General features: G+C 59.6%; 202 protein-coding genes and 2 pseudogenes (1 of these 204 cut by a window edge). 92 read left to right on the forward strand and 112 right to left on the reverse strand.

Features of this window, described 5'->3' with window-relative positions:
• From purU to NAC44_RS08270, 12 genes and pseudogenes are all read right to left on the reverse strand, one after another.
• Positions 1-91: pseudogene (purU, locus tag NAC44_RS08215) on the reverse strand (formyltetrahydrofolate deformylase); the annotation flags it as partial.
• A 99-nt stretch (positions 92-190) separates the two neighbouring features.
• Positions 191-1,498 (reverse strand): type III glutamate--ammonia ligase, encoded by a 1,308-nt coding sequence (gene glnT, locus NAC44_RS08220; protein ID WP_250939930.1) that lies wholly within the window; start codon positions 1,496-1,498, stop codon positions 191-193.
• 84 nt (positions 1,499-1,582) lie between these two features.
• Positions 1,583-2,911 carry an FMN-binding glutamate synthase family protein gene (locus NAC44_RS08225; RefSeq protein WP_250939931.1) on the reverse strand — a complete coding sequence of 443 codons (1,329 nt, stop codon included), beginning with the start codon at positions 2,909-2,911 and terminating at the stop codon, positions 1,583-1,585.
• A 12-nt stretch (positions 2,912-2,923) separates the two neighbouring features.
• Entirely contained in the window at positions 2,924-3,610 is a 687-nt protein-coding gene (locus tag NAC44_RS08230) for a GXGXG domain-containing protein (protein ID WP_250939932.1), read from the reverse strand.
• 158 nt (positions 3,611-3,768) lie between these two features.
• The gene (locus tag NAC44_RS08235; protein ID WP_250939933.1) at positions 3,769-4,674 is read right to left on the reverse strand and encodes a class II glutamine amidotransferase; all 906 of its coding nucleotides are present in this window, start codon (positions 4,672-4,674) and stop codon (positions 3,769-3,771) included.
• A gap of 337 nt (positions 4,675-5,011) precedes the next feature.
• Positions 5,012-5,347 (reverse strand): cupin domain-containing protein, encoded by a 336-nt coding sequence (locus NAC44_RS08240; RefSeq protein ID WP_250939934.1) that lies wholly within the window; start codon positions 5,345-5,347, stop codon positions 5,012-5,014.
• A complete protein-coding gene (locus NAC44_RS08245) occupies positions 5,340-6,005 on the reverse strand; it encodes a cysteine hydrolase family protein (protein WP_250939935.1) in 666 nt (221 codons plus the stop codon). The genes NAC44_RS08240 and NAC44_RS08245 overlap by 8 nt, the downstream gene beginning before the upstream one ends.
• Positions 6,005-7,546 (reverse strand): ABC transporter ATP-binding protein, encoded by a 1,542-nt coding sequence (locus NAC44_RS08250; RefSeq protein WP_250939936.1) that lies wholly within the window; start codon positions 7,544-7,546, stop codon positions 6,005-6,007. The genes NAC44_RS08245 and NAC44_RS08250 overlap by 1 nt, the downstream gene beginning before the upstream one ends.
• Positions 7,543-8,247, reverse strand: a complete 705-nt coding sequence (gene biuH, locus NAC44_RS08255; protein WP_250940515.1) for a biuret amidohydrolase — start codon at positions 8,245-8,247, stop codon at positions 7,543-7,545. The genes NAC44_RS08250 and biuH overlap by 4 nt, the downstream gene beginning before the upstream one ends.
• 40 nt (positions 8,248-8,287) lie before the next feature.
• Positions 8,288-9,211, reverse strand: coding sequence for an ABC transporter permease (locus tag NAC44_RS08260; protein WP_250939937.1), 924 nt, complete (start codon positions 9,209-9,211; stop codon positions 8,288-8,290).
• Positions 9,208-10,320 (reverse strand): ABC transporter permease, encoded by a 1,113-nt coding sequence (locus NAC44_RS08265; RefSeq protein ID WP_250939938.1) that lies wholly within the window; start codon positions 10,318-10,320, stop codon positions 9,208-9,210. Before NAC44_RS08265 ends, NAC44_RS08260 begins: the two co-directional genes overlap by 4 nt.
• Before the next feature lie 128 nt (positions 10,321-10,448).
• Complete coding sequence (locus NAC44_RS08270; RefSeq protein ID WP_250939939.1) at positions 10,449-11,573, reverse strand: BMP family ABC transporter substrate-binding protein; 1,125 nt, start codon at positions 11,571-11,573, stop codon at positions 10,449-10,451.
• Positions 11,574-11,703: 130 nt separating this feature from the next.
• Between NAC44_RS08270 and NAC44_RS08275 the strand changes: the two genes are divergently transcribed.
• The 6 genes from NAC44_RS08275 to NAC44_RS08300 all read left to right on the forward strand — a co-directional run bounded on the left by NAC44_RS08275 (position 11,704) and on the right by NAC44_RS08300 (position 17,642).
• Positions 11,704-12,612, forward strand: coding sequence for a LysR family transcriptional regulator (locus NAC44_RS08275; RefSeq protein ID WP_250939940.1), 909 nt, complete (start codon positions 11,704-11,706; stop codon positions 12,610-12,612).
• A 289-nt stretch (positions 12,613-12,901) separates the two neighbouring features.
• Complete coding sequence (locus NAC44_RS08280) at positions 12,902-13,510, forward strand: NAD(P)H-dependent oxidoreductase (RefSeq protein ID WP_250939941.1); 609 nt, start codon at positions 12,902-12,904, stop codon at positions 13,508-13,510.
• A gap of 29 nt (positions 13,511-13,539) precedes the next feature.
• The gene (locus NAC44_RS08285; RefSeq protein ID WP_250939942.1) at positions 13,540-14,922 is read left to right on the forward strand and encodes an LLM class flavin-dependent oxidoreductase; all 1,383 of its coding nucleotides are present in this window, start codon (positions 13,540-13,542) and stop codon (positions 14,920-14,922) included.
• 88 nt (positions 14,923-15,010) lie between these two features.
• Positions 15,011-15,793 (forward strand): ABC transporter permease, encoded by a 783-nt coding sequence (locus tag NAC44_RS08290; protein ID WP_250940517.1) that lies wholly within the window; start codon positions 15,011-15,013, stop codon positions 15,791-15,793.
• A gap of 45 nt (positions 15,794-15,838) precedes the next feature.
• On the forward strand, positions 15,839-16,840 hold the full coding sequence (locus NAC44_RS08295) for an ABC transporter substrate-binding protein (protein WP_250939943.1): 1,002 nt from the start codon (positions 15,839-15,841) through the stop codon (positions 16,838-16,840).
• 10 nt (positions 16,841-16,850) lie between these two features.
• The gene (locus NAC44_RS08300) at positions 16,851-17,642 is read left to right on the forward strand and encodes an ABC transporter ATP-binding protein (protein ID WP_420839913.1); all 792 of its coding nucleotides are present in this window, start codon (positions 16,851-16,853) and stop codon (positions 17,640-17,642) included.
• A 24-nt stretch (positions 17,643-17,666) separates the two neighbouring features.
• Here the strand turns inward: NAC44_RS08300 and NAC44_RS08305 are convergent, their stop codons facing one another.
• Positions 17,667-18,704, reverse strand: a complete 1,038-nt coding sequence (locus NAC44_RS08305) for a LacI family DNA-binding transcriptional regulator (RefSeq protein WP_250939944.1) — start codon at positions 18,702-18,704, stop codon at positions 17,667-17,669.
• A 338-nt stretch (positions 18,705-19,042) separates the two neighbouring features.
• Here NAC44_RS08305 and NAC44_RS08310 point away from each other — a divergent pair, with 338 nt between their 5' ends.
• The 6 genes from NAC44_RS08310 (at position 19,043) to NAC44_RS08335 (ending at position 25,366) form a co-directional block, all read left to right on the forward strand.
• Positions 19,043-20,110 (forward strand): Gfo/Idh/MocA family protein, encoded by a 1,068-nt coding sequence (locus NAC44_RS08310; protein ID WP_250939945.1) that lies wholly within the window; start codon positions 19,043-19,045, stop codon positions 20,108-20,110.
• Positions 20,107-21,009, forward strand: a complete 903-nt coding sequence (locus NAC44_RS08315; protein WP_250939946.1) for a sugar phosphate isomerase/epimerase family protein — start codon at positions 20,107-20,109, stop codon at positions 21,007-21,009. Before NAC44_RS08310 ends, NAC44_RS08315 begins: the two co-directional genes overlap by 4 nt.
• A gap of 66 nt (positions 21,010-21,075) precedes the next feature.
• On the forward strand, positions 21,076-22,293 hold the full coding sequence (locus NAC44_RS08320) for an ABC transporter substrate-binding protein (protein ID WP_250939947.1): 1,218 nt from the start codon (positions 21,076-21,078) through the stop codon (positions 22,291-22,293).
• Between the two features lie 267 nt (positions 22,294-22,560).
• The gene (locus tag NAC44_RS08325) at positions 22,561-23,463 is read left to right on the forward strand and encodes a carbohydrate ABC transporter permease (RefSeq protein ID WP_250939948.1); all 903 of its coding nucleotides are present in this window, start codon (positions 22,561-22,563) and stop codon (positions 23,461-23,463) included.
• The gene (locus NAC44_RS08330) at positions 23,460-24,287 is read left to right on the forward strand and encodes a carbohydrate ABC transporter permease (protein ID WP_250939949.1); all 828 of its coding nucleotides are present in this window, start codon (positions 23,460-23,462) and stop codon (positions 24,285-24,287) included. Before NAC44_RS08325 ends, NAC44_RS08330 begins: the two co-directional genes overlap by 4 nt.
• Positions 24,284-25,366, forward strand: a complete 1,083-nt coding sequence (locus tag NAC44_RS08335; protein WP_250939950.1) for an ABC transporter ATP-binding protein — start codon at positions 24,284-24,286, stop codon at positions 25,364-25,366. Before NAC44_RS08330 ends, NAC44_RS08335 begins: the two co-directional genes overlap by 4 nt.
• A 1-nt stretch (position 25,367) precedes the next feature.
• On the opposite strand, the gene NAC44_RS08340 is transcribed toward NAC44_RS08335, so the two are convergent.
• On the reverse strand, positions 25,368-26,066 hold the full coding sequence (locus tag NAC44_RS08340) for a response regulator (RefSeq protein ID WP_250939951.1): 699 nt from the start codon (positions 26,064-26,066) through the stop codon (positions 25,368-25,370).
• 103 nt (positions 26,067-26,169) lie between these two features.
• The gene (locus NAC44_RS08345) at positions 26,170-27,201 is read right to left on the reverse strand and encodes an acyltransferase family protein (RefSeq protein WP_250939952.1); all 1,032 of its coding nucleotides are present in this window, start codon (positions 27,199-27,201) and stop codon (positions 26,170-26,172) included.
• Between the two features lie 546 nt (positions 27,202-27,747).
• Between NAC44_RS08345 and NAC44_RS08350 the strand changes: the two genes are divergently transcribed.
• The gene (locus NAC44_RS08350; protein ID WP_250939953.1) at positions 27,748-28,140 is read left to right on the forward strand and encodes a low affinity iron permease family protein; all 393 of its coding nucleotides are present in this window, start codon (positions 27,748-27,750) and stop codon (positions 28,138-28,140) included.
• Between the two features lie 58 nt (positions 28,141-28,198).
• Here the strand turns inward: NAC44_RS08350 and NAC44_RS08355 are convergent, their stop codons facing one another.
• The 7 genes from NAC44_RS08355 to NAC44_RS08385 all read right to left on the reverse strand — a co-directional run bounded on the left by NAC44_RS08355 (position 28,199) and on the right by NAC44_RS08385 (position 35,032).
• Positions 28,199-29,980, reverse strand: a complete 1,782-nt coding sequence (locus tag NAC44_RS08355; RefSeq protein WP_250939954.1) for a chloride channel protein — start codon at positions 29,978-29,980, stop codon at positions 28,199-28,201.
• 26 nt (positions 29,981-30,006) lie between these two features.
• The gene (locus NAC44_RS08360; RefSeq protein ID WP_250939955.1) at positions 30,007-30,927 is read right to left on the reverse strand and encodes an aminotransferase class IV; all 921 of its coding nucleotides are present in this window, start codon (positions 30,925-30,927) and stop codon (positions 30,007-30,009) included.
• A 33-nt stretch (positions 30,928-30,960) separates the two neighbouring features.
• A complete protein-coding gene (locus NAC44_RS08365; protein ID WP_250939956.1) occupies positions 30,961-31,737 on the reverse strand; it encodes an amino acid ABC transporter ATP-binding protein in 777 nt (258 codons plus the stop codon).
• Between the two features lie 193 nt (positions 31,738-31,930).
• Entirely contained in the window at positions 31,931-32,596 is a 666-nt protein-coding gene (locus NAC44_RS08370; RefSeq protein WP_250939957.1) for an amino acid ABC transporter permease, read from the reverse strand.
• 11 nt (positions 32,597-32,607) lie between these two features.
• A complete protein-coding gene (locus tag NAC44_RS08375; RefSeq protein ID WP_250939958.1) occupies positions 32,608-33,273 on the reverse strand; it encodes an amino acid ABC transporter permease in 666 nt (221 codons plus the stop codon).
• A gap of 136 nt (positions 33,274-33,409) precedes the next feature.
• Positions 33,410-34,243 carry a transporter substrate-binding domain-containing protein gene (locus tag NAC44_RS08380; RefSeq protein WP_250939959.1) on the reverse strand — a complete coding sequence of 278 codons (834 nt, stop codon included), beginning with the start codon at positions 34,241-34,243 and terminating at the stop codon, positions 33,410-33,412.
• A gap of 87 nt (positions 34,244-34,330) precedes the next feature.
• On the reverse strand, positions 34,331-35,032 hold the full coding sequence (locus tag NAC44_RS08385; protein WP_250939960.1) for a GntR family transcriptional regulator: 702 nt from the start codon (positions 35,030-35,032) through the stop codon (positions 34,331-34,333).
• A gap of 264 nt (positions 35,033-35,296) precedes the next feature.
• Between NAC44_RS08385 and NAC44_RS08390 the strand changes: the two genes are divergently transcribed.
• Complete coding sequence (locus NAC44_RS08390) at positions 35,297-35,497, forward strand: hypothetical protein (RefSeq protein WP_250939961.1); 201 nt, start codon at positions 35,297-35,299, stop codon at positions 35,495-35,497.
• Between the two features lie 95 nt (positions 35,498-35,592).
• Here the strand turns inward: NAC44_RS08390 and NAC44_RS08395 are convergent, their stop codons facing one another.
• From NAC44_RS08395 to NAC44_RS08430, 8 genes are all read right to left on the reverse strand, one after another.
• Entirely contained in the window at positions 35,593-36,600 is a 1,008-nt protein-coding gene (locus NAC44_RS08395) for a Gfo/Idh/MocA family protein (protein WP_250939962.1), read from the reverse strand.
• Between the two features lie 103 nt (positions 36,601-36,703).
• The gene (locus tag NAC44_RS08400; protein WP_250939963.1) at positions 36,704-38,092 is read right to left on the reverse strand and encodes an FGGY-family carbohydrate kinase; all 1,389 of its coding nucleotides are present in this window, start codon (positions 38,090-38,092) and stop codon (positions 36,704-36,706) included.
• Entirely contained in the window at positions 38,089-38,421 is a 333-nt protein-coding gene (gene rhaM, locus NAC44_RS08405) for an L-rhamnose mutarotase (RefSeq protein WP_250939964.1), read from the reverse strand. Before rhaM ends, NAC44_RS08400 begins: the two co-directional genes overlap by 4 nt.
• 4 nt (positions 38,422-38,425) lie before the next feature.
• Positions 38,426-39,469, reverse strand: coding sequence for an ABC transporter permease (locus tag NAC44_RS08410; RefSeq protein ID WP_250939965.1), 1,044 nt, complete (start codon positions 39,467-39,469; stop codon positions 38,426-38,428).
• A complete protein-coding gene (locus tag NAC44_RS08415) occupies positions 39,466-40,464 on the reverse strand; it encodes an ABC transporter permease (protein ID WP_250939966.1) in 999 nt (332 codons plus the stop codon). Before NAC44_RS08415 ends, NAC44_RS08410 begins: the two co-directional genes overlap by 4 nt.
• Positions 40,465-40,473: 9 nt before the next feature.
• The gene (locus NAC44_RS08420; RefSeq protein WP_250939967.1) at positions 40,474-42,006 is read right to left on the reverse strand and encodes a sugar ABC transporter ATP-binding protein; all 1,533 of its coding nucleotides are present in this window, start codon (positions 42,004-42,006) and stop codon (positions 40,474-40,476) included.
• Between the two features lie 208 nt (positions 42,007-42,214).
• Positions 42,215-43,234: a rhamnose ABC transporter substrate-binding protein gene (rhaS, locus tag NAC44_RS08425; RefSeq protein ID WP_250939968.1), complete on the reverse strand. Its 1,020-nt coding sequence runs from the start codon at positions 43,232-43,234 to the stop codon at positions 42,215-42,217.
• A gap of 57 nt (positions 43,235-43,291) precedes the next feature.
• Complete coding sequence (locus NAC44_RS08430) at positions 43,292-44,104, reverse strand: DeoR/GlpR family DNA-binding transcription regulator (RefSeq protein WP_250939969.1); 813 nt, start codon at positions 44,102-44,104, stop codon at positions 43,292-43,294.
• Positions 44,105-44,303: 199 nt separating this feature from the next.
• Between NAC44_RS08430 and NAC44_RS08435 the strand changes: the two genes are divergently transcribed.
• Both NAC44_RS08435 and rhaI read left to right on the forward strand, forming a co-directional pair.
• A complete protein-coding gene (locus tag NAC44_RS08435; protein WP_250939970.1) occupies positions 44,304-46,415 on the forward strand; it encodes a bifunctional rhamnulose-1-phosphate aldolase/short-chain dehydrogenase in 2,112 nt (703 codons plus the stop codon).
• A 43-nt stretch (positions 46,416-46,458) separates the two neighbouring features.
• Entirely contained in the window at positions 46,459-47,751 is a 1,293-nt protein-coding gene (rhaI, locus tag NAC44_RS08440; protein ID WP_250939971.1) for an L-rhamnose catabolism isomerase, read from the forward strand.
• Positions 47,752-47,811: 60 nt separating this feature from the next.
• On the opposite strand, the gene mmsB is transcribed toward rhaI, so the two are convergent.
• From mmsB to NAC44_RS08475, 7 genes are all read right to left on the reverse strand, one after another.
• On the reverse strand, positions 47,812-48,690 hold the full coding sequence (gene mmsB, locus NAC44_RS08445; RefSeq protein ID WP_250939972.1) for a 3-hydroxyisobutyrate dehydrogenase: 879 nt from the start codon (positions 48,688-48,690) through the stop codon (positions 47,812-47,814).
• Between the two features lie 16 nt (positions 48,691-48,706).
• Positions 48,707-50,302, reverse strand: a complete 1,596-nt coding sequence (locus tag NAC44_RS08450) for a GMC family oxidoreductase (protein WP_250939973.1) — start codon at positions 50,300-50,302, stop codon at positions 48,707-48,709.
• 67 nt (positions 50,303-50,369) lie between these two features.
• On the reverse strand, positions 50,370-51,290 hold the full coding sequence (locus NAC44_RS08455; protein ID WP_250940520.1) for a branched-chain amino acid ABC transporter permease: 921 nt from the start codon (positions 51,288-51,290) through the stop codon (positions 50,370-50,372).
• A gap of 93 nt (positions 51,291-51,383) precedes the next feature.
• A complete protein-coding gene (locus tag NAC44_RS08460; RefSeq protein WP_250939974.1) occupies positions 51,384-52,271 on the reverse strand; it encodes a branched-chain amino acid ABC transporter permease in 888 nt (295 codons plus the stop codon).
• A gap of 3 nt (positions 52,272-52,274) precedes the next feature.
• Positions 52,275-52,976 (reverse strand): ABC transporter ATP-binding protein, encoded by a 702-nt coding sequence (locus NAC44_RS08465; RefSeq protein WP_250939975.1) that lies wholly within the window; start codon positions 52,974-52,976, stop codon positions 52,275-52,277.
• Position 52,977: 1 nt separating this feature from the next.
• Entirely contained in the window at positions 52,978-53,766 is a 789-nt protein-coding gene (locus NAC44_RS08470) for an ABC transporter ATP-binding protein (RefSeq protein ID WP_250939976.1), read from the reverse strand.
• A 12-nt stretch (positions 53,767-53,778) separates the two neighbouring features.
• Positions 53,779-54,984, reverse strand: a complete 1,206-nt coding sequence (locus tag NAC44_RS08475; protein ID WP_250939977.1) for an ABC transporter substrate-binding protein — start codon at positions 54,982-54,984, stop codon at positions 53,779-53,781.
• A 195-nt stretch (positions 54,985-55,179) separates the two neighbouring features.
• Between NAC44_RS08475 and NAC44_RS08480 the strand changes: the two genes are divergently transcribed.
• The gene (locus tag NAC44_RS08480) at positions 55,180-56,091 is read left to right on the forward strand and encodes a LysR family transcriptional regulator (protein WP_250939978.1); all 912 of its coding nucleotides are present in this window, start codon (positions 55,180-55,182) and stop codon (positions 56,089-56,091) included.
• A 31-nt stretch (positions 56,092-56,122) separates the two neighbouring features.
• On the opposite strand, the gene NAC44_RS08485 is transcribed toward NAC44_RS08480, so the two are convergent.
• Genes NAC44_RS08485 through NAC44_RS08505 form a run of 7 tightly spaced genes read right to left on the reverse strand, consistent with a single transcriptional unit; the run spans position 56,123 to position 64,418 of the window.
• Positions 56,123-58,795, reverse strand: a complete 2,673-nt coding sequence (locus NAC44_RS08485; protein ID WP_250939979.1) for a sensor histidine kinase — start codon at positions 58,793-58,795, stop codon at positions 56,123-56,125.
• A 48-nt stretch (positions 58,796-58,843) separates the two neighbouring features.
• Positions 58,844-59,410, reverse strand: a complete 567-nt coding sequence (gene kdpC, locus NAC44_RS08490) for a potassium-transporting ATPase subunit KdpC (RefSeq protein WP_250939980.1) — start codon at positions 59,408-59,410, stop codon at positions 58,844-58,846.
• Between the two features lie 2 nt (positions 59,411-59,412).
• Positions 59,413-61,449 (reverse strand): potassium-transporting ATPase subunit KdpB, encoded by a 2,037-nt coding sequence (kdpB, locus tag NAC44_RS08495; protein ID WP_250939981.1) that lies wholly within the window; start codon positions 61,447-61,449, stop codon positions 59,413-59,415.
• A gap of 10 nt (positions 61,450-61,459) precedes the next feature.
• Positions 61,460-63,169, reverse strand: a complete 1,710-nt coding sequence (gene kdpA / locus NAC44_RS08500) for a potassium-transporting ATPase subunit KdpA (RefSeq protein ID WP_250939982.1) — start codon at positions 63,167-63,169, stop codon at positions 61,460-61,462.
• A gap of 15 nt (positions 63,170-63,184) precedes the next feature.
• A complete protein-coding gene (gene kdpF, locus NAC44_RS21420; protein ID WP_420839914.1) occupies positions 63,185-63,271 on the reverse strand; it encodes a K(+)-transporting ATPase subunit F in 87 nt (28 codons plus the stop codon).
• A 12-nt stretch (positions 63,272-63,283) separates the two neighbouring features.
• Positions 63,284-63,415 (reverse strand): hypothetical protein, encoded by a 132-nt coding sequence (locus NAC44_RS21225; protein WP_274706839.1) that lies wholly within the window; start codon positions 63,413-63,415, stop codon positions 63,284-63,286.
• 58 nt (positions 63,416-63,473) lie between these two features.
• Complete coding sequence (locus tag NAC44_RS08505) at positions 63,474-64,418, reverse strand: LysR family transcriptional regulator (RefSeq protein WP_250939983.1); 945 nt, start codon at positions 64,416-64,418, stop codon at positions 63,474-63,476.
• Between the two features lie 269 nt (positions 64,419-64,687).
• Here NAC44_RS08505 and NAC44_RS08510 point away from each other — a divergent pair, with 269 nt between their 5' ends.
• From NAC44_RS08510 to NAC44_RS08535, 6 genes are all read left to right on the forward strand, one after another.
• Positions 64,688-65,056 (forward strand): hypothetical protein, encoded by a 369-nt coding sequence (locus tag NAC44_RS08510; protein ID WP_250939984.1) that lies wholly within the window; start codon positions 64,688-64,690, stop codon positions 65,054-65,056.
• A 16-nt stretch (positions 65,057-65,072) separates the two neighbouring features.
• Entirely contained in the window at positions 65,073-65,801 is a 729-nt protein-coding gene (locus NAC44_RS08515; RefSeq protein WP_250939985.1) for an ABC transporter ATP-binding protein, read from the forward strand.
• A complete protein-coding gene (locus NAC44_RS08520) occupies positions 65,791-66,597 on the forward strand; it encodes an ABC transporter permease (RefSeq protein WP_250939986.1) in 807 nt (268 codons plus the stop codon). Before NAC44_RS08515 ends, NAC44_RS08520 begins: the two co-directional genes overlap by 11 nt.
• 129 nt (positions 66,598-66,726) lie before the next feature.
• Positions 66,727-67,704, forward strand: a complete 978-nt coding sequence (locus tag NAC44_RS08525; RefSeq protein ID WP_250939987.1) for an ABC transporter substrate-binding protein — start codon at positions 66,727-66,729, stop codon at positions 67,702-67,704.
• A gap of 108 nt (positions 67,705-67,812) precedes the next feature.
• Entirely contained in the window at positions 67,813-68,646 is an 834-nt protein-coding gene (locus NAC44_RS08530; RefSeq protein ID WP_250939988.1) for a nucleoside phosphorylase, read from the forward strand.
• A gap of 35 nt (positions 68,647-68,681) precedes the next feature.
• Complete coding sequence (locus tag NAC44_RS08535) at positions 68,682-69,662, forward strand: nucleoside hydrolase (protein WP_250940522.1); 981 nt, start codon at positions 68,682-68,684, stop codon at positions 69,660-69,662.
• A 116-nt stretch (positions 69,663-69,778) separates the two neighbouring features.
• Here the strand turns inward: NAC44_RS08535 and NAC44_RS08540 are convergent, their stop codons facing one another.
• Positions 69,779-70,069: a hypothetical protein gene (locus NAC44_RS08540; RefSeq protein ID WP_250939989.1), complete on the reverse strand. Its 291-nt coding sequence runs from the start codon at positions 70,067-70,069 to the stop codon at positions 69,779-69,781.
• Positions 70,070-70,585: 516 nt separating this feature from the next.
• On the opposite strand from NAC44_RS08540, the gene NAC44_RS08545 reads away from it, so the two are divergent.
• Both NAC44_RS08545 and NAC44_RS08550 read left to right on the forward strand, forming a co-directional pair.
• Positions 70,586-71,254 (forward strand): hypothetical protein, encoded by a 669-nt coding sequence (locus NAC44_RS08545; protein WP_250939990.1) that lies wholly within the window; start codon positions 70,586-70,588, stop codon positions 71,252-71,254.
• Between the two features lie 271 nt (positions 71,255-71,525).
• Positions 71,526-72,455: a LysR family transcriptional regulator gene (locus tag NAC44_RS08550; RefSeq protein WP_250939991.1), complete on the forward strand. Its 930-nt coding sequence runs from the start codon at positions 71,526-71,528 to the stop codon at positions 72,453-72,455.
• Here NAC44_RS08550 and NAC44_RS08555 read toward each other — a convergent pair.
• Positions 72,449-73,870: an aldehyde dehydrogenase family protein gene (locus NAC44_RS08555; RefSeq protein WP_250939992.1), complete on the reverse strand. Its 1,422-nt coding sequence runs from the start codon at positions 73,868-73,870 to the stop codon at positions 72,449-72,451. The genes NAC44_RS08550 and NAC44_RS08555 overlap by 7 nt on opposite strands.
• 275 nt (positions 73,871-74,145) lie before the next feature.
• Here NAC44_RS08555 and NAC44_RS08560 point away from each other — a divergent pair, with 275 nt between their 5' ends.
• The 9 genes from NAC44_RS08560 (at position 74,146) to NAC44_RS08600 (ending at position 82,735) form a co-directional block, all read left to right on the forward strand.
• Positions 74,146-74,847: a tetratricopeptide repeat protein gene (locus NAC44_RS08560; RefSeq protein WP_250939993.1), complete on the forward strand. Its 702-nt coding sequence runs from the start codon at positions 74,146-74,148 to the stop codon at positions 74,845-74,847.
• A 205-nt stretch (positions 74,848-75,052) separates the two neighbouring features.
• On the forward strand, positions 75,053-75,469 hold the full coding sequence (locus tag NAC44_RS08565) for a DoxX family protein (protein WP_250939994.1): 417 nt from the start codon (positions 75,053-75,055) through the stop codon (positions 75,467-75,469).
• Positions 75,470-75,616: 147 nt separating this feature from the next.
• The gene (locus NAC44_RS08570; protein WP_250939995.1) at positions 75,617-76,129 is read left to right on the forward strand and encodes a sigma-70 family RNA polymerase sigma factor; all 513 of its coding nucleotides are present in this window, start codon (positions 75,617-75,619) and stop codon (positions 76,127-76,129) included.
• Positions 76,126-76,899, forward strand: coding sequence for an anti-sigma factor family protein (locus NAC44_RS08575; protein WP_250939996.1), 774 nt, complete (start codon positions 76,126-76,128; stop codon positions 76,897-76,899). The genes NAC44_RS08570 and NAC44_RS08575 overlap by 4 nt, the downstream gene beginning before the upstream one ends.
• Positions 76,900-77,284: 385 nt before the next feature.
• Positions 77,285-78,607 carry an NAD(P)/FAD-dependent oxidoreductase gene (locus tag NAC44_RS08580; protein WP_250940524.1) on the forward strand — a complete coding sequence of 441 codons (1,323 nt, stop codon included), beginning with the start codon at positions 77,285-77,287 and terminating at the stop codon, positions 78,605-78,607.
• Positions 78,608-78,888: 281 nt separating this feature from the next.
• Positions 78,889-80,067: an alanine racemase gene (locus NAC44_RS08585; protein WP_250939997.1), complete on the forward strand. Its 1,179-nt coding sequence runs from the start codon at positions 78,889-78,891 to the stop codon at positions 80,065-80,067.
• Complete coding sequence (locus tag NAC44_RS08590; RefSeq protein WP_250939998.1) at positions 80,067-80,456, forward strand: RidA family protein; 390 nt, start codon at positions 80,067-80,069, stop codon at positions 80,454-80,456. Before NAC44_RS08585 ends, NAC44_RS08590 begins: the two co-directional genes overlap by 1 nt.
• A gap of 312 nt (positions 80,457-80,768) precedes the next feature.
• Positions 80,769-81,761: an ornithine cyclodeaminase family protein gene (locus NAC44_RS08595; protein WP_250939999.1), complete on the forward strand. Its 993-nt coding sequence runs from the start codon at positions 80,769-80,771 to the stop codon at positions 81,759-81,761.
• Positions 81,762-81,766: 5 nt separating this feature from the next.
• The gene (locus tag NAC44_RS08600; RefSeq protein ID WP_250940000.1) at positions 81,767-82,735 is read left to right on the forward strand and encodes a threonine ammonia-lyase; all 969 of its coding nucleotides are present in this window, start codon (positions 81,767-81,769) and stop codon (positions 82,733-82,735) included.
• 462 nt (positions 82,736-83,197) lie between these two features.
• Here NAC44_RS08600 and NAC44_RS08605 read toward each other — a convergent pair whose 3' ends face one another.
• The 4 genes from NAC44_RS08605 to NAC44_RS08620 all read right to left on the reverse strand — a co-directional run bounded on the left by NAC44_RS08605 (position 83,198) and on the right by NAC44_RS08620 (position 93,585).
• Positions 83,198-83,977, reverse strand: a complete 780-nt coding sequence (locus tag NAC44_RS08605; RefSeq protein WP_250940001.1) for a glycosyltransferase domain-containing protein — start codon at positions 83,975-83,977, stop codon at positions 83,198-83,200.
• A complete protein-coding gene (locus NAC44_RS08610; protein ID WP_250940002.1) occupies positions 83,977-84,933 on the reverse strand; it encodes a TauD/TfdA family dioxygenase in 957 nt (318 codons plus the stop codon). Before NAC44_RS08610 ends, NAC44_RS08605 begins: the two co-directional genes overlap by 1 nt.
• A gap of 36 nt (positions 84,934-84,969) precedes the next feature.
• On the reverse strand, positions 84,970-93,045 hold the full coding sequence (locus tag NAC44_RS08615; protein WP_250940003.1) for a type I polyketide synthase: 8,076 nt from the start codon (positions 93,043-93,045) through the stop codon (positions 84,970-84,972).
• Between the two features lie 231 nt (positions 93,046-93,276).
• Positions 93,277-93,585, reverse strand: coding sequence for a hypothetical protein (locus tag NAC44_RS08620; protein ID WP_250940004.1), 309 nt, complete (start codon positions 93,583-93,585; stop codon positions 93,277-93,279).
• 489 nt (positions 93,586-94,074) lie between these two features.
• Between NAC44_RS08620 and NAC44_RS08625 the strand changes: the two genes are divergently transcribed.
• Together NAC44_RS08625 and NAC44_RS08630 are read left to right on the forward strand one after the other, a co-directional pair.
• Positions 94,075-94,845: a helix-turn-helix transcriptional regulator gene (locus NAC44_RS08625; protein WP_250940005.1), complete on the forward strand. Its 771-nt coding sequence runs from the start codon at positions 94,075-94,077 to the stop codon at positions 94,843-94,845.
• 230 nt (positions 94,846-95,075) lie between these two features.
• Positions 95,076-96,383: a UDP-glucose dehydrogenase family protein gene (locus NAC44_RS08630; protein ID WP_250940006.1), complete on the forward strand. Its 1,308-nt coding sequence runs from the start codon at positions 95,076-95,078 to the stop codon at positions 96,381-96,383.
• A 121-nt stretch (positions 96,384-96,504) separates the two neighbouring features.
• On the opposite strand, the gene NAC44_RS08635 is transcribed toward NAC44_RS08630, so the two are convergent.
• The 3 genes from NAC44_RS08635 to NAC44_RS08645 all read right to left on the reverse strand — a co-directional run bounded on the left by NAC44_RS08635 (position 96,505) and on the right by NAC44_RS08645 (position 99,788).
• The gene (locus tag NAC44_RS08635; RefSeq protein ID WP_250940007.1) at positions 96,505-97,830 is read right to left on the reverse strand and encodes a TCR/Tet family MFS transporter; all 1,326 of its coding nucleotides are present in this window, start codon (positions 97,828-97,830) and stop codon (positions 96,505-96,507) included.
• A 121-nt stretch (positions 97,831-97,951) separates the two neighbouring features.
• A complete protein-coding gene (locus tag NAC44_RS08640; protein WP_250940008.1) occupies positions 97,952-98,473 on the reverse strand; it encodes a DUF6622 family protein in 522 nt (173 codons plus the stop codon).
• Positions 98,474-98,510: 37 nt separating this feature from the next.
• Positions 98,511-99,788 (reverse strand): acyltransferase domain-containing protein, encoded by a 1,278-nt coding sequence (locus NAC44_RS08645; protein ID WP_250940009.1) that lies wholly within the window; start codon positions 99,786-99,788, stop codon positions 98,511-98,513.
• 246 nt (positions 99,789-100,034) lie between these two features.
• Between NAC44_RS08645 and NAC44_RS08650 the strand changes: the two genes are divergently transcribed.
• The gene (locus NAC44_RS08650; protein ID WP_250940010.1) at positions 100,035-100,571 is read left to right on the forward strand and encodes a hypothetical protein; all 537 of its coding nucleotides are present in this window, start codon (positions 100,035-100,037) and stop codon (positions 100,569-100,571) included.
• Here the strand turns inward: NAC44_RS08650 and NAC44_RS08655 are convergent.
• The 3 genes from NAC44_RS08655 to NAC44_RS08665 are packed head-to-tail and all read right to left on the reverse strand — an operon-like array spanning position 100,535 to position 105,623.
• The gene (locus NAC44_RS08655; protein ID WP_250940011.1) at positions 100,535-103,783 is read right to left on the reverse strand and encodes an acyltransferase domain-containing protein; all 3,249 of its coding nucleotides are present in this window, start codon (positions 103,781-103,783) and stop codon (positions 100,535-100,537) included. The genes NAC44_RS08650 and NAC44_RS08655 overlap by 37 nt on opposite strands.
• A gap of 4 nt (positions 103,784-103,787) precedes the next feature.
• Positions 103,788-104,450, reverse strand: a complete 663-nt coding sequence (locus tag NAC44_RS08660) for a class I SAM-dependent methyltransferase (RefSeq protein WP_250940012.1) — start codon at positions 104,448-104,450, stop codon at positions 103,788-103,790.
• Positions 104,451-104,453: 3 nt separating this feature from the next.
• Complete coding sequence (locus tag NAC44_RS08665) at positions 104,454-105,623, reverse strand: citrate/2-methylcitrate synthase (RefSeq protein WP_250940013.1); 1,170 nt, start codon at positions 105,621-105,623, stop codon at positions 104,454-104,456.
• A gap of 283 nt (positions 105,624-105,906) precedes the next feature.
• Between NAC44_RS08665 and NAC44_RS08670 the strand changes: the two genes are divergently transcribed.
• Genes NAC44_RS08670 through NAC44_RS08680 form a run of 3 tightly spaced genes read left to right on the forward strand, consistent with a single transcriptional unit; the run spans position 105,907 to position 108,397 of the window.
• Positions 105,907-106,203, forward strand: coding sequence for an acyl carrier protein (locus NAC44_RS08670; RefSeq protein WP_250940014.1), 297 nt, complete (start codon positions 105,907-105,909; stop codon positions 106,201-106,203).
• 3 nt (positions 106,204-106,206) lie between these two features.
• Complete coding sequence (locus NAC44_RS08675) at positions 106,207-107,253, forward strand: Gfo/Idh/MocA family protein (protein WP_250940015.1); 1,047 nt, start codon at positions 106,207-106,209, stop codon at positions 107,251-107,253.
• 4 nt (positions 107,254-107,257) lie between these two features.
• A complete protein-coding gene (locus tag NAC44_RS08680; protein ID WP_250940016.1) occupies positions 107,258-108,397 on the forward strand; it encodes a DegT/DnrJ/EryC1/StrS family aminotransferase in 1,140 nt (379 codons plus the stop codon).
• Positions 108,398-108,581: 184 nt separating this feature from the next.
• Here NAC44_RS08680 and NAC44_RS08685 read toward each other — a convergent pair whose 3' ends face one another.
• Entirely contained in the window at positions 108,582-109,301 is a 720-nt protein-coding gene (locus NAC44_RS08685) for a TetR/AcrR family transcriptional regulator (protein WP_250940017.1), read from the reverse strand.
• 433 nt (positions 109,302-109,734) lie between these two features.
• Between NAC44_RS08685 and NAC44_RS08690 the strand changes: the two genes are divergently transcribed.
• Positions 109,735-111,447 carry a CocE/NonD family hydrolase gene (locus NAC44_RS08690; RefSeq protein WP_250940018.1) on the forward strand — a complete coding sequence of 571 codons (1,713 nt, stop codon included), beginning with the start codon at positions 109,735-109,737 and terminating at the stop codon, positions 111,445-111,447.
• Positions 111,448-111,588: 141 nt separating this feature from the next.
• On the opposite strand, the pseudogene NAC44_RS08695 reads toward NAC44_RS08690, so the two are convergent.
• A pseudogene (locus tag NAC44_RS08695) lies at positions 111,589-111,718 on the reverse strand (IS6 family transposase); the annotation flags it as partial.
• A gap of 207 nt (positions 111,719-111,925) precedes the next feature.
• Between NAC44_RS08695 and NAC44_RS08700 the strand changes: the two are divergent.
• Complete coding sequence (locus tag NAC44_RS08700) at positions 111,926-112,408, forward strand: MarR family winged helix-turn-helix transcriptional regulator (protein ID WP_250940019.1); 483 nt, start codon at positions 111,926-111,928, stop codon at positions 112,406-112,408.
• A gap of 14 nt (positions 112,409-112,422) precedes the next feature.
• On the opposite strand, the gene NAC44_RS08705 is transcribed toward NAC44_RS08700, so the two are convergent.
• Genes NAC44_RS08705 through NAC44_RS08740 form a run of 8 tightly spaced genes read right to left on the reverse strand, consistent with a single transcriptional unit; the run spans position 112,423 to position 119,132 of the window.
• Positions 112,423-112,935 (reverse strand): flavin reductase, encoded by a 513-nt coding sequence (locus tag NAC44_RS08705; RefSeq protein ID WP_250940020.1) that lies wholly within the window; start codon positions 112,933-112,935, stop codon positions 112,423-112,425.
• A gap of 2 nt (positions 112,936-112,937) precedes the next feature.
• Entirely contained in the window at positions 112,938-113,906 is a 969-nt protein-coding gene (locus NAC44_RS08710; RefSeq protein ID WP_250940021.1) for a PDR/VanB family oxidoreductase, read from the reverse strand.
• A gap of 10 nt (positions 113,907-113,916) precedes the next feature.
• A complete protein-coding gene (locus NAC44_RS08715) occupies positions 113,917-114,678 on the reverse strand; it encodes an SDR family NAD(P)-dependent oxidoreductase (protein WP_250940022.1) in 762 nt (253 codons plus the stop codon).
• Positions 114,678-115,166 carry an aromatic-ring-hydroxylating dioxygenase subunit beta gene (locus NAC44_RS08720; RefSeq protein ID WP_250940023.1) on the reverse strand — a complete coding sequence of 163 codons (489 nt, stop codon included), beginning with the start codon at positions 115,164-115,166 and terminating at the stop codon, positions 114,678-114,680. The genes NAC44_RS08715 and NAC44_RS08720 overlap by 1 nt, the downstream gene beginning before the upstream one ends.
• A gap of 2 nt (positions 115,167-115,168) precedes the next feature.
• Complete coding sequence (locus tag NAC44_RS08725; RefSeq protein WP_250940024.1) at positions 115,169-116,443, reverse strand: aromatic ring-hydroxylating oxygenase subunit alpha; 1,275 nt, start codon at positions 116,441-116,443, stop codon at positions 115,169-115,171.
• 18 nt (positions 116,444-116,461) lie between these two features.
• The gene (locus tag NAC44_RS08730; protein WP_250940025.1) at positions 116,462-116,824 is read right to left on the reverse strand and encodes a hypothetical protein; all 363 of its coding nucleotides are present in this window, start codon (positions 116,822-116,824) and stop codon (positions 116,462-116,464) included.
• Between the two features lie 24 nt (positions 116,825-116,848).
• Positions 116,849-117,988: an acyl-CoA dehydrogenase family protein gene (locus NAC44_RS08735; RefSeq protein ID WP_250940026.1), complete on the reverse strand. Its 1,140-nt coding sequence runs from the start codon at positions 117,986-117,988 to the stop codon at positions 116,849-116,851.
• Positions 117,989-117,992: 4 nt separating this feature from the next.
• Entirely contained in the window at positions 117,993-119,132 is a 1,140-nt protein-coding gene (locus NAC44_RS08740; protein ID WP_250940027.1) for an amidase, read from the reverse strand.
• Between the two features lie 449 nt (positions 119,133-119,581).
• On the opposite strand from NAC44_RS08740, the gene NAC44_RS08745 reads away from it, so the two are divergent.
• The gene (locus NAC44_RS08745) at positions 119,582-120,148 is read left to right on the forward strand and encodes a nuclear transport factor 2 family protein (protein ID WP_250940028.1); all 567 of its coding nucleotides are present in this window, start codon (positions 119,582-119,584) and stop codon (positions 120,146-120,148) included.
• A gap of 142 nt (positions 120,149-120,290) precedes the next feature.
• Here the strand turns inward: NAC44_RS08745 and NAC44_RS08750 are convergent, their stop codons facing one another.
• Complete coding sequence (locus NAC44_RS08750; RefSeq protein ID WP_250940029.1) at positions 120,291-121,799, reverse strand: aldehyde dehydrogenase family protein; 1,509 nt, start codon at positions 121,797-121,799, stop codon at positions 120,291-120,293.
• 381 nt (positions 121,800-122,180) lie between these two features.
• Here NAC44_RS08750 and NAC44_RS08755 point away from each other — a divergent pair, with 381 nt between their 5' ends.
• Both NAC44_RS08755 and NAC44_RS08760 read left to right on the forward strand, forming a co-directional pair.
• Positions 122,181-123,125, forward strand: coding sequence for a LysR family transcriptional regulator (locus NAC44_RS08755; RefSeq protein ID WP_250940030.1), 945 nt, complete (start codon positions 122,181-122,183; stop codon positions 123,123-123,125).
• Positions 123,126-123,264: 139 nt separating this feature from the next.
• A complete protein-coding gene (locus NAC44_RS08760) occupies positions 123,265-123,648 on the forward strand; it encodes a VOC family protein (RefSeq protein WP_250940031.1) in 384 nt (127 codons plus the stop codon).
• Positions 123,649-123,747: 99 nt separating this feature from the next.
• Here the strand turns inward: NAC44_RS08760 and NAC44_RS08765 are convergent, their stop codons facing one another.
• Positions 123,748-124,773 (reverse strand): AraC family transcriptional regulator, encoded by a 1,026-nt coding sequence (locus NAC44_RS08765; protein WP_250940032.1) that lies wholly within the window; start codon positions 124,771-124,773, stop codon positions 123,748-123,750.
• A 141-nt stretch (positions 124,774-124,914) separates the two neighbouring features.
• On the opposite strand from NAC44_RS08765, the gene NAC44_RS08770 reads away from it, so the two are divergent.
• The 4 genes from NAC44_RS08770 to NAC44_RS08785 all read left to right on the forward strand — a co-directional run bounded on the left by NAC44_RS08770 (position 124,915) and on the right by NAC44_RS08785 (position 129,606).
• Positions 124,915-126,399, forward strand: a complete 1,485-nt coding sequence (locus tag NAC44_RS08770) for an APC family permease (RefSeq protein ID WP_250940033.1) — start codon at positions 124,915-124,917, stop codon at positions 126,397-126,399.
• Between the two features lie 201 nt (positions 126,400-126,600).
• A complete protein-coding gene (locus NAC44_RS08775; protein ID WP_250940034.1) occupies positions 126,601-127,740 on the forward strand; it encodes an ornithine cyclodeaminase family protein in 1,140 nt (379 codons plus the stop codon).
• Between the two features lie 98 nt (positions 127,741-127,838).
• Positions 127,839-128,261: a RidA family protein gene (locus NAC44_RS08780; protein WP_250940035.1), complete on the forward strand. Its 423-nt coding sequence runs from the start codon at positions 127,839-127,841 to the stop codon at positions 128,259-128,261.
• Between the two features lie 43 nt (positions 128,262-128,304).
• Entirely contained in the window at positions 128,305-129,606 is a 1,302-nt protein-coding gene (locus NAC44_RS08785; protein ID WP_250940036.1) for an NAD(P)/FAD-dependent oxidoreductase, read from the forward strand.
• A 67-nt stretch (positions 129,607-129,673) separates the two neighbouring features.
• Here the strand turns inward: NAC44_RS08785 and NAC44_RS08790 are convergent, their stop codons facing one another.
• From NAC44_RS08790 to NAC44_RS08880, 19 genes are all read right to left on the reverse strand, one after another.
• A complete protein-coding gene (locus NAC44_RS08790) occupies positions 129,674-131,071 on the reverse strand; it encodes an FAD-dependent oxidoreductase (protein ID WP_250940037.1) in 1,398 nt (465 codons plus the stop codon).
• Entirely contained in the window at positions 131,068-131,673 is a 606-nt protein-coding gene (locus NAC44_RS08795) for a cysteine hydrolase family protein (RefSeq protein WP_250940038.1), read from the reverse strand. The genes NAC44_RS08790 and NAC44_RS08795 overlap by 4 nt, the downstream gene beginning before the upstream one ends.
• On the reverse strand, positions 131,670-133,721 hold the full coding sequence (locus NAC44_RS08800; protein ID WP_250940039.1) for a hydantoinase/oxoprolinase family protein: 2,052 nt from the start codon (positions 133,719-133,721) through the stop codon (positions 131,670-131,672). The genes NAC44_RS08795 and NAC44_RS08800 overlap by 4 nt, the downstream gene beginning before the upstream one ends.
• Positions 133,718-135,367 (reverse strand): hydantoinase B/oxoprolinase family protein, encoded by a 1,650-nt coding sequence (locus NAC44_RS08805; protein ID WP_250940040.1) that lies wholly within the window; start codon positions 135,365-135,367, stop codon positions 133,718-133,720. Before NAC44_RS08805 ends, NAC44_RS08800 begins: the two co-directional genes overlap by 4 nt.
• Positions 135,364-136,227 carry an isocitrate lyase/PEP mutase family protein gene (locus NAC44_RS08810; protein ID WP_250940041.1) on the reverse strand — a complete coding sequence of 288 codons (864 nt, stop codon included), beginning with the start codon at positions 136,225-136,227 and terminating at the stop codon, positions 135,364-135,366. Before NAC44_RS08810 ends, NAC44_RS08805 begins: the two co-directional genes overlap by 4 nt.
• The gene (locus tag NAC44_RS08815) at positions 136,224-136,715 is read right to left on the reverse strand and encodes a LeuD/DmdB family oxidoreductase small subunit (RefSeq protein WP_250940042.1); all 492 of its coding nucleotides are present in this window, start codon (positions 136,713-136,715) and stop codon (positions 136,224-136,226) included. Before NAC44_RS08815 ends, NAC44_RS08810 begins: the two co-directional genes overlap by 4 nt.
• Positions 136,715-137,983 carry a 3-isopropylmalate dehydratase large subunit gene (locus NAC44_RS08820; RefSeq protein WP_250940043.1) on the reverse strand — a complete coding sequence of 423 codons (1,269 nt, stop codon included), beginning with the start codon at positions 137,981-137,983 and terminating at the stop codon, positions 136,715-136,717. The genes NAC44_RS08815 and NAC44_RS08820 overlap by 1 nt, the downstream gene beginning before the upstream one ends.
• A gap of 1 nt (position 137,984) precedes the next feature.
• Positions 137,985-138,686 (reverse strand): ABC transporter ATP-binding protein, encoded by a 702-nt coding sequence (locus NAC44_RS08825; RefSeq protein ID WP_250940044.1) that lies wholly within the window; start codon positions 138,684-138,686, stop codon positions 137,985-137,987.
• A complete protein-coding gene (locus NAC44_RS08830) occupies positions 138,679-139,422 on the reverse strand; it encodes an ABC transporter ATP-binding protein (RefSeq protein WP_250940045.1) in 744 nt (247 codons plus the stop codon). The genes NAC44_RS08825 and NAC44_RS08830 overlap by 8 nt, the downstream gene beginning before the upstream one ends.
• The gene (locus tag NAC44_RS08835; protein ID WP_250940046.1) at positions 139,415-140,392 is read right to left on the reverse strand and encodes a branched-chain amino acid ABC transporter permease; all 978 of its coding nucleotides are present in this window, start codon (positions 140,390-140,392) and stop codon (positions 139,415-139,417) included. Before NAC44_RS08835 ends, NAC44_RS08830 begins: the two co-directional genes overlap by 8 nt.
• Positions 140,393-140,403: 11 nt before the next feature.
• The gene (locus NAC44_RS08840) at positions 140,404-141,276 is read right to left on the reverse strand and encodes a branched-chain amino acid ABC transporter permease (protein WP_250940047.1); all 873 of its coding nucleotides are present in this window, start codon (positions 141,274-141,276) and stop codon (positions 140,404-140,406) included.
• A gap of 76 nt (positions 141,277-141,352) precedes the next feature.
• Complete coding sequence (locus NAC44_RS08845) at positions 141,353-142,573, reverse strand: ABC transporter substrate-binding protein (RefSeq protein ID WP_250940048.1); 1,221 nt, start codon at positions 142,571-142,573, stop codon at positions 141,353-141,355.
• Between the two features lie 284 nt (positions 142,574-142,857).
• Entirely contained in the window at positions 142,858-143,655 is a 798-nt protein-coding gene (locus tag NAC44_RS08850; protein WP_250940049.1) for a GntR family transcriptional regulator, read from the reverse strand.
• A 267-nt stretch (positions 143,656-143,922) separates the two neighbouring features.
• Positions 143,923-145,677 (reverse strand): thiamine pyrophosphate-binding protein, encoded by a 1,755-nt coding sequence (locus tag NAC44_RS08855; RefSeq protein ID WP_250940050.1) that lies wholly within the window; start codon positions 145,675-145,677, stop codon positions 143,923-143,925.
• A gap of 112 nt (positions 145,678-145,789) precedes the next feature.
• A complete protein-coding gene (locus NAC44_RS08860) occupies positions 145,790-147,043 on the reverse strand; it encodes an NAD(P)/FAD-dependent oxidoreductase (protein WP_250940051.1) in 1,254 nt (417 codons plus the stop codon).
• A gap of 158 nt (positions 147,044-147,201) precedes the next feature.
• Entirely contained in the window at positions 147,202-147,972 is a 771-nt protein-coding gene (locus NAC44_RS08865; RefSeq protein ID WP_274706840.1) for an amino acid ABC transporter ATP-binding protein, read from the reverse strand.
• Between the two features lie 19 nt (positions 147,973-147,991).
• Positions 147,992-148,651, reverse strand: a complete 660-nt coding sequence (locus tag NAC44_RS08870) for an amino acid ABC transporter permease (protein ID WP_250940052.1) — start codon at positions 148,649-148,651, stop codon at positions 147,992-147,994.
• Positions 148,652-148,684: 33 nt separating this feature from the next.
• Positions 148,685-149,359, reverse strand: coding sequence for an aspartate/glutamate racemase family protein (locus NAC44_RS08875; protein ID WP_250940053.1), 675 nt, complete (start codon positions 149,357-149,359; stop codon positions 148,685-148,687).
• Positions 149,360-149,447: 88 nt separating this feature from the next.
• Positions 149,448-150,290 (reverse strand): transporter substrate-binding domain-containing protein, encoded by an 843-nt coding sequence (locus NAC44_RS08880; protein ID WP_250940054.1) that lies wholly within the window; start codon positions 150,288-150,290, stop codon positions 149,448-149,450.
• 263 nt (positions 150,291-150,553) lie between these two features.
• Between NAC44_RS08880 and NAC44_RS08885 the strand changes: the two genes are divergently transcribed.
• The gene (locus NAC44_RS08885) at positions 150,554-151,441 is read left to right on the forward strand and encodes a LysR substrate-binding domain-containing protein (RefSeq protein WP_250940055.1); all 888 of its coding nucleotides are present in this window, start codon (positions 150,554-150,556) and stop codon (positions 151,439-151,441) included.
• 36 nt (positions 151,442-151,477) lie between these two features.
• On the opposite strand, the gene NAC44_RS08890 is transcribed toward NAC44_RS08885, so the two are convergent.
• From NAC44_RS08890 to NAC44_RS08905, 4 genes are all read right to left on the reverse strand, one after another.
• Complete coding sequence (locus NAC44_RS08890) at positions 151,478-152,266, reverse strand: SDR family oxidoreductase (protein ID WP_250940056.1); 789 nt, start codon at positions 152,264-152,266, stop codon at positions 151,478-151,480.
• A gap of 122 nt (positions 152,267-152,388) precedes the next feature.
• The gene (locus NAC44_RS08895; protein WP_250940057.1) at positions 152,389-153,867 is read right to left on the reverse strand and encodes a sugar ABC transporter ATP-binding protein; all 1,479 of its coding nucleotides are present in this window, start codon (positions 153,865-153,867) and stop codon (positions 152,389-152,391) included.
• Between the two features lie 118 nt (positions 153,868-153,985).
• The gene (locus tag NAC44_RS08900; protein WP_250940058.1) at positions 153,986-154,915 is read right to left on the reverse strand and encodes a sugar ABC transporter substrate-binding protein; all 930 of its coding nucleotides are present in this window, start codon (positions 154,913-154,915) and stop codon (positions 153,986-153,988) included.
• Positions 154,916-155,155: 240 nt separating this feature from the next.
• Positions 155,156-156,136: an ABC transporter permease gene (locus NAC44_RS08905; protein ID WP_250940526.1), complete on the reverse strand. Its 981-nt coding sequence runs from the start codon at positions 156,134-156,136 to the stop codon at positions 155,156-155,158.
• A 218-nt stretch (positions 156,137-156,354) separates the two neighbouring features.
• Between NAC44_RS08905 and NAC44_RS08910 the strand changes: the two genes are divergently transcribed.
• Genes NAC44_RS08910 through NAC44_RS08930 form a run of 5 tightly spaced genes read left to right on the forward strand, consistent with a single transcriptional unit; the run spans position 156,355 to position 161,440 of the window.
• Positions 156,355-157,170 carry a transketolase gene (locus NAC44_RS08910; protein WP_250940059.1) on the forward strand — a complete coding sequence of 272 codons (816 nt, stop codon included), beginning with the start codon at positions 156,355-156,357 and terminating at the stop codon, positions 157,168-157,170.
• Positions 157,167-158,129, forward strand: coding sequence for a transketolase family protein (locus tag NAC44_RS08915; RefSeq protein WP_250940060.1), 963 nt, complete (start codon positions 157,167-157,169; stop codon positions 158,127-158,129). The genes NAC44_RS08910 and NAC44_RS08915 overlap by 4 nt, the downstream gene beginning before the upstream one ends.
• A 22-nt stretch (positions 158,130-158,151) precedes the next feature.
• Positions 158,152-159,639 carry an FGGY family carbohydrate kinase gene (locus NAC44_RS08920; protein ID WP_250940061.1) on the forward strand — a complete coding sequence of 496 codons (1,488 nt, stop codon included), beginning with the start codon at positions 158,152-158,154 and terminating at the stop codon, positions 159,637-159,639.
• A gap of 33 nt (positions 159,640-159,672) precedes the next feature.
• Positions 159,673-160,632, forward strand: coding sequence for a sugar-binding transcriptional regulator (locus tag NAC44_RS08925; protein ID WP_250940062.1), 960 nt, complete (start codon positions 159,673-159,675; stop codon positions 160,630-160,632).
• Positions 160,633-160,654: 22 nt separating this feature from the next.
• A complete protein-coding gene (locus tag NAC44_RS08930) occupies positions 160,655-161,440 on the forward strand; it encodes an SDR family oxidoreductase (protein WP_250940063.1) in 786 nt (261 codons plus the stop codon).
• Between the two features lie 44 nt (positions 161,441-161,484).
• On the opposite strand, the gene NAC44_RS08935 is transcribed toward NAC44_RS08930, so the two are convergent.
• Positions 161,485-162,417 carry a helix-turn-helix domain-containing protein gene (locus NAC44_RS08935; RefSeq protein WP_250940064.1) on the reverse strand — a complete coding sequence of 311 codons (933 nt, stop codon included), beginning with the start codon at positions 162,415-162,417 and terminating at the stop codon, positions 161,485-161,487.
• Positions 162,418-162,576: 159 nt separating this feature from the next.
• On the opposite strand from NAC44_RS08935, the gene NAC44_RS08940 reads away from it, so the two are divergent.
• The 7 genes from NAC44_RS08940 (at position 162,577) to NAC44_RS08970 (ending at position 171,832) form a co-directional block, all read left to right on the forward strand.
• Entirely contained in the window at positions 162,577-163,809 is a 1,233-nt protein-coding gene (locus NAC44_RS08940) for an ABC transporter substrate-binding protein (RefSeq protein ID WP_250940065.1), read from the forward strand.
• A 239-nt stretch (positions 163,810-164,048) separates the two neighbouring features.
• A complete protein-coding gene (locus NAC44_RS08945) occupies positions 164,049-164,867 on the forward strand; it encodes a carbohydrate ABC transporter permease (RefSeq protein ID WP_476726964.1) in 819 nt (272 codons plus the stop codon).
• On the forward strand, positions 164,867-165,718 hold the full coding sequence (locus tag NAC44_RS08950; protein ID WP_250940067.1) for a carbohydrate ABC transporter permease: 852 nt from the start codon (positions 164,867-164,869) through the stop codon (positions 165,716-165,718). Before NAC44_RS08945 ends, NAC44_RS08950 begins: the two co-directional genes overlap by 1 nt.
• Positions 165,715-167,802 carry an alpha-galactosidase gene (locus tag NAC44_RS08955; RefSeq protein ID WP_250940068.1) on the forward strand — a complete coding sequence of 696 codons (2,088 nt, stop codon included), beginning with the start codon at positions 165,715-165,717 and terminating at the stop codon, positions 167,800-167,802. Before NAC44_RS08950 ends, NAC44_RS08955 begins: the two co-directional genes overlap by 4 nt.
• A gap of 65 nt (positions 167,803-167,867) precedes the next feature.
• Entirely contained in the window at positions 167,868-168,962 is a 1,095-nt protein-coding gene (locus NAC44_RS08960; protein WP_250940069.1) for an ABC transporter ATP-binding protein, read from the forward strand.
• A complete protein-coding gene (locus tag NAC44_RS08965; protein ID WP_250940070.1) occupies positions 168,962-170,890 on the forward strand; it encodes a beta-galactosidase in 1,929 nt (642 codons plus the stop codon). Before NAC44_RS08960 ends, NAC44_RS08965 begins: the two co-directional genes overlap by 1 nt.
• A gap of 177 nt (positions 170,891-171,067) precedes the next feature.
• Entirely contained in the window at positions 171,068-171,832 is a 765-nt protein-coding gene (locus tag NAC44_RS08970) for a gamma-glutamyl-gamma-aminobutyrate hydrolase family protein (protein WP_250940071.1), read from the forward strand.
• A 26-nt stretch (positions 171,833-171,858) separates the two neighbouring features.
• Here NAC44_RS08970 and NAC44_RS08975 read toward each other — a convergent pair whose 3' ends face one another.
• The 4 genes from NAC44_RS08975 to NAC44_RS08990 all read right to left on the reverse strand — a co-directional run bounded on the left by NAC44_RS08975 (position 171,859) and on the right by NAC44_RS08990 (position 175,293).
• Entirely contained in the window at positions 171,859-172,818 is a 960-nt protein-coding gene (locus NAC44_RS08975; RefSeq protein WP_250940072.1) for a 2-hydroxyacid dehydrogenase, read from the reverse strand.
• A gap of 507 nt (positions 172,819-173,325) precedes the next feature.
• Positions 173,326-173,481, reverse strand: a complete 156-nt coding sequence (locus tag NAC44_RS08980; protein WP_250940073.1) for a hypothetical protein — start codon at positions 173,479-173,481, stop codon at positions 173,326-173,328.
• Positions 173,465-174,490, reverse strand: a complete 1,026-nt coding sequence (locus tag NAC44_RS08985; RefSeq protein WP_250940074.1) for a LacI family DNA-binding transcriptional regulator — start codon at positions 174,488-174,490, stop codon at positions 173,465-173,467. Before NAC44_RS08985 ends, NAC44_RS08980 begins: the two co-directional genes overlap by 17 nt.
• Positions 174,491-174,741: 251 nt before the next feature.
• Entirely contained in the window at positions 174,742-175,293 is a 552-nt protein-coding gene (locus NAC44_RS08990) for a MarR family winged helix-turn-helix transcriptional regulator (protein ID WP_250940075.1), read from the reverse strand.
• 101 nt (positions 175,294-175,394) lie between these two features.
• Here NAC44_RS08990 and NAC44_RS08995 point away from each other — a divergent pair, with 101 nt between their 5' ends.
• From NAC44_RS08995 to NAC44_RS09005, 3 genes are all read left to right on the forward strand, one after another.
• Entirely contained in the window at positions 175,395-176,216 is an 822-nt protein-coding gene (locus NAC44_RS08995) for a creatininase family protein (RefSeq protein WP_250940076.1), read from the forward strand.
• Positions 176,217-176,266: 50 nt separating this feature from the next.
• On the forward strand, positions 176,267-177,376 hold the full coding sequence (locus NAC44_RS09000; protein WP_250940077.1) for a CobW family GTP-binding protein: 1,110 nt from the start codon (positions 176,267-176,269) through the stop codon (positions 177,374-177,376).
• 99 nt (positions 177,377-177,475) lie between these two features.
• Positions 177,476-178,462: a WD40 repeat domain-containing protein gene (locus NAC44_RS09005; RefSeq protein ID WP_250940078.1), complete on the forward strand. Its 987-nt coding sequence runs from the start codon at positions 177,476-177,478 to the stop codon at positions 178,460-178,462.
• Here NAC44_RS09005 and NAC44_RS09010 read toward each other — a convergent pair.
• The 4 genes from NAC44_RS09010 to NAC44_RS09025 form a co-directional block, all read right to left on the reverse strand.
• Positions 178,454-179,977 carry a malonate--CoA ligase gene (locus tag NAC44_RS09010; RefSeq protein ID WP_250940079.1) on the reverse strand — a complete coding sequence of 508 codons (1,524 nt, stop codon included), beginning with the start codon at positions 179,975-179,977 and terminating at the stop codon, positions 178,454-178,456. The two genes, NAC44_RS09005 and NAC44_RS09010, sit on opposite strands and share 9 nt — an antisense overlap.
• 118 nt (positions 179,978-180,095) lie before the next feature.
• Positions 180,096-183,200 carry an efflux RND transporter permease subunit gene (locus NAC44_RS09015; protein WP_250940080.1) on the reverse strand — a complete coding sequence of 1,035 codons (3,105 nt, stop codon included), beginning with the start codon at positions 183,198-183,200 and terminating at the stop codon, positions 180,096-180,098.
• Positions 183,197-184,315, reverse strand: coding sequence for an efflux RND transporter periplasmic adaptor subunit (locus NAC44_RS09020; RefSeq protein WP_250940081.1), 1,119 nt, complete (start codon positions 184,313-184,315; stop codon positions 183,197-183,199). The genes NAC44_RS09015 and NAC44_RS09020 overlap by 4 nt, the downstream gene beginning before the upstream one ends.
• Positions 184,315-185,427, reverse strand: a complete 1,113-nt coding sequence (locus NAC44_RS09025; RefSeq protein WP_250940082.1) for an efflux RND transporter periplasmic adaptor subunit — start codon at positions 185,425-185,427, stop codon at positions 184,315-184,317. Before NAC44_RS09025 ends, NAC44_RS09020 begins: the two co-directional genes overlap by 1 nt.
• Positions 185,428-185,560: 133 nt before the next feature.
• Here NAC44_RS09025 and NAC44_RS09030 point away from each other — a divergent pair, with 133 nt between their 5' ends.
• A complete protein-coding gene (locus NAC44_RS09030) occupies positions 185,561-186,136 on the forward strand; it encodes a TetR/AcrR family transcriptional regulator (RefSeq protein ID WP_250940083.1) in 576 nt (191 codons plus the stop codon).
• A 201-nt stretch (positions 186,137-186,337) separates the two neighbouring features.
• On the opposite strand, the gene NAC44_RS09035 is transcribed toward NAC44_RS09030, so the two are convergent.
• The 5 genes from NAC44_RS09035 to NAC44_RS09055 form a co-directional block, all read right to left on the reverse strand.
• Complete coding sequence (locus NAC44_RS09035) at positions 186,338-187,366, reverse strand: sulfate/molybdate ABC transporter ATP-binding protein (protein ID WP_250940084.1); 1,029 nt, start codon at positions 187,364-187,366, stop codon at positions 186,338-186,340.
• Between the two features lie 11 nt (positions 187,367-187,377).
• Entirely contained in the window at positions 187,378-188,220 is an 843-nt protein-coding gene (gene cysW / locus NAC44_RS09040) for a sulfate ABC transporter permease subunit CysW (protein WP_250940085.1), read from the reverse strand.
• The gene (cysT, locus tag NAC44_RS09045) at positions 188,213-189,070 is read right to left on the reverse strand and encodes a sulfate ABC transporter permease subunit CysT (protein ID WP_250940086.1); all 858 of its coding nucleotides are present in this window, start codon (positions 189,068-189,070) and stop codon (positions 188,213-188,215) included. The genes cysW and cysT overlap by 8 nt, the downstream gene beginning before the upstream one ends.
• Positions 189,071-189,082: 12 nt before the next feature.
• Positions 189,083-190,072, reverse strand: coding sequence for a sulfate ABC transporter substrate-binding protein (locus NAC44_RS09050; RefSeq protein WP_274706841.1), 990 nt, complete (start codon positions 190,070-190,072; stop codon positions 189,083-189,085).
• 278 nt (positions 190,073-190,350) lie between these two features.
• Positions 190,351-191,280: a helix-turn-helix transcriptional regulator gene (locus NAC44_RS09055; RefSeq protein WP_420839915.1), complete on the reverse strand. Its 930-nt coding sequence runs from the start codon at positions 191,278-191,280 to the stop codon at positions 190,351-190,353.
• A gap of 145 nt (positions 191,281-191,425) precedes the next feature.
• Between NAC44_RS09055 and NAC44_RS09060 the strand changes: the two genes are divergently transcribed.
• The 12 genes from NAC44_RS09060 (at position 191,426) to NAC44_RS09115 (ending at position 204,452) form a co-directional block, all read left to right on the forward strand.
• Positions 191,426-192,313 (forward strand): SDR family oxidoreductase, encoded by an 888-nt coding sequence (locus NAC44_RS09060; RefSeq protein WP_250940088.1) that lies wholly within the window; start codon positions 191,426-191,428, stop codon positions 192,311-192,313.
• 514 nt (positions 192,314-192,827) lie between these two features.
• Positions 192,828-193,817 carry an ABC transporter substrate-binding protein gene (locus NAC44_RS09065; RefSeq protein ID WP_250940089.1) on the forward strand — a complete coding sequence of 330 codons (990 nt, stop codon included), beginning with the start codon at positions 192,828-192,830 and terminating at the stop codon, positions 193,815-193,817.
• Between the two features lie 3 nt (positions 193,818-193,820).
• Positions 193,821-194,594, forward strand: coding sequence for an ABC transporter ATP-binding protein (locus NAC44_RS09070; protein ID WP_250940090.1), 774 nt, complete (start codon positions 193,821-193,823; stop codon positions 194,592-194,594).
• A 37-nt stretch (positions 194,595-194,631) separates the two neighbouring features.
• Positions 194,632-195,387 carry an ABC transporter permease gene (locus NAC44_RS09075; protein WP_420839916.1) on the forward strand — a complete coding sequence of 252 codons (756 nt, stop codon included), beginning with the start codon at positions 194,632-194,634 and terminating at the stop codon, positions 195,385-195,387.
• A 92-nt stretch (positions 195,388-195,479) separates the two neighbouring features.
• Positions 195,480-196,475 (forward strand): isopenicillin N synthase family dioxygenase, encoded by a 996-nt coding sequence (locus NAC44_RS09080; RefSeq protein ID WP_250940091.1) that lies wholly within the window; start codon positions 195,480-195,482, stop codon positions 196,473-196,475.
• Positions 196,476-196,546: 71 nt separating this feature from the next.
• Positions 196,547-197,449: a LysR family transcriptional regulator gene (locus NAC44_RS09085; RefSeq protein ID WP_250940092.1), complete on the forward strand. Its 903-nt coding sequence runs from the start codon at positions 196,547-196,549 to the stop codon at positions 197,447-197,449.
• Positions 197,450-197,552: 103 nt separating this feature from the next.
• Positions 197,553-198,887 (forward strand): cytosine deaminase, encoded by a 1,335-nt coding sequence (locus tag NAC44_RS09090; RefSeq protein WP_250940529.1) that lies wholly within the window; start codon positions 197,553-197,555, stop codon positions 198,885-198,887.
• Between the two features lie 214 nt (positions 198,888-199,101).
• Positions 199,102-200,073: a galactofuranose ABC transporter, galactofuranose-binding protein YtfQ gene (gene ytfQ / locus NAC44_RS09095; protein WP_420839907.1), complete on the forward strand. Its 972-nt coding sequence runs from the start codon at positions 199,102-199,104 to the stop codon at positions 200,071-200,073.
• A gap of 99 nt (positions 200,074-200,172) precedes the next feature.
• A complete protein-coding gene (locus NAC44_RS09100; protein WP_250940093.1) occupies positions 200,173-201,708 on the forward strand; it encodes a sugar ABC transporter ATP-binding protein in 1,536 nt (511 codons plus the stop codon).
• Positions 201,698-202,705, forward strand: coding sequence for an ABC transporter permease (locus NAC44_RS09105; protein ID WP_420839908.1), 1,008 nt, complete (start codon positions 201,698-201,700; stop codon positions 202,703-202,705). The genes NAC44_RS09100 and NAC44_RS09105 overlap by 11 nt, the downstream gene beginning before the upstream one ends.
• The gene (yjfF, locus tag NAC44_RS09110) at positions 202,702-203,685 is read left to right on the forward strand and encodes a galactofuranose ABC transporter, permease protein YjfF (RefSeq protein WP_250940095.1); all 984 of its coding nucleotides are present in this window, start codon (positions 202,702-202,704) and stop codon (positions 203,683-203,685) included. Before NAC44_RS09105 ends, yjfF begins: the two co-directional genes overlap by 4 nt.
• The gene (locus tag NAC44_RS09115) at positions 203,682-204,452 is read left to right on the forward strand and encodes a FadR/GntR family transcriptional regulator (protein ID WP_250940096.1); all 771 of its coding nucleotides are present in this window, start codon (positions 203,682-203,684) and stop codon (positions 204,450-204,452) included. The genes yjfF and NAC44_RS09115 overlap by 4 nt, the downstream gene beginning before the upstream one ends.
• On the opposite strand, the gene NAC44_RS09120 is transcribed toward NAC44_RS09115, so the two are convergent.
• On the reverse strand, positions 204,440-205,162 hold the full coding sequence (locus tag NAC44_RS09120; RefSeq protein WP_250940097.1) for a GntR family transcriptional regulator: 723 nt from the start codon (positions 205,160-205,162) through the stop codon (positions 204,440-204,442). The genes NAC44_RS09115 and NAC44_RS09120 overlap by 13 nt on opposite strands.
• Before the next feature lie 265 nt (positions 205,163-205,427).
• Between NAC44_RS09120 and NAC44_RS09125 the strand changes: the two genes are divergently transcribed.
• The 4 genes from NAC44_RS09125 (at position 205,428) to NAC44_RS09140 (ending at position 209,584) form a co-directional block, all read left to right on the forward strand.
• Positions 205,428-206,603: an extracellular solute-binding protein gene (locus NAC44_RS09125; protein ID WP_250940098.1), complete on the forward strand. Its 1,176-nt coding sequence runs from the start codon at positions 205,428-205,430 to the stop codon at positions 206,601-206,603.
• Positions 206,604-206,761: 158 nt separating this feature from the next.
• Entirely contained in the window at positions 206,762-207,853 is a 1,092-nt protein-coding gene (locus tag NAC44_RS09130) for an ABC transporter ATP-binding protein (protein ID WP_420839909.1), read from the forward strand.
• The gene (locus NAC44_RS09135; RefSeq protein ID WP_250940099.1) at positions 207,853-208,737 is read left to right on the forward strand and encodes an ABC transporter permease; all 885 of its coding nucleotides are present in this window, start codon (positions 207,853-207,855) and stop codon (positions 208,735-208,737) included. Before NAC44_RS09130 ends, NAC44_RS09135 begins: the two co-directional genes overlap by 1 nt.
• A gap of 4 nt (positions 208,738-208,741) precedes the next feature.
• Positions 208,742-209,584 (forward strand): ABC transporter permease, encoded by an 843-nt coding sequence (locus NAC44_RS09140; protein ID WP_250940100.1) that lies wholly within the window; start codon positions 208,742-208,744, stop codon positions 209,582-209,584.
• Positions 209,585-209,642: 58 nt separating this feature from the next.
• On the opposite strand, the gene NAC44_RS09145 is transcribed toward NAC44_RS09140, so the two are convergent.
• On the reverse strand, positions 209,643-210,665 hold the full coding sequence (locus tag NAC44_RS09145) for a GlxA family transcriptional regulator (protein ID WP_250940101.1): 1,023 nt from the start codon (positions 210,663-210,665) through the stop codon (positions 209,643-209,645).
• A gap of 93 nt (positions 210,666-210,758) precedes the next feature.
• On the opposite strand from NAC44_RS09145, the gene NAC44_RS09150 reads away from it, so the two are divergent.
• From NAC44_RS09150 to NAC44_RS09165, 4 genes are all read left to right on the forward strand, one after another.
• Complete coding sequence (locus tag NAC44_RS09150; protein WP_250940102.1) at positions 210,759-212,009, forward strand: sarcosine oxidase subunit beta family protein; 1,251 nt, start codon at positions 210,759-210,761, stop codon at positions 212,007-212,009.
• Positions 212,010-212,141: 132 nt separating this feature from the next.
• Positions 212,142-212,411: a sarcosine oxidase subunit delta gene (locus NAC44_RS09155; RefSeq protein WP_250940103.1), complete on the forward strand. Its 270-nt coding sequence runs from the start codon at positions 212,142-212,144 to the stop codon at positions 212,409-212,411.
• Positions 212,408-215,371 (forward strand): sarcosine oxidase subunit alpha, encoded by a 2,964-nt coding sequence (locus NAC44_RS09160; RefSeq protein ID WP_250940104.1) that lies wholly within the window; start codon positions 212,408-212,410, stop codon positions 215,369-215,371. The genes NAC44_RS09155 and NAC44_RS09160 overlap by 4 nt, the downstream gene beginning before the upstream one ends.
• Positions 215,364-215,900, forward strand: a complete 537-nt coding sequence (locus tag NAC44_RS09165) for a sarcosine oxidase subunit gamma (protein ID WP_250940105.1) — start codon at positions 215,364-215,366, stop codon at positions 215,898-215,900. The genes NAC44_RS09160 and NAC44_RS09165 overlap by 8 nt, the downstream gene beginning before the upstream one ends.
• Before the next feature lie 396 nt (positions 215,901-216,296).
• On the opposite strand, the gene NAC44_RS09170 is transcribed toward NAC44_RS09165, so the two are convergent.
• From NAC44_RS09170 to NAC44_RS09180, 3 genes are all read right to left on the reverse strand, one after another.
• Positions 216,297-217,919, reverse strand: coding sequence for an ABC-F family ATP-binding cassette domain-containing protein (locus tag NAC44_RS09170; protein WP_250940106.1), 1,623 nt, complete (start codon positions 217,917-217,919; stop codon positions 216,297-216,299).
• A 511-nt stretch (positions 217,920-218,430) separates the two neighbouring features.
• Positions 218,431-219,198, reverse strand: coding sequence for a coniferyl-alcohol dehydrogenase (locus NAC44_RS09175; protein ID WP_250940107.1), 768 nt, complete (start codon positions 219,196-219,198; stop codon positions 218,431-218,433).
• Between the two features lie 104 nt (positions 219,199-219,302).
• Entirely contained in the window at positions 219,303-220,775 is a 1,473-nt protein-coding gene (locus NAC44_RS09180) for a benzaldehyde dehydrogenase (RefSeq protein ID WP_250940108.1), read from the reverse strand.
• A gap of 301 nt (positions 220,776-221,076) precedes the next feature.
• Between NAC44_RS09180 and NAC44_RS09185 the strand changes: the two genes are divergently transcribed.
• The 3 genes from NAC44_RS09185 to NAC44_RS09195 all read left to right on the forward strand — a co-directional run bounded on the left by NAC44_RS09185 (position 221,077) and on the right by NAC44_RS09195 (position 224,210).
• Positions 221,077-222,888, forward strand: coding sequence for a sigma-54-dependent Fis family transcriptional regulator (locus tag NAC44_RS09185; protein ID WP_250940109.1), 1,812 nt, complete (start codon positions 221,077-221,079; stop codon positions 222,886-222,888).
• 157 nt (positions 222,889-223,045) lie between these two features.
• Entirely contained in the window at positions 223,046-223,276 is a 231-nt protein-coding gene (locus tag NAC44_RS09190; protein ID WP_250940110.1) for a hypothetical protein, read from the forward strand.
• A gap of 160 nt (positions 223,277-223,436) precedes the next feature.
• A complete protein-coding gene (locus NAC44_RS09195) occupies positions 223,437-224,210 on the forward strand; it encodes a YoaK family protein (RefSeq protein WP_250940111.1) in 774 nt (257 codons plus the stop codon).
• 83 nt (positions 224,211-224,293) lie between these two features.
• Here the strand turns inward: NAC44_RS09195 and NAC44_RS09200 are convergent, their stop codons facing one another.
• Positions 224,294-224,812, reverse strand: a complete 519-nt coding sequence (locus NAC44_RS09200; protein ID WP_250940112.1) for an N-acetyltransferase — start codon at positions 224,810-224,812, stop codon at positions 224,294-224,296.
• Between the two features lie 182 nt (positions 224,813-224,994).
• Between NAC44_RS09200 and NAC44_RS09205 the strand changes: the two genes are divergently transcribed.
• Genes NAC44_RS09205 through NAC44_RS09215 form a run of 3 tightly spaced genes read left to right on the forward strand, consistent with a single transcriptional unit; the run spans position 224,995 to position 229,893 of the window.
• Entirely contained in the window at positions 224,995-226,161 is a 1,167-nt protein-coding gene (locus tag NAC44_RS09205; RefSeq protein WP_250940113.1) for an efflux RND transporter periplasmic adaptor subunit, read from the forward strand.
• Positions 226,162-226,171: 10 nt separating this feature from the next.
• Positions 226,172-229,327, forward strand: coding sequence for a multidrug efflux RND transporter permease subunit (locus NAC44_RS09210; RefSeq protein ID WP_250940114.1), 3,156 nt, complete (start codon positions 226,172-226,174; stop codon positions 229,325-229,327).
• Positions 229,324-229,893 (forward strand): cytochrome b, encoded by a 570-nt coding sequence (locus NAC44_RS09215; RefSeq protein ID WP_250940115.1) that lies wholly within the window; start codon positions 229,324-229,326, stop codon positions 229,891-229,893. Before NAC44_RS09210 ends, NAC44_RS09215 begins: the two co-directional genes overlap by 4 nt.
• Before the next feature lie 63 nt (positions 229,894-229,956).
• Here NAC44_RS09215 and NAC44_RS09220 read toward each other — a convergent pair whose 3' ends face one another.
• A protein-coding gene (locus NAC44_RS09220; protein WP_250940116.1) for an ATP-binding protein crosses the window boundary here: on the reverse strand, positions 229,957-230,686 show its 3' portion. The gene runs 329 nt beyond the window's last position; only the last 730 of its 1,059 coding nucleotides appear in the window; the start codon falls outside the window, past its right edge; the stop codon is at positions 229,957-229,959.

The raw sequence follows: 230,686 nt of genomic DNA on the forward strand, positions 1-230,686 counted from the left end.
TGTTGCAGCCCTTTTCGGTCAGATAACCGGATATCGCCGCAACAACGCCGCGTGTCGATTTGCACGTCACTGTCAACACATAGCTCGTCATCGTCCTGTCCCTCGGCCGCTTTTGGCCACACTGTCGCAAATGCACCGACAGGCAAGCCTGCGGTGCATGGTTTGATGCCATCATGAATTTCCCGGAAGCTCAGATATCGAGCGTGCTATCGCGCTCCCACTGGGTGAAATGCGAACAATAGGCGTTCCATTCCTGCTGCTTAAGCTTCAGATAAGCGGATGAAAACTCCGCTCCCAAAGCCGCCTGCAATGCGCTGTCAGCCTCATAGGCGCGCAGCGCATCGAGAAGGTTCAGCGGCAGTTTCGGTGCGTCTTTCACCAGATGGCCTTCGCGGTACATATCGATATCGTGATGGGGACCCGGATCGGCATGGCTCTTCATGCCGGACAAGCCCGCGGCGATGATGATTGCCTGAAGCAGATAGGGATTGACCGCACCATCCGGCAGGCGCAGCTCGAAGCGGCCCGGCCCCGGCACGCGCACCATATGGGTGCGGTTATTGCCCGTCCAGGTCACGGTGTTCGGGGCCCATGTCGCGCCGGATACCGTGCGCGGGGCATTGATGCGCTTGTAGGAATTGACCGTCGGATTGGTGACGGCGGCAAGCGCTGAGGCATGTTTCATGATGCCGCCGAGGAAGGTCTTGCCCTTTGCCGACAGACCGAAGGGCATTTCCTTGTCGGCAAAGGCATTGGTCTTTCCCTCGCTATCCCAGACGGAAATATGGGCATGGCAGCCATTGCCCGTCAGCCCCTTGAAGGGTTTGGGCATGAAGGTGGCGCGAAGCCCATGCTTTTCCGCCACGGATTTGACCATGAACTTGAAGAAGGAATGCTTGTCAGCCGTCTTCAGGGCATCGTCATATTCCCAGTTCATCTCGAACTGACCGTTCGCATCCTCATGGTCGTTCTGATAGGGCTTCCAGCCCAGTTCCAGCATGTAATCGCAGATCTCGGCGATCACGTCATAGCGGCGCATCAGCGCCTGCTGGTCATAGCAGGGCTTTTCCGCCGTATCGAATTCATCCGAAATTGTGCTGCCATCGGCGGAGATCAGAAAGAATTCCGGCTCCACACCCGTCTTCACACGAAGCCCCATGGCGGCGGCGTCCTCGACCAGTTTTTTCAGCACCACGCGCGGCGCCTGCTCCACCGGCTTGTCGTCCATCACGCAATCGGCAGCGACCCAGGCCACATCCTTTTTCCACGGCAGCTGAATAACGGAAGAGGCATCCGGCACGGCGAAAAGATCGGGATGGGCAGGTGTCAGGTCCAGCCAGGTGGCAAAACCGGCAAAGCCCGCGCCGTCCTTCTGCATGTCGGCAATGGCCTCTTTCGGTACCAGCTTGGCGCGCTGCGCACCGAAGAGGTCGGTATAGCTGATCATGAAATATTTGATGCCGCGCTCGGCGGCGAATGCTGCAAGATCCTGTGTCACGTCGTTCCCCTGATTTTCTGGATTTGGACACATGTTAGATGAAAAATGTCCGCGCCCTTGGGAGGCATGCGCGGACACCGAAATTCAGAAACCTCCCTTGCCGGGATACCAGCTGGTGCCGGCCAGCGGCACCTGCGCCATGGCAGCGGCTTCCATTGTCAGCGCGCAAAGATCTTCCGGCTCCAGATTGTGCAGCCGGTTATGACCGCAGGCACGCGCAATGGTCTGGGCCTCAAGCGTCATCACCTTGAGATAATTGGCAAGGCGGCGACCGGCGAGAACGGGATCGAGACGCGCGGCCAGTTCCGGGTCCTGCGTGGTGATGCCCGCCGGATCCTTGCCCTCGTGCCAGTCGTCATAGGCACCGGCGGTGGAGCCGAGTTTGCGGTATTCCTCTTCCCATTTCGGGTCATTGTCGCCGATGGCGACCAGCGCCGCCGTGCCGATGGAGACGGCGTCTGCACCCAATGCCAAGGCTTTTGCCACATCGGCCCCGGAGCGAATGCCGCCGGAGACGATCAGTTGCACCTTGCGATGCATTCCGAGATCCTGCAGCGCCTGCACGGCAGGGCGAATACAGGCGAGTGTCGGCATGCCGACATGTTCGATAAACACATCCTGCGTTGCCGCCGTGCCGCCCTGCATGCCATCCAGCACCACGACATCGGCTCCGGCCTTCACCGCAAGCGCCGTATCATAATAAGGCCGCGCACCGCCGACCTTCACATAGATCGGCTTTTCCCAATCGGTGATTTCGCGCAGTTCGAGGATCTTGATTTCCAGATCGTCCGGCCCGGTCCAGTCCGGGTGGCGGCAGGCCGAACGCTGGTCGATGCCCTTCGGCAGATTGCGCATATGGGCCACGCGGTCGGAAATTTTCTGGCCGAGCAACATACCGCCGCCGCCGGGTTTTGCCCCCTGGCCCACCACCACTTCAATGGCGTCGGCGCGGCGCAGATCCTTCGGGTTCATGCCATAGCGCGAGGGCAGATATTGATAGACAAGTGTCTGCGAATGGCCGCGTTCCTCATCCGTCATGCCGCCGTCGCCGGTGGTGGTCGAGGTGCCGGACAGCGTCGCGCCACGACCCAACGCCTCCTTGGCATTGCCCGACAGCGCGCCGAAACTCATGCCGGCAATGGTGATCGGGATTTTCAGCTTGATCGGCTTTTTGGCAAAGCGGGTGCCGAGCACCACCGAGGTGTCACATGTCTCGCGATAGCCTTCCAGCGGATAACGGGAGATCGAGGCCCCGAGAAACAGGAGATCGTCGAAATGCGGCACCTTGCGCTTTGTGCCGCCACCGCGGATATCGTAAATGCCGGTGGCAGCCGCACGGCGGATTTCAGCCAGTGTATAATCATCGAAGGTCGCGGATTTGCGCGGCGGCGTGTTCGGGTTCTGATAGCTCATCTCTCGCTCCGCTCAATAGGCTTCGGCATTGTCGATGTTGAAATTGTAAAGCTTGCGGGCAGAGCCATAGCGCTTGAACTCTTCCGGCTTCACGCCGGTCACGCCCGCCTTTTCCAGAAGCTCGGCCAGCTTTTCCAGATGTTCGGGCCGCATCTCTTTTTCAATGCAGTCGGCGCCAAGGCTTTTCACCGTGCCGCGCACGAAGAGTTTCGCCTCATAAAGACTGTCGCCCAGCGCCTCACCGGCATCGCCCAGCACGATCAGATGGCCGGACTGGCCCATAAAGGCCGACATATGGCCGATGGAGCCGTGAACGACGATATCGATCCCCTTCATCGAGATGCCACAGCGGGACGCCGCATTGCCCTTGATGACGAGAAGCCCGCCGCGCCCGGTTGCACCGGCATATTGTGAGGCGTCGCCTTCGATCACGACCGTACCGGACATCATGTTTTCCGCAACGCCGGGCCCGGCTGAACCGTGGACAGTGACCGTGCCGCCGTCATTCATGCCCGCACAGTAATAGCCAACGGAGCCCTTGACCTCGACGGTAACGGGGCTGTCAATGCCGACGGCGACCGAATGCGCACCGCGCGGATTGACCACTTCGAAAGCCGTATCATTGGCACCGGCGCCAAGATTGTGCAGCGCGCTGTTCAGCTCCCGCAGCGGGGTATGAGAAAGATCGAACACAGGCATTATAAATCCCTCAAGGTAGAGACTGTTCAAGACTTGCCGATGGCGAGGCGAAAATGGTGATTGCGGGAACCGGAGCGGAGCCTACTCACGTATGTGAGCCTAGGTGCGCGCAGAAATTGCCATTTGCAGACCGCCAGCGATGATGATCGAACAGTCTCTCAGGCTGCTTTTTCGTGGTCCCAGAAATAAACTGTGGCCGGTTCCGGCTCCCAGACGCGGGCGTTCTCGATGCCCGGCAGGTTGACCAGCGCCCGGTATTCCGAGCCGAAGGCGACATACTGATCCGTCTCGGCCATCACCGCGGGCTTGCAGGCAATCGGGTCGCGCAGCACGCCAAAGCCGGTGCGGGTGCCGACAACGAAGGTGAAGAAGCCATCGAGATCGGAAAGCGCGCCGGTCAGCGCCTCGCCCAGATCCTTGCCCTTTTCCATCTCGGCGGTGAGATAGGCCGCAGCCACTTCAGAGTCATTCTGCGTCTCGAAGGTCATGCCCTGACGAATCAGTTCCCGGCGCAGATTGTTGTGGTTGGACAGCGAACCATTATGCACCAGGCATTGATCCGAGCCGGTGGAAAAGGGATGGGCGCCCAGCGTCGTCACAGCACTTTCGGTGGCCATGCGGGTATGGCCGATGCCATGGGTGCCGCCCATGGCGCGCACGCCGAAACGGGCGACGACATCCTTCGGCAGACCGATTTCCTTGAAGATTTCAACGCTTTCACCTGCACCCATCACACGGATGGAAGGCCGAAGGGTGCCGAGCGCCTCACGTAGCTCCACCACCTGTTCCGCGGCAACCTCGATCACCGCATGGGTGCTTTTCACCGTGACGGAAGCAGTGAAACCGGCCTTAGCCAGCGCCTCTTCAAGCCCGGAAAAATCCACATCGGGTGCCGCAGACTGCACCGTGACCTTGCCCTTGCCGGAAGCGGCTCCGCCATAAATGGCAATGCCGGCTGAATCCGGTCCTCGGTCGGTCATGATGATCAGCATGTCGGACAAGAGCGTGCCGAGCTGAGGTTCGAGGCTTTTATCTTTCAGGAACAATCCAACAATGCCGCACATGGCCGCCCTCTCCTGTTTTCACAAGCGGCCACGCAAAAGAGGAACCGGCTTTCGCGTCAGGCCGCATGATATTCATGCATGACCAAGAGCTAGCACCCGACACGTCTGAAATCAATCCGTAAGAATAATTTTTTCTTTTAAGGCAATTCTCTTGGGCCGACAGGCCATGGAAGGGTCTATGAATTTCGCTCCCTCCTGCGAACATGGCGAAAGAGATGACCTGCTGTGAACCTGTGTGTCGCGCTCAAACCAGGCAGACAGTCAATGTGTTTGTGTATTCTGGTCCTGGTGAGAAAACCGGTTTGCGCTTGTCTCAGACAAAACCCATGCAAGCCCCTCACTCCAAAAGCTTTACCGGCTTTTGCCACTGGATCAGCACCACGCAGCCCTCTTCGGACTGGACGGAATGCACCGTGCCTTCGGGATTGGTCACCAGTGTTCCGGCGGTATAGAGGCCGTTTTCATCGCTTTGCGAGCCTTCCAGCACCAGAATGGTTTCCAACCCCGGATGATAGTGCTTCGGCACTTCAGCGCCGGGCCTGTAGCGCAGGAGCGCCAGTTCCGGCTCGCCCCGCACAAGCCGGCAGATATCGACACCGTCGCGAAAATGTTCAAAGGCCAGATCACGCCAGCCGCCGCTTAAAAATCCATTCAATGTCACTGTTTCAGTCATGAAGCGCCTCCAGAATAAGAGATGTGGCGGCGGCCCAGCCAACAATCGCACCCTGAGCGGTGATCATGTCGATGGTGGCCTTTTTAAATTCAGGGAAATAGCTTTCCGTGGCATCCTCGGCGAGGAGACAGTCAAAGCCACGGTCATTGGCCTCGCGCATCGTCGTCTGCACGCAAACTTCCGTGGTCACACCGGCAAACACCAGTTGCGATATGGCTTTTTCGGCCAGAATGTTACCTAGCGGCGTGGCGTAGAAAGCGCCCTTGCCCGGCTTGTCGAGGATGATTTCTCCGTCGATGGGGGCAAGTTCCGGCACGATGCCAGCCCCTTTTTCCCCGGAGACCAGAATGCGGCCCATCGGCCCCGCATCGCCAATCCTCAGTGTCGGATTGCCGCGATTGCGCTTGGCTGGCGGGCAATCGGAGAGATCGGGCCGGTGACATTCGCGGGTGTGGATGACGGGAAGACCGGCGCGGCGAAAACCGTCGAGCAGCCGCGCCACGGTTGGAATGATCGCCTGCAACCGGCTGGCATCATTGCCCAGCGTTTCGCCAAAGCCGCCCGGCTCGACGAAATCTCGCTGCATGTCGATGATGATCAGCGCGGTTTTGTCCGGCTCAAGCTGAAAATCGAAGGGTCTAGCGGCAATCTTTCCCATCAGTGATGCCCTGCCATATAGCTGCCGATGACGGCGGTGTCTGCCTTGGCGGCGGCGGTTTCATACACCAGCCTGCCTTCCGACATGACGATGATCCGGTCGGAGAGTTCGAGAATTTCGTCGAGATCCTCGCTGATCAGCAGCACGGCCGCACCGGCATTGCGCGCCGCCATGATGCGGGCGCGAATTTCGGCGACGGCGGAAAAATCCAGACCGAAACAGGGATTGGCAATCAGCAGCAGATCGACCTTGCCCGACAGCTCGCGCGAGAGCGCCGCACGCTGGACATTGCCGCCGGAAAGCCCGGCAATCGGGGCAAAAAGCGAGGCCGTCTTGACCTTGAAGTCACGCACACGCTGTGCCGCCTCGCGCAGCATCCGGCGCTTGTCGAGAAAAATCTGCCGCCTGCCGTCATGCATGTCGAAATCGCGGAAAAACATGTTTTCCGCCACCGACATGGTCGGCGCGCAAGCGTTTTTCAGCGGCTCTTCCGGCAGATAGCGCACATTGAGCGCCCGCTGCTCGGCCCGCCCTGCCCGGTAAGGCCGGTTCTTGACCCGGATATCACCCTCGACGATCCGCCGCTCGCCTGCCAGAATCTGCATCAGCTCCACCTGACCATTGCCGGAAATCCCGGCAATGCCAAGAATTTCACCGGACTTCACCGCAAGATCGTCGATGACGATGCGCTTCAGGCCGGAGCGGTCGGGCGCGCTCACACCGGTCATCTGCAACACTTTTTCGCCCTGCATCTTCTGCCGTGTTGCCGGGCGCAGCAATTCCTTGTCGCCGATCATCATCGCTGCCATATCGGCGGTGGAAAGATCGCTTACCTTGCCGCCACCGGCATAATCTCCGCGCCGCAGCACCGAGACCTCATCGGCAAAGGCCGTCACCTCGCGGAATTTATGCGAGATCATCAGACAGGTGAGCGCACCTGATTGCGTCATGGCGCGGATCATGCCGAGCAGTTCATCGGCTTCGGCAGGCGTGAGCACCGAGGTCGGCTCATCGAGGATCAGGAAACGGCGACCGAGATAGAGCTGTTTCAACAGTTCCAGCTTCTGCTTTTCCCCCGCAGACAGCCGTCCGACAGGCCGGTCAAGCGGCACGGAAAACGGCATCTCGGCCATGAAGGCGGCAAGCCTTTCGCGCTCGCGCTTCCAGTCGATGCGCTGGCTGGTGTCGGCGCGGCTGATCACGAGATTTTCCGCCGCCGTCAACGAGGGCACCAGCGTGAAATGCTGATAGACCATGCCAAGGCCAAGATCATGGGCGGCGCGCGGATCGGCAACCTCCACCTCGCGCCCCTCCAGCATCAACTGCCCGGCTGTTGGCCGGTAAAAGCCCATGATGCATTTGACCAGCGTCGATTTTCCGGCGCCATTTTCGCCAAGCAGCGCATGAAACGACCCGGCCGCCACCTTGATCGACACAGTGTTCAATGCAGTAAAGCCGCCAAAACGCATGGTCATGCCGAGCGTTTCCAGCGCAAGCCCCCTTTCCGGCACCTGGTAATGCCTGTCGACAACATGGTTCATGCAGGCCCCTCCATCAGTGCCGCAATCAGGGTCTTGCTGTCCGAGACCGCGCCGAAGACGCCGCCCTGCATTTTTACCATGCGGATTGCCGCATCGTGATTGCCCCTGTCGGTCGCGCCGCAGCAGTCTTCGAGCAGCAGGCATTCAAAGCCGCGATCATTGGCCTCGCGCATGGTGGTATGCACGCAGACATCGGTGGTGATGCCGGTCAGGATCAGATTGTCGATGCCGCGTGTGCGTAAGATGAGTTCGAGATCGGTGGCGTAAAACGAGCCTTTTCCGGGCTTATCGATCACCGGCTCACTGGCAAGCGGCTTCAACGCATCGATGATCTCCCAGCCCGGTTCGCCGCGTACCAGAATGCGCCCGCAGGGGCCGGGATCGCCGATGCCCGCGCCGATCTGGCGCGAGCGCCAGCGCTTGTTGTCCGGAAGATCGGCAAGGTCTGGTCGATGCCCCTCGCGGGTATGGATGATGTGATAGCCCCCGGCGCGCATGGCGGCGAGCACGCGACGGATCGGCTCGATCGGCGCCTGGGTGAGCGACAGGTCATAACCCATCTTGTCGACATAGCCGCCTTCACCGCAGAAATCGATCTGCATGTCGATGATGATCAGCGCGGTATTGTCCGGCCTCAAAGCGCCATTATAGGGCCAGCGATAGGGATCGGCCTCAAGTGTCGTCGTTGCAGGCTGCGTCATAACGGGCGTCGTCATAGCGGGTCTCCAGATCGGGAAAAGCTCATTTGGTGATCGACAGCTCACCGGGCGCATCTTCGAGCGCACGGCTTTTCGAGCTGTTGGCAATCAACAGGCCAAGGGTCAGCACATAAGGCGCGGCATAGAAGAGATAATAGCCCTTGGAGATGCCGATGGATTGCAGCGCCGGTCCCAGCGCGCCTGCCGCGCCGAACAAAAGAGAGGCATAGACGCAATGAACCGGATTCCAGCGGGCGAAGATCACCAGCGCCACCGCCATCAGCCCCTGGCCGGAGGAAATGTTTTCATTCCAGCTGCCGGGATAATAGAGCGAAAGATAGGCCCCGCCGATGCCCGCCATCGCGCCGCCCGCAGCCGTGGCCCATAGGCGCACGCGGTCAACCCGGATGCCGAGCGCGCGCGCGGCATCGGCGCTGTCGCCGACCACGCGGATGGTCAGGCCGATGCGGGTGTTTTTCAGCATCCAGCCGGAAAAAAGCGCCAGCACGATGCCAAGGATGAACAGCACATTGATCTCCAGCGCGGCCCGCACTTCGGGGCTCTTTGCCCAAAAGCCGAGCGAAATCGCCGGCAGATGCGGCGCGACCGGCTGAATGAAGGGCTTGCCGAAAAAGAAGGCGAGCCCTGTGCCAAACAGCATCAGCGCAATGCCGATGGCAATATCGTTCACCTTAGGCAATGCACAGACGAAGCCGTGAAACAGCCCGAAGACGAGCCCGGCCAAAGCCGCCGCCAGCACGCCGAGCCAGGCCGACTGGGCAAGATAGGCCACCGCATAACCGCTCATGGCGCCGAAAACGAGAATGCCTTCCAGCCCGAGATTGATCCGTCCCGACCGTTCCGTCAGGCTTTCGCCCACACTGACGAAGATGAAAGGGGTCGAAACCCGGATCGCACCCGCAAGAAGGGCAAGCGGCACACCCCAGAAACCGATGGCGTCGCTCATGATCTGATCCTTTTGATGAGCGTGAGCAGGCTGAGCCTTTCGCGCAGGGTCTCCGACAGCAGAATGAGAATGAACATCATGCCTTCAAACACGAGCATCGTCGCATCCGGCATATCGAGGCGGCGCTGGATCAACCCGCTGGAAGCCTCGAAACCGGCCAGAAGAACGGCGCAGGGTATGATAGCGAGACTGTTGTGACGCGCCAGAAAGGCAATCAGAATGCCGGTATAGCCATAGCCCGCCGCCAGCGAGGCATTGGCCGATCCCTGTACGGCCGCCACCTCGAACATGCCGGCAAGACCGGCGCACAGACCACCCAAAGCGCAAAAGCCGATGGTCAGAAGACCGGTCGGCAGGCCCTGCATGGTGGCCGCCCGGGCATTGCCGCCGACAATGCGCGCAGCAAAGCCAAAAGTGGTGCGCTCAACAAGAATAGAGCAGACAATGCAAGCAACCAGTCCGGCCGCCAGCCCCCAATGCACGCCAATCTCGGGGATCAGCCCGACATGCCAGGAAGACGGCAGCGGCGCGGTGGACGGTTTGTTGAGACTTGCCGGATCGCGCAGCGGCCCCTCGACCAGATGATGCATCAGGGCAATGGCGATATAGGACATCAACAGGCTGGAAATGGTCTCATTGACGCCACGCAGATGACGAAGCGCGCCGATGGCACCGATCCAGACAGCCCCGGTCAGACCCGCCACAAGCGCCATGAGGGCAATGCCAAGCCCGCCCGGCAGGCCGGGTGCCAGCATGCCAAGCGCCCCGGCGGCGACGCCACCCAGCACGATGGCGCCCTCGCCGCCGATGATCACCAGCCCGAGACGGGCGGGCAACGCCACGCAGAGTGAGGCCAGAAGCAGTGGCGCGGCGCGCGACAGCGTGTTGGTCCAGGAAAAGGCCGTGCCGAAACCCGCCTTGTAGACCAGGGCAAAAAATTCAGCCGGTGGCTTGCCGAGCGCCAGAAGAAACAGCGAAAAACATCCCATGCCAACGGCAAGCGCCAAAAGGGGCAGCAGAACAGCATCGATATGGCGCAGCGCCCGCTCGCCGGGGATGGCGCTCACGCGCGGCCTTTCGGCGGCTGCAAGGCTTAGATCCGTGCTCATCGCCATCCTCTTCTTTTGCAACATTTCGTGTCTCGATCCAAACGAAGGCGTCAGTACACGATAGACCTCTGGAGATGTGCAGGCTGTCGCGTAAAATCTGATTGCCGTTTTACGTGACAGGCCCTGCGTCAGGATGTCGAGCCGATCACGCCTTCGACGAGATAGTTCATGCTTTCCAGCTTGACGTCGGTTTCGGCATAGGCCTCGCCTGCTGCGGCAATGACATTGCCCTTGTTATCCTTGAGCGGCCCCTTGATCACGGCAAAGCCGCCCTTCATGATCTCGGCCAGCGTCGCCTCGAACTGTTTGCGCGCTGCCGCATCGACGGCCGGGCCAAGCGGGCTCATCTTGACGAAGCCTTCCTTCAGGCCGCCACGGACGAAATTGGGGATGGTTTCGCCCTTCAGCGTCGCATGAACCATGCCGAGATAGACCTTGGACCAGTTCCATTCCGCTCCGGTCAGATATTTCTCCGGCGCAAGCGGGCTCTGATCGACGTGATAGCCGCACAGATACATGCCGCGCCCTGCCCCGGTCTGCATCACGACCTTGGGACTGTCCACATGGCAGGTGATGACATCGATGCCCTGATCGGCCAGCGCGTTGACCGCTTCCGCCTCCTTGACCGCCAGCGACCATTCGCCGGTAAAGATCACCTGGCAGGTGATCGAAGGATCGACGGCGCGCGCGCCGAGCAGGAAGGCATTGATATTGAGCAGCACCTGCGGAATGGGCTTTGCGGCCACGAAGCCCAGTTTCTTCGATTTGGTTTTATGCCCGGCAACGATGCCGTTCAGATACTGACCCGTGCCGATATAGCCGAAATAGGAGCCGACATTCATCGGGTCTTTCGGCGTCCACAAACCGCCGCAATGCTCAAAACGGATCTTGGGATATTTCGGCGCAACGGTGAGGATATGGGGATCGAAATAACCGAAAGAGGTGGGAAACAGCAGGGTGGCGCCATCGAAATTGATCATGCTTTCCATGGTCTTCTGCACGTCCACCGTCTCGGGCACGCGCTCTTCCTCGACCACGGTCACGCCCGGGATTTTTTTGACGGCAGCCGCCCCTTCGGCATGGGACTGGTTATAGCCGTAATCGTCCTTCGATCCGACATAGATGAAGCCGACGGTCAGGTCTGCCGCGCGCGCCCTGTCAAAGGGCAAAAGGCTTGAGGCCGTGGCCAGCCCGGCAAGGCCCGCCGCCTGTGTCAAAAACCCGCGGCGGCTTTGAAATCCTGTTTTGATCATTGGTCGTTCCCCATGTTTTCGGATGCTGTTTTATCCTTTGACATGAGTTATGCAGAGTCTTGTGCCATTGTCTTGTGCTATGTTTTCGTCAGGCCGCTGCAAAATCTGCATCACAACCGGGGATCATGCGATGCGACACCTCACAACATTGCGCTATATCGATGCCGTGGTCAAAGCCGGCTCCATTCGAGGCGCTGCCGAAACGCTGGCAATCACCTCCACCGCGCTCAACCGGCGCATTCTGGCGCTGGAGGAGGATCTCGGCGTGCCGATCTTCGAGCGGCTGGCCCATGGCGTGCGGCTGTCGGCGGCGGGGGAAATTCTGATCCACCATATCCGCAACCAGCTTTCGGATATGGAGCGGGTCAAATCGCAGATCGCCGATCTCTCCGGCGTGCGCCGCGGTCATGTGGCGATTGCCTGCAGCCAGGCGCTGCTGTCCACCTTCCTGCCAAGGCAGATCGCGCTTTACCGCAAGGATCATCCGCATGTCACCTTCGCCGTCAATCTGCGCGACCGGCAGGCGGCTGAACAGGCGCTTATCGATCACAGCGCCGATCTCGCCATCGTTTTCGAGCCGGTGCGCCTTGCCGATGTCATGACGCTGATCCGGGTGCGCCAGCCGGTTCATGCCGTCATGGGCAAGGGTCATCCGCTGGCGGCAAAAGAAAGCCTGCGGCTTGGAGAATGCCTGTCCTACCCGGTCACCGTGCCGACCTCGCCCTTCGGTGTCCGGCATCTGCTGGATATCGCCGTGCAGTCGGCTTCGCTCCGGCTTGATCCGGTGGTGCAGTCGGACAGTTTCGAGTTTCTGCGCAACCATGCCGTGGCCGAAAACATCATCTCCTTCCAGATCCCCATCGGCCTTGGCGATACCACGATGATGGGCGATCTCGTCTCCAGACCGCTCGACCGGCGCGATGTCCCGGCGGGCGTTCTCTATATGGGCCAGCTCAAGGGCCGCACCCTGCCGGTTGCCGCCGCCCGCTTCGCCGCCCAGCTGTCCGCCGTTCTGGCGCAGGAATTCGAGATGTGCTGACGATATCCCTCAAGCATCGGTCGTAGCGTGGGAACCGGATTTCGGCCGATGCTTTAGTGTTGCCGGGATATCCTGAAAAACTGCTGAGCCGAACACGTTTTCCTGTTCGGCGTGATGACGTGCCAAAGCGGTTCACAAAAAAGCATTTCAGGCCAAATGGCAGGGTAATCATTCTTTTCCAGCGGGCTTTTTCAGCCTGGTTCTGCTGTTTTTGCCTCGAATTATGAAATGGACGGCAGTCACATTTCGCTATTAGTCTATAAAAACGATAGACAAATAGGAGAGCCCGATGTCTCATCTCGATTTTCTTGGCCTGTCCGGCAGCACCAGCCTGCCCTCCCGCACACGCAGTCTTGTCGAAGAGGCCGTTTCCCGTGCCGTTGCCCTTTATGGCGGACGCTCCAAAGTGGTTGATCTCTCCCAGTTCGGACCGGGCTTTGCCGCAGCACGCACGGTGGCCGATCTCTCCGGTGGCGCAAGAGATATTGTCGAACAGATGACACAGGCAAAGGCGCTGATTATCGCCGCGCCGGTCTATAAAGGCAGCTATCCGGGCCTCTTCAAACATCTTTTCGATCTGCTGGAGCCGGAAGCCCTGCGGGAAAAGCCGGTGCTTCTGGCCGCAACCGGCGGCGGTGAAAAGCATGCGCTTATGATCGAGCAGCATCTGCGGCCGCTGTTTTCCTTTTTCGAGGCGCAAAGCCTGGCGACGGCGATCTATGTCAGCGAGCGCGACATGTGCGATGGCGAGATCATAACCGAGGCCGTGCATGACCGGCTCGATCGGGCCGTTCGCCAATTTTCTCCCTTCTTCAAACAGGTGCAGCACGATGTGGTGGTTGCCGCCGATTTTCGCCGGCGACGCGAGGCTTTGAGCCTTTCCGTCAGCAGCCTCTGACACCTCTTCCGATAATAGGAGTGAAAGCTATGACACGACAGATCAAACTCGGCGCGTTCCTCCCCGGTGGCGGCCAGCATATTGCCTCATGGCGTCATCCCGACCAGCCGGAAGACGGCGCCACCAATTTCGATTTCTATCGGCAACTCGCCCAGACGGCGGAACGCGGATTGTTCGACGCCTATTTTCTCGCCGACGGCCTTGCCTCTGCAAGTGGTGGCACTTCGGAAGGCGGCAGCGCCAAGATCGCCAGTTTCGAGCCGGTAACGCTGTTTTCCGCGCTGGCCCCCCTCACCCGCCACATCGGCTTTATCGCCACGGCCTCCACCACCTATGAGGAGCCGTTCAACCTTGCCCGCAAATTTGCCAGTCTCGATCTGATTTCCGGCGGCCGTGCCGGCTGGAATGTGGTGACCACCGCCACGGAGGCTGCGGCGCGCAACTTCAATCTCGACCGGCAGCATCCCCATGCCTTCCGTTACGAGCGTGCCCGCGAACATGTCGCGGTGGTGCGCAAACTCTGGGAAAGCTTCGAGGATGACGTCTTTATCCGCGACAAAAAAAGCGGCGTATTCTACGACCCGGACAAGCTGCACAAGACAAACCATAAGGGCACCCATTTCAAGGTCGAAGGTCCGCTGAATGTGCCGCGTTCACCCCAGGGCCATCCGGTGATCGTTCAGGCCGGCCAGTCCGAAGACGGGCGCGATCTGGCTGCGGCGACGGCGGAAGTGATCTTCACCGCCCAGCAGAGCCTTGAAACGGCGCAGGTCTTTTACCGTGACATCAAAAGCCGGGCGGCGGCTTTGGGGCGCAATCCGCAGCATGTGCTGATCATGCCCGGCATTTCCCCCTTTGTTGGACGAACTGACGCCGAAGCGCGGGAAAAATACGAGCGTCTCACCAGCCTTATTCTGGAAGAGGACGGGCTGGCGCTGATCAACGGCTTGACCGGCGGCACGCTCGATCTCAAAGGCTATGATCTCGACGGCCCCTTGCCGCCGCTGCCGCCGACCGAGGGCATGCAGAGCCGACAGGCGCTGATCCGCAAGATTGCCGATGATAACGGCTTCACCATCCGTCAGCTTTACCAGTGGGTTGCCTCCGCCCGCGGCCATTTCACCGTGATCGGCTCTGCCGAAACCGTTGCCGATACCTTGCAGGAATGGTTCGAGACCGAGGCCGCCGATGGCTTTAACATTCTGCCGCCATGGCTGCCCACGGCGCTGGAGGATTTCGTCGATCTCGTCATTCCCGAATTGCAGCGCCGCGGCCTGTTCCGCACCGCCTATGAGGGCAAAACCCTGCGTGAAAATCTCGGCCTGCCCTATCCGCACAACCGTCACAGGCTTGGCCAGCACAAGCCCGGCCAAAACGAACTGGGCGAGCTTTCGGTTCAGGCGGCGGAATAACCCGCAGAAAAAGGAGATTGCCATGGCTTTCGACAGCGGTAGTACACGCGCATTCCAATCCCTTGGCGCCCGGACGCCAATTTTGAGGATGACCGTCCGGCCTGCGCTGCCTTTTTGGCTGCGAAACATCCTCTCCCGCTATGGGCCGCTTCTGGCTTTGGCAGCGCTCTGGCAGCTTGCCACCAGCGCAGGCTGGGTCAACACGGCGGTACTGCCGCCGCTCGACAGGATTTTTCAGGCGCTGGCAGACGGGTTCATCTCCGGTCCGCTATGGCGCGATACCGCCATCAGCCTGCAAAGGGCGGGGCTTGCCTTTGCCGCCGCCGTCGGTCTTGGCATTCCGCTGGGGCTTTTCATGGGGCAGGTGCCGGTCATCGAGCGGCTGCTCGATCCCATCCTGCAATTTTTCCGCCAGACCTCGGCGCTGGCGCTCTATCCGGTGTTCATCCTGCTGCTCGGGTTGGGTGAAACCTCCAAGGTTTTCGTCATTTTCTGGGCGTCACTGTTTCCCATTCTGCTTGCCACCATTGGCGGTGTGAAAGGGGTGGATCGCAAGCTCATCGAGATGGCCCGCGTTTATGGCGCGGATCGGATAGCGATTTTCCGTCACGTCGCCCTGCCGGGAGCGCTGCCGCAGATTTTCGTCGGTCTCAAGCTCAGCGCCACCACGGCTCTTCTCTTGCTCATTGCCGCTGAAATGATCGGCGCCAATAGCGGTCTCGGTTTCGAGGTGATGAATGCCCAGTATAATTTCCAGATCCCGCTGATGTTCGGCGCAATTCTGCTGCTGGCCGGGCTGGGTCTTGTCAGCAATCTCCTGCTCGACATGCTGCAAAACCGCCTGTGCCGCTGGGCTGGCCCTATGCGCTGACCCCTCGCTCCTCAAAAACTTTCTCAAGCATTCAGGATCATGCCCATGTTGATCGACCGTCGCCGTTTCAACCATCTTGCAGCCTTGGCAGCCAGCCTGTTTTTCACAGCCTCTTTCGGACCCGCTCTGGCCGAGGATAAACCGGAGGTGACGCTGCGCTATCTCGCAGAACCCGGCTCCATATCCGGCTATGAAATTGCCGAAAAGCTCGGCTATTTCAAAGGGACCGGCATAAAATTTCAAAGAGTTGGCTATGCAAATGGTGGCCCTGCATCGCTCTTTGCTCTTGCGTCAGGCTCTGTCGATATCGGCAGTGCTGCCACATCCGCCGTGATCAATGCGATTGCCAATGGCAATGATTTTGTTGCCGTCTTTCCCTCCAATGGCATCGACAAGACGACCGAGAGCAATTTTTATGTGCTGAACGACAGCCCGATCCACACGATCAAGGATCTTGCCGGCAAGACGATTGCCGTCAACACGCTGGGCGCCCATCTCGATTACACCATTCGCGAGGCCTTCCATTCCGTCGGCCTTCCGGAAAATTCCGCCCGGCTGGTGGTGGTGCCCGGCCCGCAGCTTGAACAGGTGCTGCGCTCGAAACAGGTTGATGTGACGGCCTTCGGCTACTGGCAGAAAACCTTCGAAGGGGCGGCGCTGAAAGGCGGCGGATTGCGCAAGGTTTTTGGCGATACCGATGTGCTGGGCGACATTGCAGGCGGTTTCATCGTGCTGCGCCGGGACTGGATCGTCAAACATCCCGTAGCGGCCCGCGATTTTGTCGAACAGTCCGAACGTGCTTTCGACTATAGCCGCACCCATCTGCCGGAAACCCGGCAACTGATTGCCGATATCCTGAAAGAGCGCGGCGAAAATCCGCAGATCGCGCAGTATTTCACCGGCTTCGGCCTGCCGCCCGGCGCAAAGCCAACGCCGCGCGATCTCTCCTTCTGGATCGATATTTTCGTGCGCGAAGGCAAGCTGAAACCGGATCAGCTCAAGGTCGACACCATTCTCTATTCCCCTGACCACTTTACCGGAAATTGAGGTGATGATCATGCAAAACCTGACACAATCCCCGGTGCTGATGGCGGCAAAGGCGCGCGGCGCGGTCGCCATCCACGCCCTGTCGAAACGCTTTCGGATGAACGGTCGCGCATTGACCGTGCTCAACAATCTCGACATGCAGATCCGCCCCGGCGAGAGCATCGCCATTGTCGGGGCCAGCGGCTCGGGAAAGACGACGCTGCTGCGGGTGCTGGCTGGTTTGGAAGAACCCGATGCGGGCCGCGTGCTGATTGATGGAGCGCCCGTTCATGGTGTGGGAACCGAGCGGGCGGTGATCTTTCAGGAGCCGCGCCTCCTGCCCTGGCGCAGCGTCATCGACAATATCGCCTTTCCGCTTGTCATTGCCGGTGAGACCAGACAGGCGGCGGTGCATCGTGCCCGCCACTATCTCCATCTGGTCGGCCTTGCCGATTTTGCCGAGGCCTTTCCCGCTCAACTGTCCGGCGGCATGGCGCAACGGGTCGGCATTGCCCGGGCGCTGGCTTTGAAACCGGAAATCCTGCTGCTCGACGAACCTTTCGGAGCGCTCGACGCCATGACCCGCATTGTCATGCAGGAGGAACTGGCCCGCATCTGGCAGGAGGAAAAGCTGACGATGATCCTCGTGACCCATGATCTGGAAGAGGCCGTCTATCTGGCCGACCGGGTGCTGATCCTGCCCCGGGAAAAGAACAGTCCGCTCCGGGAGATCCACATCGATCTGCCGCGCCCGCGCAATCGCAGCGCAACCGGCTTTGTCGCCCTGCGTGAGGCGCTCATGGCCGAATTTGGCCTGCATTGACGGCGCCTCTCAAGGCAGATGCCATCAGACCGGGTTCAGCTGCTGCCCGTCGCTTTCGCCTTCCATCAGCGTCATCGGCCAAAGGCACTGGCGCGGTGCGTCAGGATAATCATCCCGAAAAGCGGGCATCGCGGCCAGCAGGCTCTCGGCCATGGAGACGCCCAGTTCGCGCAGCGCCGGGCGAAAACAGGTGAGACGCGGCAGCAGAAATTCCGCAAGCGGGCTGTATTGACCGATCACCGCCACGTCGCGCCCGGCACGAAGCCCCGCCTCTTCAAGACCGCGATAAAAACCAATCACCGTTGCCTCATTGAGCAGAACAATGGCGCTTGGGCGGTTCTTCGCTTGCAGGAAGCTCTGGGCCAGCGCATAGCCGCCTGCCTCATTCGGATGGGAGCGGAAAACATGCTCCTCCTCCAGGATCAGGCCATGGCGGGCCAGCACTTTGCGGCAACTGTCCTCGAAAATATAGCCAAGATTGATCTCGCCATGCGGACGGCTGATGGCGATGCGGCGATGGCCTTTTTCGACAAGCCGGGTCATGGCGGTCTCGGCCATGCCTTCAAAATCCAGATCGTACCAGAGCGGCCCGGTGTCACTCTGGCTGCGGCCAAGGCTGATGAAGGGCAGGCGCGCTCTTTCCAGCGTGGCAAAACGGCCATCGCGGGCGCGGGTGGCCGACAGGATTACCCCATCGGCAAAACCGCGCGCCACCATGCGCCGCAGATAGGCATCGGGATCTTCTTCAGAAGACGAGAGCATGGCGACGAGATCGAGCTTGTGGCGGGCAAGCACCGTCTGCACGCCATCGAAAACGCTCATGAAAAAACTGTCGCCATGGCCGGTAATGTCATGGCCGGTCTGCATCATGAAGCCGATAATGCCGGTCGAGCCCTTGCGCAGCGCCCGCCCCGCCTGATTGGCGACATAGCCCAGCGCTTCGGCTGCCGCCAGCACACGACGGCGCGTCTCCTCGTTCACATCCGGCTTGCCGTTCAGGGCGCGTGACACCGTGCCGATCGATATATCGAGATGCTGCGCAAGCTGGCGTATGCCCTTCATAATGGTCCAGACCCCTTCTTCCTGCCTTATCGTTTACAGCATCGGAGCGAAAACCGGGAGCCGGTTCTCGGAAAAATCCGATGCGCAAACAAAAACTTAGAGAGCCAATCTCGAAAAATACAATCGAAAAGCGCTCCAGAGCCTATCGCACAACAATGCATAGCGTTTTGCAATCACCCTATGCGTCAAGACATGGCGTCGGCGCGCTGATCTCATTTTGCAAAATCGGCACCCTTTGGAATGGCCCTTGACAGGGCAAGCCCTCCGCAACTATTATCGTAAACGTTTACGGAGGATGACGAAAGGGGAGTTTCGTCGCATCCGTGAGGAGGTTTCCAGTGACATATACGGCGGTTTTATGCGGGTGCGGAGCTATGGCCAGAGGTTGGCTCAAGGCACTGAATGAGGACCCGGACCTGAAACGGGATATACGCATCGCCGGTCTGGTCGATCTCGATCCCGGCGCTGCCGCAGCATTGGCCGATGAATTTGGCCTGCAGGATGCAGCGCTTGGAACCGATCTTGCCGCCATGCTCACAAAAACCCGGCCCGATATCCTCTTCGATGTGGTGGTGCCTGCCGCCCGCGCCAGCGTGGTGGAAACGGCCTTCGCCCATGGCTGCCATGTGCTGAGCGAAAAACCGCTGGCCGTCAGTCTCGATGAGGCCCGGCATCTGGTGCAAAGGGCAAAAGCGACAAAGCGACTTCATGCCGTGGTGCAGAACCGGCGTTTCATTGCCGGTACAAGGCGGTTGCGCCGGGCGGTGGAAGACGGGCTGATCGGCGAACTGACCGCTATCCATTGCGATTTTTTCATCGGGCCGCATTTCGGCGGTTTTCGCGAGACGATGCAGCATGTGCTGCTTCTGGATATGGCCATCCATACGCTGGATGCCGCCCGTTTCGTTTCTGATCGCAAGGCTTTGTCCGTCTATTGCGTCGAAACCAATCCGGCCGGATCCTGGTATGCCGATGGGGCCAGCGCCAACGCCATCTTTGCGCTTACGGGTGATGTGGTGCTGACCTATCGCGGCTCCTGGTGCGCGAAGGGCCGCCGCACCAGTTGGGAAAGCGCCTGGCGGCTGGTGGGCTCCCAAGGCATGATCACCTGGGACGGTGAGGACACATTCGAGGTGACTGTGGAAGGGACGGAAGAGGGGCTACTGCCCGGTTTTACGTCTCTCGATATGCCGCCCGCAGCTGACGAGAATGAGACGCTGGGCCATCGCAGCGTGCTTAGGGATTTCGTCAAGGCGCTTCAGGACGGCCATGAGCCGGAAACCGTCAGCCATGACAATATCGACAGCCTTGCCATGGTCTTTGCCGCCATTGAAAGCGCCCGCAGCGGCTTGCCCGTCGCGATAAAACCCGGCAACCCGGATAATGAGGGAGAATTGCGCCCATGACCACGCCGCTTCATTCCATTCGCATCGGCACGATGATCAGCGCCACTTCCGGCAAAGCGGCAGAGCGCATCGGCCAGCTTTCCGATATGGGCTTTGAAAGTTTTCAGCCGTTTTTCTGGCAGACCACCCATGGACAGGATCTCGCCGAACTGGGCAAGCGCTGCCGCGACGCCATCGGTGAGCGTGACATCACCATTCCGACGCTCGGCATGTTCGGCAATCCGCTGGAGGAACAGGCGCTCGACCTTGAGACCCTGCAGGGCTGGAAGGACTGTATCGACAATGCCCATCATTTCGGCGCAACCTGCGTGACCGGCTTCACCGGTCGGTTGCGTGGCAGGCCGCTGCCGGACAGCCTGCCGCGCTACCGGGAGATCTGGAGCGAGCTTGCCCGCCGCGCCGCCGACAAGGGGGTGAAAATCGCCTTTGAAAATTGCGCCATGGACGGCAACTGGCAGAGCGGCGACTGGAACATCGCCCATAATCCCGATGCCTGGGAGTTGATTTTCAACGAGACCCCGGAGGATCACATCGGGCTGGAATGGGAGCCCTGCCATCAGATGGTCTATCTGATCGACCCCCTGCCGCAGATCCGCAAATGGGCGCATAAATTCTTCCATATCCATGGCAAGGATGCCACCATTCGCTGGGATGTGATCCGCGAACACGGGATTTTCGGCAAGCATCCCTTCGTATTCATGCGTACGCCGGGCTTTGGCGACACCAGCTGGACGGATGTGATCTCCGAATTGCGGCTGGCCGGCTGGTCCGGCTCCATCGACATCGAGGGCTGGCACGATCCGGTCTATCGGGACGCGCTGGAAATGACCGGGCAGGTGCATGCCCTCACCTATCTGAAGCAATGCCGCGGCGGCAGTTTCGTCGCCGATCCGGTCTGACGTCACGCATCCGATCATTCCCGGTCAGGAGGAGGCCGGGCCATAAATCAATGGGAGGAGGAAAGCATGTCCATTCGCAGCCTTCTGCTGGCCGGGGCGCTTGCGCTTGCCAGCCTGTCTGCGGCCCAGGCCGAGGAGATCACCCTTCGCATCTGGAGCCTCGACAAACCGGAACAGCCCGCCTGGAACCTGGCGCGGGAATTCGAGAAGAAAGAGCCGAACATCAAGGTGGAATACCGGCTCATTCCGTTTGAAGACGTGGTCAGTGAGGCCATGCGCGCCTATGCCACCGGTCAGGCCCCGGATATCATCACCATCGACAACCCCGATCACGCGCTGTTTGCCTCGCGCGGGGCCTTTCTCGATCTGACCGACAGGATCGCCAAATCCAAGGTGATCAAAAAGGAAAATTACTTTCCCGGCCCGCTTGCCTCCGTCACCTGGAAGGGCAGGCTTTACGGTGTGCCGAAGGCCACCAACACCATCGCCCTTTATTATAATGCCGATATGTTCCGGGCCAAAGGACTTGATCCGGACAAGCCGCCACAGACCTGGGACGCGCTTCTCGCTGACGCCCGCAAGCTGACCGATCCGGCCAAAAATATCTATGGGCTGGCCTTTTGCGCCAAGGCCAGCGAGGAAGGTACCTTCCAGTTTCTGCCATGGGTGCAGATGGCAGGCGGCAGCTACCGGCACATCAACACCGATGGCGGCGTCAAGGCCCTGACCTTCTGGAAAACCCTTCTCGATGAAAAGCTCGCCTCGCCGGACACGCTGACGCGCGGCCAATGGGATTCCACCGGCACCTTCAATTCCGGCAATGCCGCCATGGCGATTTCCGGCCCCTGGGAACTGAACCGCATGAGCCAGGAAGCCAAATTCGACTGGCGCGTCGCGCTTCTGCCCGTGCCGCATCCGGGTGACGAACGTTCCTCGGCCATGGGCGATTTCAACTGGGCGATCTTCTCAACCACCAAACATCCCGATGAGGCGTTCAAGGCGCTCGAATATTTTGCCTCGCAGGATGACAAGATGTTTGCCAAATACGGCCAGCTTCCGGCCCGTTCCGACATCACCCTGCCGCCGACCGGCAATGCGTACAAGGATGCGGCGCTGAAAGTCTTTCAGGAACAGTTGAAATACGCCAAGCCGCGTGGTCCCGATCCGCAATGGGCGAAAATTTCCAAGGCGATCCAGGATGCCATTCAGGCCGCGCTGACCGGCCAGATGACGCCCAAGGCAGCGCTGGATGTCGCACAGCAGAAGATCGACGCCGTTCCTTGAGCCTTGCTTTTGGCGGAACCCCTCATCGTAAGTTCTCGCCAAAAGACCATAACAGCGCCATGCGCCAGATATGACGCACAAAACGCGCTGTCACACGTTTCATCTGCTGCATCATTTCACCTTAAATCCTACCCGATTTCAGGAATGATGCAGGAGCAACTTCAACTCCCCTGCCCTTTGCTCCGGTTCCTCCCGGGCGCGGTCGCCTCGCTGGTTTGAGGTGGCCGCGACCCGGCGGAACGGATGAACTGGAAAGAAGCGAACGCCATGCGCAAACTGCTGCTCTCGATGACGGATGGACGCGGCTTCGACCTTGTTCTGGTCGTGCTGCCGCTTGGCTTTCTCCTGGTTCTGTCCGGTCTGCCGCTCCTCTACAATGTGGTGATGAGCTTTCAGCAGGTGGACATGTTCTCGCTTGGCAGCATGATCCGACCCTTTGTCGGCTTCGATAATTATAAAAGCCTGTTTGCCCTGCCGGAAACCTGGCCGATCCTGGCCAATACGGCGATTTTCGTGACCGCCTCGATTGCCGGCCAGTTTGTTCTGGGTTTCGCTCTGGCCCTGTTCTTTGCCAGCGGTTTTCCCGGCGCGTCCTGGCTGAGGGGCCTGTTTCTCGTCTCCTGGGTCATGCCCGGTCTGGTGGTCGGGGCGATCTGGAACTGGATGCTGTCGGGCGATTTCGGTGTCATCAATTTTCTGCTGCATGAAACCGGGCTGATTTCACAGAATATCTTCTGGCGCTCGGACCCGCATTATGCACTTTTCGCCGTGATCATCGCCAATATCTGGCTCGGCACCTCCTTCAACATGATCCTGCTGTCGGTCGGCCTTGCCGCTATTCCGAGGGATATTTACGAGGCGGCAGAGCTGGATGGCGCCACCGTCTGGCAGCGCTTTTGGACCATTACCCTGCCGATGATGCGCGCTTCCATCGGCGCGGTCGTCTCGCTCGGGCTGATCTTCACCCTGCAACAATTCGATCTCTTTGCCGCCATCACCTCGGGCGGGCCGAACAATGCCTCGAATGTGGCGCAATACTGGGCCTGGGACCTGTCCTTCAAACAATATGATTTCGCCAAGGGCGCGACGGTCTCGGTGATCATGGTGGTCTTCGTCATGCTGGCCTCCATTGTCTATGTCCGCTCCACGCGGCAGGAGGTCCGGGGATGAGTGTGCATATGCAACACCGGCTGATGCTGGCGATCGCCCTTCTGCTGGCGGCGATCTATCTCTTTCCGCTTTACTGGATGTATGTCACCACGCTGAAAAGCGGCTCGGCCATGTTTGCCACGCCGCCCGCCTTCTGGCCGCAGGATCCGCAATGGCGCACCTATGCCTATGTGTGGGAAAGCCGCAATATGGGCCGTTATTTGTGGAATTCGCTGGTGATAGCCTGTGGCTCCGTGGCGCTGATCGTCGTGCTGGGCACGGGCTGCGCCTATGTGCTGGCGCGTTATCGCAATGCCTATGTCGATGCGGGCCTGTTTCTCATTCTCATGCTGCAGGTTCTGCCCGCATCGCTGATGATCACGCCGATTTTTGTCGGGTTTTCCCAGATCGGCCTTCTCGCCACGCCGCGTTTTGCCGTGGTTCTGGCGATTGCAGCGAAATCCATGCCCTTCTTCGTGGTGCTGGTGCGCGCCACCTTCATGAGCGTGCCGATGGAGCTGGAAGAGGCGGCGCTGGTGGATGGCAATTCCCGTTTCGGCGCTTTCTTCGCCATCGTTCTGCCGCTGGCGCGCAACGGCATTCTGGTTGCCGCCATTCTCATTTTCATGCAGGCCTTCGGTGAATTCGTCTATTCCAAATCGATCATCCAGAACGTGGATTACCAGCCGGCCAGTGTCGGTCTCAACTCCTTCATGGGCCCCAACACCAATGAATGGAACAGGATCATGGCCTTTGCCGCCATGTATGTCACACCGATCCTTGCCGTTTTCGTTCTCCTGCAACGCCGGATCGTCTCCGGCCTCACCTCCGGAGCGCTCAAATGAGCCAGCAGATCCAGTTGTCCGGCGTCAACAAATATTACGGCGCCTATCATGCTCTGAGAGAAATCAATCTCGATATCCCCAAAGGTGCCTTCGTTGCGCTGGTCGGCCCTTCCGGCTGCGGCAAATCCACCCTGCTTCGAACGCTTGCGGGGCTTGAAACCATCTCCTCCGGCGAATTGCGCATTGCCGGAGAGCGGATGAACGGCGTGCCGCCGCGCAGACGCGATCTCGCCATGGTCTTCCAGTCCTATGCGCTTTATCCACATATGACAGTGGAGGAAAACCTCACCTATTCCCTGCGTCTGCGCGGGGTGAAGAAGGCCGAGGCCCGCAAGGCCGCCGCCGAGATTGCCGCCACAACCGGGCTTTCGCATCTGCTTGGCCGTTATCCGCGGGAGCTTTCCGGCGGCCAGCGCCAGCGGGTGGCCATGAGCCGCGCCATTATCCGCAAGCCGAAGGCCTTTCTTTTCGACGAGCCGCTCTCCAATCTCGATGCCGCATTGAGAGTGCATATGCGCAAGGAAATCCGCGCGCTGCATGACAGGCTGGGCGCAACCTCGGTCTATGTCACCCATGATCAGGTGGAGGCCATGACCATGGCCGATCATGTCGTGGTCATGCGTCAGGGGGTAATCGAGCAGCAGGGCGCGCCACTCGACCTCTATGACAGGCCGGTCAATCGCTTCGTCGCCGGCTTCATCGGCTCACCGGCGATGAATTTCGTGCCCGCAACCGTGGAAGCCGGGCAATTGCTGCTGCGCTTTTCATCGGGAGAGACACAAAGCGTAAAGCTGTCGCAGCCACTGCCGGAGGGGGCGGACCTCCTCGTCGGGCTGCGCCCCGAACATCTTCATCTTGCACCGGAAAGTGAGGCCAGACTGCGCCTGCCTGTCGGTCTCGTCGAAAGCACCGGTTCAACCACGTTTCTGGCCTCAGCCACCAAGCCGGAGATCACCGTGGTTTCGGCAACACGGCTCACGCTTTCCCCCGGCAGCATGATGGCGCTGACCTTCGAGGATCCCCATCTCCATCTTTTCGATCCCGAAACCGGCATGCGGCATAAGGCGACGACAGCCTGAGTCAGGCCGTCTCCCGTTCCGTCATCATCCGGTAGCCGACGCCCGGCTCCGTCTGCACGATGCGCGGCTGGGTGGGATCCCGCTCGATCTTCTGGCGCAACTGGCCGATAAACACCCGGAGATAATGCAGATCATCGCCATGCGCCGGACCCCAGACGGTGGTCAGCAACATGCGATGGGTGACAACCCGCCCGGCATGGCGGGCAAGCAGCAGCAAAAGATCGTATTCCTTCGGCGTCAGATGCACGGTCTCGTCATCGCGCGTCACCAGACGGTGGATCGGATCGAGGATCAGACCGTCGAATTCCATCACCGCCGGAATGGCATCGCGGCGGCCGCGATGGCGCAGCGCCGTGCGGATGCGGGCGGTCAGCTCCCCGATACCGAAGGGTTTTTCGACATAATCGTCGGCGCCAAGATCAAGGGCGGCAATTTTCTCACTCTCGCGGTCGCGGGCCGAGAGGATGACGATCGGCAGATCGGACCAGGCCCGGAGACCGGCAATCACCTCTTTACCGTCCATGTCCGGCAGGCCAAGATCGAGAATGATCAGATCCGGCGCCTGCGTTGCCACCATTTTCAGTGCCTCAGCCCCGGTTGCGGCTTCAATGACCTCATAGCCTGCCGCCGCAAGCGAGGGTTTCAGAAAACGCTGGATCTGCGGCTCGTCGTCCACCACCAGAATGCGTGACTGGTTCATCTGCCCTCGACCTTCATCGAAGCATTCCTCTTCTATACGCCTATCGGGATGGGTTTAGACCATAATGCGGCGGGAGTGAAATGGCGATCGATAACATTGTCGCTCAGTTCAAATCGGGGGTCAGCGATGCGGTGCTTCTGGCAAACCGCCCTCTGAGCCATGCCCGGACGGGCCGGTCATAGAAACGATCAGCGGCAAAGGCGAGAAGGATCGATATCGCCCAGGCAGCCACCATAACCAGAACCGGGCTGTCGAGCTTCAGCAGTTTTACCAGGCCGACACAGAACATCATGACCGGTACATGGATGACATATAAGGGATAGGACAGGGTTCCGAGCAGGTTGCAGAGAGGCCGTATCGCCGGCCAGTCACAGCGCGCCGCCAGAAAGACGATGGCAGGCCAGACGCATATAATGATCAGCAGATCGGGGAGCGGCCCGGTTCCGGGCAAAAGCATGATGGCGGTGAGGCTGATGACGCATAAGACAGCATAGATTTTTCCGCCCTTCGGCTCGGGTTTGTACATCCACAGCAACACGCCGGCAAAAAAACCGAAAGCAGCCCGTAACACGCCACCCGCATAGGTCGGCAGGATCGCCCCCATATCGGCTGTGCCGTAAAGTTCGGCCAGCAGACATAAACCCGCTGCCGAGACAAGGATGATCGCCAGCAGGTGTCGCGGCCTCAATCGTGTCGCGGTGATGATCCAGACGCAATTCATCAGCATTTCAACTGACAGCGACCACAGGGGCGTGTTGGCTGGAAAGATCGTATCTGTCGGTGCGGGCGTGATCCACAGTTTCGGCAGCAACATCATGTTGAGGATCGTGCCTGCCGCGATATCGGGCAGGCTGTAGAGCGATTGCGGCTCCAGCAAGCGGCGCAGCAGAAAATAGCCGGTGCCTAGCGCAAGCCCGAACAGGGCAAGCGGCATGATCCGGATCAGCCGCAGCCGCAGGATCGCTTCCGAACTCTCCCGTTGCAAGCGCTCGCGATAGGCATGGGCCAACACGAAACCGCTGAGCACGAAGAAAAAATCGACCGCCAGATAGCCATGCACCACCAGCGTGACGCCAAGAATGGTGGAATGAAACGCCATCACCCCCAAGGCCGCGACGCCCCTCAACCCGTCCATGAGCTCATATCTATGACCTGAATGCATCGCCCCACCCCACCCCTTGCGGCAGCATCACTGGCTGCAATCGCCACAACCGGCGCACCCCGACATTGTTTGCGGGACGGTAAAAATGCGTTTCCCGCACCAAAACCTATACTTCACCCATGCATGAACAGGAGAATACATATTGAATAACTGTAAATCCCATCATTTTACATTAAGCCTGACGACACTCTATTCCACAATTACCGTAACAAAAAATATTTATCGTTATACTATTGTAGTTATAACGTAAAACTAAAGATTGCACGAAATGTAATATTCGGGTGTGATATTTCATTATCCAGCACCAGCAGCACGAAGTCAGTGGAACCTGACAGGCAAAAGACGGTTAGAAAGAGCTGAGATCAGACGATTGTGTCTTGTGTCGCAAGAGCGGAAAAAACAGCAATCGACAGACACCCGGAGAGGCGAGAATCTTTTGTTTGAATGCATGTTCTCACGGACAAACATTTCATTCATTTGCTTCGAAAATGCTCTCAAAGCAACAAAGAGAGAGACACTATGGGCGGCAAAGGTAAATCCGGCATCTTCAGCACATTTGCAACCGCAGTCGCAACCGCCTCCGGCCAACCGGCAACCTTTGTACTTGCCGTCGGCCTTGTCGTGGTCTGGGCGGTGTCGGGACCGTTTTTCGGCTATTCCGAAACCTGGCAACTGGTGATCAACACCGGCACAACCATCATTACCTTTCTGATGGTGTTTGTCGTTCAAAATTCCCAGAACCGGGACGGGCGCGCCGTACAGGCAAAGCTGGATGAGTTGATCCTTGCATCCCATGCGCGCAATGAATTTGTCGGCATCGAGAAAATGGATGAACACCGACTGCGGCAGATGAGCGACATGTTACGGCAGAAGGCCGACAGCATGGCCAGCAGAGAGGAAGACGAAGCTTGACGGCCTGCTGCAAGCATCCTTCAAAATTTGGTCCCGTTTTGCAGGAGCAAAACACCGCTCAGGTATAGGGATTGCCTTCATTCTGGCGCCGATCCAGTTCTTCATTATAGCGGCGCAGGGCATGATGTTCCGTCAACTGACCGATAACAATGCGGTCATTGCGGTTGTCGATCACCGCCAGCGCATCGGCTTCGGCGGCGGAAAAGGCCTTCATCGCCTCGCGGACATTCATGTCCGGCAGCAGCACGCGGTCGGCGAAATGGATGAGATTTTCGGCAATGGTGGTCTCCGGCAGCTCACGATGCAGCTCCGGCACGAGAATGATGCCGACATAGCGCCCATCCTCATCCACGACGATGACCCGCTGTGCCGCCCCCAGCGGGAAATCCCGCCGTAACACATGGAGTTCCGTGCCACGTAGCACCTTGCGCACATCCTTGCGCATCATGCGCCCGACGCTCAGGTCACGGATCCAGCCGATATCGGCAGCGCTGCGGATCGCTTCCCCCCGCAGATGGAAGCGCCAGGTGGTGAAGGAATAGCCGAACAGCCGCCGTACGGTCATGGAGGAGACGACGGCTGCGGCAAGAACCGCAATCGTCAGCGGCAGACTGCCGGTGGTTTCCAGCGCCAGAAACGCCATGGTCAGCGGCGCGCCCAGAACCGCTGTCGCCATGGCGCACATGCCGATAATGGCAACGACAAGTCCCGGAATGGCAAGACCGAAGGCCAGCATCCAGCCCAGCGCCACCAGCTTGCCGAGCATGGCGCCGAGGAAAAGCGAGGCAAAGAACAGACCGCCGCGAAAGCCGGAGCCGATGGAGATGGCCGAGGACAGCACCTTCAGGCAGATCAGCACCACCAGAAACGGCGCGGTATAATAGGCATCAAACCCGACATGCAGGGCCGAATGGCCGGAAGAGAGCACCGCAGGCGTGATCAGCGCCAGCGTGCCGACACAAAGACCGCCCACGGTTGGCCGCATCCAGACCGGCAGCCTGCTTTTGCCGAACAGATATTCAACCACGGTCACTGTGCGCATCATGGCAATGGCGACCAGCGCGCTCAACAGCGCCATGACAAAGACCAGAACATAATCGGAGACCGCCAGATTGCCGGCAAAACCGACCTGAAAGGACGGTTGCGACACCAGAAGCCGCATGGTGCCAACGGCCAGGATCGATGCAACCACGACCGGTGCAAGGCTGGCGATGGAATAGGTGGCAATGATCAGCTCATAGGCATAAAAAGCCCCTGTCAAGGGGGCGTTGAAGGCGGCAGCAATCGCCGCTGCCGCACCGCAGCCGACGAGAACGCGCAGATCGTTGCGCCGGACATGAAAGAGCTGGCCGATGCGGGAGGCAAGGGCAGAACCGATCTGGGTATAACCGGCCTCCATGCCGATGGAGGCACCGAACCCGTTCGACACCATGGTCTGCAACACCAGAAACAGGCTTCCCGGCAACGGAATGCGGCCGCCATAAAGCGCGTTGGCTTCCACCGGGTCGATGATCGAAACCCTCTGCCGTCGCGTGGACAACCAGCCAATCAGGCCCATCAAAATGCCGCCGATGGCCGGAACGAAAGCGGCGCGCAGCGGATCGATATGGGCCGCTCCGCTGACTTCATAGCCTTCAATGGCAAACAGATGGTGATGCATCCATTCAGCAATTGCAACCATCAGGGCGACGCAGACCGCCGCAACGATGCCGGCACCACCACCCAGCAAGACAAGGCCAGCCTCGTCGGCGCGAACCAGAGCCCGCAAGGCAGGCGGAATGCGCAAAAATCTCCGCCATGAGGAGGAACTATGCGCTCCCGGCGGATCGATTGCGGCCATTCCCTCCTCCATTCCCTCAAAAATCGTCAGCCACGAAGATAAGCGTCGTAAAGGGCCGCGATACGCTGCGTCACCGCTCCGGGCTGGCCGGCGCCAACGATGCGACCATCGATGCGTGTCACCGGCGTAATGCCTCCCAGCGTGCCGGTGACGAACGCTTCCGACGCACTATAGACCTCCGCCAGAGTAAAATCCTTCTCCCGCACCACATAACCCGCATCCTGATAAAGCTTGATTACTTTTTTGCGGGTAATGCCATTGAAATTGTAACGCCCGGTCGAAGTCCACAGCTCCTCCCCACGAATGATGAAGAAATTGGTGGAGTTACAGCTGGCAACGAAGCCGTGCGGATCGAGCATCAAGGCTTCATCGGCCCCGCAATTGATCGCCTGAATGAGCGCATGGATGAAATTCAGCCGGCTGTGGGAATTGAGCCTGAGATCGAACACATCCGGCGTGCTGCAGCGGATGGTCGAGGTCATCAGCGACAGGCCCCTGGATTTCGACTCCGGCTTCGGGATCTTGAATTCGGCAACAATGACGATGGTTGGCTTTCCCATGGCAAAACGGGGGTCCTGGTTCGGCGTCTTTTTCTTGCCGCGTGTCACCATCAGGCGGGCATGGGCGCCATCGGTCATGTCGTTCTTGCGAAAGGTCTGCCACAGGGCCTCGGTCAGCTCGTCCCGGCTCATGCCGATATCGAGTTCTATGGAGTTTGCCCCTTCATACAGACGGTCGAGATGCTCATCGAGCGCGATGATTTTGCCATTGACCAGACGCACCCCTTCCCACACGCCGTCACCCAGCACGAAACCGGCATCGAAGACGGAGACCTTGGCCTCGTCACGCTTGAAAAAGTCACCGTTCAGATAGATCAGCACATCGTCATTGCGGTGATCGGCCACATAGCCTTGAGAGCTTGTGTTGCTGGCAGCGGCAATATTCATATCTCTGGTCCTTGCAATGGGAGTTGTGCCAATTCAGAAGGCAAATTCGGTAAAGCGTTGCAGGAAAGCGCGGGTGCGCTCCTGTTTGGGGGTCTTCAGCACCTCATCCGGCGTGCCAACCTCATGAAACACGCCATCGGCCAGGAAAATGACCTTGGTGGCGAAGTGATAGGCAAAGCCCAGCTCATGGGTGACGAGCAGCATGGTGCGGCCCTCATCGGCCAGTTGACGGATGACGCGCAGCACCTCGCCCACCAGTTCCGGATCAAGCGAGGAGGTCGGCTCGTCGAAAAGCAGAATTTCCGGTTCCATGGCAAGCGCACGCGCAATCGCCACCCGCTGTTGCTGCCCGCCGGACAGTTTGCCGGGATAGGCATCCAGCCTGGTGGCAAGACCGACCTTTTCCAGCTCCCGTGTCGCACGCTCACGGGCGGCGGCGCGCTTCATGCCCTTGACGCTGAGCAGCCCTTCCATGGCGTTTTCCAATACGGTCATATGCGGGAACAGGTTGAACTGCTGGAACACCATGCCGACCCGCTCGCGCACCACGCACAGCTCGCTCTCGCGGTAGCGCCGCATGCCGTCCCTGCCCTGCGCCGCGCCGATCTCTTTTCCATCGAGCGCAATCGTGCCGGAGGTCGGGATTTCCATAAAGTTCAGGCAACGCAGAAAGGTGCTCTTGCCCGAGCCGCTGCCGCCGATGATGGCGATACGCTCTCCCGCTTCCACGGAAAAATCGATACCCTTCAGAACGGGCATGTCGCCGAAATTTTTGTGCAGATCACTGACGCGCAAAATGGGCTCGCTCATGATGCTCTTCTCCTTGAGAGGCTTTGGCTCTAGCAGGCTGCTGAAAAAGGCGAGCCGGGCTGAAACTGGTCTGTTTCGGTGATTGAAAAGCGCCAAAAAAGCGTTGCATATGGCCTATATGCGCCGTTTTTTGACACTTTCATTCCCCAAAACATCCTCATTTTCAGCTCCACCTGACTTTTTCAACAGCCTGCTAGGCCTTTGCGGCCATGCGCCGCTCGAGGCGGGCAGAAAGCCATGTGCCGGGATAGATGAGGACGAAATAGATGAAGGCCACCGTCGTCAGAATTTCCAGCGGACGATAATAGGTCGAACTCAGTAGCCGGCCCTGATACATCAGCTCATGCACCGACAGCACCGATGCGAGCGACGACATTTTCGCCACTTCGATGGCCCGGTTGGTGAAGGCGGGCAGCATCCGCCGAAAAACCTGCGGCAGAATGATCCGCTGCAGGATTTTGGCCCGTCCCATACCCAGCGCCCGCGCCCCTTCCCACTGGCCCGGCGCAATCGACTGAATGCCGCCACGGAAGATTTCCGCCCCATAGGCGGAGGTATTGAGCGAAAGACCGAGCAGAGCCGCGGCAAAGGGCGTCAGCTGCACATTGATGACGATCGGGAAGGCGTAAAAGAACCAGATCAACTGGATCAGCACCGGTGTATCGCGAAACAGCTCTATATAGGTGAGGCTCGCCATCCTGAGCCAGGCCGGGCGCGACAGCCGCGCCAGCGCCAGAAGCAGCCCGACAGACAGGCCGATCACAATGCTGGGAACCCAAAGCTCCACCGTGACCAGCAGCCCGCGCAACAGCACCGGCAGACTGCGCAGCACCAGAGAAAAATCGAAATGATAATCCATGATCACGCTCCTCAGCGATAGGCCGTCAGGCGCGCTTCGGCGATACGGGCAAGCGTACTGGCCGTCACAAGCAGGATGAGATACATCAGGGCAATGGTCGTATAGACCTCAAGCGGACGGAAGGTTTCGCTGTTGACCATCATGGCCTGATAAAGAAGATCGGCATAGGCCAGCGTCGAGGCGAGCGCGGTGGTCTTGATCAGCTCGAAGGACCGCTCGACAAAGGGCGCAAACATGCGTGTCATCGCCTGCGGCAGAATGATCCGGCGCATCAGGGCAAAAGGCCGCATTCCAAGCGCCTTTGCCCCTTCCCACTGGCCTTTTTCGATGGAAACGATGCCGCCGCGAAACACTTCCGCGTAAAAGGCGCCCGACTGGGTGGACAGGGCCAGCACCGCCGCGACAAACGGATCGAGGCTGATATTGGCCAGCACCGGCAGCGCATAATAGAACCAGAAGAAGTGGATGATCGGCGGCGTGTTGCGATAGAATTCGATGAAAACGGTTGCCGGCGCCGAGAAAACTCTTTTCGGCGAAAGCTTCAGAAAGGCCAGCAGCAAGCCGACGATTACCCCGAAAACAATCGATATCCCGGCGATTTTGATCGTATTGACAAGTCCGGTCAGCAACAGGTCCGAGCGGGCCCAGACCCCGGAAAAATCCCAGTGATAACGCATGAAACGGAGTTCCTTGGAATGAGCGCCCTCATCTCATAAGGCGACATCAGCGCCTCGGTGACGTAGAGATAGATGATGGACGGCAAAGCAGAGGCCGAAAGAGAGGAAGAACTTTCCTCTCTTAGCTTAAACAGACTTATTTCCAGGCTTCCTTGACCAGACCGGGAATGCCGGTTGGGTCGATGTTCTTGGACTTGAGATAGGCGTCGAAAATCTGGTCCGGCACGCCTTCTTTATACAATGTGGTGAACTGATCGCTGACCCAGTTGCGGAAGGCCGGATTGGCTTCCTTGCGCAGGCCCGCACTGGTGGGCACCGGATTGACGGGTGTGGGCAGAATGACCTTGCCGAGCTTCAGTCGCGCATATTGCACCACCAGCGCCGGGTGGAACTGCACCACAACATCGACGCGTCTGGCGGCAAAGGCGGCAATGGCCTCGTCATTGTTGGAAAACCGGCTGATTGCCGCCTTCTTCGCCATGGCGGTGATGTTCTTGTCAAGCGAGGTGCCGAGCGTGACGCCGATGCGGGTGGTTGGCGTGTCGAGTTGCTCCCAGCTTTTCACCGGAGAATCGGCGGCAACCAGCGCGCCCATGGCATAATAGAAAAGCGGCGCCTGCGGAAAATCGATCGCCTTTCTGCGCTCTTCGGTCGGATCAAGCACGAACATGATGTCGATCTGATCGGCCTGCAAAGCCGCGACCGCATTGGCCCAGGTCGTTTCAACCGGCACAAGCGTCGCCCCCAGATTGGCGGCAAGCTTTTCGCCCATGGCCACGCCGACGCCAGTCCATTGTTCCGTCATCGGATCCTTGAAGAACCACGGCTCAGCCGAGGTCACGCCGATGCGCAACTGCTTGTCCTTCCTGATCCGGTCGAGTGTGGAAGCGTCGTCGGCAAAAGCAGGTGCCCCAAGCCCGGTCATGGCCAGGGTCGTTGCGGCGATAAATCCTCTGCGTGTCGTTTTCATCTACATATCCTCTGGGTTAACCTGATCGCGGCCTTTACGGCTCTTCTTGGCGCCACTCTGCGCTGCGATGCGCCTGGCTTTCTGTCTTCAGTCCTGTTCAATCTTTCCGTCCTGCAGGGACAGCAGAAAATCCTCGGTCTGCCGCCCGCCACGGGCCATGTGGGCGCGGATTTCCGCGCGCATGACATCGAGGCTCTGGCCGAGTGCAGCCTCGACATAGCTATCATGACCGTCGCGACGGGGACCGCGAATGCCATGCGCCCGGTGATGCGCGGCCCAGTAAAGCTGAAGCCGGCCCCTTATACTGTCCCACATCTTTTGCAGGATTTTATGTCCGGACGCCTCATAGACGAAACCATGCAGCTGCAACTCGGCGTCGATGGAGGCAATATCGTCGCCGCTGTCGATGCAGCGCGTCAATTGTGCCTGGCGTGACAGCAAAGCATGGCGGAAGTCATCATCGCGCCTGTCCCAGACAAGCTCGAAGGCAAAAATTTCGAGCGTGACACGCATGGAATAGATCTCGCGGATATCCTCCACCGAAAGTTCAACGACACGGGTTCCCGTATAGGGCACCGTTACCAGAAGCCCCTCGTCGATCAACTGACGCATGGCCTCGCGCAGCGGACCGCGACTGACGCCGAACTGCTCGGCAAGGCTCACCTCCGTCACCGGCGCCCCCGGCACGATCTCACCCTTCAGGATTGCGCTGCGCAAACCATCGACGATGTGTGCCCGAAATGTCGCCTTTGGAATGCGGAGAAGATTTCCATGTGCTGGTTCGCTCACGCTCACCTCTTCTTGTCGATTGTTGACAATCAATCACAAGCGTCTCGGCGCGTCAATCTCAGCATGGCAAGATCAGGTGAAAAACTGCGAGCCAGTGTCCCATCCCCAAATCCCCTCATCTGTCCCGGGCACAGCTTCGTCATATCCTCGGTCAGCGGCGGCTTTCCATGGAGATCTGACAGAAAAGGAGCAGGAAACCTTCCTCAGCGGCCATGCCGCAGCCCTTCTCGGCATCGCATGACCGGCCCATCAGGGAGAAACGCCGTGAATGTTGCAAAGAACGAAGAGGAACAAACCGAGCTTCTGGCGACAGAAAGCTGCCATCGCGCAGCTCTTGTCACCACCGGTCTCTTCCTCCGGTCTGCCTGGCACGGGTCGCGTCACCGCCTGGCATCTGCGCTGTTTTCCGATATCCATAACCCCGCCGGGGGCGAGGCAGTATATGGCGCACAAAGGTCGCTGTAACACTTTTAATTTTCTGCATCATTCATGAGAGTCTGCGTGGTTCAATCTGAACCTGACAGACTCTCACTTGATGGCGATCAGGCACTTGATGGCGATCAGGGCATTTCCCAATTGCCGCTTTCGGCGGAGCGGAACAGCGCGTCGATGGTTTTCATATTGATCAGCGCATCATCCAGACCGGTTTCAACCGGCAGACCGAGAAGCACCGCATGGGCAAAGGCGTCGGCCTGTTCGCGATACTGATCCACCGGCGCAATGGCGATCTCCTCGCGCCCGCTGCCATCAAGCCTGCTGCCATCGTCGAGGAAAAGCCGTGTCGGCTGATCGGCAGGCGCGTTGAAGGGAATGGGAATTTCCAGCCGTCCCGTCGTGCCCAGCACCGTGACCTTCTGGGTCGGGACAAGCTGGGTCGAGCAGGTAAACACCAGTTGCCGCCCCAGCGAGAAGGAAATCATGCCGCTGGTCAGCCGGTCGGTGTCGAATTCCGGATCGCGTTCCACAAGCGCAATCGCGCGGATCGGTTCGGCATCGAACAGGTAGCGCGCCGTGTTGATGGCATAGCAGCCGACATCGTAAAGCCCGCCGCCACCGATATCGGCCTTGTTGCGCACATTGTCCGGATCGTCGAGATAATAGGAAAACACCGTCTGGATCGCCCGAACCTCGCCGAGCCGGCCTTCAGCAATCAGCGCCCGCGCCTTTTGCCATTGCGGATGGTGGCGTACCATGAAGGCTTCGGCCACCTGCAGACCCGTCTTTTTTTGCGCCGCGATCAACTGCATCGTTTCCTCGGCATTGAGCGCAATCGGCTTTTCGCACAAGACCGGTTTGCCATGTTCCAGCGCCTTGATGGTCATCGGCACATGCAGATGGTTGGGCAGCGGATTGTAGATCGCATCGATCTCGGGATCGGCCAGCAATGCCTCATAGCTGCCATAGGATTTGGCAATGCCGAGGCGTTCGGCCATGGCTTTCGCCTTGCCGCCATCGCGTGAGGCAATCGCCTCGACACGGCCAAGGCGGCTGGTCTGAATGGCGGGTATCACCGCCTTTTCGGCAATATGGGCGCAGCCCAGCACGCCCCATCGGATTGTGCGGTTCATCATGTCTCTCCTTCCAGCCATCGACGCATCAGCCATCGGCCCTGCAATGCTTTTCTGTGCGCCAGCGTAGCGAACTCTTTCAAACTCGCCACCCCTTTGCCTTTCACAGCTTCGTGCGCTGTGCAAGCCTTGTGGTAAAAAGCCGGAAATAGTCCAACAGATCAAGACTTTCAGGGGAAATGAACTCTTGCGAAAGATCGGTTGGAGGGATGCCTGTGAGAAGGGCTGCCCCTTCAGCGGTTCCGCTGGTCGCCGCCTCACTGGCCACGGCGATACTGCGCCCTGAAAGCGCTGCCAGCGCCTTGAGATAAAGCCAGTTTGAAGCAAACGGCCCCTCAACGACAATCTTGCCCTCAGAACCGATAAGACCAAGCGTCAGGGACGTCATCATCGCCGCATAAAGGGTGACGGCGGCAAAATAGCCGGCATCTGTCTGCGGCTTGTCAAACCACAGGCTTGCCATGCCCGGTATCGGGCCAGACCCTTCGACGACATTGGGCAAGAGCATCGCCCCTTTGGCAATGACGTCACCTGCTGCCGCCTCGATATCGGCCTCCGGTGGTTTCATCATACCGCTGGTCAAAAGCTCGAATTCACGCCCGCCCATATAACGCGCCGACGGCACGGCGCGTCCATAAGCATCGACATTGGCGAGGGTGTCGCGTCCTTCGTCCAGCCCCTGCACCTTGCCACCCACGGCAAAAGCGATGATCCAGGTGCCGGTCGAGATCACGGTAAAAGGCGGGCTCTCCCGCAGAAGATGCGGCAGCAGCGAGGCATTGCTGTCATGCAGGCCGCAATAGACCGGAACCGGCCTTTCAAGTCCGATGTCGCGGACCAACTCCGCCCGCAAGGGGCCAAGCACATCGAAGGCCGAGCGCAAAGGCGCAAGCCTCTCCCGGATCCCGAGCCTATCGACGAGGCCTGAAAACCGGCCCTCTCCCGGACACCAGAGATCGGTGTGGCAGCCGAGCGAAGTCACTTCGCAGGCCATGACACCACTCAGGCGGAAAGCCCAGTATTGCGGATAGGTCAGAATGGAAGACACGCGGGCAAAATCACCGGCAAAACAGCAGGACTGATAATGAAGCTGTGCGCCGAGATTGAGCCCGCCCGGCAGGCGCGGCGACAGGGTTTGCGAAAAATCCGGCCGCAGCCGGTTATAGTCCATGACGATTGCATCGGGATAGGCATGCTCATAATCCAGCACCGGCAGGGCAAGCGCACCCCCTTCATCCAGCAGAACGGCGCTGGCGCCATGGGTGGTGATGGAAATGGCATCATAGCCCGGCTTCTCGGCAAAGGCCCACAGACCATCGAGAATAAAGCGCCACAGACCCTCGACATCGAAATGTGGATAGGACGGGCCGTAAAGAACCCGGTTGGGTGTGCGGCGGCTGGCGATTTCGCGCCCGTCCGCCGCATTGAGCACAACCAGTTTGGCATTGGTCTTGCCGATATCGATAACGGCGATGTGGCGATACTCCGTCATCGATCAGGACCGGGCATGAAAAACAGCGGCACGAGATCGATGGCGACCGGTGACAAATCGGGATGAGTGGCCATGATATCGGCCATATGCCGCCACCAGCGCTGCATCACCGGATGCTCGGGCAGGCTTGCCATTCTATGGTCCTTGCGCCTTGTCAGGCAACCGAACAGCGTACCGGTCTCGCGGTCGAGATGGATGGTATAATCGCTGATACCGGCCTCGTGCAACAGGGCGACCAGCTCGGGCCAGATCGCGTCATGGCGCCTGCGATATTCCTCTTCCATGCCGGGATTGAGCTGCATCTTGAAGGCATAGCGTTCGGTTTCCATGATTTCAGCTCCCGAATGTGTGGCGCAGACGCTGCAACAGGATGGGCAGCGCGATGGTGACGATCAAAAGCAGGCCGATGAAGATCGACATGACGATGCCCGGCACGTTCAACAACCCAAGCCCGAAAGTGACGAGGCCCATGACGAAAGCAGCAATCACCACACCGCCGATCGTGCCCGCACCGCCTGTGATCGCCACGCCGCCCAGAACCACCATGGTGATCGCCTCCAGCTCAAAACCCTGGGCAATCGAGGGCCGGGTGGAGCCGAGCCGCGCGGTGAGGCAGATCCCGGCTATGCCGCTCATCAGCCCGGTCAAAAGGAAGAGGATGAATTTCACCCGCTCCACCGGAATGCCGGAAAAGCGCGCGGCAAATTCATTGTTGCCGATAACGAAGATCTGGCGGCCGAAATTCGTGGCATGCAGCACCACCGCAAAAATACAGGCCATCAGAACAAACAGCACGAATTCAAAGGAAAACGCCCAGACGACATAGCCCTGTCCGAAATAGCCGAAACTGTCCGGGTAATGGCCATAGGCCTTGTCGCCCAGCACGATATAGGAAAGCCCGCGAAACAGGCTCATTGTGCCGATGGTGACGACGATGGATGGCAATTTCAGTCCGGCGACCAGCAGGCCGTTGATCGCCCCGCAGACAAGCCCGACACCAAGCCCGATCACCACCAGCGCCGGTGTGCCGAAGCCCACTTGTGCCGCCGCCCCCATGGCGGTGGAGGCCAAAGCAATGATCGCCGCCACCGACAGGTCGATTTCGCCTGCAATCACCAAGAGGGCCATGGCGAAAGCAATCATTGCCTTTTCGGTGAAATTATAGGTGGCGTCGGAGAGGTTCCAGACATTGAGGAAATAGGGAGAGGCAAAGGCATTGGCGATGAAGATGGCCACGGCCACGCCCAACAGCAGGCATTCCCAGCTGTTGAACAGCCGCCGGAGCGGACTTTGCAGCCGGTCGGGAATGGAGCGGCGGGATGCGCGCTGCTCTTTGGCCGCGGATTGGGCTGTGATTTCGGAAGACAGATGGGTCATGCCGCCACCTCTTTTGCCGGGAGTTGTGAATGCTGGCGCAGGATGATGCGACCCTTGCGACGTTCGGCGCGGGCATTGAACACCACGGCCAGCACGATGACGAAGCCGGAAATCGCCATTTGCGCGAAGGGAGAGATGCCGATCACCGGCAGGGCATTCTTGATCACGCCGAGAAACAGCGCCCCCAGCAGGGTTCCCGCCACGCTGCCAATGCCACCGGCAATGGAAATGCCGCCGATGACGCAGGCCGCCACCGTATCCAGTTCGAAACCGTTGGCGAGATCGACATAGGCCACCGCATAACGCGATACCCAGAGATAACCGGCCAGCCCCGACAGTGTCCCGGAGAGGACGAAGGCGAAAAACCGGGTGCGGCCGATATCGATCCCGGTATAGACGGCTGCCACCGGATTGCCGCCCGCCGCATAGGCCGCCCGCCCGAAGGAGGTGCGTGTCATCACCAGCCAGGCCATAAGCACGATACCGATGGCAAGCCAGGACATGACGGGCAGGCCGAGAACAATCTGACGCGGCATGTTGAGAAAGCCCGGCGTCATCTGATTGGCATTGACCCAGGCGCCGCCGGACAGAACAAAGGCCATGCCGCGATAAATTGTCAGCGTACCAAGGGTGACGACAATCGAAGGAATGCCGAGCCACCAGACCAGATAGCCGTTCAGCGCGCCGAGCACGGCCCCGATCAAAAGGGCTATAACGATCAATAGCGCCAGCGGCAGACCGGGATGGGCCGCATCCAGCATGGCGACCGCCATGCCGGTAAAGGCCAGATTGGCCGCCACCGACAGATCGATGGATTTGGTCAGGATGACCACCATCTGCCCCAGCGCCAGAATGATCAGAATGGCGCTGTCATTGAAAATACCGGCGAGATTGTGCAGCGAGGCAAACCCCTCGGCCCGGCTGGCAAACAGCGCCACCAACAGGGCGATGATCAGGCCGAGCACGACTTCTCGATGGCGAAACAGGATTTTCATCTCATCTCCTCACAGATTGCCGGTGGCGGCGCGCACCAGAATTTCCGGTGTCAGCCCCGCGCGCGGGAAAAGCCCGGCCATACGCCCCTCACGCATCACCATCACCCGGTCGGCCATGCCGAGAATTTCCGGCAGTTCCGACGAGATCATGATGATCGACAGGCCTTCTGCCGCAAGTTCCGAAATAAACCCGTGCACAGCGGCCTTGGAGCCGATGTCGATGCCCTTGGTCGGCTCATCGAGAATGATCACCTTTGGCCGTGTCGCCAGCCATTTGCCGATCACCACCTTCTGCTGATTGCCGCCGGACAATGTGCCAACCGGAACGGAAAGGGCGGCTGCGCGCAGATCGAGCCGCTCGGCATAATGGCGGGCAAGGCGCAATTCCTCCGCCGCGCGCAAAAAGCCTCTGCGTGAGGTGTGTTTCAGCGAAGGCAGCGACATGTTCTGATAGATCGGCATGGCCAGCGCCAGCCCGTGGCGGCCGCGCTCTTCCGGCACATAGACGATGCCTGCGGCAATGGCGTTGGCAGTGGAGGATATCGATAGCGCCCGTCCCTCCAGTTCGAGCCTGCCGGAAGAGGGTCGGGTGATGCCGAACAGCGCCTGACAGAGTTCCGACCGTCCCGCCCCGATCAGCCCGTAAAGCCCGAGAATTTCCCCCTTGCGCAGCGTAAAAGAGATATCGGCAAATTCTGTCGGATGGCAAAACCCTTCGACCTTCAGCACCGGCGCGCCGATCTCGACGCTGACCTTGGGAAAGACGTCATGCACGTCGCGCCCCACCATCAACCGGACGATCTCGTCCTGCGGTGTCTCCTGCAAAAGGCCCGCGCCGACCATGCGGCCATCGCGAAACACGGCATAGCGCTCGGCGATATCATAAAGCTCATCGAATTTGTGGCTGATGAACAGGATCGCCTTGCCCTGCGCCTTGAGCGTGTTGACGATGCGGAAGAGATCGTCGATCTCCTTGCGCGACAAGGCCGCTGTCGGCTCATCCATGATGACGATGCGCGCCTCGACCGACAGCGCCCGGGCAATCGCCACCAGATGCCGCTCGGCAATCGACAGATCCTTGAGCCGCATGGCCGGATCGATCCGGCATTCGAGCGAGGCCATCAGCGCCCGCGACCGGGCCATGATGGCGCGCCAGTCGATCAGGCCGAAGCGGTTTTTCGGCGCATGGCCAAGAAAGATGTTTTCCGCAACCGTCAATTCGTCAAACAGCACGGTTTCCTGATGAATGGCGGTGACACCGGCATCGATAGCGTCTTGCGCGCTCATGAAGCGCACGGGCGCGCCATCAATCCGGATCTCGCCCTCATTCGGGCGATAGATGCCGGTGAGAATTTTCACCAGCGTGGATTTTCCCGCCCCGTTTTCCCCGATCAGCGCCGTCACCTGACCGGGATAAAGGGCAATATCAACCCCATCCAGCGCCTTGACGCCCGGAAAGATCTGGGAAATGCCACGCATGTCCAGCACCGGCTGCACCGGGCTCAAGGCGGCGGGTGGAGATTTCAGGCTTTGCACGCTCATGATCGATCGATCCCGGCTGCTCAATCAGGCCCCGAACCCGATGAGGTTCGAGGATGATCAGACAGCAAAGTGAAACAGGGACGGCATGTCTCCGTGCATTTTAAAATACACGGCGCCGTCATGGTTCGACACCCGTTTTGAAGCTTGGCACGCCCCCCAAGCCACAGCGTGAGGGGGGCAGATGCCGGGTCAAACAGACACTAAGACTTCAGAAAATCTTCGAGAACTTGTCGATGTTCTTGGCGTCATAAATGAAGGGATCGGCCATGGCCGCCTCGCCATTGTCGCCAATCTTGATTGTGCCCATGCGGCCTGCCGGAACGGTGGTTCCGGGCTTGCCGGTGGCATCGCCCTTGACCAGATGATAGGCGATTTCGGTTGCGGTATAGCCGAGGTCGATCGGGTTCCAGATGGCGAATTCCTTCGTGGCGCCGGATTTGATCGCGCCGGCCATTTCAGAGGGCAGACCGAGACCGGTGACATAGACCTTGCCGATCATGCCCGCATCCTTGACCGCCTGCGAGGCCGCAAGCACGCCCACCGTGGTCGGCGCAACGATGACCTTGACCTCGGGATGGGAGGTCAGAATGCCCTTGGCCTCACGATAGCTCTTATCGGCCAGATCGTCGCCATAGACCGTAGTGACGAGCTTCAGACCGGGAAAATCCTTGAGCTGCTTCTTCATCTCGCCAATCCAGATATTCTGGTTGGTCGAGGTGGTGGTGGCCGAGAGAATGGCGAAATCACCCTTGCCATCCGGCAGGTGATCGGCGGCAAGCTTCAGGCACATCTTGCCGATCAGCGCATTGGAGGACGGGTTGAGATGCATGATGCGCCCGGCAGGCGCCACGCCCGAATCCCAGGAAATGACCTTGATGCCGCGGCTCATCGCCTTTTTCAGCGCCGGCACCACCGCATCCGGGTCATTGGCGGAAATGGCAATCGCATCCACCCCTTGTGCGATCAGCGAATTGATCACCTCGATCTGGCCTTCCGCCGTGGTCGTGGTCGGGCCGGTATAGATGATTTTCACCCCGCCCAGTTCCTTGGCGGCTTCTTCCGCGCCCTTGTCGGCGGCTTCGAAAAAGCCGTTGCCGAGCGATTTCACCACCAGGGCGATCTTCATATCGGCGGCATGGGCAACCACCGGGGCCATCACCGGGGCAAGCCCTGCGCTCATGGTGAGTGCTACGGCTGCCGTGGCAAAAAGACGTCTCGTCAGTTTCATTGCTTCCTCCCTCTCAAGGCCGCACTCCTCTGCGGCCCGTTGTTGATGTCTCCCGTCTCAGGCGACAGACGGTTCCTCTTCCGTCTTCGCCGACAGGTGCGGCTTCGCGGTCAGCAAGGTCACGCCTGCCGCCTCGATCATCGCCGCCGCCTCATCACTGATGCCGTCATCGGTGATGAGGGTTGAAACCCTGTCCAGCGGGCACAGGATCATGCTGGACCGTCTGGCGAATTTGCTGGAATCGACCATGACGACCAGCTCATCCACCTGCCGCATCAAGCGCTGTTCGCTTTGGATCACCAGCGCATCCGGCTCCATCACGCCAAGCGCGCTGATGCCCTGCGCCCCGACAAACATGCGCTTGCCGTAAAAATTGCGAATGCCGTCATTGTCGAAGGGCGACAGAATGAGGCTCTGGTCCCGATAGATCGCACCACCCGGCACATTCACCGTGCATTTGGAATGTTTGACCAGATGTTCGGCAATGGCGAAGGAATTGGTCATTACCTGAAGACGGCGCGCCGCCATGAAATGCACCATCTGAAATGTCGTGGTGCCACCATTGATGACAATCGAATCACCCTCGGCGCAAAGCTCGACGGCGGCGCGGGCGATTGCGCGCTTGCGATCGATATTGATCGATTCCGACACCCGAAAAGGCCGCGCCGCCAGATTGCCGATCTGCGGTGGATGCAGCGCTTCCGCCCCGCCGCGCACCCGTCTCAGCTTGCCCTGCACATGCAGCGCCGCGATATCACGACGGATCGTCGCCTCCGACGCTTCCGTCAGTTCGGCGATATCCTGCACCGTGATCACAGGCTTTTCCTGGATCGCGCTCAAGATAATGCGATGGCGCTCACGTTCGTGCATGCTGGTCCTCCTGCCGGTTAATAGGTCAGAAACTTTTGTCTTCGTCAATCATTTTCGATCAAAAAAGATTATATTGCGCCGCAATATGGAAAATAATGATCGTTATTGATTGACAATGCTGTGGTCCTTGCGCAATACCAAGCATGGATGGAGACATGCCCGCAAGAGGGCGCATAACACCATATCGGGAGGATGCCATATGACGGGCCAAAACCTGACGGGCCAGAATCGCCTGCTCGAAAACCGCTGGGATGACGCTTACGCCGCCACGCTCGATGAGCCCGGCAAGCTGCTCTACCGCTCCAATCTTCTGGGCGCCGACAAGCGCATCACCAATTACGGCGGCGGCAACACCTCCGCCAAGGTCATGGAAAAAGACCCCTTGAGCGGCCATATGGTCAAGGTGCTCTGGGTCAAGGGCTCCGGTGGCGATGTCGGCACGATCAGGCTCGATGGTTTCGCCACCCTCTATCAGGACAAGCTGGAGGCCCTGAAGGGCATTTATCAGGGCGTTCACGACGAAGACCGCATGGTCGGGTTCCTGCCGCACTGCACCTTCAACCTCAATCCGCGCGCCGCCTCCATCGACACACCGCTGCATGGCTTCGTGCCCTTCACCCATGTCGATCACATGCATCCGGATGCGATCATCGCCATTGCCGCCGCAAAGAATTCGCGCGCGCTGACTCAGCAGATTTTCGGGGATGATATCGGCTGGCTGCCCTGGCGGCGTCCGGGCTTTCAGCTCGGTCTCGATCTCGAAGCCTTTGTCCGCGACAATCCGCATGCCAGAGGCGTGGTGCTGGAAAGCCATGGCCTCTTCACCTGGGCCAATGACGCCAAGTCCTGTTATGAACTGACGCTGGAGATCATCAACAAGGCGATTGCCTGGTTTGCCCGTGAAACCGAAGGCAAGGTGATTTTCGCAGGTGCGGCCACCGAAAGCCTGCCGCCAACAGAGCGCCGGGCGATTGCAGCCAGATTGATGCCGGAAATTCGCGGCCGCATCGGCAAGGCAGAGCGCAAGCTTGGCCATTTCGACGATCAGGACGCCGTGCTTGAATTCGTCAATTCCCATGCGTTGAAACCACTCGGCGCGCTCGGCACCTCCTGCCCCGATCATTTCCTGCGCACGAAAATCCGCCCGCTGATCCTCGATTTCGATCCGGCGAAACCCGATATCGAGGCCGTCATTGCCGGTCTGGACAAGGCTCTCAACGATTACCGCGCCGATTACAGCCGCTATTACCAGAGCTGCCGCCACGACAATTCGCCCAATATGCGCGATCCAAACCCGGTGATCTTTCTCATTCCCGGCGTCGGCATGATGTCCTTTGCCAAGGACAAGGCGACGGCCCGCATTGCCGGAGAATTTTACGTCAACGCCATCAATGTCATGCGCGGCGCCTCCACCGTGTCCGAGTATCAGGGCCTGCCGGAACAGGAGGCCTTCGATATCGAATACTGGCTTCTGGAAGAGGCCAAGCTGCAACGCATGCCGAAACCAAAAAGCCTTGCCGGACGGGTGGCCTTCATCACCGGCGGCGCGGGCGGCATTGGCCGCGCCACGGCAGAACGGCTGGCGGCGGAAGGCGCCTGTGTGGTGCTGGCCGATATCGATCAGGCCGCGCTTTCGGCCACTGAGGAGGATTTTGCCAAACGCTTTACCGGCGATGCCGTGCGCAGCCTCGTGTTGGATGTGACCCGGGAAGATGCGGTGATTGCCGCCTTTGCCGAGGCTGCGGTGGAATTCGGAGGCGTCGACATTCTCGTTTCCAATGCCGGGATTGCCTCATCCGCCCCGGTGGAAGAAACGACGCTTGCCATGTGGGAGAAAAATATCGACATTCTCGCCACCGGTTACTTCCTCGTCTCGCGCGAGGCCTTTCGCCTGTTTCGCCGTCAGGCTCTGGGCGGCAATGTCGTCTTCGTCGCCTCGAAAAACGGGCTTGCCTCCTCCCCCAATGCCTCGGCCTATTGCACCGCCAAGGCAGCAGAAATCCACCTCGCCCGCTGCCTTGCACTGGAAGGGGCCGAAGCCGGCATCCGCGTCAACACGGTCAACCCGGATGCGGTGCTGCGCGGCTCGAAAATCTGGAACGGCGAATGGCGTGAACAGCGCGCCGCCTCCTCAAAAATCGAGGTGGACGAGCTGGAGGAACATTACCGCAAGCGCTCGATGCTGAAGCTCAACGTGCTGCCGGACGACATTGCCGAAGCCATCTATTTCCTCGCTTCGGATGCTTCGGCCAAATCCACCGGCAATATCATCAATGTCGATGCCGGAAACGCCCAGAGTTTTACGCGGTAAAATCACGGGCTGGATATAGACAGGATATGCTCGGGAGGAGCCAATGACGGATCTCAAGATTTCCGGCGATATCATCGCCAGCGACAATGACAGGCGTGCCGCAGCCCTGAAAAGCGATTATGAGGCGCTGGGGGCGAAACTGGCCCGCAGTGGCATCGATATCGGGGCCATCACGGCGAAAGTGGCGGATTTTTTCGTCGCCGTGCCCTCTTGGGGGGTCGGCACGGGTGGCACGCGCTTTGCCCGTTTTCCCGGCCCTGGCGAACCGCGCCATATCTTCGACAAGCTGGAGGATTGCAGCGTCATCCAGCAATTGACGCGGGCAACGCCGACGGTTTCCCTGCATATTCCATGGGACAAGGCCGACCCGAAAGCGCTGAAAGCCCATGGCGATGCGCTGGGCCTTGGTTTCGACGCAATGAATTCCAACACGTTTTCCGATGCGCCGGATCAGGCCCGGTCCTATAAATACGGCTCGCTTTCCCATGTCGATGCGGCAACGCGCCGTCAGGCGGTCGAACACAATCTCGAATGCATCGAGATCGGCAAGGCCATCGGCTCGAAAGCCCTGACGGTCTGGATTGGCGACGGTTCGAACTTTCCCGGCCAGAGCCATTTCACCCGCGCCTTCGAGCGCTATCTCGACGCCATGGGCGAGATTTATCAGGCATTGCCGCAGGACTGGCGGCTTTTTTCCGAACACAAGATGTATGAGCCCGCCTTTTATTCTACCGTGGTGCAGGATTGGGGCACGAATTACCTGATTGCGCAAACGTTGGGGGAGAAAGCCTTCTGCCTTGTCGATCTCGGCCATCATGCCCCCAATACCAATATCGAAATGATCGTCGCCCGGCTCATCCAGTTCGGCAAGCTGGGCGGCTTCCATTTCAACGACAGCAAATATGGCGATGACGATCTCGATGCCGGGTCCGTCGATCCCTATCGCCTGTTTCTGGTGTTCAACGAACTGGTCGATGCCGAATATCGCGGCATCAAGGGCTTTCACCCGGCCCATATGATCGACCAGAGCCACAATGTCACCGATCCCATCGAAAGCCTGATGGCAAGCGCCAATGAAATCCGCCGCGCCTATGCCCAGGCGCTGCTGGTGGATCGCGCCGCCCTTGACGGGTATCAGGATGAAAACGATGCGCTGATGGCCACAGAAACGCTGAAACGCGCTTTCCGCACCGATGTCGAGCCGATCCTGGCCGAAGCCCGGCGGCAAAAAGGCGGGGCCATCGACCCCGTCAGCGCCTATCGCGCCAGCGGCTACCGGGCGCAGGTGGGCAAAAGCCGCCCGCCCGTCAAAGGCGGCAGCGGCGGCATTGTCTGAAAGCGGCATTGTCTGAAAAGTGGATGTGGGGCGCGGGCGAGGTTTTTCAGCTTTGCCGCCCTACCCATGTCGCAGCATTTCGATAATGGCGGAAAAATCCCGGCTGCCGTAACCGTCTTCGTCGAAGCGTTCATAAAGACGGGCGGCATGGTCGCCCAGCGGCGTTTCAGCGCCACTGGCAAGGGCGGCTTCGCGGGCAAGGCGCAGGTCTTTCAACATCAAAGCAGCAGCAAAGCCGGGGCGATAATCCCGGTTGGCGGGTGAGGCCGGAACCGGGCCTGGCACCGGGCAATAGGAGGTCAACGACCAGCACTGGCCGGACGAGGTGGAGGCGACATCGAACAACGCCTGATGCGAAAGCCCGAGTTTTTCGCCAAGCGCAAAGGCTTCGCACACACCGATCATCGAGATACCGAGGATCATGTTGTTGCAGATTTTCGCCGCCTGCCCCGCGCCTGCCGCGCCGCAATGGACGATCTTCTTGCCCATGGCCTCAAGAACGGGCAGCGCGCGCTGAAACGCCTCTTCGCTGCCGCCCGCCATGAAGGTCAAGGTGCCAGCCGCCGCCCCACCCGTGCCGCCGGAAACCGGTGCATCGAGCGTGACAAGGCTTTTGCCTTCCGCCAGAAGATGGGCCTTGCGGGCGCTGTCGACATCGATGGTTGAGCAGTCGATCAGCAGCGTGCCGGGACCAGCTGTCTCGATCAGCTCTGCCCAGACGGTAAGCACATGTCGCCCCGCTGGCAACATGGTGATGATGACATCGGCCTCGTCACATGCCTCAACCAGAGTGTTCGCCACCGGCACGGCAAGATCCTGCGCGGCAGCCCGCGCTTCGGCGGCAAGATCGAAGCCCCTGACCTGATGACCGGCGCGCACAAGATTGCCCGCCATCGGCAGACCCATATTGCCAAGCCCGATAAATGCGATTGTCGCCATAGCCTGTCTCCTCCGTTTATCGATTGTTCGCCAGGATCATCTCGGCAGCCTTTTCGGCAATCATGATCGTCGGGGAATTGGTGTTGCCGGAAGGAATGGAGGGCATGACCGAGGCATCGGCAATGCGCAACCCCTTGAGGCCGCGCAACCTGAGACGCGTATCGACGACGCTCTCCTGATCCGCCCCCATGCGGCAAGTGCCGACCGGATGGAAAATCGTCGTGCCGATATCGCCTGCCGCCTTTTTCAGCCCCTCATCGCTGTCGATCTGGCTGCCGGGCTTATATTCCTCCGGCTGAAACCGGGCAAAAGACGGCTGGGCGGCAATGTGGCGGGCAAGGCGGATGGATTTTACCGCCACCTCCCGATCGCTTTCCGTCGTCAGATAATGCGGCGCAATCGCGGGCTGAAGGGCAAAATCCGGTGCGCGCAGATGCACCGAGCCACGGCTTTCGGGCCTGAGATTGCAGACGCTGGCGGTGATTGCCGGAAACGGGTGAACCTTGTCGCCAAACTTGTCGAGCGACACCGGCTGGACGTGAAATTCCAGATCCGGCGTTTCCTTCTCCGGGCCGGAGCGGGTGAAAATGCCAAGCTGGCTTGGCGCCATCGCCATCGGACCGGAGCGGCGGACGAGATATTCAAGCCCGATTGCCGCCTTGCCGAACAGGGAAGACGCCTTTTCGTTCAGGGTCGGCACGCCCGTCACCTTGAACACCACGCGCAACTGCAAGTGATCCTGCAAATTCTCACCAACAGAGGGCAGATCATGGCGAAGCTCGACACCTGCCCGCTGCAACACGGCACCATTGCCGATGCCCGAAAGCTCCAGAAGATGCGGCGAGCCGATGGCGCCAGCACTCAGCACCGTTTCGCGCCGGGCGAAAAACCGTTTCGTCAGCCCATCATGGCGCAGTTCGACGCCGGTGATCCGGTCTTCCTCGATGATCAGCCGCTCTGCCTGGGCCTTGGTCAGCACCGTCAGATTGCCGCGTTGCAGCGCCGGTCTGAGAAAGGCCTTCGCCGTATTCCAGCGCACGCCGGAGCGCTGGTTGACATCGAAATAGCTGCTGCCCTCATTGGTACCGCGATTGAAATCCTCGGTTTCGGGAATGCCCGCTTCCTTGGCCGCCTGCCGGAAGGCATCGAGCACAGCCCAGCGCACCGGCGCCCGCTCCACCCGCCACTCGCCGCCTGCCCCATGCAGCCCGTCCGCGCCCTTGTAAAAATCCTCGGACTTCCTGAAATAGGGCAGCACATCGTCCCAGCCCCAGCCCTCGCAGCCCATCTGCCGCCACAGATCATAATCGCGCGCCTGCCCGCGCATATAGATCATGCCATTGATGGAGGAGCAGCCGCCCAGCACCTTGCCGCGTGGATAATTCAGCGCCCGACCGTTCAGCCCCTCTTCCTTTTCGGTTGAAAAACACCAGTCGGTGCGCGGATTGTTGATGCAATAGAGATAGCCGACCGGAATGTGAATCCAGTGGTAATTGTCCTTGCCGCCGGCCTCGATCAGCAGAACGCGATGCTCACGGTTTGCCGCCAGCCGGTTGGCCAGAACGCATCCGGCAGAGCCTGCGCCGATAATGATATAATCGAAATGGTCCATAGTTTTTCCCGCAAGGACGCTTCCGGTTTGACCGGTCTTGCCTTGCACCCTTCTGACAACGAAAAAATTACGATCTGTCGGACAGCCCCAGTTTCTGCGCCAGCCGCGAGGCGTTGAACTCGCCGACAAGGCCACGGCGAAACAGGATGACGCAGACCATGAAGACGAGGCCGGTGATGATCGTCACCGGAAAGCCGGTGGTGGCGAGGTAATTGCCAAGGGCGATCACCAGTGCCGCGCCGAAAATCGGCCCGAACATCGTGCCGATGCCGCCAAGCAGCGTCATCAGGATCACCTCTCCCGACATCTGCCAGGCGACATCGGTCAGCGTGGCAAACTGGAAGACCAGCGCCTTCACCGCCCCGGCAAGCCCGGCAAGGCTGGCGGAAAAGACGAAAGCGCCGAGCTTGTAGCGTGCCACCGAATAGCCAAGCGAAATGGCGCGCTGCTCGTTTTCCCGGATCGAGCGGAGGATCATGCCGAAGGGCGAATGGACGAAGCGCCAGATGAAAAACAGGCCGATGACGAAAATGCCCGCCACCGTGTAATACATGCCAAGCGGGCGATCGAGATCGACGAGCCCGAAAAGATGGCCGCGCGGCACGGACTGGATGCCATCTTCCCCATGGGTAAAGGGCACCTGAACGCAAAAGAAGAAGAACATCTGCGACAGCGCCAGCGTGATCATGGAAAAATAAATGCCCTGACGGCGAATGGCGAAATAGCCCATGATCAGCCCGAGAAGGGCAGCGCCTGCCACGCCGGTGAGGATGCCAAGCTCCGGTGACAGGCCCCATTCCTTCACCGCATGGGCGGTGAAATAGGCCGCACCGCCGAAAAAGGCGGCATGGCCGAAGGACAACAGCCCCGTATAGCCCAACAGCACATTGAAGGCGCAGGCAAAGAGGGCAAAGCAGATGAGGTTCATCAGGAACACGGGATAGACGAAGAAGGGAGCGGCCAGAAGCAGCGCCAGCGCCACAAGCATCACCACCAGCCGGGCGCTCCTGCCGGTCGGAGCCGTTTCGGCAAGCGGCGGGGCGTCACGTGATGGGACATTGGGGGAAACGGTCTTGCTCATTCAGGCCTCCCTGCCAAACATGCCGGCCGGGCGCAGCAGCAGCACGAAGGCCATGATGACGAAAATCACGATGCTTGAGGCCTCCGGGTAAAAGACCTTGGTCAGGCCCTCGGCAATGCCGAGCAGATAGCCGGTGACGATGGCCCCCATGATCGAGCCCATGCCGCCGACCACCACCACGGCAAAGACGACGATGATGATGTTGGAGCCCATCAGCGGCGAGACCTGATAGATCGGCGCGGCCAGCACGCCCGCCAGCGCCGCCAGCGCCACGCCCAGCCCATAGGTCAGGGTGAGCAGCACCGGCACATTGACGCCGAAGACCTGCACCAGCGTGGCATTTTCCGTCGCCGCACGAAGATAGGCGCCGAGCCTGGTCTTTTCGATGAGAAACCAGGTGCCGATACACACGATCAGCGAGGCGATGACGACGAAGCCGCGATAATTCGGCATGAACATGAAGCCGAGATTGGTGCCGCCGGTCAGCCCCGCAGGCGTGGCATAGGGCTGGCCGGAGGAACCGTAGACATAGCGAAACGTGCCTTCCAGCGTCAGCGCCAGACCGAAGGTAAAGAGCAGGCCGTAAAGCGGATCGAGCCCATAAAGTCTCCTTAGAAACAGCCGCTCGATCACCACGCCGAAAAAGCCGACGATCAGCGGCGCGATGAACAGCGCACCCCAGAAGCCGAGACCGGTCAGGGTCAACAGCAGATAGGCGGCAAAGGCGCCGAGCATATATTGCGCCCCATGGGCGAAATTGATGATGCGCAACATGCCGAAGATGATCGCCAGCCCCAGCGACAAAAGCGCATAGAAAGAGCCGTTGATCAGGCCGATCAGCAATTGGCCAAGCAGAGCTGGCAGCGGAATGCCGAAAATCATCGTCATGGCTTACACCCCCAGCACGCGATTGAGCGTGTCCATCCGTTCCGGCAGATCCGAAACCGGAAATTCATTGACCACCTGCCCATGATCCATCAGATAGAAACGGTCGGCGACACGGCTGGCGAAGCGGAAATTCTGTTCCACCAGAAGGATGGTCATGCCGCGGTTTTTCAACGCGCGCAAAACCTCGCCGATGCGCTGGACAATGACAGGGGCAAGCCCTTCGGTCGGCTCGTCCAGCAACAGCATTTTCACGCCCGTGCGCAAGGTGCGGGCAATGGCCAGCATCTGCTGCTCGCCGCCGGAAAGCCTTGTGCCGGGACTGGAGCGGCGCTCGTAAAGATTGGGAAACAGCTCGAAAATCTCCTCCACCCCCATGCCATCCGGGCCGACGACCGGCGGCAGCATCAGGTTTTCCAGCACGGTGAGCGAGGAGAAAATGCCGCGCTCCTCCGGCACGAAACCGATGCCGTGATGGGCGGTGCGGTGCAGCGGCACGGCGATCATATCCTTGCCGGCAAAGCGGATTTCACCCTTGCGGGCGCGGATGATGCCGATGATGGTGCGCAGCGTCGTCGTCTTGCCCACACCGTTTCGTCCAAGAAGGGTGACGGTTTCCCCCTCCGCCACACTCATATCCACCCCATGCAGAACGTGGCTTTCGCCATACCAGGCATTGAGGCCTTTGATGTCGAGAAGGGCTGCCATCTCAACTCTCCTCCGTTCCCATATAGGCGATGCGCACGCGCGGATCGCGGCTCACCGTCTCATAATCGCCTTCGGCCAGAATCTCGCCCCGTTGCAGCACCGTGACCGAATGGCAGAGATCGGCCACCACCGACAGATTGTGCTCCACCATCAGCACGGCGCGGGTTTTCGCCACCTCGCGGATCAGATTGGCAATGACGGCGATATCTTCCTGGCCCATGCCCGCCAGCGGCTCGTCCAGCAGCAGCACTTTCGGGTCAAGCGCCAGCGTGGTGGCGATTTCCAGCACGCGCTTGCGGCCATAGGAGAGGTCCGCCGCCGGACGGTCGCGCTCCTTCATCAACCCCACCATGGTCAAAAGCTGGTCGGCGCGGCTGTTCAGCCCCTCCAGTGCCGAGAGCGGCCGCCAGAACTGATGCGCCAGCCGGTTTGGCCGTTGCAGCGCCACGCGCACATTGTCCAGCACCGTCAGATGCGGAAACACCGCCGAAATCTGGAAGGACCGCACCAGGCCGCGCCGCGCCACCTTATCCGCTGCGGTGCGGGTGATGTCCTCGCCCATCAGCGTGATGGTTCCAGATGTCGGCTGCAGAAATTTGGTCAGAAGATTGAAAACCGTGGTCTTGCCGGCGCCGTTCGGGCCGATCAGCGCGTGAACGCGGGCGTCATGGACATCGAGATCGACATTGCGCACCGCGCTGAAGCCGCCAAAATCCTTCCTCAGACCGCGGGCGGAAAGCACCACCCGCGGTGAGGACGACACGGCAGGTCCGACAGAAACCTGTGTCATGCATACCACCGTTTACTTGACGAGATCGCAACCGCTCTTGGCCGGGTCGATATAGGCTTCCTTGCCGGGAATGGTGGCCAGAACCTTGTAATAATCCCAGGGCTTCTTGCTTTCTTCCGGCTTTTTCACTTCCAGAAGATACATGTCATGGATCATGCTGCCATTGGCCCCGACCGTGCCGTTCTCAGTGAAGACATCATTGACCGGCATTTCATGCAGTTCCTTGGCCACGGCCTCCGTATCGTCGGTGCCTGCCTTCTTGACGGCTTTCAGATATTGCAGCACGGCAGAATAGGTTCCGGCATGGATCATGTTCGGCATCTTGCCGGTGCGCTTCATGAAGCGCTCGGCAAATTTGCGGCTTTCATCATTGCGGTCCCAGTAATAGGCCTCCGTCAGCGTCAGGCCCTGAGCGGCTTTGAGGCCCAGCCCGTGCACTTCAGACAGGGTGAAGAGCAGCGCGGCAAGGCGCTGGCCGTTCTGGGTAATGCCAAACTCCGCCGCCTGCTTGATGGCGTTTTGTGTATCGGCCCCGGCATTGGCAAGCCCGATGACCTTGGCGCCGGAAGACTGTGCCTGCAACAGGAAGGAGGAATAATCGGATGTGCCAAGCGGATGGCGCACCGAACCTAAAATCTTGCCGCCATTGGCCTTGATGAACTCGCTGGTCTGCTCTTCCAGCGAATAGCCGAAGGCATAATCCGCCGTCAGGAAGAACCAGGTATTGCCGCCCTGCTTCACCAGCGCACCGCCGGTGCCGACGGCCAGCGCATGGGTGTCATAGGCCCAGTGGAAACCATAGGGGCTGCATTGTTTGCCGGTGAGATCGGTCGTGGCCGCGCCGGTGACGATGTCGATCTTCTTCTTTTCCTTGGCGATGGCCTGAACCGCCAGCGCCACGGAGGAGGTCGTCAGTTCCATGATCGCATCCACATGGTCGGTATCGAACCAGCGGCGTGCGATGTTGGAGGCAATATCCGGCTTGTTCTGATGGTCGGCATCGACGATTTCGATCGGCACGCCCAGCACCTTGCCGCCAAAATCCTCCACCGCCATCTTGGCAGCTTCGACCGAGGATTTGCCGCCGAAATCGGCATAGACCCCCGACTGGTCGTTCAGAATGCCGATCTTGACCACACCGTCCGACGCGCCAGCGGCAAAGGCGTTAACCGCGCCCGCGATGACCATCGCGACCGACGCCAGAAGCATTTTACGCATATCCGATCTCCTCCCCAGAGATTGCACAGGCAAATCAGGTATTTGCCCCGCTGATGAACTCTCCCGAATGTTCGGCTGTTCTCCTCAAAACAGCCTCAGCTAAACCATGATTGAAGATTTCACCGCTTGACGCAACTCTTTACGCTTATAAATTCCAAACAGGTCCTGTTCATTTTTGAACAGACGGGAGGACAAATGAACCGGACGCAATTCACCTGGGACGATCTGCAGTTCTTTCTCGCGGTGGCGCGCACCGGACAATTGTCAACGGCGGCGCGGCAATTGCGCAGCAGCCATCCCACGGTGCTGAGACGCATCGACCGGCTGGAATTTGCCCTCAAGGTCAAGCTGTTCGAGCGCAATCCGCGCGGCTATGTGCTGACGCCGATTGGCCATCGCTTTGTCGAAACTGCCGAAAAGGTAGAGCTGGAGGCCGCCCGCCTGCAGGACGAGGCCGCCGATGGCTCGGCCCTGCAGCGTGGCGTAGTGCGGCTTTCCGCACCGGAAGGTTTTTCCAATTTCTTCTTCAGCCATCATCTGACCGCGCTTGCGGCACTTCATCCCGCCATTGCGCTGGAACTGGTGACGATCCAGCAGATCATGTCGCTGTCGCGCAAGGAAGCCGATCTGGCCGTGGTGCTCGATCCGCCCAAGGCAGGGCCTTATCATCATGAACTTCTGACACAATATCAGCTGAGCATCTATGCTTCCGAGGCCTATCTTCTGGCCCATGACATGCCAGAAACCCCGGAAGACCTGCTGAACCACGCCTTTATCGGCTATATTCAGGACATGATCTTTGCCCCGGGGCTGGATTATCTCGACGACATCCACAAGCGCATCCGCCCCGCCTTTCAAAGCTCCAGCATCTTTGCCCAGCTGACGGCAACGCTGAACGGGCTTGGCGTGTGTGTGTTGCCGAAATTCATTGCCGAGCAATATCCGCAGCTCAAGCCCGTTCTGCCCGATCTGCTGCTCGACCGCCATTACTGGATCGTCTGCCACAATGATCTTTTGCACGTGCCCCGCGTGCGGTCCGTCATGCAGTTTCTGCGCATGAGTGTTCAGGACAATCGCGCCCGCTTCCTGCATCTCGACAGGACATGATGCTGGCATTCAGGAGACTGGCATCCAGGGGTCAATCTGCCGCCCCGGGAAAGCGCATGACGATACGGGTGCCGCGTTTTTTCACCGCCGGGCTTTCGGCATGGATCCGGCCGCCCATGGCATCGACGAAGCCGCGGGCAATGGAAAGACCAAGCCCGGTTCCGGGGGCGCGGCCATCCGGCTTGCCCCGGCGGTAGAATTTCTCAAAGATGCGGTCCAGATCCTCCGGCGGAATGCCCTTGCCGAGATCGGTGACGGAGATCAGCACATCCTTGCCGTCGCGCCGCGCATAGACATTGATCGGCTCCTCGCCGCCATATTTGACCGCATTGTCGAGCAGGTTGAACAAAACCTGCGACAACAGCACGCTGTCGCCGCGGATCAATGGCAGATCCTGGGCGATGCCGGTTTCGATCAGCCGTCCGGGCGCGTGTTTGCGGGTGCGTTCCACAGCCGATTGCACCACATCGGTCACATCCACCCAGTCCTGCTTGGGTTTGAGCGTTCCGGCCTCGATGCGGGTCATGTCGAGCAGGTTGGCAACGAAGCGGCTCATGCGTCCGCTTTCTTCTTCGATCGACTGGAGAAGATCGTCGCGGTTTTCCGCCGTCATCCGTTCGCCAAGCTGGCGAAGCCCGGTGACGGCGCCGGTAATGGTCGCCAGCGGCGTTCTCAGATCATGCGAGATGGAGGAGAGCAGCGCCTCCCGGTAGCGTTCGCCCTCCAGCTTTGCCGCCTGCACCATGGTTTCCTCGGCAAGCCGCGCCCGGTCGAGCGCAATCGCCGTCTGATCGAGAATGGCCGTCAGCGAGCGTTCGGCATTGAGATCGAGCCGCTCCCCGGACTGTTCGATGCCGCAGACGCCGACAATGCCGTGCGGCCCGAGCAGAGGGCGAAATTCAAAACGGCTGTTCGGCAGCGTGCCGGTGCCATGGCCTGCCGGTTCTTTTTTATCATGGGTCCAGCGGGCGGCGGTCATGTCGGTCAGGTCGAGATCGGTGTCCGGCGGCCAGGCGGCGGCAAGGGCAAGATCGCCCTTGCGCGGAATGAGCAGCACCACCTTGCGCCTCAGACTGACCTGAAGCTGCGACACCGCCAGCCAGATTGCATCTTCGCTCTTGGCCGTGCCTGCCAGCTTTCTGGAAAAATCATAAAGCGATTGCAGCGCCGTTGCCCGCACACGGGCAATTTCGGCCTGTTCGCGAATGCGCGAGGCAAAGCCACCGGCAATCACTGCCACGACGATGAAGGTGAAGAGGGCAAAAACCTCATAGGGCGAGGCGATGGTGAAAGTGTAGCGCGGCTCGATGAAGAAGAAATTATAGGCGAGCGCCGACAAGGCCGCCGCCAGAAAGGCAGAAGCATAGCCGCCAATCACCGCAGCCCCCAGCACCGCCACCAGAAACACCAGCGAGATATTCGGCAGCTTGACGAAAACCTCGATCGCCTGCCCGACCAGTATAGCCAGCGTCACCAGTCCGAAGGCCGGAACCACCGCCTGACGCAGCGCCACCGCCTTTGGCGCGCGCAGCCTTGGACGGCGCAGATCGACATCCTCGTTTTCAGCCGTGACGATATGAACGCCGATGCCCGAGGTGCGCCGCGCCAGCGCATCCGTCAGGGAGCGGGAGAAAAGCTTTTGCAGACGCCCGCGCCGGCGGATACCGATGACGATCTGGGTCGCATGTTCGCGCCGGGCGAGCTTGAGAATTTCCTCGACAAAATCATTGCCAATGATGTGGCGGGTTTCCGCACCGAGCTGTTCGGCCAGACGAAACAGGGCTTCGATCTTCTGCAGCCGCTCGGTGGTTTCCACCTCCCGGTCCGCACGTTCGATGGAGACCACCAGCCAGGGCGCGTTAAGCCCGGAGGCAAGCCGGCTGGCCACCCGCACAACCTTTTCCGACAGCGGATCGGAACCAACACAGACCAGCAGCCGCTCGCCCGTCGCCCAGGGACCGTCAATGGCATTCTGCTTCAGATAATCGACCATCTGGTCGTCGACGCGGTCTGCTGTGCGACGCAACGCCAACTCGCGCAGCGCCGTCAGATTGCCAAGCCGGAAGAAGCGGTCCACGGCGCGGCTGGCGCTTTCCGGCAGATAGACCTTGCCGTCCTTCAACCGCTCGATCAGCTCCGATGGGGCGAGATCGACCAGCAGCACCTCATCGGCCCGTTTCAGCACGATATCGGGCACGCGTTCGCGCACCGTCACCCCGGTGATCTGGGCCACCAGATCGGCAAGGCTTTCCAGATGCTGGATATTGAGCGCCGTCCAGACATCGATCCCGGCGGCGGTCAGCTCCTCGATATCCTGATGGCGTTTCGGATGGCGGCTGTCTTCCGGGTTGGAATGGGCAAGCTCATCGACGATGACGATGCGGGGATGGCGGGCAAGTGCGCCATCGAGGTCAAACTCGTCGAGCATCCGTCCGCGATGGGCAACGCGCCGCCTTGGCAGCACCTCCAGCCCCTCGATCAGCGCCGCCGTTTCGCTGCGGCCATGGGTTTCGACCAGGCCGACAACGATATCCACCCCTTCCGCCTTCAGCCGCGCAGCGCGCGACAGCATGGCATAGGTCTTGCCGACGCCGGGGGCTGCGCCAAGAAAAACCGTCAGCTTGCCCCGGCGGTCCTGATTGGCCAAAGCCAGCAGGGCGTCGGGGTCGGGTCGCCGGTCTTCTCTGCGTTCGTCGTCGGCCATGATCGTCTCATATCCTTGGATCAGGGCAGATATGCCCGATCCCGCCTTTTATCGCAGATGATCTAAGGAAAGGTTCAAGGCGAGAACATTCACCCGCGGCTCGCCGATAAAACCGAAAGCAGGCTTTTCAATCGCATTGTCGACCAGAGCAGCAAGCTTTGTCTCATCGAGACTGCGCGCCTTGGCAACACGGGCAATCTGCGCGCGGGCAAAGGCGGGCGAAATATCGGGGTCGAGACCGGAGCCCGATGTGGTGACGGCATCGGCAGGTATGGGCTTGGCAATGCCGCTCTTTTCCAGTCGCGCCACATCGGCGGCCACGCGGTCGCGCAGTTTTGCCGAGGTCGGGCCGAGATTGGAACCGGAAGAACTGTCGGCGTTATAAGGATCGGGACTGGTCGCCGAAGGGCGCGACCAGAAATAACGATCCGAGGTGAAGGACTGGCCGATCAGTTGCGAACCAATGATCTTGCCATTCTGCTCGATCAGGCTGCCATTGGCCTGAGCGGGCATCAGCGTTTCGGCAATACCGGTGATGGCCAGCGGATAGGCAAGCCCGGTCAGCGCGGTCATGACGACAACAAGGGTCAGGGCGGGACGAAGATGATGGAGCATGGTTACACCAGATGAAGAGCGCTGACAGCAAGGTCGATCACCTTGATGCCGGCAAAGGGAAGGATAAGGCCACCAAGGCCGTAGATCATCAGATTGCGGCGTAACAGGCTGGCCGCGCCCGAGGGCGAATAGGCCACGCCCTTCAGCGCCAGCGGGATCAGCGCCACGATGATCAGGGCATTGAAGATGACGGCAGACAGAATGGCCGATTGCGGCGAGGCAAGCCCCATGACGTTTAGCGCACCAAGCGAGGGATAGGTGGCCACGAAGAGAGCCGGGATGATAGCGAAATATTTCGCCACGTCATTGGCAATGGAAAACGTGGTCAGCGAGCCGCGCGTCATCAAAAGCTGTTTGCCGATTTCGACGATTTCGATGAGCTTGGTCGGGCTGGAATCGAGATCGACCATGTTGGCGGCCTCGCGGGCGGCCTGGGTGCCGGTCTGCATCGCCACGCCAACATCGGCCTGGGCCAGCGCCGGGGCGTCATTGGTGCCGTCGCCGCACATGGCGATCAGGCGACCGCCCTGCTGCTCGCGGCGGATATAGGCCAGCTTGTCCTCCGGTGTGGCTTCGGCGAGAAAATCGTCGACACCGGCCTCAGAGGCAATCGCAGCCGCCGTCACCGGATTGTCGCCCGTGACCATGACCGTGCGGATGCCCATGGCGCGCAGCGCAGCAAAGCGCTCCTTGATGCCGGGCTTGACCACATCCTTCAGGTGAATGGCACCCAGCAGCCGGTCGCCATCGGCGACACCCAGCGGCGTGCCGCCGGTGCGGGCGATCTGGTCCACCGCACGGCGAAATGCGGCAGGCGCCTGCTGTTCGGAAAGCCCGGTAAAGCGTAGCACCGCATCCACCGCCCCTTTGCGCAGGCGCCGTTCGCCGATATCGACGCCGGAAAGCCGGGTTTCGGCGGTAAAGGCGATGACGGCATCAAAGCGTCTCTCCGTCATGGCAATGCCGAATTCGCCCGTGGCCAGCGCCACGATGGAGCGGCCCTCCGGCGTTTCATCCGACAGGCTGGCAATCAGAGCGGCCTCAGCCAGTTCAGTAGCGGTGACACCGGGCACGGGAATGAAATCGCTGGCCATGCGGTTGCCGAAGGTGATGGTACCGGTCTTGTCAAGCAGCAGCGTATCGACATCGCCTGCCGCCTCAACGGCGCGGCCCGATGTGGCAATAACGTTGAAGCGAACAAGACGATCCATGCCGGCAATGCCGATGGCTGACAGCAAACCGCCGATCGTCGTCGGAATCAGGGTCACGAGCAGCGCCGCCAGCACCGTGACCGATAACAGCGTGCCGGAATAGCCCGCCAGACCCCAGATGGCCACACAGACGAAGAGGAAGATCAAGGTGAGACCGGAGAGAAGGATCGAGAGCGCAATCTCGTTCGGGGTTTTCTGCCGTTGCGCCCCTTCAATCAGCGCAATCATCCGGTCGACAAAGGAGGAGCCGGGGGCCACCGTGATCTTGATGCGGATCTCGTCGGAAAGAACCTGCGTGCCGCCGGTGACGGCAGAACGGTCGCCGCCGGATTCGCGGATCACCGGGGCCGATTCCCCGGTAATCGCGCTTTCATTGACCGAGGCAACACCTTCGACCACTTCACCGTCGCCGGGGATCAGTTCGCCTGCGGCCACCAGCACCAGATCTCCGATCTTCAGGCTTGTGGCCGGCACGGTTTCCGTACCGCCACTTGCCAGCACCCGGCGGGCAACAAGCTCGGATTTGGTCTTTTTCAGACTGTCGGCCTGGGCACGACCGCGGCCTTCGGCCACGGCTTCGGCAAAGGTGGCAAACAGCACGGTAAACCACAGCCAGGCGGCAATCTGGCCGGAAAATCCGGCCTCGACCGGCTTGACGGCCAGGTCACGCAGGAAGAGCAGCGTGACCACGGCGGCGACGACCTCGGTGACGAAAATCACCGGATTGCGCAGCAGTTGACGCGGATCGAGCTTGACGAAGGCGTCACCAATGGCGGGCAGGAGAATGGCTGGGTCAAGAAGACTGGGAGCCTTGATGTCTTTGGACATGGGAGTTCCTTCAGAAGGTCTGGCCGGCCAGCATGGAAAACTGTTCGACGATGGGACCAAGCGCCAGCGCCGGGAAGAATTGCAGGCCACCGAGAATGAGGATGATGCCGATCAGAAGGCCGACAAAGAGAGGCCCGTCTGTTGGGAAAGTGCCGGCTGAGGCGGCAGTCTTAACCTTGGCGCCGAGCGATCCGGCAATCGCCATGACCGGTACGACATAGGCAAAGCGGCCAAGCAGCATGGCAATGCCAAGCGTGGTGTTGTACCACGGCGTATTGCCGTTCAACCCTGCGAAAGCCGATCCGTTATTGCCGACGGCAGACGTATAGGCATAGAGAATTTCCGAAAGCCCATGCGGACCCGGCGTGCCGATGCTGGCAACGGCAAAGGGCAGCATGACAGAAATGGCGGTAAAGCCCAGAATGGCAAGCGGCAGGATGAGCACCGCCAGCATGGCGAATTTCATCTCGCGGCCTTCGATCTTCTTGCCGAGAAATTCCGGCGTGCGCCCAACCATCAGACCGGCGATAAAAACAGACAGCAGGGCAAAGACCAGCATGCCGTAGAGACCGGAACCGAGACCGCCAGGCAGGATTTCACCCAGCTGGATCAGGAACATCGGCACCAGCCCGCCAAGCCCGGTGAACGAGCCATGCATGGCATTCACCCCGCCATCGGAAAGGCCGGTGGTGACAGCGGCATAAAGTGCGGTCATGGCCTGGCCGAAACGCACCTCCTTGCCTTCCATATTGCCCTGGGCGGGATCGACGCCGAGTGCTGTCAGGATCGGATTGCCGTGGGCTTCAGCCCAGTAAATCACCGCAACACCGGCAATCAGCAGAATGGCCATGGCAGCCAGGAGCGCCCAGCCCTGACGGCGGTTTCCGACCATCTGGCCGAAGGTGTAGACCAGTGCCGAAGAGATCGCCAGCATGGAGAAAATGCCGAGGTAATCCGACCAGGCATTCGGGTTTTCAAAGGGATGGGCGGCATTGACGTTGAAGAAGCCGCCACCATTGGTACCCAGCTGCTTGATCGCTTCCTGACTGGCGACGGGCCCAAGGGCAATGACCTGTTTTGCTCCTTCGAGCGTTGTCGCCGTGGCCGAGACACTCAGCGTTTGCGGCAAGCCCATGGCGACAAAAGCCAATGCGACAATGATCGACAGCGGCAACAGCACGTAAAGCGTGGCGCGCGTCATATCGACCCAGAAATTGCCAAGTGTGGCAACCCGCGAGCGGGCAAGCGCCCGGGTAAAGGCAATGGCAAGCGCCATGCCGGTTGCGGCAGACAGGAAATTATGCACGGTGAGCCCGGCCATCTGGCTGAAATTGCTGAGGGTCGTTTCACCGGCGTAATTCTGCCAGTCCGTGTTGGTAATGAAGGATGCAGCGGTGTTGAAGGCCAGATCCGGCGACATTCCGGCAAACCCCTGCGGATTGAGCGGCAGAAAGGCCTGAAGACGGAGGATCGCATACAACAAGACAAAACCGGCAAGCGAAAATGCCAGCATGGCCAGTGTATAGGCAAGCCAGCTTTGTTCCTTGTCCGGATTGATGCCGCTCACACGGTAAAGGCCGCGCTCGAAAGGTGCGAGCACGGGTGAAAGAAAACTGCGGTCTCCGGCAAAGACGCGGGCCATGTAAAGGCCGAGCGGCTTGATGATGAGGAGAACGGCTAGAAAAAGGAGGCTGATCTGCAGCCATCCAGCGAGGGTCATGGATCTTGCTCCTGATCAGAAACGCTCGGGCCGCAACAGCGTAACCACGAGATAGATGCCGAGGCCCACGGCGACGAAAAGGCCAAACAGAGGTTCAAGCATGAAAAGCCTCCATCACAGCCGGTCGAGGGCACGGGCATAAAGGCCAAGCGCGAGCAGCATGGCTGCGCCAAGTCCCAGAAAGATGAGGTCGGACATGTCCGGGTCTCCTGTTGTTACAGGATGGACAATGGCAGGAACCGGCATCTGAATTCGATTGGGAATTGCCGCATCCGGCATAAGGAAAAGATAAGGATGGGCCGGTTCAGGGCACGGTGGCGGCCAAAACCTGTGGGTCAGCTGCACTTGTTGCAGCGATGAGGTCCTGCACGATCAGCTCGATGAAGTCCATCATATAGACCGGCTGCACCCGTCCACGCGGCACCAGAACGGAGATTTTCGGCGTATCCATGACGCCGCCGACCATGGGGGTCCAGGAAAGCTTGCCCTCCAGAACCTCTTTTTCCACCCCCAGTCGCGATAGCAGAGCCACCCCAAGCCCGGCCTTGACCATGGATTTGAGCATGCCCGGCCGCTCCACCGTGACGACGATCCGCCCTGGAACCTGATCGCCGGAAAAAAGTGGCTTGAGCGCACTGTGGCGCAGCCAGTCGTCACCCGGCGCAATCAGCGGATATTCCGCAAGATCGGTCAGCGTCACCTGGCGCTTGCGTGACAGGGGATGGTCGACAGCGGTAATGACGCCAATCGGATCGAGACAGGTCAGGACATATTCGGCGCGGATATGGTCGCTCACATCATAAGCGATCACCAGATCGGCCTCGCGCGCCATGAGCTCGTCGGTAATGCGCTGATTGCTGCCGGACTTCACGTCAAAACCGACATTGGGAAAGCGCGCCTGCAGCCGGGCCATGGCGCGCGGCAACATGTCTTCGGTAAAGGTTTCGGCCGCGGCAATGCGGATCGTGCCGCGTGCGCCGCGTGAGGACAGGCTGCCCACCTCCTGCCTCGCCAGCAGGCTTTCGCGGTTCCAGCGGCGGATATAGGCCAGAAGCACACCGCCGGCAGGCGTCGGACGGATGCCGCGCGGCAGGCGCTCAAACAGCTGCACCCCCATTTCATGCTCAAGCTGCAAGAGCTGCCGGTTCATTGCCGAAGAGGCAATATTGAGACTTTCCGCCGCCTTGCGGATCGACCCGTAGCGAATGGCAGCATCGAAGTGAATGAGCGATGTCTTTAAAAGTGCCATGAAGCTTGACCCGAGCGCGCGAATTTCTCGCTCACTTAGCGCCAATAAATCTTCTGGTGCAAGAGGCCAGGAGCAGGCTAAATCTGGCTCAAGAATTTCACCCCATAATAAATGGGGTGAATGAGGGCATAGGACAGAACGACAGGCAAAAGAAGGTCCTGGAGAGTTTGTTTCTATGTACTTGCGGATGAGAAACCGAAAAGCGTTTATCAGGACAACGCTTTACAGCATAATTTTACATTCAATCCTAATCCATTGAATGTAAAATTATGCCGCAAACACAAAACCTACAGCGACGCTTTGTCGTCAAGTATGGTGCGGTGGTCGCGATTGAAATGATATTTGCATGGGGGCATGGACGTCATGCAGGCAGGGCCGGAACACATGTTGAAACCGGTTCTGCCTGCATGAATGTCCATACAAGAAACAGGGATTCGCATTCCTTTACGAGACAGAACGTGTTTCAGCAGTCGAATATTGCATGCACAATACCGATGCGCCTGCATCAAACCGACAATCACAATCTTATGTTTATCGCGACCAGATGGGGACATCATGCCATCAACGCCAGCCAGAAAAATGCTCGCATCCAGCAGAGCGACCGAGACAGACCGGCTGCCGGCAAAACCGGCCGTTGAAATTGAAAATGTCTCCATGTCCTTTCCAGGCCGCAAAAATACCGTCGATGCGCTTTCCAATGTCAATATGACCATTCGCAGAAACGAGTTCGTCTCGATCATCGGGCGCAGCGGCTGCGGAAAATCGACGCTTCTGCGTATCATCAGCCATCTGATCCAGCCGACAAGCGGCAATGTGAAGGTTCATGGGCTGTCTCCGAGCGATTACCAGCTGACCAAGAAATTCGGCTTCGTGTTTCAGGACGCCAGCCTGTTTGCGTGGAAAACTGTGCTGGAAAATGTCGAACTGCCACTGGAAATCCTCGGCATGGGCACGAAAAGCGAGCGGCATGAACGGGCGATGGAGCTTTTGCGGCTTGTGCAGCTCGAAGGTTTTCGCGATCATTATCCGGCGCAATTGTCAGGTGGCATGCGCCAGCGTGTGTCGATTGCCCGTGCCCTGTCCTACGAACCAGACATTCTCCTGATGGATGAACCTTTCGGCGCGCTCGACGATTTTACCCGCAGGGAAATGCATGATGAATTGATCCGCATCTGGAAAGCCCGGCGGTTCACGGCCATTTTCGTCACCCATTCCCTGCCTGAAGCCATGTATCTCTCAGACAGAATTGCCGTGATGGCGCCGCGCCCCGGGCGGGTGAAGGCCATGGTGGCGGTAACCGATCCGCGCGACCCCGACGCCCGCAAGAAACCGGATTATCTGCGCCAGATCGAAGACCTGGAGGCTCTGCTCCATGAACACTAACCGCACGACACTTGCAAACTTTGCTGCAGTCTGCACCAGCCGCATGATCGATTATACCCCGGCAGTCTTGCTGTTCTTGGCGGTTCTTGGTCTGTGGCAGCTTTTGGTCAATGCGTTCAATATTCCCCTTTATATCCTGCCCACGCCGACAGTGATCCTCACAACCTTGTGGCACAACAAGGCCGTGCTGCTCATGAACCTGTCCTGGACCATGGCGGCAGCCGGGCTGGGCTTCATCATCGGCAGCGGACTGGCAATTGCCGCCGCCATCCTGTTTCTTTATTCGAAAGCGGCCGAGCGGGCGCTTTTTCCCTGGGCGATCACCCTGAAAGCCATGCCGATCCTGGCGCTTGCGCCGCTGCTGACGATCTGGCTCGGCTTCGGCCTTGCACCGAAGGTGGCCGTTGCTGCCATCGCCTGTTTCTTTCCCATGCTGGTCAATACGGTCAAAGGGCTGAGAACGGTCGATCGGCAAAGCCTGGAATTCATGACCGTTCTGGGCGCCAGCAAGGCCCAGACCTTCCGCCATGTCCGGTTTTTTGCCGCACTGCCATATATGTTTGCGGCGGCAAAGATCAGTTCGAGCATCGCTGTCATCGGCGCGATCGTTGCCGAATTTACCGGCGCCAATCTCGGGATTGGCACGGTCATCGTCACCGCCGGTTATCAGCAGGATGCCGCCATGCTGTTTTCCGCCATCGCCATGTCATCGCTGGCGACCGTTATGATGTTTTATCTCGTCATCATCGCCGAACGCTTCAGTCTGTTCTGGCCTGATGCGCGCATGGAAGCATAGGTCGTGGTTTGAAAATGAGAAACCGCCTTTATCGAAAAGACAAACGACAGCAGTAGAAGAGAATGCCTGCAAATTTTTTCACTCTGCAGGCTGTTCCAACCCTTTACGTCCTTCTTTCAGGAGCCGTTCATGCGCATCAGATCATTGTTCTTTTCGCTCTCCACCTGCCTTGCTGGCCTCATGGCCGCCGGTCCGGCCTTTTGTGCCGATGCGGTTTCCCTTCGCCTGCCCTGGTTCTTGAATGTTCAGTCTGCCGGATATGTCATGGCCAAGGAAAAAGGTTTTTATGACAAGGCCGGTCTTGACGTCACCATCATGCCGGGGGGACCCAATCTGAATTCCACCGCGCTGGTCGCTTCGGGCGCCAACACATTCGGCACCAGCGATGTGGGCCAGATCCTTCTGGGCGATGCCAACGGCATGGATCTCGTCGTGGTCGCCGCCTGCTTCCAGCGCCATCCCGCCGGTGTCATCTCGCTGGCCAAGAGCGGCATTCACTCGCCCGCAGACCTCAAGGGCAAGACGCTCGCCTATACGGAGGGCGGCCCCTGGACGCTGACCAAGGCGATGCTGGCCAAGGCGGGTGTGGATTTGAGCCAGCTCAAGCTGGTCGTCTCACCGTCGATCGAGCTTGTCGCCAACGGATCGGTGGACGCCGAAACCGGTTTTGTCATCAATGAGGCGGTCGCGCTCAACCTCAAGGGCATGAAGACCTCAGCACTCCTGCCATCCGATTATGGCGTGCGCACCTATGCCGAAGCGATCTTCGCCTCCCGTAAGACGCTGGAAACAAAGCCGGATATGGTCAAACGCTTCGTCGCCTCCACCCAGGCCGGCTATGATTATGCCTATGCGCATCAGGACGAAACGGTCAAGGCGATCACGGCGCTGAACCCGCAGCTCGATCCGCGCCAGCAGGCCGCCCAGCTCGCCATGCAGGAAAGCTACATCTATACCGATTACACCCGCAAGCATGGCGCCTGCGCCTTTGAACCAGTCGTTATCAGCGAAACGGCAAAAACCCTTCGGGACTTCGGGGGACTGAGCAAAGAGATCGACGTAGCGAAGACCTATTCCACCGATTTCATCCCGGAGAAAACGCCCTGATGTTTCTTTGACCTCTGGTCAATCGAAGATAATGCCATCCTGACTGTTGTTTTTCCCGGAAAGACACACTTTCCGCGGGACACGTGTTGAGAAAGTGAGCGACAGATTATGACGATCGAACACACACCCATTCATCCTGGCGGTTTGCAGATGCATCTGAAAATCCGCCCCGGCGACGTGTCCCGCTATGTTCTGACACCGGGCGATCCGGGGCGTGTGCCGGTGGTGGGCAGTTCATGGGACAGTTATGAGGAAGTGGCCTATCACCGGGAGTTTCGCACCGCCCGTGGTACGCTGTCCGGCGTGGATATCACTGCCTGCTCTCATGGCGTCGGCGGCCCTTCCACCGATATCGCCCTTGTCGAATTGTCGAATTGCGGCGCCGATACCTTTATCCGCGTCGGCTCCTGCGCTGCCCTGCAGCCCGAAATCGAGCCGGGCGATCTTGTGATCTCCACGGGCGCGCTCAGACTGACCGGAACGGTGGATGCCTATGTCGACAAATCCTATCCAGCCGTGGCCGATCATGAAGTGCTGATGGCGCTGGTCGAGGCTGCCGAGGAGATGGGCGAGCGCTATCATCTCGGTCTTGCCGCAAGCGTTGACAGTTTTTATGCCGGTGAGGTCAATCCCATGCCGGGCGGCTTCCGCCAGTCGAAAATGGATACGGTGCTCGACGATCTGCAACGGGCAAAGGTTGCCAATTTCGAAATGGAAGCGGCGACGATCTTCACGCTGGCCCAGCTTTTCGGCTATCGCGGCGGGATGATCTGCTCGGTCGGGGCCAATCGCATCACCCGCAAGCGCGAGGATTCGGCGGATTCGATCCGGCGCTGCTGTGCGGTGGCAAGCCGTGCTGTCGTCATTCTCGCCGGTTGGGACGCCCGCAAGGCCGCAACCGGCAAGAAGCATTTCTTCCCCTCACTGCTGGCAAAATCATGATGCAAATTTCCGATGACATGGCCATGCGTGCCGGCCTGTCGAAAGTGATCTTCGACACCGATCCGGGTGTCGATGATGCAGCAGCGCTGCTGTTTCTCTCTGCCTGCCCGAATATCCGGCTGGTCGGGATCACCACCGTCTTCGGCAATAGTGATATCGAGACGGTTACCCGCAATGCACTCTATTTGAAAAAGCGGTTTTCCATCGCCGCTCCCGTTGCCAAAGGCGCTGAAGGGCCTCTGGTTGGCCAGGCGGCAGCGGTGCCTGCCCATATTCATGGCCAGAACGGTCTGGGCGATATCGAGCTGGATGAACGCGCGCTGCCCTTGCGCGACGAAAGACCGGCCCACCGGTTCATCATCGATATGGTCAAGGCCAATCCGGGCGAGATAACACTGCTGGCAGTCGGGCGGCTGACCAATCTGGCGCTTGCCCTCAAGGAAGCGCCAGAGATTGCCTCGCTTGTGCGCGAGGTGGTGATCATGGGCGGTGCCTTTTCCATCGACGGCCATAATGGCAATGTCACGCCCGTGGCAGAGGCCAATATCATCGGCGACCCTCATGCCGCCGATGAGGTGTTCAGCGCCGCATGGCCGGTAACGGCCATTGGCCTTGATGTGACCCGCAAGGTGGTTCTTGGGCCTGCCGAGCTTGCCCGGCTCGAAACCCATGGCGGTGCTGCGGGGCGCTTCATCGTCGATAGTTCCCGCGGTTACCGGCTATTCCACAAGCAATTCGGCATAGATGGCTATTGGGTGCATGATTCAACCGCCGCCATATATCTGGCTTCGCCCGGATTGTTCCGCCTGCGCAAAGGGCCGGTACGCGTGGTGACCGAAGGCATCGCCATCGGCCAGACGATCCAGCGCGACTGGTCAAAAATCTATCCGGCCGGGGAATGGGACATGGCTCCCGATCAGAACGTGGCCATCGATGTCGATGCCCGTAGAGCGGTTGATCTGCTGCTTGGCATTCATATGCCCTCGCTGACACCCTCCATGGTATCGGTAAAATAGAGAGGTGTCATTGACAGCAGCACAGGACTCTCACCCTCTTCACAGTGAACAGGGAGAAAATCCTATACGTCATCAACTCTATCCCCCCTGCCATGCACCCCATCCACATTCCTGTTTCAGGATTTGTCTTTCGCAAGCGTGGTGGTGATGGTGCTGGAAACCGGATCGCTTGCCGGAAAGCTGTCTTCCAGCCCCTTTTGCAACTGTGCACCCACGCCGCCCTCACTTGCCCCCTCGCCCGCAGTGGCAGTCATGCGTGCCAGCGCCTCAAGCGCCAGCGCCAGCGCCTGCTGGGCGGGAAGGGCTTCCGTCGTGACGCGCGAGGGATGAACCCTGACATGGATTTCATCGCCTTCGTCGCTGAAAAGCTTGACGAAATGCTCCGTGTCGCCGTTGTTCTCAGTCATCCATTGCATGGTGAGGCTCATAACCGATCCTTCCTGTACGAGAGATGGGCGGTCAAGACGGGATTCACCGGCCATCTCCTGCTTGTTGTTTGACCCGTTTACGGACGAAAAACTGCAATGACGCGGTGACAGAACACGCGTGGGGGTTACCCGTTATGTCAGTCCACCCATCTGGGCACCTCGCCCATTTGTGATTGTCACCCCATCGTAAGGCACCCTTGCCCTGTCTTTGCGACCGATGCACTGTTTCGTGACCCAACGACCGGCTGCGAGAAATTGTTCCTCGCTCACGACGATGCTTCTGGCCGGTGCCTTTGCCGCCATGAAGGCAAAGCCGGACGATGGGGAACAACTGGGCCGATCGACCGTTTAGAAAAGAGAGTTGCGATGTGGGCCATAGTCGTGACAGCGGCCTGTCAAAACATGCCAGCACACATGAGCGCGTCAGGCATAATGCATGTTGTCATAGCGCGTGTTGTAGAGGCTCACCCTTTGATCCGGAGGTTTGAGAGCGTCATGACCCAGAACCATGATTCCGATCCGAAATGGCTTTTTGAAAACCGGCGTCAGGCCGGGGAGGCTCTCGCGCGATCCGTGCAGGATCTTGCGCTGGAGCGACCGATCATCCTTGCCATCCCGCCGGAAAGCGTGACCTTGGCGCAGGCTGTTGCAAAAAGTGTGAAAGCGCCGCTCGATCTGGCCGTCGTGCTGGAATTGCCCGGCCCCATTCCCCCCGCCCATCCGATCGGCCATGTGGTCGGCGGTATCGATCCGCATATCGTCATGGAGGAGACCAATGCGGAAGACCAGTTCATTCCGCCGGGCTATGTCGATGAGGAACGGCGGCGGCTGGTAAGCGAAGCAGAGCGCCGCCATCACGCCTATACCGGCAACCGCAATCCGCTCAAGCTGCAGGATCGCCATGTGGTGCTGGTCTGCGATGTCGATCTGCCTGAACGAAGACTGAAAGCGGCACTGGCTGCACTTGCCAAAATCCCGCTGGCCAGTCTGAGGCTCGCTTTTCCGGCCATGTCCATCGCCATGCGCGACAGCCTGCCCGATCACGTGCGGCAGGTGCTCTGCCTGCATGTTGCCCAAAATCTGCCAGCCACCATTTATCGCCAGGCCGAGGCGATTTCGGACGAGCATGTTCCTGCACTGGTCGGCGAGACGCAGACGGATTGAGCCTTACACCGCCATGCACCCAATAGGATGCATGGCGGTGTAACCCTTTGTTTCGACGTAATTCCAGACGCAAAACCGTTCCGCGCATTTGCTTCTCGGCGACCTTGGCGAAGGACACGAGAGCGCTTCACTGTTTCACGGAAACGCTGAAATGCGCTGAGACACAGCCCTTTTATGACCCTTTTCCGCAATTTCCGGCTCGGCCATCTTGCCTCCGAACACTGAAGATGAAAATTAATGTCCCTGCACACTTCAATTCAGGGCTGCATTAATGCTGACATCCGATGATCTCGCCTTCTTTTCGGTGCTTGCCGGGTCCCGATCCCTGGCCGAGAGCGCGCGCAAGCTCAACGTGACGCCGCCAGCCGTGACGCAGCGTCTGCGCGCGCTTGAAGAGAAAGTGGGGGTCAGGCTCATCGACCGAACCGGCAAAAACCTGTTCCTCACCGAAGAGGGCTCGCTCGTCCTCTCGCACAGCGTTCTGGTCAGCAATGTCATCGATCAGCTGACGGAAGCACTTGCCGACCGCAGGGGTGTCGTGCGGGGGCATTTGAGGATTGCGGCGCCGCACGGATTTGGTCGGCAATATGTCGCCCCCGTCGTGGAGGCGTTTGCACGCGAGTATCAAAGCGCGCTCACCACGCTTGAACTGTCCGATCACCCTTCAGCGCTGCTCATGGACAGCTTCGAGGTGATCATTCACATCGGCGCGCGGGGACATCTCGACCAGGTGGTCACGACACTGGCGCCGAACCGGCGCATTCTCTGCGCCAGTCCGCATTATCTTGCGTCAGCTGCGCCTATTTCTGCGCCGGCAAACCTCGTCGGGCACCGTTGCCTCGCTGTCCGCGAGAACGACGAGGACGTGACGCTCTGGCGTTTCACAGGGCCTCGACAGGAGACTGCAACGGTGCGCATCAATCCGGTCATGTCGAGCAATGACGGGTCGGTCATACGGGACTGGGCTCTGGCAGGCCAGGGCGTGATGCTGCGCTCGGAATGGAGCGTGGCCGAAGACCTCGCCGCTGGCCGCTTGCAGGAAGTCTTGCCTGACTGGCAGCTTCCCTCAGCCGACATCGTCGCCATGCTGGGTTCGAGACACGGGCGAAGCGCCCGCTCCACCGCCTTCCTCAAGCTCCTGCGTCAGTCGCTCAAGCCGCCGCCATGGCGAAGCGGCGGCCTCAGCTCCGATGGTCAGTAACCGAGGATCGACTTCGTCTCCAGATATTCCTCAAGTCCATGGACGCCATATTCGCGGCCATTGCCCGACTGTTTGTAGCCGCCGAATGCCGCAGCACCGTTCCAGGCCGGATAGTTGATATGAACCTGACCGGCACGAATGCGGCCCGCCACCCGCCTTGCCCGCTCGATATCGCCCGATTGCACGTGCGAGCCGAGCCCGTAGACCGTATCGTTGGCGATGGCGATCGCCTCTTCCTCGTCCCTGTAGGGCATGATCACCAAAACGGGGCCAAAGATTTCCTCGCGCGCGATGCGCATGTCAGTCGTCACCTCGGAAAACACCGTTGGCTGGGCAAAGAGGCCGCTCTCCAGCCCGGCGGGCCTGCCGAGGCCACCAACAACCAGCTTGGCTCCGCCATCGATACCGGCGCGGATCATGGTCTGCACCCGATCGAACTGGGCGCGGTTGGCGATTGGCCCCATCGTGGTCGCGGCGTCGAGCGGATCGCCCACCACCATGGCATTGACGGCCTTGCGCGCCAGCGCCTCCACCTCGGCAAGTCGATGCGATGGCACCAGCATGCGTGTCGGCGCACTGCAGGACTGACCGGCATTGCGCATGCCCGCCAGCACGCCTTTGGGAACGGCAACATCGAAATCGGCATCGTCGAGCAATATGTTCGGCGATTTGCCGCCAAGCTCCTGAACCACCCGTTTGATGGTGGGCGCCGCAGCTTGCGCGACCAGCACGCCCGCGCGTGTCGAGCCGGTGATGGAAATCATATCGACATCCGCATGGCTGGACAGGGCCGCGCCTACGGCCTCGCCTGTGCCGTTGACCAGATTGAACACACCGGGCGGTGTGCCGGCATCATGCATCAGCTCGGCAAACAGAAGCGCACTGTAGGGCGACAGTTCGCTGGGCTTCAGGACGATCGTGCAGCCAGCAGCAATCGCCGGCGCCACCTTGGCGGTGATCTGATAAAGCGGCCAGTTCCAGGGCGTGATGAGGGCACAGACACCAATGGCCTCTTTCGCCGTCGCAAGACCTCCCTCCACCGACAGGAACGGGTATTTTTCAAGCGTCTCGATTTGCACACGGATGTGTTCGGCGGCAAAGAAGACCTGCGACGACCGCGCAAAGCTGATCGGCGTTCCCATTTCGCTCACCATGGCCTGGGCAAAAAGCTCGGCGCGCTCCATGACGAGCGCATGCATTCTTTTCAGGAGCGCCACCCGCGTTGGAACCGGCGAGCCGGAAAACCCCGGAAAGGCCTTGCGCGCGGCAGCCACGGCAAGGTCAACGTGACGGGAACTGCCTGCAGCCACATGACCGGTGATGCGTTCTGAGGCCGGATCGACGACCGGCAGCAGGTTCACATCGTCAAAGGCCTGCCACTCGCCGTTGATGTAAAACTGGTTGTCTCGTTGCATCGCTTCAGCCTTCTCCTTGGTCCTGCGCCCCGTATTGCCTGCGCTTCGCACAGGATGACCGAAAGGGAAAGAGATAGACAATCGATCTCGCCTGAATGCCCGGTTAAGGCTGAGCTTAACAACAACGGCCTGTCGATGCAGGTCCACCTGCCGCTTCGGCATGATCCGCAAACTGTCTGGCTGGACAGGGCGCAGCACATTGGCGCATACATCTCGTCCCTTGCAAAATCCGCAAGCCGCTTGGCCAAGCCGCTTGGCAATGCTGGCGCAGTGTCATGCTCATCCTCTGGAGACGACGAAAGCCGGGAGACAGTTCACAATATCGTGAACGCAATCAGGTCTCCTTCCCGGATTATTTCCCGCCCAGCGGTGTTGAACAGTTTGTCGACGTCGGAATGAGCCGGCCTCGTCCAACTGTTCTGGAGAGCATTATGATCAACAAACACATCCTGGTCGCCTCAAGCCTCGCCCTGGCCAGCCTTCTTCCTTTTTCCACAGCTGCCATCGCGGCAAGCGGCGGAGGCAGCAGCAGTGATGGTGCCAAAACGCCTTCCTGCAACAGTGGTACCGTATGGAACGAAAAGACACAAAAGTGCGAGCGTCAGACTGCGAGCAAAATGGATGACAAGTCGCTCTATACTGAAGGGCGCGATCTTGCACTCGCTGGTCGCTACCAGCAGGCGCTGACAACCCTTGGCGCCGTTCACAGCCCGGACTCGATGACCTACACGATGATAGGCTATTCATGGCGCAAAATGGGCAACTACGACAAGGCTCAGGCCTTTTACGCCAAAGCGCTCGCGGCTGATCCGAACAATGTCAACACGCATGAATATCTCGGCGAAGCCTATGCGGAGCAGCATATGACCAACCTCGCCAAGGCTGAGCTGGAGAAGGTCAGGAGTCTCGCCGGCCCCAACAGCGAGCAGTATCGGGATCTCGCCGACGTTATCAAAGGCACTGTCAGCAAGAGCTGAAGAGGGTGACGCGAGACGATCGCCTGGAGCGTTTCAGAATATCACAGAAACGCTCTAACTCTCTGTTTTTATGCATTTCCGGACGGAAAAAATGGGAACCTGTTTTCGGAAAAATCCGATGCTCTAAACACGCCGCCGCGGGCGATGATCCGTCCGCGACCCGCTCTGACGTGTGAAACAGCCCTGTTACCTTTGGAGACACGCCATGAATACACAACAACTTGAAGCGTCTGGACTTTTCATCGTCCGATTGCTGATCGCGGCCGTCTTTGTCCATGATGCAACCCTGCTCGCCCGTTTCCCGGACGCGAATGCAGCGTTCATGGCACAACACGGTGTTCCGTTCCTCCTGCTTTATCCAACGGCCGCTTTCCAGTTTGCAGGCGGACTGATGATTATTGTGGGACTGGCCGTCCGGCCATTGGCGCTTGCCTTTTCCGGTTTCTGCCTGCTTACGGCTGCAATCTTTCATCACGACTTCATGCAAGCGTCCGAGCAGATCGCTTTTGGCAAGGATCTCGGTCTCGCCGCTGGCTATCTTTGCCTTTTTATCCACGGACCTGGAGGGGTTTCGATCGACGCCGTTTTAAAGAGGGGCCGCAATCGTGCACTTCAGGTATGACAAGGGAATTTTCATCGGTTTCGGGAATGATCGCCGCCAGTTACAGCATGTTGCGGCTTATCAGCCGCATGCTACGTGCTTTAACAGGCTGCTGAAAAAGTCAGGTTCAGAGGGTATCAGCTTGGATAGGAAGGACTGTTTGCTGCCATGTCACGCTTCCTGAATGATGTCGAAGCATGTGTGCCCGCCTTGCGCCGGTATGCGCAGGCGCTCACGCGTGATCGCGACATGGCGGACGATCTTGTTCAGGATTGCCTGGAACGGGCAATCCGCAAGAGGGCGCTTTGGAGGCCGATCATCGGAGCCGTCAGGCCATGGCTCTTCCGCATGCTCCTCAATATCTATCGCAACGACATAAGGCAACGTCGGCATAAGCCCGCATTTGTCCCTATGGACAACAGTGTTATCCTTGAGCCCCATCATCAAGGGGAGCAATATGCCCGGCTGGCGCTGGCGGAGACGGCAGAGGCGATCGACCGGCTTCCAGATGAACAGCGCGAGGCGCTGCTTCTGGTCGTGCTCGAAGGTGTCAGCTATGAAGAGGCGGCGAAAATATTGGATGTACCGATTGGTACTCTGATGTCTCGTCTTGGCCGTGCACGCGCATCGCTGCGCATACTGACCGATAACCCGGCGCCTCGTTTAAGGACGGTAAAATGAAGAACGAGTCGAAAAGCATCAGCGACACCGATCTTTTGGCTTACGTTGACGGCCAGCTCGATGAGCGTCGTGCCGCGGAGGTTGAAGCCTGTCTGGCGATGCGCCCGCAGGACGCTGAAACAGTGGCAGATTGGCGCAAGCAGAATGAGGCCATCCGTGAGCTTTATCAGCATGGTCATGACGCGCCATTGCCCGATCGCCTCGATGTCCGAAGAATTTCCGCCGAGGCCGCCAGAAAGACAGCCGATTGGCAGCGGCTGGCAGCGGCTGCAATCCTCTGCCTTTTCATTGGCAGTGGCATCGGCTGGTACGGGCACTCGTTTTCAAGACCCGGCCAGCTCGCAGAGCCCCAGTTCGTGAGTGAGGCCGTAGACGCTCACGCTCTTTATGCAAGTGAGGTCGTCCACGCGGTCGAAGTCCGCGCCGACAAAAAGGCCGATCTTGCGGCATGGCTGTCGCGGCGTCTTGACCGGTCGATCGACATTCCTGATCTCAGCAGCAAGGGCTATAGCCTCGTCGGCGGTCGGTTGCTTCCGGCAGGCGCCGAACCGGCCGCTCAGCTGATGTACGAAGACCAGAGTGGGCGGCGTATTACGCTCTATATCGTGCCGCATCCTCAGGGGCAGGAAACGGCATTTCGCTATGCCGAACAAGATCACCTGAAGGCTCTCTACTGGCGCGCGGAGCAAATCAGTTGCGTGCTGGTTGGCGAACTGCCGCGAGAAGACCTGAACAGCATCGCACTCGACATCTACCATCAGATCACATGATGTCAGCGCATCGGCCGAAATGTGGGAACCGGTTTTCGCAAAAATCCGCTGCTCTAAAGAATATCCCGTTTCATTGTCCTCAATGAAACGGGAACCTCAATGCTAAAAACAAAGGCTGAAAGCCGGTTGACTGCGGCTGATATCCGTTCAATCGCGTTTCATCATCCCCCAGTCTTTCATTTCATGACAGCATAAAATTCTGCCTCTTGTCGCAAACATCGCTAGCCTGGAGTGGTCTTTTCCGCTTCAATCCGTGAAAAGCGAAATGGCGCAGAAGATTTCGATACTGTACGGGATACCAGAATTTTCTGCCGCCAAGTCAGGAACTGCGGTTCCGTATGCGTGTCACAATCGCCTAATCTCTGCTGAATACATGGAGATTGCGATGCCTGCGCCGTTGACCCTTATCGAGACCCCTTCGAACCCGCCACAAGAGGCCGACGTCGTCGTGATCGGCGGTGGCATTGTCGGTGTTTTCACCGCCTATTTCCTGACTCAGCGCGGTCTGAAGACCGTCCTGGTCGAGAAAGGCCGTATCGGCGCCGAGCAGTCAAGCCGTAACTGGGGCTGGTGCCGCCAGCAAAACCGCGACGCTCGCGAACTTCCCCTCGCGACCAAGAGCCTCGACCTTTGGGAGCGCTTCATCGCCGAAACCGGCGAAGATATCGGTTTTCGCCGTTGCGGCCTCCTCTATCTCAGCAACAACGAGGCCGAAATTGCCGGCTGGGCACGCTGGCGCGACTTTGCAAAGACGGTCGGTGTGACAACGCATATGTTGTCAGCAGCAGAAGCTGCGGAAAGAGGCCAGGCAACAGGCCGCTCCTGGAAAGGTGGCGTCTTTTCACCAACCGACGGCATAGCCGATCCATCCAAGGCTGCGCCGTCCGTAGCGCGTGCGATCATGAAACTTGGCGGCAGCGTCATCCAGAACTGCGCGGCGCGCGGTGTCGAAACAGAAGGTGGCCGACTGAGCGCTGTCGTTACCGAACGCGGCACGATCCGCACGAAAATCGCGGTCCTGTCTGGCGGCGCCTGGGCCTCTTCTTTCTGCCGGCAGATGGGCATCCGTTTCCCACAAGCGTCCATTCGGTCTTCTATTGTCGCCGTCTCAAGCGCAGCGGGCATTCCGCCAGCGCTGCACACGAAGGACATTTCGATCACGAGCCGAAGCAATGGCGATTACACGCTCGCGATCAGCGGTCGCGCCCGCGTTGACCTAACCCCCCAGCAGGTGCGATTCCTGCCGCAATTCCTGCCTATGTTCGCCAAGCGCTGGCAGATCCTGTCCCCCGGCGGTTTCGAAGGCATCAGAAGCGGGCATGAAACTGTGTCCCGCTGGCGGCTCGACCGTCCCACACCCATGGAGCGCATGCGCATTCTTGACCCGAAACCGGATCAAGGAACGCTTCGTCTCATTCATCATCGCGCCCTGGACCTTCTGCCAGCGTTGAAGTCCACGAAAATCACGGGCACCTGGGCCGGTTATATCGACTCCACGCCGGATGGTGTGCCCGGTATAGGCGAAATCGAGAGCCTGCCCGGTTTCATCCTCGCTGCCGGCTTCTCCGGCCACGGCTTTGGCATCGGGCCCGGCGCTGGCCATCTGATTGCGGATATTGCATCAGGCGCCGAACCTATCGTCGATCCGAAGCCCTACCATCCGTCCCGCTTCGAGAAATCAGCCTGGGGGAAGGTCTCCGATTTCTAAAGCACGTTGCGGCTTATCAGCCTCATGCAACGTGCTTTAAGCCTTTGTTTTGTCGCAAGAAAAGTGTGAAACGGTTTTCCGTCCGGAAATGCGGAACAACAAAGGGTGAGAGCATTTCAATGTTTCCGTGAAACAGTGAAATGCTCTAGGGTCCGGGATGAGTGAACGCGGCGCAGGTTTTCGGCCAGAGCATTAATGTAAGAGTAAACCTGATATTCAGCATTCATTAATTGCAGCCTTTATGGGTTATCGGCAAGCTGGGGCAAACGGGAACTCTTACAATGGATGCCAGTATGCTTGATATGCGGACAGACCCCAGTTGCGCCAATACTCTCGAAACTCTGGAAACGCCTTGCCTTGTGCTGGATGCGGATCGGATGGAGAACAATATCACGCGGCTGCGGACGCATCTTGATGCTCTGGGCGTTTCGCTGCGCCCGCATCTGAAGACGGCCAAGTCGGTCGAGGTCGCACGCAAGGTCATGACTACGCCGGCAGGCCCTGCAACCGTATCGACCTTGAAGGAGGCCGAGCAGTTTGCAGCGGCAGGCGTTCGCGACATGATCTATGCGGTCGGCATCGCCCCGGAAAAGCTCGCCCGTGTCGCAGAAATGCGGGCACGCGGCATCGATCTGATGGTCGTTGCCGACAATGTCGAGCAGGCTGAGGCGATTGCCGCCGCATCGAAAGCGGCGGGTTCGCCCATTCCGGCGCTCATCGAAATCGATTGTGACGGCCATCGCTCCGGCGTTCCGCCGCATGACCATACCCGGCTGCTTCAGATCGGCGAGGTGCTGGCTGCAGGTGCGCAGTTGCGCGGCGTGATGACCCATGCCGGCGACAGCTATCGCGGTGGCGGCCCTGAGGCGCAAGCGCGCTTTGCCGAGGCAGAACGCAAGGCTGTTGTGGATTGCGCCGAGGTATTACGCGCCGCTGGCCTGCCCTGCCCTATCGTCAGCGTGGGTTCGACGCCAACCGCCCATCACGCGAAGGACTTGACGGGCGTTACCGAGGTCCGCGCCGGGGTCTTCGTCTTCTTCGATCTGGTTATGGCCGGGATCGGCATCTGCCAGGTGGACGATATTGCGCTCAGCATTCTCGCCACCGTTATAGGCCACCAGCGCGAGAAAGGCTGGATCATCACCGATGGTGGCTGGATGTCACTGTCGCGGGACCGGGGCACGAGCAAACAGCCCATCGACATGGGCTTTGGTCTGGTCTGTGACGTGAACGGCAAGGTTTTCAACGATGTTATCGTTGCCGATGTAAGCCAGGAGCACGGGATCATCGCCGTCCGGCCCGGATCGAACGGTCAACTGCCCGAGCTTGCCGTCGGAGACCGGGTTCGCATCCTGCCCAACCACGCCTGCGCAACCGCTGCACAGCATAGTGCCTATCATGTGGTACGCGCAGCTTCGCATGATGTTGAAGCCGTCTGGCCCCGTTTTGGAGGCTGGTGATGACGAAGGCCCTGGACATCAGCACGCACGAAGCGCCGCGCCCGGCCGGACATTATGTCCAGGCAAAGCGCGCCGGAGATCATCTCTACATATCAGGCCAGTTGCCAATCCGTGCCGACGGTGAGCCCCTGCCAGACGACAGTTTCGAGACGCAGGCAGCTCAGGCGATCGACAACATGCTGGCCATCCTTCAGGCTGGCGGCGGCCATCCGGTCGATCTCGTTCGCGTGACAGCCTATATCGTCGGGGTCGGCAATTGGCCGCGTTTCAACACGGTCTATGCCGAAAAACTGGGTGAGGCGCGTCCCGCCCGCACGGTCGTTCCTGTCCCTGAACTGCATTATGGCTATCTCGTCGAGATCGACGCGATAGCCATTATCGGTCAGTAATTCCCGCAGCCTCGGTGGGTGTGTGTGCTTGGAACCGCGATGGCAGTGAGCGCTGAAGGCAAACTTTCTGCGAAAGTTGCGCTTTCAATCGCAAGATTCTGCCTTCAGCGGTGGCAAATGCGGCGATAAATAACGGTCCAAGTTGGGCATATTGATCGCACAAGCAGTCCCTACTGCATAATTCCTTAAATCGGGTGAGATTTAAGGGGAAAATTATGCAGCAGATTTCAAGTGTTACAGCGTCCTTTGTGCGCCATATTTGGCGCACGGCGCTGTAGGGCCTGCGGTGAACCGCAAGAACCGAGGTCAACCATGCAAACGCTTCTGCTCAGCAAGGATCAGGTGAAGGGCCTCATTGGCATAGATCAGGTTATCGATGCCGTGGAAGATGCCTACAGGGCCTTCAGCAGCAGGCAGGTCGAACAACCCGACTATATCGGCATCCGCCTGCCTGGAGGGCGCGGCGAAATCGATTTCAAGCTGAGTTATCACAGCCAGGCCGAGATGATTTCGATGAAGGCGCATTCCGGCGGTTTCATCGACAATCCGCAGATGCATGGCGTGCCCAACAGCATGGGAACCATTCTCCTTTTCGATGCCAGAAACGGCGCGCTCGTCTGCATCATGGATGGAAGTCTGATCACGGGCCTGCGAACCGGTGCCGCCGGCGCGGTTTCAGTCAAGGCACTTGCTCGAAAAAACGCGCGCATAATCGCCTCTATCGGAACTGGGCATCAGGCAAGAATGCAGATCCGGGCCATCCGCGAAGTCATGCAGATCGACGAAATCCATGCCTGGAGCCGGACGCCGGAGACCTTGTCGGCATACCGTCACGACATCGAACGTGAATTCCAGATACCGGTCACAACCGCAGTCTGCGCGCGGGACGCAGTCGAAAAGGCTGATATCGTGATTACCACGACACGCGGCAAGGGTAAGCTGGTCGAGGCAAACTGGGTCAAACCCGGCACACACATCATCGCCATTGGAGCGGACGCTCGCGGCAAGCAGGAGCTTGACCCCGAACTGTTCAGAAACGCGACGATTGTGGTCGATTCCCTTCCTCAATGCACGCAGAAGGGGGAGACCTTTCACCCCCTGGCCGACAATATCATCAAGGTCGACGATATTCACGCCGAGATCGGGGAAATCCTGCTCGGCATCAAACCCGGTCGAACGAGCGATACAGAGATCACCATCTTCGACTCCACCGGCATGGCGATCCAGGACAACACCACCGCTGGATCGATCTACCGGAATGCGCTTGCCAACGCTGTTGGCTCATTCTTCTCCTTCACCGAGTGACAACCATGCGCAATTTTCCAACACTTCAGGACATCCACGACGCACGCGCCCGCCTCAAGCCACATATCCGGCATACACCGCTGCTGCGCGCGGAGAAGATCGAAAAAACTGTCGGCTGCGAACTCTACCTTAAGCCGGAAACCCTGCAAATCACTGGCGCGTTCAAGATTCGCGGCGCGCTCAACAAAGCCTTGTCGCTTTCTCGAGCCGATATTGCAAACGGCATCATCGCGACCTCCTCAGGCAATCATGCGCAGGGGCTGGCTTATGCCGCCAGAATGCTGGGTGTGAAGGCGATCCTGGTATTGCCCGTCACCTCGCCGAAGATCAAGATCGAGAACACGAAGGCGCTGGGCGCTGAGGTCATTCTCTTCGACGGAGACACGGCGGCCCGGTGGAAACGGGTCTACGAGATTGCCGCCGAAAACAACTACGTGCCGATTCACGCCTTCGAAGATCCGATCGTCATGGCCGGACAGGGAACAATCGGCTGCGAAATTCTCGAAGATCTTGCGGAGGTGGATACCGTGATCGTTCCCGTGGGTGGGGGCGGGCTGATTTCGGGTGTTGCCACGGCCATCAAGGAAACCAAGCCGTCCGTGCGCGTCATTGGCGCCGAGCCGGCACTGACGCCGAAATATTACCACAGCCGGATCAACAAAGAGCGAACCACGCTTCCGCTGCTGGACACGATCGCGGATGGCCTGCGGATCAGCGTTCCGGGCCAGAACCCCTTTCCCATCATCGAGAAATATGTCGACGAAATCATTCTGGTGGAAGACCGGCATATTGTCGAGGGCATGCGCGCGCTGGCAAAGGATGCCAAGCTGATCGCCGAACCGGCAGCCGCCATCACGGTTGGCGCGCTGCTGGCAGGCTCGATCTCTCTGAAGCCAAGCGAAAAGGTCTGCGCTGTTCTATCGGGCGGGAACTGGGACTTGAGCGATCTGGCCGGGATCTATGCCGAGGGCTGAACAGCCGAACGGTCCCGTGACGCGGACCGTCATCGGCATGGCGTGGATTGCGCCCTCATCGCCAGGCTGCAAACTCGGCGTCCCTTACCTTTTCCAATGGAGCGCTTTTAAACCATGTCCAGGAAGAGTGTGAACGGTTTTCCTGGACATGCTCTTAGGGTCAAAACTCAATCAGGATGGTTGTTCTGCAAGGCGTATTTTGTGTCTGAGTAGAAGGAAAGGTGCAGGAAATGCTCCCCATGTTCAAACCTTTCCGACGCCCGCAGGCACAAAATACGCCTTGCCCGACGGGTAGAACGGGAGGGGCCGCCTGATTGCGAACAATGCTCGACAAGGCCAACCGGCCTTGTCTTGCGCTTGTTCGCTGCCATACAATCCCATCCCGTTCAACAGAACACCCATCCTGATTGAGTTTTGACCCTAGGGCACATGGTCTTTAGACGAACCAATCATCCCGTATGTTTATCGGAAAACCAGAGTGCCGGGTTTGGCAAAACCGAGATTCTGGAACATGCGACATGCGTAATCGATATGGATGTTGAAGTCACCTTCGAGAAGCAATTGCTTCAGAATGCCTTGTTCCGAGCTTGGTGCCTCCGGGTGTCCAGGCCGTGTCGATGAGGTGTGAAATATGCGTTTGGCCGTCTCCACATGCGCAATCCAGAGGCCGCCATTGAGGTAACGGTAATCACTGGCAGACGCTCCGGCCAGAGTGTCTTCATGACGTTTGAACTCGCGGATCGGTGGCCAGTTCATACGGTCGCCACCGAAAATGAAAGCATCTGCGGGAAAGTGGGCGATGAGGTCGTCCACAAGCCGTTCCGGGTCGCCAACAATGATCGCGTCACGGCTATCGGCATAGAGAACATAAGGGGTCGTGACTTGATCGAGAAGATCGAGAATGACCTGTGGTTTGTCGCGTGCATTGTCCCAAGGCTCCCGGCCTTCTCCCCCACGTAACACCGCAAGGTCAAGATGGTCGCAGCTTCTTTCAAACAGGCCCATGGCCGGGTGGCCGTTATTGCAGGTGATCAGCGTGACCCGTTCGGGCGCAGGCAGGCTCGCGCGCGGTTGCCTGCCATACCATGCGGTAAACTCATCCCAGGCCGGCTTGTTCGGATGATGGCCATGGCCATGAATAACCAAGGGCCTCGTGCCGAATTGCATATTGAAAGGCGCGGTGGGAAACGGCCCTGCCTGAGGGGCCGTTTCTGTTGCAGCCTTGGCCAGGCTTGGCTTCATCAGGCTTCTCCGCTCCAGCGATTGCACATCCGCACCAGGATCTTGCGTTTACCGCCAGCAACGCTTTCCCGGCGACCATGCAATATCCGGCGGTTATCCAGCACAACAAAATCACCGGATTGCCAGTCGATATTCTTGGTTTCCTCTTCGCTTGCCCGGGCAATGTCGCTGAGGATTTCGCGCGGCAGCGGTTGATCGTCTTCCGATCGGACCACGAAGGGCCATTCCGGCACGTCTACCCCAAGCGACTGCTTGGCATAGCCCGAGTGGAATGCATCTTCACCCGCCTGAACAAAGAGGATGTTGTTGATAAAATAGCGTTCGCCTTTCGGCCCGATCCGGATGGCATCGGTGACATAGCTGACATCCACGGTGCCACTGGACCGCTGTGTCATGGTCAAGCCCTGCTCTGCGCAAAAGGCTTTGGCTTCGTCAAAGTCCTCCGTCAAAAAGGTTTTGCGCCAATCATCGGGTCCGAGAACCCTCTTGTAAAGAATGCGGTTGTCAGCGAAAAACTTGCGCGTGGCATCTGAGAGGCGTTCTTCCACGGCGCGGGCGGGCGCAACAGTGGTCTGGCCACCATTTTGCGGCGGCTCATCGCAGTAGAACCACAGCAATTCCGGCGGGCTCGGCAGATATTGCATCTCGCCGTGCAGCGGGATACCGAAGCCCTGCCCGGCACCCGTCACGCTCAGCACCGTGTTGTCGCCCCCAATGGCATCACGATCAAGCGGACCAAAGCGCAAACCACCGCCACGATAGTCGGAAAAGCTGCTGGCAAGCCGTTGTGAAAAAGCCTTGAAGGTTTCGAGCCCTCCCTTTGCACCGCGAAACAGCAGCGCTCCATGTTCATCGATCAGGGCATTCAGATGCGCTGGCTCCATGCCGGAGATGACCTCATCTGTCGCCGTGATAACGGTCAGACCATTTTCGTGAATGAAAACCGGTTTATTCATGCCTGTTATCCTTCTATTGGAAAATTATTTGGTAAATCAGTTCAAGGCGTAACTGGTTTGCGGGTTGAAATAGGCCTTTTCATCCACTTCGCCGACGCGCCAGTCACCCTTGCCCATGATCAGTTCCGGTGACGGGGCGTTGGAGAGGGCCGTTTCTGCCACGGCGGTGCCTTTCTCCACAGTGATCGGTACAATCCCGCGGGCAAGGAATTGCTTGTTGACGGCGGGATTTGCCATGCCGGCCCCGGTCCATGGACCCCAGTTGTAGGCAACCACAGACAGATCGGGATAGGTACTTTTCAGTTGCAGGGCCAGGCGGGTGAGAACTTCGTTGGCGGCGGCATAATCGGACTGTCCGGAATTGCCGAAGCGGCCTGCAATCGAGCTGAAGAAGGCAAGCGCCTTGAGCGTATCCAGATCGAGCGCTGCGATCAGATTGACGGCACCAATGACTTTGGTATCGAAGACGCGATCGAAAGAGTCGTCCTTCTTGTCACCGAAATAGCTGTCTTCGATCACGCCTGCACCGTGGATGGCGACATCGATACGGCCATATCGGGTCTTGATGGCGCCAATGGCAGCCGCCATGGCGGCACCATCCCGGACATCGACAGAGTCATAATCCACCATGATACCGCCCTGGCGCAGGCCGTCCAGCATGGCGCCAAGCTCCAGCCGCCGGCGAATGGAGGCGGTTTCGGCATTGATCTCCGCCGGGCTTGCCTTGCGGGCACGGCCTCGCTCAATCATGAGCTTGCGCAGGCTCGTTTCATCCTTGCAGGCAAGGATGTCCTCATCCGTGATCCTTTCAAAGGCTGTGCGTCCCAAGAGAACGATACGATGGCCCGGGCGAGCAATGCGACGTATCAGGGCAGCGGTAATTCCCAGGCCCCCGCCCGTGGCAACGATGACCGCATCGTTCGGCAGGCTGAGGCTCTCATCCTCCATCGGTGCATCCACCACATCGAAGACGATACGCTGGCCGCCGGGATAGCCGATTTCCTGCCGTCCGCCCCATGTCAGATATTCATCGACCAATTGCAGGGCGAGGTCGCCGGGCTCCATTTGCGGATCCAGATCCACGGCTTTCAGCATCAGTTCCGGCTTTTCCTGAGACAGTGATTTCAACAGGCCCTGATGCGAACCTCCGAGCGCGGATCCATGCTCCGAGCGGTCAAGATCACGGGCAAAATGGCCGCCGAATGTTGAAACGGCAATCACCCGACCCGCAGTGCCCTGAACAGGCTGGGAAAGATCATCAAGGCTTGAGTGTATAAGCGTCTGAAGGCTTTTCGCTTCGATCTGGGCGCGCTTTTTCCAGGTTGCGCCGTCCCAATCCAGAGGATCGATATTGGCTGCGGAAAGATGCATGATACCACGCACAGCGCCATATTTTTCCCTCGCCTTTGCCACAGCTGCTTTCGTTGCGGCCCTGTCTGCCAGAATGGCCACCGGAATGACAACAACCGAAGCACCGCGGGCTTTCATGCCATTGGCCACATATTCTGTCAGCTCAGGATCACCCTGGGCAACAATGTGGAGACCGGCCAGCCAATCCTTTTCAGCCAGCGAAATATCCGAAGGGCAAGCCTGCATGACATAGCAGGGGCATGGGGTTGCATCGGTCATTTCACTCGGGTCAGCCGGCATTTCGTCACGGCGCGGATGGGGCAGAACATGGAGGTGTCCGGCCTGGTCTATCTCATTTGTCCGACTTGCTGGTTGAGGTGCTGTTACCGGCGCAGTGACCACGGGCGGCACTGTTGGCACAGGCGCTGCGGCAGCGGGACTGGCCAGAGCCGACGTTGCGGCCAGAGCACTGCCGCCCAGAATGTCCGCCAGCACGCTGGTCCAGCCTCGCAAGGTGCGCAAGCGGGTAATATCTGCGGCGGCCTCCTGCAGTTTCGCGCCAGCTTGTCCTTCCAGCTTGCGGTCAAGCTTTTCAAGAAGTTCAAGCCGTTTGATCGAGTCGATGCCAAGCTCGGCCTCGATATCCTGTTCGAGATTCAGCATATCGGCCGGATAGCCTGAGACATCCACGGCGGTCTCTATCACAAGATTGAGAATGGTCTCTGCCGACACTCCCATCGCCGATGCCACCGTGGCCGGTACAGGCGCATGAGTGGTCGTAGCAGGGTCACTCATGCTCAACATGTCTGACAAGACGGTAATCCAGCCTTGCAGGGTCCGCAGCCGGGTAATATCGGCCACGGCGTCCTGCAATTTCGCCCCTGCCTTGCCTTCCAGCTTTCGATCCAGCTTTTCCAGAAGCTCCAGCCGCTTGATCGAGTCAATGCCCAGCTCGGCCTCGATATCCTGTTCGAGATCCAGCATGTCGGCGGGATATCCGGTGACATCCACGGCAGTCTCGATCACCAGTTTGAGAACGGCCTCCGCAGACAGGCCGATCGAGTCTCTTACCGAAGCAGCCACCACAGATGCCGGGCTGGCATGCTCCACTGTGGAACCGCTCAAAAGCTCCCCAAGCACGCTGATCCAGCCTTGCAGGGTGCGCAGCCGGGTAATATCGGCCACGGCGTCCTGCAATTTCGCGCCTGCCTTGCCTTCCAGCTTGCGATCCAGCTTTTCCAGAAGCTCCAGCCGTTTGATCGAATCAATCCCCAGCTCGGCCTCGATGTCCTGATCAAGCGCCAGCATATCGGCAGGGTAGCCTGTCACCTCAACAGCCGTCTCAATAACCAGCTCATGAATGGCGGGGAGAGAAAAGCCTGTCGTGACAGGGAGGATTGGAGCAACAGGTGCCTGCCTCAGCCCGGCCCCCTGCGCTTGCCCCTGTGCTTGCACCTGTACTTGCCCATGCGCTTGCCCGTGCGCCGACGGTGCTTGCAGTGGCGGCGCACTGACAGGAGGCTGCGTGGCAACGGCAGGAGCCTCGGCCATGTCGACAACGGTTTGACGTACCGTCTCCACCGGCGCCGGGAAAGCACTGTCGCTGGAGCCACCGATCAGCAGGCGCATGACCTTTTCCTGTTCGTCAAGAAAGTGGCGCATGGTCTTCTGATATTCAGCATACGCCATCAGCACGCCATTCGATGACGCAAAACCCTGAACCGGGGTCGTATCCTGCGCAATCACAGGGCTTCTTTGGGAGGCAAGGGGAGAGCTTCTTGTCATGGTCGAGGTTTCCGCTGCAATGGCTCGGTCTGGATGGGTCTCTAATGAGGGTAAAGGCTGCGTCTCAATAGCCTTGACGGGTGCGGCGGCGGGCAGTTGTGTCTTCGCCTGTTTCTTTGCAGCGACAATCGCATCGACCTCATCCTGATCCAAAAGCTTGTGCTGCGGCGACAAAGCCTTTGAACCATTGACGGGGCGGGCTTCGTAGGGATTGAGATGAAAAGCGGTTTGCGGGGGCTGGAAGGGCTTGGCGGCAAGAGCGGCAAGGTTGAGCTTTCGCACCTGTCTTGCATCATAAAGTCGTTCCAGCGCCACGGGCGCCCCCAATGCCCAGAGCTGGCCAATGCCATCCAGAAGTGTGCGCAAGGATGTGCAATCCAGTGTCACCACAGTCGAACCTTGCGGCAGGTTCCGTTGCAGCAAGCCCGCCATCTGCCGACCGGGACCGACATCGACAAAAATATCGGCTCCGGCGTCCAGAAGACCAGCCACCATGTCACGGAAAGCCACGGGTTCGAGAATATGACTGGCAATGCGCTCGCTCAGCGGTGTTTCTTGAATGTCGATCGGTGTTCCATTCCGATTGGAAAAGACCGGGCATTTCGGCAGGCCGGCGGTGATATCCTTCAGATCCTCTTTCAAGGCGGCACTGGCCGCGCGCATCAGAGGTGAGTGGAACGCGCCGCCCACAGGCAGACGCTGGGTTTTCATACCGCCAAGTTTAAACTTTGCCTCCGCCAGTTCCAGCGCCGCTGCCGTGCCGGAAATCACCACCTGATCCTCTGCATTGTCATTGGCAATGACAACATCGTCCAGTTCATGGATCACCTTGGCGACCTTGGCCTTGTTGGCGCTGACCACGATCATGCCGCCATCGCCTTTGTCGGCCTCATACATGCGCAGGCCGCGACGTGTGGCAATGCGCAGGAAATCCTCCTGTGTCAGAGCGCCGCTGGCGTACAAAGCGGTAAGCTCACCAAAACTGTGGCCTCCGACCATGGCAGGCGTCAGGCCCAGCCGTTGCAGGAAATCGGCCATGCCGATGGATACCGCCCCGATGGCAATCTGCGCCATACGGGAATCTGTCATGCGCTGCTGTTGCTGTTTTCGGCCTTCGTCATCATAGGCCGCAGGCGGATAAAGCACATCCCAGAGACGCCAGGGCAAACTATCCGAAAAAAGGTTGTCGGCAACTTCCACAGAGCGCGCCACTTCATGCAGGTAGAGTGCGGCTTCGCGCCCCATATTGGGTCTTTGCACGCCCTGACCAGGGAACAGGAAGGCAAGCTTCGGCTCAGCCTTGGTTGTACGGTTCAAAACAATGCCAGCCGCAAGGTCTGCACCCGTGGTCAGATGTGTCTTGAGGCTGCTCAAGCGGCGTAAAAGCTCCTGGTTGTCGCTGGCCGTGAAGGCCGCCAACACAGATATCTCATGATGTTTACGAGATGAATTCAGGAGCGAATAGGCCAGATCACGCAGCCGCAGATCCTTATGTCCGGCAAGGGCGCGCTCGACCAGCTCGATCTGCGAGAGCAGCTCGGCATCGTTGCGTCCGCGCAAGGCAAATAACTCATAGGGCCAGCGGGCAGCCCCCCGGGCCGTGTTGCGCCAATCCTTGTCATAGGCTTCAACCACGAGATGGCAGTTTGTACCGCCAAATCCGAAGGCGCTGACGCCTGCAAGCCGCTTTCCTTTGTCAGATGCAGGCCATGCTCTGGGGCGCTCCAACGTGAGAAGGGCTGAATCATCCTGTCTTAGCCCCTCAATCGGTTTTTCAACAGCATGGGGCGGTTGCACCTTGTGATGCAACGCCAACAAAACCTTGGCCAGACTGGCAAGACCTGCTGCTGTTTTGGTGTGCCCGATCAGGGACTTGACTGAACCGATCGCGCAGGATCTCGAGGGACTGCCCGCATCTGCCAGCATGGTGGAAACAGACTGGAATTCAGAGGTGTCGCCGACCTTGGTTCCTGTGCCGTGGGCTTCGTATAGCTGGATATCCGCAGCCGATGTACCGGCTTCATCATGCGCGCGGCGCATGGCAAGCTTCTGGCCGGCCGGATGGGGCGCTGTCAGGCCTGCCACGCGGCCATCGCTGGAATTGGCAGCACCGCGAATGACGCCATATATGCGGTCACCATCACGTTCTGCATCCTCCAACCGCTTGAGAACCATTGCAATCGCACCTTCGCTGATCACGGTTCCATCTGCCTGTTGATCAAAGGCCCTGACGGCCCCTGTGGGCGACAGGGCCCCGGTATTGCTGAAGGCCATGAAATGAAAAGGGGTTTGCGAACAATCGATGGCAATGGTGAGCACCATATCGGCACGTCCGCTCACGAGTTCGTCCGTGGCGAGCGACACGGCGGTCAGGCCGGATGCGCAAGCGGCATCGATGGTAAAGTTGGCCCCACCAAAATTCAGCCTGTTGGCAATGCGTCCGGCCACCACGCTGGTAATGGTTCCGGCAAACGTTTCGTCCTTCCATGCCGTCAGCCTGTCGAACATGTCTGTATCGGTATCGGCGGCCACGAAAGGCCAGACAGATCTGAGTGTGAGCTGATTGCCCAGGAAACCACTGGCATCTGCGGCGGCGGCCACAACCGAGGTGCGTGAGCGGTCAAAGCCCCCGTCTCCGTAACCGGCATCGGCAAGGGCGCGCTGCGACAGCTCAAGACTTACGAGCTGTGAAACCGCCGTGGACTGCACGGTGGACGGCGGAACACCGTAATCCGTCGGATTGAACAGGATTGATGGAGCAAAGCCACCCCATTTTGAATTGGTATAATCACCTCGCGCACGGCCTGTGCGATAGATGCGGCGATAATCCCAACGCTCCTTGGGAACTTCCGTGATAACATTGCGCCCTTCGAGAATATTCGACCAATAGGTCTCAAGGTCAGCGGCCCCCGGTAAAAGCACATCCATGCCAATCACCGCGATATCTCTGGGATTGGCTGAGGGCTGTTCCTCTGCCGTTGCAGGTGGCGATGCCTTAAGCGCCGCCAGAGCGCCAACGCTTAAGGCTTCATGCAACCCACGCATGGTGAGTGCCGTGTCGATGAGACGCACGACATCGCCCGCCATGAACATGCCTTCACGCAATTGCGCATCGGCATCCACGGATTTTAACGCATCGCCTTCCCGCTGGATACCGCGCGTGGCAATGCGCAGGCGACCCAGCAAAAGTTGATCAAGGGCTTCACGCATTCTTTCAGTGTCCGCTCCCTCGCGGATGAGATCGCTGCGCAAAGCGTTGAAATCATCAACAAACGGGCTTTCCAGACACCGATTGGCATGGCCAAGCGCACTCACCACCAGCGCTGTGCGCGACACCGCCAGAACCTGATCGTGAAACCCCTTTTGAATGGCGCCGGAGGTGACGGCTTCTTCTGTGGCCAGATAAGCACTGCCACAGATAAGGCCGATTTCGTGGCCGCGCTCGAGGATTTCTCCGGCAAGAAGCCCGACCATTGCCGCTGACAGGGAATCGCAAATGCCCCCTGCAAACAGGATGCGGCGTTTAGCCGTATCACGGGCCGCCAGCATGTCCAGCGTCACCGCCTCCCACAATGCAAAGGAATAGTTAGGGCCTACATGTCCACCGCATTCGCGCCCCTCAAGGATAATGCCGCTCACACCCTGTTCAAAAAAAAGGCTGGCGATTTTGGGCGCTGGCGTGTGAACGAAGGTCGTCATGCCGGCATCCTGCAACTGACGCCACTGATCTGCCCTGCCGCCTGCCAGAACCGCATATTTCGGCGGCGCGGTTTTGATCGCTTCCAGCTGAGACTTGAAGTTATCATCTCCGGTATAGCCCAGGATGCCAACACCAAACGCTTTTCCACCTTGCAGCGCGTGTAAACGCTTCAGTTCGTCTGCAACGGTTGGCCCGTCCATCAGCGCAAGGGCCAATGTGCCGCCAGCGCCTGCATCCGTTACGGATTTGACAAACTCCAATGTGTCGCTCACCCGCGTCATTGGCCCTTGAATGACGGGAAACTCAATATCCAGTGCTTTTGCCAGGGAGGAATGAGGTTTCAATGCCTGCTCGGCCAGCGTGTAAAACACCTGCTTTTGCCCGGGGGACGCCAGGGCGTGCACCAGGCGGCCCACGGTTTTATATCGCTCCATCAGACGCAAGGATAAGCCGGCGCCCTGCCCGACCGGCCAAACCATCGTTGCCGGATCTCCCCAGCCGAGAATTCCGGCAAGCTTTTCCCTGTTATAATGCAGAACGCTTGCCGCTTCGCTGAGACTACGGGCCATTTTGCAGGCCGGATGCATGAGGGAACGCAGCACATGACCATCGAACCGATTCACTTCAGCGTAATCGGTAATATCGGTCGCATGAACCAGCCAATCATGCGGGGAAGGCAGCGCCGTTTCCGGAAATGCCAAAAGTTCGTCAGAAAGCATCACGCCGGACAGTCCAGCAAAGCGACAAGCCCGCGCCACGCCCGGCCCAACAGCGCCTTTCAGATACCAGCGCGTTTCCGGCTGTTGTGAGCGATGCTTTGAGATTTCCTGAGCCAGGATAAAGCCTGAGGTTTCTCCGGCAAAACCACCAGCCTCAGCCGATACGGCAATGAAGGCCAGGTTCTTGCGCTTGGGTGTCTTTATCTGTCTGGCTGCCGCAATGGAGGGAACCTCGACGTAAAACGAAATATCGCCGGGTAAATCCGGCAGCGTCGTGATCGTTTGACCTTGCCAGGCAATCACCACATGGGCCGTGTCGGCAATTTGCGGGATGAGCCGCGCTGCAAGCATCTGCTGAGCGAGAGTGATGCGCAGTCCAATTCTGCCTTTACCGCCCGGTACAAGACGCAACAGATCCGCAAAGGCCTCTTCGACCTCAGCTTCAGAGGCTCCAACAGCATCGACAAAGCCAATCGCATCGGCCCGTATACCGGCTGCCACTGCCGAACCACCAAAAGTAGCCGGTGAACTGACTAAAATATCAAATGTATCGTTCATCACTGGCGTTATCCCGTAATTTTGAATGTGAAAATTTTTGCATCAGCGGACGATGACCACGAGCATGACATCGTGATCCCTGAATGACGGCACAAAAGGTGCATCGTCTCATTGAGCGCTTTGAAAGATCGTCGATGGGTTTTTGAGCGTTGAGTGCGACGTTGCCTGAAGCCGAATTTTTGAGGGCAATGAATAAAAAGCCTTTTTATTCATGCTGTCTTTCTCAGCACATCAATCCAGTGTCACAGCCTGATTGAAAGACCCCATTTGGCTCAGAAACATCCTTGCATCCGAAACTGGAAGTATTTCCACGGAGGAAGACCTGAAAAGGGGATTAAAACGTACATTCCGCGCCAGTTCTTCAGCACTGTCGGCATTGAGAATGTAGGCGAAGCCACCCGCAATGATTGCATAGGCTGCCTCGATTGAACCATCACTCAACGCAGCAGACAATGCCTCATTCAACACGCGCGATAGGTCTTGGCTTGAACTCAACTTATGCCCGTTGCTGACCTGTTTAGCGATAACAAGAAACTTCATTGAACCCTGCCATTTATTATATGAAATGATATATTTAAGGAATGGACGTTTATATTTTTATGTCTGGAACTATAAAGGAAAACATCTTTGCCAAACTGCAATTTTGCTCTTTATAGTCAGACGGTTTCTACCGTCGTGACACGACTATATGGTGCAAATATACGCCCCACACTACCGCAAAAATCCCGTATCTCTGGGTTGGGCGGCGAGAAATTACAATTTAAAATGCAATATATCTTTTATTTTTCAATAAGATTGTAATAATTTTTTCTGCTCCCGCTCCTCTTTTTCACATATTTGTGAGTTGAGCACAATCAGGAAATATATACACTTTTTCCGAGTTACAGAACTATACGTTTGTTTTTTAACGAATATAACAGATTCAACAACTATAAATTAAAAATATTATAAGAACTTGTATTTTGTATCACTAAAACATTTTTGTGTGTTTTTCTAGCATTTATTTTAATTCAAAAGGAGATTCTCATAATGTCAGATTTCCCCCACATTGAAAGTCATCATTTCCCCACGTCCAGCTCTCATACCTATCCAACACCCTTAAAAATAGTAAGTAAACCAAACGAAAAAAAAGCAGACTTACAAAATACAATTGAAGACATCAGAGATTCGTTGAATGTAGAGCACGCATTCTATCTAAAAGTAGAGAATAGGAATATTGATAGAAGTCAGAAAGTCATTTATACAACATGTCCTGAAGCGTGGAACGAAAAATATTTAAGACAAGACAATCTAAAGAACAATCTAATACAGGCAGACATTCATCAATCGATACTGCCGATCGACTGGACTAACATCAACGGACCCGGAACTCGAGATCGTCAGATTTTCACTGATGCCGTTGAACTCGGCGTTGGCAATTGCGGTTTGATATTCCGGATGAGCGGTTACAACGGCGAATTTGCCATCATGTCAGTCAGCACCTATGATGACCACGAGTCCTGGAAGATGAAATCTCAGCTCTTTATGCCGCACTTCATTTATGCCGCGATGTTATTTCACAATAAAGTTATAGATGCCTCGCGCGATACCGGATCTAAGAATAAAAAAATGCTTTCGCGACGAGAAAAAGAGGTGCTCATATGGGCATCAAAAGGTAAAACAGCTTGGGAAACAGCAAAAATACTTGGGCTGTCCGTCAAAACAGTTTATTTTTATCTATCAAATATAAATGAAAAACTACAGGTTTCAAACAAGATCCATGCAGTCGCAAAGGCAATTGAGCTTGGATATTTATTATAGATAATTAATTTAAAATTCCATACCCTGCCACCATATCAATCCGAAATCATGAAATTTTTTTTATAGCAGGTTGCGATGACGTTGTTTATTTTGTTTGTCATCAGTTCATATCAAGGTAAATACTTCGATTTACGAATCCCATGATGATGGGCCAGGACATGCGTGAATAACCAGTGTTTCATCGCATTGGCGGTAGGTTCATAGATACAATTTAGCTCGAGAGATTGCATATGCGTATTGTGATGGTTGGTTCGGGCTATGTCGGCCTTGTTTCTGGCGCCTGCATGGCTGATTTTGGTCACAACGTGACCTGCGTGGACAAGTCTGTCGATAAAATCGATGCACTGAACGCGGGCAAGGTTCCCATCTACGAACCAGGCCTCGAAACGATTATAGATCATAATCGGGCTGCTGGCCGTCTTCACTTTTCCAAAGAGCTTGCTGGTCCTGTGGCGGATGCCGATGTGATTTTCATTGCTGTCGGAACCCCTGCCCGAAGAGGCGATGGCCATGCTGATCTGAGCTATGTCTATGCTGCCACACGCGAAATTGCCGCGGCAGTGACGCATTTCACTGTGCTGGTCACCAAATCCACAGTCCCGGTCGGGACGGGTGACGAAATAGAGCGCATCTGCCGGGAAGAATTTCCCGAAAAAGATATCGTAGTGGTGTCTAACCCTGAGTTTTTGCGCGAAGGTGCTGCCATCATTGATTTCAAGCGACCGGATCGCATTGTTATCGGCACAGAAGAGCCCCGCGCCATTGAAATCATGCGCGAAGTGTATCGCCCACTTTATTTGAACGAGGCTCCCCTGTTTTTCTGCGAGCGTCGGACATCCGAGTTGATCAAATATGCTGCCAACGCTTTTCTGGCCATGAAAATCAGCTTCATCAATGAGATGGCTGATCTATGCGAGATGCTTGGCACCGACGTGCAAAAACTCGCCAAGGGCATTGGCATGGACAAACGTATCGGTGACAAATTTCTCCATGCCGGCCCCGGCTATGGCGGTTCCTGTTTTCCCAAGGATACGCTGGCGCTTGTGAAGACGGCACAGGATCACAACAGTTCCCTGCGACTGATTGAAACAACTGTAGCCATCAATGAAAACCGCAAGCGCGCGATGGGCCGCAAAGTCATCGCGGCATGTGACGGGTCTGTGCGCGGTAAGAAAATTGCGCTGCTGGGGCTGACCTTCAAGCCGAACACGGACGATATGCGCGATGCGCCTTCTATTTCCATCATTCAAGCGCTTCAGGATGGCGGTGCCGATGTGCATGCCTATGATCCGGAAGGGATGGACGCAGCCAGACAGCTCTTAGGGGACGTGACCTATGGTAACGACGCCTATGAGATCGCCGATGCCGCAGATGCCATTGTTCTGGTCACGGAGTGGGACGAGTTCCGTGCGCTGGATTTCAGGCGGCTGAAGCTTTGCATGAAAACTCCAATCCTTGTGGATCTGCGCAATATCTATCCAGCCTCCGAAGTGAAGAGGCATGGGTTTGTTTATTTTTCCATCGGGAAAAAGGCTTAACAGGCTGCGGTAAAAGGCGAGCCGGGAAAGAAGCGAAGATCGACGAGATCATGCTTCAAAAAGGAAAAATAAGAGCGCCGATCTGTTCCAACCAGATCGGCGCTCTTGCTGTGTTCCTTGGTCAAGAGGGTTTTCGCAGGCCTAGCGAAACGAAGAGCGCGAGCGCCAGACATTGCAACACACTGGCAAGCGCGAAAGGAGCACCCGGAAACCTGACGGGAAAAACAGGCGACGTGAAGTGATAGAAGGTTGTCGTCATGATGAGCGGACCGACAATCATGCCAACAGCGGAAACGGATTGAAACAGCCCCTGTAATTCACCCTGCTCGTTGCCGTGCACTCTTTGGCTGGCAAGGCCGTTCAAGGCGGGGCCGGCAATGGCACCAAAGGCGGAAAACGGGGCAAGGGCAAAAATATTCCATCCATGCGTGGCAAGCGCGATCACCGCGAATGAAATGATATCCACCGCAAAGCCTATGATCACCGTGCGGTACTCGCCCAGTTTCGGGACGATGATACGAATGAACACACCCTGTACGATGAACAGCGCAACACCGAATGTGCTGAGAGATATGCCAATCATAGCCGGGGACCAACCGAAATTCATTTCGGAATAATAGGCCCAGACCGAGGGAAACACATAGAAGGCAACGGCATTGATGAATGCCACGCACATCAGGCCAATCATGCCTTTCATTCGGCCAAGATGGAGAAAGGCGCCAACAGGGTTGGCACGCTTCCAGTCAAAGGCGCGGCGATTGGCAGCGCTGACGGTTTCTGGCATGACAAGAAAGCCGAACATCATGTTGAGGGCCGCCAGAATGCCCGCGCACAAAAACGGTGCCCGGGGGCCGCTTTGCCCCAGCAATCCCCCCACGACAGGGCCCATGATAAAGCCAAGGCCGAAAGCAGCACCAAGAAGACCGAAGTTCTTTGCTTCTTCCCCCTCTTCAGAGATATCTGCAAAGCAGGCATAGGCTGTGGTATGTGTGGCCGCAGCCATGCCTGCCACGCCACGCGCGGCCACCACAAACCAGATGCTCGGCGCAAAGGCTGTCACCAGGCAATCAATAGACATGACCAGAAGTGACATCAGCATGACAGGCCTTCGCCCGAAGCGATCCGAGAGGCTGCCAATTATCGGCCCACATAAAAACTGCATGACGGCAAAAAGCGTGGTGAGAGCCCCACCCCACAAGGCGGCAGAACGAATCGAGCCCCCTTCAAGTTCGACCAGCAGATTGGGTATCACCGGCAAGATCAAGCCGATGCCAAGAGCATCAATAACAACAGTGACTAAAATGAAAAACCGTGGCAAGAATCGGGTCATGCGCTCCTGTGACCTTTTTCGCTGAGAGCATGATCCGACCGGCGTGAAACGAGGATCGATTGGATGATGCTTAAAAAATAAAAGGTAAAAATCGATTTTCGGAAATATCCGATGCATGAACAATAACGTGACGGACCGGATCGATTCCGTTTCCGCTGCATTGCGGTCATATCGTCATCCCATATGCATGGGCAGTAACGATGTCATGCCCAAGGTCATCAAACAGGTATAGGCTCGATCAACGGGCCGAGGGCGCCGCACGACCCGAGAGAGCCTGGCTGACCTGAAAACCGGACATGCCCCAGAAAATACCATCCACCAGACCTGAAACACCACCGTAGACAAGAAGAAAAGCGGTGTTTGCGTCGAGTGTCGGCGACAGCGCGATGGCAACACTCATCACATATTTGAAGGAAATGGAGATCAGCACGAGGATCAGGGTGATCGGTGAACCGGGCCGATGAATGAGGCCTGTTTCACTGTCGCGATAGCTGGATGGCAGCGGACGGACCAGATTGGCCCCAAAAGGCAGGCCCACCAGCAGAAGGATAAAGAAGCTGGTAAAAGCCACCTCGCTCATTCCGAAGTCGGCATGCATAATGATCAACGACCAGACCAGGAAGATCACCGGCATCAGGAACATGCGCTTGAGGCTCTGTGCCCGGGGAGACAACGCCTTGATGCCGCGCAAGATCAGATAAGCGAACAAGACCCAGACCCAGGTGGGTGTATTGCTTAAAACGGCGAGAACGAACTGCATTGTCACTTCCTTGCGTTATGACGTGAATGAAAATCTGTCAGAGTATGCAGGAGAACGATTTTACCGTTTCAGTCCGGCAACCATATGTTGGGGAGACATCTGCCGTGAGCGATGATAGCAGTCTATCCCCTTTCAGGGCCACATTGGCGGGCTGAAACCAGTTTTCAGGTTTTGGTGAAAAGCCAGCCACGTGCAATTGCGCCAGTGCCGCCATCATGACATACCAGCCGTCCTGATCGCGTCGGTCGCACTCAACCACCATGGCTGAGCCAGAAGGCAGCGTCTCGCGCGCCATGGCCGCAAGCTGTCCCCGTGGCCCGACATCAATGAACAGATTGATTCCTTTATCTGAGAGCAAATCAATGGATTCACGAAAGCGCACCGGCGTCACATACTGTTGTGTTGCCATGCTGCGCAACGCCTTTGGATTGTCTCCCGGCAGCGTCGTCAGCGCACTGCAGCTAAAGACGGGAAGGCGGCCTTTCTGAAAGGGAATCTGATCCAGAACCTCGCGCATCGAGGGCAGTTCGGGGGCAAAATGGGGCGTATGATAAGAACGGTCGTTGGGAAGTGGCAAAACAATTGCCCCTTTTGCCTCCAGAAGAGGGCGGGCCGCCTGGATCGCATCAAACGCGCCGTAAAGCACAAAATTGAACGGACTGTTGGAGGCAACAAGATCAAGGTCAAGAGCGATATTTGCCAATGCATCATGGAGCCGATCCGGTTCTGCGAAAGTGACTGACAGGGTGGCACCCAGCGGGATCTCGCCGCGGGACAACCCGCCTTGGCCTGCGGTTGCAATACCGGCAATACGCTCAAACAGATCCGTTATGCTTCGATAGGCCGCCACGCCACTGGCAATCATGGCGGCATTTTCGCCATTGCTATAACCGCACAGAATATCGGCTTCGATCCCCGCCAGACGCAGAGCATGGTAGAGTGCTACAGATCCAATCATCCCATGCACGCCGCCGCCTTCCAGCGCATAGATGGACTGAAGATGCTGGCGCTCGGCGTCCGTCTCACCTTTGATCGGCAGATGCCGCAGCGGACAGGGATGAATGCCTTGGCCATAAATTTGGCTGAGTTCATAAAACCAGCTGCGGACAACAGGGATATGTCTTTCATGCGCGCAAAGCATTGCAGGATATTGCGCCCCATGGCCGGGAAACATCACCGCTATCCGTGGGTTATCGATGGGAGATGGGCTATACCAGAGACCGTTCTGCTGGCGTCTTTGTCGCTCGGGATTGCGCTCTAACCAGGCAATGGCCTGATGGATGCGCGTTCTGAACGTTGCATCATCCTCGGCCACGATCGCAAGCCGGAAAGGTCTTGGGCCTTCACCCAACTCTTCGCAGAGAAAAGGCGCGGTTTTCGGCAATCCCATGTTCCACGCAATCAGCCGCTCCTTCAAAGCCGCAGGTGATGTCGCGCTCAACAGAAAAAGCCGTGCACGACCCGGCTCAACAGGTGGATTGGCCATTGGCCTCAGCCCCAGTGTCTCGCCGGCAGTCAGCGCAAATTCGACGGGTTCGCGAACATGCACCGGAATGGCTTCATGGGCGACAATGGCAGGGCCGCCCGGAGGCTGGCTGGCAAGTGCGCTGTTTGCCGGCAAAAGGCCTTGCAGCACGGCAAAAACGGCGGCGGCCAAGCGGCTCCTTTGGCTTGTGCCGGGAAGTGTGACATTCAGGACGCCTCCCTGAAAACCGAAACGAAGCTGTCCTTCCTCCCTGTTGGCGGGGCGACCGGTCGCGTTGATGAGATCGACCTGCATCAAGGCCTGGCGGTGCTGGCGGCTGCTGAAACGCAAACGAAGATCAGGCTCGCCGTTCTCATGTCGCAGGATCAGCACGATCGCTGCGCCATTGCCCTGCTCGGAGCGATGCCAAAGGGTTATCAACTCGCTGAAGAGGGCCTCGTCTCGATCGACGATCAACACGCTTTCACTCAGGAGCGGCGTATTTTGCAGGACCTCCAAAAGCCAAAGACAGGGAACGGAAGCCGCAGGCTTCTGTTTTTTCAGCCCAATGGCGTCAGCGGACTCCCTATGATCCATCATCCGGCATTCTCCCCTGAAACCGCGAGCAGATAGCCACCATGCTCTGCAAACCAGACATGCAGGTTTGTGTCTCCCATTCTGATCTGCGCCCCGTCTGACGAAAGCTGGCTCAGGACGGCCAAGGCTGGGTCTGAATCCGGCACGGCCTGTTTTGCGGCAGCAAGAGCCGTATTGCGATAGACATCCGCACTGTCTGCTCCTTTCAAGACGGCCAGAGCAACCCCGCATGCGGCCTCTTTTGCCAGGACCAAGGCGACAGCCGCACCGTGGACCGATGCGATGCGCACAGCCTGCGCAATGCCATCCTGTCTTTGAATGGTGAATCCGGTTCGTTCATGCTGGATGATTTCAATCTGGCTCAGCTCGCGCTCGCCAACAGGTGCCAATGCGGCCGATGCTTCCTTGGCGACAATCCGCGACAGCATGAAGTCAACACGCTGCACTCCCTTTTCCGGCAAGGCATACCAGCTTTGGCGCTCTGCCGCAGTGAACGCCACATGGGCCATGGCTCTTTGAAAGATAGCATCCGACTGCTGCAGAAAGCCCGGTGTCCATTCACTGATAAGCCGTAGATGATAAGGCCCGACATTGACGGTTTGCGATGCATCCGACCGATCCGCAATGCTGTAGAGCATGGTGATATAGCTTGGAGGAAGCTCATAAGGTTTCAGATTGAGACCACTGACCTTGACCATAACCTGACCTGTTTCGGGGTCTGAAAGATCGGCTGCGGTTGATAGGCGTCCAAAACCACGCTGGCATTCCATATGCATGGCAAAGACATGGTCTTCCGGCTGCGGTGGGCTATGAATATCAATAGAATCAATTGTATAGGGAAAGGCCGTAAAGTGGGAATCATCCACCTGCGTGAACCAGTAGGCAAGCCCCTGGGCAACGCCATCGATGAGATGACCATGCGTGGCAGCATCAGGATGAGCGCCATGGCGGACAATCCAGCGCGCAGGTGGCTGAACCACCCGCATTTGCATTCCCTTATCCGACCAGCCGTCCAGCCGTCGCAGAATATCGAAAGAACGTCCGTGGAAGAGCCAGCGGTCACGGTATTCGTCAAGATCGAAGCGGCGGGCACTGGCGATCAGCGGCCCGAGATCACGGACGGTTCCGCCCCGCGCATAGGCGGCGGCAAACAGCACGATGGCATCGAAAGCCTTGAGACGCTCTCCCTTTTGCACATCGTAAATCACCACATGGGCACGATCCGGCCCCTGCCGGGTCACCTTGATTTCAAGGTCGAGCGTGCCATGGTCCAGCGCGAGCCAGCGGTGGCCATTGGCCGAGCGAATACCGGTGACAACACCAGGCAAGATTTCGCGGGCCGCCAGAGCGCAAAGCTCCACACTGGTGGCAAAGGGAACCACAGGCAGTCCCGATGCCCGACGTTCGGTTGGGCGCGCTGAGAGGGTATGATCCCGCAGGAATGGATCGTCTTTCGTCAGACGGAGCGTGCAAACAGCACCGTCAGCGGTTTGTTGGACCCGATCGAACAGGCTTGCCCGGCTGCTGTCTTGCCGGATCGGTTTTGACAAGGGTTTTGACAAGGGTGCGGCTATCGCCGGAGCATGAGAGACAGCAGACACCCTTTGTCCTGCAAAAATGGCGCCCGCAATGCGGGTCTGCTGATCGAGAAAATCCCGCATCAGGTCGAAATAATCTTCCGCAAGACGGGCGCGGACGGCTCCATGCCCACGCAGCGCCGTCAGCTGGACCGGTGCCGCGACCGTCTGATCCTTCGAACGGGAAATGGCATCCGCAACAGCGGTGACGTCTGCTCTTGCCGCACGACTGTCATTTGCCGCGGATGGTCCCACCTTTTGCTTTTCAGCCGGTGCGCTGTCTGTTGTCACAGAGGCTATGGTGCGCGCGCCGTTTGACACGTCGAGCGGTGGGATCGACAGATCCACATCATCACGTTCCCTGAGCAGGGTCTGAAAATCGACAGCAGCACCGGAGATGAAAAGCTGGCCCACAGCCCTCAAAAACTGATGTAACGAAGGGCGCAGCCGGCTATCCAGCGCAAAACAGTGACGTGAGGAATCGGCAATGACGCTCTCTGCAAAGCCGGAGAGCAGTGCCTGCGGGCCGATATCAACAAATGCCTGAATGCCGTCCGCCTGCATTTTTTCGACAGTCGCACCGAAACGCACGGTCTTGATCCATTGCTCGGCGGCCAGTTCCGCCACCTGACGGGGCGCAGATGGAAAGCGATCCACCCTCGCCGCGCTGTAGAGGGCGATTTCGGGAGATGCAATGCAGCATCGTCTCAGGCTGGACAGCAGACGGCCATGAATGGCCTGCATCAGCGGTGAATGATAGGCCTGATTAAAGGGAACGGCTGAAACGAAGGCTCCGGTTGCCTTCATGCGTGTTTCAAACTGATCTGCAAGACCGCTATGCACATGGACGATCAACTGCCGGGGACAATTATCGAGCATGATATGGGCTTGATTGCCGAACTGTTTGAGAACGGCGTCCACCTCTGCCCTGTCCGTGGCCAGAATACCGCTGATACGAACGCCAGAAGCATGCTTACTCGTGTCGACATGGCGAAATTCTGCTGCGTTTTCTCCGATATAGCCAATGTTGCGCATCAATTCGCGGGACCCGAACACACCAGCATAGGCAAGTGCCGTGGTCTCCCCGTTTGAATGACCCAGAACCGCATCGGCCTTGATCCCGATCTCTTCCAGAAGGAAAGCCAGAGCAAGCCCGCAGATCAGCGAGGCAATACCGCCGCTCGACAGGGCATTGAGCGCAGCCGGATCAGCATCCGGCAAAATGGCTTTCGAGGGGCGCGGAGCGCCATCCGCCGAAGGTGGCGTGATGGCGTCCAAATGGGCAAGAGCCTGACGCAGGCGGGGAAAAGCGGCAATCAAATCCGCCAGCATACCGGCATATTGCGCCCCCTGCCCCGGAAACAGAAAGCCAACACGCAGATGCTCGGCAGCTTTCGGTGTATAGCTGGTTCCATTGTTGCTCATGAACGCGCTATCAGGGGTCTTGCCAATCCGCTTGAGCGCGGACGAAAGCCGCTCACCCGCCTCTTGCGGTGTCGATGCCACAAGAGCGAGGCGAACGGCACCATGACTGCCCCCCATCTCTCGAGGCAACAGAGGGATCAGGGTCTTGCTCGTCTCAAGCGCGGCAAGCAGGGCTTGCCCTTTGCGCATGAGATCTGCAGTGCTGGCACCCGACAAGGCTAAAAGGTGATGCGGTGCTTCGGTCATGCGTTTATGCCGGCTTGCGGATCAGAAGTTCAAAACCAAGGGCAGCCATGCCGTCTGCGACATTGATCTCACTGACCGCAGCAAGATCGGCTTCGCGCACCAGCGCCCGCACCTCGTCAAGGGTGAATTTCTCGTCCAGCGTGGTTGGAGAATAGCCCACCTTGGCACGCATTTCATTGAATGCCTTGAGGATTTCGGCTGGTGCATCGCGGCGCGGGTCGTGAATGATGGCAATACCACCGGGCTTGAGCACCCGGGCCATATCCTTCAGCGCCACAACAGGTTTTTCCAGATGGTGCAGCGTTGCGCGGCAGACCAGAACATCGACGCTGGCATCGGGCAATGGCAGAGCATGGGCATCGCCCTTGAGAATCTTGATGCGGTCCTTGTAGACACCGGCCTGAATGCGTTGATTGCCGCGCTCCACCATATCGTCGAAATATTCAAAGCCAATCAGACTGAAGCCATCATATTCGCCGTAGCCCGCGACCAGTTCGGGAATGACACCTGTGCCTGTGCCCACATCCACAAAACAACGATCCCCTGCCAATTCGGGCTTCAGCTCAACGGCGCGCTGTACCACCAGCTCATCCCACGGCCCCATGGCCTGGGAAGCATAGGCGTCATATTGATCGGCATCGTGCAGGTTTCTCAGGTTCTTTCTCATCGCTTAAATCCAATCTTTTGGTAATGAATGAAGATGTTCCCGTGCGATCCGGCTGGTGACACCGAATGCTGGTTTCGTCCGCCGTTCCAGACAGTGGGCCAGCATGGCCACTGCCCTTGAGCAGAGCGACAATGCTGCCGCTGTTTTCGGATCGGTAATGCCACAGGCAATGAACACTGTTGCCATGGCAGAATCGATGTTCGGCAAGAGATCAAGGCTTGACCTGGCTTCCACCTGCAGCGCCTCGAACGCAGACAGAACGGCACTGCCTTCGAGAAGCGGCCGTGCGGCGGCAATCAATACATCCGGGCGTGGATCCTTGTTGAACAACGGGTGGCCAAAGCCGGGAAGACGCAAACCGTTTTCCCGGATATGCGCCACCGCCCGTTTGGCGGCCTCATTGGCGGACAAGCCTTGCTCCATCGCCGACAACATGGTGAGCAGAACACGGACAGCATATTCGGTTGCTCCGATATGCATCGGTCCTCCGGCCCCAAAACCGGCAGAGACGGCATGGCGCAATGGCACGCCGGTCCCGATCGAAATACGGGGGATCATCACGCTGGGAGGCAGATAGCCGAAACCGCCATGCCACCCCACCAGGGCCCGTTCCAATCCCAGAGACGCGCTGCGCTGTGCGGCCAGAGGATGATGATCCTCGACAAAGAGGCGGTGAAGCCTGCTTACAAAATCCAGCCCCTGACCCTGATCCTGCCCTTGTCCTTGTGCAGCCTGCATGCCTGCCAAGGCCACCTTTGCCGTATCGGGTCCGGTCGCAAATCGCAGCATCACCGGCAAGACGGCAATCAACGCCAAGGCTTCCCCGATGTCTGGCGCGATATCCAGATCGGCAAGGGTGGCCTCATCAAGCGAAAAAGGAGACGGGACCAGCAAGCCTGCGGCCACGGCCTCAATGGCCGAACTGCCCAAAAGGGCTGCACGGGCAGACAATGCCAGAGCAGGTTCATCCCCGCTCAATCGCGCGAGCAGACGACAAAAGCCACGATCAAGAATGTCGCCACGGGCTCCATCCCGCCCCTTGCCTGTCAAAATATGGAGGATGGCCTCTGTGTAGCGGTAGGACGCTATAATCTCGGCCAGATCGACACCACGAACCTCCAAACCATCCGGATCGATGGACACACCATCAATGCTGGTGCCGTGATAACGCATGACGATCTTTCCTTTTCCGGTGAACAATCGATGTCCGGTGAACGATCAAGCTCCGCATGACGGGAGAACCACGATGATCTGTCAGGGCACTATCGGCCGGGCTGGCGGGAAACGGCAATACTGCATTTCAACTGTATGGCGAACCTCGTCCCCGGCTCGATAGAACGTCTGAAACGCTCATCTCTACGGATGCTGAGCGCTGAAAAGAGGCGCACGAATTGCAGGCAACCGGGAACGCCTTACCCCTGAATGCCTTACCCCTGAATGACAAGGAGCCACGACCATGAATATTGCTGAGCTGATCAGGAACAGCATCCTTGAAATCCTTGAGGATTGGGACCAGGAAGCCGATGGCGAGATTGGCGAGTCAACGCGGCTGTCTGCCGATCTCTGTTTTTCATCGGTTGAGATGATGCATCTTCTGGCCAAGATCGACATGAAACTCGGTCGCAAATTGCCCTATGAAAAACTGCTTCAGGATGGCGATACCGTGCGCAGCGAAATGACGCTTGGTGCATTGATTGCCTTCATCAACGAGCACGCCACCGCGGCCCCTGCTTCCATCGTGCGGACGGCCTGAGCCATGAACAATCACGGTCACGCTATCATCGGCTGCGGTCGAATTGCCGTCAATCATGTGGATGCTTTTCGCGCGGTAGAGGGCGTTACACTGACGCATGCCGTCGATATCGATGCGGAGATCGCCTCCGGCTTTGCCCAAACGCATGGAATTGCCAAAGCCGCAATTGATATCGATGCGGTTCTTGACGCATCGGATGTGCATTCCGTTTCGCTCTGCCTGCCGCATTTTCTCTACCAATCCATTGCTGAAAAGGCGCTGGCGCGTGGCAAACATGTGCTGATGGAAAAACCTTGCGGCTTGAACGGGGACGAGATCCGCGCCATCGGTCGCATCGCATCCGAAAATGGTCTCGTGGCCATGCCTGTTGCCCAGCATCGCTACGATCCGCTGGTCATTTCCATCTATCACCTCATCCAATCCGGTGCGCTCGGGCGCATTGCGCTGGTGCGTGGACACCTCGAATGCCAAAGGCCTCTGGCCTATTATCAAGACAGTCCATGGCGCGGAAAATTACCCAGGGAAGGAGGCTCGGTTCTGATCAACCAGGCCTATCATATTCTGGAACTCATCCTGTGGCTTGCCGGCCCCCTTGAGAGTCAGCACGCGAATATGGGCACATTGCGTGCGCCGCAGGCCATGGAAACCGAAGATACCCTGACGGCAACCTTGCGTTTTGCCGGTGGGGCCATGGGCGCGTTGACCCTGACAGGTGCCGGGGGTGCAACGTGGAACAGCTATATTGAACTGATCGGAACAGAAGGCATGATTGCTTTCGATATCAATTTCCCGAACCGCTTGCATCGCTTCCAGCTCGAAGATCGCGCCCAGATGCGCCGCTGGCGCAAGCGTTTCGATGAGGATCTGGCCGCTCTGCCGCCCGTAGCCACCGGAACGGAGTATTATGGCGTTTCTCATCGCGATCAGGCGCGTGATTTCATCAGCCATATTCGCGGGGAGGCCCGGGTGGAGACGGGAGCCGATCTGGCCCATGCCGCCGTGGTGGGCAGCGTGATTGAACAGCTTTACGCCTCAGCACGGGAGGCATGACGCCATGATGCCATCCTTGGAACAGAGCTTTCAGGAGATCGACGAGAGCGACATCGAGCGCGTGGTGAAACAGCTGCGGACAGGGCAGATCAACGTCGTTTCTGGCGGGATTCTGGCGCGTTTCGAGCGGGATTTCGCCAAATTTGCCGGAGCAGCCCATGCCATTGCCATGAATAGCGGCACATCTGCGATTTATGCCGCCTTGCGCGCTGTGGGGGTCGAGCCGGGTGATGAAGTCATCGTGCCGGATTACGGCTTTCACGGCATGGCCGCGGCCGTTCTGGCCACCGGCGCAAAGGTCAAGGTATGCGATGTCGAACCCTCTGGGTTGACCCTCTCGCCAGAAGCCTTGCAACAAGCCCTGAGCCCTGAGGTGCGCGCTGTTCTGGTGCATCACCCCTGGGGGGTGCCAGCAGACTTACAGGCTCTCCGCGCGGTTACGGATTTGCCGATCATATCAGACGCATCTCACGCCCATGGAGCGCTCCTGCGGGGAAAGCCATTGGCTGCCTATGCTGATATCACCTGCTTCTCTCTCGGGCTTGGCAAGTTGATCAGTGGGGGGGAGCTTGGCTGCGCGGTCACAGATCACGCGCATCTCCACGAAGCCATGATGATTGATGGCCATGTCAACCGGGTCCCGCATGATCTCAAAGTGGGCAATTGGCGTGGAAATGCGATCGGGCTGAAATTACGGCCCCACGCATTGGCGCTCACACTTGGCAGCGGCCAGTTGAAACGCTTTGCCGAAAAGCAGCTTCTGCTTTCAGAGGCGGCGGCGGCACTGGAACAGGCGGGAGAGGCCTGCGGTCTCGGGTTGCAGCGCGCCCCTGCGGATGGTCAGCGGGCATGGTATCAGGTCCGCTTTCGCGTTAAGGATGCAAGCGCGCGTGCCGATGTTGTAAAAGCCCTGCAGAATGAAGGCCTGCCTGCCCGCATTGATGACTACGATCCGACCTTGCAGGGCCAGTCCATTTTCACATGGCCAGGCCATGCGGGAAAGCTCATTGATAATGCCTGCCCCGTTGCAACACAGGAAGCGTCACATGGCATTTTGATCAAAACACCGGCAGGGCTTGAAACCTCCATGCTCCAGAGCCTGCCACAGAGATTCCAGAACGCAATCTCAGCCATGACGCGTTGAATGCCCGCCAGGATCGGAAGCCTTGTATCATCCACTCCCATTTTGCCGCGGCACATGACAGCACTTTGCGTTTCAAAGAGCATTTCAGTGTTTCACGCAAACACTGAAATGCTCTCACTCTTTTTCATGACGCATTTCCAGACAAAACAGCTCCAGACTCTTCTGCCAATCTTGCCGCAAGGGTTCATTTTTCAAAGTCGAGACAGGTTCCGACCGCCTCTTCGAACTCTTGTGAAAAGGCTCCCGTCGCGGAGCGGACCATCATGGTCAAAAGCTCTTTCAAAGTCTCTTTCCTGCGACTTTCCGGTGTAAAAAATTGCCCCATCAAGCCCTGTGCGGCAACCACATGCGAAATGGCGACCGAATGGGTGAAAAACAGAAGCATGACGTCATTCGTCTGAATGAAGCCTTGCTCGGCCCCTTCTGACAGAAGCGGCATCAGCACCTCCTGAAATGGATCGATGAGCAGCTTTTTCACAGAGTCTTGACGCTCCCCGGGGGCCAACATTTCCTGAAGAATAAAAAGACCATAATCAGGATATTCGGAATTGAAACGGATGAAGATCCTATAGGCATTGACGAGCTTCTGCGGATAACGAAGGTCCGCCGCTTCTAATGATCCGATTGCAACGACCGCCTCAGTTGCCCTGGACTGAAGCTGTTCCAGGCAGGCTTGCCAGAGGGCGAACTTGGAACCGAAATGATAATTCGCAAGTGCGATATTCACACCAGCCTGCTGAGCCAGATCGCGAAGATGAACGCCATCATAGCCACGCCTGGCAAAACACTGCAACGCATTCCAGAGAATGGTTTCACGCCCCTTGTCCGCGCCGAGCCGCGGTCGCCCGGCACGTGAAGCCCTGACTTGACGCCGTTTTTCTTCATTTGACTGCGATTGACTCATGCTCTTTCCCGCCTCGATGCTTCAAGTGTGGGCAAAGTTGGCTTCAGAAACAAGTCTGCACAATGCGAATGTATCCGGGGCTGTGCGTGTGAAGGCTGTGCAGCAGCTCACACTCCACAAGACGAATCCTGGCGAACAATTAATTAAACGGTTGTTGCATTATTTATGGGTTGGGGTAGCATCAGATGTCCTATGGCTCACCTTGAGGAGAAAGGTGGCCACTCCTGCGGTTTCGTTTTCGCAGAGGTAAGGGCAAGAGCAATTCCAGTAGAAACTTCAGGGGGTTTTCGCCTGAAATTGCGTGAAAACAGGGAGTTAGAGCATCGGATCGAACATCGGAATTGATCCGCTGCTCCACAGTGTGTTGACGCATCGGATGTTTCCGGAAACTGGTTCCCACTTTTCGGCCGATGCTCTGGGTGAGGAGGATCAAATGAATATCATGAAGAAACTGGATGGCTTGGATGTCATCTTCCGGAAAGCCGCCCCCATTGAGAAATCGGCATATCCGGGCTTGAATGAACGCAGTTATGTCCTGGAAAAAGGGAGTGTGCATCTGGAAGGCGGCATGCCCCTGAAATCGGACATTCGCGTCGATCAGGATGTGGAAGTGGCGATGCGCGACGGCGTGAAACTTCGCGTCGATGTTTACCGCCCCACGGAGGAGGGGCAATATCCGGTCATCATGGGGTGGAGCCCCTATGGAAAGCGCGGTAGCGTCATCACCAATGGAGGCTTTGGACATCCTACCCGCATGGATGTTCCGCTGGAATGGGAAGATGGCATCAACAAGTTTGAGGGTCCCAATCCCGGTTATTGGGTGGCGCACGGCTATGTCGTGCTCGCGCCCGACAGCCGCGGCATCTTTCACTCTGAGGGTGACGTTCATGCCTGGGGCAGGCAGGAACCGGAAGATGAATATGACTTGATCGAGTGGGCGGGTCAGCAGCCTTGGTCGAATGGAAAAGTGGGCCTTACCGGCAATTCCATGCTCGCCATGTCACAATGGTTCGTGGCCGCAAAGCATCCCCCACATCTGGCAGCGATTGCGCCATGGGAAGGCGCTTGCGATATCTATCGCGATACAAGCTGCCGCGGCGGCATCCCGGAAATGCTGTTCTCCAACGGTATTTTCAGCCGCCTTTGCGGCAATGGCCTGTTGGAAGATATTCCCGCCATGACGGCCGCCCATCCTTTGCTGGACGACTACTGGCGGACAAAGATTGCCCCCGTCGAGACGATCAACGTTCCAGCCTATGTGGTGGCGGCGTGGACCAACCTTCTTCATACGGAAGGCACGTTCCGCGGCTGGATGTCCATGGCATCGAAGGACAAGTGGCTGCGCGTGCACAACACCCATGAATGGACGGATTATTATACGCCTGCACATGTCGATGATCTGCGTCGCTTCTTCGATCGTTACCTCAAAGACATCGACAACGGCTGGGAAGCGACACCCCGCGTACGTCTTTGCGTCTTCGATCCGGGTAATGGCGACGTCATCAACCGTAGCGAAGCGGAATTCCCGCTCAAACGCCAGGTTGTCAAGCCGCTCTATCTCGGCCTTGAGAAGGGCAGCCCGGTCCTGCTTACGCAACCGCAGGCAGAACAGGCCAAGGTCTCCTATGACGTTCATGCCAAGGAAGGCGTGAGCTTCACGATCAAGTTCGACGAACTGACCGAACTGACCGGCTATTTCAATCTGAAGCTCTGGGTAGAGGCCGAGGGCAATGACGACATAGATCTGTTTGCCTTCGTGCGTAAACGTGATTGTGACGGCAAGATTCGGGAATGCCCGGTCGTGACTGAACGAACCCATATTGGCCCAAACGGACGCCTCAGGGTGTCCCTGCGGGCAACCGACCCCGAGCGCTCCAGCCTATTGCAGCCCTGGATGGACTTCAATAAACCGATGAAGCTGCGGCCGGGTGAGATCGTTCCCGTTGAGATCGGCTTTTGGCCCTACGGGATTCGCTGGCAGCCGGGAGAAACGCTTGAGCTTATCGTCACCGGGACCGATCTTCTCGTGCGACCGGAATTTCCGCAGATCCCGCCGATTCCAACGATCAACAAGGGTCGCCACGTCATTCACTTCGGTGGCGATTACGATTCAAAGCTGCTGACCCCTTATATTCCGGGGGCGTGAGAGGCGATCCACGCCAATCCGCCTTGAGCATGGAACCTGCTGCTTATAGAGCGCTTCAGTGTTTCAAAGAAACATTGAAGCGCTTTAACTGGTATTGCCAATTGTTTGAGATTGGCTGGAATTGGTCGCCGGTTTTATACATCAGGCAGCCATTTCCACGGCGTAGCCGTCCCACAGGCCGAAAGCATCAGCCCGAGCATGACGGAATGAGATGGCGGAAGATCGTGTTGATTTGATCATGGGCAGACAGGAAGCGTTGCAGAGCCGGCTGTCGCCCTAAAAATCCTGGGGCCTGCGCGGCGCTGTCGTCAGGCTCCCATGGCCAGCCCATAATCCTCCGTTGAGTTTAGTGGATTTTTCCTCTATCTCCTTCCTGCCATGACGGAGTGAGAGGTCTGCCCTGTCAACGGGTCATATTCACTGCCCCGGCGCCATGATGCCCATTGAAGCAGCAGCGCCCTAAAGAGACGAGACGCAAATGTCTGATGACACAGTTTCCAATCACGCACCGCATGCCGTTGTAACGTTGGAAAAGCGCATGAAGAAGGACTGGCCCTTTTATTGGGTCTCGCGGGTCAACGCGCGCTATGTCCAGGTGCTGGAACATCGCCTCAAGCCGCTGGACCTCGATATGGCGCGCTGGCGTGTGCTGATGTCGCTTTACGAGGATGAGCATCTGAGCATTTCGGAAATCGCCGACTATGCGGTCATCAAGCTCAATACGGCGACAAAAATCGTGCAGCGCATGATCGCCGACGGGCTGGTCGTCACCCGTGTCCGCCCCAGTGACGGGCGTGTGACAGAGGCCTGCCTGACACCTGCAGGAGACCAACTGCGCCGTCTTGCCCGCAAGGAGGCCGATGAGGTCTTCTCGTCAACCTTCGTGAATATCACACCGGACGAATTGGCACAGTTGAACGGCCTTCTGGAAAAGGTCTTCCTGCAGCTCGATGGCGCGTAACGGCCAAGACGCCGTCAATGTGGCTCAAGCGGGTGGAAGGCACGGTCGAACCAGACGAGACCATTGGCTTGCCCTTGAGCGACATCCGTGGTGATAACCTCGCAGAAGAAGACCGTATGCGTGCCGCGTGACTGCTGATCAACGATGCGGCAGTCGAAGGCGACAGCAGCGTCCCCCAGAACCGGCGCCCCGGTGGTGCCCCTGTGCCAATCGGTGGTAGCGAAGCGGTCCTCCCCGGTCCAGCGGGCAAACGCGCGCGACAGATCCTGATGCGCCGGGCTCAGCACATTGACGCAGATTGCGCCGTTTTTCACAAAGGCATCATGCGAGAACGCTTTGCGGTTGATGCAGACGAGCAGCGTCGGCGGCTGATCGGTGACCGAGCAGACGGCCGAGACGGTCAGCCCGTGTCGGCCAGCCGGACCGTCGGTAGTGACAATGTTGACGGCAGCGCCAAGGCGGCTCATGCCGTTGCGGAAGGCAAGCGCTTCCGGGGTGGGCGTTGGGGAGATGGCATCTTGGGTCATGATCAAACATCCAGAACCAGGGTGGGTGTAGCAGCGCGCGAGCAGCAGGCGCAAATCATCGTGCAGTCCTCGCGTTCTTCGTCGGTGAGGAACTTGTCGCGATGGTCGGGTATGCCTTCGAGAACATCCGTGACGCAGGTGCCGCAGACGCCTTCCTCGCATTTTACCTCAATCTTCACGCCAGCCGCGGCGAGCGCCTTGGCGATCGTGTTGCCGGCCTCGACGCGAACCGTGACACCGGAGCGCTTCGCGACCACCTCGAAGCCGCTGCCGGACTGGTCGACATCGGCGGAAAAATATTCGCGGTGAACATTAGCCTTGGCATGACCGGCAGCTTCTGCCGTGCTGATCACCCAATCCATGAAGCCCTGCGGGCCGCAGACATAGAGATGCGTGCCGGGGGCAGGTTTCGGCAGGTCGCGGGCAAGATCAAGCCGCTGCTCGGCGGCCTGATCGTCGAAGTGGAAGATGACCCTGTCAACCCAGGGGGCGGTTTCGATGAGGCCCCTGAAGGCCGTCACGCTTTCCGAGCGCGTGCAGTAATGCAGCACAAAACTGCGGCCAAGCGCATGAAGGCGCTGCGCCATGGCAAGCATGGGTGTGATGCCGATGCCGCCACCAAAAAGAACGGAGGTGTCCGCCTTCTCTTCCAGCGGGAAATGGTTACGCGGGCCTTCAACCTCGAACGTGGCGCCAGTGTGCGCGAGCTTGTGAACGGCGATGGAGCCGCCGCGTGATTTCGGATCGAGCAGCACGCCGATCTCGTAGGCGTCCTGCCGCGACGGGTCGGAGCAGAGCGAATATTGCCGCCACAGGTCCGTCGATCCATCCTGAAGATGCAGATCGAGATGCGCACCGGCCTCGAATGCGGGCAGCGGTGCACCACCGGCCTCGACGAGCCGCAGGCGCAGGATGTTGCCGGGCTCCTCAATGCGCTCGGCGACTTTCAGTTTCAGCGTATTGGTGCCCATTGTTTTCCCCTCAGCGCATGGAGATGCCGCCATTGACGTCCCAGCAGGCGCCATTGACGAAGAATGCTTTCGGACCGGCGAGCAGCGCAACCAGTTCAGCGACGAAGACCGGATCGCCCAACTCGCCAACCGGGATATTGGCGAGTGCCGCCGCCATCTTGTCGGGCGTGATCACCGAGCGGACCATGGGCGTATCCATGGGGCCGGGGGCAATCGCGTTGCAGGTCACGCCGAAGGGGGCGAGATCGCGGGCGAAAACCTTGGTCAACGTCAGGATCGCGCCCTTGGAAGCCGCGTAATGCGCGCCCGTCGCCGTGCCGCCATTTTGCCCCGCCAGTGACGCCAGATTGACGATGCGGCCATAGCCGCGTTCCTTGAAGTGACGGCCGAAGATCTGGCTGCCGGCAAAGGTGCCGCCGGCATTGGTGGTCAGGATCGCGTTGAAATCGGCCGGGTCGATGTCGAGCACCGACTTGACCGCCGTGCGCGCGGCATTGTTGACCAGCACTTCCACCGAACCCCAGCGCTCGACGCATCTGTCGAGAACCGCCTGGAAATTCTCAGGCTTGTTGACGTCGAGCGTTGCCGTGACGGCGGTTTCGCCAGCGAGATCAAGTTCGCTGGCGAGTGAAGCCCCCGCATCCGCTTCGATATCGGTGATCACGACCCGGAAGCCTTCGCGGTGGAGGGCGCGTACGATCTCGGCCCCAAGGCCGCGTGCGCCGCCTGTCACCACGGCGGTCTGGGTCTTTTCAGGAAGAGGGGCCGCCATCAGAACAAATAGCTGAACGAATTCAGCATCCCATCCGAGTTGAGCAGCCGCACCACCTTGGCGCGGATCCTGAAGCCGTCGCCGGAGGCAACCAGCGTGTGGCGCATGTGACCGGCCCAGATGCGCTGGCGGCCAAACTTGTCTTCGATCACATGTTCGGCGCTGGAAACCGTCACCATATCACCCTCGACAGTCTCGATCACGAAGCGAGAGACCGTGCGCACGGTGTGCGCCGGCGGGGCCGACGAGATCGAAAAGCCCTGCTGGAAGCGCCGGATGCGGTCACGTCGCATCCGGTCATTGTCGTGGCAGAGGTTGAGCTGGTTGTCGAAGTCGTCGCCCTCGCCGATCGGCAGCGTGTAGAAGCCCTCGGTCAACCACAGCGACAGCCACGCATCGTAGTCCTTGGCGTCGAGCAGGGCCGCTTCCGCCCAGAGGAAGGCGCTGACCTTTTGCAGCAGCGCCAGATCATTGGTCTTCGTCATCATGTTCATAGCGACATCATCCTCTTCCACATCTTGTAGGCGGCGCGCATGCCGGTTTCCGCACTGATATGGCCGCGCGGACCGAGCGCGCCGGGCGTTTCGTCGTTGAGGCCGCGATTGACGAGAATCGGCAGATCCTCGCCCCCCTTGGTGCCGCGCTGCACGCGCTCCCACACTTCCGCATCGTCCGGCGAGCCGAAACCCATCGGGCCCTGGAAATGCTCATGCAGGCGCAGGCGCATCCGGTTGGCCGCCGCCGGCCCGCCGTTCATGCCCAGCGCGATGTGGCGGATATCGGTCCGTTCCACGTTGATCGGGGTCAGCACGCGGAAAAAAGCGAGCGAAAAGGAGACGTTGGGGAAGAGATTAAGATTGAAGCCTGCCCCACCAACGGCGCGCACGATCTTCTTGACCTGATCTTCCGGATAACCCTCGTCGTGCAATTCCTGAACCAGTGGCTGGAAGCGTTCCTCCACCGGATCATCAAGGTTGTCATCGAGATCGATGCGCTCGGGGATCATCACCATGACCGAATGGCCGTTGCCGAGATCTTCAACAAAGCCCTTGCCCGTGTCGAGAAACTTGAAGGCCTCTTCCGCATCGCCATCGAGCGATTGCATGAAGCTCTTGTGCACCACGGGGAAGTGATAGGCATCCGTGGTGTTTTCGAGCTGCACTTTCCAGTTCATCGGGACGGTGAACTGGTGCTCGCCTAAAACCTTGATCGGGAACCCACCGCCCTGCTTCATGAAAAGGTCGATATAGCGGCATACTTCCGGCCCGAGGAAATCGACAAGCGGCTCGACCTCCTCGTTGAAGGTCGCAAAGATCATGCCGTTATAGCTTTCGGTGCGCAGGCGCTTCAGGCCATGCGCGCCCTTGTCAAAATCCTCGCCATACTGTTCCGGATAAGGCAGGCCACGCAGCGACCCATCGAGACCGTAGCCCCAGCCGTGATAGGGGCACTGGAAGGACGACGTCTTGCCCTTCTTGACCTCGCAGACGGTAGCCGCACGGTGGCGACACCGATTGACCAGAACATGGACCTCGCCCTTGCGGTCGCGAACGACGATGACGGGTTCGAGGCCGACATTCGACAGCTTGAACGCGCCCTTGTCGGCGAGTTCGCTGTCATGGGCGACCCAGACCCAGGTGCGTTTGAAGATGCGCTCCATCTCTTCGTTGAAGAGATCGGCATTCTCGTACATGGAGGTAGCGACCTTGGCGTCCGGCGAATAGAGCGCGTCGAGATCGCTGAATGTCTCTTGAGCCTGCAACATGGCTGCTCCTTTCAGGGTTCACAGTTCGGGAATGGTGAGCGCTCGGCCCATGCGAGCCTCAACGCGCATGTATTTCCAAAGGCGATGATCGGCGTCATCGACGACGATCGTGCGCAGCAGGTTGCAGGCAGCAATCACCGACTGCCGGTCGGGGAAGTCGCAGAGCATGTACCAGGTCCAGGGGAAGGACGGCGAGGTGCCGACCTGCGTCTGGTCGTCGTCGAGCGTGCCAAGCACGGTCACGCCTTCGAGCCTGGCGACCCCGGACATGAAGGCCTGCGTTGCCTTCCAGACGGCGCCGATCTCGCCGAAGGGCAGATCGAAAAAGGCCGGCTGCACGGCAAGGCAGAGCAGCGTGCGGATGGGTGTCGGTTCAGACATGACGCTATTCCTTTCGTATCGTGATCACGGATAACCGGGCGGTGTCTGCTGGCCAAAGAGGGCGGCACCCGCCGCCTGCCAGCTGCCGGAATTGATGAAGGCGTGTTGTGCCACGCAGGCTGCATCGATCATCTTGCGGCCGAGTGGATGACCCGTCGCCATGGCTTCCGAACCGCCCATGACAAAAGCGAGACGGGCCGCTTCCGCGCCGTCCTGCGCGGCCTTGGAAGCGGCATGACGCATGCGGATGAGCATGGTTCTGTCAACCTCGCCATTCGCCTGCATCTGCCGCCAGCCTTCCTCAATCGCGTCATAAAAGGCCGAGCGGGCGCCCATCAGCAGGCCTTCGGCCTTAGCGAAATCGATCTGGATATAGGCGCGCGCGGCCGGGCTTGGCGCGCCCGTGACAGAGGTGCGGGCGAGTGCATTGGCGTGGACCCAGTCGAGTGCTGAGCGGGCCACACCGAGCGCCACGACAGCCAGCACCTGGGCGGCAAGCGCCATGGCCGGATAACGGAAGATCAGGTCGTCCTGCTGCGGCTTTCCACCGCGAATGAAGGTCCATTCTTCCGGAACGATCGCCTTGTCGATGACGATGTCATGGCTGCCGGTGGCGCGAAGGCCGATCGTGTCCCAGTTCTCGTCGACACTGGCCTTCGTGCGGGGCAGAACGGCGGTGCGGGGCAGCGGGCTGTCCTCGCCTTCGATCTTGATACCAGCGCCAACAATGTCAGCGCCCATGACACCCGAACCCCAGGGCCAGCGACCGGAGACTTCCAGCCCGCCCTCTACACGCCTGGCCGGTTGCGGCGGAAACATCGCCCCGGCAAAAACCGTATTCGGGTTGGCGCCATAAATGGCCGCATAGGTTTCCGGCGGAAGGGCCGCCAGATAGGTCGCCGAGACGCCGAAGCTTGACACCCAGCCGGCAGACGCGTCCGCCATCGAGATATCCTCGACCAGACGGCAAAAATCCTGCGGGGCAAGCTCATCGCCACCGAAACGCTTCGGCACAAAAGCGCGGTAGACGCCGATGGTCTGAAACTTGGCGACAATGTCCTTCGGAATATGGCGTAACGCCTGGAACTCTTCCGACCGGGCGCTGATTTCGCTTTTCAACGCCTCAAGCGCTGCGGCGGATGCCGGAGGGGCATGATAATTCATTGTCTTATTCCTCCATCTGGAATGTCGGATTTGTTTCGATGAGCCGGCGGGCCATCGCGATCAGCCGGGCGTCTGCGCCCTTGGGGGCCACAAGCTGGATGCCCGAGGGCAGACCATCCGGCGTTGCCACCGGCAGTACGATGGCCGGGTGGCCTGAGAGATTGAAGGGCCGCAGATAGCGCGTCAGCGTCAGCACCTTTGCAGGCTCGCCTGCTTCCGAAAGCAGCGGCGGCGGGTGCGGCAGGGCGGGAGTCAGCAGCACGTCGAACCGCTCAAGCAGTGCATCGATGTCTGCCGTGAAACGGACGCGGACATCTTCCGCAGCCGACATCTCGGCATCGGTCACGTTTCGCGCACCTTCAAGACGCTTGCGCACGTCATCGCCCAGCAATTCAGGGCGCGCCATCAGCGCAGCATTGGCGATAAGTGTCTCGCGGGCAATGATCGTCATACCGGCAGTGAAGGCGGCCTCGAAGGCGCAATCGTGCCGCGGCAGGTCGAGGTCTTCGATCACGCCGCCTTTATCGGCCTCGACGGCCATCATCGCTGCGGCCATACGGGGTTCGATACCGTCATCCGGCAGAAACCGGCCGATGCGCAATGATCCCTCGAAGCCTTCGGCCTGAAACGTCGGGTCAATGGCGGACATGGCGCGCTCAATCATTGCGAGATTGCGTGCAAATGGGCCGATGCAATCAAGCGAGGATTGCACTGGTAAGGCACCTTTGCGACTCACGCGATCGAAGGTCGGCTTGAACCCGATGACACCACAGCAAATTGCGGGCTGGCGGATGGAGCCACCCGTGTCGGTGCCGATGGCGACATCAACGAGATGGGCCGCAACTGCCGCCGCCGAGCCGGACGAGGACCCGCCCGGAATACGGCCCGGATAGCGCGGGTTGATGGGCGTTCCCTCAAACGCATTGATGCCGGTCATGCCATAGGCAAGCTCATGCATCTTCGTCTTGCCGACAATGCGACAGCCTGCGGAAAGCAGGTTTGCCACCACATCGGCATGAGATCTGGCGGGTGCCGCATCGGCAAGCGCCCTGGAGCCGCAGCGCGTCACCATGCCTTCAATGTCGATGCAATCCTTGATCGTAACGGCCATGGCAGGCACGGTGCCTTGCTGTGGCTCAAGCATAAATTGCGATGCGAAAACGCCATAGGCGTCGTGATGATGAGATGTGTGTGGCATTGAACAGCCGGGCTTTTGCCCGTTCCCCGGTTATTACGTGAATTTTACTGTAAACATGCGGACTGTCAATTGCCGATGAACAAAATTTTTAATTTTCTCATTTTTTATCAATATCTTAAAACAAATAAAGCGGCGCCGCCGCTGGGACGGAACCGTGAGAACTGGTCACAATCATGGTCAATTTTCCAGCGCCCGTTCCAACAAGACGGGCGCTCACAAACATCCATAACACAACTCCCGGCCCATCATTCTTGCGCAATTCGGGAAAGTCTTTTTCGCCTCGTCGTCAATTTACGTGAATATTACCGCTTGACGCTTATCATCTCGAGACTAGGATTTTCCGTGATGGCGCGCCCGTTCAAGGGCTTGAAGCGCCCGCGAACGGGATAACCACCATGACCACTGAGACAGACATCACGGTGCTGATGCGCCGTATCGAAATGCTGGAAGCTGAGGCGGATATCCGCCGCATTCAGGCGCGCTACATGTTTCTCTGCGATACGCCCAACCCGGAATTCGGCGTTGCCGATGATGCCCATCGTATCGAACTCATTATGCAGCTCTATACGGAAGATGCTGTCTGGGAAGGCGTCGGCGAGTATTATGATAACCAGTTCGGCCGCGCGGTCGGGGCTGCTGCGATCCGCAAGCACTTTCAGAGCTTCTGGGGCGGAAAAACCGATCCGGCCCTGATCCTCAACTGTCATTATCTGACGTCGGAACAGATCCACGTGCATGCCAACGGCACGACGGCGGACGGCCAGTGGGTGCATATGCAGCCCTGGCTCTTCTCCGACGGCAAGGCCCTGCTTCGGTCGTCCCGCCTCAACAACACGTTCCGCAAGGAAGCTGACGGGGTCTGGAAGATCACCCGCACCCGCACCGAAAATGTCTTCGTCGCTCCGCTGCCAGCCACCTGGGCCTCGGACTATCCGTCGAAGTCGGTGCTGATGAGGCCGTGAGCAAGCGAGGGGCAGGGTTTGCCTGCCTCAGGGATAGATGCACACATCAGGAAGGGCCGGTTTTCGCCGGCCCTTTCCTGTATCGCCAGAGCATCGGATGGAACATCGGTTGAGATCCGATGCTCTAACCCTGCCCGGCCCCTCATCGATAGGCGATGCAGACGGACTTCGTTTCCAGATAGTTTTCCAGCGCGCGGCTGCCGTGTTCGCGGCCGATACCGGATTGCTTGAAGCCGCCGAAAGGCATGTTCTGGTCGGGGATGTTGTGGCTGTTGACCCAGACCGTGCCAGCCTGGATTTTCGGCACATAGCGCATGACCTTGTTGAGATCATTGGTCCAGATCGATGCGCCAAGGCCGTAGCGGGTGTCGTTAGCCTTGGCGATTGCGTCGTCCGCATCCTCGAAGGGCGTGATCGTGACAACCGGACCAAAAACCTCGTCCTGCATGAGAGCCATGTCCTGGCGGACATCCGTAAAGAGTTCCGGGGCGACGAAGAAGCCCTTCTCCGGGGCGCTTGCACTGATGAGTGGTGTCGCACCTTCCGCGATGCCGCGCGCAATGCAGGTTTTTACATGTGACTGGTGCTTGGCCGACACAAGCGGGTTGATCTGGTTCATCGGGTTGAGGCCCGAGCCGATCGCGAGGCTGCGCGACACGTTGGCGATCACCTCAAGCGCCTTTTCGTAAATGCCCTTCTGCGCATAGATGCGGGTGGCTGCACAGCAGGTCTGCCCGGTGTTGAAGAAGACGCCGATACCAGCGGCCGCGCCCAGCAGGTCGAGGTCCATGTCATCAAACATCACCATCGGGGCCTTGCCGCCCAGTTCGAGCGTGACGCGCTTCATGTCTTTCATGGCCTGAACGCCGATCAGCTTGCCGGTTTCGGTGGAGCCGGTGAAGGTGATCTTGGCAACACCCGGATGAGCGACGAGAGCGGCACCGGCCGTTTCCCCCATGCCGGTCACGACATTGACGACGCCATCGGGAAAGCCGGCTTCGCGACAAAGCTCAACCAGGCGGATCGAGGTCAGCGGCGTTTCCTCGGCAGGCTTCAGCACGACGGTGCAGCCAGCGGCCAGCGCCGGCGCGATCTTCCATGTCGCCATGTTGAGAGGAAAATTCCACGGCGTGATGGCCGCAACGACACCCACCGGCTCCTTCCGCGTCTGTGCCTGATAGCGCATGCCCGGTGGAATGGCGATGGAGACATCGAGTGTCGAGCCTTCGATTTTGGTCGCAGCCCCCGCCATGTACCGGAAATATTCTGCCGAGGATTGCACTTCGATCAGACGCGACAGCATGATCGACTTGCCTTGATTGAGCGTTTCGAGCTGCGCCAGTTCCTCGCCATGTGCTTCTATGAGGTCGGCGAGCTTCAGCATGAGTCCCTGTCGCTGCACCGGCAGCATCTTCGACCACGGCCCCTCGAATGCAGCTGCGGCCGCTTTGACCGCACGATCGACATCGGTGGCGCCACAGGCCGGTACGCGGGTCAGAATCTCGCCAGTCGCCGGATTATAGACAGGATAGGTCTCCCCGGATGCTGCAGTGAGGGAATTTCCGTTCAGAAGTACCTGCGGCGCTTTGAGAAAGTCCGTAACGGTGGAGAGCACCGTATCGACGGAGGTATCGGCTTGCGCAATTCTCATGTCAGTCCCTCTCTTATGATTTGTTATGCGTTATGCGCCTGGCGGTCAGTCCGGCTGCGGGTAGAGAATGAAATCGTCTGCACGCCGTGCTTCGCTCGCAGCCACAGCAGAGGTGACAACCGCGTGCGTCTCGTATCTTGCCGCATGGTCCGTCATCGGGGATTGGGCAGAATCCCGGCTTTGACACTTGAAACCTCCCTTGGCCAAGCGGCAGTTTCTATTTTCCATACCCTGTCACTGTCTCATTGTGTGATAAATCACGTAAGACGGAAAACACTCTTGCAGTCCCTGCAATAATCACCCCGGCAAGAGGGTCGCTTGCCATTTGCCAATATTTATGTGATTATTACCGCAATAAGGGGAACCAGAGAGTTCAACGACATGGATCGGTTTACCGAACTGGAAGTGTTCACACGCATTGCCGACGAGGCCAGCCTGACCCGGGTGGCCGACCAGCTCGGCCTTTCCGTCTCGGGTGTCAGCCGCTGTCTCAACAGCCTGGAAAACCGCCTCGGTGTCCGCCTTGTTCAGCGCACGACGCGGCAATTGTCGCTGACGTTGGAGGGGAGGCGGTTTGCGGGCCAGGCGCGGGACATTCTGGGAAAGCTCAACGCCGCCGAAGAGAGCGTCAGCGCCGTCAAGGCCGAGCCGCTGGGCACACTGAAAGTCGGCGCATCGCTGGCGTTTTCCCTCATCCATCTCCTGCCGATCATACGGCAGTTCAAACTGGATTACCCGGCGGTGACGATCGATCTGCAGATAGCGAACCGCTATGGCGACATCGTTGAAAGCGGTCTCGATGTTGCCATCCGCACGAGGCGCATCGAAGCCGACAGTTCGCACACCATTCGCAAGCTTGCAGAGGTTCCGCGCATTCTGACAGCCGCGCCGTCCTATATCGCGGCGCATGGCGCACCTAGCAATCCCGATGAGATCGAGAGCCATGCGCTACTGCTTTATACGCTCTCCGACGATTGGGACCATTTGACGTTCCACCGCAACGGCATCACCAAACGCCTGCCGGTGACAGGAGAATTGACCTGCAATGACGGCATGGCACTGAAACACGCGGCGCTTGACGGGATGGGGATTCTGGTTCAACCCGCCTACGTCGTGCAAGCCGAGCTCAATGCCGGACGGCTCGTGGAGGTCATGCCGGATTGGCGGTTGCAGCCCTTGACGATGAATGTGGCCTTTCCGTCCCGAGCCAACATGCCGGCCCGCACCCGGCTTTTTATCGACGCGCTGGTGCGCCACATCCGTGAAAACGATCTTGAGCGCGTCTGGAGCGGCGAGCCAGATTTTCCCGCCCGCGCTTCAGCCTGATCATGTGCGTATGTCGCCTTTCATTGTTCCCAATGAAACGATACCGTCCATACGATACATCCAAGGCTGAAAGCACGTTGCATGAGGCTGTTAAGCCGCAAGGTGTTTTCATATTCCTCAAGAGCTAAAGGTTTCGCCCATGTCCGCCACCACCGCTTATGTCGAACATACGGCCTTTTTCGTTCGCGACATCATACCCCTGATCGACTTTTTCACCGAGGTGTTGGGCATGGGTATCACCAAGTATGATGGAACGCCTGAGGCCCCGACGCAGGTCTGGCTTCAGGGCGGCATTCAGCTCATCGCCGATCCGGATTTTTCCGGTCCCGAGGGCCGATTTGCTCATCTCGGCATTGTCTGCAAAGATGTCCCCGCCGCCATCGAAGCCGCACGTGCTCGCGGCGCCGTCTCGACCGCCAAGGGCGATCACTGGCTCAAGCTGGGAGATGGGCTCCTGCTGGAATTTCTGCCGGAGAAAGGCAATGCGGTTGACATCATCCGCAGCCATGATCCCCGAATTTAAACCATGTCGCGTTTTATTGTCCTCAATAAAACGATAACGGAGGCTGATAAGCCGCAACATGTTCTAGAGTATCATATTGATCGCACGATGCTCTAAAAGCTACTTCTGCGTTCTCGACGGCGCACGACCGGTCCAGGTCTTGAAGGCCCGACCGAAGACCGCACTGTCAGCATAGCCGAGCGTCTGGGCAATGTCCGAAATCGAGGTCTTGCCGCCTGCGGCAAGAAGATTGGCGGCCAGCTGCTGCCGGTAGGCCTGTGTCAGTGTGCGGACGCTCGTGCCTTCTCGCTCAAGCTGGCGTTGCAGTGTGCGTGCATTCATCCCCAGCTCCTCAGCCAGAAAACCAATGGTAACAGGCCGCCGCCCGACATAATGCTCGATCAGCGCAGTCACTTTCGCAGTCAAGCTCTGCCCGACCTCCGTTTCCCCGATCAGATCGGCGATATGCCGTTCGAGGATTGCGGCCAGCTCCTTGTTGTCACTGCGATAGACGCGGGTGATGTCTTCCTTGCGCATGATGATGCGGTTGCTCGACTGACGGAACAGAACCGGTGCGCGGAAAATCCGCCGCAGGATATCGGCATCCGGCGGCGCATCATGTTCAAAATGCACCTCTTCCGGCTTCCAGCCGGAGGAGAAGTTGGAGCGCACCAGCTGACAGCTGGCAGCCAGAGAATATTCTGCATCCTGACGGCGCGGCCAGATCGACTGGTCCGCGATGCGATAGCTCCAGACGAATGTGTCTTCCTCCTCGACGAAATGCGAACTTGTTGAATTCTGCAGCGAGTTGACGAATTTCGAAATCCGGTCGAATGCCACCATGATCGTTGGCGACAGGGAAAAGAGCATCCCCAGCGGGCCGATATCTCCCGGCTTGACGACCGATCCGAGCTTGGCGCCGAAAGAGGGATCCTCCAGCGCCTCCGCCGCATCCTCGAAAAAGGCGATGAAGCGTTGCAGCGGGATCACCGCATAAGGGTCGTCCAGCAGCGTCTGTGACAGCCTGTGTCGGGCAAGCAGGACGCGCGCTTTCTCCTGCCGCTTCTCGAACTGATGGATCAGCGGCGTGATCGCCACCACACGAATAAAGGCGACATTTCCAACCCGGCGCTGCGCTTCCTTCATGACGAGGCTCCACGCGATTGCAAATAATACGTGAATATTGACGTAAATTATCAAAATTCCGGCATGAATTGCAATATTGCGTCGCAGAATTCTTCCCTAGATTTCTCAAATAACAATTAATCATCATAAAAGGGGTTCAACATGCAAACCGGAGAGAGTCTCACTGCGTCCAGCGGTAAGCTGGCCAGCAATTCCGTCGGCATCGCCCATATCGTCTTCTTCGTCGTGGCAGCGGCTGCGCCGTTGACGGCTGTTGTCGGGGCGACGCCACCTGCCTTCGCCTTCGGAAACGGGGCTGGTGTTCCCGGAGCCTTCGTTCTGGCTGGCCTTCTCTATCTGATCTTTTCTGTCGGCTATACAGCCATGAGCCGCCACATCACAGGGGCTGGCGCATTTTACACCTATATCGCCAACGGCATCGGCAAGCCAGCCGGCGTTGCGGGCGCGTTCATTGCGCTGCTCACCTACAGCGCTGTGCAGATTGCCGTCTACGGATTGATCGGCGTCTTCGCAAATGCCGCGATGGCCTCTCTTGGCCTTGACCTGCCCTGGTGGGTTTGGTCCTTCACTGTGCTGATTATCACGCATCTTGCCGGTCAGCGCAACATCACCTTCTCGGGCGCGATCCTGGGCGTTTGCATGCTGGCCGAAATCGTCATCCTCCTGCTGCTCGATCTCGGCATCGTGCTGCACGGTGGCGGGCCGGAAGGCATGAGCGCGTCCAGCTTCATGCCGTCAACCGTCTTCGCACCCGGGCTCGGCGTTTCGCTGGTCTTCGTTGTCGGTTCCTTCATCGGCTTCGAGGCAACGGCGATCTTTGGCGAGGAAGCACATCGCCCGGAAATCACCATTCCACGGGCCACCTATATTTCCGTCCTGCTGATTGCAGTCTTCTATGCCTTCTCGACCTGGGCCATCGTCCAGTTCTATGGGCCCTCCAAGATTCAGGAAACGGCCAATGCGTCGATGAATACCTTCTATTTCGACGCCGCTACCAAGGTTCTCGGCCCGTGGGCTGCACATACGATGAATGTGCTGCTCATCACCAGCCTCTTTGCCTGCATTCTCTCCTTCCATAACACGCTGAATCGCTATTTCTTCGCGCTTGGCCGGGAAGGGCTTGCCTTCGACGTGTTGGGCAAGGTGCATGAAATTCACGGCTCGCCGCATGTCGCCGGCATGTTGCAGTCGGGCATTGCCGCTGTCGTGCTGGCATGCTTCGTCATAACCGGGCAGGATCCGCTGGCCGTCGTCTTCTCCTATATGTCGGCGCTTGCTGTTCTTGGCATCCTTCTTGTGCAGGCCATGGTGTCGATCGCCATCGTCATGTTTTTCCGCAGCGACAACAAAGGCTATGGCCCCTGGCGGACAATGATTGCCCCGATCCTTGCATTTGCCGGTCTCGTTGGTGCCATCATCCTGGTCATTTCCAATCTCAGCCTTCTGGCTGGCGCATCGAATCTCGTCATCGACTCTTTCCCGGTCATCGTGGCCCTGGTGGGTATCGGCGGCGCATTCTTCGCCCTGTCGATCAAAAAGGCGAGTCCCGAGCGCTATGCGGCTCTCGGCCGGATCTTCGCAGACGAGACCATTTCAGAGTTTCACGGAAACGCTGAAACGCTCTAACTCTCTGTTTTCAGGGAATTCCAAAGGCAAAACCGCCCTGCAATTTTGCTGAAATCGGTCTCAGGGCAAGGGCGGGCATGATGGAAAGCCATGCCCGCAGCCGCCTCCTCAAACGAACGCCATCAACCGTGAACGAAACTGCCTGTGGCACCCGGCGCCCCGGCAGGCCAGCCAAGCCATATCTGAACGAAAGCAAGGACCATGACCGAGACTACGACAATCGACTTCATCTATCTTTCCGAGCAGGACATGATCCGTGCCGGCGTCACCGAAATGCCGGCCTGTGTCGATGCCATGGAAGAAATGTTCGCTCTGCTCTATCACGGCGATTATCGCATGGCGGGCCCGAACAGCGACAGCCATGGGGCAGCCATCAGTTTCCCGGAACATTCGCCCTTTCCGGACATGCCGAAGCCGACGGCCGACCGCCGCTTCATGGCCATGCCCGCCTATCTCGGCGGCCGTTTCCGCACTGCGGGCATGAAGTGGTACGGTTCCAACATAGAGAACCGTGAAAAAGGGCTCCCGCGCTCGATCCTCATGTTTTGCCTGAACGACGCCGACACCGGCGCGCCGCTCGCCTTCATGTCCGCGAACCTGCTGTCGGCCTACCGAACCGGCGCAATACCGGGCGTGGGCGCGCGCCATCTGGCGCGCAAGGATTCCCGCGTTGTCGGCATTCTCGGACCGGGCGTCATGGCGAAGACGACGCTTGCCGCATTCATCGCCGCCTGCCCGAATATCGATACGGTCAAGGTCAAGGGCCGCGGCCAGAAGAGCCTCCACAGCTTCCTGTCCTGGCTCAAGGAAACCTATCCGCAGGTCACCAAGGTCGAGATCGTCGATACGATCGAGGACGTGGTCCGCAATAGCGATCTCGTCACCTATTGCAATTCCGGCGCTGTCGGCGACCCATCCACCTATCCGATGGTCAAGCGTGAATGGGTCAATCCCGGTACGTTCCTCGCCATGCCGGCCCTTTGCAACATTGATGAAGGCATGCAGCAGGCGGATATCCGCAAAGTCGTGGACAATACCGGCCTTTACGACGCCTGGTTCCACGAACTGCCCAAGCCGGCCCACGTTCACGTCCCGATTATCGGCGTTAAGTTCCTCGACATGATCGCCGAAGGCAAGATGAGCCGCGACCAGCTGGAAGATATCGGCAAGATCGTCGCCGGCGATGCACCCGGCCGCAAGAACGATGACGAGATCATCATCATGTCGGTCGGCGGCATGCCGGTGGAAGACGTTGCCTGGGGCACGATCGTCTACCGCAATGCCATTGAGCGCGGCATCGGCGTCAAGCTGAATCTCTGGGATGTTCCCGTTCTGCGCTGAGTGCGTCCTCCCCCCCGCCGGGTGAGCAACTCAGCCGCGAAGCATGCGCGGCAAGCGTCCGCCCGACATCTTTTTTCCATCACACGCAAGGAGCGATCATGACCAAGATCGTGAAGATCAAGACCGGCTCGAAATTCGAGGACCACGGCAGCTATTCCCGCATCGTCGCCGTCGACAACTGGATTTTCGTATCCAACACCGCCGGGCGCAACCCGGATACAAAAGAAATCCCGGAGGATGTTGGCGCCCAGACGCATCAGGTCTTCGCCAATATCGAGCGCGCACTGGCCGCCGTTGGCGCAAGCCTTGCCGATGTCGTCATGTCCCGCGTCTTCATTCAGGAACCGAAGGACACCGAAGCCGTCATGACGATTGTCGGCGAAAAATTCCGCAGCACCGATCCTGCCTCAACCGTGACCTGCCCACCGCTTGGCTCCACCGTCTACAAGGTTGAAATCGAGGTCACAGCCTATCGCGGCGCTTCGACCGCCGACAGCGAAAAACGCACCATTGCCCTCTGAACATGGGCTTCGCCCGCCACACCAATTTCCAAGAAGGATTGCCATGGCTCCCGCAATGACACCGGTTCAGACCTCTCGCGATTTCCCCAAGGAGATAACTGTCGTCGTCATCGGCGCGGGGATCGTTGGCCTCACGGCAGCTTTGACGCTGGCTGAGCGCGGCATTCCGGTCGTCGTCCTGGAAAAGGGCCGCGTGGCGGCTGAGCAGTCATCGCGCAATCTCGGCTGGTGCCGAAAAATGGGCCGCTCAGCCCCCGATGTGCCCATGGCGGTTGCAGCCGACCGGCTGTGGGCCGAAATGCCGCAGCGCGTTGGTGTCGATGTCGGCTATCGTCAGGCGGGCATCATGTATCTTGCCCGCACCGAGGCCGAGATGGAAATGCATCGCGGCTGGATGACATCGGTGAATGACCTGTCGCTCGACTCGAAACTCCTCAGTGCCAGCGAAATCGACAGCCTCGTTCCGGGTGGACGCGGCCAATGGGCGGGCGGCATTTTCACCGCCTCCGACGGTCGCGCCGAACCGACGCTGGCGCCGAGCGCAATAGCCAACACCGCCGCACGCCTCGGTGTGAAGATCATCGAAAACTGCGCGGTGCGGACGCTGTCGCGCTCAGGCGGGAAAGTCACCGGCGTTGTCACCGAGCGAGGCGAGATCCGCTGCGACCAGGTTCTTCTTGCTGCCGGTCTCTGGTCGCGCAAGTTCCTTGCCAATCTTGGCCTATCGCTTCCGACGCTACCGCTCATCTCCTCCGTCATTCGGACAGCCCCGATGGACGGACCAACGGAGATCGCCGTCGGCGGTCCTGACTTCTCTTTCCGCAAGCGCAGCGATGGCGGCTATACAGTGACCCAGCGCGGTGCGCTCGGCGCGCCACTGCTGCTCGACCATCTTCTGATCGGCATGCGCTACCTGCATATGCTGCGCCATCAGCGCAGCCTGCTGCGCATCAGTCTCGGGCAGGATTTCCTGAATGACATTAAAATGCCGCGTCGCTGGGGACCGAACAGTGTTTCACCCTTCGAGCGCATGCGGACCATGGACCCGAAGGCCGATGAGGGGATCAACGCGGAGGCGATCCGCAATCTCGCCGCGGCATGGCCGATCTTCAAGGACACGGTGGTTCAGGAAGTCTGGGCCGGGATGATGGATATCACGCCGGATTCGCTTCCCATCATTGAGCGAATTGGCAGCATCCCGGGCCTTACGATCGCCACCGGCTTTTCCGGCCACGGCTTCGGCACGGGACCGGCCGCAGGCCAGCTCGCAGCCGACCTTGTCATGGATGCTCCGCCGATCGTTGATCCCGCACCCTACAAGCTGGATCGCCTGTCACGGTCCTGATGAGCATCGGCCGAAAACCGGGAACCTGTTTTCCTGGAAATGGGGCAACCAGAGCTCTCCCAGCCTGTTACCCATTGCGAACCAGGTCTGCTGCACCATCCCCGGCCAAAGCACCGAAAGCGATCGCGGTCAAAAGTCCGTTGCCAGAGAGATAGCCTTCGATCTCGGGGCCTGAAACGCCGCTTGCGGCACCACCCCCGGCAAACAGGTTGGGCAGGCCCGTGCCGTCAGGCCGCAACACGCGGGCATTGTCATCGATAACCAGCCCACCCTGTGTATGAAAGAGCGCGCCGGTCACGCGGATGGCATGATAGGGCGGGCGCAATGGCGGTTTACCGCAAAAATCGCGTCCAAACGGATCAGACGCCTTGCCCTCTGCATAGGCCTGACAATCGCTGATCGTGCGGTCGAGACCATCGGCATCGATGCCAATGGCAGCCCCGAGATCTCTGGCTGTCGAAGCCGAGCGCAAGGCACCGGCTGCCTCGGCGGCGCGAAAATCGGGAAAGCCGCGGGCAAGGTCGTGCAGCCTGTCGTCGAATATGTCCCAGGCAATGCCACCGGGCTGGGCGAGAACATCCACTGCCTGTTCGGAATAGCCGCGATGTTCGTTGGAAAAACGACGCCCCTCGGCATTCACCTGTATCGCGCCTTCCGCCATCAAAGCCCAGGTAAGCAGAATGCCGTGCGGATGCGCCACGGACCCGTGCCCCTGACAGCCCGACAGATGCTGGGCCGCAGCCCCGAGCGCTTGCCCCCACACAAGTGCATCACCCTGGTTTCCCGCATGACCGAAATAAGGGGCATCGGCCATCAGCGGAATGTTTTGCGCAACAAGCGCCCGGTTGCCGCCGAAGCCGTTACAGGCCAGCACCAGCGCCCGGCAGCCGATCATCTCGACCTGCCCGTCCGGGCGGGTCACTTCTGCGCCTGTTACGCGCGCGCCCTCGACACACAATCCGGTGACATGCGCGCCCGTGACCACGGGCACGCCTGCATTCTCGACGGCGACGGCAAGCCGGTTGATCAGCCCCTCGCCTGTCTTTTCCGGTACCGCATGCATCCGATGGACGCTGTGGCCCGGATAGAGAAAATCGTCCAGAACCTGCCATTCCAGACCGTGCCTCATTGCCAGCCAGTCAAGGGTCGGGCCGATGGTGCGTGCCGCCAGCGTCGCAAGGCGCGCATCGCCCAGTCCGTGGCTTTTTGCGGCAAGGTCGTCGGCAAACTGCTCCGCACTGTCAACAATGCCAAGCGCCGCTTGCGCTGCGGTGCCGGGCGCAGGAATGAAGCCGGAGGACATGGCCGTGCTGCCCGAGGCAGAGAGATCGCGCTCCAGCACCATCGCCTCGACCCCGGCATCCGCCAGCCGCAAGGCCGCGACCATTCCACAGGCGCCAGCCCCGATCACCAGCACATCGACAGCCATGTCGAACGTCTCCGGCGTGGACAGCAACCGGCTCATGACGCCAACCTCGCAACCATGTCGGCGCATGTGGCCGTTTCCGAGACCGTCGCCAGTGACGCGATCGTCGTCTCATGCACCTGCGGGGAAAAGGCTGCGCAGCCATCCGTCAACAGGACCGTATGCAGGTCGCGCACATGGGCATCACGCAATGTCGAGGCAACACCGCCATTCGTCACGATGCCGCAGATGAGAAGCGTATCGATCCCGGCCTTGCGCAACGCCCATTCGAGCCGGGTCTGGTAAAAGGCCGAATAAGCGACCTTTTCCACCGAAAGATCTGCCGGCGCCAGAAGGTCGACCAGCTGATGACCCCAGGCGCCCGGCTGGAAGTCGCCCTTTTTCAGGAAAGGCCGCAGGCGCTTCAGATGCGGCGAAATCATCGGTTCGCCGCCTTTGCCCGGCACCAGGGTGAACTGGGTCGAAACGATCCAGCCTCCCCTTTTTCGCAAGCCATCGGCGACCGGCCTGATGCGGCCCGGCAGCGCTGCGATCTCGGCGGCACTCTGGCCTGCCCGTCCATAAGCACCGTCCGGATGCAGAAAGTCGTTCTGCAGATCGACAATCAGCAAGGCGGTGCGTGTGGCCTCAAAGTCTTTCATGCGTTGCGCTCCATGATCAGATTGCCCATCGCATCGGTCCGGGCGGCAAGGCCGGGATCGACAAAGATCGTCGTATCGGCCTGTTCCAGAAGGCAGGGACCGGAAACCACCGATCCGACGGCCAGAGAAAGGCGGTCATAAACAGGAATGTCCTGCCATTTTCCCCCGACATAGACCGTGCGATGCGCCGTCAGGCATTCGCCGGGTGACTTTCCCTCCGTCGGCGCGAAGACCCGCATGTCGAAAGGCGGGCGACGGCCGATCACCGCGACGCGATAGTTCATCACCCGCTTCTCTATCCCTTCGAGCAGGCGTCCGAACGCTTCGCGATAGGCCCTGTCGAAAGCCTCGACAATCACGCCATCCGTCAGGCCGCCGTCCGGGATGTGCAACGGCACCGAAACGGTGTGCGTCTGGCCAAGATAAAGCATGTCCAGTTCGTAGACCGTCTCGACCCCGGCGAACGAAACGCCCGCCCGCGCGAGCAGAGCGTGAAGGCTTTGCGCGTCATCGCGCATGTCAGCCCCGAGGGCTGCACAGTCGAGGCCGGACAACAGCCGGTTCACTGTTCGCACCCGATCATGACGCATATCGGCCACGACACAGCCAAGCGCCGAGGTGACACCCGGATAACGGGGAACCAGCGCCCCCTTGAGGCCGCAATCGGCAATCAGCGCACCGACATGCAGCGCCCCGCCGCCGCCAAAGGGCATGGCGTGGAAGCGTGCCGGATCATGCCCCCGCTCGATGGAGACGAGACGGATCGCTCCGGCCATCTTGGCATTGGCGACCTTGAGGATGGCTTCGGCGGCATCCTCCGGCCCCAGCCCCAGACCATCGCCGACCGTGCGGGCAATCGCCGCGCGCGCCGCTTCGACATCGAGACGGTTCAGCTTGCCGCCAATCGGGCGGTCGGCATTGATGCGGCCAAGCACGAGATTCGCATCGGTCAGCGTCGGCTGTGTGTTTCCCAGTCCGTAGCAAACCGGGCCCGGATTGGAGCCGGCGCTTTCAGGGCCGACCTGCAGCAGACCACCGGCATCGATGGAGGCAATCGACCCGCCACCTGCCCCGATCGTCGTGATCTCGATCATCGGCGTGCGCACGACCAGACCAAAATCGATGGCCGTCTGCGGCGCAAGCGCCGCCTCACCGCCAGCAATCAGCGAAACGTCGAAGGAGGTGCCGCCAAGATCGCAGGTGATGATGTTGTCAAGTCCGGCTGCCGCCGCAATGGCCTGCGCAGCCCGCACACCGGCCGCCGGACCGGAAAGCGCCGTGCGCACCGGATAGGCGCGTGCCGTATCGACGGACATGACCCCACCATTCGACTGCACGATGAGCAGGTCCCCGTCAAAGCCATGCTCGGAAAGCCCCGCATCCAGCCTATCCATGTAGGACGAGACGACCGGTTGAAGATAGGCGTTCAAGGCACCGGTCGAGACGCGCTCGAACTCCCGGATCTCGGGCAGGATTTCGGTTGCGCGCGTGACATAGGCATTGGGCCAGACCTCGCGCACGGCCGCCGCCGCCGCCCGTTCGTTGGCGTCGTTGGCATAGGAATTCACGAAGAAGATGACAACCGAGGCGCAACCCATGTCGAGCAGTTGCCGAGCGGCGCGCTTGACCTCTTCAGGATCGACTGCCGTCACAACGCTGCCATCGGCATGGGTGCGCTCAGTGACCTCCAGACGACGGTCACGGCGAATGACCGGCTCATAGCTGCCGCGCAGCCCCCAGGTCTGCGGCCTGTCGCGCCGCCGCATCTCCAGGATATCGCGAAAACCTGCGGTGGTGATCATGCCCGTGACGGCGCCCTTGCGCTCCAGCAGCGCGTTGGTGCCGGTGGTCGTGCCATGGATGATCGATGCAATGGTTGCAAAATCGGCAACCTTGCGACCAATTCCCTCGACCAGTCCGCGGGACTGGTTGTCGAGCGTCGAGGGCAGCTTGGTGATAGCGACGTCACCCGTCGTCTGGTTCAGCACGAAAATATCGGTGAAGGTTCCGCCGACATCGACGCCGACCGCATAAGACTTAACACTCATGATTCACTCTCGATAACATAGCCAAGTTCGAGGTCACGGTCCCGCAGGGACGGATCACGGCGCGCAGGGTCTCCCCAGCCGCCGCCGCCGGGGGTTTCCAGACGGACCCTGTCGCCACGGCCAAGCCGCGCGCCGTGCAGCTTCGATCCCATTTTGGGTAAGGCCGCTTGCCCGGCAACCGGATAGGTGAAGCGGTTGAGCGCGGCATCGCCGCCGCCATTGGCGCCTCTTGGACGATAGCGGCCGCGTTCCCCGAAAAGGAACAGATCGGCGCTCTGTTCGAGCAGTTCGATCTCATAGATCGCACCCAGACCGCCACGGTGCTCACCCTCGCCACCCGAATTCGGGCGCAGCGACCATTCGGTGAACTTCACAGGATAGGCCGCCTCGAGAATTTCGAGCGGCGGGATCGTCGCCGTCGAGATCGGTGCATTGCCGTGGCTCAGCCCGTCGCCGTCACAATGGCCGCCATGGCCGCCGCCGAAGAAGGAAAACAGCACCCAGCGCCGCCCGTCCGCGCGCTCGCCCGCGATCGACAGGGCGTTGATCGTTCCATAGGCACAGGCAGGAGCCCGGTCCGGGGCAATCCTGCCCACCGCCTGAAAGACAACGTCGATCAGCCGGAGAATCGTCTCCGTATAACCGCCCACCGGTTTGGGGGCCTGCACCGACAAAAGTGAACCCGGGTCTGTCAGAACCTCAACCGGCTCCAGCACTCCGGCATTGGCCGGTACGTTACCGAAAATATGCTTCAGCGCCACATAGCAGGCCGCAACGGTCGTGCTGCGCGCAATATTGACCGGACCGGCACAGGCCGGTGACGAGCGGGAAAAATCAAGCGTCAGGCAATCGCCCGCAATCGTCATGTCGAGGGCGATTTTCAGCGGCGTGTCGTTGATCCCGTCATTGTCGAGCCAGTCCTCCACGCTGGTGGTGCCATCGGGAAGGCTGCGGATCTCGGCCCGCATGATCTCGGCGGCACTGGCGCGCAGGGCATGAAAGGCCTGCATGCAGCTATCCGCGCCGTATTCATCGAGCAACTGCTGCATGCGCTTGACGCCAAGGTCCAGCGCGTTGATCTGACCGTTGAGATCGCCATAGACCGAACCGGGCAATCGCGAATTGGCAGAGAGAATCGCCACGATATCGGGCCTGTAGACCCCGGCATCGAACAGCTTGACCGGAGGGATCAACATGCCCTCCTGAAAGCTTTCGGTGGCAACCGGGTTGTAATTTCCCGGCACATTGCCGCCAACATCGTGCCAGTGGCCGACAGAAGCAAGGTAGCAGAAGACCTTTCCGTCGCGGAAGAACGGCCTGACCAGACGGAAATCCGACAAATGCGTGCCGCCGAGATAGGGATCGTTGAAGATCCAGACATCGCCCTCCTTTGCCCCGCCCTCCGCTGCCGCCCTGTCGATGACGGCCTTGACGGCAAAGGCCATGACACCGACGAAAATCGGCAGACCCGATTTGCCCTGCGCCAGCGTCTCACCGGTCACGGCGTCGTATATGCCGTGCGAGGCGTCATGCGCCTCGGCGATGATGGGATTGAAGGCCGACCGGAAGAGGGTTGCATCCATTTCATCGGCAATCTGCTCAAACCGCCCCTTGAGGATGGCGAGCGTGACGGGATCCAGGCTCATGCGTTTTCTCCATAGCTGTCGCCGCGCGATAGAAACGCCTGCGTGCCGATGACCTCGTTCAACCCGTTGAAATCAAACATCCGGTCGGCAAAGGGGGCATTGGTGCCATGGGCGGCGAGGCTGCCGTAATAATCCTGCAGGGTCCGGGCGATGGCGCGGACGGCCCCGCCGGGGAAGATGACCAGCGAAAAGCCCAGCGCTTCCAGTTCCGCCGCATCGGCCGCCGGGGTCTTGCCCCCCTCGACCATGTTGACCATCAGCGGGCAGAGCCCACCAAGCTCTCCAACCGCCCGGCGCATCTCGTCCTGATTGCGCAGCGCCTCCACGAAGAGGGCATCGGCGCCCGCCTCGGCATAGGCATGGGCGCGCTCAAGCGCCTCTTCAAGGCCTGAAACGGCAATGGCGTCGGTGCGCGCGATGATCAGGGTTTCGCTGCTTGCCCGCGCATCAAGCGCGGCACGGATCTTGCCGACCATCTCGCCGCGGCTGACCAGCGTCTTGCCGTCAAGGTGCCCGCAACGCTTCGGCAGCGTCTGGTCCTCCAGCTGGATCGCGTTGGCACCGGCGCGTTCGAAGGCGCGGACCGTCCGCTGAACATTCAGCGCATTGCCGAAACCGGTATCGGCATCGACAATCAGCGGCGTCGCAACACGGTCGCGGATGACGCTGACCGTTTCGGCAACCTCGGTCATGCTGACCAGCCCGATATCGGGAGAGCCAAACCGGGTATAGGCAAGCGATGCGCCCGACAGATAAAGCGCTTCTGCCCCGGCCTGCGTGGCAATATGGGCGCTGAGCCCATCATAGACACCGGGAGCAACGAGGATTTTGGCAGCCCGAAGGCGGTTTTTCAGGGTCACGTTTTCTGGCCCTCCTTTGCAAATCGTTTTTCCAGATGGGGTACGAGACCTCCATCGTGGAGCATGTCCAACAAGAAGTCCGGCAGCGGTTCCAGCAGGGTTTCGCCGCCGTCATGGCGCAATATCGCGGCTTCGGGGTCGAGCGTCGCCTGCAGGCCGTCAGCCGGGGCAGGCTGACCGCTGCGGATGACAAAGACCGGCAGGCCGAGATTGATGGCGTTGCGATAGAAGATGCCGGCAAAGCTCTCTGCCACGACCCCCTGCAGTCCACGCAGCTTCAGCGCCTGCGCCGCCTGTTCGCGGCTCGATCCCAGGCCAAAGTTTCGCCCCGCCACAATGACGTCGCCGGCGGCAGCATTCTTGGCAAAATCGGGCGAGATATCGATCAGGCAGTTTTCCGCCAGTTCCCCAATCGGGCGATGCATGAAGCGGCCCGGAGCCAGGGCGTCGGTGTCGATATTGTCGCCAAGTTTCCAGATCCGGCCCATTACACGCCCTCCAGATGATTGCGGGGATCGGCGATCCGCCCCTCGATGGCGGATGCGGCGGCGGTATAGGGCGAAGCAAGCCAGACCCGACTGCTGGCATCGCCCATCCGGCCCTTGAAATTGCGCGCCGTGGTCGACAGACAGCGAATATCCGCCCCAAGGCGGGAGGCGCCATAGCCTGCGCAGATGCCGCAGGCATTCGGCAGGAGCCGGGCGCCACACGCTTCGAACACGGCCATGATCCCATCGGCCTCGGCGCGCGCCTGATCGCGTGCCGAGGCCGGCGCAACAAGGATCTCGATACCTTTGGCGGGCCGTTTTCCCTTGAGGATCTCGGCTGCGGCGGCAAGGTCGGTATATTTCGCCCCCGTGCAGGCGCCGATATAGATCACGTCCAGCGCCTGACCGGCCTGTTCGCCGACATCCGTCGCATTGGCTGGCGAATGGGGTGCGGCCACCTGCGGTTCCAGCCTTGCGGCGTCGAATGCATGGCGCTCGGCAACTGTCGCATCCGGGTCGCTGTGCCACATGGGCCAATCGCCCGGATCACCGCCAGCGGCATGAATATAGCGTGCTGTCGTTGCATCCGGTGCGATCAGGCCCGCCTGCGCCCCGAGTTCGGCGGCCATGTTGGAAAGCGTCATGCGCTCCTGCATGTTGAGCGCGGCAATCGCCTCTCCGGCATATTCGACCGCCTGATAGCGACCGCCATCCATGCCGAGCCGCCCGCACATGGCAAGGATCATGTCCTTGGCCAGAAGCCCGCGCGGCAAGGTGCCGGACCATTCGATACGGATGGTTTCGGGCACGCGGATCCAGATGTCGCCGGTGGCCAACACACCGGCCATTTCGGTCGCACCGATGCCGAACATATAGGCGCCAAAAGCGCCGCCGGTGGGCGAATGGCTGTCTCCACCGGTGATGAACATGCCCGGCGACACGTGCCCGCGCTCCGGCAGAACAACGTGGCATATGCCCTCACCATCGTGAAAGGAAACGCCGTAGCGTTGCGCCCATTCCCGGGTCAGCTGCAGAATGGCCGCCCCGTCGGGATCATCGCCGGGGACATAATGATCGGAGATCAGGACGACGCGGTCCCGGTCCCAGAGGCCTGCGCCCAGCCGCTTGAGAATGGGCTCCACCCGGCGCGGTCCGCCGCTGTCATGGATCATCGCAAGGTCAACCCTGGCCGTCACCACCTCGCCCGGACGCACGCTCGCACGTCCGGCGGCCCTGGCGATGATTTTTTCCGCAAGTGTCAATGCCATCTCAAAGCCCCATATAGCTGCGCTGCAGTTCCGGATTATCCAGAAGCTCCTGTGCGGTGCCGGACACCGTGATCACGCCGTTTTCCATGACGAAACCGCGATGCGCGATCTCAAGCGTCAGGTGGACGTTCTGCTCGACCAGAAGGATCGTCAGCCCCTCGGCATTGAGCCGTGCAATCAGCGCGAACATTTCCTCGACCAGCAGCGGAGACAGGCCCAGACTGGGTTCATCGAGGATGAGAAGGCGCGGCTCGCTCATCATGCCGCGACCAATCGCCAGCATCTGCTGTTCGCCACCCGACATCGTGCCGGCCTGTTGCGACAATCGCTCGCGAAGACGCGGGAATGTTGCAAGCACATGGTCCAGATTCCTGGCCCTGTTGGCCCGCCCGCGCCGATACCCACCCAGCCAGAGATTGTCGCGCACACTCAGATTGGGAAAAATGTGGCGTCCCTCGGGGACGAGAACGATACCGGCATCGATCGCCGCCTTCGTGCCTCCAAATGCCAATGGCCGCCCGTCGATATGAATGTCTCCGCTCCAGGGTTTCAACAGGCCTGAAACCACGGCGTTGAACGTCGTCTTGCCAACGCCGTTGGCGCCGAGCAGCGCCACCGTTTCCCCCTTTGAAATGGACAGGGAGACCCCGCGCAGAACCTCCATCTGACCATAACCCGTCCTCAGCCCGCTCACCTCAAGCATTGGAATGCTCCTTTGCCAGCCGTTTTGCCATGCCCTGACCGAAATAGGCTTCGATCACGGCCGGATCGCCCGCCAGCTTGCGCGGTGCGCCTTCGGCAATCAGCCGCCCCTGATTCAGCACCCAGGCATGCTCGCCAAGTTCCATCACCGCCTGCATGACATGCTCGATCAGCAGGATGGTCACGCCGCGCTCGCGGATCGCCCGGATCACCGGGATCACATCGCGGATTTCAGACGGGTTCAAACCCGCCATCACCTCGTCCAGCAGCAACAGTTTGGGGTCGGTCGCCAGGGCACGCGCCACTTCCAGCCGCTTTCGTCCGGCCACGGTCAGGTCGGCCGCATCCATATCCAGCCGGTCGGCGAGGCCGACGGCGGCCGCCACCTCTTCGGCTTTTGCCAGTGCCTCGGTCCGGTTGGCGATGTGAAGATGGGCGCCGACCGCGATATTCTCACGCACCGTCTGCCCGGCGAAGGACTGGACGATCTGAAAGGTGCGCACCATGCCGGCCCGCGCGATGCGGAACGGTTTTTCACCGCTGATGTCCTGCCCAAGAAAGCGCACCTGACCGGAATCCGGCGTGTGAAATCCGCTGATCAAGGCAAAACAGGTCGTCTTGCCGGCACCGTTCGGCCCGATCAGGGCGCAGATACTGCCCGCCGGAACGCTCAGGCTGACATTGTCGACAGCCCTGAGGCCACCGAAGCTCTTTGACAGATGGCTGACCTCAAGCATTGCCACCTCCCTGTCGTGCGGCCTGCCGACCGGCAAAGATGCGCCGCAAGCGTAGACCGGCCAGCCCGCGCGGCAGAAACAGAACCATGACGACCAGAACAGTCCCGTAAGTGACCATGTTGGCACCGGGCGTATCGCCCATCAGCGTCTGTGTCAGTTCACCGAGCACATGCAGGGCCGCAGCCCCCAGAAGCGGACCGAACAATGTCCCGATGCCGCCGACGATCGGCACCAGCAGGCTCTCGATTGATTCCGTCGGACCGAAAACAATGCTCGGATCGATGTAGAGATAGCGCTGGGCATAAAAGACACCGGCAAGCCCTGTGAACAGGCCCGTCAGGGCCATGGCCTGCAGCTTGACGGTCAGGGCATTGACGCCGATCGCGCCTGCGGCATCCTCATTGTCGCGCACCGCCAGCATGCGGGCGCCGAGACGGGAGCGCCCGAGCCACCACACGGTGAGGCAACAGGCAAGCGTGATGGCAAGCAGCAGCCAGTAATAGCCCGACAGCGCCTTGAATTGCAGCATCGCCGGATCGGGCCTGAGGGCAATCAGCATGCCTTCACCGGCACCGGTCCAGGGGATTGAATTGGCAAGGATGCGGAAGACTTCGGCAAAGGCCAGCGTGACCAGTGCGAAATAGGAGCCGCGCAGGCCGTAACGGAATGTCAGCCAGCCGACGACAACGGCAACAGCGGACGCCAGCGCACCGCCAAGGATGAGCCCGATCCACGGATTGATGCCGAGACGCAGTTGCAGGACGGCAACCGTGTAGGCGCCGACACCGAAAAACAGCGCATGGCCGAAGCTGAACTGCCCGGCAAAGCCGCCGAGAATATTCCACGACTGGCCGAGAAGCGCGGAAAACAGCGCCAGCGCCACGGCGTTCAGCCAGAAATCGGATTTCACCACCAGCGGCACCGCCGCCAGCACGGCAAAAACCACAAGGAGAAGTGCAAGCTGTCTCATCTGCGCGCCCCTCATGCCTTGCTGCCGAGCAGGCCCTGCGGCCTGAACAGAAGGATCAGGATGAAAATCCCGAAAATCCCGATCTGGCCCAGGCTCTCACCCAGGATCAAGCCGCCGAGTGCCTCCACGACACCGATGAAGATGCCGCCAAGGAGCGCGCCGACAAAGCTGCCCATGCCACCGAGAACCACGATGGTGAAAGCAATCAGAACAAATCCGTGGCCAACCTGCGGATTGACATAGTAACTCGGCATCAGCAGGCAGGCGGCAATACCAAGAATGCCGGTGCCGATGCCGAAACTCATCGCATAGACATGTCCGACATCGATACCGACAAGCTGGGCGCCCTTCTTCTGTCGGGCCAGCGCCCGGATGGCCCGGCCCGTATCCGTGCGGGACATGAACAGCCACAGCGCCAGAGCGGTGACCACGGCACCGCAAAACGCCACCGCTTTCGGCAAGGGGACGAAGGCACCAAGCAGGTCGACAACCGAAAACCCATAGGACGTTTCGACGGTCTGCGTGTCGGAGCTGAACAGCATCAGGGCCAGATTTTCGATGATGATCGACAGACCCAGCGTGACAAGCAGAATATTTTCGTCGCGGCCATGACCGGCGCGGGTGATGACGACCCGCTGCAGGACATAACCCAGCGCAAACATCGCCGGGGGAACGATCAGAAGCGCCCAATAGGGATCCATGCCCCAGACGCGGAACAGAAAATACACGCCATAAAGCGCCAGCATCAACAGCGCGCCATGCGCGAAATTGATGATGTGCAAAACGCCGTAGATCAGCGTCAGCCCAAGCGCAATCAGGGCATAGAGCGCACCGGTCGTCATCCCGTTGAGGACCGCCGGCCACAGAATAGCAGGTGTGAACATCAAAGCATCTCGCAACCTGGAAACATCAAAAGCCAGGGGGGCCGGACAGCCTTGGCAAAGGCAATCCGGCAGGCGATCAGGTCAGCGGAAAGATCGGCTTTGCCGAGGCAAATTCCGCAGGCCGGATCACGTCGATCTTGCCGTTCTGGACCTGCGTGTTCACCGGCTGCGCGCCTTCGTTCTGACCGTTCACGAAGCGGGTCAGGCCATAGGGCATGCCGTGCTTGTCCCAGGTCGAGCTGTTCAGCGCTGCAATCACCTTTTCCTTGTCCGTCGAACCGGCACGCTCGATGGCGTCCGCCAGAAGCGCGACGGCGTTATAGGTCAGGTAGACCTCGTAGGTGTAAAACAACCCCTTGGCCTCGACCGCCGCCTTGCGTGCCAATGCCAGATCCGATTTCGGATTGTACCAGTGGTTGCAGTCCATCACGCCTTCGGCAGCCTGCGGAAAATCCTTGACGAATTTGAAGGACGAGGCCGCACCGCCAAGAACGGAGTAAATGGCCTTCGCCTTGACCTGCTGCTGGCGGATCGTGCGGGCAAGCAGGACATATTCGTTGTAGTAATTGGCGGGAATGACGATATCCGGCTGAACCGATTTGATCTGGAGCGCAATGTTGGTAAAATCGCGCATCGGCGTCGGGTGGCTGATCACCGCAAGGATCTTGAAGCCATGTTCCGGCAGCTTCTCCGACAGCAGTTTTGCCGTGCCGGCGCCAAAGGCGGAATCCTCGTGAACGATCACCACCGTCTTTGCCGGCGAACCGGCATCCTTGTTGATCTGAGCAAGCGCCGTAACCGCATCCGAGGCGATCTTGCCATAGCCCGGGCTGAAGCGGAACGTGTTCTTCAGGCCACGGGTGACGATGGTGTCTGTGACGCCGACATCAACGACATGCGGCGTGTTGGTCTTGGCGGCTTCCTGGCTGGTGGCAAGCGTGATGGCGGAGGCGTAGCCGGCAACGATGCCGCAGGCACCGGCCTCGATCGCCTTGGCCGTCTCGGAGGCGCCGACATCGGGCTTGGAAAGGCTGTCGCCGAGAATGGCCTCAAGCTTGGCGCCGCCCAGCGACTTGATGCCGCCTGCGGCATTGATGTCGGAAATGGCCAGTTCACCGCCCGCGCGGCATTGCGTGCCGGAATAGGCGAGCGCGCCTGTGACGGGATGGATCAGTCCGATCTTGATTGACGATGGCGCGGCCCTGAGCACTCCGGGAGCAGCCAGCACACCGGCCGTGATGGCGCTACCTGCCAGAAACTGGCGACGGTCGATACCGTTCCTAAATCGCGTCCTCATATTTTGTCCTCTCTTTCGGTTAATATGGCACCGGCGGTTTCTCCGCCTTTTTATTGCCTTTGGCTTCCGCAGCCGGCTACAGCGCCGTGCGTTTTATAAAACGCACAAAGGACGCTGTAACACTTTAAATCTGCTGCATAATTTTCTCCTTAAACCGATTCCGGTTTAAGGAATTATGCAGTAGAGCATTTCACTGTTTCACGGAAACTGTGAAATTCTCTAACTCTTTGTTTTTACGCAATTCCGGACGGAAAACCGTTTCACACTTTTCTCGGGATACTGCTCTAGACGGAACCCGGGGTCTCGCTGGGGCTGATCGGGGGGTTGTCCGCCTCCCAGCGCGCGCCATCCTCCCCGTTGACGCGCGTCAGATTCATGGCAAACCGATAAAGATCGGGGCGATACAGGATAGAGATATATTCCACCGCGCGACCGCTATCGTCGCGAACCACACGCCGGACATCAAGCAACGCCGCCCCGGTCTGCACATTGAGTGCCTTGGCAACCTGTGGCGTTGCAAGCGTCGCGGTGATGGTCTGCTGGGCGGAGGCAACCCGCACCCCTGCCCGCTCAAGCAGATGCAGCAAGGGCAGCGTGCGCATGTCATCGACGCAGTAGCTGCGGCCGATATCGTCTGGAACCCAGGTCTCAAGCCAGGAGAGCGGCGTACCCTTGTAGGAGCGCACGCGCAGGGAGCGTTGCGCCTCGGCGTCTTCCGCAAGCCCAAGCGCCATCGCAGCCGTCGTCGATGCCCGGCGATACTCGAATTCCAGAACCTCCACCGTTGTGAGCTGGCCCATACGGGAGATATTTTCGATCCAGCCGTCAACCGAAACGGCAAACGGCGTCATGGCGGCACCGCGCGCAACGATCGTACCGCGCCCGCGCGACCTTGTGACCAGACCTTCGGCCGCCAGTTCGTCCATGGAGCGCTTTGCCGTTATGCGGGACACGCCAAAGCGTTCGCAAATCTCGGCTTCAGAGGGCAGCCTCTCCCCCTCGGCATGAATACCGGAGGCGATCTGGTCTCGCAGGATCACGGCAACCTGATGAAACAGGGGGATGCCGCTGCGCGTGTCCAACGTAACCTTCCCGTCCGTACCCTCCTGCACGTCAGCCACCTTCGTTTGACCGCGACAACTGACATATTTGTATTAATGTCATATTTATATGTCAATAGAGCATTTCATCAAAATACGGATGCGGGTTTATCGTGAAGAGATGTGCCGGAAAAACGCATTCAAGCATGTCGCGTTTCATTCTCCTCAATGAAACGCGACATGCTCTAACTTCTTGTTTTTCCACATTTCCTATTGGAAAACCGCTACACACTTTTCTCGGGACAATGCTTAGACGTAACGCACGTCCTCTGCCGTTGTGCTGAGCGGGTCCTTGCCGCGTTTTCTAAGCCAGGAATAGACCGGCGGAACGCGGTCTGCGATGGACTCGACATGGATGTCGATCAGGCACGGCCCCTGCGTATGGGCAAATGCCTCGGCCAGGGCCGCATCCAGCTCCTGCGCGTTTCTCGCCGTCCAAGCCTTCACGTCGAAGGCTTCGGCAATGGCCTGCCCCTTGGGTGGCATGAAATCCACGCCGAAGCACTGGTTATGGCCTTTCAGCCGATGCAGGCCCTTGATCCAGCCGAACGTGCCGTTGTTGAAGAGAAGCAGAATGGCGGGCACCTGAAGCCGCACCAGCGTTTCCAGTTCCCCGACGCTCATGCCAAAGGAGCCATCGCCGAACATGCCGATCGGGCGGCGTTCATTGTCGGCAAACCAGGCCCCGACTGTGGCAGGCAGCGCTGAGCCAAGGCCGCCGAAGGCGCGGGGAATGGCAAAGCGCGTGCGCCGGTCCTTGAGCTTCAGGAAGCGGGTCATATGCGGTGTCGGCGTACCGGCATCGGAATAGATATGGGCGGGCTTGCCAGAGGCTTCCAATGCTTCGTTGAAGCAGCGCACCGCCCGTTCGGGGCGCAGCGGGCTTGCCTCGCTGTTGAGCAATGCTTGCGCATTGTCCCAAAAATCGGCACGCAGGCCGTTCAGTTCGTCCACCCAGTCCTGTGTGCGGGCAGCATCGTTGTTCTCGGGCGCCATGGCGATCAACTGCTCCAGTACCAGCCGGGCATCGCCCTGCACCGACACGACATTCTCGTAATTATTGGCCATGATTTCCGGATCGATATCGATCTGCGCCACCCGCTTGTTGAGCGTGATTTTCGGAAAGGTCCAGCCAATGGTGACGACGCTGCCCATGCGCGAGCCGACGAAGAGCACAAAATCCGCATGTTCCAGCGCCCAGTTGGCATGGGGATGAAAACCGTTATCGCCGATAACGCCAACCGCAAGGCGATGATCGTCCGGCATCGTGCCCTGACCGGTCATGGTGGTGCAGACGGGAATGTTGAGCTTTTCCGCCAGCGCCGTGACCTCAGGCCCCGCACAGGAGCGATTGACGCCGCCGCCCGACACGATCAAAGGCCGCTTCGAGGAGGTCAGCAGCTCTAAAACCGTGTCGAGCTTGCCCGGTGCCGGAAGCGTCGGATAGGCGGGGAACTGTTTGCACTCCGTTTCCACATGCAGGGAAACACGGGCGGGATCGACCTCGGCGAGCAGCATATCCTCCGGAATTTGCAGATGCACCGCCCCCGGCTTGCCGGAGCAGGCGACGCGAAAGGCCCGGCGAATGATTTCCGGCAGCTTTTCCGGGCTTTTCACCTGCACCGACATCTTGGTGATCGGCTCGAACAGACGGGCGCAATCAAGCTCCGTCAGCACGCCGCGTCCTTCTCCCGGCAGCGGAATGTCGATGGTCAACAGAATGACCGGCACGGAAGAGGAGTTGGATTCGGCCACCGGCGGCAGGGAATACATGGCGCCCGCCCCTGACGGGCATTCGAAAACGCCGGGCTTGCGGGTGAAGCGGCCATAGGCATCGGCCATATAGCCTGCGGACCGTTCGTCACGGGCCATGACGTGACGGATCTTGCCTTCCTTCTGTTGCAGGGCTTCGTAAAAGGGAACATTGGTGTCGCCCGGAACGCCGAAGATCACTTCGACGCCATAGCCAATCAGCATTTCGACAAGGATATCTGCACCGCGCACGGCAATCTCCCGGTTCTGGAGTAGAGGATGTCACAGACTGTGACGATGGGGGGCAGCGCCTCCGATGGACGGAACGGGAGGGGTCTTCCCCACCCGGGTCCGCAATCCGTTTTCATCGGAAGCGCTGCGGTGAAAAGGGGCTGAGATCGCGTTCCGGCGGCTTGCCGCTGACAAGATCAGCCGCGAGCCTTCCCGTGATCGGGCCTGAGGCAAAACCGACATGGCCGTGACCGAAGGCATGGATCACATCCCGCAAGCTGGATGCCGTGCCGATCACCGGCTTTCCGTCGGGCGTGGAGGGGCGATGTCCCATCCAGCGATCGACCGGCATGTCCTGCCTGTTGGCCAGACCGGAATAGGTTTTAGCGGCGTGATCAAGCAGAATATCGACCCGTTTCCAGTTGGGTGGCGTCTCCACCGAAGCCAGCTCCACCTGACCGGAGAGACGCAGCCCCTGCGCCGTCGGCGTATTGGCCATCTTGCCATCGCTTGGCATGACGGGATGGGCCGGTCCGCTGACCTCTGCACCGATCACGCCGTGATAGCCCCGCTCGGATTCGAGCGGAATGCGATCTCCGGCCATTCGTGCCAAAACCTTGGACCAGACCCCCGCCGTGATCACTGCGCGGTCGCAGGCAATCTCGCCCTGATCGGTCCTGACGGCTATCAGCCGGTCACCGCTCATGGCAAAGCCCAAGGCCCTGGCTTTTATCAGGCGCGCGCCGCGGGTGACCGCCTCCTGAACGAGAGCGCTCACATAGCGGCCGGGATCGATGCAATGGGCACCGGCCTCAGCCAGAACGCCGAAACGGTAATGGTCAGAAAGGGCAGGTTCGCGTGCCCTGAGGCTTTTCTCGTCCAGCTCCCGCCAGACAAGGCCGGTGAGACGCCGCAAATGCCAGGCCAGTTTCTCTCGCTCGAAATCCGCCCGCTCCGGATAGGCATAGAGCAGCCCTTCGCGTTTGATCAGTTCGGGCTGGCCAATGCTTTCCGCCAGTGCCATATGCCGTTCGGGACTGTCTTTTAAAAGCGAGGAGAGGGCTTTCGCGGTTCGTTCGACGCGCGGCAGGCTGGACCCGGCCAGCAGAAAACGGACAAGCCATGGTAAAAGCCTGACGCTGTGTTGCCAGCGGATGACCAGAGGGCCGTGGGGATTGAGGAGATAGCCCGGCACCTGTTTCCAGAGCCCCGGCATGGACATGGGCACCACCGAGGCGGGGCTGATCCAGCAGCCGTGCCCGTAGCTTGCCGCCTGTCGCCCACCCGGTTCGCCCGCTTCAATGATCGTAACCTCATGGCCATCACGCAGCAATTCGAGAGCGGTGCACGCTCCGACAATGCCCGCGCCAATGACTGTGACATGCATGTTCGGCCCCTTATGAAATGGCATTGGTCATTCTTGTGACACGGCAACACGTCTTCCTTCACGCTTTCGGGGGAAAGCGCGGGATAGGGTGTCAGCCGCACGTGTCGTTATGTCGCGAGGCGGATCGTTCCGGTGCGCCTCGCGGTGTTTCAGCAGTTTTAAGTCAACCCGCCATGGAAATGGCTGAGAAAGGCCTGTGTGGCCGGTTCTCTCGGGTTTTCAATCACTTGTCGTGCCTCGCCTTCTTCCACCACACAGCCGTCGCGCATGAAGACCACCCGGTCGGCCACATCTCTGGCAAAGGCCATTTCATGGGTCACCAGCAGCATGGTCATGCCTTCGGCGGCGAGCGAACGGATGACGGCCAGCACCTCGCCCACCAGTTCGGGGTCGAGTGCCGATGTCGCTTCGTCAAACAGCATGACTTCGGGCTTCATGGCCAGCGCCCGGGCAATCGCGACCCGCTGCTTTTGCCCGCCGGACAGGCTGTCCGGATGGGCCTTTGCCTTTTCGGCGAGACCGACCTTGGCGAGCAGGTCATGGGCCAGCGCCTTTGCCTCGGCCTTCGGCATGCGCAAGACAGTCACCGGCCCTTCCATCACATTCTGCTCGACCGTCATATGCGGAAACAGATTGAAGCTCTGGAACACCATGCCGGTGCGGGCGCGGAAGGCTGCCAGCACCTTGTCGCGCGGCAGGTTACGGGTGGTGGAAAAGTCGATCGCCTGGCTGCCGACGCGGATAAAGCCTTTTTCCGGAACCGTCAGCAGGTTGACGCTGCGCAACAGGGTCGATTTGCCGGAGCCGCTTGGTCCGATCAGCGCAACGACATCGCCTCTTTTGACGTTGAGCGTAATATCTTTCAGCACCGTCAGATCGCCGAAGGATTTTTGGACGCCGATCAGTTCAATCATGGTCTCGTTGGTCATGGCGTGATCCTTCGCAAAATCAGTGGCTGCGGCGCGCTTCGAGCCGGTGGGCCAAGCGGGTCAGCGGGAAGAGGAGGATGAAGTAGATCACGGCGATCATGGTGTAGGTTTCAAGCGGCCGATAGCTGGACGAGGTGATCAGCTGTCCCTGATAGAGCAGGTCCGGCACGGCGAGCACGGACAGCAGCGAGGTGTTCTTCAGCTGCAAAACCGTCTGGTTCATCAGCGGCGGCACCATCTGGCGAAAGGCCTGAGGCAGAATGACCCGCGCCATCAACTGGTGACGGCGCATACCAATCGCACGGCCCGCATCCCACTGGCCGGGATCGACGGAGATGATCCCGCCACGGATGATTTCGCCGAAGAAGGAGCCGCCATAAAGCGTCAGCGTCACAAAGGCGGCAACGCCCGCCGACATCTCGATGCCCGTCAGCATCGGCAGGGCGTAATAGCACCACACCAATTGCACCAGAACCGGCGTACAGCGGAAAATTTCGGTAAACCCGATGATGACGGAGCCAATGAAACGCAGGCTGGACAAACGCGCCAGAGCGATGACGCAGCCAAGAACCAGGCCCGACAATGCCGTACCGATCGTAAAGCCGATGGTATAGAGGACACCGGTCCAGATCAGGCTCTTATATTGAAGCAGGAAGCCGAAGTCCCATTGATAATGCATGGTTGAACCCCTTTTTATTCTTATATCGTGCTTTCATATCCCCGGCTGGCTGGAATAAAGCCATCGACCGAGGGTCAGACTGTCGAAAACCGGCAACCCGAATTGCCGCGCAATGCGTGACGAAAACGGCGGCAGATTGGTGCATTCAAACACCAGCGCACCGATATCGCCATGATGATGCAACAGGTCTTCGACCGTTCTGGCCAGTTCCTCCGCCAGAGCCGCAGCGTCATAAGGCTCTCCACCTTCAATCACCCCGTGAAAGGCACCGGCTTTCGGCAGTCCCGCAACCGGCGGCACCGCATGCACGCCGACCTCTGCGAAATGCCGGGACGTGAGAGAGGCGCGATCATAGGTGATGACGCCGACCCTCCTGCCCTTTGGCAGCATGGCTGCAATCGACGGGATCTGCAAAAGACTGGAGGTGGCGACCGGAACAGGCAGGCGCTCTGCAAGTTGCGTCTGGCGAAGGGCAAGAAAGCCGCAGGAGGTCGTCAGCGCAACCGCGCCCTCCGCCACCAGTTCCTCACCGGCGGCGATGAAGGCGTCCAGAAGATCGCCATCCTGCCCGGACACCACCTTGCGGGCGGATGCGCCCTTCACCCGTTTGTAAAGCACCGGGAAAGGCCAGCTCTGTGCATTGCCGACATCGCCGACGGGACGCTCGAAAGCGGTATCGAGCATCAGGATACCGAGGGGTCTTTTCATCTTTACACCATGGTGAAGACCCCGCAGCCGCGACATGGCCCGACTGCGGGTACAAGACAGGCTGGCCGTGAGGCGCAGCCCGTGGCGATCAGAACTGGATGTCGGCGGGGATATCCTGTTTCTGCACGCCGACAAGCGCCAGACTGGAGGTGATCCAATCGGTGATCACACCGGATGAACGATTATATTCAAGCCAGTTATCGACAAAGACGCGAAAGCGCGGGCTCGCTTCAGCGCGAACGCCGGCACAGGTCGGCTGACGCATGATCGGCGCGGGAACGACGATCTTGCCGACATTCGGGTTTTTCTTCACCGTGACCAGAGACAGCATCGCCACCTGAATGACCGCATCGGCGCGACCTGCCTGTACGGCAAGGGTCGCATCATCCGGCGTCTTCAGCGCAATCAGCGTGGCCTTGGGCAAAAAGCGACGGGCGAAGAGATCATGTGTGGAGCCAATATCAACGGCGATGCGGATTTCGGGCTTGTTCAGCTCATCCCAGGTTTTCGGCTCCAGACCGGATTTGGCGATGATGGTGAAGGTATTCTGCATGATCGGGCGGGTAAACTCGACCACCAGCGCCCGCGACGGCGTCGGGCTCAGGCCAAACATGATGTCGATCTTGTTCGATTGCAGATCGAGAACCGCATTGCCCCAGGTGGTTTCGCTAATTTCTACCTCAGCTTCCATGGATTTGGCCAGATCGCGCGCCATGCTCATGCAAAAGCCGCTCCATTGGCCCGTGGCAATATCCTTGTGATAGTAAGGTTCCGTGCCAACAATGCCTGCAACGCGAAGCTTTTTCGAACTGCGGATCTTGTCGAAGGTCGATTCGCTCGCCTGTTGCGCAATGGCAGGCGTTGCCAGTGCGGTTGCGGCGACACCCGTGCCTGCAAGGCCGAGAAGGCCCGCAAATTCTCGTCTGTTCATGTCAAACCCCTCATCGTTGCTTTTCTTGATCTCGTTTTTAAACAATTCCCCAGACAAAGCTGAGTGATATCTTTGTCGGGATTGCTCTTCATGCTCTCTTTCGTACATCGCTCCCATGTGCCAGTACGAAATTCATGCTTCAGCTCAATATTTTCTTATCAACGATCAAATGACCAAGGCGAGCTTGCTGTATCTTGCGGTCCAAGGGAAATTGCGAATACTCCATCATGCATGAGTTTTTGTCATGATGGAAAGGTTTCACAATGCGCCGCTACCTGCCCTCGCTCTCGGCCTTGCACGCCTTCGAAGCAGCGGCACGCTATATGAATTTCACCCGTGCGGCAGACGACCTCGGCCTGACCCAGAGCGGCATCAGCCGACAGATCCGCAGTCTTGAAACCTTTCTCGGAACCACGCTTTTCCATCGCTCCGGCCCCCGGCTGGTCCTGACCGAGACGGGCGCGAATTACTACCGCAATCTGGCGCTGACGCTGGACAGGCTGGAGGAAATTTCGATCGATGCCGTTCGCGGGCGAAGCGTCGATGCCTCGCTGATGATCGGCACCCATCCGACATTCGCTTCCCGCTGGCTGCCGGAGCGGCTTGGATCCTTCATCCGCTCCTATCCCGATATTCCGCTCGAGATCATGCCGGCCATGCCATCGACGGATTTTGAAACCACACGGCTTGATCTTGCCATTCTGCGCGGTGCAGGCACCTGGCTTCACGCCCGCGCCATCGAACTCTTTCCGGAAATGCTGGCGGTTGTCGCCTCTCCGGCGCTCATTGCCCCCGGCAGCAAGCTCGACCCGCTGCAATTTGCCGACTATCCGCTTTTGCAGAATTCCGGGCGTCCCAGCCTCTGGCTCAACTGGCTGCGCCTTGCAGAACTCTCCTATAGCGGCCGCATTCAGGGCACACGTTTTGCCCATCATGAGATGATCATCAATGCCGCCATTCACGGTCTCGGCCTTGCCGTCGTGCCGACCTTCTATGTGCGTCAGGAACTGGCAAACGGTCTGCTGCACATGCCCTTTGGCGAGCCGGTCCAGTCAGACGATTCCTATTATCTGGTCTATCCGGAGCGGAAGTCGCACAACCCCAATGTCATCGTCTTCCGCGACTGGCTGCTGCGCAGTCTTCGCAAATAGCCATATGACAATGACGAGCACAGCGCTGTATTGGCTTTACCAGCAGCAGAAGCCGCCATCGACGAGAAGATCGACGCCGGTGACGAAGCTTGCCGCATCGGAGAGCAGGAAGACGGCGGGACCGACCATTTCATCGACATGGGCCATGCGGCCCATCGGCGTCTGTTCTTCAAACAGTTTGGTCTGGTGCACCATTTCCGGTCGGGTGTTCATCGGCGTCGCCGTATAGCCGGGCGAGATGGTGTTGACACGAATGCCGCGGCCCACCCATTCCATCGCCATGGATTTGGTCATGTGGATCACGCCTGCCTTCGAGGCATTGTAATGGCATTGGCTCAGGCCGCGATTGACGATGACGCCGGACATGGAGGCAATGTTGACGATGGCGCCGCGCCCATGTTTCAGCATCGCCTGTGCCTCGGCCTGGCAGGACAGGAAGACGCCCTTCAGATTGATGTCCATCATCGTCTGGAACTGCTCTTCCGCCATCTCCTCGGCCGGATTGGCATTGGCAATCCCGGCGGCATTGACGGCGAGCCTCAGGGGTCCAAGCTCTTTTTCCGTGCGTAAAACGGCATCGGCAAGGGCAGCCTTGACTGTGACATCGGCAGCAAGGCTGATCGAACGGCGCCCGGTTGCGGCAATGGCATCGGCTGTCTGCTGCAGACCGTCATCGCTGCGCCGGTCCAGAAGCGCCACATCCGCACCGCATTGGGCAAGGCCGATGGCAATGCGCTGACCGATGCCGCTGCCGGCCCCGGTGACGAGCGCCACCTGAGCGCTGAGATCGAAAAGTTTCGGCGCGTTGAGCGTGATGGCGGACATTGCATTTCCTTCCTTAACCTGACTGCTGAAAACCGGGAGATGACCGTTGCAGCAAATTTAAAGTGCTACAGCGTTCTTTGTGCATTGTATAAAACGTCACCGCGCTGTCTTGCGCGACAGGATCAGAGCGTCGCAAGCTCCATGATCGAGACGTCATTGGCGTTTTCGTGCGCAAGAATACCGGTCTGCTTACCCTGCGCCAGCACCAGAATGCGGTTGGAAACGCCAAGCACCTCTTCAAGATCGGAGCTGACGACGATGACGCCGACGCCCTGACGGGCCAGATCGGCGATGATGTCGTAAATTCCGGCGCGCGCGCCGACATCGATGCCGCGGGTCGGCTCATCCAGCACCACAACGGTCGGATTGCGGATCAGCCATTTGGCGATCACGACCTTCTGCTGGTTGCCGCCGGAAAGGTCGCTGGCCGGTTGCTCGGCCCGGCCCTTGACACCGAAGGCGGCCAAGGCTTTTCCGACCAGAGCAGCAGTGCGGGCGCGCGTCACCCAGCCGCCCGCATAACGGTCGAGATTGGCGTAAGCGATGTTTTCACCGATCCTGTGCTCGACCACCAGTCCCTGAAATTTGCGATCCTCAGGCACCATGACAATGCCTTTTTCAATCGCCTGCGCCGGGTCTTTCAGCTGAACCGCCTCACCCTTCAGCCGGATCGTGCCGCCTTTCAGCGGATCGGCGCCGCAGATGGCGCGCACCAATTCGGTGCGGCCAGCGCCGATCAGCCCGGCAATGCCGAGAATTTCACCGGCATGAAGATCGAAACTCACGCCGTCAAATGCGCCATTGGCTCCGCTCAGATCCCGGACTTCCAGCAGTTTTTCCTTGCCCGGCTCTGCTAAAGGCGGGAACATCCGCTCCAGCGACCGGCCAACCATGCTTTCGACGATGGTGCGCACCGGGGTGTCGCTGTCGGCAAATTCATGAACGCGCACTCCGTCGCGCAGCACCACGATACGGTCGGCAATCCGGGCGATCTCCTCCATGCGGTGCGAGATATAGATGATGCCGACGCCTTCGGCCCTCAGCTTGCGCACCTGCTCGAACAGCGCCTCCGTTTCAGCGCCGCCGAGCGCTGCCGTCGGCTCATCCAGGATCATCAGCCGGGCATTGAGCGCCAGCGCCTTGGCGATTTCGATCAATTGCTGCTGAGCGGTGGACAGCCCCGCCACCTTGCGGGTGGCAGGGATATGCAGGTTGAGCCGGGCGAGCTGTGCCTGCGCGCGCTCGACCATCATCTTGCGGTCGACCACGCCGTTTTTCATCGGCCAGCGGCCGATAAACACATTTTCCGCGATGGACAGTTCCGGCAGAAGCTGAAGCTCCTGATGGATCAGCACCACGCCCTTGTCGATCGCCTCGCGCGGCGAGGCGGGAGCATAGTCTTTGCCCAGCCAGCGCATCGTGCCTTCCGAGGGCGTGCGCGACCCGGCAATAATGCCCGATAAAGTCGATTTCCCCGCGCCGTTTTCGCCCAGAAGCGCCACGACCTCGCCCGGATGAATATCGAGGTCGATGGAGCGCAGAACCTCGACCGGGCCATAGGACTTGCTGATGCCTTTCAGGCTCAAAAGCGGTTCTGTCATGGCGCGGTCTCCTCAGCCACGGTGATTGCGTCTGTCTGGACGGCCCCGACCCTTTGCAGAAATCGGGACCGCCCCGGGAGGATCTTGTCCTTGCTCAAGCAGGGATGCTTGGGCCAAATCAGGGATGGTTGGCGATGAAGCCTGCAACATTGTCCTTGGTGGTCAGCGTGGCGTTTTGCAGCTGCACCGGCGGCACTTTCTCACCCTTGACCAGCTTGATCGCCATATCGACGGCCATGCGGCCCATTTTCTGGGTCTGCTGGGTGGCGGTCACGTCGAAGACGCCGTTTTTCAGCGCTTCAAGTGCGGCGGTGTCGCCATCGAAACCGCCAACGGCGATCTTGTGGTTGGGATTGGCGACCTTGATCGCCTGCGCCGCACCGAGCGCCAGACCGTCTGCCTGGGCAAAGACGATCTTCACATCGGGATGCGCCTGCAACATGTTCTGCATGATCTGGAAGCCTTCATCCTGGCTCCACATGTTGGACCATTGCTCGGCCACCACCTTGACATCCGGATGGGCCTTGACGGCTTCCATGCAGCCCTTGGTGCGGTCAACTTCCGGCGTCGTGCCCTTCTGACCATGGATGATGACCATCTTGCCCTTGCCGCCGGCTTCCTTGATGATGTAGTCGCAGACCGCCTTGGCCGAGGCGACGGAATCGGTGGCGATGAAGGTGTCGCCCGGTGCGCCTTCGGCATTGCGGTCGACATTGACCACCGGAACGCCCGCAGCCTTTGCCAGCTTGACCGGCACGGTGGCGGCAGCCGCACCGGCGGGAATATAGATCAGCGCATCGATATTCTGGGTCAGAAGATCCTGGATCTGGTTGACCTGGGTCGGGCCGTCTCCCTTGGCGTCAACGGTGATGACGTCAATGCCGCGCGCCTTGGCTTCGGCTTCGACCGACTGCTTGATCTGGTTGAAGAAGTTGGCCTGAAGATTGGCCACCGCAAGGCCGATCTTCTTGGCGTCCTTGGCCTGAACGGAGCCGAGCGAAACGGCAAGAACCGCAGCCGAGGCGAGAAGAATGCGGGCGAATTTCATGATGTCCTCCTAAGATTTGTTTCGGCCTGGAGGCCGTCAGGTTCAGCGTGAACCGGTAAGGCTCCAGAGACCTTTGTTTTCCTACGTCTTTTCGGGAAAACCGGGTTCCATTTTTCCCTGACAAACTCCAAGGGTTTGGTCCTCCCCCCCTTGAGGTCTTTTCTGTCCCGCCCCGGCCCGTGAAGGGCCAGTGAAGGGAAAGCCTGGTTGACCCGCCCGATCATGGCAGGCGGGCAGATGTCAGCGGCTGCGACGGCGCAGCGTTTCGGCGGCAACGGCAACGACGATGACCGCGCCGATCACCACCTGCTGCACGAAGGGCGAGACATTGAGAAGATTGAGGCCGTTGCGCAGCACGCCGATGATCAGCACACCGATCAGCGTGCCGCCAATGCCACCGGCGCCGCCGGACAGCGAGGTGCCACCAATGACCACGGCGGCAATCGTGTCGAGCTCATAGCCAAGCCCGCTCGACGGCTGCACCGAATCGAGCCTTGCTGCCAGCACGATGCCCGCAAGACCGGCCAGAACCGCCGAGACGACATAGACGCCCAGCGTGACGCGGGTGACGCTGATGCCCGCAAGCCGCGCCACTTCCGGATTGCCGCCCACGGCATAAAGCATCCGACCTTCGGCACGATATTTGAGAAAGACAAAGGCCAGCAAAGCCACGATCAGCATGATGGCGACAGTGGCCGTCAGAATGCCGAAATGCCTGTCGATGGCGAGCATCATGAACCAGTCGGGAAAACCGACGATCTGCTGGCCATCGGTGATCATGTTGGCCAGGCCGCGGGCAACCGACATCATGGCCAGCGTGGCGATAAAGGCGGGCACGCGAAAGCGGGTAACCATGACGCCCACAGCAAGGCCGCTCAAGGCCGAGGCGACAAGCGCCGCCGGAATTGCCAGCGCCATCGGCAGACCCGCCACATTGGCCGTCCAGCCCATGACCATCATTGAAAGCGCCAGAACCGAGCCGACGGACAGATCGATACCGCCGATCAGGATGACAAAGCTCATGCCGACGGCCATGATGCCAAGCACGGTGATCTGGTCGAGAATGTTCAGCCCGTTTCTGAGCGACAGAAAGCTGTCGCTGGTCAGGCTTAAAAACAGGCAGAGCGCCACAAGCCCAAGAAGCGGGCCTGTTACCCCGCTGAGAAAGCCCGGCTGAAAGCGCAAACGCGCATCCTGCCGCTTCACGTCGAGCGATACCATGTCTCCTCCCAACCGGTCGCCAGCCTCCGCCAGACCGATATGCATAAATATTCGCATCTGTTATTTAATTCGATAGCAATCACCTTCGATCCTGTCAACACCCAATCCACCCATCGAATTTAACGGGCTGTAAATTTATTTTTGCCCGAACGGCTTGACAGGTCGCAGGCTTCTGCAAAAATATCACCTAACGCATATTTATGCAGCAAGGGGTTTTCATGCAGGTGCAAGAGCTGGAACACATGGCGCGCCAGATCCGCAGACGGGATCTGCAGGCCGTTTTCGAAGCAGGTGCCGGTCATATCGGCGGCGAGATGTCGGCCATCGACATTCTGACGGCGCTGTATTTCCGCGTGCTGCGGATCGATCCGCAAGAACCGAAACATCCCGGCCGCGACCGTTTCGTGCTGTCGAAGGGGCATACGGCCTGCGCGCTTTATGTGACGCTGGCCCGGCGCGGCTTTTTGCCGGAAGAGGAGATTTCAACCTTTCTCAAGCCGGGTTCGCGGCTGAACGGTCACCCCAATTGCAACAAGGTGCCGGGGGTGGAAACCAATACCGGCCCGCTCGGCCACGGCCTGCCGGTGGCGGTGGGCATGGCCAAGGCGGCAAAGCTGTCGGGGGCGGATTACCGCACCTATGTGATGACCGGCGACGGCGAAATGCAGGAAGGCTCGAACTGGGAAGCAATCATGGCCGCCCATCAGTTCGGCCTCGACAATCTGACGCTGATTGTCGATCATAACCGCTTCCAGCAGGGGGCCGCCCTGTCCGAGACCAATGATATCGCGCCGCTGAAACCCAAGCTCGAAGCCTTTGGCTGGGCGGTACGCGAGATCGACGGTCACGCCATGGCCGGTATCGTCGAGGCGCTGGAGCACCGGCCTGAGGGCAGGCCGTATTGCATCGTCGCCCATACCAACAAGGGCCATGGCATTTCCTTCATGCAGGATAAAGTGGACTGGCATCACAAGGTGCCAAACCGGGAGCAATATGAGATCGCGCTGGCGGAACTGTCGGAGGCAAAGGGATGAACGTACCGGTGAAGACTGAAAAACTGCATGACTGCCGCGATGCTTTCGCCGAAACGCTGGAACGGCTGGCGAGCGCCGATCAGACGATTGTTGCGGTGTGCAACGATTCCGTCGGCTCCTCCAAGCTCGGCGGCTTCAAGGCGAAATTTCCCGACCGTCTGGTCAATGTCGGCATTGCCGAGCAGAATATGGTCGGCGTGGGCGCGGGCCTTGCCAATGGCGGGCGGCTGCCCTTTGTCTGCGCCGCCTCCTGTTTTCTTACGGGCCGGTCGCTGGAACAGATCAAGGCGGATATTTCCTATTCCAACGCCAATGTGAAGCTTGTCGGCATTTCCTCCGGCATGGCCTATGGTGAGCTTGGCCCGACCCATCATTCCATCGAGGATTTCGCCTGGACCCGCGTGCTGCCCAATCTGCCGGTGATTGCCCCTTGCGACCGCATCGAGACGGCGGCGGCGGTGGCATGGGCCGCCAGCTATGCCGGACCCTGTTTCCTGCGGCTGTCGCGCGTTGGCGTGCCTGACCTGCTGCCGGAAGGCCATGTGTTTGTCCCCGGCAAGGCCAATCTGCTGCGCGAGGGCATGGATCTAACCCTGATCGCCAATGGCACGCTGACCCATCGCATCGTCAAGGCCGCCGATCTTCTCCTCCAGCATGGGGTCAAGGCGCGGGTGCTGAATATGGCGACCGTGCGGCCCATCGATGAAGAGGCGATCATTGCCGCCGCCAGCGAAACCGGCGCCATCCTGACGGCGGAAGAACATTCGATCTTCGGCGGTCTCGGTTCCGCCGTGGCCGAGGTTGTGGTCGATCACCGGCCTGTGCCGATGACGCGGCTCGGCGTGCCGGGTGTCTATGCCCATACCGGCTCGGCTGAAGCGCTGCTGGATGATTTCGGCATGGCCCCGCAGGCGATTGTCGAGGCTGCGCTGGAGCTGATCAAACGCAAATCGTCATAAAGGCGAGACGGGGAGGAGTATGATGCGCGCCATTCTCGCCATCGATCAGGGCACGACCAATTCCAAGGCCGTTCTTGTCTCGGAACGCGGCACGATCCTGGCGCGCGGCTCTGCCGCCGTCGGCATTGCCTATCCGGAGCCGGGTTTTGTCGAACAGGACCCGAAACGGCTCTGGGCCTCGGTGCTGGAAGCGATTGCCGCCTGTCTGGCGGCCTGCCCGGAAGCAAATATTGAGGCGATTGCCCTGTCCAACCAGCGCGAATCGGTCACCATCTGGGATGGCGAGACCGGCGAGCCGCTTGGGCCGGTGCTGAGCTGGCAATGCCGCCGCACCGCGCCGGATTGTGAACGGCTCATCGCCGCAGGACTAACGGCGCGGGTGATGGAACTGACCGGCCTGCCGCTCGACCCGATGTTTCCCGGCGCGAAAATGCGCTGGCTGATGGAGCGCGCCCCGAAAAACCGCCCCTTGCGGCTTGGCACCATCGATGCCTGGCTGATCCATTGCCTGACCGGCGGCAGGACCCATGCCTGCGATGCCGCCAATGCGGCCCGCAGCCAGCTTTTCGATCTGAAAAAACAGGTCTGGAGCGACGAGCTTTGCACGCTTTTCGGTGTCAACAAAGATGTCCTGCCCGATGTGCGCGACAGTTCCGGCGCCTTCGGCGTCACGAAGGGCGTGCCGGGTCTTGCCGATGGCATTCCGGTGGCTTCCGCCATTGGCGACAGCCATGCGGCCCTCTTCAGCCACGGCGCGTTCCGCCCCGGTGACGGCAAGGTCACGTTCGGCACCGGCTCTTCCGTCATGCGCACGCTGCCCGCCTATGTTGCGCCCGACAAGGGCATCACCACCACGGTCGCCTGGCGGCTAAAGGGCGAGCCGGTCTTTGCCTTCGAGGGCAATATTCTCGTTTCGGCGGCAAGCCTGCCCTGGATGGCCGGGATTCTCGGACTTGCCGATGTTGCCGAACTCTGCGATCTCGCCGCAACGGCAGAGCCCGGTGGCCCCGGCTTCGTACCGGCTTTCGTCGGTCTTGGCGCGCCCTATTGGGATACGGCCTCGCGGGCCTTGTTTTCGCAGATCAATTTTTCCACCAGCCGGGCGCAGATGGCCCGCGCCGTCACCGATTCCATCGCCTTTCAGGTGCATGATGTGGTGGCCGCCATGCGCGCGCAGGCAGACAGCGCCACGGGCCGTCTTTTCGTCGATGGCGGCCCAAGCCGCAACCGCTTCCTCATGCAATGCGTTGCCGATCTTCTCGGCCAGCCGGTCATCCAGCGCGATGCAGCAGAGGCCTCGGCGCTGGGGGCGGCCTATCTTGCCGGTCTTGCCATTGGCTTCTGGAACACGCTTGACGAGATTGCCACACTGGCTGAGGACGGTACGGCAATTGCGCCACACAATGGCGATCAGGCCGCACGATTGGCGCTCTGGCAGGATGCCGTGACCCGCGCCACCCACAGGCCGGAGGCGGTAAAGCCGCTTTCCCTTTTGCCCGAGAGCTTCTAAACGTGAATAACTATTCACCGATGGAGGAAGATCTTGGGCCGGATCAATGAACTGCGACTGATCACCCGCGTCGCCCAGATGTATTACATCGAGCGCAAGCGCCAGGCCGATATCGCCGAACATCTGCATCTGTCGCAGGCCACCGTGTCGCGCATGCTGAAGCGGGCAGAGGCGGAAGGCATTGTCCGCACCAGCGTCATTCCGCCGGCCGGCACGTTCAGCCCTCTGGAAGACGGCCTGCGCGCCCGTTATGGCCTGCCGGAAGCCATTGTCGTCGACTGTTCGGAAGACCGCGACGGCGCAATCATGGCCCGCATCGGCGAGGCAGCCGCCCATCTTGTCGAGGCGACGCTGTCTGCCGGTGAGGTGATCGGGGTCTCAAGCTGGAGCCAGACCATTTTCAAAATGGTCGAAAACATTCATCCGCAGAAAGGCACGGTGGCGAAATATGTGGTGCAGACGCTGGGCGGCATGGGCGATCCGTCCGTGCAGACCCATGCGACGCAATTGACCACGCGGCTGGCGCGGCTGACGGGTGCAGAGCCGAAACTTCTGCCGGTTCAGGGCCTTGCCTCCTCGCGTGAGGCAAAGCTTCTGATGCTGTCCGATCCTTTCGTGCGCGAGACCATGGAGCTGTTTTCGACCATCACGCTGGCGATTGTCGGCATCGGTGCGGTGGAGCCTTCCGAATTGCTGGCCCGCTCCGGCAATATCTTTTCCACCCGCGAACTCTCCGATCTGGCGGAAGCAGGCGCGGTGGGCGACATTTCGCTGCGGTTTTTCGACCGGACCGGCAAGACGGTGAAGACCCCGCTCGACGACCGGGTGATCGGTCTGCCGCTCGAAGATCTGTCCCGTGTCGAGCGGGTGATTGCGCTGGCCGGCGGGCAGAAGAAAACCGAAGCCATTGCCGGCGCCTTGAAAACCGGGGTCATCGACGTTCTGGTGACAGACCGGTTCACCGCAGAACGGCTGCTGGAGGCACCGTCTTGATCTTGTAAACCGGGAGGACAACATGAGGCGTTTTGAAGGAGAGACCGTTTTCATCAGCGGCGGCAACAAGGGCATCGGCTATGGCATTGCCCGTCGCTTTGCCGAGGAAGGCGCACAGGTGGCCATCGCCGCCCTTGAGGCCGACACACCCGCCATCGCGGAACGGCTTGCAGCCGAAACCGGGACAAAAACCGTGGGACTGCAACTCGATGTGCGCGATCAGCATGCGGTGCGTGCGGCCTATGACATGGCAGAGGCAGAGCTTGGCCCCCTCACGGTTTCGGTACAGAATGCCGGTGTCATCACCATTGCCAGAATTGAGGATCTGAGCGAGGCCGAATGGGATCTCAATCTTGAGGTCAACACCAAGGGCGCGTTTTTATGCTGCCAGGAAGCCATTCGCCGGTTCCGCGCCAAGGGTGTGAAGGGGCGGCTGATCAACACGGCCTCCGGCCAGGCCCGGCAGGGCTTTATCTACACGCCCCATTATGCCGCCTCGAAATTCGGCGTGATCGGCCTGACCCAGAGCCTTGCCAAGGAACTGGCACCGGAAGGCATCACCGTCAATGCCATCTGCCCCGGCATCATCCATACCGACATGTGGGATTATAACGACCGCGTCTGGGGCAAGATGCTCGGTGACTATGCGCCGGGCGCACTGATGGCGGAATGGGTGGCCAATATTCCGATGCGCCGCGCCGGAACCCCGGCAGAGGTCGCCGCTCTCGTCGCCTTTCTCGCCTCCGCAGACGCCGCCTATATCACCGGCCAGACCATCAATGTCGATGGCGGCCTGATCATGTCGTAAGCCGATCCTGTCATGTTACGGCTTACTGCACATCTACTGCCTCATCATCCCGTATCCGTCTGTTTTTGCCCGTTTTCATGCATTCGGCGACGAAAATCCACCGGCTTTTCGTGAAAGCGCCGGTGGAAGGCCTCATAAAAGGCCGAGAGGGAATTGAAGCCCGATTCATAAGCAATCTGGGTGATCGGCAGGTCCGTGGCGATCAAAAGCGATTGTGCCGTATCCAGCCGATGGCGGATGATCGCCTGATTGACCGTCATGCCGACCGTGCGCTTGAACAGGCTCATGGCATAATTGGGGTTCAGCCCCGCCGCCTTGCCGACATCTTCGGTGGAAATCGGCTCCAGCGCATGTTCGCCGATGAAGCGCAGCATGTTTTCCACATGCGCGGCGCGTCCGGCATCGGCCTGGCCCAGGCTGGCCAGCGCCGAGCCCTGTTCGCGCAGGTCGCGCCAACCGTCACGGTCGATGCGCAGCACCCGCGCCATCAACTCGTCGCGGACGATCTCGGCCAGTGCCTCATCGCCCTGCAGCAATTCATCATGCCAGCGGATGAAGAAATCGCGATCATAGGGATAGATTTCTTGCGCCTCGATCACTGCGCCGCGAAACACCGCATCGCGAAACCGGCTGAGCGTGGCGCGTGCCAGAAAAACCGACATCGGTACATAAAGGCAGACAAACAGCGTGCCCTTGGGCCGGGCAATGACCTGATGCGGGATCATGCCCCAGAACAGGCAGAGCCTGCCCTCGCGCACCGTCAGTTCCCGGCCATCGAACCAGTAGGTCATTTCGCCTTCAAGCACGAAATTCAGCTCGATCTGGCTGTGCATATGCGGCCCGGCCATGACCTGCACTTCTTTCAATGCGCCGGCACAGAAACGATGGTCGCCAAAAACAACCAGAGGATGCGCCGGATTGAGCCGCAGATGCACCGCATCCGCTTCTTCCTGAAAATGTGAGGGGGAAGGAACCATGTGACCTTAGGATTCCGGAAAGATTCATCAAAATACTGGTAGAGAATTACGGATAAGATGGAAATGATCAAGAGGCTTTCGACATGGCGCACGGGTAGAGGCGCGTTCTGGCGAAACACGCCGCCCGAAATGGCGGACCTTGTTTAGAGGGAGGAACCCATGACTTTTAAGAAGAGCCTTTACGGGCTTGCGCTGACGGCTGCGCTGTCTGCAACCGGCGCTCATGCCGGGCAGATTGTCTTCAATTCCGATCAATCCGACCCCGTGCCGAAAAAAGCCGTTCAGACCCTGATCGACGATTTCGAAAAAATCCATCCCGACATCACCGTCAAGTGGAACAATTTCGACCATGAAGGTTACAAGTCGGCGATCCGCAACTTTCTCACCGCCGATCCGCCGGATGTGTTCACCTGGTATTCCGGCAACCGCATGGCTCCCTTCGTCAAATCCGGTCTGGTTGCCGACGTCTCGGATCTGTGGAAGCAAAACGGCTGGGACGCGCAGATGAAGTCGGCGCTGCCGTCAATGACCATCGATGGCAAGCAATGGGGTGTTCCCTACACCTATTACCAGTGGGGCATTTATTACCGTAAGGATATTTTCGCCAAAGAAGGCATCACGCCGCCCAAGACCTGGGACGAGCTTCTGGCGGCCTGCGCCAAGCTGAAGAAGGACGGCATCACCCCCTTCACCATCGGCACCAAGGCGCTCTGGCCGACGGCTGGCTGGTTCGATTATCTCGACCTGCGCGTCAACGGCTATGATTTCCATATGCAGCTGACCAATGGCAAGATTCCCTATACCGATCCGCGCGTCAAAGCCGTGTTTGCCAAATGGGACGAGCTGATCAAGCCGGGCTATTTCATCGACAATCATGCCGCGCTCGACTGGCAGGATGCCGTGCCGCTGATGGTGCAGGGCAAGGCCGCCATGTATCTGATGGGCAATTTCGCCGTGGCGACGATGAAGCTCGGCGGGTTGAAGGAAGACCAGATCGGCTTCCTGCAATTCCCGACCATCAATCCCTCCATCCCCGACGCCGAAGAAGCGCCGACCGACACCTTCAACATCTCCGCCCATGCGAAGAACATGAAGGACGCCAAGGTCTTCCTCGCTTATATCGCAGAGCCTGAGGTTCAGGCCAAGATGACAGCGACCATGGGCCAGCTGCCGGTCAACAACAAGGCGCCGGAACCGAGCGATCCCTTCCTGAAGCAGGGCTTCAACATGCTGTCCAAGGCTTCCGCCCTCTCGCAGTTCTATGACCGCGACGCACCGGCTGAAATGGCCAAGGCCGGCATGGAAGGCTTCCAGGAATTCATGGTCAAGCCGGACAAGCTCGACCAGATCCTCAAGCGGCTCGACAAGGTGCGCGAGCGCGCCTATCGCTAGAGCTTTGTTGTTCCGCCTGTCCGGACGGAAAACCGCAACGCGCTTTTCTCCGGACAGTGCTCTCTAACCTCCCAAGGGCCGGGTGTCGCGTCTTGTGGCATCCGGCCACCCTTCCCCCTCGATAACAAGGTGCCGCCGTGAGTAACAGCGCCCCTCTGCCATCACGATCCGCGCAAGGCTATTTCAGGCGCAACCAACAGAAGCTTGCGCCTCTGCTGTTTCTGGCCCCCGGTCTGGTGATGTTCATCATCTATGTCATCCTGCCGATCTTCCAGTCGATCTGGATCAGCTTCTATTCCTGGGACGGGCTTGGTCCGAAAGTCTGGATCGGCCTTGGCAATTACAGGGAATTGCTGGGTGACGACGCCTTTTACACCTCGCTGAAGAACAATGTTCTCTGGCTGGTTCTCTATCTTCTCGCCATTCCGGCGGGCCTTGCCGTGGCGCTGTTTCTCAATCAGACAGTGATCGGCATCCGGGTATATAAATCCCTGTTCTTCTTCCCCTTCGTCATCAGTCAGGTGGTTGTCGGGTTGATCTTCAGCTGGTTCTATGCGCCGAATTTCGGCCTTTTCTCGGTGCTGCTCAAGCATCTGACCGGCTCGGACATCGCCATTCTCGCCGATGACCGCACGGTGACCTATGGCATCATTGCCGCCGGTCTCTGGCCGCAGACGGCCTATTGCATGATCCTTTATCTGACCGGCCTCAACAACATTAATCCGGAACAGGTGGAAGCGGCCCGCATGGATGGCGCCAAGGGCTGGGCCATGCTGAAAAACATCATCCTGCCACAGCTTGCGCCTGCCACCTTCATTGCCATGGTGGTGACGGTGATCGGGGCGTTGCGCTCTTTCGACCTTGTCTCGATCATGACCTCAGGCGGTCCTTACGGCGCAAGCGAGGTCCTGTCCTATTACATGTATGAGCAGGCGCTGTCGGAATATGGCTATCGCATGGGTTATGGCGCGGCCATCGCCGTGGTTCTCTTCCTGATCATGCTGGTGTTCATCACGCTGTTCATCGTGCGGATGCTGAAGCAGGAAAGGAACGCCTGATGTTTCCGACCCCGATTGAAAAAACCTCGCCCGCCATCCGCATCGGCTATCAGCTCATGCTGCCGGTGGCGCTCTTCCTCTGGCTCTTGCCGCTGATCGGCGTGGCGCTCACCTCGGTGCGCCCGGCCAGCGATCTTGCCGCGGGCAATTATTTCGGCATTCCCTCCGGCTTTGCCGGGGTGACCAATTATACCGCCGTGTTCCAGAACTCGCCGATCGGTCTTTATATCCTCAACTCGTTCAAGATCACCATTCCCGCCGTGATCGGTTCGGTGGCGCTGTCCTGCCTGACCGGCTTTGCGCTGGCCACCTATAAGTTCCGCGGCAATCTGGTGCTGTTCTTCGTTTTCGTCGCCGGCAATTTCATTCCCTTCCAGATTCTGATGGTGCCGGTGCGCGATCTGACGCTGAAACTCGGGCTTTATGACACCGTCACCGGCCTCGTGCTGTTTCATGTCGCCTTCCAGACCGGCTTCTGCACGCTGTTCATGCGCAATTTCATCAAGGGCCTGCCCTTTGCCCTGATTGAATCGGCCCGTGTCGAGGGCGTCTCGGAATGGAAGATTTTCCGCCATATCGTGCTGCCGCTGATGCGCCCGGCCATTGCCGCGCTTTCCGTGCTGGTCTTCACCTTTGTCTGGAATGATTATTTCTGGGCGACCGTGCTGGTGCAGAGCCAGAACGCCATGCCCGTCACTGCCGGTCTTTATGCGCTGAACGGCCAATGGGTCGCCGCCTGGCAACTGGTGTCTGCCGGTTCCATTGTCGCAGCGCTGCCGCCGGTTGCCATGTTCTTTCTGATGCAGCGGCATTTCATTGCCGGCCTGACGCTGGGAGCCACGAAGGGATGAGCAAGATGATCACCATTGGACGTCAGGATTTTGCCCTTTGCCTCAGCCTGCCGGAGAGCGGCATGCCGGAGATTGCAAGCTTTGGCGCGCAATCGGCCATCGGCACGGATCTTGCCGGGTTTGAACGCTCAAGCCGCATCAACGGCATGGATCAGCCCGCCCCCAACGCCGTGCTGCTGCCCACCGGCGGCATGGGCTTTTTCGGCTGGCCTGCCCTTGCCGGTCATCGGCAGGGCCGCGATTTCATCCTGCAATTTTCCGGCTGGCGCGTCACAACCGAGGGCCGGACAACCCTGCTTTCGGCAGAAGACAGCATCGCTAAAATCGGCATCACCCTCCATATAGAAGCCTTTGACAGCGGCGTCATCGCCCTGTCGAGCCGCATCGTCAATCTTGGCGAAACCGATTATGCGCTCGACCGCGCCATGGCCGCGAGCTTTCTCGCCCCCGCCGGAAATGTCGAGATCCTCACCTTTACCGGCATGTGGGGCCGCGAGTTTCAGACCCGGCGCGAAAGCCTTGGCGACGGCATCTGGAGCCGCGAAAGCCGCCGGGGCCGCACCTCGCATGACCGTTTTCCCATGCTGGTGGTCGAGGCCGAGACGCAAAGCTTTGCCGTCACCCTCGGCTGGAGCGGCAACCACCAGACGGTGATCGACCGGCTGGATGATGGCCGCCGCCTTGTGCATATGGGTGAATTGTTCGAGCCGGGCGAGATGATCCTTGCCCCCGGCGCGCGTTATGACAGCCCGAAAGCCTATGCCGGGCCGGACAGCGCCGCGCTGCATGCCTTTGTCCGCGAAAGCCTCCTCACCTGGCCGGGTGGGGTGATGAAGCCGCGCCCGGTTATGCTCAACACCTGGGAAGGCAATTATTTCGACCACCGCATGGCCTCGCTCAAGGCGCAGGCCAGCGCTGCCGCCGAACTTGGCATCGAGCGCTTCGTGCTGGATGATGGCTGGTTTGGCCGCCGCGACGACGACACCACCAGCCTTGGCGACTGGGATATCGATCCGCGCAAATATCCCGAAGGGTTGACGCCGCTTGTCGATCACGTCACCGCGCTTGGCATGGAATTCGGCATCTGGTTCGAGCCGGAAATGGTCAATCCGGTCTCCGAGCTGTTCAAGGCACATCCCGACTGGGCCTTGCAGGTGGAGGGCCGTCCGCTGCTTCTGTCACGCAACCAGCTGGTGCTGGACCTGACCCGGCCGGAGGTCAGCGATTATCTCTTCGCCAAGATTGACGCCGTGCTGAAAGACCATGCCGTCTCCTATATCAAATGGGACATGAACCGCGATCTCACCCATGCCGCTGGCCGCGACGGCAGGGCCAAGACCGCCGCCCAGACCCGCGCCGTTTATGCGCTGATGGACCGTATCCGCGCCGCCCATCCTTCGGTCGAGATCGAAAGCTGTGCATCTGGCGGCGGGCGCATCGATTATGGTGTGCTGGCCCGCACCAACCGGGTCTGGACCTCCGATTGCACCGATGCGCTGGAGCGGCTGGAAATCCAGCGCGGCGCCTCCGTCTTCGTGCCGCCGGAAATCCTCGGCAGCCATGTCTCGGCCTCGCCCAACCATCAGACCGGCCGTCGCCACAGCCTGTCGTTTCGGGCGCTGGTGGCCATGGCCTATCACCTTGGCGTCGAGCTCAATCCGCTGGAGATCGACGAGGCCGAACGCGCCGAGCTGAAAACCTATATCGAAAGCTATAAGCGCCTGCGTCCGCTCTTACACAGGCCGGGGGCAAACTTCCGGCTGGAGCCGCGCGACGGGCGCTATGCCTGGGGGGCGGCAAGCGATGATCACATCGCGCTCTTTATCGCCCAGGGACCGCAAATGGTCAATGAACAGCCCGAGCCGCTGAAACTGCCCGCCGCCATCACCCAAAAAGGCGGGCGCTGGCGGATCAAGCTCATCCACCCGGACAGACCGGATTTCATCCGCACCTCGCCGATGCAGGACAGGCTCCTGAAAGGTGAGATCGGATTTCATCTCGAAGACACCAGCCGGATTGGCCTTGCCCTGCCCATGCTGCGGCCCGAAAGCGCCATTCTGCTGGAACTGACACCTGAAGACTAACACCGGCGCTTTGAAACCGGTCCTGCTGACAGGACGGGCGTCTGGAAAACCGAAAAGGACCCATCATGGCTGACGTGCGCCTTGAGGCCGTGACCAAACAATTTGCCGCCCTCAGCGTCATCAAGGGCGTGGATCTGACCGTCGATGATGGCGAATTCTGCGTCTTTGTCGGACCGTCGGGCTGCGGCAAATCGACATTGTTGCGGATGATCGCCGGGCTTGAAGATATTTCGAGCGGTGCTCTGTCGATCGGTGGCAAGGATATGACCAAGGTTGGCCCCTCTGAACGAGGGGTGGCCATGGTGTTCCAGTCCTATGCGCTCTATCCGCATATGAGCGTGCGCGACAATATCGGTTTCGGCCTGAAAATGACCGGCCATGCCAAAGCCCTGATCGACGAGCGCACGCAAAAAGCGGCAAAAATGCTGCAACTGGATGCGTTGCTGGAGCGCAAGCCCGGCCAGCTTTCCGGCGGCCAGCGCCAGCGCGTCGCCATTGGCCGCGCCATCGTGCGCGAACCGGATGTGTTTCTCTTCGACGAGCCGCTCTCCAACCTCGATGCGGCGCTGCGCGTGCAGATGCGCACGGAGCTGACCAAGCTGCATCAGGAGCTGAAGGCAACGATGATCTACGTGACCCATGATCAGGTCGAGGCCATGACCATGGCCGACAAGATCGTGGTTCTGTCTGCCGGAAAGATCGAGCAGGTCGGCTCGCCGCTTGAGCTTTACCACCGTCCGAAAAACCTCTTCGTTGCAGGCTTCATCGGCTCACCGAAGATGAATCTCCTGCCCGTCACCGTCGCACCCGCCGACAATGGCAAGCTGGCCGTAACCCTGCCCGGCGGCGGCGTTCTCCATCTCGACGCCAGGGGTAAAACGGTGAAGCCGGGCAAGATGACGCTTGGCGTGCGCCCGGAACATCTCGACGCCACCGGCAAGGGCGACCTCGTTCTGCCGCTTCCCGTCACGCTTGCCGAATATCTCGGCTCGGAAACCCTCTTCTTCGTCACGCTGACCGATGGCTGCGATATCGCCGTCAAGGCGGATGGTCTTGCCAAGGCAAGGCCGGGCGAAACTCTCTCTGTCGGCGTTCCCGCCGCCGCCTGCCATCTCTTCGACGAGGCTGGCCTTGCCGTCATCAATGGGGATCTGCGTTAATGCTTGGAGTCTGCTACTACCCGGAACACTGGCCGGAAACCCAGTGGGAAACCGATGCACGGCGGATGCGCGAGCTTGGCATTTCCTTCGTGCGCGTCGGCGAATTCGCCTGGTCGCGGCTGGAGCCGCAGCGCGACACGTTTACTTTCGAGTGGCTGGACCGCGCTTTGGACGTGCTGCACAAGGCCGGGCTGAAGGTGGTGCTCGGCACGCCGACCGCCACGCCGCCGAAATGGCTGATGGATGAGCATCCCGACATCGCGCCTTATGACGAGCATGGCCGTGTGCGCGGCTTCGGCTCGCGCCGTCATTACAGCTTTTCCTCCAAGAGCTGGTGGCGGGAAAGTGCCCGCATCGTCGAGATCATCGCGAAGCGCTATGGCACCCATCCCGCCATTGCCGGATGGCAGACCGACAATGAATATGGCTGCCACAACACGACCATCTCCTGGGGACCGGAAGACCTGAAGGCCTTCCGCCAGTGGCTGAGACTGCGCTACCAGACGCCTCAGGCGATGAACGAGGCCTGGGGCGGCGTGTTCTGGTCGATGGAATTCAACAGTTTCGACGAGGTCGAGCTGCCAACCGGCACGGTGACCGAGCCAAACCCGGCCCAGCGCCATGATTTCTGGCGCTTCTCCTCCGATCAGGTCGCCGCCTATGACCTGATGCAGGTGGAGATCATCCGCAAACATTCGCCCGACCGTTTCGTCACCCATAATTTCATGGGCTTCGTTTCGGATTTCGATCATTTCAAGGTCGGCGACAATCTCGATCTCGCCAGCTGGGACAGCTATCCCATCGGCTTTGTCGAAAAATTCCCCTTCAGCGAGGAGGAGCGCAACCGCTGGGCGGAAACCTCCCATCCCGACATCGCGCCTTACCATCATGATCTCTACCGCGCCGTCGGCAAGGGCCGGTTCTGGGTGATGGAGCAGCAGCCCGGCCCGGTCAACTGGGCGCCGTGGAACCCGGTGCCGAAACCCGGCATGGTGCGGTTATGGACCTGGGAGGCGCTCGCCCATGGCGCAGATGTCGTCAGCTATTTCCGCTGGCGTCAGGCCCCCTTTGCCCAGGAACAGATGCATGCCGGCCTCAACCTGCCCGGCCTTGACGAATGGTCCGTTGGCGGGCTGGAAGCGAAAACCGCAGGCGAGGAACTGGCCGCCCTTGGCGCGCTGCCGCCAGGCGAAAAGGCCCCCGTCGCCATCCTTTATGACTATGCCAGTCATTGGGCGACGGCAATCCAGCCGCAGGGCAAGGATTTCCGTTTCGAGGAACTGACCTTCCGCTGGTATGAAGGCTTGCGCCGTCTCGGTCTCGATGTCGATTTCGTCCGTCCGGGCGCTTCGCTTGACGGCTACAGGCTGGTGGTGGTGCCCTGCATGACCCATGTGGATGAGGCAACGCTTTCAGCGCTTGAAAAAACCGAGGCGCATGTGCTTTACGGGCCGCGTTCCGGCTCACGCGACCGGCATTTCACCATTCCCGCCAATCTGCCGCCCGGACCCTTGGCGGCGCTGACCGGCAACCGCATCACCCAGACGTCCTCGCTGCGTCCTGGTCTGGCCGATCCTGTCGAAGGCATGGTGTCAGGCGTGGCGATCCGCTGGCGCGAATATCTGGAGACGACGGCAGAGGTTCTCGCCCGTTTCGGCAATGGCGATCCGGCGCTGACGCAGCAGAACGGCCATCATTATCTCGCCTGCTGGCCGGATGAGACCTTGCTGACGGCAACGCTTTGCCTGCTGGCCAAGCGCGCCGGTCTGACGACGCTGCCGCTGCCGCCGCAGATCCGTCTGCGCCGCCGTGGTGATCTGACCTTCGCCTTCAATTATGGGCCAACGAGCTGGAGCATTCCGGTCAGCGGCAATTTCCTGATCGGCGGTCCGGAGCTTCCGCCACAGGGTGTTGCCGTCTGGCGGTGAGAAGCGGTTTTCCCGATTGACTTGCAGGCAGGTTTGGCAAACAACAAAACCTGCACGATAGCATCGTGCGGCCTCTATGGCGCACGATGCTTCGCTGTCGCTGTTTCAATCTGCTGCCTGATTCCTTACATCGCTTCCGATTGAAGGAATCATGCAGGAAATCATTCAGGACCGATCATGCCAAAGCCTCTCGTCGCCCTTCCCGCCGACAGCCAGACCCATGCCAATGCCAAATGGCACGCCGTGCTCGATCAATATGTGCAGGCGGTGTTGCAGGTGGCAGGGGCCATGCCGGTTCTGGTTCCCGCGCTGGAAACGGGGGCCGACATCGACGCCATTCTCGACCGGGTCGATGGCGTCGTCATTCCGGGGTCTCCGAGCAATGTGCATCCAAGCCTATACGGCAAGGAGGCCAAAGACAGCGACGGCCCCTTCGACAGGGCCAGAGACGCAACCTCGCTGCCGCTCATTCGCCGCGCCATCGAGCGCGGCATCCCGCTTTTTGCCATTTGCCGCGGCATTCAGGAGCTGAATGTCGCGCTGGGCGGCACGCTGGACAGTGAAATTCAGGATCAGCCGGGCCGCTGGGACCACCGCAAGCCCGATATCGAAGACCGGGATCAGGCCTATGCCATCCGCCAGCCGGTGGAAATCAGGGAAGGCTCCTGCATCGCCCGCTATCTCGGCACATCCGGCACGATCACCATCAATTCCCTGCACCGGCAGGCGATCTCGCAGATTGCGCCGCGCCTTGCTGCCGAAGCCCTTGCCGATGACGGCACCATTGAGGCTGTCTCGGTCATCGATGCCAAGGGTTTTGCCGTCGGCGTGCAATGGCATCCGGAATATTGGGCCGCGACAGACACCCCGTCGCGCGCCCTGTTCGAGGCCTTCGGCGCTGCCGTCAGCGATTATGCGGCAGCGCGCCTGATCAAAGCATGATCATTATACCTTGATCGTCAGCCTGATCATTTTTTGGCGACAGGCGTTTCCGGCACGGGGGTTTTCACCGTGCCGCTCTCAAACCAACCGATCAGATTGTCCACCACCAGATCGGCCATGGCATTGCGGGTGACGACCGAGGCCGAGGCCACATGTGGCAGCAGCGAGACATTCGGCAGGTCGAAGAAACCGGCCGGAACTTTCGGCTCCTCATAAAAGACATCGAGACCGGCAGCAGCAATCGTGCCAGCCTTGAGGGCTGCCATCAGATCGTCCTCATCGACGCTCCAGCCGCGCCCGACATTGATGAGCACGCCCTCAGGTCCAAGCCGCTTCAGGATATCGGCATTGATCGCCTTATGGGTCTCAGCCGTCTTCGGCACGATGCAGATCAGCGTGTCCACCGCTTCGGCCAGCGCTTCCAGCGTCGGATAATAATCATAATCCACGCCCGACTTTTGCGAGCGGGTGTGATAGCCGATCTTGACCTTGAACGGTCTGAGGCGGCTGGCGATTTCCCCGCCAATCCGGCCGAGACCGTAAAGCCCGACATGACGGCCGCGCAGCGACAGCGGGCTCAAGGCAAAGGGGCCTTCCTTTTCCCACCGGCCCTCACGCAGATAGGTTTCCGCCGAATGAAAACGCCGGAGCGTGTTGAGCAAAAGCGCGATCGTCGTATCCGCCACCTCGTCATCCAGCACGTCGGGCGTATTGGTAACGATAACATTGCGACGCGAAGCGGCAGCGACATCCACCCCGTCATAACCGACGCCGAAATTGGCGATGATTTCGAGATTTGGCAGGCTATCGATCAAGGCGCCGGGGACCACGCCCGCCACCGCAATGCCCCGCACGGATGATGCTTCATCCTCCGACAGCACCACCGGCTGGCCGGGCGGCGTGCGCAGCAGGTGAAAACCGTCCTGCAGACGCTCGACAACACGGGGATGAATTTTTCCAAGAAGAAGAATGACAGGCTTGCTCATGGGATGGATCGATCTCACCTTGATGACAACGGGATGAAAAGTCTTCAGTCAGACAAGACTATAATGACATTCCGCCATGGGAGAAAAGGAAAAAGGTCAGAACCCGCTTTTTGCCCAGTTCAGCATACATCTTTGCTCCGGTCGACAGGACCGATCCATATAAGCCCTATCCATGGAATGGGTAAATACGAAGGACAATCCGGTCTAGTCCATCACCAGCGATCACAAAGGACACTCTATATCAGAAAAAGACGCTGGGAGTGATCGCCACAGCCCGTCAACGCATGTGGTTGGCAAAATAAAGCGCCGCACCCGCAATCACCAGTCCGGCGGCAGGCATCAAAAGCAGTGAAAAGAAGTCCATTGTCGTCATGGCTTCATCCTTTTCAGCACAGAACTTGCCATATAATGTATGGCAACAGAGGCTAGGAAGCAAGCAGTGCTAATAAACATTGAAGGCAGGGTGAGACCTCTGGCATTGGAAAAGCCCGATATGATGGGCGCAAATCAACCGACGGCGAAAATGGATATGCCAATACCGTTCAGATAGGTTGCCAGAAGCTCGATCCTTTCATTATGGATAAGTTTCAGAAGGGCTTTAGCCTCTTCGGCCCCATCCTCTCTGTCCGGCTTCGCCAGAACGTCTTCATGCCCGCCTGTCATGACACGGTCCGGTCGATTGGCGGATGCGCATTTCCGGCTTGATCAGATGGATACCATCCGGCTCATGGCTGCCGGCGAGCTTGTCGAGAAGCGCGCGGGCGGCAAGCCGTCCCACTTCCGCCTGCCCGTTCCAGACGGTGGTGAGCGAGGGCGTGGCAATCGCCGCTTCTTCCAGATCGTCATAGCCGGTGACGGAAATATCCCGGCCCGGAACCAGACCGGCGCGGGAAATGCCGTTCATCAGGCCGATGGCAACGAGATCGTTCCAGCAGACGGCGGCGGTCGGCTTTTGCGGCAGGGAGAGAAAATGCACCGCCGCCTCGAAACCGCCCTGCTTGGTGCGCGGTCCGGCAATCCGCAGGTTCGGGTCCACCTCGATGCCCGCCTTGCGCAGCGCATTGACATAGCCCTGATAGCGGTCGCGCCCGGTCGAGGTCTGGTCGGTTCCGCCGACCATCGCGATCACCCGGTGGCCGAGGCCGATCAGATGGTTGGTGGCCAGCGAAATGCCATAGGCATCGTCGCCGCGATAGGTCGGCAGCGCCAGCCCGTCCTGCGAGCGGGCAACGAGAATGGCGGGCATGCCATTGTCTTCCGCCAGCATGATGTCTTCCGGCGGCGAGCCGATAGCCGGTGACATGATCACGCCATCGCCGCCCAGTTGCAGCAGGGTCTCGATGAAATTGCGCTGTTTTTCCACCGAGTCGTAATGATTGGACAGAATGAAGGTCTGGCGGGAGCGGTCCAGCTCGCTTTCGATGGCTTTCAGGATTTCGCCGTAAAACGGGTTCATGATGTCATGCACCACAACCCCGATAATGCCGGAGCGCGAGGTGCGCAGGCTCGCCGCGCGGCGGTTATAGATATAACCGAGAAGCCGGGCCTGTTCCTTGATCTTTTCGCGCGTATCGGCAGCCACCAGCGGGCTGTCGCGCAGCGCCAGCGAAATCGTTGCCGTCGACAGTCCCAGACTGTCAGCAATGGTCGAAAGCTTGACCTTTTGTGCCATTCCCCCTCCTGATCAAGGCAAAGCCTTGTTATGCGCCGCTGCAATTGTCACATTTAAAGAATTTAATTAAACAGTTGAAATGGAAAGGCAATGAAAATCTTCATACCCGCGCGGGCAAGACTTCACCGGGCCCGGCTGATGCCGGGGGCCAGGTCCGGCTCATGCCGGAGGCCGAGCCCGGCTCATGCCGGAGGCCAAGCCCGGCTCATGCCGGAGGCCAAGCCCGGCTCATGCCGGAGGCCAAGCCCGGCTCATGCCGGAGGAATGAGGCTTTCATCGCGATGGAGATTGTCATCCATGGCCTCCAGCAGAGCAAGCAGCAGCCGGATCTGCTTGGCGCTCATGGCGCGGGTGGCGGCAGCTTCGGCGGCGGCATTGGCGGCTGAGATTTTCTCCAGCGTCGCCCGTCCGGCTTGCGTCAGATGCACCTTTGTCAGGCGTTGGTCCGTCTGCGACCCGCGCCGTTCGAGAAAGCCCTGCGCCTCCATGCGGCCGATGGTGCGGGTCATGGTCGGCGCTTTCACGCCCAGCTTCTGCGCCAGCGCCCCCGGCGTCAGCCCGTCCTCATTGGCCAATTGCAGGATCACGCTTTCCTGCCCGGAATAAAGCCCGCAATCGGCCAGATGCCGCGTTTGCACCGTGCGAAAACTGCGTGCCGCCTGAATGACGGCCATGCCGATCTCGCCGCTTGCAACATCACGACTGTGTTTGACGTCCGCATCCCTTGCCTCGACAGGCTTGAGCGTCGCATCCTTGAGTTTGCCCGATTTTTTCTTCTTATCGGACTTGTCCTTTTTTGCCATCGTGCCCCACCGTCTGTCTGCATGGGCGTTTGCAAGCCCGATCCCGTGCCGATACAAGACCAACGCCATGATGCATAAACAAAAATGGAGCCGGAGACCAGATGCACCGCCCCGCCATCCGCTATCAGGACAATGATCCAGACCTTTCGCCCGAAGCCCGTGCAGGCTGGATTGCCGTGCTGCCGCTGGGCGCCCATGAACAGCACGGGCCGCATCTGCCCTTCGAGACAGACACTCTCATTGCCCGCGGGGTGGTGGACCGGCTGATCGAGGTCCTGCCGGATCACCTGCCCGTCACCTTTCTACCGGTGGAGCCGATCGGTTATTCCATCGAACACATGGATGTGGCCGGCACGCAGAGCCTTGGCTATGGCGAGGCGATAGACCGCTGGCTCGCCATGGCCGAAAATCTCCGCCGACAGGGCATCCGCAAGCTGATGATGCTGAATGCCCATGGCGGCAATTCACCACTGATGACGATTGTGGCGACGGAAGCGCGGGTGCGCTTCGACATGCTGGCCGTGGCGACGAGCTGGACCCGGTTCGGCGTGCCGGAGGGTCTCATATCCCCTGAAGACAAGGCTATCGACATTCATGCGGGCGAGATCGAAACCTCGGTCATGCTGGCGCTGCGGGCCGATCTGGTCCGAATGGACAAGGCGGAGGACTTTTCCTCACGCCAGAGCGAATTCATCTCCCGCTTCAGGCATTTGCGCGCCTATGGCCCCCATGCCTTCGGCTGGAAAATGGCCGATCTCAACGCAATGGGCGCCGCCGGCAAGGCCAGCCGGGCCAGCGCCGAAAAGGGCGAGGCGCTGCTCTCCCATTCCGTCAGGGGTCTGATCGAGCTGATCGAGGACATCCATGCTTTCGATGTGGAGAAAGCCTTTGAACTGTCGCCGCCGAGCCCTTATATGGGGTAACACAATAACATCGGCGGGGACTGGCCCGCCTCATCCCTTGCGAGGTTCCCATGAGTGAAGCCGCCCTCAAACCCACTCCCGTCACCGTGCTGACCGGCTATCTCGGTTCGGGCAAGACCACGCTGCTCAACCGCATTCTGTCCGAAAGCCATGGCAAGAAATATGCCGTCATCGTCAATGAATTCGGCGAAATCGGCATCGACAACGATCTCATCGTCGAATCGGACGAGGAAATCTATGAAATGAACAATGGCTGCGTCTGCTGCACGGTGCGCGGCGACCTGATCCGCGTCGTCGAAGGGCTGATGCGCCGCAAGGACCGTTTCGACGGCATTATCGTTGAAACCACCGGTCTTGCCGATCCGGTTCCCGTGGCGCAGACCTTCTTCATGGACGATGACGTGCGCGCCAAGACCGAGCTTGACGCCGTGGTTGCCCTGGTCGATGCCAAGCATCTGCCCTTGCGCCTGAAAGACAGCCGCGAGGCCGAAGACCAGATCGCCTTTGCCGATGTCGTGGTGATCAACAAGACCGACCTCGTCAGCCACGAGGAACTGCATCAGATCGAGGATATCGTGCGGGCCATCAACCCCTCCGCCCGCATCTATTCCACCACCCGTTCCGGCGTCGATCTGGCCAAAGTGCTCAATCAGGGCGCGTTCAATCTGGAACGGGCGCTGGAAAACGATCCGCATTTCCTCGATCACGACCACCCGGACCATGTCTGCGGTCCCGATTGCGACCACGATCATCACCATCATGACCATGATCATGGACACGACCATGACCACCATCACCATGATCATGACCATCATCACCACGATCATGGCCATCACCACCACGGCAGCCCCTCGCCGATCCATGATGTGACGGTGACCTCGATCTCGCTGCGCGGCGGCGAAATGAACCCGGAACGTTTCTTCCCGTGGATTCAGAAGGTTACGCAGACGGATGGGCCGAATATTCTGCGCCTCAAGGGCATCATCGCTTTCAAGGGCGATGAGGAGCGCTATGTGGTGCAGGGCGTGCACATGATCATCGAAGGCGATCATCAGCGTCCGTGGAAAGACACGGAAAAGCGCGAAACCCGTCTGGTCTTCATCGGTCGCGAACTGGACCGCGAAAAGCTTGAAAAGAGCTTCAAGGCTTGCGAAGCGTAATCAGCGCTTTGCTGCTGACATCCGACAGGCCTTGCCTAAGGGCCTGTCATCAAACGGACCAGCCGTTTCAGACCCAAAAGACCCGGAAGAGAAGAATTCATGCCCACTGTCGCGCCGCTCGATCTGGAAGGCCACGTTATCAGCGCAGCCTTTCTCGGAAACATTCCGGTTTTCGCCACTGCTGCCGGTTCCTTTCACTGGCTGGATGGTGGCGAGCGCAGCGTCAATCTGCATGACGGCCTGCTCTGCGCCGTCAAGGACGACAACAGTCAGACACTGCTGACCGGCGGCGAGGATGGCAAGGTGCTGCGGGTCGCCCATGATGGCACCAGCATCGAACTGGCGCATGTGGCCCGCAAATGGATTTCCGTTGTTGCAGCCGGTCCGCAAGGAGCGATTGCCTATGCCCATGGCAAATCGGCCTTTGTCCGGCTGGCCAGTGGTGCCGTGCATGAATATCCCGAGGAAAGAACGGTTGAGGGGATCGCCTTTGCCCCCAAGGGCCTGCGTATTGCCATTGCCCGCTATAATGGCGTGACGCTGCGCTTTGCCGCTGCCGAAGGCCAGCCCGTCGATCTGGAATGGAAAGGCGCACATACCGGCGTCAGTTTTTCGCCGGACAATCGTTTCGTCGTCACCACCATGCAGGAAAATGCCCTGCATGGCTGGAAACTGGATGGTGCCGGCAGCGACACCCGCCATATGCGCATGACCGGCTATCCGGCCAAGGTCAAATCGATCTCCTGGTCGGCCAAGGGCAAGTGGCTTGCCTCTTCCGGTGCGCCGGCGGCCATTGTCTGGCCCTTTGCCGGCAAGGACGGCCCGATGGGCAAAGCCCCGATGGAGCTGGGCACCCGCGCCAATATCATGGTGACGCAGGTGGCGTTTCATCCGGCGGAAGAGGTGCTGGCCATCGGCTTCATCGATGGCATGGTGCTGGCCGTGCGCCTTGCCGATGGCAAGGAAGCGCTGTTACGCCGCCCCGGCAAAGGCGCCATCACGGCACTCAGCTGGAGTACCAACGGCAAACTGGTCGCCTTTGCCTCGGAAGCGGGCGATTGCGGCGTGATCGATATTTCAGGCTGAACCGTCAGCCTGATAAAGATCGGCATAGGTCTGGCGCAGGCTGTTTTTCTGCACCTTGCCCATGGTGTTGCGCGGCAGGTCATCGACGAAGACGACCCGTTTCGGCTGTTTGTATTTTGCCAGCCGGTCCTGCAGAGCACTGATAATCGTTTCTTCCGTGACGGCAGCGCCCGGCTTTTTCACCACGACGGCAGTGACACCCTCGCCGAAATCCGGGTGGCTGACGCCGATGACGGCACTTTCGACAACCCCGTCCATCTGGTCGATCTCGGTTTCGACCTCTTTCGGATAGATGTTATAGCCGCCGGAAATGATCAGATCCTTGCCGCGCCCGACAATCTGCACATAGCCGCGCGCATCGATCAGGCCGAGATCGCCGGTGATGAAATAGCCGTCGGCGCGAAATTCGGCGGCGGTTTTTTCCGGCATCCGCCAATAGCCCTTGAACACATTCGGGCCTTTCACCTCGATCATGCCGGTTTCCCCCGCCGCCAGAACGGCACCGGTCTCGGGATCGGCAACACGCAGGCTGACACCCGGCAGCGGGAAACCGACCGTTCCGGCAATGCGGTCTCCGTCATAGGGGTTGGAGGTGTTCATATTGGTTTCGGTCATGCCATAACGTTCGAGAATGGCGTGGCCGGTCACGGTCTCGAACTGGCGATGGGTTTCCGCCAGAAGCGGCGCAGACCCGGAGACGAAGAGCCGCATCGAAGAGACCTGCTCACGCGTCAGGCCCGGATGCTGCAACAGCCGCACATAAAAGGTCGGAACCCCCATCAGCACCGTGGAGGAGGGCAAAAGCCGCACCACCTGATCGGCATCGAATTTCGGCAGGAAGGCCATCGAGGCGCCGGACAGCATGGTGACATTGGAGGCGACGAACAGCCCGTGGGTGTGGAAGATCGGCAGGGCATGGATCAGCCGGTCGCGGGCGCTGAAGCGCCAGTATTCCTTCAGCGTCAGGGCATTGGACAGAAGATTGTCATGGCTGAGCATCGCGCCCTTGGAGCGCCCGGTGGTGCCGGATGTGTAGAGAATGGCGGCAAGATCGTCGGCCAGCCGCGCGCGATCGGCAAAATCCGGGTCCTGACTTTGAGCCAGCGCCATCAGGCTGCCGCCGCCCCTGTCGTCCAGCGTCGCCACCTTCGCCGCTTTGGCGGTGGCAATCGGCATGATGCCCGCCTCCGTCTCAGGTGTGACCACCACAAGCGCCGGTTCGGCATCGCCGATGAAATAATCCAGCTCGGCCAGCGTATAGCCGGTGTTGAGCGGCAGATAGATGGCGCCGGCCCGCACGCAGGCCAGATAGAGCATCAGCGCTTCCGGGCTTTTTTCCACCTGCACGGCCACCCGGTCATCCGGTTGAACGCCAAGGGAGACCAGTGCCGCAGCCAATTGCCCGGACAGAGCCAGCGCTTCAGCATAGGTGATCACCGTTCCATCCGGCTTTTCGATGAAGGTCGCGTGCGGATCGACACCTGCACGTATCGCATCGAAAAGATGATTGCCCATGCCAAAACTCCTTGAGAAGAAAAGCCAATGTCTTTGAAAAGAAGAAGAGGATATTCACCCTCCTCATCCATTTGGCAAGTCCCCGAGGCGGCAAAGACGGCCAGATCAGGCAGGCAGATCAGGCAGCGGGCCGTTCCCTGTCGCTCTTGTCATCCGGATGGATGCGGAACCAGGCGACATAAAGCGCCGGCAGGAAAATCAGTGTCATCACCGTGCCAACAATGATGCCGCCCATCATGGCATAGGCCATGGGGCCCCAGAACACCTCGCGGGCAATGGGGATGAGGCCAAGGCTTGCCGCCGCCGCCGTCAGCATGATCGGGCGGAAACGGTGCAGCGTCGCCTCGACCACCGCATCCCAGGGCGTTTTGCCCTCATCGCGGATCAGGGTTTCGATCTGCACGATCAGGATCACCGAATTGCGGATCAGAATGCCGATCAGCGCCAATATGCCGAGGATGGCAACGAAACCCATCGGCGCACCGCTGGGCAAAAGCGCCGCCACCACGCCGATCAAGGCCAGCGGCGCGACGGAAAACACCAGGAACAGACGCTGGAAGCTTTGCAGCTGCACCATCAGGATCGTTGTCATGATCAGCAGCATCAGCGGCAGCACCGCAATAATCGGCGCCTGGGACTGGGCGCTGTCCTCCACCGGGCCGCCGACCGCCACGCCATAATCCGGCGGCAGGCTGGCGGCGAAGGCCTTCACCTTGGTACTCAGCGCCGAAACGATGGTATCCGGCTGGGTGCTGTCGATGATGCCCGCCGAGACGGTAATGGTTGGCAGGCGGTTGCGCCGCCAGATGCGCGGCTGCTCCATCGCATAATGAAAACGGGCAATCGCCCCCAGCGGAATGGCATTGCCGGTTCGGTTCGGCATTTGCAGATTGCGCAGCGTTTCGATGGAATCGCGTGCGCCCTCAACCCCACGCGCCACGACATTGATCAGATAGATACTATCGCGGATCTGGGTGATGTTGATGCCTTCGACCGTGCCGTTCAGCGCCGAGGCGATATCGCTGGAACTGACCCCCAGTTCGCGCGCCTTGTCCTGCAGCACATCGACCTTCACCACCCGCGCCGGTTCGTTCCAGTCATAGGTCGGTGGCGTCAGCCGGTGATCGCTGCCAAGGATGCCCGCCATCTCGGCGGCATAGGTCCTGACCTTCTGGATATCGGGGCCGCTGACGCGATATTGTATGGGACGGCCGGAGGGCGGCCCGAGCGCCAGCAGCGTGGTATAAACGTCGATGCCGACGAAATTCTTTTTCAGCCGCGCATCCACGCGCTGACGCAGCCGGTTGCGGGCTTCGAGATCCTTGGCAACGATGACGATCTCACCATAATTGTCGGCAGAGGGCTGCTCGTCGTAAGAGAGCACAAAACGCACAGCCGAGCGTCCGACATAGGACGACCAGTGGTCGATATCGGCATCGCCCGCGAGACTTTTCTCGAAACGGTCCATTTGCGCCTTGGTCTCAAGGATCGAGGCATTTTGCGGCAGGTTCCAGATCACCAGCAGTTCGTCGCGATCCGATGAGGGGAAAAACTGCTGCTGGACGAATTTCATGCCAAAGACGGACAGGCCGAAGACCAGAACCGTCACGCCAATCGTAACCCAGCGATAATGCATGGCCGCAAGCAAAAGCCGCTTGAAGGCACTGAGGAAGCGACCCGGCCCGGCCGCATGATGGGCGAGCTTGCGTGGCAGGATCGTCACCCCGATCAGCGGGGTAAACAGCACGGCAACGATCCAGGAGAGCGCCAGAGACAGCGCGATGACGACGAACAGGGTGAAGGTGAATTCACCGGCAGCACTGCTGTTCAGCCCGATGGGAATGAAGCCCGCCACCGTCACCGCCGTGCCGGTCAGCATGGGAAAGGCGGTGGAGGTGTAGACATGGGTGGCTGCCTTTTCCAGACTGTCGCCCTCTTCCAGCCGCGCCACCATCATTTCCACCGCAATCATGGCGTCATCGACCAGCAGGCCGAGCGCGATGATCAGGGCGCCCAGCGAGATGCGCTGCAAGGTGATGCCCAGATACTCCATGCCGACAAAGGTCATGGCCAGCACCAGCGGAATGGCGAGCGCCACCACCAGCCCGGCCCGCATGCCAAGACTGATGAAACTGACGACCAGCACGATCACCACCGCCTCGAACAGCGCCCTGGTGAACTGGCCGATGGCATCCTTGACGATCTGAGGCTGGTTCGACACCTGATGGATGCTGACTCCAATGGGCAGATCCGCCTCGACCTTCTGCATTTTTGCCCTGAGCGCCTTGCCGAAATCCAGCAGATTGGCGCCCTTGCGCATGCCGATGGCAAGGCCGATGGCCGGCTTGCCGTCATAGCGGAACAGGCTCGATGGCGGGTCTTTATAGCCCCGTTGGATCGTCACCACGTCGCTCAGGTGAAAGAAACGGTCATTGACCCTGAGATTGATGTCCTTCAGGCTTTTTTCCGAAACGAACTGGCCGCTGACACGGATGCTGATCCGCTCCGGTCCGGTTTCGATCACGCCGGAAGGCGCAATGGCGTTCTGGTCGCGCAGGGCCTGAATGATTGCCGCCTCATCGAGGCCGAGGCTGGCGATCTGCTGCGGATTGAACTCCATATAGATGACTTCATCCTGCGCGCCGATCAGGTCCACCCGTCCGGCATCGGGCACGGTCAGAACCTCAGAGCGGATCTTTTCCACGTCATCGCGCAATTGTCTCTGGCTGAGGCCATCGGCGGTAAAGGCATAGATATTGCCATAGACATCGCCGAACTGATCGTTGAAGAACGGCCCCTGCACGCCTGAGGGAAACTGGGCCTGAATATCGTTGATCATATTGCGCACACGCTGCCAGGAGGCCGTAACGGCACCGGCCCGTGTGGTGGGCAGAAGATTGACGTTGATGGTCGTCTGCCCCGGCACCGTCATGCTCTTGGTGTAATCGAGCGTGTCGAGTTCCTGCAGTTTCTTTTCGATCCGGTCGGTGACCTGATTGACCGTCTCTTCCAGCGTGGCGCCCGGCCAGTTGGCCTGAATGACCATGGTCTTGATGGTAAAGGACGGGTCTTCCTCGCGGCCGAGATTGATGTAGGACAGAACCCCCGCCACCGCAAAGATCAGCATGAAATACCAGATCAGCGAGCGGTGTCTCAGCGCCCAGTCGGAGAGATTGAACGTCTGCCGTTCCGGCCCGTTGGCCGGAGAAGGGGAACCGGTCATGGCGTGTCCTCATGCGACATTGCGGTCTCTGGTGCAGTTGGCGGGGTCTGCGGAATTTTCACCGCCTGCCCCTCTTTCAGGGAATGGACACCGGCGACCACGACGTGCAATCCGGCCTTCAGTCCCGCGCCGCCGATCGTGGCATCGCGGTCGAAACGGGAGAGCACCGTGACCGCCTGGCGCGAAACGGTTTGCTTGTCAGGATCGGCAATCCAGACGAAAGTCTTGCCGTCTTCCGTCAAAAGGCTGGTGACCGGGACGATGAAACCCTCATCTGCCGTCCGGCTCATGAACACCTTGACGGTCGAGCCGATGCGAAAATCAGGTCCGGGCGCGTCCAGCGCGATCTTGATGCGCCGCGTTCGGGTCAGCACATCGACCTGAGGGGCAATCTCGCGCACATGGCCGGGCGTGGTTTTGAGCGGGTTCATTTCCAAAACGACAGTGAAGCGGCTGCCGACATGCACGCGGCCTGCCTGTTCCACCGGCAGATCGACCAGCGCCTCGCGAATATCGGGCTTGGCAATGGTGATGGCCGCCTGGCCGGCAGCCACCGTCTGGCCGACCTCGATATGGGTTGCGGTGACGATGCCGTCATATTCGGCTTTCAGATCGGCATAGCCGCGCTGTTCTTCAGCCTTGCTCAGTGACGCTTTCGCCTGCACAAGCGCGGCCTCGGCCGAGGCCAGTGCCTGACGTGCCGCCTCATATTGCTGCGAGGAAATATTATTCTGTTGCAGCAGAATGCTCTGGCGCTTTTCCGTGGCCGCCGCATTGTCATATTGCGCTTTGGCATTGTTGACACTGCCTTTTGCCGAGACAAGGGCAAAATTCAAAGCTGCCGGATCGAGTGCAGCTACCACCTGATCCTTTTCAACCCGGTCGCCGACGCTGACATCGCGGGCAATGACCCGGCCAAACATGCGAAACGACAGATCCACCTGATAACGCGGCTGGATCATCCCGGCAAAGCCGGTCTGGTCGGGGTCGTTTTCGCCGAGCACGACGCTCAGAACCGGACGCACGACCGGTTTTGCCGCATCCTTGCTGTCATCGCCGCATCCTGTCAGCACAAGGGCTGCCAGCAGCAGCGGCACAACATCTTTCCCACGCATCAGGAACGCCCCTCCCCGTCGATCTCGACGATCTGACCCGGCCTGAGCATCTGTCCGCCCGCCGTCACCACCCGTTCTCCGGGGTTCAGACCCTGCTTGATGACGATCTTCGACTGTTCATAGCTCTCGATCACCACATCCCGATAGGCGACTGCATGGCTTGCGGGATCGACGACAAAGACGGCGGGTTTTCCCGCATTCGAGGCCAGCGCCGTCCACGGCAGAATGACCCGCTTATGCGCGGCCGAGCGGAAGGTCAGCCCTACCGAAGCTCCCAGCAGCATCTGCGGCGGCGTCTGTTTCAGCCCCACCTTCACCCGGACCGTGCCGGTGGCGGCATCGACGGTGGGCGCGGTTTCGCGTATCTCGCCCTCAGCCCTGACACCGGGGTCGGTGAGCAGCGCGACACCGATCGGCGCGCCCGGATCGGTCATATCGACCACCTGTTCCTGCACATTGGCAACGGCATCGCGCGGCCCCTCCTCAGCAAAGACGAACACCGTCTGCGCCGCCTGGGCAACCGCGCCCGTATCCATGGTGCGCGCGGTGATCACCCCATCCGAAGGCGCTCTCAGAACGGTTTGCGCCAGACTGTCTTTGGCCGAAGACAGTTGCGCCTTGTCGCTATCCAGCGTGCCCTTGGCCACCTCGACATCCTGAAGCGCCTGATCGTAACTGCTGCGGGTGGTGAAGCCCTGCGCCAAAAGCGCCTTCTGGCGGTCGAAGGCGGCATTGACCTGTTGCAGCCTGGCCTCGGCGGCGGCAACGGCGGCACTTGCGGCATCAACATCGGCCTGAAGCTGCTTGGGATCGATCAGCGCCAGCACCTGATCCTTAACCACATGATCACCGACATCGGCCTTTTCCGCGATGATCGGCCCCGTCAGACGGAAAGACAGATTGCTCTCGACCCGTGCCTTGATCGTGCCCGTCACCGTCACTTTGGCCTCATGATCCTCACGCTGCACCGTGACGACCTTGACGCTCTGCAAGGGCGCGCTTGCCGGTTTCTGTTTATCGCAGGCCGTAAGCACCGGGACAAGCGCCAGGACAACAAGACAGGCGCAAAGCCTGCGCGGCCCCTTTTCAAACCTTCCCGCCATAATAGTCATGCCCACCCTCTCCTGTCGGCACGGATCCGAGAATTAGACTGGACCGTCTAGTCCATAATCGCTATCACTCTTTACAGGCAGGATGCAAGAGATGAATCGAATTTCTTTAGAAAAACCTTTAACACAGAAGCAGATGGCCATTCTGGATGCCGCCTGCGCGCTGTTCATCGCCCATGGCTATGAAGGCACCAGCATCGACATGATCGCGGAAAAGGCCGAGGTGTCGCGCCAGACAATCTATAACGGCTTCACCAGCAAGGAAGATCTGTTTCTGGCCATGGTCAACGATGCCATTCGCCAGATTCTCATGCCGGTTCTGACACCGGACCAACCGGCGCAATCCCTCAGACAGGCGCTTCATGTCTTTGGCAAAGGCATTCTGGAGCTGACGATGTCAGCGGACGCGATTGCGCTGCAACGTCTGGTGATCGTGGAGGCGCTGCGCTTCCCGCAACTGGGGGCGGCCCTGTTTTACGATGGCGTGGAACGGGTCGAGCGAGAACTGGCCAGCTTTTTGCAAACGCATCGACAGTTTACCGGCAAGGACAGCAGGCTGGCGGCCCGGTTGTTTTTGAGCATGGTCACACGACCGTCACTGTTTCAGGTGCAGCTCGGCATTGTCGAATATCCGGATCAAACCAGCATCGATACCCATCTCGACGCCACCATCGATCTCTTTCTGCATGGCGTCGCCGCCCAGACCGGCTGACGCTGGGTTTGTTTCGGCGCGGAACTGAACCGGTTAACAGGCTGCTGAAAAAGTCAGGTGGAGCTGAATGAGATCAAATGTCAAATTCTTAAAAATCCACTAGAGCAGTTCCAGGAAAAGTGTAAAACGGTTTTCCGTCCAGAAATGCGTAAAAACAAAGAGTTAGAGCATTTCATTGTTTCCGTGAAACAGTGAAATGCTCTAGAACAACGCCCAGCGTGTGGGCAGGAAGCGGACCGTCTCTCCCGGCACTGCGGCAAGATCGAGCGGCAGTTCGATATCGATATGCGTGTCCGTCTCGCAACCGAGCTGAACTTCGCAGATGCGCGCCCCGGCAACGCGGCGGATGGCGACGATCCTGCCGTCAAGCGCCGGCCCTTCGCTTTTAACGGCAATATCACCGGGGCGGAAAAACAGCATGGCCTGGTTTTTATCCGGGCGGGCGGCAAGACCGAGCGGTTGGCCGGCAAATTCCACCCCGCCATTGCGGACACGGACCGGCACTTTCGCCGCCTCGCCAACGAAGGAAAAGACAAATTCGGATTGCGGCCGATCATAGATGTCATCGGCCTTGCCGACCTGCTCGATCCGGCCCTGGCTCATCACCACCACCCGGTCGGCCAGTTCCAGCGCCTCTTCCTGATCATGCGTGACAAACAGCGTGGTGTGGCCGGTGCGCTCGTGAAAGGCGCGCAGCCATTTGCGCAGATCCTTGCGCACCTTGGCGTCCAGCGCCCCGAAGGGTTCATCCAGCAGCAGCACGCGCGGCTCGATGGCCATGGCGCGTGCCAGCGCCACCCGCTGCCTTTGGCCACCGGAAAGCTGTGCGGGCAGACGCTTCTCCATGCCGGTCAGTTGCACCATGTCGATCAGTTCCTCGACCCGGCGGCGGATTTCCGCTTTCGGTGGGCGGTCCTTTGCCGGACGCACCTTGAGACCGAAGGCAATATTGTCAAACACGCTCATATGGCGAAACAGCGCATAATGCTGAAAGACGAAGCCGACATGGCGCTGCTGCACGCTTTTCCACGAGGCATCCTCACCACCGAAAAGGATGCGCCCCTGCGAGGGTAATTCCAGCCCGGCCACCAGCCGAAGCAGCGTTGTCTTGCCTGAACCGGACGGCCCGAGAAGCGCGATCAGCTCCCCGGAGCGGATGGCAAGCGACACGTCATGCAGGGCTGGAAAATCGCCGAATTCCTTGCGGATCTTGTCAATACGGATATCCATCGAACGTCTTTCTACCTGTCATTGTTGAGGCGCAGTTCCAGAAGACTGCGCAGAATGAGGGTGACAAGCGCCAGCCCCGCCAGAAGCGAGGCGACGGCAAAGGCGCCCGCACTGTCATAACCGTTGTAAAGCGCCTCGATCTGCAGCGGCATGGTGTTGGTCCTGCCCTGAACATGGCCGGAAATCACCGAAACCGCGCCGAATTCACCCATGGCCCGGGCATTGCACAGCAACACGCCGTAAAGCAGCGCCCATTTGACATTGGGCAGCGTCACCCGAAAGAAGGTCTGAAACCCGGAGGCACCGAGCGAGATGGCCGCCTCCTCGTCGCTCTTGCCCTGCGTTTCCATCAGCGGGATCAGCTCACGGGCAATGAAGGGAAAGGTAACAAAAACCGTCGCCAGAAAAATGCCCGGAAAGGCAAAGACGACCGGAAAGCCCAGTGCCGTGAGTTTGGGCCCGAGAAAACTGTCGGCCCCGAACAGCAGCACATAGACGAGGCCGGAAATCACCGGCGACACGGAAAAAGGCAGGTCGATCAGCGTGGTGAAAAACGTCTTGCCCCTGAATTCGAATTTGGCAATCGCCCAGGCAGCCGCCAGACCGAAGACGAGATTGAAGGGCACGGCAAAGGCCGCCACCAGCAAGGTCAGCCGGATCGAGGATTGCGTGTCGGGATCGGCAAGGGTCGCGGCAAAGCTTTCCCATCCGGCCTCGACCACCCGAAACAGCACCGCACCGAGCGGCAGGACCAGAAAGGCCAGAAGAAAAATCCCGGTCACGGCAATCAGCAGAACGCGAACCAGAACCGGCTCCGTTGTCGGGTCGCTTTGACGATGCGATGTCTCAGCCATGACCAAACCTCCTCTGGCTCCAGCCCTGCAGCGCGTTGATGATGAAGAGCAGTAGGAAGGACAGGCTGAGCATGATCGCGGCAATCGCGGTGGCCGCCGGATAATTGAACTCTTCCAGCCGGATGACGATCAAAAGCGGGGCGATTTCCGATTTGAACGGCAGATTGCCGGCAATGAAGATCACCGAGCCATATTCGCCAATGCCACGCGCCAGCGCCAGCGCAAAGCCGGTGAGCACCGCGGGCAAAAGCTCCGGCAGGATGACGAAAACCAGTGTCTGCCAGCGCCGCGCGCCAAGCGTTGCCGAAACCTCTTCCCTTTCGCGCGACAGTTCTTCGATCAGCGGCTGGACGCTGCGCACGACAAAAGGAAAGCCGACGGCAATCAGCGCCACGACGATGCCAGCGGGCGTATAGGCGATGCGGATGCCAAGCGGCGTCAGAAACTGGCCGATCAGCCCGTTCGGCGCGTAAATCGTCGTCAGCGCAATGCCGGCCACCGCCGTCGGCATGGCAAAGGGCAGATCGATCAGCGCATCGATGATGCGCCGACCCCAGAAGCGGTAACGCACCAAAACCCAGGCGGCGATGGTGCCGAAGACCACATCGATCAGCGCCGCGATCAAGGCGGTGGAAAAGCTGGTTTTCAGGCTGGCGAGAATGCGCGGCTCGCTCGCCAGCGCGACAATGCCGCCAAAGCCGAGAGACGCAGCCCTGACGCCGAGCCCGGCAAGCGGGATCAGCACGATCAGGGTCAGCATGGTCAGGGCAACGCCGAATGTCAGCCCGAAACCGGGAATGACACTCGGCTGGCGCAGGACAAACCGGCGCGAAGAGGGAAAGAGTGCCATGGCCACCCGTCTTCACTGCGCCGGTTTATAGAGCTGATCGAAGAGACCGCCATTGCCGAAAAATTCCGGCTGCGCCTTTTTCCAGCCGCCGAAATCGGCAATCGTCGCCATGTCAACCTTGGCGAAGCGCTGCAACAGTTCAGGATCGACCTTGGCGGGATCGGACGGGCGGTAATAATTCTTCGCCGCCAGTTGCTGGCCTTCCGGCGAATAAAGATAGTCGAGATAGGCCTCGGCCACCTTGGTCGTGCCATGCGCCTCGGCATTGGCCTTGACCAGGGCCACCGGCGGCTCAGCCTTGATCGACACGGAAGGTGTGACGATCTCGAACTGGCCGGGACCAAGTTCGTCCAGCGACAGCCAGGCCTCGTTTTCCCAGGCAATCAGCACATCGCCGAGACCGCGCTGGGTGAAGCTGAGCGTGGCGCCGCGCGCACCGGTATCCAGCACCGGCACATGCTGGAAGAGCTTGGTGATGTAATCGCGGATTTTGCCGTCATCGCCGTTATAATGTTTCTTCGCCCAGGCCCAGGCTGCCAGAACATTCCAGCGCGCGCCGCCGGAGGTTTTCGGATTGGGCGTGATCACCTGAACGCCGTCGCGGACGAGATCGTCCCAGTCGTGAATACCCTTGGGATTGCCCTTGCGCACCAGAAACACGATGGTCGAGCTATAGGGCGTGCTGTTATCCGGCAGAAGGCTCTGCCAGTTGGCCGGGATTTTTCCGGTTTTTTCGGCAATCTGATCGATATCGGCTGACAGCGCCAGCGTCACCACATCGGCATCCAGCCCCTCGATCACGGCGCGCGCCTGCGCGCCGGAGCCGCCATGCGACTGTTTGATCGTCACGCTCTCGCCGGTCTTGCCCTTCCAGTATTGTGCAAAGGCGGCATCATACTGCTTGTAGAATTCCCGCGTCGGGTCATAGGACACGTTGAGAATGCTCTCAGCCGCGAAAGCATAGGCGGGGATCAGACCGCCTGCCGCCATCGAGACAACCATGACAGCCAGAGCGACGTTTTTCCTGCGATGCCCGTCCTGACTGACCTGACTGACCTGACCGAGCTTAACGGGCCAGAACCTGATTGGCCTGCACTTGATTGAATTGAACCCACCCAGCCTCAACGCAGCTGGTTTTAACGCATCCGGCTTGAACCATCTTGCCCACATGAAACCTCTCCCCTGCTGTTCGATTAAAGTCTATAGCTTAAATAGATTAAATCAACAGCGAATGCGCTCACAGCAAAACAGACGGCTCATTTCAGGCTCAGAGAGAATTTCTATCTCTCTGATACCGCTTTTGAAGAATGAATCATGTTGGCTGCGTGCTCGTCCATCAGCGCACGCACCGCATCGCGATCCGCATCGCTGACCGGCTGATAGACCAGCATGGCGAGATCAGGACGGCCATCAATGCCGAAGGCCGAATATTCCAGCGTCAGCCTGCCGCCATGGGGATGCAGCAGCTCTTTGACGCCGCCGCCGTGATTGCTGACGGAATTTTCCCGCCAGAGGGCGGCAAATTCGGCGCTTTCGCGGGACAATTCCTCCACCATTGGCTGCACGGCCTCCGTTATCCCAAGCCGCGCCGTTTCAGAGCGAAAAATCGCAATGACGAAGCGGGCAATCTTGAGCCATTCCGCCTGGCGCGCCGGAACATCGGAGTGACGGCAGAACATCAGCCGCATGACATTGCGCTCTTGCACCGGAAGCGTGGCATAATCAGTCAAAACAGCGGCGGCGGCCCGGTTCCAGGCCAGAATATCCCAGGTGGCGTTCTTGATCAGGGCCGGGCTCTCATCCAAGGCATCCAGCACCCGCTGCAGGCGCGGGGAGATGTCGCGATCCGGCTGATAGCGCACATGTGGCAGATGACCGAGACCGAGAAGATAAAGATGGTCACGTTCGGCATCGGTCAGCATCAGGGCGCGGGCAAGCCGTTCCAGCACATCCGTCGAGGGCGCACCGCCCCTGCCCTGCTCCAGCCATGTATACCATGTCGGGCTGATATGGGCGATCAATGCCACCTCTTCCCGGCGAAGGCCCGGCGTGCGCCGCCTTGCCGAGGAAAACCCGAAGGCAGACGGATCGAGCCGCGCCCGGCAATCTTTCAGATATTGCCCCAAGGCCGAGCCGGAGGCGAGCGCAGACGATGGTTCGCCATCCGGCAAGGGCGATATTGTGGCCGCCTGAGCAGGATGTGTCGTCATGGCACCGTTGGGTGCGGCTTTGTAAGAGAGGATTTCATTGGGCAAGGTCGCCATCCTGTCAGTCATTATACTACGATAAGATCACGTCTTTTACCCCTGTCAGCTTCTGCCACAATCGCGAGCAGATCAAGACAGGAGTTCGATCATGAAAGTATTTGTCACAGGGGCAACGGGGTTTATCGGCTCAGCCGTGGTGCGCGAGCTTCTCGCCCACGGCCATCAGGTTTTGGGTCTTGCCCGTTCCGATGACGGCGCCAGAGCCGTGGCGGCAGCGGGTGCGGAGGTGTTGCAAGGCGTGCTGGAAGACCTCGACATGCTGAAACAGGCCGTGCGCCGGGTCGATGGCGTCATCCACACCGGGTTTAACCACGATTTTTCCCAATTTGCCCGCAACTGCGCTGTGGATCGCGACGCCATTCTCGCCATGGGCGAGGCCCTGAATGAAACGCAGGGGCCGATGCTGGTCACAAGCGGTCTAGCCCTTCTGGCCCCGGGCCGTCTTGCGGTAGAAAGCGATGCGGCCCATCCGGTCAGTGACCACTATCCGCGCGCCTCCGAGGCCAGCGCGCTTGCGCTTGCAGATCGCGGGCTGAAGGTTTCCACCGTTCGTCTGCCGCCCTCGGTGCATGGTGAGGGTGAGAAAGGTTTTGTGCCGATACTGATTGCCAACGCCCGGCAGAAGGGTTTTGCCGCTTATCCCGAGCAAGACAATTGCTGGTCTGGCGTGCATCGCCTGGATGCGGCGCGGGCCTATCGTCTGGCTCTGGAAAAGGGCGCCAGTGACGGTCCCTATCATGTCGTCGCCGATGAAAGCGTGCCGATGCGCAGTCTGGCCGAGGCCATCGGCAAGGGGCTTAACCTGCCGGTGCGCGCCATCAACGCAGAAGAAGCAGAAGCCTATTACGGCTGGTTCCATCATTTCGCCACCATGGATATGAAGGCCAGCAGCGCGCTGACCCGGCAAAAGCTGGGCTGGGAACCGAAGGAAATAAGCCTGCTCGACGATCTGGCCACCGGTCACTATTTCGCCTGAAGGGCCTGTTGCCCCCACCGCGTCCAACGCTATTTTCAGGTTTAAGCGTACAGAAAATCAGAACACTCAGCGCCTGATCAAATTCGCAGCAGCCGGACTTGCGTGACCCGGCCTGGAGCGCCTCAGTGCGGAATGACGGCACTGAGGCGTTTTGCCTGCTTATTTTCAATGATTTATCGGGAAAATCACCTTTCATCTCCTTTCGTGACAAGAGCATAAAACCCGGCCCATACCCCCTCAACGCCTGCCGCTTGGGCGCCTCGGCAAAAGCGATGATTAATTTTTAAGCGATAAATCAATCTGCTCAAAAGAGTTGCTTACCACCCCTTTTTCATGGCCATATTGGCGGGCAGGACATTTGATTTCGGATCATTGCCCGTCTCTTCAAAACAGAAGCGGCGCCCGGATCCTCCGTTCTGCCCAACACGCAGAGTCTGAAACAGCTGTTCAGTGGCAACCCTTGAACATCTGACATGTGTCCACTTTCTCAGAACGCATCCGGGAACCCATGCCTATGTCACTTTCCAAGCTTGCCGCCGGTCTTTCCGCTCTTTTTCTCTCCGTTGCGCCCGCGCTTGGGGCCGACAAGGTGACCTTCCAGCTCGACTGGCTGCCGGGCGGCGACAAGGCGCCGATCTATGTCTGCATTCATCACGGTTTTTGTGGCGATGCCGGGCTTGATGTGACGATCGCCTCGGGGCGCGGCTCGACGGAAGCGATCTCGCGGCTGGCGGCTGGCAGTTCCGATATCGGCGTGTCCGATCTCGCGGCGCTGATGTCGGCCCGCGCCAATGAAAATGTCAAGGTAACGGCGGTGATGTCGCTCTTCAACAAGGGCCCACACGCCTTTTACGTCATCAAGGGCGGCAAGATTTCCAGCATCAAGGATGTGAAGGGCAAGACCATTGCCACCTCGCCCTTCACCTCCTCAAATCTTTATCTGCCGCTGGTCTTGAAGGCTGTCGGCATCGAGCCGTCTGATGTGAAGCTGATCAAGGCCGATCCCGGCGCGCTCGGCCCCATGCTGGTCACCGGCAATGCCGATGGCATCATTGCCTGGATGACGGATTTCACCCGTTACAGCAATCAGGCCAGGCAGGCGGGCAAGGAGATCGTGGCGCTGCCCTGGTCGGCGGCAGGGCTCAACCTTTATTCCGCCTCGCTGATCGCCAGCGACAGCTTCCTGCAAAACCGGCCCGATGTGGCAAAACGCTTCGTCGCCGCCTACAGAAAATCGGTGGAATACACGAAAGACCATCCGAAAGAGGCCGCCGCAGACGTCGTCGCCATGGTCAAGGAACTGGGTTCGGAAGATGTCGAAGGCTCGGTCAAGGACACGCTGCCGCTGATGTTCAACGAGGTGACGGCCAAGGATGGTTTTGGCGTATTTGAACCGGGGCGGCTTGCGGAAACCTGGAAGCAGGTTGCGGCGGCGCAAGGCATTGATCCGGCAAAGCTCGACCCGGAAACAGCGGTCAACCGTAACTTCCTGCCGAAGGAATAAGCGATGACCACGCCTGCCATCCGCTTCAACCGTCTGGGACAGGTGTTTTCCACCCGCTCGGGCGAGACGGAAGCCTTGCGCAACGTCTCCTTCGAGGTGGCACGCCATGAGTTCCTCGCCATTCTCGGGCCCTCCGGCTGCGGAAAATCGACGCTGCTCAGGCTGATTGCCGGTCTGCTGACGCCGAGTTCCGGCACGGTCGAGGTTTTCGGCCTTCCCGTCAGCGAACCGCGCGACGATATCGGCATCGTCTTCCAGAAGCCGACGCTTCTGCCCTGGGCCACGGTCGAGGACAATGTGCTCTTTCCCGCCCGCCACAAGCGCGGGCGGGTGACGGAGCAGGAGCGCGCGGAAGCCCGTCGTCTTCTGTCCATGGTCGGCCTCGAAGGCTTTGAAAAACGCCTGCCGGACGAGCTTTCCGGCGGCATGCAGCAGCGTGTCGGCATTGCCCGCGCCCTGTTGATGGACCCGGATATTCTGTTGATGGACGAGCCCTTTTCCGCACTCGATGCGCTGACCCGCGAGGTGATGGGCTTCGATCTTCTGAAAATCTTTTCCGAGCGGCCGAAAACCGTGGTGTTCATCACCCATTCCGTGTCGGAAGCCGCCCTGCTGGCCGACCGCGTGCTGGTGATGAGCGGGCGTCCCGGCAGCGTTCTCACCGATATCCCCGTTCCCGTCGGCCGCCCGCGCGGCCCTGAAACCGCGAAGGACAAGGCGATCCATGAGCTCTCCTCCCATCTCCGCGACCTCCTCCTCCAGCGTCAGGCAGCCTGAAGCCATGAGGCAAAAGCCGCGGGCGTTTGGCCGCATGATGGACGTTCCGGGCCTTGCCGCCCTCACCTCCGGCCTAGTCATCCTGCTGGTCTGGGAGCTTGCGGTGCGGCTCTTTGCCATTCCCTCCTATCTTGTGCCGGCACCTTCGGCGATTGTTGCCGGGTTTTCGGCGGTCGAACCGGCAAGATGGGGCGCGCATATCTGGGCCACGCTGCATGTGGCGCTGATGGGCTATGCACTCTCCATCGTCATTGCCATACCGCTGGCCATTCTTCTGGTGCGCTCGCCATTTCTGTCGAAGACGCTTTATCCGCTGCTGGTCGTGGTGCAATCGACGCCGGTGGTGGCGATTGCGCCGATCATCATCGTCGTACTGGGCGCCGGTGATGCGCCGCGCGTGGTGATCACCTGTCTCATCACCTTCTTTCCCATGGTGGTTTCCACCGCCACAGGACTGGCGGCGACGCCGCCGGAACTGATCGAGCTGTCGCGCAGCCTGCGCGCCTCCTCCTTCCGCGAAATGACGCAGATCCGCCTGCCCTTTGCCATTCCCTATATCTTTTCGGCGCTGAAAATCTCGATCACGCTCTCCGTCATTGGCGCGGTGGTGGCCGAATTCTGCGCGTCAGAGGCCGGGATCGGCTATTTCATCCAGTTTTCCACCTCGATGTTCAAGCTGCCGCAAGCCTGGGCCGGGCTGGTCGTGCTGGCGGCGATGTCACTTATCCTGTTTCAACTGGTGGCGCTGATCCAGCGGCTGTTCTTTCCCTGGAGCCTGCCGAAACAGACCTGATCTCATCCGGAGTAGAAGCGGTCTGGTTTTGCAAGAACCTGGACATTGCTCCTCAACAGCCGGGCGACCGGCTTCACCCCAAGGAGACTGCAATGAACGCTCAGACCTATGGCCTTGCCGAACTGAACAAGGAAACCACGATTGGCGGGCTCGGCACCACGGTGGACCGTGAGATCCCCGTGATCGATCTTGCCGATTTCGACAATCGCAAACAGGAGATCGCCGATCAATTGTGGCAGGCCTCCACGGAAATCGGTTTCTTTCAGGTCACCAATCACGGCATTGCCGAGGAAGAAATCGATGCCGCCTTCGAGGCCGCCTGGGGCTTTTTCGAGCTTCCGGCCGAGGTGAAGGGACAATATCCGATGCCGAAGGGCACCAATGCCGGGTGGGAATTCAAGGCGCAGGTCAGACCGTCCACCGGCACGCCGGATAACAAGGAAAGCTATCAGATCACCCGGCCCAATATGGACAAACTCTGGCCGAGCGAGGAAGAACTGCCGGGCTTCAAGGCAAAAATGCTGCGCTTTGAGCGAATGAACTGGGAGCTTGGAATGCGCATCCTCTCCTGCTTCGCCATCAAAATGGGCTTTGCCGAGGATTTCTTCACCAAGGCGCATGATCCGGCCTCCGATCAGTATCAATCGACGCAGCGGATGATCCATTACATGTCGATGGAAAATGCCAAGCCGGAGGATTTCACCTTCTGGCGGGCGGGCGCCCATTCCGACTTCGATTGCCTGACCATTCTGCACCAGAAGGAAGGCGAAGGCGGCTTGCAGGTCTGCCCCGGCAAGGATGCCAGCACCGGCGCCTGGACCGACGTGCCGCCGAAGAAGGGCCATATCACCTGCAATATCGGCGATATGCTGATGCGCTGGTCCGACGATCAGCTGCAATCCACCCTGCATCGGGTGCGGATGCCGAAACCCGGCGAATATATGGGCCGTCGCCTGTCGCTGCCCTTCTTCTGCCAGGCCAATCGCGATGCCGTCATGCAGGGGCCGCTCGGCACCTATGAGCCGATCACGGCGGGCGATTATCTGACCATGCGCATCAACGCCAATTTCAACAAAACCACGATGTAAGATTGATGATGGCAACCGGCAATGCCATCGTCAGCGGGGGACGGCATCCCCCGCTGACGATGAGGACGACCATGCTGCACGGACGCGCTTTGCGCTATATCGACGAGGTGGCCCGGCAGGGCTCTATCCGCAAGGCGGCCAAGGTGTTGCATGTCGCGCCTTCCGCCATCAATCGCCATATTCTCGATCTGGAGATGGAGCTGGACGCGCCGATCTTCGAGCGGTTTCCGCGTGGGCTGAAACTGACCAGTTCCGGGGAGCTGCTGATCGCCCATATCCGCGACACCTTGAATGCGCATGAGCGGATGCGCACGCAGATCCAGGCTTTGCGGGGCCTGAGCCGCGGCGCGGTGTCGGTTGCGACCATGGCGACGCTGGCGGCGGGGCTGCTGGCCGATATTGCCCGCGCCTATCGTGAGGCCGTGCCGCAGATCAGCCTGTCGGTGGTGGTCAGCGACCGGGCGGGCGTTGCCGATCTCGTCGCCTCCGGCGAGGCGGATCTGGCGATTGCCTACAATCTGCCCGAGGATAACCGTCTGCAACGGGCGGGCGAATTTCACCATCGCCTCGGCGCGGTCATGGCCCCCGATCACCCGCTTGCCGGGCGCAAAAGCCTGCGCATCTCCGATTGTCTGGCCTATCCGCTGGTGCTGGCCGACCGGCGGCTGTCGCTGCGCGAAGTGGTGGAAAATCTTGCTCCCAGCCGCGCCCAGCTTCTGCCGGTGGTGGAAACCAATTCCATGGAACTGATGAAACAGCTGGCCTATGGCGCACCGCATATCACCTTTCTCAACCGGGTGGATGTCGACCGCGAGCTACGCTCGGGCGAGCTTGCCTTCGTGCCGCTGTCCGGTTCCGGCGGCGTGCAGCGCCTCAACACCCTGCATCGGGCGCGCGGCTCGCTCTCGCCCGCCGCCAGCCATTTCCTGCAATTTGCCCAGACGCGGCTGAGCCTCGTTGAGCCACCGGCCTGACAGGCCGCGCCTTTTCTCGAAGATGAATGGAATGAGAGACGTGAACGATCCGATCGCCCTTCCTGCCGCCGACATGCAGGATTTCGACCGTCTGACCGCCCGGATGAAAGAGAAGGCCCGAGGTCAAGGCCGCCTGAGGCTTGGCCGCGCCCGCATTCCGGCATCGCTGCTGGAGGCAGGTGTTCCGGCCCATGGCGCGCCGGATGGTGACGGGGCCGTCCTTGTCGATCTCGTCATCGAGGCTGGCCGGTTTGCCGCAATTTTACCGGCAGGCACAGCAGGCGATGAGGACAGCATCGATCTTGAAGGCCGTCATCTCTGGCCGCTGCTCGTCGATGTTCATACCCATCTCGACAAGGCACATACGGTCGGACGGGCACCGCCTTCAGGCGGCACTCATGATGGCGCCCGCGCCGCCACCACGGCCGACCGCATCGCCCATTGGCGGCGGGACGATCTGCTGCGGCGCATGGAATTCGGGCTTCAATCCGCCTATGCCCATGGGGTTGGTGCCATCCGCACCCATCTCGACAGCCATGACGGCCAGGCTGAAACCACCTGGGCCGCCTTTGCCGAGATGCGTGACCGCTGGCAGGGCCGCATCGCCCTGCAAGGCGTGGGCCTTGTGCCGCTCGATGCCTATGCCACACCGCATGGGCGCAGGCTCGCCGATCTGATTGCCGATCATGGCGGGTTGATTGGCGGCGTTACCCGTGTTTCCGGCGGCACCCATGCCGAAGGGATGGACGGGCTGGACGAGTTGCTCGACAGCCTGTTTATCCTCGCAGGCGAGCGGAACCTCGATATCGATCTGCATGTCGATGAAGCCGCAAGGGCCGATGCGCTGCCGCATGTGGCAGAGGCCACGCTCCGCCACGGCTATGAAGGCCGGGTCACCTGCGGCCATTGCTGCTCGCTGGCCCTGAAACCGGATGCGGAGATCGACCGGGATATCCGGCTTCTCGCCGAGGCGGGCATCACCATCGTTACATTGCCGACGGTCAATCTTTATCTGCAGGATCGGCGCAGCCAGCGCACGCCGCGCTGGCGTGGCGTCACACCGGTCAAGGAACTCATGGCCGCAGGCATCAGGGTAGCGGTGGCGGGCGATAATTCCCGTGACCCGTTTCACGCCTATGGCGACAATGATATGCTCGACACCTGGCGGCAGGCAGTGCGCATCCTGCATCTCGACCATCCCTATGAGGCTGCGCCAGCGCTGGCCGGACCGATACCGGCAGCAATGATGGGCATCGAGGCGGGTCTTGTTGCAACCGGCCACCGGGCTGACATGATGATCCTGGACGCCTTTACGCTGGATCAGGTCATCGCCCGCCCCCATTCGGACAGGCTCGTGCTGCGCAGCGGTTTGATGAGCGAGGCACGGCCACCTGCCTATTCATCTCTCTATAATGGAACTGTCAATATTCAATCATAAGTTACATTTTGCAATGCAAATGCTCTTTTTAAGAATGAATATTTACATATAATAGTACTTTTGCTAGCGTCACCTCATCTTCTTGCACTGGAGGGTGCGGGAAGCGAAATCGACCGGCCGGGCGGCTGACCTGCCCTTGAGCCATGCGATTTCACAATTCAGGAGAGAGGATGATCCGCGCGGCAGGTCCGGCGGATTTCACAGGGAGGACATCATGAAAATTCTATCCAGGCTTGCGCTGGCCGCAGGCATGATGGCGCTTGCGTCCACGGCATCCTATGCCGACGGGCTGAAGGGCAAGGTTATCGGCTTTTCCCAGATCGGCTCCGAATCGGGCTGGCGCGCGGCAGAAACCTCCGTCACCAAGATGGAAGCGGAAAAGCGCGGCGTCGTGCTGAAATTCGCCGATGCGCAGCAGAAGCAGGAAAACCAGATCAAGGCGATCCGCAGCTTCATTGCCCAGGGCGTCAGCGCCATTCTTCTTGCCCCCGTCGTCGCCACCGGCTGGGATGAGGTTCTGGGTGAGGCCAAGGACGCGAAAATTCCCGTCGTCCTGCTCGACCGCGGTGTCGATGCGCCGCAGGATCTCTACCTGACCTCGGTCGCTTCCGACCAGGTGAAGGAAGGCCGCGTCGCCGGCGACTGGCTGGTGAAAACCGTGGGCGACAAGCCCTGCAATGTGGTCGAGCTGCAGGGCACGGTCGGCTCCACACCCGCCATCAACCGCAAGAAGGGTTTTGAAGAGGCCATCGCCGATCATAAGAACATCAAGATCATCCGCAGCCAGACCGGCGATTTCACCCGCTCGCAGGGCAAGCAGGTGATGGAAGGCTTCCTCAAGGCCGAAAATGGCGGCAAGGACATCTGCGCCATGTTCGCCCATAATGACGACATGGCCGTCGGCGGCATTCAGGCGATCAAGGATGCCGGTCTGAAGCCGGGTAAGGATATTCTCGTCGTGTCGATCGACTCGGTGCCGGATATCTTCAAGGCGATGATGGCAGGCGAATCCAATGCCTCTGTCGAGCTGACGCCGAACATGGCAGGCCCGGCCTTCGATGCGCTGGACGCCTATTTCTCCACCGGCAAGAAGCCGGAGAAGTTCATCATCACCGAATCCAAGCTTTATACGCCAGCCGATGACCCGAAGGCCGTCTATGAAGCCAAGAAAGATCTCGGTTACTGATGTCGTCTGCGCACCCCTTACCCGTGCCGGACTGGCAGGTCTGGCAGGGTGAAGGGGTGCGTTTCTTCTCATGATAAACGGATGGATGGGGCGGGAGCTATGCAGACTGTCGAAAAGCGCACGCCTTTTGTGCTGGAAGCGTGCGGCATTACCAAGATTTTCGGCCAGAACCGGGCGCTGGATGGCGTGGATTTCGGCCTGATCCCCGGCGAGGTCCATGCGCTGCTGGGGGAAAATGGCGCGGGCAAATCAACGCTGATCAAGATCCTGACCGGCGCGGCCCAGCCCGATGGCGGCGCGGTGATGCTGAATGGCGAGGCGATCAGCCTGCGCGATCCGCTTCAGGCGCAATCCCATGGCATCGGCACGGTCTATCAGGAGGTCAATCTCCTGCCCAACCGCTCCGTCGCCGACAATCTCTTTCTCGGCCATCAGCCGACCCGCTTCGGCTTCGTGCAGAAGAGCGTCATCGACCGCGAGGCCCGCCGCCTGATGGCGCGATACGGCCTCGATATCGACGTTCAGGCCGAGCTTGGCACATTTTCCGTGGCGGTGCAGCAACTGGTCGCCATTGCCCGCGCCGTGGAGCTTTCCGGCAAGGTGCTGGTTCTCGACGAACCGACCGCCAGCCTCGACCAGCAGGAGGTGGACAAGCTGTTCGAGGTGGTGCGCGCCCTGAAAAGCCGGGGGATGGCGATTGTCTTCATCACCCATTTTCTCGATCAGGTCTTTGCCATTTCCGACCGCGTCACCGTGCTGCGCAACGGAAAACGTGTCGGCACGGAAGCGCTGGATAATCTTACCCGCACCGATCTGGTGCGGATGATGCTGGGCAAGGATATCGCCTTCGTGCCCGCCGTCACCGGCATTGAAGAACGGGAGGCCGGGCCGCCGCTGATCGAATTTACCGGCTGCGGCAAGGCAGGCAAAGTGAAGCCTTTTTCGCTCCGGATCAACCGGGGCGAGGTTGTCGGCGTTGCCGGTCTGCTCGGCTCGGGACGCACCGAAATGGCCCGCATCATGTTCGGCGCCGATCAGAAGGATTGCGGCGAGGTGAAGATCGGGACAAAGCGGGTCGATATTCACGCGCCCGCCCAGGCCATAGCCCACGGCTTCGGCTTCTGCCCGGAAGACCGCAAGGCCGAAGGCATTCTTGGCGATCTCTCCGTGCGCGAAAATATCGCCATCGCGCTTCAGGGCAAGCTCGGCTGGTTCAAGGCGCTCAACCGCGACGAACAGATGGAGATTGCCGGACGCTTTGCCGAGGAACTGGATATCCGCGCCGCCTCGCTCGATCTGCCGGTCAAGCTTCTGTCCGGCGGCAACCAGCAGAAGGTCATTCTGGCCCGCTGGCTGGCGACCAATCCCGATTTTCTCATTCTCGATGAGCCGACGCGCGGCATCGATATCGGCGCCCATGCCGAAATCGTCCGCACCATCAACCGCCTGCGCGAAGACGGGCTGGCGCTGATGGTGATTTCCTCCGAACTCGACGAGATCGTCGCCTATTCCTCCCGCATCGTGGTGATGCGCGACCGGGTCATGGCCGCAGAACTGAGGGGCGACAATGTCAATGCCTCGGTGATCGTGCAGGCCATTGCCGCCCAGCCCGATGGAGAGCCTCATGCGATTTAAATCGCTCAAACGCCTGATCACCCCGCAGACCATCGCCCTTGTCGCGGTGCTTTTCATCAACTGGCTGCTGTTTCCCGGCTTTTTCGATGTCGCCTGGAAACAGGGCCGCCTGTTCGGCAGTCCGATCGACGTGCTCAATCGCGGCGTGCCGGTTGCCATTCTCGCCATCGGCATGGCGGGCGTCATCGCCACCAAGGGGGTGGATCTGTCGGTGGGTGCGGTCATGGCCATTTCCGGTGCGGTGGCGGCAAGCCTTGTCGTCTCCGGCCATTCCGGCGCGGTGGCCGTGGTCGCGGCGCTCACGGCAGGTGCGGCCTGCGGCATCTGGAACGGGCTTCTGGTGGCGCTGCTCGACATTCAGCCGATCGTTGCAACACTCATCCTGATGGTGGCCGGACGCGGCATTGCCCAGTTGATCACGGAAGGCTCGATCGTCACCTTTTCCAATCCGCTGCTGGTCTTCATCGGCACGGGTTCTTTCCTCGGCATCCCGATGCCGGTGGTGATTGCCGCCGTGCTGCTCGTTGTCTCCGTGCTGATCGTCCGGCGCACCGCCATCGGCCTCTTCATCGAGGCGGTCGGCGTCAACCGGGCCGCCGCCAGCCTGGCCGGTATCAGAAGCCGGCTCTTGATTGTTGCCGTCTATGGTTTTTCCGGCATCTGCGCGGCGATTTCCGGCCTGATCGTTGCCGGTGACATCAAGGGGGCGGATGCCAACAATGCCGGGCTGTGGCTGGAACTCGACGCCATTCTCGCCGTGGTCATCGGCGGCACCTCGCTGCTTGGCGGACGCTTTTCCATCGGCATGTCGGTGCTGGGAGCGATCATCATCCAGGCGATGAACACGGGCATTCTGGTCTCCGGCTTTCCGCCGGAATTCAACCTCATCGTCAAGGCGGGCGTCATCATCGTCATCCTGATCATGCAGTCGCCGCTGGCCCTTCAGCTTGTCGAATTTCAAAAGACGACCCGTCGCCTGACCGGAAAACCATCATGAACCGCAGTCTTCGTCCGCTTGCCGCCACCGCCGTCATTTTCATTCTGGCCTACAGTCTTGCCATCCTGCAGTTTCCCGGCCTCTGGTCGACACGGGTGCTGGGCAATTTCCTCACCGACAATGCCTTTCTCGGCATCACCGCCGTCGGCATGACCTTCGTCATCCTCTCAGGCGGCATCGATCTGTCGGTCGGCGCGGTGATCGGGCTGACCGGCGTTATCGTCGCCGTGCTGATCAGCCGCTATCATGTGCATCCGCTGGCCGCCTTCGCCATTGTGCTGGCCATTGCCGGGCTTTTCGGCGCGGCCATGGGGGCGGCAATCCATTATCTTCAGGTGCCGCCCTTCATCGTCACGCTGGCGGGCATGTTTCTCGCCCGCGGCACGGCCTCGGTGATCACCCAGGACTCGATACCGATCAATGACAGTGTCTATACCGCCCTCAACCGCGCCTATCTGCTGATGCCCGGCGGCGGACGGCTGAGCCTCATCGGCTGCCTGATGATTGCCGTCTTCCTCATCGGCATTGTCATTGCCCACCGCACCCGCTTCGGCTCCAATGTCTATGCGCTGGGCGGCAATGCGGTCTCGGCAGCGCTGATGGGCGTGCCGGTGGCGCGCACCACCATTCTCGTCTATACGCTTTCCGGCCTGCTGTCGGGCCTCGCGGGGATCGTGTTTTCCGTCTACACCTCCGCCGGCTATCCGCTGGCGGCCATCGGGGTGGAGCTGGACGCCATCGGCGCGGTGGTCATCGGCGGCACGCTGCTCACCGGCGGTTACGGTTTCATTGCCGGCACCTTTATCGGCATCATGCTGCAAGGCCTGGTGCAGACCTATATCATTTTCGACGGCACGCTTTCGAGCTGGTGGACGAAAATCGTCATCGGAGGGCTGTTGTTCCTGTTCATTCTGTTGCAAAGGCTGGTGTTCTCCGCCTCCTCCTCGCGCCCGAAAGCCATATGGAAACGTAAAGCATGAGCGAACCCGGCGGCCTGATACGCTCGCGTTCCGGGCGTTTGGCTGCACCGAATTTCCATTCCTTCGTCATCAACGAGCTGGGGACGGGCATCGTCTCCGGCCGTTTTGCCGCAGGCTCGATCCTGCCGCGCGATGCCGACCTGATGGATATGTATAATGTGTCGCGCACGGTGCTGCGCGAGGCGCTGAAAACGCTGGAGGCCAAGGGGCTTGTCGAAGCCCGGCCCAAGGTCGGCACGCGGGTCTCGCACAAAAGCCATTGGGCGCTTTATGACCATCAGGTGCTGCTGTGGTTGTTCGAGGCAGGCTATGACGCCGCCTTTCTCGACAATCTCTTCAGCATCCGCCGCCTGATGGAAACCGAAGCCGTGCGCCAGGCCGCCCGCCACCGCACCGCCGACGACATGCGCATTCTCTATTACTGGCTCCAGCAGCTCAGCGTCTCGCGCGGCGTGGTCGAATCCTTCACGCTCGCCAGTCTGGAACTGCATCGCATCCTGCTGGATGCCTCACGCAATCCGATGTTTCGCGCCATGCTCGGCGTCGTCGAATTCACCCTGGCCGCCACCATGGTTCCGCCCGGCAAAACCCATGATCCAACGCCGGATCACGAAGGATTGATCCGGCTGAAACGGCAACTGTCCGAGGCCATCGAAAAGGCCGATGAGGAGAATGCAGCCTCTCTCCTGTCAAGGATTATCGAGAGGGAAAACGCTGTGGCACGCGCCATGCTTTGCCTCAACACCACATCTCTTCAGCAGAAATAATCGGGATAGCTCTGGCGAAGCTCTTCCACATCGAGAATGACCGCTTCCAGATGATGCAGCATGGCCTCGCGCGCGCCATTGGCATCATGGGCGGCCAGCGCATCGCGGATGGTGACATGTTCCTGAATGACGGTTTCCATACGGCCCAGCACCGGCAGCGTCAGGCGGCGGGCGCGGTCGATCTGCACCTTCACGGTTTTCAACAGCGCCCATATGCCGGGAAAGCCGGCAATCTGGGCAATGGCCTCATGAAAGGCCTCATCCTGCTCATGAAAGCCGGAGGCATCGTTCAGCGCGGCAAAGGTCTGCTGCCGCTTGATAATCTGGTCCAGCCGCTCCAGCGCCGGTTGGCCGGCCTGGCGCGCGGCCTGTTCCACCGTCACGGTTTCCAGCGCCTTGCGCACCACCACCGCCTCAGGGATGGCCGAAACCGGCACGCGCGAGACAACCGTGCCCGATTGCGGATAAATCTCGACCAACCCGCCCTCGGACAGCCTGAGAAGCGCCTCACGCACCGGCGTGCGGCTGACGCCGAACTGATCGGCGATCTTCTTTTCCTGCAACACCATGCCGGGCGGCAATTGCAGCGACAGAATACCGGCATGGAGCCGCTCATAAATCGCCCGCGCCGTCGTCACACGGGAGAGGCTCACAGGCTTGAGACCAGCCGTCAGCGGGCTCTGCGCATCAGGCTGTTCAACAGAAGACATCGGTGACGACATGGGCTCCCTTTAATGGCTGCAGACTCTTGGTTGACATGGTTTATGATACTAGTATATCAATTCTTGAGACTTGCCAAGGCGCAGTGCGGGGAGAGGGCAGCCAGGTCTGCGCCGCACAACGCCGGTTAAGGTCGGGTTTGGGGAGACGGACAGAGGTTTTCGCCAACAGCCGACGGCAACAGAGGAACTGAGAGCCTGAAAGAGCCATGGCCTGACAGGGTCTCGTCAAACCGGAACTCGTGGAGGAGACAGCATGAACATCACCCGCAGAACATTGGTCAGCGCAACCGCAGGCGCCGCCGTCATGGGCATGATGCCCGCAAAACTGTTTGCCGCAGCGAAAAAGCCGAAAAGCCCGGTCACCATTACCATTGCCGATGTGGCCGGCAATCTGGCGCTGACCCAGGGCATGTTCGAAAATTATGCCAAGGCCAAGCCCGACTGGGTGTCCCGTTTTGCCTTCACCAAGGCACCCGCCCCCGAACTGCCGGGCAAGATCAAGGCGCAGCAGGCGGCAAACCATGTCGATATCGATCTGGTGCTCACCGGCACGGATGCGCTGTCTGCCGGTCTCGATCAGGGGCTTTGGGTCGATCTTGGCACGGAAAAGGCCAATCTGCCGGATCTGAAGTCAATCCTTCTGCCGCAGGCCTTCAAGATGCAGGGGCTGGCCCGCGACCATGGCGTCGTCATCACCTATTACCCGTCCGGCCCGCTGATCGAATACATGCCCGACAAGGTCAAGACACCGCCGAAGTCCACGCAGGAACTGCTGGACTGGTCGCGGCAGAACAAGAACCGCTTCATGTATGCCCGTCCGGCCAATTCCGGCCCCGGCCGCACCTTCCTGATGGGCCTGCCCTATCTGCTCGGCGACAGCGATCCGCATGATCCGGCCAAGGGCTGGGACAAGACCTGGGCCTATCTGGCGGCACTCGGCGAAAACATCGAATACTATCCAAGCGGCACCACCCAGGTCTGCAAGGAACTGGGCGAAGGCTCGCGCGACATCATGGCCACCACCACCGGCTGGGATATCAATCCGCGCGCGCTCGGCATCGTTCCGGCAGAAGCGAAAGTGGCCAAGCTCGATGGCTTCCACTGGGTCACGGACGCCCATTATGCCGTTATCCCCAAAGGCATTTCCGCCGAAAAGATCGGCGTGCTGATCGATGTGATCAATTTCATCCTGCAGCCGAAAGAACAGGCCATCGCCTATGATGCCGGCTATTTCTATCCCGGCCCGGCGGTCAAGGATGTGACGATCGAGATGGCGCCAAAATCCAGCCAGGACGTGATCAAGCAATATGGCCGTCCGGAATATGCCGACTGGATTGCCAACAACCCGCTGGAAGTGCCGCTGGAGCCGCAGAAAATGGTTCAGGCCTTCAAGATCTGGGACGAAAAGATCGGCGCCAAGAAGGGTTGATCGAGCAGACGCCCGCTAAGGGGCATGTATGACTGTACCTGTCAGGCGCAAAATTCCGCACCTGACAGGTCGCGTATCGCTTTGCCGTCCGGCCAACAGTTCCACCCGGCATATCATCCGCATCGACATTGACTTTTGTTTATCCAGGGAGTTTCAGCGTGACGTCAGCGGTCCAGACCAGGACATCCTCATTGCGCACCGCCGATCGGCTCGAACTTGTCGGCCTGCGCCGGTCTTTCGGAGCCTATACGGCGCTTGACGGCATCGATCTTGCCATCGAGCCCGGTGAATTCATCGCGCTTCTGGGCCCTTCCGGCTGCGGCAAATCCACCGCGCTCAACTGCATTGCCGGGCTTTTGGGCCTGACGGGCGGCGAAATTCGCCTCGGCGCCCGCCGCATCGATGAGCTGGAACCGGAAAAGCGCGGCTTCGGCATGGTGTTTCAGAGCTATGCGCTGTTTCCCCATATGAGCGTGCGCAAGAATGTCGGCTTCGGCCTTGCAATGCAGGGTATCAAGGGCGCAGACGCCGACCGGCGCATCATGGAGGCGCTGGCGCTGGTGCGGCTGGAAAATCAGGCCGACAAGCTGCCGGGCCAGCTTTCCGGCGGCCAGCAACAGCGCGTCGCCATTGCCCGCGCCGTCGTCATCCGTCCGCCGGTGGTGCTGATGGATGAGCCGCTCTCCAACCTCGACGCCAAGCTCAGGCTGGAAATGCGCGCCGAAATTCGCGGCATTCACGACCAGATCGGCTCGACCACCATCTATGTCACCCACGATCAGGACGAGGCGCTGTCCATGGCCGACCGCATCGTGGTGATGAGCAATGGCCGTATCCAGCAGATCGGCACGCCGGAAGATCTTTACATGCGTCCGGTCAACCAGATCACCGCCGATTTCATGGGCTTCCGCACCCGCATGTCCGGCCGCATCACCGCCGTTTCCGGCGAGAGCGCCGAGATCGAGGTGGCGGGCGGACGCATGAGCGGCGTGATGCGCGAGACGCTGAAACCCGGCGATACGGCAGTGATTTCCGTGCGCCCCGAAGATTTTACCACCGCCGCCGATGGTGCCGGTATTCCCGCCACCGTCAGCAGCACGGAATATCGCGGCCGCGCCTTTTTCGGACTGGCCAAGGCTGCCGATGGATCTGACCTTTATTTCCGCGCCGACACCCCATTGCCGCGCGGCGCCGCCACCCGGCTGGAACCGGTTGAAGGTCGGGCTTTGATTTTCAGGGAGGCGCGCTGATGAGCAGCTCTCCTTCGCTGCGCTCCCGGCTTGCCGCACGCGGGTTTGACGGCACGACGCTTCTGGTTCTGCCGGGTCTGATCTTCATTCTCGTGCTGTTCGTCTATCCGTTTTTCTACGGCATTGCCGATTCGCTGATGCCGAAAGATGGCGGCCCCTTCTACGACAATTACCGGAAATTCTTCAGCGATCCCTTCCAGTATGGCACGATTTCCGCCACCTTGTGGCTGTCGATCCCCGTCACGCTGGTCAACCTGGCCTTTGCCGTGCCGATTGCGTTTCGCGTGCGGCTGATGCAGCGCCAGAAACTGCTGACGACGTTGCTGGTTTTGCCGATCACGCTCGGCACGGTCTTCATCGCCGATGGTCTTTTGACCTTTCTCGGGCCGCGCGGCTGGTTCAACCAGTCGCTGATGCTGATCGGCCTGATCGACCATCCGCTGAAACTCACCAACAATTACTGGGGCGTTTTCGCCTCGCTGCTGATCACCGGCTTTCCCTTTTCCTTCCTGCTGACGCTCTCCTATGTCACCGGCATCGATCCGTCGATCGAGCAGGCGGCAGCGACATTGGGGGCGGGTCCATGGCGGCGCTTCCAGCGGGTGTTTCTGCCGCTTCTGGTGCCGGGGCTGGCGATTACCTTCTGCCTGTCCTTCGTCCAGGCCTTCGCCGTCTTCCCCTCCGCTGTGCTGCTCGGCGCGCCGGCAGGCCCGACGCGGGTGATCTCGATTGCCGCCTATCAGGCCGCCTTCGAGCAATATGACGATTCCATGGGCTCCGCCATCGCGCTTGTCATGGGGGCTGTCGAACTGGCCATCGTGGTTGCCGTTCTCGGCTGCCGGTCGCTGTTTTATCGCGGCCCTGCCGCTGGCGCAAAGGGGTGACATCATGATCCGCGACAAAGGCATTGCCTCGAAACTGTGGCGCTTCGCCATCTGGGCTCTCACCGGCCTGTTCCTGCTCAATCTTCTCGCCGTCATCGCCGTGGTGCTGATCGATTCCTTTGCCACGCGCTGGCTTGGCACATGGCTGCCGCTCGGCTGGACCACGCGCTGGTATGGCAGCGCCTGGGATGAATTCCAGCTTTCCGATGTGGTGGTCGTCACCTTCGAAATCGTCTTCACCGTAACGCTGATCTCGGGCCTTCTCGGCGTGGTTTCCGCCTATGCGCTGGCGCGGCGGGATTTTGCCGGAAAACGCTTCGTCATCCTGCTCTTCCTGTTGCCGCTTCTGATCCCGACACTGACCTATGGCATTCCGCTGGCCACGCTGCTCTATCGCGTTGGCCTTGGCGGCACATTCTGGGGTGTGGTGCTGATCAATCTCGTGCCCTCCTTCCCCTTCGTCGTGCTGGTGATGATCCCCTTCATCGAGCAGATCGACCCAAGGGTGGAGGCGGCGGCGCGGGTGTTCGGGGCCAATACCACCCAGCTATTCATCCGGGTGCTGTTGCCGCTTCTGCTGCCGGGCATGCTGGCGGCGCTGCTTCTGGTGCTGGTGCGCACCATCGCCATGTTCGAACTGACCTTCCTTGTCGCCGGTCCGACGACGCAGACGCTGGTGGTGTCGCTCTACTACGCCGTCTTTGCCTCTGGCGTGCGTGCGGCGCAATCCATCGACGCCATGGCCGTGGTCTATATGGTCACGACGCTGATCTGGCTGGTGCTGGCGCTGCAATTCGTCAATCCGACCCAGATTGTCGCCCGCGCCAAACAGCAATCGGCCCACTGACCGGTTTCAAAAAACACATGGGATAGGGTCATAGGGCATCTGGTTTATCCACGATGCCCTATGCCATTTTCGCCTTCAGCCGTTTTGGTTGCAGGCCGAAGCGGGCCTGAAACGCCCGGGAAAAATGCGAGGCACTGGAAAAGCCGGTGGCAAAGGCGATTTCCGAGATGGAGAGCGGGCTTTGTTCCAATAATTTGCGCGCGTGTGTGAGGCGGATATCGCGGTAACGCTCCAGAAATGTGGTGCCGAGATGCCGGGAAAACAGCCGGTCGAGATGGCGCGGCGTCACCCCTGCCAGCCGTGCCATGGCCTGACGGGTGAGCGGATGCTCAATCGTGCTTTCCATCGCCTCCAGCACCGCAATCAGCGCCGGATGGCGGGTTGCGAACCGTTCTTCGCGGACACTGCGTTGCGGGCCTTCCGGCTCGGCCACCGCCGTGTGCAGATACCAGTCCACCACCCGTCTTGCAAAGGCCGTGCCCAGACGCTCGGCAATCAGGGCATGCATCATGTCGAGCGCCGCCACGCCGCCACCACAGGTGATGCGCTCGCCATCCAGCACAAAGCGCGCCTGTTTTGGCTGGTGCATGGGAAAAGCCTCGGCCAAGGCGGCGGCATATTCCCAATGGATGGTGAAGGCGTGCTGGTCGAGCAATCCTGCATCGACCAGAAGATAAGCGCCACCGGAAATGCCGCCGAGCCTTACCCCCTGCCGTGACAGCCGCCGCAAATGCGGGTAGGCGGTGCTGGCCGAGCGCCAATCCGAAGGATTGCCGCCAGCCACGACGAAGAGGCTGTGCAGACGAGAATAGCCAGCATTGTCCTTCATCGAATTGTCCAAACCTGCTTGCCGTCCTGCCCCCTCACGCCACGCCTCCAGCGACAGGCACGGCACGGCCAGACCGCAGGAGGCCATGACCGGCTGCCCGTCCACCGAAAGCGGCACGATCTGATAAAGCGGGCTCTGCGCCAGAAGATTGGCGGCGCGCAGCGGTTCGGTCGCTGAGGCATAGGACATCAGCGCGAAATTCGGCGTCAGCAGAAAACCGATGGTCTGGGTGGCGGCAGAGATATGCGACATGTCTCTTTTTTATTCTAAAATGTCCCTTTTGTGCAATTCTCTTTTGGCATGCTGCGGCAGGCTGGGACATCTTCAGCAGACGAGATGCGGTCAATGCGCTTTTCAGCTCTTTCCATTTTTCTGAACGGCCTGCGGGGCAATACCCACTGGTCGTCTCATTGGCGCAAGCCCGAGCCGAAACCGCATTATGATGTGGTGATCGTCGGCGGTGGCGGACACGGGCTGGCCACCGCCTATTATCTGTCAAAAGTCTTTGGCATCACCAATGTTGCCGTGGTTGAAAAGGGTTATCTCGGCTCCGGCAATATCGGGCGCAACACCACCATCATCCGCTCCAACTATCTTTTGCCGGGCAACAATCCCTTCTACGAATTGTCGATGAAGCTTTGGGAAGGGCTGGAGCAGGATTTCAACTTCAACGCCATGGTTTCCCAGCGCGGCGTCCTGAACCTCTACCATTCCGACGCCCAGCGCGACGCCTATACACGGCGCGGCAATGCCATGCGCCTGCATGGTGTGGATGCCGAACTGCTGGACAGGGCCGAGGTCAGGGCGATGCTGCCCTTCCTCGATTACGACAATGCCCGCTTTCCCATTCAGGGAGGATTGTTGCAGCGGCGCGGCGGCACGGTGCGCCATGATGCCGTGGCCTGGGGCTATGCGCGGGGCGCCGACCGTCACGGCGTCGATATCATTCAAAATTGCGAGGTCACCGGCATTCGCCAAGAAGGTGGCAAGGCGGTCGGCGTGGAAACGACCCGCGGCTTTATCGGCTGCAATCGGCTGGCGCTTTCGGCGGCCGGTCATTCCTCGCAGGTCGCGGCCATGGCCGGGCTGAAACTGCCGATGGAAAGCCATGTGTTGCAGGCCTTCGTCTCCGAGGGGCTGAAACCCTTCATCGATGGCGTCGTCACCTTCGGCGCGGGGCATTTCTATGTCTCGCAATCCGACAAGGGCGGCCTCGTCTTCGGCGGCGATATCGACGGCTATAATTCCTATGCCCAGCGCGGCAATCTCGCCACCGTCGAACATGTGGCGGAAGCCGGAAAAGCGATGATCCCGGCGCTGTCCCGCATCCGGGTGCTGAGATCCTGGGGCGGGGTGATGGATATGTCGATGGATGGCTCACCGATCATCGACAGGGTGCATCTCGACAATCTCTATCTCAATTCCGGCTGGTGCTATGGCGGCTTCAAGGCCACGCCCGCCTCCGGCTATTGCTTTGCCCATCTGATCGCCAAAGGCGAGCCGCATGACACCGCCCGCGCCTTCCGGCTGGACCGCTTTGCCCGCGGATATGTGATCGATGAAAAGGGCCAGGGCGCCCAGCCGAACTTGCATTAGAGCATTTACAGGAAAAGTGTGAAACGGTTTTCCGTCCGGAAATGCGTAAAACAAAGAGTGAGAGCATTTTCAGGAAAAGTGTGAAACGGTTTTCCGTCCGGACATGCGTGAAAAATCTTAAAGGTACAAGCCATGGCAAGCCTTATCCCCTGCCCCCATTGCGGGCCTCGTCCCCGGGAAGAATTCACCGTCAAGGGCGCGGCGCTGACACGGCCCGCTCCCGAGGCCGGTCCGGAAGTCTGGTTTGATTACGTCTATCTGCGCGACAATCCACGCGGGGCCTATGCGGAATACTGGCACCACACCTCCGGCTGCCGCCGCTGGCTGGTGGTGCATCGCGATACGGCAAGCCATGAGGTTGAAAGCGCCCGCGATGCGGCGATGGTGGAGGCCGCGCCATGAGTTCTTTCCGTCTCGCAAAAGGCGGCCTGATCGACCGCAGCAAGGTGCTGAATTTCACCTTCGATGGCAAAAGCCTGACAGGGGTCGAGGGCGATACGCTGGCCTCCGCGCTTCTCGCCAACGGGGTGCAGTTTGTCGGCCGCAGCTTCAAATATCACCGCCCGCGCGGCATTCTGACGGCAGGCGCGGCTGAGCCGAACGCGCTGATGACCATCGGCCGCGGCGGGCGCAGCGAGCCCAACACCCGCGCCACCATGCAGGCGCTTTATGAGGGGTTGGAAGCGCAAAGCCAGAACCGCTGGCCAAGCCTTGACCATGACATCGGCGCGTTGAACAGCCTGCTATCGCCGTTTCTCAGCGCCGGTTTTTACTACAAGACCTTCATGTGGCCAGCGAAATTCTGGGAAAAGCTCTATGAACCATTCATCCGCAAGGCTGCCGGTCTCGGCAGGGCAAGTTACGAAGCCGATCCGGATTCCTATGAGAAATGCTGGGCCCATTGCGACCTTCTGGTCATCGGTGGCGGTATCGCCGGTCTGACGGCAGCGCTCACCGCCGGGCGCGCCGGCGCCCGCGTGATGCTGGTGGATGAGAATGCGCGTTTCGGCGGCGGCCTCCTGGCGGAAACGACGCGGATCGATGGCAAAAACGCATCCGACTGGGTATCGGAAGCGATTGCAGAACTGGAAAGCCTGCCCAATGTCGATCTCCTTGCCCGCTCAACCGCCTTTGGCTGGTATGACGGCAATGTCTTCGGCGTGGTCGAGCGGGTGCAGAAACATGTGGCCATGCCGGATGCCCATCGCCCGGTGGAGCGGCTGTGGCGCGTTATTGCCAAGGAGGCCATTCTCGCCACCGGTGCGGAGGAACGCCCGCTGGTTTTCGGCGGCAATGATATTCCCGGCGTGATGATGGCAGGCGCCATGCGCCGCTATCTCAACCAGTTTGCCGTGGCGCCGGGCAAAAAAACCGCGATCTTCACCACCAATGACAGCGGTTATGCGCTGGCTGCCGATCTGGAGGCCGCAGGGCTTGAGGTGATCGCGCTGATCGACAGCCGCCGCGAGGCCGAAACCATATGGACCGGCAAGGCAAGGCTGGTGCGCGGCGGTTTCGTTTGCGATGCCCATGGCGGCAAGGCGCTGACCGGCATCGACCTCTGGCGCGAGGGTGAGAGGGAACGGCTGGCGGTGGATGCGCTGGCGGTTTCGGGCGGCTTCTCGCCCGTCATTCATCTGGCCTGCCATCGCGGTGGCAAGCCGGTCTGGTCGGATGCGCATGCGGGTTTTCTTGCCCCTTCCGGTCTCAAGGGCCTGACACTGGCCGGTGCGGCAGCCGGGGACAGCGGACTTGCCGCAGCCATGACCTCTGCAGTGCGAAACACAGAAGACGTGCTGGCACGGCTTGGGTTTTCATCGTCGCGAACGACACCTCCGGTTATGGACGAAACCTATCCGGCGCTTGCCGTCAGGCCGCTCTTCACCATTCCAGGTGTAAAAACCAAGGCCTTTGTCGATTTCCAGAATGATGTGACACGCGCCGATCTCGGCCTTGCCGTGCAGGAAGGCTATGGCCATGTGGAACTGGCCAAGCGCTATACCACCAATGGCATGGCGACCGATCAGGGCAAGCTCTCCAATGTCAACGCCATCGGCCTTCTGGCCGAGGCCCGGCAGATATCGCCCGCCGAGGTCGGCACCACCACCTTCCGGCCCTTTTATACGCCGGTCTCCTTCGGCGCCCTGACCGGCGCAAGCCATGGCAGGCATTTTCAGCCGGTGCGCAAATCCCCCCTGCATGAGTGGGCGGCGAAAAATGGCGCAACTTTCGTTGAAACCGGGCTCTGGTATCGCTCGGCCTGGTTTCCACGCACAGGCGAAACCGGCTGGCGCGACAGCGTCGATCGGGAGGTGAAGAATGTCCGCCTCAATGCCGGGATCTGCGATGTCTCCATGCTGGGCAAGATCGAGATCTCAGGCGCGGATGCGGCGGAGTTTCTCAATCGCGTATATTGCAACGCCTTTCTGAAATTGCCGGTCGGCAAGGCGCGCTACGGGCTGATGCTGCGGGAAGACGGTTTCATCTATGATGACGGCACCACCAGCCGCATGGCGGAAAACCGCTATTTCATGACCACCACCACCGCCTATGCGGCGGGCGTGATGAACCATCTGGAATTCTGCGCTCAGGCGATCTGGCCGGAGCTTGACGTGCGGTTGGCCTCCGTCACCGATCAATGGGCGCAGATGGCTGTGGCCGGGCCGAAATCGCGGGTGATCCTGCAGGAGATCGTCGATGACGATATCTCGAATGATGCATTTCCTTATCTTTCCGCCAGAGAGGTTTCCCTCTTCGGTGGACGGCTGAAGGGACGGCTCTTCCGCATCTCCTTTTCCGGCGAACTGGCCTATGAACTGGCCGTACCGGCCGATTTCGGCGAAAGCGCTGCCGATGCACTGATGGAAGCGGGCAGGCCGCACGGGCTGATGCCTTATGGCATCGAGGCGCTGTCGGTGCTGCGCATCGAAAAAGGCCATGTCACCCATAACGAGATCAACGGCACGGTCGTGCCCGCCGATCTCGGTTTTGCAAAGATGGTATCGCAGACGAAGCCGGATTTTATCGGCAAACATATGCTGTCGCGCCCGGGGCTGACCGATCCCGACCGCCCGCAACTGGTCGGCGTGGTGCCGCTCGACCCGCAAAACAGCTTTCGCAGCGGATCGCATATCCTGAAAAAAGACGCCGCAGCCACGCTGGAAAACGATGAGGGCTATGTCACCTCCTCGTGTTTTTCGCCGCATGTCGGCTCCACCATCGCTCTGGCGCTGGTCAAGGGCGGGGCATCGCGCCATGGCGAGGAAGTCGCGATCTGGAACGGGCTGCGCCATGAATTTGCCAAGGGGCGGCTGGTGAGCCCGGTCTTTGTTGATCCAAACGGGGAGAAGCTTCATGTCTGAGACGCTGCGCAGCACCTTTGCCCTCACCCGCCGGGCCGCAACAGCCCCGCTGACGGCGTCACTGCCGGAGACTGTGATCTTCCGCCCGCTCAAAGGCGCGATCCTGCAACTGATGGCAAGACCGGCACAGCTTGACAGGGCCGATTTGAAGGCCGAATGGGCAGACCTGCCCGAAACGGCGCTGCGTGCGGCTGGCCCCGGCCAATGGTTTCTGGTGCTGGATGATGCGCAAGAGGCCGAAGCGCTGGCGGCGCGTATCTCGCCCCTCGTTGCAATTGTCGATCAAAGTCATGGCCGCGCCCGCTTCCTGCTTTCCGGCCGTTCGGTGCGGCAGGTGCTGGCGCGGGGAACGGCGGTTGATCTTCATCCCGCACAGTTTGCCATCGGCCAATCAGCCATGACGCTTTTCGGCCATATCGGCATGCACCTGACACGGGTGGGCGAAGACGCCTTCGAATATCTGGTGCTGCGCGGCTTTGCCCAAAGCCTGCAGGATGAGATCTGCGCCATCATCGGGACCATGCGCTAGGGTCAAAACTCAATCAGGATGGTTGTTCTGTTGAACGGGATGGGATTGTATGGCAGCGAACAAGCGCAAGACAAGGCCGTTTGGCCTTGTAGAGCATTGTTCGAAATCATGAGGCCCATCACGTTCAAACCTTTGGGCAAGGAGTATTTTTTGCCTGCGGGCGTCGGAAAGGTTTGAAAATGGGGAGCATGTCCTGCACCTTTCCTTCTACTCAGACACAAAATACGCCTTGCAGAACAACCATCCTGATTGAGTTTTGACCCTAGAGCACCGTGCGATAGAGCATTGTCCCGAGAAAAGTGCGTCGCGGTTTTCTGACCCGAAATGCGAAAAAACAAAGAAATAGAGCGGTTCAGTGTTTCACGGAAAGCCGGTTCCCACTTTTCGGCCGATGCCCTATCCTCTCAGCCCCGGCGCTTCCTGACCGGTGCGCTCGACATACTCACGATAGCCGCCGTCATAGCGGTGAATGCCCTCGTCCGTCAGTTCCAGCACGCGATTGGAAAGTGCCGCCAGAAAATGCCGGTCGTGGCTGACGAACAGCATGGTGCCTTCGTAATCGGCCAACGCCTTGATCAGCATGTCCTTGGTGTCGAGGTCGAGATGGTTGGTCGGCTCGTCCAGAACCAGAAAATTCGGCGGATCGAACAGCATGGCGGCCATCACCAGCCGCGCCTTTTCGCCACCGGACAGCACCCGGCATTTCTTCTCGACATCATCGCCGGAAAAGCCGAAACAGCCAGACAGCGCCCGAAGCGGCGCCTGTCCGGCCTTGGGAAAGCGCTCTTCCAGCCATTGCAGAATGGTCAGATCGCCCTCCAGCACATCCATGGCATGCTGGGCAAAATAGCCCATCTTGACACTTGCCCCGAGCGTTACCGTGCCCTGATCCGGCGAGGTCGCGCCGGCCACCAGTTTCAGCAGCGTTGATTTGCCCGCGCCGTTAATGCCCATGATGCACCAGCGCTCGCGCCGCTTGATCATGAAATCGAAACCGTCATAGATCCGGCGGCTGCCATAGGCCTTGTGGACATTTTTGAGGTTCACCACATCGTCACCGGAGCGGGGCGCGGGCAGAAACTCGAAAGCCACGGTCTGGCGGCGGCGCGGCGGCTCGACCCGCTCGATCTTGTCCAGCTTCTTCACACGGCTCTGCACCTGGGCCGCATGGCTGGCGCGGGCCTTGAAGCGCTCGATGAACTTGATTTCCTTGGCCAGCATCGCCTGCTGGCGCTCGAACTGCGCCTGCTGCTGCTTTTCGTTCTGGGCGCGTTGCTGTTCGTAAAATCCGTAATCACCGGCATAGGTATTCAGCGATCCGGCATCGATCTCGATGATCTTGTTCACGATGCGGTTCATGAAGGCGCGGTCATGCGATGTCATCAGCAACGCGCCATCATAGGTTTTCAGGAAGGATTCGAGCCAGATGAGGCTTTCGAGATCAAGATGGTTGGAGGGTTCGTCCAGAAGCATCACATCCGGGCGCATCAGAAGAATGCGGGCCAGCGCCACGCGCATCTTCCAGCCGCCCGAGAGCTTGCCGACATCGCCGTCCATCATCTCCTGCGAAAAGCTTAACCCGTCCAGCACTTCCCGCGCCCGGCCTTCCAGCCCGTAACCGTCCAGCTCTTCATAGCGGGCCTGCACCTCGCCATAACGTTCGATGATCGCATCCATCTCATCGAGACGGTCCGGATCGACCATGGCGTCTTCCAGCGCGCGCAGCTCAGCGGCAACCGCGCTCACCGGTCCGGCCCCGGCCATCACTTCCGCCACGGCGCTGCGGCCTGCCATCTCGCCGACATCCTGATTGAAATAGCCGATGGTGATGTTCTTTTCCGTCACCACCTGGCCTTCATCCGGCTGGTCCTCACCGGTCATCATGCGAAACAGCGTGGTCTTGCCCGCTCCATTCGGCCCGACCAAACCGGCTTTCTCGCCCCGGTTCAATGCCGCAGACGCCTCGATATAAAGAATGCGGTGACTGTTCGACTTGCTGATATTTTCAATGCGGATCATGTCAGGACGGCTCGATAAAGCATGTCCAGCAAACCGATGAATTGGTTTTGCCTGGGGCATGCGTAAAAAAGACAAGCATTTCCAACAAAATATCACAGGGTTTTGCAGAAAATGCCCAGGCGGGATGAAAGCCGTCACCCTATGCCACGCGGTGCGGGGTTTGTCACGCCATGCTTGGCGGCGCCGATCGACCAACAAACACCTGTTGGAATGATTGAAACATGCGCTCTCAACCTTTCCGCAAATGTTGAGAGCACCGTGCGATCAATATGACGCACGGCGCTGTAGCACTTTAAATCAGCTGCATCATTTTCACCTTCAATCTCACCCGATGTCAGGAATGATACAGTCGAATAAAACCATGCGCAGCCTGCTGAAAAAGTCAGAGGGAGCTGAGCGTTCCTGTGTTTTGGCGAAACCCTGAAACGCTCCCGTGCTGTGTGGGATCAAGCGAACACCGTCATGTCGTTTCCATGTCCACATTGCCCGCAATGCCCTCCGATGCTGGCGCTCATGCGTAGGCGGCTTCGATGCCGCCATCAATGGGCAGATTGGCGCCGACCACCCAGCGGGCAGCGTCAGACAGAAGGAATACGATTGGTCCGGCGATCTCGTCGGCAAGCGCCGGACGCTTCATCAGGGTGGCATCGCGCTCAACGCGTTCCTGGCCGAGCATGGAGACGAAATCGCCGAGGATAGGGGTAAAGACCGGACCGGGCGCCACCGCGTTCATCCGGATATCATGCTGCATGAAAAGAACACCGCTCCGTTTTTTCGTCCAGACGATCAGCGCCTCCTTGAAGTACTGATAGCAGGTGTCTTGTGGCACCGGGTTGGCATCAAGCCAGGCCTTACCAGCGGCAAAGCTTGTCGTCGCCGAAAGCTGCTTGTGCAGATCAAGGCGATGCGGCCACTCGGCGCCAAGAATAGAGGTGATGTTGACGATCGACGCGCCCTTTGGCATGCGTGGCAGAAGCTGCTCCGTCAAATGCCTCAGGCCGAGGTAATTAACCCTGGCGACCACGTCGCGATCGACGGTGCCGGGAACACCCGCAGCATTCACGAGACCGTCGATCTGCGCCGGGAGGAAAGCGAGGCCCGCATCGATAGCGGCTGGATCACCAAGGTCCATCCTGACGAAGCCATCGAGCGTCACCATCGGGTCGTTGCGATCGACGCCGATCACGTGGGCGCCATGAAAGCGGGCCAGCCGCGCAACCTCACCACCAATGCCCGAGGAGGCGCCTGTGATCACAATTGTCTTGCCATGCAGTTTCATGCTTCATTTCCTTCATAAAAGTGTTGGGAGAACGCGACCGGCCCATGGAAGCGCACAATGGCTGCGCCGGTCGAGCACATGATTTTGAGGCGCGATGCAGGTGTTCAGAACGGATAGGCCGCCGCCTGGTCCTTCACGGAAACCCACTGCCACTGGGTGAATTCCTCGATGTCGGCCGGGCCACCCATGCGGCTGCCATTGCCGGACTTGCCGCGCCCGCCGAACGGGGCATAGGGGCCGCCATTCACCGTCTGGTCGTTGATGTGGAGCTGTCCAACATTCAGCTGGTCGCCCAGCGCCATGGCTCGGCCGACATTGCCGGAAATCACACCGGCGGCGAGACCGTATTCGGAGCGGTTGGCCAGTTCGACAGCGTCTTCGTCGCTCTTGAACGACACGATGCAGGCAACCGGACCGAAGATTTCTTCATCAAAGGCGCGCATGCCGGGGGTGACGCCGGACAGCACAGTCGCCTTGTAGTATCGACCGTCATGGATGCCGCCAGCCAGAAGCTTTGCCCCCTTGGCAACGGCATCATCGACGATGGCCTGGATACCGGCGACCTGCTGATCGGAGATGATCGGTCCAAGCGCCACCTGATGACTGGAGGGATCACCGACCGGCAGATGTGCAGCCTTGACGGCGAGCCGCTCGGCAAGGCCGGCTGCGATTGGCTCCTCGGCAAGCACAAGCCCGGTGGCCATGCAGATCTGCCCCTGGTGCAGGAAGGCGCCCCAGGCCGCGTTGGACGCGGCAACATCCAGATCGGCATCATCCAGGATGATCAGCGCATTCTTGCCGCCCAGTTCCAGTTGGACCTTCTTCAGGTGCTTGCCGCACAACTCACCGACCTTGGAGCCCCCGCGCGCTGATCCGGTAAACGAGATCATCGCAATATTGTCATCCGTGCACAGGGCTTCACCGGCCTCCGCACCGCCTGGAATGATGTGCAATACCCCTTGCGGCAGACCGGCCTCTTCAAAGATGCGGGCAATGATGATGCCGCCGGAAATCGGGGTGCGGGGATCGGGCTTATGGACCACCGTATTGCCAAGCGCCAGTGCTGGCGCAATCGAGCGGATGGACAGAACAAGCGGGAAGTTGAAGGGCGAGATCACGCCCACCACCCCATGCGGCACGCGACGGGCATAGTGTGTGCGCTCATCCATGCCGGGCAGGAAAGTGCCGGTAGCGGCGGTGGCAAGTGTGGCGGCATGACGGATGAACAACGCACCGTGTTCGATTTCGATCATCGCCTTGGTATGGATGGAACCGGATTCCCGCATGATCCAGGGCGCCAGTTCCGCCCCATGCTCCTCCAGAAGATCTGCCGCCCTGTTCAGGATCTTTGCGCGCTCGAGGGCGAGCATTTTTGCCCAGCCCTTCTGGGCCGCTTTCGCCTCACGGGCTGCCCGGGCGATATCGGCCGCTCCACCAAAGCCCACATTGGCAACATGCTGTCCGGTGGCAGGATCCGTTATATCCACAGTTCCAGCCACTGTTGGTTGCCAGCCGGAGAAGAAAGCAAGGCCGTTCCAGCGACCGGATTGCAAGAAATCAAGGTTGTGAATGTTCACGATGAAGCTCTCCTCTGCTGTTTCTGGAAGGAGGATAAAGCTTCGCCATCCGCGCGAGCTGCTGTCTCGCCGGTTCGCTTGCCTGATGTGTTGCCGTCCTCCCAACCGTCTCCTCAACGGTTAGGATAGACAGAGCAATCTCTGTGCCAAAGCGTTATTGGGATGGTCGTTCGCATGATCCGGCACCTTCGACCACTGGTAAGACTTGATTTTTCCCAAGAGGACGTGCTTCGGTCGCTCTATTCATTTTGCTTGCAGAAATTCATGAAAAGATAAAAAATATCATCAAAGGCTTCAATTGATGAAGGCGCAAGTGATGAAGAATCAACTGCCGGGACTGATCTCACTGGCGGATGCCTCAAAGAAGACCGGCAAGATGGTCTCACGCGGAACCTTTGATGAACTGGAAACCGGCGCCTCACCTACACTCGTCGAATTGACCGAGGCTCTTCACTTTGCCTTGGGCGATGGCCGCATCTGGCTCAATGACCAGCGCATGGTGCTGATGCAGGCGCAGGTCCTCGGCCGTTTACGCCAGGAGGTGATCGACGCGTTCGGCGTTGAAGCGGCCAAGGGCATGTTCATGCGTGTCGGCTACATGCAAGGCGTTCGCGATGCGGAACTGGTTTTGAAGCGCTTTCCAAACCAGAGCCTGACGGAGGCACTTGCGGCAGGCCCGCGCGTGCACACGCTTGAAGGCTTCGTGAAGGTCACGACGCGACATTTCCGCTTCGACGGCATCAAAGGCACCTATTTTGGTGAATTCCTATGGGAAGACTCCTCTGAGGCCGCCCAACACATGGCCCATTATGGATTGGCGCAAGAACCGGTCTGCTGGATGCAGACTGGCTATCCGACGGGATACACAAGCACGCTGTTCAAGCGACCGGTGATCTTCCGCGAGATCGAATGCGCTGCCATGGGCGCACCGCGCTGCGTTGTCGTCGGCCAGAACGCAGAAGAGTGGGGCGCTGACGCGCCCGAGCGCGCCTATCTGGGCCTCGAATGGAAGCGTACACCCCGCAAGACCAGCAAAACTGAGAAAGCGACCGAAAAGCCCGCGAAGGATCAAGACGAGGCCGAGGCGGCCCTGGCACCGGCGCCGGATCAGATCGTCGGCGTTTCGGCCAGCTTTTTGCGCGCTCGCGCCATGGTCGAGAAGGTCGCGGACACCGAGGCGACCGTCCTGCTGACGGGAGAATCCGGCGTCGGCAAGGAACTGTTCGCACAACAACTGCATCGTCTCAGTGCACGCGCGACCGGCCCCTTTGTGGCGATCAATTGCGCGGCCATTCCGGAAAATCTGGTGGAATCCGAATTGTTCGGGGTTGAAAAAGGCGCCTTCACCGGTGCGGTCGCCTCTCGGGCCGGCTATTTCGAACGGGCGGCAAAAGGTACAATCTTCCTCGATGAGATCGCCTCGCTGGCGTATGCGGCACAAGGCAAGGTTCTTCGCGCCATCCAGGAACGCCAGATCGAGCGCATAGGCGGCGTCCGTACGGTGCAGACGGATGTGCGCGTGATCGCCGCCTCCAATGTAGATCTGGCCGAGGAGGTGCGGGCCGGTCGATTCCGCCAGGACCTTTACTTCCGCCTCTGCGTCTTTCCCATAGCAATCCCGCCGCTGCGCGAGCGCCGCGATGACATTCCTTTTCTCGTCTCACACTTTCTCAGCCAGTTCAGTATCCGTCATCGCCGCAGCTGCCGCGGCCTGACGCATCGGGCAATGGATGCCCTGCTGGCCTATGACTTTCCCGGCAATATCCGCGAGCTGCAGAACCTCATCGAACGCGGCGTCATCTTTGCCGATCCCGGCGGCTGGATCGACGTTCAGCACCTGTTCACCGGCCAAGACATCTCGCCCGTGTTTCCGCAGCAACTGACTGCGGAAGGCAAGGTGAGACTGAGCACGCATCCCCATGCACCGCCTTCCCCTTCCGCCGGCGCCAGAATGCATTCCGCAGAGGATCTGGCAATGGCGGAAAAGGCACTCTATCGCGAGGCTCTTGACCAAGCCGCCGGCAACATCTCACTTGCAGCGCGTCGTCTGGGGCTCAGCCGTCCCAAACTCGACTATCGTCTGAAGAAACTCGGGCTCATCAAAGCACCTTGAAAACGGAGGCGAACATGCAAGACATCAAAGACTGAAAGCACCTTGCATGAGGCTGATAAGCGGCAAGGTGGTTTAGAGCATCGACCGAAAAGTGGGAACCGGTTTTCGGAAAAACCGATGCGGAAACAAAATCCTGAGCATCGTTCTGGAAAACGCCATGCTGTTCATCATCCGCATGAACGGCGACCCCAACACTCTGAAGGATATCGCGCCTCTTCAATCGGGTGCATATTCCCAACATGAAATACAACCTAAGCGTATTGATCGGTACGGGGGCTCGCAACGGGTCAAGACCGTGCCAATCCGTGCCCGATCTGGCACCGCCGCCGAACCGATGACGGGGATGACGCACAGGTGGCAAGATCGCTGGATCGCGTTTGCGAATTGAAAGGACTCGTTCGACCAAAGTGGTGTCTTCCGCCCGATGGACATCACCCGCTCGATCGCGGATGAACCCTGATTGAGAAGCGGCAAGATCGACATTGCGGCCCGGCCCTAACGGGTGTATTCGCCGCTGATGCTATAAATTCGCCCGGAAAGAATATCGCATGCTGCTGCAGCAAGGCAAAGCCCGTAACGAACGCGTTGATCTCAACCTCGCCTGCACGCTGGCGAGCGTTGCTGGTGCACTCAATGCATCGGCATTCTATTCGGTTGGCTTCTTTTCCGCCAACATGACCGGAAATGTCTCGGCCCTTTCGGATCACATCGCCATTGGCCAATGGCAGTCGGCGCTGTTTTATTTCAGCATTGTCTTCGCCTTTATTTTTGGGGCCAGCGTCTCGACAGTCCTGATCAACACAGGCCGGCGACGGCATATCCACGGCATTTACGCCTATAGCGTTCTGACGGAAGCCATTCTGCTGGCGCTGCTCGGCTGCGCCGATCTCTGGCTCTTCGGAGCCTGGCACACACCGGTCGTGGTGCTGGGCCTGGCGTTTCTGATGGGCCTGCAGAACGCGGTTGTCACTCGGATTTCCGACGCCCGTGTCCGCACAACCCATGTGTCCGGCATGGCAACCGATATCGGGATCGAACTTGGAATCGCGCTCGACATCCTGCGCGGTCGTGATCGTGAAACCGATGCGGCCCATAACCGCTCAAAGCTGCGCCTGCATCTTTATACAATTGCCGCATTTCTGCTGGGGGGTGTTGTCGGCGTCGTCATCTATCAGGCCGTCGGCGGCTGGCTGCTGATCGCCGCCGCCATCCTGCTGTTTGCGATTGCCGTAACCGGCATTTCCCAGTCACGGCGTATCGGTGACCGGATGGGCTCATCTGATCGTGCAACGGGGTCCGCAGACCCGACCCTGGACCTGTGATTGACAGCGACCTTTGTGCGCCATCTTTGGCGCATGGCGCTGTAGGGCGCCACGCGGCGAACCCGGATTGCCAGTCACGGCCACTACATGACCTTTTCGAATAGAAATCCCTCATCGACTGGCAGTCTTCCTGAGACTGGATGAGATGGATCGGGGTGGTGGCTGTTAAAGAACTCAATGATCTTGAAGCCACACTTGTTCACATAGAAGTGGATGTTTCGTTTCTCGAAATAGGGTGTGAAGGTTTGCCAGACGCGCGTTTCGGGATACAGCTTCTCAATGGCAAGCCAGGCCTTGTGACCCAGTCCACGTCCCTCTTCGCCAAGCTTGAGGAAAAACAGGTCGAGCGAGTTGTGGCGGTTGACATCATTGATGGACACCACTGCACCGCCAATCTTTCTTCCCTCGCACAGGATCCGCAGCGTGACGGCGCCCTGGGCATTGAACGAGGCATCAAGCTCTTCATCTGACGGGATGGGTTCGCCCGGATCTTCCTTCATTTCGTTGACGACCGCCACGGCGAAGGCGTCCTGCAACTCCTTTTTGAAGTCTGCGATGTCGTCTGCATCGGCTTGCGCCAGCTGGATGATGGGTTCAGTCATGTCGTTCACCTGAGTTACTGTGCAAAAGGCGACAGCCATTTCAACAGGCCTTACTTGGCATCGCGAACCGAAACCGTCGAGTGGCGATGCGCCCGTTCCATTCAACCGCGACGAAATCTGCACAGAACCTCCACGAAGCATGCCTAGAGCACGTCCATTGAGCACTGGCGATGGTGAGAGACATGGGACGCAACAAGGGTTTGTGGAAAGCGGCGGTGTTATGCCTGCCGATCGTTCTGCTCTGCGCTTGCAGCGATAAGGGCGAAACCCCCAACGGTGACGCATCTCAGGCAGAGCCCGCTCGCGTCAGCGTCATCAGGGTCAAACCTGAACCGCTGACCGTCTACGAAGAATTGCCCGGCCGCGTTTCAGCCTATCGCTCTGCGGAAATCCGCGCTCAGGTCGGCGGCATCATCCAGAAGAAAATATTCCGCGAGGGAACGCTTGTCGACAAGGACGCGCCGCTTTTCCAGATCGATCCGGCACCGTTTGCAGCCGATGTTGACGCCGCTGCCGCGGTTTTGACGCGTGTGGAAGCAGAATTTGTCAATGCGCAGATCAAATTCAACCGCGCCGAACTGCTTTCGTCCAAGAACGCCATGAGCACTGAATCCCTCAACGATGCAACAGCGGCGCTGGCGCAAGCGAAGGCGAACGTTGCTGAAGCCAGGGCCAATCTCGCAAAGCGCCGGCTTGAGCTTTCCAATGCCACGATCCGCAGTCCGATCAGCGGCTTCATCGGCCAGTCTTTCATGAGCGAGGGCGGGCTTGCCTCGCCATCGGCCACCTCACCGCTTGCCGTCGTCCAGCAGATTGACCAGGTCTTCGTGGACGTCCGCCAATCGGCGATGAGCCTCGAAGACCTGCGCAATACTGCGTCGGAAGCCGGCGTGAGCAATCCGCAGGCGTTGGCCGTCAAGATCATGACGCTCACGGGGAAACCCTTCAGTCAGGACGGAAAGCTCCTGTTTTCCGACATCACGGTGGATAGCGCGACCAGCAGCCTCGGGCTGCGCATTCTTGTTGCGAACCCGCAAGGGCAGTTGCTTCCCGGCATGTTCATCCGCGCCATGGTGCCGCGCGCGGTCTATAGCGCGGCTCTTCTGGTGCCGCAGGAGGCGATTGCGCGCGACAGTGCGGGACGGCCGCAACTCATGATCGTCGGCGCTGACGGTACGGGCACGGCCCGAACCGTGACTTTGGGCGAGGTGGTTGCAGGGCGATACCTGGTCAGAAGCGGGCTTGCGGCGGGCGAGGTCGTCGTCGTGCTCGGCAAGGAACGCGTCCAGCCGGGCCAACATCTCGAGACACCCCCCTACCTTGCCGCGGTCTCTGGCAAGCAAGGCTAAGGAAAAGACGATGCCAAAGTTTTTCATCGACAGGCCCGTCTTTGCCTGGGTCATTGCCATCATGATCGTCATTGCCGGGTTCATCTCCATTCCCCAGCTCCCGGTCTCCCGTTACCCCGTCATTGCGCCGCCCAGCGTATCGATCTACGCCACCTATACCGGTGCGACGCCACAGGTGATCAATGACAGTGTAACCAGTCTGATCGAACGCGAAATTTCGAGCGCGAAAAACCTCTTGTATTTCGAGTCCTCGGCGGATTCTTCCGGGTCGACGACCGTCACCGTGACCTTCAAGCCGGGAACCAATCCCGAACTCGCCCAGGTAGACATCCAGAACCGGCTGAAAGCAGTGGAATCCCGCTTGCCGGAACCGGTTCGCCGCGCCGGGTTGACGGTGGAGTCCGCCTCGTCCGGTTTCCTGATGATCGTCTCACTGAAGTCGAAGGACGGCTCAATCGATGCCCTGACGCTTGATGACTATCTGGTGCGCAACCTTGCGCCGGAACTGAAGCGGGTCGGTGGCGTCGGTCGCGTGCAGTCATTCGGTTCGGAAGCGGCCATGCGGATATGGGTCGATCCCACACGACTGCTCGCCCATTCCATGTCCATCGCGCAGGTCACGCAGGCCATCCAGTCGCAGAACATCCAGGTGGCGCCGGGCCGTCTCGGTGACTCCCCAACCGTGCCCGGACAGAAGGTCAGCGTGCCGCTCAACGTGCGTGGCCAGCTCCAGACACCGGAAGAATTCGCGCAGGTTATCCTCCGTTCAAACCCGGATGGTTCGCGACTGACCCTGGGCGAGGTCGCCAAGATCGAGGTGGGATCGCAGTCCTCCGCATTTTCGATTCTCGATGGCGGCAAGCCCGCAACGGCCGCGGCCATCCAGATGTCGCCTGGCGCCAATGCCGTCAGCACGTCAAGCGGCGTGCGCCAGCGGCTTGCGGAACTTTCCGCTACCATGCCGCCGGGAATGGAATATGCCATTTCCTACGACACGGCCCCCTTCGTGAAGATCTCGATTCAGAAGGTGGTGCAGACGCTGGGCGAAGCCATGGTCCTGGTTTTCCTGATCATGCTTCTGTTCCTGCAGAACATCCGCTACACGCTCATTCCCGCGATTGTCGCGCCGATCGCTCTGCTCGGAACCTTCGCCGTCATGCTGGCGATCGGCTATTCGATCAACGTGCTGACCATGTTCGGCATGGTTCTCGCCATCGGTATCATCGTCGACGACGCCATCGTCGTTGTGGAAAATGTCGAGCGGCTGATGGCCACGGAAGGGCTGTCGCCACGCGCTGCGACACAGAAAGCGATGACCGAGATAACGGGCGCCGTGATCGGGATTACCCTCGTTCTGACTGCCGTCTTCCTTCCCATGGGCTTCGTGTCCGGTTCCGTCGGGGCGATTTACCGGCAGTTCACGGTGTCCATGGCCGTTTCGATCCTGTTTTCGGCCTTCCTTGCCCTCAGTCTCACGCCCGCTCTCTGCGCGACGCTTCTGAAGCCCGTCAGCCCGGATCATCATGAGAGAAAGGGCATCTTCGGCTGGTTCAACCGCGCCTTTGACCGCCTGACCATGCGCTATTCAGGCTGGGTCGGCGGCCTCATCCAGAAGTCCGGCCGCGTGATGGTCGTCTATCTGGCGATCTTCGGCGGGGTTGCCTACGGCTACAGCACCTTAGCCACGGCCTTCGTTCCAGAGGAAGATCAGGGTTCCTTCATGACCTCCTTCACGCTCCCCGCCGATGCGACGGCCGAGCGGACGCGCGATGTCGTCCATCTTTACGAAAAACATGTGCAGAGCCGACCCGATATTGCCAACAATCTGACGATCATGGGCTTCGGCTTCTCGGGGTCCGGGCCCAACACCGCCATGTCGTTCACAACGCTGAAGGATTGGGGTCATCGCACCACCAGCGTGGACGCGGAACTGGCCGCTGCAACGACAGCCATGGCTGCCGCCAGCGAGGGGCAGATATTCAGCCTCAAGCCACCGGCGATCGAGGAGCTGGGCACGACGTCAGGATTTGCCCTGCGGCTGCAGGATCGTGGCAACCGGGGTGCAGAGGCGCTCGCCGCTGCCGCATCCCAGCTCACGCAACTGGCCGCCCACAGCAAGCTCCTGAGCGATGTCCGTGTGGACGGGCTGCCAAGTGGGCCGAGCGTCACGCTGAACATAGACCGGCAGAAGGCGAGCGCCCTTGGCGTTTCCTATTCGGTGATGAGCGATACGCTGGGCGGCGCCGTCGGCTCGACCTATGTCAACGACTTCCCGCATAACGGCCGCTTGCAGCAGGTGATCGTTCAGGCGCAGGCGCCAAGCCGCATGCAGGTGGACGACGTGCTGAAACTGCATGTCCGCAGTGATACCGGCAGGATAGTCCGTCTTTCGGAATTCGTGACGCCCGAATGGTCGACGCTCCCGTTGCAGTTCACGCGCTACAACGGCTATCCGTCAACAAGCATTTCCGGCTCTGCAGCTCCAGGTATATCGAGCGGCAAGGCGATGGTGGAGATGGAACGGCTTGCGGCCGAACTGCCCAAGGGCTTCGCTCTCGAGTGGACCGGCCAGTCGCTGCAGGAGCGGCAATCGGGCGCACAGGCTCCGATCCTGATGGCCTTCTCCTTCCTGATCGTCTTTCTCGTCCTTGCCGCTCTTTACGAGAGCTGGATGGTGCCCCTGTCGGTCATGCTCGTCGTGCCGCTGGGGATCATCGGTGCCGTCATGGCTGTGCATCTTCGCGGGCTGGAAAACGATGTCTTCTTCAAGGTCGGGCTGATCACCCTGATCGGCCTGTCCGCGAAGAACGCGGTCCTGATCGTGGAATTCGCGCGCAAGCGTCAGAAGGACGGTCTAGCGTTGACGCAGGCCATCATCGAAGCCTCGCGTCTGCGCCTGCGGCCAATCGTGATGACCTCTATGGCCTTCACGCTGGGCATCGTACCGCTGGTGATTGCGAGAGGCGCAAGCTCGCAAACCCAGAACGCCATCGGCACCGGCCTTCTTGGCGGCATGATCACCGCGACCGTGCTCGCCGTGATTTTCGTGCCCGTCTTCTATGCGATCGTGGCGCGCTTGCAGCGCAAGTCCGGGGTCGCGCCCCCTCAAACGGAAACCGCAGATCAAGCACTGGAGCAACACGCTGAAAAGAGGACAACGCCATGATCGAAACTTTACAGGCAGGCACCCGGATCAGATATCCGCTATCAATGCGGGTGCTACACTGGCTTCGTGCGATCCTCATCCTCGGACTGATCGCATCCGGATGGTTCATGACCGGCAGGGCTGAAGACGATCCGACCGCGACGATCTTCTACCCGAACCACAAGCAGTTCGGCGTTCTGGCCTGGCTCCTTGCGCTGGTGCATCTTACCCTGCGCTTTCACCTGAGGGCCGTTCTTCCGCATCCGCCGCAATCGCTGAAGCCTTGGGAAAAATGGCTTTCGCACAGCATTCACCGGGTCATCATGGCCTTAACGGTGCTGACGCCCATGCTGGGTTACGCCATGTCGACCAGTCTTCCTGACGGCGATGGCGTGCCGTTCTTCGTGCGACCACGCCTGCCGGAATTCCTTCCGAAGAGCGATGCCGCGTTCTCGGTGTTTCAGGCGTTGCATCAGTACAGCGCCTATCTTCTGCTGGCCTGCATTCTGCTGCACGTCGCCGGAACCGTGAAACACAGGTTCGAGGATAGGAACGGGGAGACAGACGTTCTTCCGCGCATGCTTTGAGACATCGGCCATGTCCGCGATATCTTCAAGCCGCTAACGCACCTGCAACCAGTCGCATCGTGATCAGAATGCGACGACCGGAAGACGGATCTCCACCGTCAGGCCTGGGCCCGTGCGGTCGACAAGCACAGCCTCTCCGCCATGGGCACGCGCAATACTGTGGACGATGGGAAGCCCAAGACCGGACCCGCCACGGGCGCGGGTGCGCGAGCCGTCGGCGCGCCAGAAGCGCTCGAAGGCACGCGCGCGCCCCTCGTTCGAAAGCCCAGGCCCGTCATCGGACACGCGTATGAATGCGGTGTCCTGTCTCATCCCCGTTTCGATGGTCACCATGGAACCGGGCGCGTAGCGGATGCAGTTTTGCAGGAGCGCGTGAAGCGCCTGCCGCAGCTTGGCGCGATCGGCAATGGTTCTCGCCGGTTTAAGGTCGGACCGTGTGTTGATCCCGGCGGCAGAAAGATCGGCGCCAACGACGGTCAGGACGGCTTCGACCTCGGTCGGCAGATCGGCCTCCTCAAGGGTGAGATCGAGCTGACCGGCATTGGCCATGGCCAGCGTGCGCAACTCCTCAACAATGCTCGAAAGATCGTCCACATGATCGATCAGTCGCGTGTAGAGTTCGGGCGTCGGCTGGAACGCGCCATCGAGCAACCCCTGCAGGCGCCCGCGCAGGATCGTCAACGGTGTCCGCAATTCGTGGGCAATCGCCGAATTGGCATATTTCAGCTCCGCCTCGGTTTTTTCCAGTCGCTCCGCCATGGAGTTGAAATCGGCAAGCAGGTCGCTGGCCTCC

Source organism: Allorhizobium sonneratiae (genome assembly GCF_023700755.1).
Lineage (GTDB): Bacteria > Pseudomonadota > Alphaproteobacteria > Rhizobiales > Rhizobiaceae > Allorhizobium > Allorhizobium sonneratiae.

Coding starts and splice junctions, on each gene's coding strand:
- NAC44_RS08790 (WP_250940037.1), bottom strand. CDS start 131,071: ATGAGCCGGTTGCTGTCCACGCCGGAGACGTTCGACATGGCTGTCGAT.
- NAC44_RS08660 (WP_250940012.1), bottom strand. CDS start 104,450: ATGAGAAAGAACCTGAGAAACCTGCACGATGCCGATCAATATGACGCC.
- NAC44_RS08610 (WP_250940002.1), bottom strand. CDS start 84,933: ATGAATAAACCGGTTTTCATTCACGAAAATGGTCTGACCGTTATCACG.
- NAC44_RS08375 (WP_250939958.1), bottom strand. CDS start 33,273: ATGCGTTATCACTGGGATTTTTCCGGGGTCTGGGCCCGCTCGGACCTG.
- NAC44_RS08825 (WP_250940044.1), bottom strand. CDS start 138,686: ATGCTTGAGGTGAGCGGGCTGAGGACGGGTTATGGTCAGATGGAGGTT.
- NAC44_RS08315 (WP_250939946.1), top strand. CDS start 20,107: ATGACCACGCCGCTTCATTCCATTCGCATCGGCACGATGATCAGCGCC.
- NAC44_RS08550 (WP_250939991.1), top strand. CDS start 71,526: ATGCTGACATCCGATGATCTCGCCTTCTTTTCGGTGCTTGCCGGGTCC.
- NAC44_RS08515 (WP_250939985.1), top strand. CDS start 65,073: ATGTCCTTTCCAGGCCGCAAAAATACCGTCGATGCGCTTTCCAATGTC.
- cysT (WP_250940086.1), bottom strand. CDS start 189,070: ATGGCACTCTTTCCCTCTTCGCGCCGGTTTGTCCTGCGCCAGCCGAGT.
- NAC44_RS08555 (WP_250939992.1), bottom strand. CDS start 73,870: ATGCAACGAGACAACCAGTTTTACATCAACGGCGAGTGGCAGGCCTTT.
- NAC44_RS08870 (WP_250940052.1), bottom strand. CDS start 148,651: ATGCATTATCAATGGGACTTCGGCTTCCTGCTTCAATATAAGAGCCTG.
- NAC44_RS08905 (WP_250940526.1), bottom strand. CDS start 156,136: ATGGTATCGCTCGACGTGAAGCGGCAGGATGCGCGTTTGCGCTTTCAG.
- NAC44_RS08980 (WP_250940073.1), bottom strand. CDS start 173,481: ATGACAGGCGGGCATGAAGACGTTCTGGCGAAGCCGGACAGAGAGGAT.
- NAC44_RS08640 (WP_250940008.1), bottom strand. CDS start 98,473: ATGCAGTTCGTTCTCGCCGTTTTAAGCAATACACCCACCTGGGTCTGG.
- NAC44_RS08890 (WP_250940056.1), bottom strand. CDS start 152,266: ATGTCCGCCATCACGCTCAACGCGCCGAAACTTTTCGATCTCAGCGCT.
- rhaS (WP_250939968.1), bottom strand. CDS start 43,234: ATGAAACTGACGAGACGTCTTTTTGCCACGGCAGCCGTAGCACTCACC.
- NAC44_RS08940 (WP_250940065.1), top strand. CDS start 162,577: ATGACTTTTAAGAAGAGCCTTTACGGGCTTGCGCTGACGGCTGCGCTG.
- NAC44_RS08530 (WP_250939988.1), top strand. CDS start 67,813: ATGACGATCGAACACACACCCATTCATCCTGGCGGTTTGCAGATGCAT.
- NAC44_RS08780 (WP_250940035.1), top strand. CDS start 127,839: ATGACCAAGATCGTGAAGATCAAGACCGGCTCGAAATTCGAGGACCAC.
- NAC44_RS08875 (WP_250940053.1), bottom strand. CDS start 149,359: ATGAAAAGACCCCTCGGTATCCTGATGCTCGATACCGCTTTCGAGCGT.
- NAC44_RS08805 (WP_250940040.1), bottom strand. CDS start 135,367: ATGAGCCTGGATCCCGTCACGCTCGCCATCCTCAAGGGGCGGTTTGAG.
- NAC44_RS08350 (WP_250939953.1), top strand. CDS start 27,748: ATGGGCGGCAAAGGTAAATCCGGCATCTTCAGCACATTTGCAACCGCA.
- NAC44_RS08270 (WP_250939939.1), bottom strand. CDS start 11,573: ATGATCAAAACAGGATTTCAAAGCCGCCGCGGGTTTTTGACACAGGCG.
- NAC44_RS08820 (WP_250940043.1), bottom strand. CDS start 137,983: ATGGCATTGACACTTGCGGAAAAAATCATCGCCAGGGCCGCCGGACGT.
- NAC44_RS09070 (WP_250940090.1), top strand. CDS start 193,821: ATGACCACGCCTGCCATCCGCTTCAACCGTCTGGGACAGGTGTTTTCC.
- NAC44_RS08680 (WP_250940016.1), top strand. CDS start 107,258: ATGATGCCATCCTTGGAACAGAGCTTTCAGGAGATCGACGAGAGCGAC.
- NAC44_RS08435 (WP_250939970.1), top strand. CDS start 44,304: ATGACGGGCCAAAACCTGACGGGCCAGAATCGCCTGCTCGAAAACCGC.
- NAC44_RS08345 (WP_250939952.1), bottom strand. CDS start 27,201: ATGGACGGGTTGAGGGGCGTCGCGGCCTTGGGGGTGATGGCGTTTCAT.
- NAC44_RS08620 (WP_250940004.1), bottom strand. CDS start 93,585: ATGAAGTTTCTTGTTATCGCTAAACAGGTCAGCAACGGGCATAAGTTG.
- NAC44_RS08300 (WP_420839913.1), top strand. CDS start 16,851: ATGCAAAACCTGACACAATCCCCGGTGCTGATGGCGGCAAAGGCGCGC.
- NAC44_RS08590 (WP_250939998.1), top strand. CDS start 80,067: ATGACGAAGGCCCTGGACATCAGCACGCACGAAGCGCCGCGCCCGGCC.
- NAC44_RS08250 (WP_250939936.1), bottom strand. CDS start 7,546: ATGAACCATGTTGTCGACAGGCATTACCAGGTGCCGGAAAGGGGGCTT.
- NAC44_RS08465 (WP_250939975.1), bottom strand. CDS start 52,976: ATGGCAGCCCTTCTCGACATCAAAGGCCTCAATGCCTGGTATGGCGAA.
- NAC44_RS08945 (WP_476726964.1), top strand. CDS start 164,049: ATGTTCATCATCTATGTCATCCTGCCGATCTTCCAGTCGATCTGGATC.
- NAC44_RS09115 (WP_250940096.1), top strand. CDS start 203,682: ATGAGCGAACCCGGCGGCCTGATACGCTCGCGTTCCGGGCGTTTGGCT.
- NAC44_RS08560 (WP_250939993.1), top strand. CDS start 74,146: ATGCTCATCCTCTGGAGACGACGAAAGCCGGGAGACAGTTCACAATAT.
- NAC44_RS09060 (WP_250940088.1), top strand. CDS start 191,426: ATGAAAGTATTTGTCACAGGGGCAACGGGGTTTATCGGCTCAGCCGTG.
- NAC44_RS09135 (WP_250940099.1), top strand. CDS start 207,853: ATGAGCAGCTCTCCTTCGCTGCGCTCCCGGCTTGCCGCACGCGGGTTT.
- NAC44_RS08625 (WP_250940005.1), top strand. CDS start 94,075: ATGTCAGATTTCCCCCACATTGAAAGTCATCATTTCCCCACGTCCAGC.
- NAC44_RS08275 (WP_250939940.1), top strand. CDS start 11,704: ATGCGACACCTCACAACATTGCGCTATATCGATGCCGTGGTCAAAGCC.
- NAC44_RS08570 (WP_250939995.1), top strand. CDS start 75,617: ATGTCACGCTTCCTGAATGATGTCGAAGCATGTGTGCCCGCCTTGCGC.
- NAC44_RS09190 (WP_250940110.1), top strand. CDS start 223,046: ATGCTGTTCATCATCCGCATGAACGGCGACCCCAACACTCTGAAGGAT.
- NAC44_RS08360 (WP_250939955.1), bottom strand. CDS start 30,927: ATGAATATTGCCGCTGCCAGCAACACAAGCTCTCAAGGCTATGTGGCC.
- NAC44_RS21225 (WP_274706839.1), bottom strand. CDS start 63,415: ATGCCGGTTCCTGCCATTGTCCATCCTGTAACAACAGGAGACCCGGAC.
- NAC44_RS09080 (WP_250940091.1), top strand. CDS start 195,480: ATGAACGCTCAGACCTATGGCCTTGCCGAACTGAACAAGGAAACCACG.
- NAC44_RS08265 (WP_250939938.1), bottom strand. CDS start 10,320: ATGAGCACGGATCTAAGCCTTGCAGCCGCCGAAAGGCCGCGCGTGAGC.
- NAC44_RS08715 (WP_250940022.1), bottom strand. CDS start 114,678: ATGGCGGCCCCTCTTCCTGAAAAGACCCAGACCGCCGTGGTGACAGGC.
- NAC44_RS09055 (WP_420839915.1), bottom strand. CDS start 191,280: ATGACGACACATCCTGCTCAGGCGGCCACAATATCGCCCTTGCCGGAT.
- NAC44_RS08415 (WP_250939966.1), bottom strand. CDS start 40,464: ATGAAAATCCTGTTTCGCCATCGAGAAGTCGTGCTCGGCCTGATCATC.
- NAC44_RS08835 (WP_250940046.1), bottom strand. CDS start 140,392: ATGAGACAGCTTGCACTTCTCCTTGTGGTTTTTGCCGTGCTGGCGGCG.
- NAC44_RS08725 (WP_250940024.1), bottom strand. CDS start 116,443: ATGTTGCAGGCTCAAGAGACATTCAGCGATCTCGACGCGCTCTATTCG.
- NAC44_RS09175 (WP_250940107.1), bottom strand. CDS start 219,198: ATGAAACTGCATGGCAAGACAATTGTGATCACAGGCGCCTCCTCGGGC.
- NAC44_RS08860 (WP_250940051.1), bottom strand. CDS start 147,043: ATGCATGTCACAGTCATTGGCGCGGGCATTGTCGGAGCGTGCACCGCT.
- NAC44_RS09170 (WP_250940106.1), bottom strand. CDS start 217,919: ATGATCCGCATTGAAAATATCAGCAAGTCGAACAGTCACCGCATTCTT.
- NAC44_RS08225 (WP_250939931.1), bottom strand. CDS start 2,911: ATGAGCTATCAGAACCCGAACACGCCGCCGCGCAAATCCGCGACCTTC.
- NAC44_RS09005 (WP_250940078.1), top strand. CDS start 177,476: ATGCCCACTGTCGCGCCGCTCGATCTGGAAGGCCACGTTATCAGCGCA.
- NAC44_RS08730 (WP_250940025.1), bottom strand. CDS start 116,824: ATGTCTGAACCGACACCCATCCGCACGCTGCTCTGCCTTGCCGTGCAG.
- NAC44_RS09210 (WP_250940114.1), top strand. CDS start 226,172: ATGCCAAAGTTTTTCATCGACAGGCCCGTCTTTGCCTGGGTCATTGCC.
- NAC44_RS08920 (WP_250940061.1), top strand. CDS start 158,152: ATGCGCGCCATTCTCGCCATCGATCAGGGCACGACCAATTCCAAGGCC.
- NAC44_RS08325 (WP_250939948.1), top strand. CDS start 22,561: ATGCGCAAACTGCTGCTCTCGATGACGGATGGACGCGGCTTCGACCTT.
- NAC44_RS08950 (WP_250940067.1), top strand. CDS start 164,867: ATGTTTCCGACCCCGATTGAAAAAACCTCGCCCGCCATCCGCATCGGC.
- NAC44_RS08665 (WP_250940013.1), bottom strand. CDS start 105,623: ATGCGTTATCACGGCACCAGCATTGATGGTGTGTCCATCGATCCGGAT.
- NAC44_RS08355 (WP_250939954.1), bottom strand. CDS start 29,980: ATGGCCGCAATCGATCCGCCGGGAGCGCATAGTTCCTCCTCATGGCGG.
- NAC44_RS08845 (WP_250940048.1), bottom strand. CDS start 142,573: ATGAGGACGCGATTTAGGAACGGTATCGACCGTCGCCAGTTTCTGGCA.
- NAC44_RS08585 (WP_250939997.1), top strand. CDS start 78,889: ATGGATGCCAGTATGCTTGATATGCGGACAGACCCCAGTTGCGCCAAT.
- NAC44_RS08775 (WP_250940034.1), top strand. CDS start 126,601: ATGACCGAGACTACGACAATCGACTTCATCTATCTTTCCGAGCAGGAC.
- NAC44_RS08470 (WP_250939976.1), bottom strand. CDS start 53,766: ATGACACAGGTTTCTGTCGGACCTGCCGTGTCGTCCTCACCGCGGGTG.
- NAC44_RS08410 (WP_250939965.1), bottom strand. CDS start 39,469: ATGACCCATCTGTCTTCCGAAATCACAGCCCAATCCGCGGCCAAAGAG.
- NAC44_RS08750 (WP_250940029.1), bottom strand. CDS start 121,799: ATGAGAATTGCGCAAGCCGATACCTCCGTCGATACGGTGCTCTCCACC.
- rhaM (WP_250939964.1), bottom strand. CDS start 38,421: ATGGAAACCGAACGCTATGCCTTCAAGATGCAGCTCAATCCCGGCATG.
- NAC44_RS09165 (WP_250940105.1), top strand. CDS start 215,364: ATGTCTGAGACGCTGCGCAGCACCTTTGCCCTCACCCGCCGGGCCGCA.
- NAC44_RS09145 (WP_250940101.1), bottom strand. CDS start 210,665: ATGTCGCATATCTCTGCCGCCACCCAGACCATCGGTTTTCTGCTGACG.
- NAC44_RS08970 (WP_250940071.1), top strand. CDS start 171,068: ATGCCAAAGCCTCTCGTCGCCCTTCCCGCCGACAGCCAGACCCATGCC.
- NAC44_RS08475 (WP_250939977.1), bottom strand. CDS start 54,984: ATGCGTAAAATGCTTCTGGCGTCGGTCGCGATGGTCATCGCGGGCGCG.
- NAC44_RS08795 (WP_250940038.1), bottom strand. CDS start 131,673: ATGAAAGACTTTGAGGCCACACGCACCGCCTTGCTGATTGTCGATCTG.
- NAC44_RS08975 (WP_250940072.1), bottom strand. CDS start 172,818: ATGAGCAAGCCTGTCATTCTTCTTCTTGGAAAAATTCATCCCCGTGTT.
- NAC44_RS08745 (WP_250940028.1), top strand. CDS start 119,582: ATGACCACTGAGACAGACATCACGGTGCTGATGCGCCGTATCGAAATG.
- NAC44_RS08565 (WP_250939994.1), top strand. CDS start 75,053: ATGAATACACAACAACTTGAAGCGTCTGGACTTTTCATCGTCCGATTG.
- NAC44_RS09015 (WP_250940080.1), bottom strand. CDS start 183,200: ATGACCGGTTCCCCTTCTCCGGCCAACGGGCCGGAACGGCAGACGTTC.
- NAC44_RS08685 (WP_250940017.1), bottom strand. CDS start 109,301: ATGAGTCAATCGCAGTCAAATGAAGAAAAACGGCGTCAAGTCAGGGCT.
- NAC44_RS08395 (WP_250939962.1), bottom strand. CDS start 36,600: ATGAACCGCACAATCCGATGGGGCGTGCTGGGCTGCGCCCATATTGCC.
- NAC44_RS08710 (WP_250940021.1), bottom strand. CDS start 113,906: ATGGGCACCAATACGCTGAAACTGAAAGTCGCCGAGCGCATTGAGGAG.
- kdpA (WP_250939982.1), bottom strand. CDS start 63,169: ATGACCCTCGCTGGATGGCTGCAGATCAGCCTCCTTTTTCTAGCCGTT.
- NAC44_RS08370 (WP_250939957.1), bottom strand. CDS start 32,596: ATGGATTATCATTTCGATTTTTCTCTGGTGCTGCGCAGTCTGCCGGTG.
- NAC44_RS08455 (WP_250940520.1), bottom strand. CDS start 51,290: ATGCTTGTGGCGCTGGCGCTGCTTCTGGCCGCTCCCTTCTTCGTCTAT.
- NAC44_RS08430 (WP_250939969.1), bottom strand. CDS start 44,104: ATGCACGAACGTGAGCGCCATCGCATTATCTTGAGCGCGATCCAGGAA.
- NAC44_RS08295 (WP_250939943.1), top strand. CDS start 15,839: ATGTTGATCGACCGTCGCCGTTTCAACCATCTTGCAGCCTTGGCAGCC.
- NAC44_RS09085 (WP_250940092.1), top strand. CDS start 196,547: ATGCTGCACGGACGCGCTTTGCGCTATATCGACGAGGTGGCCCGGCAG.
- NAC44_RS09105 (WP_420839908.1), top strand. CDS start 201,698: ATGCGATTTAAATCGCTCAAACGCCTGATCACCCCGCAGACCATCGCC.
- NAC44_RS08740 (WP_250940027.1), bottom strand. CDS start 119,132: ATGCTTGAGCCACAGCAAGGCACCGTGCCTGCCATGGCCGTTACGATC.
- NAC44_RS08615 (WP_250940003.1), bottom strand. CDS start 93,045: ATGAACGATACATTTGATATTTTAGTCAGTTCACCGGCTACTTTTGGT.
- cysW (WP_250940085.1), bottom strand. CDS start 188,220: ATGGCTGAGACATCGCATCGTCAAAGCGACCCGACAACGGAGCCGGTT.
- NAC44_RS08260 (WP_250939937.1), bottom strand. CDS start 9,211: ATGAGCGACGCCATCGGTTTCTGGGGTGTGCCGCTTGCCCTTCTTGCG.
- NAC44_RS09025 (WP_250940082.1), bottom strand. CDS start 185,427: ATGACTATTATGGCGGGAAGGTTTGAAAAGGGGCCGCGCAGGCTTTGC.
- NAC44_RS09155 (WP_250940103.1), top strand. CDS start 212,142: ATGGCAAGCCTTATCCCCTGCCCCCATTGCGGGCCTCGTCCCCGGGAA.
- NAC44_RS08760 (WP_250940031.1), top strand. CDS start 123,265: ATGTCCGCCACCACCGCTTATGTCGAACATACGGCCTTTTTCGTTCGC.
- mmsB (WP_250939972.1), bottom strand. CDS start 48,690: ATGGCGACAATCGCATTTATCGGGCTTGGCAATATGGGTCTGCCGATG.
- NAC44_RS08700 (WP_250940019.1), top strand. CDS start 111,926: ATGTCTGATGACACAGTTTCCAATCACGCACCGCATGCCGTTGTAACG.
- NAC44_RS09215 (WP_250940115.1), top strand. CDS start 229,324: ATGATCGAAACTTTACAGGCAGGCACCCGGATCAGATATCCGCTATCA.
- NAC44_RS08755 (WP_250940030.1), top strand. CDS start 122,181: ATGGATCGGTTTACCGAACTGGAAGTGTTCACACGCATTGCCGACGAG.
- NAC44_RS09020 (WP_250940081.1), bottom strand. CDS start 184,315: ATGCGTGGGAAAGATGTTGTGCCGCTGCTGCTGGCAGCCCTTGTGCTG.
- NAC44_RS08865 (WP_274706840.1), bottom strand. CDS start 147,972: ATGACCAACGAGACCATGATTGAACTGATCGGCGTCCAAAAATCCTTC.
- NAC44_RS08400 (WP_250939963.1), bottom strand. CDS start 38,092: ATGACGGAGTATCGCCACATCGCCGTTATCGATATCGGCAAGACCAAT.
- NAC44_RS09120 (WP_250940097.1), bottom strand. CDS start 205,162: ATGTCTTCTGTTGAACAGCCTGATGCGCAGAGCCCGCTGACGGCTGGT.
- NAC44_RS08830 (WP_250940045.1), bottom strand. CDS start 139,422: ATGCTTGAGGTCAGCCATCTGTCAAAGAGCTTCGGTGGCCTCAGGGCT.
- NAC44_RS08915 (WP_250940060.1), top strand. CDS start 157,167: ATGAACGTACCGGTGAAGACTGAAAAACTGCATGACTGCCGCGATGCT.
- NAC44_RS08955 (WP_250940068.1), top strand. CDS start 165,715: ATGAGCAAGATGATCACCATTGGACGTCAGGATTTTGCCCTTTGCCTC.
- NAC44_RS09050 (WP_274706841.1), bottom strand. CDS start 190,072: ATGGTTGTCTCGATGGCGGCAGGCGGTCTGATCCCCGCCTATGCTTTC.
- NAC44_RS09200 (WP_250940112.1), bottom strand. CDS start 224,812: ATGACTGAACCCATCATCCAGCTGGCGCAAGCCGATGCAGACGACATC.
- NAC44_RS08305 (WP_250939944.1), bottom strand. CDS start 18,704: ATGAAGGGCATACGCCAGCTTGCGCAGCATCTCGATATATCGATCGGC.
- NAC44_RS08320 (WP_250939947.1), top strand. CDS start 21,076: ATGTCCATTCGCAGCCTTCTGCTGGCCGGGGCGCTTGCGCTTGCCAGC.
- NAC44_RS08510 (WP_250939984.1), top strand. CDS start 64,688: ATGCCGCAAACACAAAACCTACAGCGACGCTTTGTCGTCAAGTATGGT.
- NAC44_RS08635 (WP_250940007.1), bottom strand. CDS start 97,830: ATGCATCGGATATTTCCGAAAATCGATTTTTACCTTTTATTTTTTAAG.
- NAC44_RS08930 (WP_250940063.1), top strand. CDS start 160,655: ATGAGGCGTTTTGAAGGAGAGACCGTTTTCATCAGCGGCGGCAACAAG.
- NAC44_RS08525 (WP_250939987.1), top strand. CDS start 66,727: ATGCGCATCAGATCATTGTTCTTTTCGCTCTCCACCTGCCTTGCTGGC.
- NAC44_RS08595 (WP_250939999.1), top strand. CDS start 80,769: ATGCAAACGCTTCTGCTCAGCAAGGATCAGGTGAAGGGCCTCATTGGC.
- NAC44_RS08340 (WP_250939951.1), bottom strand. CDS start 26,066: ATGAACCAGTCACGCATTCTGGTGGTGGACGACGAGCCGCAGATCCAG.
- NAC44_RS08800 (WP_250940039.1), bottom strand. CDS start 133,721: ATGAGTGTTAAGTCTTATGCGGTCGGCGTCGATGTCGGCGGAACCTTC.
- NAC44_RS08330 (WP_250939949.1), top strand. CDS start 23,460: ATGAGTGTGCATATGCAACACCGGCTGATGCTGGCGATCGCCCTTCTG.
- NAC44_RS08605 (WP_250940001.1), bottom strand. CDS start 83,977: ATGAAGCCAAGCCTGGCCAAGGCTGCAACAGAAACGGCCCCTCAGGCA.
- NAC44_RS08960 (WP_250940069.1), top strand. CDS start 167,868: ATGGCTGACGTGCGCCTTGAGGCCGTGACCAAACAATTTGCCGCCCTC.
- NAC44_RS09010 (WP_250940079.1), bottom strand. CDS start 179,977: ATGGGCAATCATCTTTTCGATGCGATACGTGCAGGTGTCGATCCGCAC.
- yjfF (WP_250940095.1), top strand. CDS start 202,702: ATGAACCGCAGTCTTCGTCCGCTTGCCGCCACCGCCGTCATTTTCATT.
- NAC44_RS08650 (WP_250940010.1), top strand. CDS start 100,035: ATGGGCGACAATGGCAGGGCCGCCCGGAGGCTGGCTGGCAAGTGCGCT.
- NAC44_RS08995 (WP_250940076.1), top strand. CDS start 175,395: ATGCACCGCCCCGCCATCCGCTATCAGGACAATGATCCAGACCTTTCG.
- NAC44_RS08335 (WP_250939950.1), top strand. CDS start 24,284: ATGAGCCAGCAGATCCAGTTGTCCGGCGTCAACAAATATTACGGCGCC.
- NAC44_RS09000 (WP_250940077.1), top strand. CDS start 176,267: ATGAGTGAAGCCGCCCTCAAACCCACTCCCGTCACCGTGCTGACCGGC.
- NAC44_RS08540 (WP_250939989.1), bottom strand. CDS start 70,069: ATGACTGAGAACAACGGCGACACGGAGCATTTCGTCAAGCTTTTCAGC.
- NAC44_RS08880 (WP_250940054.1), bottom strand. CDS start 150,290: ATGAACAGACGAGAATTTGCGGGCCTTCTCGGCCTTGCAGGCACGGGT.
- NAC44_RS08675 (WP_250940015.1), top strand. CDS start 106,207: ATGAACAATCACGGTCACGCTATCATCGGCTGCGGTCGAATTGCCGTC.
- NAC44_RS08630 (WP_250940006.1), top strand. CDS start 95,076: ATGCGTATTGTGATGGTTGGTTCGGGCTATGTCGGCCTTGTTTCTGGC.
- NAC44_RS08280 (WP_250939941.1), top strand. CDS start 12,902: ATGTCTCATCTCGATTTTCTTGGCCTGTCCGGCAGCACCAGCCTGCCC.
- NAC44_RS08520 (WP_250939986.1), top strand. CDS start 65,791: ATGAACACTAACCGCACGACACTTGCAAACTTTGCTGCAGTCTGCACC.
- NAC44_RS08380 (WP_250939959.1), bottom strand. CDS start 34,243: ATGAAAACGACACGCAGAGGATTTATCGCCGCAACGACCCTGGCCATG.
- NAC44_RS08885 (WP_250940055.1), top strand. CDS start 150,554: ATGCGCCGCTACCTGCCCTCGCTCTCGGCCTTGCACGCCTTCGAAGCA.
- NAC44_RS09205 (WP_250940113.1), top strand. CDS start 224,995: ATGGGACGCAACAAGGGTTTGTGGAAAGCGGCGGTGTTATGCCTGCCG.
- NAC44_RS08720 (WP_250940023.1), bottom strand. CDS start 115,166: ATGATGACGAAGACCAATGATCTGGCGCTGCTGCAAAAGGTCAGCGCC.
- NAC44_RS09125 (WP_250940098.1), top strand. CDS start 205,428: ATGAACATCACCCGCAGAACATTGGTCAGCGCAACCGCAGGCGCCGCC.
- NAC44_RS09035 (WP_250940084.1), bottom strand. CDS start 187,366: ATGGATATCCGTATTGACAAGATCCGCAAGGAATTCGGCGATTTTCCA.
- NAC44_RS08505 (WP_250939983.1), bottom strand. CDS start 64,418: ATGGCACTTTTAAAGACATCGCTCATTCACTTCGATGCTGCCATTCGC.
- NAC44_RS08785 (WP_250940036.1), top strand. CDS start 128,305: ATGGCTCCCGCAATGACACCGGTTCAGACCTCTCGCGATTTCCCCAAG.
- NAC44_RS08705 (WP_250940020.1), bottom strand. CDS start 112,935: ATGACCCAAGATGCCATCTCCCCAACGCCCACCCCGGAAGCGCTTGCC.
- NAC44_RS09090 (WP_250940529.1), top strand. CDS start 197,553: ATGAAAGAGAAGGCCCGAGGTCAAGGCCGCCTGAGGCTTGGCCGCGCC.
- NAC44_RS08840 (WP_250940047.1), bottom strand. CDS start 141,276: ATGTTCACACCTGCTATTCTGTGGCCGGCGGTCCTCAACGGGATGACG.
- NAC44_RS09100 (WP_250940093.1), top strand. CDS start 200,173: ATGCAGACTGTCGAAAAGCGCACGCCTTTTGTGCTGGAAGCGTGCGGC.
- kdpC (WP_250939980.1), bottom strand. CDS start 59,410: ATGCTCCATCATCTTCGTCCCGCCCTGACCCTTGTTGTCGTCATGACC.
- NAC44_RS08765 (WP_250940032.1), bottom strand. CDS start 124,773: ATGAAGGAAGCGCAGCGCCGGGTTGGAAATGTCGCCTTTATTCGTGTG.
- NAC44_RS08450 (WP_250939973.1), bottom strand. CDS start 50,302: ATGGACCATTTCGATTATATCATTATCGGCGCAGGCTCTGCCGGATGC.
- NAC44_RS09065 (WP_250940089.1), top strand. CDS start 192,828: ATGTCACTTTCCAAGCTTGCCGCCGGTCTTTCCGCTCTTTTTCTCTCC.
- NAC44_RS08655 (WP_250940011.1), bottom strand. CDS start 103,783: ATGACCGAAGCACCGCATCACCTTTTAGCCTTGTCGGGTGCCAGCACT.
- NAC44_RS08480 (WP_250939978.1), top strand. CDS start 55,180: ATGAACCGGACGCAATTCACCTGGGACGATCTGCAGTTCTTTCTCGCG.
- NAC44_RS09160 (WP_250940104.1), top strand. CDS start 212,408: ATGAGTTCTTTCCGTCTCGCAAAAGGCGGCCTGATCGACCGCAGCAAG.
- NAC44_RS08735 (WP_250940026.1), bottom strand. CDS start 117,988: ATGAATTATCATGCCCCTCCGGCATCCGCCGCAGCGCTTGAGGCGTTG.
- NAC44_RS08580 (WP_250940524.1), top strand. CDS start 77,285: ATGCCTGCGCCGTTGACCCTTATCGAGACCCCTTCGAACCCGCCACAA.
- NAC44_RS08935 (WP_250940064.1), bottom strand. CDS start 162,417: ATGGTTCCTTCCCCCTCACATTTTCAGGAAGAAGCGGATGCGGTGCAT.
- NAC44_RS08420 (WP_250939967.1), bottom strand. CDS start 42,006: ATGAGCGTGCAAAGCCTGAAATCTCCACCCGCCGCCTTGAGCCCGGTG.
- ytfQ (WP_420839907.1), top strand. CDS start 199,102: ATGAAAATTCTATCCAGGCTTGCGCTGGCCGCAGGCATGATGGCGCTT.
- rhaI (WP_250939971.1), top strand. CDS start 46,459: ATGACGGATCTCAAGATTTCCGGCGATATCATCGCCAGCGACAATGAC.
- NAC44_RS08815 (WP_250940042.1), bottom strand. CDS start 136,715: ATGGGCCGGATCTGGAAACTTGGCGACAATATCGACACCGACGCCCTG.
- NAC44_RS08985 (WP_250940074.1), bottom strand. CDS start 174,490: ATGGCACAAAAGGTCAAGCTTTCGACCATTGCTGACAGTCTGGGACTG.
- NAC44_RS08910 (WP_250940059.1), top strand. CDS start 156,355: ATGCAGGTGCAAGAGCTGGAACACATGGCGCGCCAGATCCGCAGACGG.
- kdpB (WP_250939981.1), bottom strand. CDS start 61,449: ATGTCCAAAGACATCAAGGCTCCCAGTCTTCTTGACCCAGCCATTCTC.
- NAC44_RS08545 (WP_250939990.1), top strand. CDS start 70,586: ATGACCCAGAACCATGATTCCGATCCGAAATGGCTTTTTGAAAACCGG.
- NAC44_RS08240 (WP_250939934.1), bottom strand. CDS start 5,347: ATGACTGAAACAGTGACATTGAATGGATTTTTAAGCGGCGGCTGGCGT.
- NAC44_RS09140 (WP_250940100.1), top strand. CDS start 208,742: ATGATCCGCGACAAAGGCATTGCCTCGAAACTGTGGCGCTTCGCCATC.
- NAC44_RS08285 (WP_250939942.1), top strand. CDS start 13,540: ATGACACGACAGATCAAACTCGGCGCGTTCCTCCCCGGTGGCGGCCAG.
- NAC44_RS08670 (WP_250940014.1), top strand. CDS start 105,907: ATGAATATTGCTGAGCTGATCAGGAACAGCATCCTTGAAATCCTTGAG.
- NAC44_RS08575 (WP_250939996.1), top strand. CDS start 76,126: ATGAAGAACGAGTCGAAAAGCATCAGCGACACCGATCTTTTGGCTTAC.
- NAC44_RS08365 (WP_250939956.1), bottom strand. CDS start 31,737: ATGAGCGAGCCCATTTTGCGCGTCAGTGATCTGCACAAAAATTTCGGC.
- NAC44_RS08290 (WP_250940517.1), top strand. CDS start 15,011: ATGACCGTCCGGCCTGCGCTGCCTTTTTGGCTGCGAAACATCCTCTCC.
- NAC44_RS08990 (WP_250940075.1), bottom strand. CDS start 175,293: ATGGCAAAAAAGGACAAGTCCGATAAGAAGAAAAAATCGGGCAAACTC.
- NAC44_RS08600 (WP_250940000.1), top strand. CDS start 81,767: ATGCGCAATTTTCCAACACTTCAGGACATCCACGACGCACGCGCCCGC.
- kdpF (WP_420839914.1), bottom strand. CDS start 63,271: ATGCTTGAACCTCTGTTTGGCCTTTTCGTCGCCGTGGGCCTCGGCATC.
- NAC44_RS09075 (WP_420839916.1), top strand. CDS start 194,632: ATGGACGTTCCGGGCCTTGCCGCCCTCACCTCCGGCCTAGTCATCCTG.
- biuH (WP_250940515.1), bottom strand. CDS start 8,247: ATGACGCAGCCTGCAACGACGACACTTGAGGCCGATCCCTATCGCTGG.
- NAC44_RS08485 (WP_250939979.1), bottom strand. CDS start 58,795: ATGGCCGACGACGAACGCAGAGAAGACCGGCGACCCGACCCCGACGCC.
- NAC44_RS09195 (WP_250940111.1), top strand. CDS start 223,437: ATGCTGCTGCAGCAAGGCAAAGCCCGTAACGAACGCGTTGATCTCAAC.
- NAC44_RS08895 (WP_250940057.1), bottom strand. CDS start 153,867: ATGACAGAACCGCTTTTGAGCCTGAAAGGCATCAGCAAGTCCTATGGC.
- NAC44_RS09185 (WP_250940109.1), top strand. CDS start 221,077: ATGAAGGCGCAAGTGATGAAGAATCAACTGCCGGGACTGATCTCACTG.
- NAC44_RS08230 (WP_250939932.1), bottom strand. CDS start 3,610: ATGCCTGTGTTCGATCTTTCTCATACCCCGCTGCGGGAGCTGAACAGC.
- NAC44_RS09150 (WP_250940102.1), top strand. CDS start 210,759: ATGCGCTTTTCAGCTCTTTCCATTTTTCTGAACGGCCTGCGGGGCAAT.
- NAC44_RS08900 (WP_250940058.1), bottom strand. CDS start 154,915: ATGAAATTCGCCCGCATTCTTCTCGCCTCGGCTGCGGTTCTTGCCGTT.
- NAC44_RS08460 (WP_250939974.1), bottom strand. CDS start 52,271: ATGACGATGATTTTCGGCATTCCGCTGCCAGCTCTGCTTGGCCAATTG.
- NAC44_RS08965 (WP_250940070.1), top strand. CDS start 168,962: ATGCTTGGAGTCTGCTACTACCCGGAACACTGGCCGGAAACCCAGTGG.
- NAC44_RS08235 (WP_250939933.1), bottom strand. CDS start 4,674: ATGTGCGGCATTGTTGGATTGTTCCTGAAAGATAAAAGCCTCGAACCT.
- NAC44_RS08770 (WP_250940033.1), top strand. CDS start 124,915: ATGCAAACCGGAGAGAGTCTCACTGCGTCCAGCGGTAAGCTGGCCAGC.
- NAC44_RS08245 (WP_250939935.1), bottom strand. CDS start 6,005: ATGGGAAAGATTGCCGCTAGACCCTTCGATTTTCAGCTTGAGCCGGAC.
- NAC44_RS09030 (WP_250940083.1), top strand. CDS start 185,561: ATGGCCATTCTGGATGCCGCCTGCGCGCTGTTCATCGCCCATGGCTAT.
- NAC44_RS08690 (WP_250940018.1), top strand. CDS start 109,735: ATGAATATCATGAAGAAACTGGATGGCTTGGATGTCATCTTCCGGAAA.